The following is a 185,635-nucleotide window of genomic DNA, read 5'->3' as shown; positions in this document are numbered from 1 at the left end:
GGCGCCACCAGCCCGTCATCGTGATGAAAGCCCGGAAACTCTAATCCCCGGCGATCCAAGGTTTGGGCTCAGAGCAAAAGCCCGGAAACTCTAATCCCCGGCGATCCAAGGTTTGGGCTCAGAGCAAAAGCCCGGAAACTCTAATCCCCGGCGATCCAAGGTTTGGGCTCAGAGCAAAAACCCCAAGACTCTCCTGAAAACTGGAGGGAAGATGGGTCTCAGGTCACACACCGTGCTTGATCATGTCGGCGGCTTTCTCACCGATCATCATGCTGGGTGCGTTCGTGTTGCCGCTAAGGAGCACGGGCATAATGGATGAGTCCGCCACGCGCAGCCCTCTCACTCCTCTCACGCGGAGTTGCGGGTCAACGACTGCATCTTCGTCAATGCCCATCTTGCACGTGCCGACGGGGTGATAGTCACAGCAGGCGTACTGTCGAACGTAGGCCATGATGTCCTGTTTGGACTTTGCGTCGGGTCCCGGCAACCGCTCAATCTGAATGTACTTGGCGATCGCGGGTTGAGACAGGATCTCGCGCGTCGTTTCGATCGACGTCAGCGACATGCTGCGGTCGTGCTCCTCGGCATGATAATTGGGGTCGATAAGCGGTTCATCCGCTGCATTGCTTGAACGAAGAGCAATGGTGCCAAGACTCCTCGGCCGTAGGAACGTCGTGTTGACGGTGAACCCGTGTCCGTCGAGCCTCGTCTGGCCGCCGCGGACCACCATCGCAGGCGCTATATGAATCTGCATATCGGGACGACCGTTGTTTTCGCTGGAGGCAAATCCACCACCTTCAACGATTACCGATGCAGCGGGGCCATTGCGGTAGAGCAGCCATTGCAATCCATGTCGAATCGCGTGCGGAAAACGATCCTGACCATCGTAGCTGATCGGTTCTTTCAGGGTCAGATGAATGTTCGAGCAGAGATGGTCCTGAAGGTTCTTACCAACACCCTTGAGATCGACCTTCGGGTCGATGCCGACCTTCCGAAGCTCATCAGCGTCACCTATGCCAGAAAGCATCAGCAGGCGCGGAGAATTGATCGCGCCACTTGTGACGATGACTTCACGAGTGCAACGGATCTTCCCTAAGGAGCGTCCCTGCGCAACCTCCACGCCGACAACCGCGTCCCCTTCGAGAAGAAGACGAATGGCTCTTGAGCCAGTCATGACCGTCAGGTTCTTCCGCGACCGCACGGGACGCAGATAGGAAACCGCCGAACTCCGGCGGCGCCCATCGCGGCAGGTCACCTGATAAAGGCCGGCGCCGTACTGCGTCTCGCCATTGAAATCTGGGTTGTATGGCAAACCCCAAGACTGGCACGCGCGGACAAATGCCCTGGAAAGCTCGTGGGGGCTGACCTGGTCCGAGACCCAGAGCGGCCCCCCTTCGCCATGATACTTGTTTACGAGACGGTCGTTGTCCTCCGACTTGCGGAAATACGGCAAGACGTCCTCGTAGCTCCAACCTTCATTTCCGAGGGCAGCCCAGTTGTCGTAGTCCTCGCGCTGACCTCGTATGTAGATCATTGCGTTGATCGAACTCGAACCGCCGAGCGTCTTTCCTTGCGGGTACCAAATCTCACGATTGTCGAGGTTCTGCTGAGGAATTGTCTTGAAGCGCCAGTTCACTCCAGGACCGAACAGTTTGCCGATTCCTCCCGGAATGTGAATCATTGGGTTCCAGTCGCGGCTACCCGCCTCGAGCAGAAGAACCTTGACGGATGGGTCCTCGCTCAGGCGATTTGCAATCACACAGCCTGCCGATCCGGCACCTGTCACGATGTAATCAAAGTCTGGCATGCTTCCTCCCGGCCCCTCAGAGACCTCATTATCGGCCTTGGAACTTCGGCTTGCGTTTCTCAGCAAAGGCACGAAGGCCTTCTATTCTGTCTTCTGTATTGAAAGCCTCGACGGTCAGTTCGTGCTCGACGCGCAGCCCTTCAGCGAGGGAATGTTCATCGGCTGCCCTGACCGCGCGCTTAGCATAGGGTGTGATCGCGGTGGACTGCGCTGCAATCGCCGATGCAATTTCGATGGTTCGGCTCTGCAAGTCATCGGCAGACACGACTTCGCTAACGAGGCCCTTCCGTTCCGCAAGTGAAGCATCGACCAACTGCCCGGTGAGGACCATCTGCATGGCGAAGCTACGTCCGACCAGTCGCGGCAGTCTTTGCGTGCCGCCATCACCGGGAAACGAGCCGATGTTGATTTCAGGCGTGGCAAACTTTGCCGTTTCGGCAGCGATGATTATGTCGCAAAGCAGCGCGAGCTCCAGGCCGCCTCCCAATGCAAAGCCGTTCACCGCGGCGATGATTGGCTTCGGAAAATCCTGAACCTCTTGCCAGAGGGCCAGCCTGTCGGGGTCTGAGTAGGAGGCGACCCCTCGTTCCAACATGTCGGAAATGTCCGCACCGGCCGAAAAAGCACGTCCGCTGCCTGTGAGAACAACACAGCCGACGCCGTCATCCGCTTTCGCGTCGCGCAAGAGACCGACAAGTTCTCCCAGGAGTTCCTTCGACAAGGCGTTCAGCTTTTCCGGACGGTTTAGCGTTAGGTGCAACACGCCGGGCGACGGGCGGTTTTTCAGCACGAGTGCGGTCATCGATTAGGACACCTTCCCGTAGAGGGTCTCCGCTGTCAGGCCCGCCTGCGCCAGGCAACGCCTGATCTTCTCGATCTCGGTGATTGTCGGCTTGACGAGCGGCGGACGTACATTGGCCTCGTCCCAGCGGCCGAGAATAACAAGAGCCTCTTTCATGCGATTGTGCATGTCGAGAAGCGGGTGATCATAGAATGCCCTGACCGTCGGATATATTTTGTCATTTATTGCCTTCGCCGCATTGAGGTCGCCGGCCTGCACTGCGCGGAAGAGTGCGACCTGAAGGTTGGCGATCACGGAGCCTGCGCCTGATAGCAGGCCATCGCAACCTAGAGCCAGGGAACCGAGAAGCCAGGAGCTGTGCGTCGTCAGCGTTTTGACCGGACGGTCTAGAGCCTTGAGTTCGCGGATCTGGCGTTCATGAAGATTGCCGTCACCACAGTTGTCTTTGATCGCCTTGATAGACGGGAAGCGGGAGCAAAGCTCCAGCAGGGTTGGCAGCGGTATGGCGAGGTTCGAGTTGAGGGGGAACTGGTAGTGAATGATCGGCAGATCCGACGCGTCGGTAATCCGCTTATAGTGCTCGTAGGCCATTTCCGGACGCATGTGTCCACCAAGGACCATGACCTCCGGCGGGAAGACCAGCAGCGCATTGGAACCCTCATCCTGCGCCCTGCGGGCAATGCGCGCCGCCTCCAGGCTAGAATTCGTGTACACGGCGACGATGGTCGGAACGCGCTCGTCCAGAACCTCCTTGGTCACGGCAATCGCGCGGTACTGTTCGTCCAGTGTTAGCGACGCGACTTCGGCCGCATGACCGTTTATGGTTATCGCGCTGATGCCTTCGACGCTACCGACATCAGCGAGATGATTGCGATATGCCTTCTCGTTGACCTCGAGGTCGGCGTTGAACGGCATGAGGACAGCGGGGATGACCCCTTGAGGGTTGTCGTAGTGGCGAACGGATGCCATCGCTTCTTCCTTCTGTTCGAGATGGGGCCGCATCCTCTCGCGACGCGGCCCTTCGCTGGCGTGCTTTAGATGCCCTTGCCGAGGAACTGGTCGACGTTGTCGCTAGAAACCTGGACGGTGGGCAGAGTGATTTCCTTGTCGACGGCCTCGCCCTTGGCCATTTTGTACGCCGTCTGAATGCCTTCCGGAGCGCAGAAGGGATAGATGAAGCAAGCCGACATCTTGCCGTCCTTGATGGCTTGGAACGCCGTGTTCTGGCCGTCCATGCCGATTACCTTCACGCCTTCGAGGCGGCCTGCTGCTTCCATCACCTGGATCGCGCCCAGGGCCATCTCGTCGTTGTGAGCGTACACAGCCTGAATTTCGCCCGGCTTAAAGCGCTGCAGCATGTCTTCCATGAACTTCACGGCCTTGTCGCGCGTGTAGTCGCAGTTCTGGTTGGCCACGACTTTGAACGCAGAAATGCCCGAGATCGCATTCTCAAACCCCTTGTGCCGGTCATTGGTGGCCGAAGCGCCTGCCGTACCCTGGAGCTCGATGATGTTGCCGCCGTTTGGAAGAGCGTTGATCAGGAACTTCCCGGCTCCCTCGCCAAGCGGCAAATTGAGACCGCCAAGGTGGCAATTGACCTCAGTGTTGACCTTGCGGTCGAGCGTCAGGACGGGGATGCCCTGCGCCATTGCATCCTTCACAACCGGCGTCAAAGCCTGTTCGGTGAGCGGGGAAATGACGAGCACCTTGATGCCCTGGGTCAGGAGACTTTCCACATCGGCGACCTGCTTGGCGGCGTCGTTGTTGCCGTCGGTCACGATGATATCGAGATCAGGGTAATGCTCGGTGGCGTACTTCTCGTTTACCTCGACCATGGCGATGCGCCAAGGATGGTTCATCGTGCCTTGACTGAAACCAATCTTGATCTTTTCGGCTGCAAGGGCGCCGCGCAGCGGCAAACCTATCGTGCCTGCGGCAGCCAGTGCTGCGGAAATCGTCAGAAACTGTCTACGGTTCGTATTCATGATCACTCCTCCCAATGATGAACAGTTGCAAGCATCCGCGCGCCACTATGGCGCGACGGCATTCAGACCCGCTGGCGGTGGCGATAGACCTCAAACATGACGGCAGCGATGATGATGGCGCCCTTTACGATCTGCTGCGTAAAGGGCGAGATACCCAGCAGGTTAAGGATGTTTGCGATAACTGCGATGATTGCAGCGCCGATGACCGTACCGATGACCGTGCCTTCGCCGCCAAACAGACTCGTGCCGCCGATCACCACGATAGCGATCGCCTCGAGCTCGAGATTGGTGCCCGCGGTCGGCTCTCCAACAGTCAGGCGCGATATCGTGATGAGCGCCGTGAGGGAGGCGAGAACACCCGAGACCACGTAGACGGACATGAGGACGGCGCCAACCTTGATGCCTGCAAGGCGCGCGGCTTCGGCGTTGGAACCGACAGCATAGACTTGCCTCCCGAAAGAAGTCGATCGAAGAACGACGAACGCGATCAGGGCGACGCCTGCGAAAATCCAAATCGGGACTGGTACGCCCAGAAGGAAGCCGCCGCCCAGGAAATAGAAGGCGTCGGTGGCCTCGCCGAGGGTTTGCGGCTCGCCGTTCGCGATGGTCATCGCGATCCCGCGACCCATTACCAGGGTGCCCAGCGTCATAATAAACGGCGGCATCTGGCAGAACACGACGCCGAGGCCATTCAAAGCACCAAGTGCGGCCCCCATGAGGAGTGCCAGAAAAATGACGACCGGAATTGCGGTCCCTGATGACAGAAGCATCGCGCTTGAAACCGCGACGACCCCCACGATCGACCCGACCGAGAGGTCGATGCCGCGTGTAAGGATGACGAACGTCATTCCGATGCTGACGATACCGAACAGGGCGATCTGTCGCCCGACGTTCATCAGGTTTCCGATCTGCAGGAAGCTCGGCGAAAGATAGATCGCCACCGCGCAGAGCGCGACGAGAACCCAGAAGAGGCCAAGGCTTTGCGCGACCGACCAGGTCCGAGCAGTGAGCGAGCTCTCAAGTGTCGCTTCTCTAGTTGCCATGTTAGCCATTCCTCTCTCCTCCCTTGTTTTCATTTGATGGCTCATGGAGCCGGTAGGCGAGCCAGTCGACGGCGACGGCCATCCCGCCCTCGTCACAGGATGGGCCTATGAAGGCCGCAAAGCTCTTGATCTCATCGATTGCATTGCCGACGGTCAGCGCGATCTTTGCCCAGCGCAACATCTCGACGTCGTTGTCGGCGTCTCCCGCGGCTGCACAGCGTTCCTGGCAGACGCCAAGGTGCGTGGACAGGAGTTCGATCGCTGCGCGTTTCGAAACGCTTGGCGGATTGATCTCGAGAAGCCGCCAATGTGATCTGACCAGCGAGAGAGTTTTGGAGAACCTCATCTGCAGCGTGTCGAAAGCGACGGCATCGTTCTGGTCGCCGCGAACGCACATGATCTTTCCCGGACGACCAGGAAGATCCTCGAACCGATCCACCACGCTCAGGCTTTCGCTGGTGATCTTGACCTCGTGGTCTACGATCGAGTTGCGTTCCAGGGCATAGACGCGGTCGGAGCCATACCAAAGAGCGTTCAGTCCGAGCTCGGTCGCCATTCGCATTGCTGACAAGGCGTGATTTCGATCGATTGTCGTCGAAGAGATTGCGACGCCGGACCGCAGGCTGCCGATCCAGCCGCCATTGAAACAGGCCACAAGGTCGGCAAGCCCGAGACGCTCGGCGTAGGGACGTAGCGCCTCGGGAGAACGTGCTGATGCCAGCACGACTTGAATTCCCCGCTCCTTGGCTCGCGCAATCGCGTTCACGACCTGCTCTGGCAGGACGTAATCGTGCGTCAGCAGCGTGCGATCGACGTCTGAGACAAGGAGAGCGATGGAAGAGGTCGAGCTCATTTTGCAAACACCGGCTGACGGGAACCCGTGTGGATGAACAGGGTCTTGATTTGCGTGAATTCCTCGAAGCCTGCCTGGCCCATTTCGTAGCCAAAGCCCGATCCCTTGACACCAGCCAAGGGAAGTTGCGGAGCCCCATCGATAACCGTGTTGGCCTGCACCCAGCCACTTTTCAGGCGGCTCGCGACGGTCATCACCGTGTCGATATTTTTGGACCAGACATAATTGGAGAGGCCGTAGATGCTGTCGTTTGCCAGTGCGACGACCTCGTCGAGCGTTTCGAAGCGCGTAACACTAAGAACCGGACCAAATATCTCCTCCTTGAAGATCGTCATCTGTGGTGTGACGTGATCAAACACCGTGGGCTGTACGAAGTTGCCCGCACTGTTCTCCACCGCGCTACCACCAGTGAGCAGCTTCGCGCCTTCGCTCACGCCTGACTCGACAAAGCCCATGACGGTCGACATGTGTTTGCTGTCGATCATCGCGCCGATATCCGTGTCTTCGTCGAACGGATTCCCAACTTTCAGGAGCGCCGCGCTCTCGCTGACCCGCCGCACGAATTCCTCCGCGATCGAAGATTGGACGAAGAGGCGGGAGCCCGAGACGCAGCACTCGCCGTTGTTGAAAAAGACGCCCATGAGAGCGCCATCGACAGCCGCATCGAGATCGGCATCCGCGAACACGATGTTGGCGGACTTGCCGCCCAGTTCGAGCGACGTCTTCACGATGTTCTTGGCCGAAGCCTCGATTACGTTCTGACCGATCCGAGTGGAGCCAGTGAAGGAGATGAAGTCGACGCCTGGATGTTCCGCAAGCGACTGCCCGATCACGGAGCCCTTTCCGCTGACGACATTGAAGACGCCGTTGGGCACGCCTGCCTCGGCCGCAAGGGCCGCGAGCTCGAAAGCGCTCCCCGACGTGAACTCCGATGGCTTTACGACGACTGCGCAACCGGCAGCGAGCGCAAACGGGACCTTTTGCATCAGGATAAGAGCCGGGAAGTTCCAAGGCGTAATGAGGGCGACGACGCCGACCGGTTCGCGCATCAACAACGCCGTCTTGTTCGCGCCCAGATTCGTGTAGGTGGATCCAGACATTTGCATCGCCAGCGATGCGGCATAGCGGATCAAACCAACGCTGCCTTCGATGTCGCCCCGAGCGAACCGTATGGGTTTGCCGACCTCCTCGACCTCGATGCGGACAAGCCTGTCGAAGTTTTTCCGGATAAGATCGGCGAACTTGTTGAGGACTTCCGCCCGTTCCATGCCGCTCATTCGGGGCCAAGGGCCATGATCGAAAGCGGCACGTGCCGCTGCGACTGCGCGATCCATATCGGCGACGTCGCCGGTGGCGAAACGCGCTACCAGCTCGCCGCTGGCTGGCGACTTGCGGTCAACGTACGAAGCGGCATCGCCATCGAAACGACCATTGATAAAATGTGTGTATTGGCGTGTGGACATTTCCAATCTCCCTAATTCCATACGGCGTGCGACATGAGCGTCTCTTCGGTGGCAACCTGTCCGTCGACGATCGCGGAAACCGTTCCTTGCCTCATGACCATGATGCGGTCGCACATCCCGAGCACCTCGGGCAGCTCTGATGAAACCATCACGACGCTCGCACCGAGCGTCGAGGTTAGCTGCACCAGCAGATCGTAGATTTCGCGCTTAGCGGCCACGTCGACGCCACGCGTCGGCTCATCGATGAGCAAGATGCTTGTGCCGGCGTTAAGCTGCCGAGCGATTCCGCATTTCTGCTGGTTTCCCCCGGACAGAGTGCGAACGCGCGTCGAGCTAGACGGTGTCTTGATCCGCATCTGCTTGATGTAGCTTGCTACCTTGTCCCGCTCTTTCGACGCGCTTAGCAAGCCGCCCGACTTCAGCCCGCCTAGAGCGGATATTGTCACGTTGAACGCGACCGACTGATCGAGGAACAGCCCCTCCGTCTTGCGATCCTCCGGGAGAAGCCCGATCCCGTTCGAAAGCGCCAAACGGGGATTTTTTACGTCGAGCTTCCTGCCGTCGATCCTGATTTCGCCGCTGTCGACTCGATCCGCGCCAGCGATCGCTCTAAGCACTTCGGTACGGCCGGAGCCCGCAAGCCCGCAGATTCCAAAAATCTCGCCACGACGGACGTCAAACGAGATATCCTTCAGGACACCAACGCGGTTCAAATTGGATACCGAAAGCCGGATATCCTCTTTGGGCTCCAACCGTTCTGGAAAGATGTCGCTCATCTCGCGGCCCACCATCTGTCTGATGAGATCTGCGGTGGTCGTTCCCAGTATCGGCGCAGTGGAGATTATCTGACCGTCCCGGAGCACGGTCACCTCCTGGCAGATCTCATAGAGTTCCTTCAGACGGTGCGAGATGTAGACGAAGGATACGCCCTGATCTCTGCTGAGAGTACGTATCATCTCGAAGAGGTTATGCAGTTCGCTGTCGCCGAGGACGGCCGAGGGTTCATCGAGAACGATCACCCTCACATCCCTCGATATCGCCTTCGCGATCTCGACCATCTGCCTCTGCGCGACGCTCAGGCGACCGATGCGGGCAGCTGGATCCACATTGAAATTGAGTTTCTGCAAGATCACGCCAGCGTCGGCGCGTGCCTTGCGCCAGTCGACCGTTCCGAGCCGAGTTTTCGGAAGACGCCCGAGATAGATGTTCTCCGCGACGGTGAGATGGGGTGCCTGAGCGAGTTCCTGATAGATGACTGCGATCCCGAGTGCGAGCATCTTTTCGGGGTTCGGATTCTCGACATCAATTCCGTCGACAGCGACCTTCCCTTCCGTTGCCTCATGTGCGCCGGAAAGAATCCGCATCAGCGTCGACTTGCCCGCGCCGTTTTCCCCGACCAGGCCGTGCACGCTTCCCTTCGCAACTGAGAAACTGACATTCTTCAGCGCGTAGACGCCAGGAAACCTCTTATGGATCCCCTTCATCTCCAGGATCGGAGCCGTCATTGCATGCCTCCCATAAATACTGTGAAATCGTTTTCTCAAGGCTCCAGAAACTAAAGCCTCGGAACCTGCATTCCTCCACCGATGTTGTAGACGTCGCCTGTGCTGAAGGGGATGCCGCCGGTTACCAGCGTCGCGATGCCGCGCGCTATATCTTCCGGCTGGCCCCAGCGTCGGATCGCCGAGAGGGTCCCGTCCTCGATGCCAGCGGTGTAGCGTTCCACCACGTCCACGGTCATGTCGGTCCTGATCAGGCCGGGGCGGATCTCGTAGACGTTGATCTGATGTTCGGCCAAGCGCAGTGCGAACTGCTGCGACGCCATGGATAGCCCCGCCTTCGATATGCAGTAGGGCCCCTTTTCCGGGGAGACGAGATGCGCGTTGGCCGAAGTGATGAAGACGATCGACCGGTCGTGCGGAGTAGCCGTTCGTTCGACCATCCGGCGGGCTACCGCCTGAGTCATAAAGAACGTACCTCTAAGGTTGATGTCCAGCAGTCTGTCGAAGCTCTCCTCGGAGACGTCGAGCAGATCGCCTCGTTCGGACACCTGAACACCAGCGTTGTTGACCAGGCAGTTCACCGTACCGAGCTGCCCCTCGACGCGGGAAAGAAAGTCCGCATAGTGGGCGGTCTTCGAGATGTCTAACTGATAGAAGCTCGCTTTTCGTCCGCGTTCGCCGACCAGTCTTACAGTCTCCGCGCCGCCCTCGTCCGACATAACGTCTGCAACTGCGATGTCGAATCCGGCCGCCGCCAACTCGAGGCAGATTGCGCGGCCAATGCCACGCCTTGCCCCCGTGACGATTGCAACGCCGCGATCCGTACCGGACGTAACTCCCCCCGACGCAAAACCGCTCTCGCCTGCGCTATGCCCCTTCATCACGCCGCTCCCTTCGTCTTTAGTTCGACGTCTCGAGAGGCCACTACCGCTTTCGAAGCGATAAGCGCATCAATCTCGGGCTGCGAGTAGCCGTGCTCGACGAGAATTTCATTTGTGTGTTCGCCAATCTCGAGGGCCAGCACTCGCAGATCCGGCACCTTGCCGTCATATCTGTTCGGGTGGTTGACCAGCCGAATCTTCCTGCCGCGCACATTTACTTCTCGGAAGACCTGCGAATGGACGATCTGCGGGTCGTCCAGCAGCTCGTCGTAGTACTTGATCGGCGCCCACCAGACGTTCTTGGCGTCGAAGCGCTCCTCGAGTTCGGCCATCGTGAAGTTGGCGGTCGCCTCGGCCAGTGCACGGGCGAAGGCGTCGCGATCCTCGTAGCGATCGTTGGATACCAGAGCCCGAAGCGCGTCACTGTTGACCGCGTCCGCCAAGTTTGCAGTTTCGCATAGCGACACGACAACATGACCATCGGAGGTCGGATAGACCCCGTAGGGTGCTTGATGGAACCAGGTTGCAAGGTTCTTTTCGCGATGCAGGGCAGTGCGGTCGATATTACCGGCGAACCAGTTTACAAGCGGCTCGCCTTGAAGGTCGATACCTGCGTTAAGTAGACTACCCTCAACGCGAGTACCCTTGCCCTCCCTGATCTTCCTGACGAGAGCCCCCAGAATTCCCATCGCAAGAAGCGCGCCGCCATGCTGGTCGACGACTGCAGCACCTACAGGCGTGGGACCCGATTCCCTGCTGCCCGTCACGCTTATAAGACCCGAACGCGCCTGGACCAGAAGATCCTGACCAGGCTTGTTCGCCATCGGCCCGCTCGATCCGAATCCGCTCGCAGAGGCGAAGATAAGCGTCGGATTGATGCGCGCTAGCGCGGCGTCATCGAAGCCGAGGCGAGCAAACACGCCGGGGCGAAAATTCTCCAGCACGACGTCCGCCTCAGCTATGAGCCTCCTGGCAACGTCCGTGCCCTCGGGACTTTTAAGGTCGATGGCGATGGAACGCTTGTTTCTATTTGCACAGAGGTAGAAGCCGCTGACGCCCTCCACGTACACGTTGGCACCGGACCACTGACGCTCGTAAGCACCGGTCAGGGGCTCGACCTTGATTACGTCGGCTCCCATGTCGGCAAGATACTGGTCGGCTGCCGGGCCTTGCAGGAAGTGGCAGAAACTTACAACCTTAATTCCATTTAACAGCATGCGAACCTCCCATGCACTTTCTAAGAAAACGATTTCTCATGATTTCACAATCCAGTCAAGCTTAGGTCTATGGATTGGCAAAGAAAGACCGATTTCACCGCCGTTGAACTACGTAAAACGTTTTCGCAGAATGTCTACGCGGCACCCAGAAACTGACGAAACTCGTTCGTCTGCGGGCTCGCAAAGATTTCCCTGGAGGGACCTGACTCGTGAATGAGACCCTGGTGCATGAAGACGGTGGTCGTGGCGACCTTCCGCGCGAACTCCATTTCATGGGTGACAAGGATCATCGTCATACCGTCGGCCGCAAGCTTTTCCATGACGACGAGGACTTCGTTCGTCAGCTCGGGATCGAGCGCCGAGGTGACCTCGTCGAAGAGCATCACCTTCGGGTTCATGGCAAGAGAACGCGCGATCGCGACCCGCTGCTGTTGCCCACCGGATAGCTGATCCGGATAAGAGGCAGCCCTTTCATGCAGCCCCACCTTCGAAAGCATTTCCAAGGCTGTTTGCTTTGCTTGAGCCTTGCTGATCTTCTTGCTCAAGCGCGGCGCCAACATGACATTGTCGAGAACTGATAGATGCGGGAAGAGATTGAAACTTTGAAACACGATGCCCACGTCCTTGCGCAGTTCACGCAATGCATTCGCGCCGTAACTCATGCCATGGCCGGCAATTTCGATCGTCCCGCCGTTCACCTTTTCCAGCCCATTGAGGCAGCGAAGCAACGTACTCTTTCCAGAACCGCTTCGCCCAAGCAAAGCGACCACCTGCCCCCTATGGACCTTGAGTGATACACCCTTCAGTACCTCAAGAGCACCGAAGCTTTTCCTCAGGTTCTCAACTCGCACGATAGGCATTGAATTTCACCTCGAAGCGTTTGCTCGCGATCGAAAGCGGGTAGCAGATCACGAAGTAGATCACGCCGACCGCGATGAACACGCGAAAGGGTTGGAACGTGGCGTTGTTGATGAGTTGAGCGGCACGCGCGAGCTCGACGACGCCGACGATGGATACGATGGACGTATTCTTGACGAGCTGGACCAGAAAGCCGACGGTCGGAGGCAGCGCGATGCGCATGGACTGCGGCAGGATGATGTAGCGGTATTGCTGGGCCCTCGTCAAAGCGAGCGAGGTCGATGCCTCCCATTGCTGTTTAGGCACCGATTGAATTGCGCCGCGCCAGATGTCAGCGAGATAGCCGCTGGCGTATACAGCCAGCGAAATCGAGGCGGCCACCATCGGTCGGAGGTCGTATCCGGCTTTCGACAGTCCGTAATAGGACAGAAACAGCAGGATGAGAGCCGGGATACCCTGGACGATCGCGATGCATCCCGTCGCCAAGGCGCGCAACCATTTGAAACCCGAGACCCGCGCAAGAGCAATCGCCAGTCCGACGACGCCGCCGATCAAACTCGCCGAAACAGTGAGAAGGATCGTCCAGCGCGCGGCCACGAGAAGGATGTAGATCTCCTGTATGCCGAAATCACGGATCATGGCTTGACCTCCTTGGCGATCGCCAGCGTTGTCGGGCCGAAAGAGCGCGCTCTAGCCGCCTTCCTGCCAAAGAAGAACGAGCCCAGAGCGAAGAGGCCGAACTTCAGGACGATGGCCAATGCTAGATAGAGCACGCCAGCAACCATGTAGGTTTCGAAGCTTCGGAAGGTCGCCGATTGAATGGTACTTGCAGCACCGCTGAGTTCCTCGACCGAAATGAAGGAACACACGCTCGATGTAAGCATCATGAGGACGAACTGACTGACGAGTGACGGCCAGACCTTCTGTATGGCGGGCTTCAGGATGATGTGCCGAAAGATTTGCAGCCGCGTCAGCGCCAGGGCATGACCGGCCTCGATCTGCGATCGATGAATTGAGTCGATCCCGGCGCGAAAGATTTCCGAGGTATAGGCGCCGAGATTGATAGTCATCGCGATCAGACCTGCCTCTATGGCAGTGACCTTGACGCCATAAGCCGGCAGACCGAAGAAGATGATATAGAGCTGGATCAAAAACGGGGTGTTTCGGATCAGTTCCACATAAACCGTCATCGGCCAGCGCAGTGAGGGCGGCGCCAGGTGGCGAAGGAGCGCCACGAGCAGTCCGAGCGCGCTTCCGCAGATAATTGCGGATATCGAAAGCTCGATGGTCAGCAGCATACCCTCGATTAGCGCGGGCATACTCACCAGGACGGGAGCGAATTGAAGATCGAAGAACAAAGCAAGCCTCCACCGAAACGGGCGGCAGAGCGACGCGTTTATCAATCGCCGCTCGCCTCGATTGTCAGAAGACGGGCATGGTCGGCGGTAGCTTCTTTCCGGTCCATTTGACCGAGATGTCGTCGAGCTCACCGCTCTGTTTGATGAAGGAGAGCGTCGTATTTAGCCATTGGCGAAGTTCGAAAGCGTCCTTACGTACGGCAATCGACATGTACTGATTAAACAGGGTGAATTTCGGATCAAACGCAATGTCTGGGCGCGCCTTCTTCAGTTCGCCATACACGGTTTCCGGAATGGCGATGGCGTCAACCTGCTGAGAGATGAGAGCTTGCATCGTCGTTGAGTCGTCTTCAAAGCGCGTAACGACAGCCCCCTCAGGCGCCATTTTGTCGAGGGCAGCCTCCTGCGGCGTGCCGCGGGAGACGCCGATCTTCTTGTCGGCGAGATCTTCGAGCTTTGCGAAAGTGGCGTCCTTCGCGCCCAAAATGACGAGTTGGAAGGTGCTATAGGGCATCGTGAACATCACGGTCTGGGCACGAGCCGGGGTTGGTGACAGTGTGGCGACAACAATGTCGACCTTGTTTGCTTCCAGCGCCGGAATGCGCGCAGCCGTGGTGAACGGAACGATCTCCGCCTTCACTCCAAGATGCTTCGCAATGAGATTGGCCGCATCGACGTCGTAGCCAACGGTCGCACCGCTGCCGTCAATCATGCTGAACGGCGGAGCACCCGCATTGACGCCGATGCGGACCTTGCCGCTTGATATGATCTCGTTGACCGACTGTGCATGCGCACACGCCGCGGCTGCGCAGGCAAACACGGTTGCTGCGATAAATTTGGAAATACCCTTCATAAGCCTCTCCCGAGCTTCGAAAAAACGACACGATCGGCCCGCCATGATCGGCGGACGACAAAGCGTGATCTGGATTATGAACGCGCTCCTCAACGACGTTCGTGAAATCGTTTTCTCAATCCATATCGACACTGTCAAGACCAATTTTGAAATGACTTGCTGGAAGCGGCCGTCTTCTGAAGACCGGAGCCGTCAACGATTTTCCTAACATTGCGCAAAGAAAACCCGCAAATGCACGGCCCTTCCCTCCAAAATTGGTCATTTTCGGTCAAACGATTCATTGGGTTCCTCACGAAAAGATACAAATTTTGGCATCCCTCGAAATTTTGACGGTTGAACCTCTGAGCCAAAGCTGCGATAAATCGATTTCTCAAATGCGCAATGAGGAGACACACTTGGAGCTGGACGCAAAACTGGTTGACGTGGCCAAACGGGCAGGTTGCTCGCCCGCAACGGTGTCGCGTGTGTTGAACAACAATCCTACCGTTAACCTCGGTGTGCGCGAGCGGGTTCTGAAAGCAGCAGCTGACCTTGGCTATGTTCCCAATGGCTCCGCCCGAGCATTGCGGTCGATGAAGTCGCGCCTTGTCGGGGCGGTGATCCCCACGCTCGATCACGCGATCTATGCGACCATGGTCAACAGCCTGCAGGCTCGGCTGGCCGAGAAGGACGTGTCTATAATAATCAGCACTTCTTTCTACGACATCGACATGGAGTGGGAGCAAGTGCGCTTGCTGGTTGAGCGTGGTGTTGAATCGATGATCCTGGTCGGTTCCATCCATCGCAAAGAGACGATAGCACTGCTGGAGCAGAGAAAAATTGCTTACGTCTTTACCTACACATCTGCCTCCACCGACGTAGGCGCCGCCGTAGGATTTGACAATGAAAAGGCGGGCCGGATGGCGGCCAGATACCTCCTCGATCTCGGTCACACGAAACTTGCGATGATCGCCGGCATTACGGAGAACAACGACAGGGCGGCGGCGCGGCGTGACGGCTTCATCGCGGAACTGGAAAAGCAGGGGATCGCGAAATCGGACGCCCCGGTTCTAGAGTCCGCCTACAAGATCGAGGGTGGCCGCAACGCCATGAAACGCCTCATGGAAAGGCCCGAACGGCCGACCGCAGTCTTCTGCGGAAGCGACATCATCGCCGCCGGCGTCATCAAGTACTGCCATGAAAACAACATCGCCGTTCCAGCCGATATCTCGGTGCTTGGCTTCGACAATCTTGAGATCGCTGAACTGACTACGCCAGATCTGACTACAGTAGAAGTGCCCGCCCGCGAAATGGGTATGATGGCTGGAGACTATCTGCTCGCCACGGATGCCCAACGCCAACATATGCGCCAGCGCGAGCTTCCGCTTCGACTAGTAGTTCGTGCCAGCACAGCCCCTATAGCCAGATAGGACGGTTCGATCGTGCAGTTCCTCGTCATCTCTCGACGCCTGACGGAGAAGTGTTTCGAGGCCGACTTCGAGCCAATGGTCCCTCTGGGCGCGCCCGAGCGTGCCCTCTCTATAGCATCGGCTTCACAAGGCAGATTTGGCACCGGGGCGATGAGCCTGGCGCCTTTCAGATCGTCGAGGCAGCTCCCTCGCGGGCGTGCCGGAGCTCGCGACGCTTCCACTCGCAGCAGCCGGCGTGGTCGAGTCCGACATCGTTGAAACGTACGCAGGCTACAACCCCTAACCCACTTCGTGAAAGTCAAGCAATGCAGGACCACAGAGCACTTCTCGTGACCCTCTTCGAAGCAGCGGTAGAAGCTGCCAATCCGAACCACTGCCTCCGTCCTTTCCTGCCCGAAGTTCCACGGGGCCGAACAATCGTCGTCGGCGCAGGAAAGGGTTCCGCGCAGCTAGCCCGAACCCTGGAACAAATCTGGCCGGGTAGGCTCGAGGGCGCAGTGGTGACACGGTATGGCTACGGTGTTGCTTGCGATCATATCGAGGTGTTAGAGGCTTCGCACCCGGTACCCGACGCCGCGGGATTGCGGGCGTCCGAACGGCTGCTCGAACTGGTTCGGGGCCTGACCGCAGACGACCTTGTCATCGCCCTCGTGTGCGGCGGAGGATCGGCTCTGTTGCCGGCTCCGCCCGATGGATTCGAGCTCTCTGATGAAATTGCGTTGAACGAGGCTCTTCTGAAATCGGGGGCGCCCATCTCGGCCATGAACGCGATCCGAAAGCAGTTCTCGCGGATCAAAGGTGGTCGGCTGGCCGCCGCCGCGCATCCCGCGAAGGTGGTCACGCTCATCGTTTCCGACATACCTGGAGACGATCCTTCTCTGGTGTCTTCCGGACCAACAATCCCGAGTGCTGGGAACTCGAGCGACGCGATGGCCATGATTGATCGGTACAGGATCGATCTTCCAGAGAACGTTATCCGCCATCTGCAATCGGCAAGGCAGGCTCCGGAGCCGACCGATCCGGTTTTCGAGCGAAATTCAGTGCACGTCGTCGCATCGGCGAAGGTATCGTTGGAGGCGGCGGCCGCTGCCGCCGCAAGCAAGGGCTTACGAGCAGTAATACTGTCGGACTCTCTTGAGGGAGAGGCTCGCGAGGCAGGCGCCTTCCACGCCGCGATTGCGCGGGAGATCGAACACAACGGCAGGCCGTTCGAACGCCCAGTCGTCCTGCTGTCGGGAGGCGAGACTACAGTGACCGTAAAGGGAAACGGCAAGGGCGGGCGCAACACCGAATTTCTCCTCTCCTTCGCCCTGAACATACTGGGGACTAAACGCATCCACGCGCTTGCCGCAGACACGGATGGCATCGACGGAAGCGAGGATAATGCCGGCGCCTTTGCAGACAGCAGGTGCGTTGATCGCATGCTGTCCCATGGGGTCCGCGCCGACGACCACCTTATGAAGAACGACGCCTGGTCCGCCTTCGCGGCGGTCGGTGATCTCTTCGTGTGCGGACCGACTGGCACGAATGTCAACGACTTCCGCGCGATTCTCATATCATAGCGGTTCGCCACGGAGAGAGCGATGTTCCGAAGACAAGAATGATCCGCTTCCAGCACTGCGATCCGGCCGGGATCGTTTTCTACCCGCGCTATGTTGAAATGATCAATGCCACCGTCGAAGATTGGTTCGCCGGCGTCGTTGGCGTTGACTTCGCCAAAATCCACGTCGAGATGCAAAGCGCCATCCCGGTGGCCTCGCTTCAGGTCGATTTCCGTGCGCCGTGTCGCCTGGGGGAGATACTGCAATTCGATTTGCTGGTTGAACGGATCGGAACGTCGAGTATCCATCTTTCGATCGCCGGCGCCATCGACGACGCACCGAAGTTCGCAGCGCGCGTCAGCCTCGTCCATGTCAGCAAAGAAGATCATCGACCTCGTGCATGGCCTGACTGGATGAGGAACTCACTCGCTTCGCAGGTTGCGGCCTAGCGGTCGTTGCCCAAGCCTATCCGGTGCGAAGAAACGGTCGTCACGAGGATCGCGCACATCGCGCCATTGCAGTATGAGCTGTGATCCGGCGATGTCCTGTAGGTTCAGGTATCTGCCGAAATGACACCAACCCCCGACCCGGTCTGAATGAAAGTTGAACTCGTGGAAAAAGACAGACTGTTTCTGCTTCGACCAGGTTTCGAAGATCCCGCCTATCCGGGCCAGCAATTTTACTGTTGGCATTGTGCCCTCATGGAGGGAGTCCTGGCCTCGTTTCCTGATTTAGCGCGAAAGATCGATGTTGAACGGGTTGCGTGGCCTCGTCCGCGATTGCCCGTCGTTGCTCTGGTAGGAGACATGAATCAGTCCCTACCGCTGCTTGTGCTGGCGGACGGCGAAACATCGAAGCATCAAACCGATGTCTTTCAAGGAAGAGCGTTCATTTCCGAAAAGGACAAGATCCTTGCCGCCCTATCCGAACGGCATGGCTTCCCCAATCCACATCCATAGGCTGTGGGGCTCAGGTTTGATGCCCAATTCTATCGTCGACGTGGTGAACTCGGGCTTTCGGCGAATGAGGTCGAACCCGGTGTTGATCAAGGTCTTCGGCTTCCGGCGGTTCTGCCTTGCCGCCGGCAAATCCGCAGACATGAAAGTTGGTTAGCTACTAAACGGCTATTCCGTTTACTAGGGTCTGTGGGGATTCACAAAAGTCAGTAAATATGGATGGTCATTCCGAGCTCCCTTCTGAGTGGTCAATGCTGAAGGCTCAGCTCTTGTCCGCGACCTGGTCGCGTCGCGTCTGTAGCCCGGCAGCGAATTTGCCGTTCGTGTCCCATTCAGCAAAGTCCTCAATCTCGAAGAGCGGTCGGATGTCGACCTCGCCCGGCATCGGGGACTTCTTCACCCATTCGACGGCCTCTTCCATGCTGCGGACCTGCCACAGCATGAAGCCGGCGATCAACTCCTTAGTCTCGGCGAAAGGCCCGTCGGTGACGGTGCGGTTGATGCCGTCGTAGTGCACGCGCACCGCGGCCGAGGACGGTTTTAGGCCCTCGGCGGCCAGCAGGATGCCGGCTTTGATCAATTCCTCGTTGTACTTGCCCATTGCTTCCATCAACTCGGCGGACGGTATGACGCCGGCTTCGGACTCAATGGTCGCCTTGCCAATCACCATGACCTTCATCGGTCTCCCCATTCGGGCGGTCCGTGCGTGACACCATGTCATCGCGGGTGGCCCTGTCAACATGACGAACGGGGATGCCGAGAACAGACACGGCACCGAAATTATTTTCGCGGCCGCGAGGTTGAGCCCATTCAACCACGCGGAAGTCCACCTTCATGATCTAAACCCGCGAGCGCTCTAAGGAGGGCCGGCATCCTGCCAGCTGTCGATGCAACGAGTGCTGCGACCCGCCGGCAGCGACACTTAGTTTGGGTTCTACTGCGCCCATGTCAGAGACCCAGACGGCAACAAGATAGCACTTGTCTGCTATCGAGCGGAGCCATCTCGCCACGGCGAGTGACCCATTCTCATCCAGCCGGCGTGGTCATGCTCGCGGCGATCATAAATAGCCCGAGCAACCCCACGATCACAAGCGCGATACGGGTTGAGGCGAGACGAGCTTCAAGCGAAGGCTTTTCGGAGATCTCGTTGAAAGCAAGCACGTATACCCCCTTCAACAGCGCAAGCCAACCAAACAGACTTACAATTACGGTCCACGACAACGACCATCGATTGTATAGCACGACCGACATAATTCCGAGTATCAGGGACATAAAGCCGTAAGCAAGCGAGAAGCCACGGTTCTGGATCATGAGCAACTTCACCTGGCGAAGCTGGTCCGGACGGAGGAAGAACACCGCGGCGACGATCAAGGTCAGCCAGCCCCAGAACTGCGCGAGAAAAACGACATTGGTCATGACAGGACCTCCTGGTTGCAAGAATGGATGATGCAGGTGACGGACACCGGCCGGCGTCGCACAGCGCAAGGATTCGCGAGAGCATGGGATCATGTGGCCGACTGTTCCGGAGTGGTATCCGAGCCGCTATTCTGATTAGGCGCTATTGTTCTGGAGCGCTCAGAGAGAGAAGTAACCAACGCCGCACTGCCAAAAGCTGCGCCCACCGTGCAGATACCAGGCCACCCAAAGTGCACCCACGTGATGCCCGCCGAGCCCGACCCGGCCGCCGCCCCGAGGAAGAACAAGCCCGTGAACAGGCCATTTACGCGTCCCCGCGCTTCCGGCCGCAAAAAGTTTATGGCACGCCGGCCCAATGTTTGGTCACCTATCACTCCGAAATCCAACAAGACTGCCGCCGCCACGAGAATCGCCAAGGCAACGTTCGACGAAATTGCCGTCGTTCCGCGGACCAGCGCGTCGCCTCCAACCTCGGCCAACACCATGGCGGCGACCACAGCCAAGTCCGCAAGGATCGTAGCGCCCCACGTCCAGCCACGGTCGCCCGCGCGTCCCGCGATTGGAGCCACGACGGCGCCGGCTGCGCCGGCCAGAGCAAAGAGTGCGATCCCTGTCTGACCCAAGGAAAAGGGAGGTACGGCAAGTCGTAGCGCGACGGCGGTCCAAAAGACTCCGAACGCGCCCATGCAAAGTGCCTGGCAGACCGCGCGTCGCTGCAAGAGCGGTTCCTCCCGTAGGATAGTCCACATGGAGCCAATCAGTTGGAGATATGTCGTGGGGGCGGGAGGACGATGGCGGGGAATCACGAACATCAGAACGGTCGTCAAAGTTGCGACCATGGCCGCGACCACGCCATAGAACCATCGCCAGCCCGCAAGCTCAGCCACCATGCTGGCCGCTGGACGGGACAGCAGTATCCCGATCATGAGTCCACTCATCACATTCCCAACAACCTGGCCGCGTTGCGCTTCCGAACTAAGCTGTGCGGCAACGGGCACGAGCATCTGTATCGCACTCGTTGTCACGCCAGCGACGTAACAGGCTGCAAGGAATAACGAGGGCGTAGGGGCGCAGGCCACCGCGACGAGGGCGGCGACATCGACCGCCAAGGTAGCGACGATCACGGTTCTGTTCTCGGCGAGGTCAGTGAGAGGAACAAGCAAGAACAGGCCGCTCGCATAACCCAACAGAGTGAGCGTGGTGACCAAGCCTGCCTCGCTTGCATCCAGACCGAAGGACGCGCCGATAGGCCCGAGCAAGGATTGCGAGGAGTAGAGACTGAGAACAACAACTCCGACTGCAGCGGCGAACAGCAGCGTGAGCGTGCCGGAAATCTCGGATGCCGGTTCATCACCATCTTGTTCTGGCTTTGTGGGGGATTGAGATAGCATAGCGCTCTTTCACAAATGATTCCGTGCGCCATTTTGCAGTCTTGCCTCAGCTGTGATAATCGCCGCTGTATTTGAATAACTCTTCCGCTTAAAGTGATAATATGGCCAGCCTCGAGCAGTACGAAGCATTCGTGGAAACCATCGAGCAGGGCAGCCTCACGGCTGCCGCGAAGCGCCTGAACCGGTCGCTTCAGTCGGTCAGCCGCGCGCTGGCAACGCTGGAGGGTGAACTCGGGATCGAACTCGTACGACGAACGACACGACGCCTGCATCCCACACCGGCCGGGCTCGCCTTCTACCGACGGCTCGGGTCGGCACTCAAGGACATCGAGGACGCACGGGCCGAAGCGAGCCTGGAGACATCTCGGGTTAGCGGCGTGTTCAGGATCGGCGCATCCATCCTGTTTGCGCCGACCTTCGTCATCCCAACCGCCGTTGCGTTTCTTCACAAGTTTCCCGAGGTGGAGATCGACCTGGTCCTGAATGACACCGCAGCAGATCTAATCGGTGACCGCCTCGACGTTGCCGTTCGGATCGGCGACCTGGGAGCAGCAAGTCTTCGATCGAGAAAGGTCGGGCAGTTGCGTCGCGTCGTCGTTGCGGCTCCTGCCTATCTGGCGCGCCACGGCTACCCGCATGCACCCTCAGATCTGTCTACGCATCTGTGCGTCGTTCGCACGTTCGGCCCCGAAGGCGCTGCCTGGCCACTCACAGTCAATGGCGCTGTGGTGCGAACGCCCGTGCAGGGAACCCTGCGATGCAACGATGCCGCGGCAGCCAATGCCGCCGTGCTGCACGGCGCCGGCATCGGCCTCGCGCCATTATGGCAGGTCCGCAAGGACATCGATGAAGGTCGCCTTGAAGTGCTTCTTTGCAAACACGAGCCGCCGCCAATACAGATCAGTGCAGTCTGGCCGAATAGTATCGAAACTCCCGCTCGAACCCGGCTCTTCGTCGAAATGCTGGTGAACCGGTTGGCTGGCGAGCGAATCTAGTGAACGAATCGCCAACGACGCGCAGCTGCGGGTGCCATTGCTCTCGTTACCGGCGGTACAGTGGCATCGGCCTTCGAACGCTGAAGCAGCGCGGCGAGTGGGACTTGATGAACGCCGTTATGCACACTACGCGTCGGGTCGCCGAGAGCCCGACTTGGCTACGCTGGTTAGAATCGCGGATTCCCTTGGCACATCACCCAACTGGCTACTGGGCGTAGCTCTGACCAGCTCCCAAGACCCACAGCTGTCGGCCTATATCGAGCGGTTCGCAAACGCGGCCAACGGCATGTCCAAGCACGAAATCGAGATGTGCGTGATTCAGGCAGAAGCTGTCGTTGCTGCAAAGTCGCGTAGCTAATTCTGCGCGAACAAGTGCGTTCCCCTTGATACATTATGCGATTTTGTTGCGGCAACATCGTCGCCATATCGTTCACACTGGCGAAAGCATCCGTCGACGCATGAATTTGTTTGGCTGAATCTGTAGTCGCTTGACAAAGCAATCGAGACGCGTTCTATTCCGCTTGCAGACTAAAGATGTAAGACTATCTGCAAGATGGTCTTACTGTGTCTGGTTCCTGGCAAAGTGTCCTCTTGCAGATGTCATAGCGACGTTGGGAGGACGCCGTAATGCACGGAAGCAAGATAGCCCTTAGGGGCGTACCAGATATTATTTCCCACATTGATGCGAATGACGGTATTCGAGGCCGCGCCGGTGTTATCTGGTGGCTCGCCCTCGGTGGCCTGTTCCTTGATGCCTTTGCCAATTCTGCCCTGAGTGCCGGTCTTGGACCAATGACACGCGATCTAGGATTGGATGCGGCGCAGGTCGCTCTGATGACGTCCTTCGCCTCGTGGGTGTCGATTGCGTTCAATCCGATCGGTGGCTGGATGGCCGACCGCTGGGGCCGCATGCGCCCGCTGATCCTCGCAAAATTGATCGCGCTCATTGGGGCGGTACTGGTGATGACGGCCCACTCCTATGAAGTCATCCTTCTGGGACGGTTCTTTGTTGGCGCCGCCTACGGTATCGATTTTGCTATCGCCATGGCTGTGCTTGCCGAATTCACGCCGGCGCGCCTGCGCAGTCGCCTCAATACCTGGCAGGGCATCTGGTACACCGCCGTGTGCACAAATGTGCTTCTCGCCATGCTGTTTTACAGCTGGGACGTGGGCGACTCGATCTGGCGCTATTCCGTCGCTGCAACCGGCGTCTTTGCTTTTGCGATCATGATGCTGCAACTGGTGTTCATGGTTGAAAGCCCGATCTGGCTTGCCCGCAAGGAGCGGCTGGAAGAGGCTGCCCGCGCGATGACCCGCATCTATCATCGTGATTTCATTGCTGCCGTGCCCGAAGACCGTTTGCCGGTTCTGAATCAGGCCCGTCGCGGCATTGCCAATGTCGCCCTGATTTTCCGTGGCATCTATCTGCCGCGCACCATTCTTGCCGCGACCGTCCAGATCGGACAGTCGATTCAGTATTTTGCCGTGGGCTGGTACTTGCCGCTCATCAGTGCAGCGCTCTTCGGCAAGGATTTCCTCTATGCCATGACGGGTACGCTGGTGTTCAACGTATTCGGCATCATCGGCGGCTTCTCTTCGCCGGTCATCGGCCGCGTACTCGGCCTTCGCAAGGCTTCGGCCATCGGCTTTGGTGCGGTTTTCGTCATGCTGGTCATCATGGGCATGTTCCACGACACTATGCCGATCTGGCTCGCGATCATCGTGCCTTCGCTGTTCATCCTTTTCCACTCCGGTGGTCCAGGCGCAAATGGCAAGAGCCTGTCGTCGCTGTCGTTCCGCAGCGAGCTGCGCGCAGGTGCCAACGGCGTTATCGGTGCGCTTGGCGCCATGGGGGCGGCCCTCGGCTTGCTGGTCTTCCCGATCTTCCGTGAGACCTATGGTCTCGGCACGACCTTCCTGATCCTTTCGGTGGTTCCGCTGATTGCCTGCATCATCTGCTCGGTCATTCAATGGGATCCGACCCGCACCACGGTCAGCCCGGACGCCGAACCGGATGCACCACAGTTCGAAGGCGACAAGTAACAAGGGAGGGGAATGTGAACGGACGCAGACAGGTCATTCTGGCCATTGACGAAGGAACGTCCGGAACCCGGGCCGCGCTTGTCGCGGCCGACGGTTCGGTCTCCGCCGTCAACTACACTACGCTTGCCGTATCTTCGCCGCGTCACAACGTAGTGGAGCAGGACGCTGATGTTCTTCTGCAAAAGACCATCGACGTATGCGGCAAAACGATTGCCGCGGCTCGAGATACGGGCCTAGAAATTGCAGCAATAGCAATCGCCACGCAACGCGCAACCGGTGTTTTGTGGGATACCGAGTCCGGCCGGGCGCTGGTTCCAGCCATGGTCTGGCAGGATTCCCGCTATGCCGACGAGCTGAAGCCGCTTGGAGCTGTCTGGGATGCGAAACTCGTGGCGCTCGCAGGGCGCCCGGTTGGTGGACGAGCGATCTATCTATGGGCTGCGCGCCATATGCAAAAGACGCCCGCCGTGCGTGAGGCATGGAAGGCAAGAAGGCTTGCCTTCGGCACTGTCGACAGCTGGCTGCTTTGGAACCTGTCTGAAGAACGGAAAGCCGTCACAACACCGACCAACGCCACATCCGCCGGCGCCTATGTCCTCGGTGAGCATCGCTATTTCACCGACTGGATAGAGGCGCAGGGCTTTCCGGTGGAACTGTTGCCTGAACTGAAGCAGGACGCCGATGATTTCGGCTACACGAGAAAGGAAGTCCTGGGTATTCGCGTGCCGATCAAGGCGTCGTGCGGCGACCAGTTGGGCGGACTTGTCGGTCTTGGCTGCCACGATGCCGGTCTGGCCATGTGCGTGCACGGTACGGGCAGTTTCGTCGATCTTGTGATCGGAAAGCAGACGCCCAAAAATCCCGGTCTCTATGAGGCGACGTTCACCATGACGGCCTGGCGGAGCGACAATCTCTCGCATTTCGCGGTCGAGACCTATGCCGCCACGACCGGATCGGCGCTCAACTGGCTTTGCAATGAAATGCGCTGGTTCGAGAATGCCAAAGAGGTTAGCGAACTGGCTTCGACGGTTTCGTCTTCCGATGGTCTCTTCTTTATGCCGACGCTGACGGGATTGCGCCAGCCGAACATCGTGCCGGATGGCAGAGCATCGCTGACCGGGCTTTCTTTGGCCCACAGCCGGGCGCATCTCGCGCATGCCATTCTGGAGGGCATTGCACATTCGGTTGTTTCCTGTGCTGAGGCGAGCTCGGAGGTAGCAGGCGTTCCGGTTCGGGAAGTAGTGGCTGGCGGAGGGCTTTCCTCGAGTGATGCGCTGCTGCAGCTACAGGCTGATCTGAGCGGGGTTCCGGTGCGGCGCATGGCGGATCAGGATCGTGCCAGCCTACGTGGCACCGCGTTTCTGGCTGGCAGCGAGGGATTGCTCTGGAGCGACCTTGCGGAGGCTCGCGCCACGCTACCCGAAGGCAATCTTTTCATCCCCAAGGCCAGCGAAGCGGAAAGACAGGACCGTCGAGCCCGATGGCATTCCCTTACGGATGAGGAAGTCGCACGCGTTCAATCCGGTCACTACCGCTAGTTTTTTTAACGCGCATTTTTCCGAGGAACGATCACACTTTTCGGAATGCGCTCCAACAGGAGTTGAAATGCTGAATCTGCGCTCCCGGCGCGCGGACAAGGAACGCGCCCGGATGATCCGCACCGAACCACTAAGGTTGAACCGGTCGGAACAGGAAGACCGTCTTGCCGCTGAAACCTACGATATTCTGATCGTAGGCGGCGGCGTGACCGGTGCCTACTGTGCCTTCGATGCAAGTCTGCGCGGCTTTCGTGTCGCGCTGATCGAGAAAGATGATTTTGCATCAGGTACATCGTCAAAATCATCCAAGATGGTGCATGGCGGCTTGCGCTATATCGAACAGGGTAATCTTGGGCTCGTGCGCCATTCTCTGCTTGAACGCCAGCGCCTCAGGCGTAATGCAGGCCATCTGGTTCAGCGCTTGCCTTTTCTGTTCCCTATTCTTGAACGGGATGGCGTGTTCGATGCGCGCTTCGCCAAGGCGTTTGAAGGGTTACTCTGGACATATGACCTGGCTGGAGGCTGGCGCGAAGGCATTCTGCACCAGAAGCTGACCGCCGCCGAAGTGCTGGCGCATTGCCCGACTTTCAAGGACGAATATCTGCGCGGTGGGCTCATGTACTTCGATGCCCGCGTTGATGATGCACGCTTGACGCTGGCGCTTGCCCGCTCTGCCGGCTTCCATGGAGCTACGGTTCTCAACCACTCGAAGGTCGCCGAGATTACCCGCAGTTCGGGGCGGGTCGACGGTGCAATCGTTCACACCGTTGAGGGCAAGGAAATTAGGGTGCACGCCAAGACCGTCATCATGGCGACGGGGGTGTGGCTACGAGACTGGATGGGGCTTGGCAAGGACGGCGAAAAGCCGTTGCATGTGCGCCCAGCCAAAGGCGTTCACGTGGCGATCCCTTGGTTGAAGATTCGCAATGACTGCACTGTAACGGTGCCGGTGCCGGGTCGCAGCCGCCGTGCGACAATCACGCGCTGGGGCAATGTCTCCTATCTCGGAACGACCGACGAGGATTACCAGGGAGATCTTGACGACGTGCATTGCACGCGTCGCGAACTCGATTTCCTGATCGAAGGCGCCTGCAGCGCGCTCAATATTGACCTGACGCCGGACGATGTCGTCGGCAGCATTGCCGGGTGCCGCCCGCTGGTGGCCGCTTCATCAGGTGGCAGCACCATGGACGTCAAACGCGACCATTCCGTGCATGTTGCGCCTGACGGCCTCGTCACGATCGTGGGCGGCAAGCTGACGACCTCTCGCCATATGGCCGAACAGACGGTGGACGCCGCCGCGAGAGTTCTCGGCGACCGCCGCCGCTGTACCACGAAGAAGGCATTTCTGTTGGGCGCTGCCGGCTATGACGCGCAAGCAATCGTGGCGTCTGGCGGTATGGAGGCGCATCTGGGCGAGCGTTACGGCACGGAAGCGCGCTTTGTGAGCGATCTGATCGCGGCGCGCCCGGAACTGGCCAAGCCGGTTGTGAATGGCTTGCCCTATACCGGCGGCGAAGTCGTCTACGCCGCGCGGCACGAGCTTGCCCGGACAATCGACGACGTGCTTTCGCGCCGTATGCGTGCCCGTCTGATGGCGCGCGATGCCTCGGCCCGCGCGGCCGCGAAGGTGGGCGCCTTGCTGGGGGAGGAACTTGGTCTTCCCCAGGCCGAAATCGACCAACAGGTCGCAGCCTATATTGCCGCGACCGAAAAAGAAAAGTCCATTCTCACAGGAGCGAACTGAACATGATCAGCAAGGAAGCCATCAAGCGCGGTTACAATCGCGGAAATTATGTCGTCGGTGCCCCGACCCAACCGCACTATGCCGGTAACATCACCGAAATTGGCACCAAGGCCGATCTGGCTCAGAATGCCGTTTCAGTCGAAGCTGCTCTCGTGAAGAAACTGCGCGAGATTGCAGACGAGGTTATGACCGAGCGGGATGATCTCGTCGTGAACACTCGGGACTGGTGGGCCCGTACGATGATCGCGGAAACGAGTGGAAAGCCTGCGACGGTTGATGGCGTGTTCGTCCGTGTTTCGACGGTTGAGCAGGTGCAGGCTGTCATGCACCTTGCGCATGAAGCCAAGGTGCCGGTCACGGTTTCTGCCGGGCGCTCCAACGTCACGGGCGCGGCCCTGCCTCTGCGCGGCGGCATCGTGCTCGATGTCTGCGCACTCAATCGCCTTGTAAGCTTCGATCCCGATAGCCAGATCGTTGAAGTTGAAGCTGGCATGTTCGGCGATATTTTTGAGGAAACCATCCAGCGCGACTACGGCATGACCATGGGACATTGGCCATCCTCGTTCGGTATCAGCACTGTCGGAGGCTGGATCGCCTGCCGCGGCGCGGGCCAGCTTTCCACTCGCTACGGCAAGATTGAAGACATGGTCTACGGCATGGAAGTCGTGCTGGCCGACGGTTCGCTGGTGACCGTCGGAAACTATGCCCGCGCGGCCGTCGGGCCGGATCTGCAGCAGCTCTTCATCGGTTCGGAAGGCACGCTCGGCATCATCGTAAGGGCGCGCCTGAAACTGCATCGCCTGCCGGACTATGCCCGCGCCATCGCATTTGGCTTCAAGAGCTTTGCCATCGGTCTGGAAGCCTGCCGCCGTATCATGCAGGGCGGCGCCAATCCGGCAGCGTTGCGTCTTTATGACGAGCTGGAAAGCGGTGTGCAGTTCGGTTTGCCGGAAAGCAACGTGCTGCTGATTGCCGATGAAGGCGCGAAGGAAATGGTCGATGCCGTGATGGCGATCAGCGAAAAAGTGTGCGCCGAACTCGGTGACAAGCTCGATGGCGATACTATCTTCGAGAAGTGGCTCGATACGCGTTATCTCACCGGCAAGAGCGCCGAGGGCTTCAAGCGCAGCCGAGGCTTTGTTGCAGATACGCTGGAAATGACCGGCTGCTGGCGTGATCTTCCCGCAATCTACGACGAGGTTGTTGCCGCCATTAACGCAGTCCCGGGCACACTTGCTGGTTCGGCGCACCAGTCGCATGCCTATGTCGATGGTGCCTGCCTCTACTTTTCGCTGCGCGGCGACGTGGGCGTGGAAAAACGCGCCGAGTGGTATCGAGCTGCATGGGATGCTGCCAACGCTGTACTCATCAAATATGGTGCGGCATTGAGCCATCATCACGGCGTTGGGATGCTGCGAGCGCCCTATATGAAGGACGCATTGGGATCAGCATTTCCGCTACTGGAGACCGTGAAGCAGGCACTCGATCCGGACAATCTGCTCAACCCCGGCAAGCTCGGACTTTCGCTCGACATGCCAAGAGACGGGAATTAACGGAATGACATTGGACAGGACGATCGGCGAGCGGCTTTTGCGGGCGCCAGTCATGGCAACGCTATATGGTGTCGATAATGTTCAGGCTTTTCTGGACAGCAAGGCGGAGGTAGGCATCGTCGCCAACATCGCTTTGCGACATGTTGCGGAGGTGCTGAGTGCACTTAAGAAAAGCAACAAGCTGATCGTTCTGAACATCGACAGTTGCGAGGGCCTGTCACAGGACAAAGGAGCCATCGAATTCCTTGCCGACATAGGCATTTCGATTTTGCTTTCGACCCGCGTCCCAACAATCCAGAAGGCTGCGCAATGCGGCCTTCTCACCATGCAAAAGGTCTTTGTGACAGACCGCTCCACCTGGCCTCGTAGTGTTAAAGCGATTGCGCAAAGCGCCCCCAACCTGGTGCAGCTGATGCCCTCGCCGATGCTCGACTACTTAGGGATGGATGAGAAGCGGAAGCTGCCGCCGATCGTAGCATCCGGCTTCGTCTGTAACGAGGCCGACGTCGAGACCGCTCTATCGCGCGGTGCGGTCGCCGTCTCTTCAAGTAACAAGGCGATCTGGAATTTCAAGCGTTCGAAGATGCCACCTCATGGTCGCCAAAGGTAGGACATGCCCAAAACTTTTTATCAGGTAATCGCGTACTATCACTCCAAACCCGGTTGTGGCGATGCTGTGGAGGCCAGACTTCACGAATTGGCGATGGCCAGCCGAGCCGAGAGTGGGAACATCGCCTACGCGTTTTATCGGTCGCCGGAGAACACCGATCATTTCGCGATTCTCGAAGAATACGTCGATGAAGCTGCCTTCGGCGCTCACCGCTGCAGCGCGCATTTCCAAACGATTGCATTGGAGAAGATCGTGCCAATGCTCGAGACACGAAACGTCAAGGGATTTGTGTGTTCGCGCTGACGGTCAGTGACCAAGTCTACACGAATGGAATGACCATCATGAAAAACTTTGTCTTCAATACCGCCAAATCAATTGTTTTTGAGGCGGGCGCCAATGCGCGCATCGCCGAGATTGTTGGACTGACGCTTGGTCCACGTGTCGTGCTCGTGACTGACAGGGGGCTGCGCCGCCTTGGCCTCATCGATCCCGCGCTGGCATCGTTCGCGAAAGCCGGAATTGAGGTCGCTATTTTCGATGACATCGCTGTCGACCCACCAGAATGCAACGTCCAGGATCTCGCGGCCTTCATCACGGCGTGGGGGGCAACCGGCGTGATTGCTATCGGAGGGGGCTCGCCGATGGACGTGGCCAAGGTGGCGTCACTGGTCGCCAAGACCGGCCAGTCGCTCAACGAGGTATTCGGGGTAAACGTTGCGAAGGGACCGCGCATGCCGCTGGTTCTTGTGCCGACCACAGCCGGCACCGGTTCCGAAGTTACGCCGATCGCGATCATAACGACCAACGGAGCTGAAAAGAAGGGAGTTGTCTCCCCACTCTTGCTTCCGGACATTGCGATTCTCGACGCCGAACTGACACTTGGCCTGCCGCCAACGGTGACCGCGGCGTCTGGCATCGACGCTATGGTGCATGCCATCGAATCCTATGCGTCTGCTTCCCCCACGAACAATCCGATCTCCAGCGGCCTGTCCAAACAGGCACTGCAATTGCTTGGTGCCCACATTCGCGAAGCTGTATTCAATGGTCATAATACTGTGGCACGCGGCGCGATGCTTCTCGGTTCGCTGCTTGCAGGACAAGCCTTTGCTAACTCGCCGGTCGCTGCCGTGCATGCGCTAGCCTATCCAATCGGCGGGCATTTTCACGTACCTCACGGGCTCTCCAACGCATTGGTACTAACGCATGTGCTTCGTTTCAATCTTCCGCGGGCGGCAAATGCGTACGCTGAAATTGCGGCTTACGCTTTCCCTGATTTGGCGCAACTGCCCTTCGAAACGCGGGCGACTGCCTTCATCGATGCGCTCGATCAGCTTGGCAGAGAGCTGAACATTCCACGGACACTGCGGGAGGTGGGCATTCCAAGACATGCCTTACCTATGCTTGCGCGCGAGGCGATGAAGCAGACCCGTTTGCTCGTGAACAACCCTCGAGATGTTACCGAAGCTAACGCGCTGGCGATCTATGAGGCTGCTTTTTAGCAGTTACTTCGAAGCCTAGAAATTCGATTTTCTCGAGAAGCGAAGTGATCGAAAAAATGCGCAGTCGCAAAGCTCCTGACGCGAGCTTCCGAAGTTCTCCTTGATCGCCGCCCTGAGATTTTGGACCAGATGAATACGGTCAGCCACCTGGCGTGCTACAGGTTTTCGGCGTCAACGATATCGAGACGGCCGAGCTGATCGCGCGCAGGGTCGGCAAGACGGATGTCAATTACATCACCCGGCCATGGAGCGAAGGCAAGAACTCGTCGTCCGAACACATCTCGCCTAGTGACCTCATCAACGCGGATGAGATCATGCGCGTACCGGAAGGCAGGATGATCCTGCTGAGACAGGGGCAGCGGCCGGCCTGGGCCAAGAAGCTTCGATATTACGACGACCCGGAAATCACAGGCCCGTATGATCCGTCATGAATGACGGGACAGACCGGCGTCGCCAACTTTTGTTCCTTGTAGGTCCGAGATATCATCGGCCGTGACATCGCCGGAATGCTGTCCTCGAGAGGCCAGCAAAAAAGAACGCACCAGGCGCCGGCAGCCTCGCGGCCAGAGCCAGTTCGCGCGTGGCTTGACCGGTTAAGAGCCTCGTTTCGGAGGATCAGCATCGCGGCGGCCAACGGCCGGGATCCGGCAAGCCTAGGCCCGGCAAGTCATTCCGCTTGATCGTTGGGGCGTGGCCAACGATTTGAACAAGGGCTTGTCCGGCCCTCATTGCAATGGAGCGCGCGCAACGTTCGCGTGCTCTGAGGACTTGTCCGAAGATCGGTCCGCAGCCCAGCTGCGGGCCGCTTTTGATATGCGTGATTTCGTCGCCATCCCTCACTCGGGGGAGGAGCGCTCCGCATCCACAATGGCCTGCAACTGCGACTGCGTGAATGTCTTCATGTCAGTCCTTTCTCGCTTCCAGCTTGAGAAGCTCACCTACCATTTTCGAAAAACTCATGAGCGCGCGAACTCCAGCAAGGGTCCGATATCGTGGTTATCGGCCGCCCGAAGTGCAGCAACATAATGGGCTCGGGTCTTGCCCGCATCGACCAGATTTGCCCGGCCCCAGCTAAATGGCGGTCGTCCAAGCTGGCGCCCGAGCAGATCGCCCGCCAGGCGAGAAAATCGGCCGTTTCCGTTTGGGAAGGGATGGATTACCACTAGCCTGTGGCTGAACCGGACAGCGATCTCGTCGGGTGGAAAGGTCTCGTGTTCGACCCAATAGCGCACGTCGTCAGCCACCTGCCTGACATCCATTGCAATGCGATAGGGATCGACGCCGATGTTTCTAGGTGTTGTCCGGTAATGGCCAGCCCAATGCCAAACGTCCCCAAACATGCGGCGGTGCAACTCACTGAGGAATTCCTGGTCGAGCGGGTCCCTTTTTCGCGACGTCGCCCATCGCAAGCCTTCGCCGATGTTAACTTGCTCGGCCTCGTTCAATTCGTGCCGCAAGGTGATGTAGGAGGGAATGAGCTGTTCCCGTTCCTCAGCGGTTAGCGGCGTATTTGCTTCATCGTCGTCGTGGAAAAGAGGGCCCTCCTCCATAGAGTCAATCCTCTTCCCACAGGCGTCGCCCAGCGTCTGCAAGCAAAGCGTCGATAAGCCGGCGACGTTCGTCCTCCAGGTCCGACTTGATCAACGCCTGGTTTTCCAGACGCATCGTATGATCGAGTCGCGTCATCTCCTCACCGACCTTTTCGGCCGCGCGCTCGCGAAGGATATCGTCAAGCGGCTTGATCGGCACGAAAGCGTAGACAAAGGTGCAATTCATTGCCGCGGCCGCTTCCCGTAGCGTCCTGATCGTTGTCGCTCCCGAAACTTCAGCCTTCTCGATTGCCGGTATGCGGGACGGAGCGGCACCCATGCGCATGGCGAGCTGGCGCGTAGTCATGCCGAGGGCCTCGCGGATGGCCTTCATCCAACCACGTGGCGGCGAAATGAGCTCTAGGTCTCGCACCGGCGCCAGACGTCGTTCCAACTGTTTTCGAGCGAGGGCCGCTTGTTTTTTGTTCATATATTTATGTCCATTTTCGAAGAAAATAGCATATAAAAATGAGCAATGATATCCGAATTGAGCATTTAAAAGTATTCAGCGCGAGTTACAGCGATCACAAATATATGCGCAATAGCTCAGCAGCTAGGTCCAGACAGCCGCGAGTTTCGAGCACAAGCTGTCGTTGGAGAAGCACCGCCGCTAGAGAGGTGATCGATGAGACCTTGCGCCGAGCCCTGAAACCGGCATGCCACTTTTAAGTGTTCGCGACCTAGTCGCGAATTGAGGAGAGGCAGCATGGTACAATTCTAGGACTGGTGCGATTACAACGACACGCCTGTCGGAAATCACTACATCCGGGTCATGAGAGGTCGCGGAGCCGATGAGCAGGTCACCAGTTCAGGTGCGTTCAAAGCCAAGCACGAAATCGACAACCTTCGACGATGACATTTCGCAGGGCCTCAGGATGGTGCGCGCGTCAGAGAGCACATAGAGGTTGAAACTGACGACATCCGCTCCGCCCAGCTCTTCGCCATACAGCCACACTCGCCTCCATCGGCGGCCCTGGAAAATTCCGTGCACGTAGCCCTCGGGAAGCTCCGCAAGCGCCTTCTCGAACTTAACCAGAAACGCAGACGACAGCTCGGACGCCGACTGCGTCATGGCGCCAGGCACTCGTCACAAATGCCACAACCGTCGGCGTCCATCCACGATGCCGAGGGCCACAGGTCAATTCACCAAGCCGATATCTCCACCCTCAGGGGCGCAGTCCAATAAGGGGTGAATTTTGGATGCTGATTGACAGCCGGCCAGCGGCCAACCAATCTGGCGCGTGCCATTCGCGCCCGTATCGAACCCCTCGGGGGCGTAGAGCTCAAGTTACCTGCACGCGACCCGATTCGTGACGCTCCGGATTTTGGCGCGTGATTATTCTTGACACCAATGTTTTGCCGGAGCTCCTGGCCCCGTGCCCTCGCCTGCTGTTGAAGCTTGGTTAGGCGACCAACCGCCGGCTTCTGTCTTCACGACTGCCGTTACCGAAGCTGAAATCCGATATGGTATTGGGTTGATGCCGGACGGGCGCAGGCGGCAGAGCCTGGAAGCGGCGATCATGCCGATATTCAGCGAAGACCTGGCCGGCCGAATTCTACCCTTCGACAGCGACGCAGCTGCCGCCTATGCGACGCTCGCCATCGCGCGACGCAAGGCTGGCCGCCCCATCAGCCAATTCGATGCACAGATTGCCGCCATAACCCTCTCACGCGGCGCCGCACTGGCGACCCGCAATGTCGCCGACTTCGAAGCTACCGGTGTCGTAATCATCAATCCGTGGGGCTATAGAAGCTAAGGGAGACCACGGTGGCGGAAGCGGCAGGCAAGTTGATCAGCGGGGATCCGGTTCTCAAACGTGCCGAGGAGCTGGACGCGCTCGACGCCATCCTGCCGTTCGACCGCCGCGACCAGCTTGCTGCCCTTCTCACGGACGACGATGTCGCGACGTTGAAACACCTCGCCGGCGAAGGCATGGGTGCCAATACGCTGAGGGCGCTTGCTTCGGATCTCGGCTATCTCGAAGCCTGGTGCCAGCTCGCCACCGGCGCTCCTCTCCCCTGGCCGGCGCCCGAAAGCCTGCTTCTCAAATTCGTCGCCCATCACCTCTGGGACCCGGCTAAGCGTGCCGAAGATAAAAGCCATGGCATGCCGGCAGAGGTGGAAACGACGCTGAGCGAAAACAAGGTCGCGCGGCCCGGCTGATCACCTGAAAGCGCCGGTCATGCCGGCGGAGGCGTGTGGTCCTGGACGTCCGGCCAGAGGCACCGCTGGAGCAGAACAAACACTGCATGCAGTAAGCTGCAGAATCGCAATGGGCTCAGGTCTGGAGGTTGTCCGCCGACATCTTGCCGGACTTGCGGTCTTTCACCAGCTCATAGGTAATCTACTGGCCGTCGTTGAGTCCGCGTAGACCAGCTCGCTCCACCGCGGAAATGTGGACGAACACATCAGCAGTTCCGTCATCCGGCTGGATGAAACCGAAGCCTTTTGTTGTGTTGAACCATTTTACTGTACCGGTTGCCAAAGTATCCTCTTTTGATCATCGTCCTGTCGGACAGATAGGCTCGAATGACACTGGTGCGCTCACATTAGTAGACGGTTCCGGCGTCAACGGAAAGTCATGCGAGCTGCCGTGTCTTGGCCGAACGCAGCCAACAGCCGGCGGTCCTGCTATATCGCGTCTATCCCACCGGACCTAAATTCCGGGTCTTGGTTGATTACCTTTGCTGTAAGCACGGTAGAGCCGACGTATTATGGCTGCAAGAACAGACGCGCTTATTGCGCCGATGCGCCTAATCCCAGGACAGCTGATCCTTCGGAAGCCGACCACTTGGGTCATGTGCCTGCACTTTATGCGGCAGGCTGGGGCCCCAGTTCCAAAGCACCAGGTTTCGATCTCCCTCTTCGGAGCCAGGCGCAAAACTGGGTACTATGATGCCTGCCGTACCCCTCGCCTTCAGTCGATCGTATATCGACCAGGATGGGGGCCTCCTTCCTTCGGAAAGCGCGGTGGCCCAACTGCAGGTCATTTCCTCCACCGAAACACTATTCGCGGCCCGACCAACGTCAGAAGTAAGGTCCGCGATGTCATCACAGTCGACATCGTAGGAACAAAGTACGCAGGGGTCGATACGATGAGCAAATCCTTGATTGGCTTCCTTAATCGCCGTCATGACACTGAGGCCGAGATAGAGAGCCGACACGCCTTTTGGGTTGAACCGCGCGCCCCTTATAGCCGCGCCATCTCCTGAAACCGGTTTGAAAGCCCAGCGTGGATCGTGCGCACGGTAACAATTGCCCACAAACCTCAAGCGAAGCCCCCTAGGGCCATATGATCGAGGTAATCTCGCACCGCCGCGGCCTTGCCGTCTTTTACGAGAGCCTCGGGCGTACGCCCGCCAAAAGCTGGTAGAGGTTGAGCCCGGTACCAAGCCATTGCTTGCTCCTTACCACCGGCCCAATCTGAGACACGACTGATAATCTCCAGCATTTCCCGAAGGCGGCTCTGCGTTTTCGCACCCAGGCTACGCTCGCTTCTATACAGCGTTTCGCGGGCTAGGCCCGCCGTCTCGGCCAACTGGCTCTTAGACATGCCGAAGCCGGTTGCGACCCGTTCCACAGCGATCTTTCCCGAGCGATCCATATAGGACAGGACCAGGGGACCGCTTTGCTCTAAAGATTTCAGAACCTGAGGCATGATCATTCCGCCATATCCAGCAACTCATTTATTGTGCAAAATATATGACTCTATTGGCGACAACGCAAGCGACTACGACAGATTCGCCGGGGTAGCGAGAAGCTTCAGGTTGCTGCCCTCCAAAGAGCCGTTCGCTAGGCGCTTCGAGCAATCACCGGGTTCGCCCGCAATAGAGCCATCAGCACCGGTCCGAGCGAAAACTCCCCTCGCCGCGCCTTATCCGTCAGATTGCGAAGATTACCGCCGGCCGAGTTGATGTGCCCTGCCCTCTCGAGAATGCAGGCCACGCGCCGCGCCCTGGAAGAGCGGCTGCGGCGCCTCGCGAATGCCGGAAATCGCGAAGTGCTTCTCGAGGAACTGGCGGCGAGCCGTAAACGCTGGGCGAAGCTCCCGGTGCTGGATAAGCGCTCTGCCGATGAGATTTTGGGGTATGACGAAAACGGCCTTCCCAACTGATGGTCATCGACACATCAGCAATTGTTGCGATCGCGTTCAACGAACCGGACGCAGAAACCTACGAGCAAAAAGTAGTCGACGCTCCGCGGCGTTTCATTTCAGCTGCGACAATTCTTGAACTGTCCATCGTGATCGAGGCTCGCCTCGGCGAGGCGGGCGCTGCCGAGCTCGATCTATGGCCCTACAAAGCGGGTGTCGAAGTCGTCGCTGTCGACGCGGAACAGATTGCTATTGCAAGACGTGCCTGGCGCAACTTTGGCAAGGGCCGGCACCCGGCGAGCCTGAATTTTGGGGACTGTTTTTCCTATGCGCTGGCCAAGTCGCGCAACGAGCCATTGCTCTTCAATGGTGACGATTTCTCGCGCACAGACATAGAGGCAGCATGACAAACGACGAGCGGGGTCGTCGCACACAAACGGTGAGCGGAGCCCCTAGCCCGGGGTCGATCGCGCCGACCGTTCAAAAATCGAGGGCGGCGTTGTCGACCACTTCCTTCATCACGAAGAACGTCCTTGTCTGGCGGACGCCCGGCAGCGCGATCAGCTGCGTCCCGTGGATCCGATTGAAATCGGCCATGTCACCCACGCGAATTTTCAAGAAGTAGTCGAAGTCGCCGGCAACGAGATGACAGTCGAGGATGAACTTCAGCTTCTCGACCGCCTTTTCAAATTCGCGAAAACTCTCCGGCGTCGAGCGATCGAGCACCACGCCGACCATGACCAGCGCGCCGCGATCGACCTTCTGCGGCGCCACAAGCGCACGCACATTGCTGATGTAACCTTCCTCGAACAGCCTCTGGGTCCGTCGCTGGCATGTCGCAGCACCGACATCGACCATTTGCGCCAGCTCCGCATTGGTCAGCCGGCCGTTCTTCTGCAGCAGGCGCAGCATCTTGAGATCGATACGATCGAGTTCACCTTGCATGGAAGAATCTTCCTTGTTTGTCGTGATATGCGGATGCAATCTGTGATCTTATGCAATCTGCCGGGGCAAATGCAAAATCTTTGCATGATATTAGAGAGCACCTTCCACGTGATGGGTGGTAGCGTTTCCTGACTTTCAAAACAGAAGGAAGGGAACAACATGCTGGAAAAATTCGAACGTTACCCGCTCACCTTCGGGCCGACGCATATCGAGAAACTCGACCGGCTCTCGGGCCATCTGGGCGGTCAGGTCGAGATCTACGCCAAGAGAGACGACTGCAATTCCGGCCTCGCCTTCGGCGGCAACAAGCTGCGCAAGCTGGAATATATCATTCCGGATGCGCTCAGCTCCGGAGCCGATACGCTGGTGTCGATCGGAGGCGTTCAATCGAACCACACGCGCATGATCGCCGCCGTTGCCGCCAAGATCGGGTTCAAATGCCGGTTGGTGCAGGAGAGCTGGGTGCCGCACGAGGACGCCGTCTACGACCGCGTCGGCAACATCATGCTCAGCCGTATCATGGGCGCCGAGGTCCAGATGGTCGATGAAGGTTTCGACATCGGCATCCGCCAAAGCTGAGAGGCTGCGATCGAGGACGTGAAAGCGCGTGGCGGCAAACCCTACGCCATCCCCGCTGGCGCCTCCGTGCACAAGTTCGGTGGGCTGGGCTATGTCGGCTTTGCCGAGGAGGTGCGTGCGCAGGAGGAAGAGCTTGGCTTCAAGTTCGACTACATCGTCGTCTGCACCGTCACCGGCTCGACCCATGCCGGCATGCTGGTGGGCTTTGCCAAGGACGGCCGCCAGCGGCAGGTCATCGGCATCGACGCCTCGTTCACCCCGGCGCAGACAAAAGCACAGGTTCTCGACATTGCCCGCAGGACCGCCGAGTTGGTCGAGCTCGGCACCGATCTCACCGAAGAGGACGTGGTGCTGCTCGAGGATTATGCCTATCCGGTCTACGGCGTGCCCTCCGACGAGACCAAGGCGGCGATCCGGCTTTGCGCCCGCCTCGAGGGCATGATCACCGACCCCGTCTATGAAGGCAAATCGATGCAGGGCATGATCGATCTCGTTCGCAAGGGCTATTTTCCCGAGGGATCAAAGGTTCTTTATGCCCACCTCGGCGGCGCCCCAGCGCTCAACGGCTACGGCTACACCTTCCGCAACGGCTGATATCTCCGCCGGCCGCCGGGTATCTCGACCCACCGCTTCGAGCGCTACGGCCGGGCAGGACTGTCCGGCCGTGGACAAGAGGACATCAATTCAGGCGAGAGCGCGATCGACCGCCGCAAGCGCATGGAGTTCGGTGGTGTCGAAAACCGGAACGGGGCTGTCGGCTTGGGAGATCAACAGCATGATCTCGGTGCAGCCCATGATGATCGCCTGGGCGCCGCGTTCCACCAGTCGCTGAATGACCTGACGGTAGGCGTCGCGCGACGCGTCCTCGACACGGCCGACCACGAGCTCCTTGTAGATAATGTCGTGGACGGTTTTCCGGTCCTCTTCGCCGGGCACCAGAACGTCCAGCCCATGCCGTTCGATCAGCCGCCCCTTGTAGAAATCCTGCTCCATGGTGAAGGCCGTGCCGAGCAATCCGACGCGGCTGAGGCCGAGCGCCTTGATCTTCTCCGCCGTCGGGTCGGCAATATGCAAGAGCGGAATGGAGACGGCTGCGGATATGGCATCGGCCATCCGGTGCATGGTGTTGGTGCAGATCACCAGGAAATCCGCGCCGCCGGCTTCAAGGCGGCGGGCCGCATCGGTCATTTCGCCCGTCAGGGCCGACCAGTCGCCAATATGCTGCAACCGCTCGATCTCACCGAAATCCATCGACCACATCAGGCTCTTGGCCGAGTGCACGCCGCCCAGGCGCGCCCGGACTTCCTGATTGACGATACGATAGTATTGGGCAGAGCTTTCCCAACTCATGCCGCCGATAAGTCCCATGACCTTCAATGCACTTGTCCTTCCCGATTGCGAGCAAACCTCTCGGCGATCCTAATTTCTGCCACATCCGCCGCCGCACAAGCAACACACGCTAATGGATCTCGTGCCAGAGCTCCGCCCCGCAGCGTGGACAAGGCGGCACCATTTCGCCCGGAGAAAGCTTGAGGATTTCGGCGCACTGCACGCAGGCAAGACGGCGTTTCTCACGAACGGCGGATCCGGACCGGAACTGCGTCGGCTTGCTGATGTCCCAGGGCGGCTCGATCAACAGCCCCTGCCTGGTCGACGGCTCATCGAAGGTGAAAACCGACAGCAGCCCGTTGGTTTCGAAATAGGCGGCCCGCACCTGTCCGAGATGCCGCACCTGCTTCAGGCGGAGCTGCTCGAACAGCTCGTCGTGGCCAACGTTCAGCCGCTTCAGCGCCTTCCAGAGGATTGCGCCATCGCGCACCACCTCGACGCTGACGCCCTCGATCACGTCCTCGAGCTTTCGGTTGCGAGCAACGATGTAGCTCAACGACTTGTCCAGCAGCACGACCACGGTGATGACGACGATGCAATGGACGAGCGGGACGTCGGGATAGAACATCGCATCGCCAACCGCAGAGCCAAGCGCGATCACCAGCAGGAACTCCACCAGCGAGAGCTGGCCGATCGACCGGCTGCCGATCCATCGGATCAGGAACAGGGTGTAGGCGTAGATGATCAGCGTCCTCAGCGCGATCTCGAGCAGGAAAAGCGGCGGCTCGTCGCCGATCATCATCCTGCCGAGATCGAAAGCCACGAACGGCTCATTCATGGGAACACTCCTCCACAAGGCGCCGGGAGGCGCTGACGGTTCCTCGTTTTCTATCTGTAGCGCTGGATGAGAAAGGCGAGAGCGAAGTGCGACCCGGGCGCGTGCGGCGTCATCGCCGTCCCGAACTTTTTGCCGCCATGAATGAACCAAAGCCGACACGAGGCGTTTGCCTATCAGTGCAACCACAACGTCAGGAGATTCGCAGATGGATTGGAATCGTGTTGAAGGCAACTGGAAGCAGTTCAAGGGCAAGGTCAAGGAACAGTGGGGCAAGCTCACCGACGACGACCTCGATCAGATCGCCGGCAAGCGGGATCAGCTCGAAGGCAAGATCCAGGAACGCTACGGCATCGAAAAGGACCGCGCTCGCCGCGATATCGACGAATGGTATGGACGTCAGCTCTGACCGTTCAACGATTTCAGAAACCCCGCTCCGGCGGGGTTTTTTTCTGAGAGCACGACGGAAATGGAACTTTGTCAGGCCAGCCGGGTTGTTGGCGTGGCCGCAACAGTGGCCGCATCATGACCCCAGGGAGAAATCCGACAACGATGGGAAGACCCGTGCAAGAGAACCGGCCCGTGGCTCAAAGAGACGTGGTATACGGCTGGAGCAAGATCTATGATCTGACCGAATTCATCCGCGCCTATGATCTGCCGCCGCTCGAAGCCCGGCCCTTGTTTGAGAAATATGGCCCGTCGCGGCAGGCCCTGGATGCCGCCATGAAAGCACGCAAAAGTTGTACGTGAGAGCATCTTTCGAAGACCGGAGAACCCCTGCAAGGAGAAAGAATGCGGCTCTTCCAGTGTAGCGCCTGCGGTCAGACGATCCATTTTGAAAACCGCAGCTGCATGCGCTGTGGATCGACCCTCGGGTTCGATCCAGGCGATGTGGCGATGCACGCGCTGGTGCCACTCGACGACGGACTGTGGCAGGTCCACGGCGGCGGATCGCGGACCTTTCGCTTCTGCGACAATGCCGTCATCGATGTCTGCCATTGGCTGGTGCCGGCCGATCAGCCCGATCGCTACTGCGTCGCCTGTCGTCACAACACCATCGTGCCGACAATCGACGGCGTCGGCCTTGAGCGCTGGCGCAGAATAGGCCTGGCACAGCGTCATCTGTTCTATTCGTTGTTGCGCTGGCGGCTGCCGCATCCCACCCGCGAGCAGGATCCGCAGAACGGGCTGGCGTTCGAATTCCTCGCCGACACCGTCGATACCTACGGCAACACCGTACCTGCCCGAACGGGCCACAAGAATGGAATGATCAGTCTGCGCGCCTCCGAGGCGGAGGACGTCGTTCGCGAAAGCGTGCGAGTATCGATGAACGAGCCTTACCGCTCGCTGCTCGGGCACTTTCGCCACGAGATCGGTCACTTCTACTGGCAGAAACTCGTCGCTGACGAGGCGACAAGGATCGAGGCGCGCGCACTGTTCGGCGATGAGACACAGGACTATGCGGCAGCACTGCAACGCCACTACTATCAAGGCCCTCCCGACGACTGGCAGGAACGGTTCATCAGCCCCTATGCGAGTGCCCATCCGTCAGAGGATTTCGCCGAGTGCTGGGCCCATCTCTTCCACATCGTCGACGCCTTGGAGACCGGGCGCGCCTTCGGCATGGTCCTCGATCCGATCGGGCATGATACGCTCGAGGCCGAAATCCCCTTCGATCCCTATCGGGAGCCGAGCGCAGGCGTGCTTGTCGAGGCGTGGGTGCCGCTCAGCGTTGCGCTCAACGCCATCCAGCGGTCGATGGGCCAGCCCGACAGCTATCCCTTCGTCCTGTCGCAGCCGGTTATCCAGAAGCTGGATTTCATCAATCGGCTGATCCTCGGCGCCGCCACTTCGAGCCGGTAAAGGCCTCCGGATTTGAGGCTGGGGCGTGATCACCGAGCCGGGTTGGACAGAATGCAAGCGGAACAAAATCCCATCGCGCCGCGTTGCCCTGCGTTAGCAAGCGCTTGCGGAGGGAATTATGAGCGGCGCAGAAGCATTGGCGGCAGCGCTGGCGGGAGCAGCGGGATCGCAGACGATCGAATCGAGAGCTGTCCTCGACAGCCTTCCGATCGCGATCTACACCACGGATGCGGCCGGGGTCGTCACCTATTTCAATCGCGCTGCGGCGGAGTTGGCGGGACGCGAACCACGCCTCAATGCGGACCGCTGGTGCGTCTGCTGGCGCCTGCATCGACCTGACGGCACGGTGCTGCCGACCGATCAATGCCCGATGGCCGAGGCGCTCCTCAGCAAACGCGCCGTTCGTGGCGAGGAATTGATCGTCGCGCGTCCCGATGGGACAATGGTGGCGGTGGTTCCTTACCCGACACCGATCTTCGATGCCGAAGGCGAGATGATCGGCGCCGTCAATGTCCTCATCGACATCGGCAAGCGCAAGGCGGCGGAAGAGGAACTGCGCGCCAAGACCGACCGCATTCAGGCGCTCGATCGCATCTCCAGGCTTTTAGCCAGCGACCTCGATATCGAGCATATCGTCCAGACCGTGACCGACAGCGCCACGGAACTCAGCGGCGCGAAATTCGGTGCGTTCTTCTACAATGTCGTCGACGAGACCGGTGAGCATTTTCAACTCTTCACCCTGTCCGGCGCACCGCGGGAAGCGTTCGAAAAATTCGGCCCGCCGCGCAAGACGGCAGTGTTCGCGCCGACCTTCAACGGCGAAAGGGTCGTGCGCAGCGACGATATCCGCAAAGACCCGCGCTACGGGTTGAGCGAGCCGCATCTCGGCATGCCGCCGGGGCATCTGCCCGTTGTCAGCTACCTCGCCGTTCCGGTGATCGCCCGCTCCGGGGCCGTGCTCGGGGGATTGTTCTTCGGCCATGACGCACCGGGTGTCTTCACCCACGATTCCGAGGACATCGTCGTTGCCATCGCCGCCCAAGCGGCCATCGCCATCGACAACGCTCGACTGCTTGCCGACAGCCAAAAACAAAGCGAAAGCCGCCGGATTGCCGAGCTTTCCGCCCGCCATCTCGCATCGATCGTCGAATCCTCTGATGATGCCATTGTCAGCAAGGACCTGAACGGCGTCGTCACCAGCTGGAACAGGGGCGCCGAGGCACTGTTCGGATACAGCGTGCAGGAGATGGTGGGAACCCCGATCATGCGCCTCATTCCGAAGGGCCATGAAGACGAGGAAATGCAAATCCTAGACCGGATCCGCAAAGGCGAACGCGTCGATCACTATGAAACGAGACGGCAACGCAAGGATGGCACCCTCATCGACATATCGCTGACGATATCGCCGATCCTCGATAACGAGGGGCGTGTCGTCGGCGCTTCGAAGATTGCCCGCGATATCAGCGAACGCAAGGCAGCCGAGCTGGTGCTTTCCGAGCGCCTGCGCGAGCAGGCTTCGCTCTATCAGTTTACCGAGCGAGTGCACCGTGCGCGGTCGATCGCCGCCGTCTATGAGGCTGCGCTCGACGCCATTCAATCGGCGCTGCGCTGCAGCCGGGCATCGATCCTGCTCATCGACGAGACCGGCACCATGCGTTTTGTCGCCTCCCGCGGACTTTCGGAACGCTATCGCCTCGCCGTCGACGGCCACACGCCATGGAGCGCGGAGGCGCAGGATCCCAACCCGATCTTCATCGAAGATATTGGCCTGGCCGACATCTCGGATGAGTTGCGCGCAGCCGTTCGAACCGAAGGCATCGGCGCTCTCGGCTTCATTCCGCTGGTCTCGGCAGGCCGACTGATCGGCAAGTTCATGACCTACTACGACACGACGCATCACTTCGCCGCTTCCGAGGTCGACCTCGCTCAGACCATCGCCCGCCAGCTGAGCTTCAGCGTGCAGCGCATCCGGACCGAAGAGGCGAGACGGCGGGCCGAAGATCTGCTGCGGCACAACGAGGCAAAGGAGCGCGCCAGGGCGACGGAGGTGCTCGCGCTCATGGAAGCGGTCCCGGCGCCGATCTGGATTGCCAGGACCCCAGATTGTCGGGTCATCAGCGGCAACAGAAGCTCGTTCGAGCTGCTGCGGCTGCCGCCTGAGAGCAATCCCTCCCTCTCGGCACCGCCCGGCGAACGGCCCGCGCACTTCAAGGTCTATTCGCAAGACAGGTTGCTTTCGCCGGACGAATTGCCGGTCCAGCGGGCGGCACGCGGCGAAGAGGTGCGCAGCTTCGAACAGGAGATCCGCTTTGACGACGGCACGTCCCGGCATCTGCTAGGCAATGCCACGCCGCTGATCGACGCCTGGGGCATACCGCAAGGCGCAGTTGCCGCTTTCGTCGATATCACCGAGCGCAAGGAGACCGAACAGGCGATGCGCGATGGCGAGCGGCGGCTGCAGATGGCGCTCGAAGCCGGCCGGATGGGGGCTTGGGAATGGAACTTCGACACCGGCAAGGTGATCTGGTCGCCGGGCCTCGAAGCACTTCACGGGCTAGAGCCGGGCAGTTTCGGCGGCACGCTCGACGACTTCAAGGCGGACATCCACCCTGATGATCTCGCCATGGTCGAGCTTGAGATCCAATCCGCCATCGAAAGGCGCGAGGACTACCACACATCCTATCGCATCCGCCGCCCCGATGGATCCATTCGCTGGCTGGAGGCGTTCGGCCGTTTTCTGCAAGGCGCAGGACCCTCCTCGCTGCGCCTCGCCGGCGTCTGCATGGACATTACCGAACGCAAGGACGCCGAGGCGCAGCGCAATCTGCTGGTTGCCGAACTCAGCCACCGTGTCAAGAACACGCTCGCGACCGTCACCTCGATCGCCCGCCAGTCCTTCGCCATGACCCCCGACCGCAAGGAGGCCGAGCAATCGTTTCATGCGCGCATCCGGGCTCTCGCCCAGACGCATACCCGGCTCGCGGAAGCAACCTGGGCCGGCGTTTCGCTGGAAACGATCCTTTGCGATGAGCTTGCGCCCTACAAGAACGAAAACGCCGGCAACGTCTCCTTCGGCGGACCGGCGATCATGCTCTCGCCACGGCACGCTCTGGCCCTTGGCATGGCGGCCCATGAGCTCGCAACCAACGCCGCCAAGCATGGCGCGCTTTCGGTGGAAAGCGGGCATGTCGACGTCAGCTGGAGCCTGGATCGGGCCAACAAGGCGCTTCACATCGACTGGTGTGAAACCGGTGGTCCCGTAGTCGCCCCGCCTTCCAGAAACGGTTTTGGCCGGCTGCTGCTGGAACGCGTCGTCGGCTCCGACCTCGGCGCCGACGTCGAACTGGATTTTGCAAAGAGCGGTTTGAGGTACACGATCCACATGCCCTACGCCGCAGGTGCTGAACGATGAATGGCGGACAACGGAGCGTCTTTGTTGTCGAGGACGAGTATCTGCTGGCGATACAGATCCAGGACGACCTGCAGGCCGCGGGTTTCGATGTTATCGGCCCCTTCACCAGCCTGCGCAGTTCGATCGCCGCGGCAAAGCGGGAGACACCGCAGGCAGCGACGCTCGATGTCAATCTCAACGGTGAGTTCGTCTATCCCGTGGCAGACGAGCTGCTGGCCCGCGGCGTTCCGGTGCTGTTGCTGACCGGCTACGCCGCCTCCGACCTTCCCGAGCAGTATCGCAACCTTCCCCGCCTTTCCAAGCCGTTCAACAGCCGGGACCTCATCCGCACAGTTGAGGGCCTGCTGGCCGGCAAATGATCACGACCCAACTCAGGTCGCACGCCTCTTCGCGCGCGCGGCGTATTGGAGGAACCGCAGCAGGCGATCCTCCTCGGCACGCAACAGGTTGCTTTGCCTTGGCCGTGCCTCAAGCCGCCGCAGGTTGATTTTGCCCTCCCTATCGGCAAGGGCGATGATATCAGGGTGAACATAGCTCTTGCGGCAGACAGCTGGGGTGTTGTGCAACACGTCGGCCGCCGCCTCGCACATCCGCTTGACCGAGGGGCGCCGCTCCTCCGCCAGCGCCAGGCGCGCCTCGGTAAAAGCGGCGACGCTTCCCGCCCAGGTGCGAAATGTCTTGGCCGAGATCGGTGCACCGGAGATGTCGGCGAGATAGCGATTGAGCCGACCGGAATCGATCGGATGCAGATCACCGTTCGCGTCCCTGCTGACGAAAAGCTGGCGTCCGGGCAGGTCGGCAATATCTTCGAGCAACCGTTGCAGCCGCGGACTACGCAGCCGGCGAACGACACGCTTGCCGCCCTTGCCCATGAAGCGAAGCTCGATGCCCTCATCGCGCAGCTTGAGATGCCGTTTCAAAAGCGTCGTTGCGCCATAGGTGCCGTTTTCCTCGACATAGGTGGCGTTGCCGACGCGCAGGCTCGCCTGATCGAGCAGTGTCGAAAGGGCGGCGAGCACGGTGCGAGCATCGTCAAGCGGCCCATCCATATGGCGGCGAAGGGTCCGGCGAATTTTCGGCAGGGCAGTGGCGAAGTCGATCAACTGATCGAACTTGGCGTGATTGCGCATTTCCTGCCAGGCATCATGGTAGCGGTACTGCTTTCGCCCGCGCGCATCGAAGCCGGTCGCCTGCAGGTGGCCGTTCTGCTTGGAACAGATCCAGACACGCTCATAGGCGGGTGGCAGGCCGAGCGCTGCAATACGCGCTCGGGTGTCCGGATCCTTGAGGGTCGAGCCGTCCGGAAGGCGATAGCTGAAGCGCTTTCCCTTCCGGTAGCGCCTTATGCCCGGATCGGCGTCGGTCACGTAGATGAGGTCGGGTTCCATCGACGCGGGTGACAAGATTTACGCCACCGTCAGATCCGTCCCAGGAGCAGGAGGATCAAGAGAACGACGACCAGAACGCCGAGTATGCCCGATGGGCCATAGCCCCAGTTGGTCGAATGCGGCCAGCTCGGAAACGCACCGATCAGCAGCAGAATCAATACGATAAGCAGAATGGTTCCAAGCATGGCTCCACCTTCCCTAATGCGTTGTAACGTGTTGGGAAAATGCGGCGGAGGCGCATTGGTTCCGTCGCCCGTGCAGCAGCCAAGACGCAACGAGCCGCGACCGTCCCAGTGTGACCGCCATCGGCATGCTCCCTGCACCTCTCGTCCCGATGCGAATTGCGCAGCGTTTGGAACCGAACCGTTCTCTCGCGAATTGTAGCCAGACCACAGGTCCATCGACGAGGGAGGAACGGGACCCGAATATGCTTGATCGAACAGGTGATAAACGACAGGACTTCGATGAAGACAGCTGGTGGACCGTGCATCGCGGCGACAGTCCCGTCGTCGCTACGGCGATACACGACGGGCACGGCCTGCGCGCCGATCTGCGGTCGCTGATAGCCCTTGCCGATGAAGAGCGCCTGCGGGAAGAGGATCCCTACACCGCCTTTATCATTCAGGACTTGGTGAACCGGGTGATCGTGCATCGCTCGCGCTTCGAGGTCGATCTCAACCGTGCCCGCGACGGCGCGGTATATGTCGACCCCTTACAGGCCTGGGGGCTTACAGTCTGGCGAGACGCGCTTCCTCATGAACTTCACGAGGGCTCACTCGTCTTGCATGACGAATATTATCGCATGCTGCGATCGATGCTGCTGTCGATCGAGCGGCGGCATGGCAGCTTCGTCGTTCTGGATGTGCACAGCTACAATCATCGGCGCGGTGGGTCGACCGCCACACCCTCTGATCCCGAAGGTGCGCCCGAGATCAACATCGGCACCCATTCGATGAACCGCGACCGTTGGGCCGATGTGCTCGCGACACTGCTCGACACCTTTCACCGCTTCGAATTTCAGGGCAGGCGTTTCGACGTTCGCGAGAATGTCGCGTTTCAGGGGCGCGGCGAACAAACGCGTTTCATCCATGAGTACTTTCCGCAGACGGGCTGCGCGATCGCCATCGAGTTCAAGAAATTCTTCATGGACGAATGGACCGGCGAGCCGGATTTCGAGGTGCTGGAGGCATTGCGCGCGCTAGTGGCATCGACTGTGCCTGATCTCGTCAAGGCGCTGGATGCGCGCCGATGAAGAGCGCAGCGACGCCAAGGGATCACAGCGCCCGGGATCATCAGGAAGCCGGGCACCGGGCACCAGATGATGTGTGGCTCGGCGAGGTGATCGCCTGCCTTGAGGCCGGCAAAGCGGTGCGGCGCGAATTTGCCGAGGGCGGGCGCCTGCACATCGACCGACCGCTGCCCTTTCTCTGCGTGTTTATCGCCGAGGCGAAGCAAGCCGTCGTGGCACGCGAGATCACCCAGTCCAACGCCTCCTACCTGATGGCACCCGACGCCGCGGCGGCTGCCGCTGTCATCGAGGCAGTCGGAAGCGCGCTTCGACAGCGTCTCGGCGCTTTCTTCGTGCTCGAATATGGCGAACTCGAACGGGACGAGGCGCCCGCCAAGGACGCGCCCTATCTGCCGCCTTTCACGATCGAAGTCACCGCTGGCGAGGACCCGGCTGCTGAGGCCGCCGCGAAAGCCTTCCTCGGCTCCGTCAGCACGATCGAAGGCAAATTTCGCACCGCCCACATGGACCTGCTGTCGCCACCGCCGCAAGACGCCAACGGCAAAGCGCTGACGGCGTTCCCCCACATCAGTGTGCGATTTGCGCCGATCTATCGCGAGCCGGGCACGCGACGGATCTACCCGGAACTAAGAGAACGCCTGATTGCCAACATCTTCGATGCCGGTCTCAAGGCGCTGGCGGCAGCGACCCAATGCGCGACGGACACGCGCGTTTCGACGCACCGGGCCTTCGGCCGTAAAACCTTCGTCGAGACGGTGGCCCGCACCGACCGCGCCATAGACGAGATTGCCTCAAGTTTCGATTTCCTCCTGGCGGTAACGCCGATCAACGCCGATGCGGCCTGGGCGGAGTTTGTTTCGAGCCGATACGAAGTCGGCCCGCGGCTGCTCTATCGGCCGCTGACACTTGAAGTCGAGGCCGCAAAGAAGAAGCTTTTTTCGATCAGCTTCGAGCATCTCGAGGACCCGTTGCTCTACGCGCTCTATCGCCAGAAACAACAGGAGCTCGACCTGCAGCTTTCGATGATCTCGGCCCGCGAGAGCCGCACATTCGTCGAATTCGGCCGGGCGCTCTATGGTCCGGTGGAGGCTAAACTCCTCGACGTCGCCACCGATATCCTGGTGCAGACACAAAAGCGGACCGGCAAGCCCGGACAAAAACCGGCGGCTGACAATGTGGATTGCGACTACGTTCGCAACCGGGCGCAAACGATGGTTTCGGCCTATAAGCGGCAATATGCCGATTTCACCGCCTCGGTGGAGCTGCGCGACGACATTCCCGCCGGATTGCTGGTGTCGAGGAGCCAGCTGTTGATTTCGCGCAGCACGGCCATGAGCCGGCACCGCGTCGAGGCCCTGCTCAATCACGAAATCGGCGTGCACCTGCTGACCTATTTCAACGGCTCGGCGCAGGGGCTGCGGCTCTTCCGCTCGGGCCTCGCAGGCTACGAGGGCATGCAGGAAGGGCTTGCCGTGTTTGCCGAATATTTGAGCGGCGGCATGACGCTGGGGCGCCTGCGGCTGATTGCGGCGCGCGTGATTGCCTGCGCGGCGATGTTGAACGGTGCGCTTTTCCCGGAGACCTATCGGCTGCTCGTCGATCAGCATTGGTTTCAGCCTGATGACGCCTTCAACATCGTCCTGCGGATCTATCGCGGAGGCGGGTTGGCGAAGGACGCGATCTATCTGCGCGGGCTTCTTCAGCTGCTTGCCCATCTGGCCGCAGGCGGCAGTCTTGAACCCTTCTGGATGGGCAAGATCGCCGCCTCACATTTCGCAGCCATGCAAGAGTTGAGCTTGCGCGGCTTGCTGGGTGCGCCGGCGGTGCGCCCTATATTTCTGGATGACGCCCATGCACGTGCCCGGCTGGACCGGGCGCGTGGGGGAATAACCCCGCTCGACATGGTCGCAGAGTAGGAGATCCGATGCGCATAGCCTTCTTCGTCAACTCGATAGACTCCGAGACAGCGTCCTACACGACGACGGCGCTGGCGCTTGCCGCCCTCTCCCGCGGGCATGAAATCTGCTACGTCACCCCGGCGGATTTCATCCTGCGGCCCGACGACAAGCTGATGATCCGGGCGCGCAGCCTCAACGGTACGAAGCCGAAAAAGCCGGAAACGTTCATTTCGGCTTTGAAAGCCGACGATGCGAAGATGAGCGTCGTCGACATCAGCGAGATCGATGTGCTGTTTCTGCGCAACGACCCGTCCGAAGATGCGGAAGGCCGGCCGTGGGCCGCCAATGTCGGCGCCAACTTCGGGCGCCTCGCCTCGGAGCGCGGCGCGATCGTCGTCAACGATCCCTCCGGTCTGTCGCTTGCGCAGAACAAGCTTTACTTTCAGGATTTCCCCCGGGCCGTGCGCCCGACGACGCTGATTTCGAAGAACATCGAAGAGATCCGCGCGTTCATCGACGATCATCGCGACGGCGTCATCCTCAAGCCCTTGCAGGGCTCAGGCGGCAGGAATGTCTTCAAGATAAAGTCGAGCGAGGAAGCCAACCTCAACCAGATCTTCGAGGCCGTCAGCGAGATCGGCTATCTCATTGCCCAGAGCTACCTGCCAGAAGCCACGGCAGGCGATATCCGGCTTTTCCTGATGAACGGCCGCCCGCTCGTTCGCGACGACGTCTATGCCGCTTTTCGACGGGTTCCGGCCAAGGGCGAGGTGCGGTCCAACATCCACGCGAGCGGCACCGCCCAGGCGGCAACCATTACCCCGGCCATACTGGCGATTGCTGAAAAGCTGAGGCCCAAACTGATCGACGACGGCATGTTCCTGGTGGGCCTGGATATCGTCGGCGACAAGATCCTGGAGATCAATGTCTTCACACCCGGTGGTCTGCAATCCATTCGGGCCCTGCATGCGATCGATTTCGCCGAAGAGATCGTGATTGCCCTGGAAAACAAGGTAGCCATTCGCGAGGCCTATGGCGGCGCCCTGTCCAACCGCGCGTTGGCGACGCTCTGACATGGCCTTCACATCGCCTGGCCGACCAGGAGACGAGTTCCGCAGCAGCGGGACCTACAGCGCCGCGCGTCTTATTAGACGCGCAAAGGTCGCTGTAGCACTTTGAATTGCTGCATGTTTTTATCCCTAAATCGAAGGATTTAGGGAAACATGCAGTGGTATCACTCCTGGCGCGACGCCAAGAGCTTGTCGATGCGCATGCCGTCCATGTCGATGATTTCGAAGCGCCAGTCCTGGAAGTCGAAGGTTTCGCCGACATGCGGAAGATGGCCGAGGATCTGCAGTGCAAAGCCGGCAATGGTGTGAAAATCGCCCTCCGGCCGGTCATGAATGCCGAGCCGCTCAAAAGCGTCGTGCGCCGACATCAGCCCTTCAATCAGCAGCGAACCATCCGCGCGGGTGACGATGTCAGGATCGCTCGCCTCCGTATCCGGCAGGTCGCCTGCAATCGCCTCCAACAGGTCGGTCTGGGTGATGATGCCTTCGAGGCTGCCATATTCGTCGACGATGATCGCCAGACGGACGGGCGCGGTCTTGAAGGTTTCGAGGACACGGAAGACGCGCGCCGATTCGTGCAGCACCAGCGGCTCTCGCATCGCCTTCATCGGATCGAGCGTCTGGCCGTCGAGCAATTGATCGAGCAGATCCTTCTTCAGCACCATGCCCAAGGGATAGTCGATGCCGCCTCGGCCGATGAGCAACTGCTCATGGTGACAATCCCTGACGGTGCGCAGGATTTCCTCCCGCGTGTCGTCTGCATCGATCCAGTCGATTTCCATGCGCGGGGTCATGAAATCGGAAATCCGGCGGTCGCCGATGTTGAAGATCCGTTCGACCAGTTCCTGCTGGGCAACATCGAGGAGACCGGCCTCCTGGCTTTGGGCGACAAGCAGCTTCAGTTCGGTGGGCGAATGCATCGACGCCTCGCCGGTGCCGGGCCGCAGACCGACCAGTCGAAGCACGAGATTGCCGAGGCCGTTGAGAGCCAGAATCGCCGGACGCAACAGAAACAGGAAAAATCCGAGCGGACGCACGACCGCAAGGGCCGTTCCCTCGCTGCGCTGCAGCGCCAGGCTCTTCGGCGCCAGTTCTCCGAGCACGATATGAAGCGCGGTGATGATGATGAACGAAATCGCGACCGCGATCGCATGCGAACCGAACGAGGCCCATGCCATCGGCAGGCCGCTCAACAGCGGCTGGATCAGATGCGCCAGAGCGGGCTCGCCCACCCAGCCGAGCGCCAGCGACGATATGGTAATGCCGAGCTGAGTGGCGGCCAGGTTGGCGTCGAGATTGTCGACGGCATGCTGGAGCGCACTGGCGTTCATTCGCCCCTGTGCCACCAATTCGGTCACGCGGCTGCGGCGGACGGAAACCAGCGAGAATTCGGCCGCAACAAAAAAGCCGTTGGCGGCAACGAGCAGAAATACGGCCAGTATCCCGAGATAGTCGAACATACTGCCATCCGAGCCGGACATGGTCTCCCTTCGGGCGCGTCGCGCCTCGCATTGTTGAAAATGCGATCAGCCTAACATGCTCTTGCCGTACACGTCAGACGGGACGCAGGCGATCTTTGTGACTTCGCCCGCATCCCGGAATGCGCCCGGACGGCCCTGTCGGCCGGGCGTATCGCTTCGTCCTAGTTGCCGCCTTCAAGATTCTTGAGCGCCTCCAGATCCGCATGCGAAACGAACTCGCAGGCGAGCAAGGTCTTGCCGGGAATGGCTTCGCTTTCGCGGGCAACGATCGACACGATGCCCATCTCCGCTGTCGGCTGTTCGGCATCGGGCAGAACCCGTGCATAGCCCTTGGTGGACGTGCCGAGAATGCTGCTTTTTTCGCGCTCCAGCTGGTAGCGGGCCGCCAATTCGTCCGCACGCGCGCCTTCGATCAGCACGCCGACGGAGCTGCCGGCGAAGATAACCTCATTCGTCTTAAAGCCATCGCGCCCGATGTCGGACGGCAGCTTGTAGACATAGGCCGTCAGCAGCGACGTATCGGGTTTCACCAGCTTCTCGGCGGCGTCATAGAACTCGGTTGCCGATTGCATCGTGTAGGGCGGGTTGCAGAGGGCGCCGTCATAAAAGGCCGCGACATCTTCGGATGCAAAGGCTGCGGGCACGCCTGAAACGGCGAGGACGGCAAGGGCAGGCAGAAAAACTCTTGAAAACAAAATCATGACTCCAATTGCCCGCGAGGTTACTTCCCCGCTCGGCTGACGGCTGATCGACAGTTGTACACATGGCGCAACACCGAAAGGGATACAACAACTTGTCATGGCAGATCACGACAATCCCGCACGCAGCAGGCGTCGATTCGGCGGGTCAAACCGTCGCAGCGACCGGGGACGCGGTCACCCTGCCGCTCCGGACGGCCATATCTCGCAGAAGCATCGAAGCGGCCTTGCTCCCGCACGACATCGTCCTAACTTGCCAACTATCGGTTGCCGGCGAGACCACGCGGTCGAACGGGCAAAATCTTTTACGCGGGAGCACACATGACATCTCTTGAACCCCGTCTGACTGAGCTTGCCCATGGCGGAGGATGCGGCTGCAAGCTTGCGCCCTCGGTTCTGCAGCGGCTTCTCGCCAATCAGCCGGCCATGCAGCCCTTCTCCCAGCTTCTCGTCGGCAACGAGATGGCGGACGACGCGGCGGTCTGGCAGGTCGACGACCACACCTGCATCATCGCCACCACCGATTTTTTCATGCCTGTGGTCGATGACCCGCATGATTTCGGGCGCATCGCCGCAACGAACGCGATCTCCGACATCTACGCCATGGGCGGCAAGCCGATCCTGGCGCTTGCGATCCTTGGGATGCCGATCAACAAGCTTTCCCCCGAGACGATCGGCAAGATCCTCGAAGGCGGCGCCTCGATCTGCGCGCAGGCCGGCATCCCTGTGGCAGGCGGGCATTCGATCGATTCGGTCGAACCCATCTACGGCCTTGCCGTCATCGGCATCTGTCGCCCGGAACAGGTGCGGCGCAATAGCGGCGCGAAGCCGGGGGATGCCTTGATCCTCACCAAGGGCCTTGGCGTCGGCATCTATTCCTCCGCCTTCAAGAAGAAGGCGCTGCCGCGGGCTTGTTATGAGGAGATGATCGCCTCGACGACCCTTCTCAACCGGATCGGGTCCGAGCTTGCCGCCGATCCGCATGTGCATGCGCTGACGGATGTCACCGGCTTCGGTATTCTCGGTCATGGGCTCGAAATGGCCCGCGCGTCCGGCTTGACCGTGTCGCTCTCCCTCGCGAACATTCCGTTCCTGTCGCAGGCCGAAACGCTTTCCCGAGAAGGCTTCATCACCGGCGCGTCGGAGCGCAACTGGGCGAGTTATAGCAGCGAGATCAAATTGCCCGATGGTATGGCGGACTGGCAGCGTCTTTTGCTCGCCGACCCGCAAACATCAGGCGGACTTCTGGTGGCCTGCGATGCCGCCAGCGCTGACAGTCTGGTCAAGACGATCCGGGACGCTGGCTACCCGCTCGCCAGCATCGTCGGCTACACGCAACCTGGCCCCGTGCAGGTGGAGGTTCGCGCCTGAGTGAAAAGGGGAGATGGAACAACCGGCCGCAGCATCCCGTTGGTAGAGCAACGCTGAAGGAGAATGCCATGCGCGATCCCCGATTTGCCCTTGCCACCGCTCTCTTCCTCGCCTGTCTGGGCATGACTGTCCCTGCACATTCGCAGGAGAACGATGCCAACACCGGATGCGATGCGACCGCCGGGAAGGCGGACCCGGCGACGGAGCCCGACCGTTTGAGCGCGGATGGTACAGCACCCGGCAACGCCGGCTCGACCGGCTGGACCGGCGGAACAGGCGGCGCCCTTATCGGTACAAATCCGCAAGGCGCGTCCGAGGACTCCCCGACATGGCAACCACCGACCGCGCGTGGCCTCGATCTCGCAATGACGCCCGAGGATATCAAGAAAAACGGTTGCTAGCCTGCGCATGATTGCACTCAGCCTTCAGCACAAAGGCCGTGAACCGCTATTGCCGAACGGGACAAGACCGAGACTGGAGATCAATGGGGCTTGATCTCCTCAATCGACAGCCGCAATCCGTCGACATTGAAGAACTCGCCCTCGCGGATCAGTGAGCGGTCCTCGTTGAGATTGCGAACCAGAGAGGCAAGCCGTCCCCTGGCGACATGGTCTTCGACAAGACCCTCCGGGCCGGCGCGGTAAAACACGACGCCGGACCACTTGACGCCGGCGCCGGCGAAAAGAGCGTCCATATCCTGCCATCGGGTGTCGTCGCCGACGACGTGAAGATAGGCCGAGCGCAGGAGGTCTAAACGGGTCTCGCCGATCGCCAGCAGGACGAAGAGCATGGTGAAAGCGCCAGCCTCGCCATAGGTGGAAACGATCCAGTCATCGAAGTCGGTGCTGCAGGGCGCATAAGCCATCAGCGATCTCCCGATGGCGGAAGAGAATGGGAGTCGAACCCACCCAAGACAGCCTCGCTGCCCCACCCGGATTTGAAGTCCGGACGCCCCACCGGGGACGAATCTCTTCCTTGCTTCGCCTCGGGCGTGGCTCCGTCATAAAGGTCGAGCCTGTGGGGATTGACGCGCCGGATGTCGCCGCGCCGAAGCGTCACTCCCTGGCGATCGAAGAACTCCAGGATCTCGATCGCCACCTTTCTACCGCTGTTCACGCGATCCCGAAAGAGACCGGCGGCAAATTCGCCCCGTTCGGCCTTGCCCGCGATATCCCTTATGATTTCAACCATTTCTGCGGTGGTGGAACGGATGAAGAAATGATCGTGCCGGATCTCATCGACACGTCCGAGCCTCGCCCATAGTTTGAGCACGCGCCGGATCTCCCGCTCGTCGACGCCGAGCACGTCTGCAAGGTCGCGCACGCGCGGCGGGCGAAAGCGCTCCTCTCCTTCGAGATGCGGCAAGATTTTGCCAAGTAACGCCTCCTCGCTCTCGCTTAAACGAACCTCATGGCCCGGCAGGCGAACGAAGGCGCCCTCGAGTACGAGGCGTCCGGCGGCCTGTTCCTGCCTGAGCAGGAAGAGAACGGCAGGCATCGGCAATCGCGGCGTCACCTGCAGGCGCAGGCGCTCTCGGCCGATGCCTTGCAGATCCGGATTTTCGACATGGAAATCGGCGAGAATTCGTCCGACGTCCTTCGACAGGTCGTCCAACAGCGACACAGACAAGGCATGGCGCACATGCCCGGCCTCGATCACGATGGCGTGGGATAACTCGACGGCCTCGCGTAGCTCCTCCTCCGATACGGCCCTATTGCGCGCGAAGGCATCGAGATCGACGATATAGGGCGGCGCTTCCAGATGCGCGGCAAGGGCCGGGCCCGTTTCCGCAACGCCTGCCGCATCGAGATAGGCTATCCGCTCGGGTGTCCGGCGCTTGCGCAATGGCGCACGCAGATCGAGAAGCCGCCCGCCTCCGATGGTGCGCCGGGCGGAAACGTCGCGCAGGATGTAGCGATCACCGACCGCGGCGGCGATCGGCCGATCGAGAACAAGCTGGACCTTCGCCCGCTCGCCGGGACCTACAGGGTTTTCAAGCGGCACAATACGGACCCCGACTTCAGCACTGCCATGATGCAGGCGCGCGGAAAACCACTCGCTGATCGGCTTCGGCTCACCCTTGAGCACAAACAGGCCCGCATCGATGCGTGTGGTCGGCGCATGCAGATAGGGATCGAGCACCATGTCGCCGCGGCCGACCTTGTCCTTGGAGATGCCGTCTCCCACCAGATTGAGCGCGCAGCGTTGACCCGCGACCCCGCGTTCCGACCGCTGGTCCTGGGCATGGATCGAGCGCACGCGCGCCCCTTGTCCGGATGGCGAAATCATTACGTTGTCGCCGACCGCAACCGAACCGGAAAGGACCGTTCCCGTCACCACCGTTCCGGCGCCCGAGAGAATGAAGCTGCGATCGACCGAAAACCGAAACCGGCCCGCCGCATTTGCTTTCACGGTTGCCCTTTCGGCCTCGGCCAGGCGGTCTCTGAGATCGGCGATACCGAGGCCCGTGGCGGCGGACACGGGAAGGATTTCGGCGGTGCGAAGACCCGTTGCCGAAAGCATATTGCCGATCTCGACACTGAGCCCCAGCAACCGCTCCGCATCGGCAAGATCGGCCTTGGTGATCGCGACCAATCCCCTTTCGATGCCGAGCAGATCGAGAATGGCCAGGTGTTCGAGCGTCTGCGGCTTGATGCCGTCATCCGCCGCAACGACGAGGAGGGCGAAGTCGATGCCGCCGGCACCGGCGAGCATCGTATGGATGAAACGCTCATGGCCCGGCACATCGACAAAGCCGGTGACCGCTTCGGCAAATTTCGCATAGGCAAAGCCGAGATCGATGGTGATGCCGCGTGCCTTCTCCTCCTTGAGGCGATCGGTATCGACGCCGGTCAAGGCTTTCACCAGACTGGTCTTGCCGTGGTCGATATGACCGGCGGTTCCGACGATCATGGTCGCGCCTCCGCCGGGGGCTCAAGCGCGCGCCTCTCGGCGATGCCGATCTCGCCGGGCGACAAGCTCTGGCGCACCGGGCCGATGAAAGGTTGCGCCAGGGCACTGCCCCCATTGGTCGCGCGGATCAGCCAGACGAGTGCCGCGACGCCGTCGCGGGCCGTGCCGGCGCCCATGTGACAGGCGGCGCCAAGCATCGCCTGCGCGTCGGCATCGCCGGCCATGGCGCCGCGGCGCCACCAATCGACGGCCCTCTCCGGATCGCGATCGACACCCGAAGCGTTGTGATAGAGCATGCCGAGCCGGGTCATCGACGAAGCAATGCCCGCTTCAGCGGCACGTTCCGCCCAGTGGCGCGCCTCGACCGGATCGGACGGCATGATTTCGCCTTCTAAAAGCATCCAGCTCAGCATGTCCTGTGCCGGCGCATCGCCCTTCTCGGCGGCGCGGCGATAGTAGTCGGCGGCAATACTATAATCGCCATCCGCGTCCTGCATGTGGAAGGCTGCATAGTTGCGCTCGCCGACGGGATCGCCCGCTTCGGCCGCCAGCCGCAGCCATTTGCCCGCCAGGGCCCGATCCTGCGGCACGCCGAGCCCCTCGGCAAAACAGGCGCCGATATTGTTCTGTGCCCGCGCGACGCCGGATTGCGCCAGGGGCTCCCATAGGCGCAGGGCGGTCTCATAGTCGCCGTTCCGGGCGGCAGTCAGGGCTTGTGTCATCTCATCGGCGTCCGACGCCGCCTCGGGCATACGCCCTGTCAAACGGTCAAGCCAGTGCATGTCCGACGCCCTCGGAGAGGCTTTTCAGGAACTCGCTCTCGTCGGAAAGACAGCGAAGATCGAGGATGAGCGCCCCGTCCTGCAGACGCCCCAATATCGGGCGCGAAAGCGAACGGAAAAGCGCCGCGAGCGCTTCGAGCGCGCTGCCGCTTGCAGCCTCGATCCGGAGGCCGGCGCTTTGGATCGTGTCGACCGGCAGCGCGCCCGAACCGATCTGGCTCGAACAGTGGCAGATTTCCACCCGATGTCCGCTCGGGGCAAGAAGTCTCGCCACCTCGGGCGCGAGCCGTTCCGCCTGCGCGCGGATCTCGTGTTGCGGACGCGCCAGCATGCGAAGGGTGGGCAGCCGCGCTGCGAGCCGATCCGGGTCGCGGTATAGCTTCAACGTCGCGGCCGTCGCCGCGATGCGGATCTTGTCGACCCGCAAGGCCCGCTTCAACGGATTGCGGTTGATCGCGGCGATCAGATCGCGGCGGCCGACGATAAAGCCGGCCTGCGGGCCGCCCAGCAGTTTGTCGCCCGAAAATGTAACGAGATCTGCACCTTCGGCCACGGCTTCGCGAACGGTCGGCTCCTTGCCAAGGCCATAGCGCCGGAGATCGACGAGCGTCCCGGAGCCGAGATCGTTCAGAAGAACCAGACCGGCTTCGTGCGCGATCGCAGCAAGTTCGGCGCCGGAGACCTCGGCCGTGAACCCCTCGATCCGGTAATTCGACGTGTGCACCTTGAGGATGAGCGCCGTTTCGGGGCCAATCGCCCGACGATAATCCCCGGCATGAGTGCGGTTCGTGGTGCCGACCTCGATGAGCGCCACACCTGCACGTTCCATGATATCGGGCATGCGGAACGCACCGCCGATCTCGATCAGTTCGCCACGGGAGACGATCGCCTGCCGTCCGCCACCAACCGTGCCCAGCGCGATCAGCACGGCGGCGGCATTGTTGTTGACGACCGTCGCGTCCTCGGCGCCCGTCAGCTCGCAAAGCAAATCGCGCAGGTGGCTGTCGCGCTCGCCGCGCCGGCCGGTGTCGAGATCGAACTCCAGTGCCGCCGCCTCTCGCATCGCATCGACGGCGGCGACAATCGCCTCCTCGGCCAGGAGGGCACGACCGAGATTGGTGTGCAGCACGGTGCCGGTGAGATTGAAGAGCGGGCGCAGATTGGAGCGATCCCGATAGTCGAGCCGGCTCACAAGCGAGGCAATGACGCCGTCCGCATCGGGGATCAAGCCGCCACTGCGAACCGTCTCGCGGATTTCGCCGAGCACGAGGCGCAGCTCTTCGGTCACGACGACACGACCATGCCGCTCGACAAGCGGCGCGACGGCCGGCGCCTTCAACATCTGGTCGACGGACGGCAGGGTGCGGAGTTCGGCAAGCCCGCCCATTCCGTCAATACCCCACCAGGAATGGATTGAAGCCGGCGCGTTTGTATCCGGTATCCTTCATCAGCGCGTCGAGGCCGAGACTGCCGACATCGTCGGCCACGGCATCGAGCGCCGGGTTCCTGTTCTGGTACATGATCTTCGTCCAGCTATGGCAGCTGTCGCAAACCTCTGCCTTGACCGTGGCCTCCTCGTCCCCGGTTTCGACGGCACGGTATCCGATACCCTTCGTCGAGCCGCAGGAGAGACATTTTACCCGGACCTCGTTCCATTTGGTCGAGCAGCAGGCACACATGGCATAGCGGGTTCCCTCAGCGCCGTGGAAACCGACCACGAGCGAAGCGACGGGCTTGCCGCCGCAGGCCGGACAGACGCCGGTGCTGACCGGCACGAGGCGACCAGGATCGAGCCCCGCGACCAGGCGTGCCGCATGGATCTGCACGGCCGCCGCAACGAAAAGATGGTGCGCAAGGCTATCGAGCGGCAGATTGTCCGCAGCGATATTGTCAATCATCCACGCCAGCGTCTCGTCGTCGGCGGCAATGATCTGGGCAAGCGCTTCGGCCGCGGCCTTTGGCATTTCCAGTTGCTCCACCCGCGCAAGGAACTGTCGGACCGTGTCCCGGCACTCGGCGGAAGCGCCCATGGCCGAGCGATCGATTGGCGGCATCGCATTGTCGCGCGCCCGCTCGCGCTGTTCTGCGGAAATCGGCTCCAGCGGCGGCAGGCTGGAAAGGAGGTCACTCTGGATTACTGCTGTGCCTGCAAGGAAGTGTAAGTAGGGAGCAAGGCGGCTGCTTTCCGCCAGCACCTCGAAACGCTGGGCGCGATCCCTGAAAAGGCGCGTCAGATTGGACATCAAGACGAAGGGAGCCTTGGGAATTCCACCGATCATCGCGGGATCGGGCTGCACGGACGATATCGACATTGCACCTCGCGGGCCGACCGGCCACCGCTGTTATGTCGTTATTCTGCAGGATCAATCCGGCCCCGTCCAGCAAGTTCCTTCAGCCACTTGCGATGGTGCCGCCAGGCCCAGCCGCCGGTGACCGAACCCCGCGTCATCGCCCGCAGCGTACCGCGGGTCCAGATCGCGGCATAGACATGCAGGATGAAGATGAGAATGATCAGCACCGCGGAAACGGAATGGGTCAGCATGGCAATGCGCCTCACGTCGATGGGGGTGGCCTCGCCGAAATACTGGTCCCAGATGATGATACCGCTGACGATCAGCACGATAATGAAGAACGCCATGCCCCAGAAGATGAACTTCTGTCCGGCATTGTACTTACCGATTTCGGGCAGCCGCTCCTCATGGCCTTTGACCACGTCGCCGATCTGCGACACCCACTGCGCGTCGGTGCGGTTCGGCAGGTTGGCTCGCCAAAGCTGCGCGAAGAAAATGAAGAAGCTCAGGAACAGAACCACCCCGATCCAGGGATGCAGCATGCGCGTGTTCTGGCCACCGCCGAACAGATCCGTCAGGAAGAACAGCGACGGATGGAACATCGAGAGGCCGGAAAGCAGAAGCAGGATCAGGCAGGAAGCGGTGATCCAATGGTTGAGGCGCTTGCCGGGTCCATAACGACCGACGGTCACCGGCGGGCCTCGATGGATCGCGTCTTCGGACTGGACATCGTTCGGCCTGGCCATCAGGCACCCTCCCTGAGATCCTCGGCTTCCTCGACGAGCTTCTCGGCGCTGACCTCATCTTCAGGCGCAACCTGGTTCGCCTTGCCGAAAAGGCCGTGCAGGATCGCGCCCGCAGCCGCCAGCCCCATCGCCGCAAGGCCGGTATATTTGGTCACGCCCTTCCAGGCCTCGATGACGGCGGAAATCTTCGGGTCATCAGGCAGGTCGGCGTAGATATGCGGCTTGTCGTTGTGATGCAGGACATACATGACATGGGTCCCACCGACGCCGGGCGGATCGTAGAGGCCGGCATTGGCGTATCCGCGCGATTTGAGATCGGCGATACGTTCGTCGGCATGCTTCTTCATGTCGTCCTTGGTGCCGAACACGATCGCCTGTGTCGGGCAAGCCTTGGCACAGGCGGGGCCCTGCCCCATTGCGACGCGATCGGAACAGAGCGTGCATTTGTAGGCGCGATGATCGGCCTTTGAAATGCGCGGAATGTTGAACGGGCAGCCCTTCACGCAGTAGCCGCAGCCGATGCAGTTTTCATGGATGAAGTCGACGATGCCGTTGGAATATTGCACGATCGCGCCGGGTGAAGGACATGCCTTGAGACAGCCCGGATCGGCGCAATGCATGCAGCCGTCCTTGCGGATCAGCCACTCCAGATTGTCCGTTTCGGGGTTCACCCATTCGGTAAACCGCATCAGCGTGAACATGTTCTCGGTGAGATCGTGCGGGTTCGTATAGACCCCGACATTCTCCTCGATATCCGGATACGTGTCGTTCCACTCGATGCAGGCCGATTGGCAGGCCTTGCAGCCGATGCATTTGGAAACGTCGATCAGCTTGGCGACCGGTGTTAGCTGCCGCTCCGGCGGCGGCAGCTCGCTCGTGGCGGAGCGGCGAACGAGATCGCGCTGCGTGAGGTTGCTCTCCATCGGCTGGACCGGCGGATTGCTGACGGCTGTGCGCGGGCTATCCATCACACTGTGGCCTCCTTGTCCTTTGGCGGCGTCGAAGGCTCGATATTGACGAGGAAAGCCTTGGACTCAGGCGTCTCGATGTTGGCGTCGCCGACGAAGGGAACCAGAGAATTGGGGCCGAAACCCTTTTTCGCAGAGCCGGTGAAGCCCCAATGCAAGGGGATGCCGACCACATGGACCGGCTTGCCGTCGCAGATGAGCGGCCGGATGCGCTTGGTCACCACCGCCTTGGCCTTGACCTCGCCGCGCTTCGACCAGACCCTGACCCAGCCACCATTGGTTATGCCCTTTTCCTGCGCCAGCTCCTCGGAAATTTCCACGAAGAACTCCGGCTGCAGCGCCGAGTTGACGCGGTTGTGCTTGGTCCAGAAGTGGAAATGCTCGGTGAGCCGGTAGGAGGTGGCGGCGTAGGGGAACTCGTCTGAAAGCCCCAGCTGCTCGGCATCGTCCTTGAAGATGCGGCTGACCGGATTGCCGCGCATCTTCGGATTGAAGACGTTGGCAACGGGCGATTCGAACGGCTCCATATGCGCGGGGAACGGGCCGTCGCGCATCAGTCCGCGGGTGAACAGACGCGCGGTGCCTTCCTGGTTCATGATGAAGGGACCGACATCTCCAGGCTTGGCCGTGGGCGCAATGTCGGGAATGTCATAGCCGGTCCACTTGGCGCCGTCCCATTCCAACAGCTTGCGGCTCGGATCCCAGGGCTTGCCCTCTAGGTCCGCCGAGGCGCGGTTGTAGAGGGTGCGGCGGTTGAGCGGCCAGGCGAAGGTCCAGCCGAGATAGGTGCCGGTGTCGTCGGGATCCTGATTGTCCCGCCGAGCCATGTTGTTGCCCTGCTCGTTGAAGCAGCCGGAATAGATCCAGCAGCCGGACATGGTCGAGCCGTCGTCGCGCAACTGCGAGAAGTTCACCACCTGCTTTCCGGCCGGCACGAGAACCTTGGTCGGGTCGGAAGTGTCCATGACATCGCTCAATGCTCGACCGTTGATTTCCCGGGCGAGTTCTTCTGCCGTCGGTTCGTTCTCGTCGGCATACTCCCACGATAGGTTGAGGATCGGGTCGGGGAAGGCGCCACCTTCCGCCCGGTAGAGTTCGCGCATTCTGAGGAAGATCTGGGCGATGATGTAGGTATCGTGCTTGGCTTCGCCCGGCGGCGTACCGCCGGCCCAGTGCCACTGCAGCCAGCGGCCGGAGTTCGTCAGCGAACCCTCCTCCTCCGCAAAGCAGGTTGTCGGCAGCTGGATGACTTCGGTCTGGATGGAGGCGGTGTCGACCGGATTGAAATCGCCGTGGTTTTCCCAGAACCGCGCCGTCTCGGTTTCCAGCGGATCCATGGTGACAAGCCACTTCAGGTTCGAAAGAGCCTTGGTGTTCTTGGCACGATTGGGGAAGGCCAGCAGCGGGTTGAAGCCCTGACAGAGATAGCCGTTGACCTTGCCGGCATGCATCAGCTCGAACACGCGCAGCACATCGTAGGATGGCACGTCGAGCTTGGCGAGGTAGTTGAAGGCCCAGTCGTTGTCGGCCCGCGCGGCATCGCCCCACATGGCTTTCTGGAACGAGACCATGAACTTGCGGTAGTTCTGCCAGTAGCTTGTCTGCCCCGGCCGAAGTGGCTTGAACTGCCGGGTCGACATGTAGGTCTCGAAATCCTCGTCCTTCTCGGTCGGCGCCGTCAGGTAGCCGGTGAGCAGGTGCGACATCAGGCCGAGATCGGTCAGGCCCTGGATGTTGGAGTGGCCGCGAAGGGCGTTCATGCCACCGCCGCGTACGCCGATATTGCCGAGGATCAGCTGCAGCATTGCCATGGCGCGGATGTTCTGCGAGCCGTGCGAATGCTGGGTCCAGCCCAGGGCATACATTGACGTCATCGTCTTTGTCGGCGTCGAACATTCCGAGATCATCTCGGCGACCTTGAGGAATTTCTCCTTCGGCGTTCCGCAGATGCGCTCGACCATTTCGGGCGTATAGGGCGCCAGATGCTCCTTAAGCAGGTTCCAGACACAGCGGGGGTTCTGCAGCGTCGGATCGGTGACGACGAAGCCATCGTCGCCGAGCACATAGTCCCAGGTCGAACGGTCGTAGTCGCGCTTCTCGGCATCATAGCCGGTGAAGAGACCGTCCTTATAGGCGAAGCCGTCCTTGACCAGATAGGCTGCGTTGGTGAAGGCCTTGGTGTATTCCCACTGCACCTTGTCGTTGTCGATGCAATACTTCATGACGCCGTTTAGGAACGCGATGTCGGTTCCCTGGCGGATCGGCGCGTAATAGTCCGAGACCGAGGCGGTGCGGGTATAGCGCGGATCGACGACGATCAGCTTTGCACCGCGATGGGCCTTGGCTTCCGTCACCCATTTGAAGCCGCAGGGGTGGGCTTCCGCCGCATTGCCGCCCATGACGACGACGAGGTCGGTGTTCTTGATGTCGGTCCAGGAGTTGGTCATTGCTCCACGGCCAAATGTTGGGGCGAGACTCGCCACCGTAGGGCCGTGTCAGACGCGTGCCTGATTATCGAAACCGACTATTCCCAGGCTCTTGGCGAATTTGAAGGTCGCCCAGGCCGTTTCATTGGTTGTTGCAGACGCCGCCAGCATGCCGACGGTCGTCCAGCGATTGACCGGAAGGCCCTTGGCGTTGGCCGCAATCAGGTTCGCATCGCGATCGTCCTTCATCAGGCGGGCAATGCGATCGAGAGCATCGTCCCAGGAGATCCGTTCGAAAGTATCGGAACTGGGCTTGCGCAGCATCGGATATTGAAGGCGGGTCGGCGACTTGACGAAGTCCTTGAGTGCCGCCCCCTTGGGACAGAGCGTCCCGCGGTTGGTGGGGTGATCGGCATCGCCCTCGATATGCACAATGTCCGCCGTCTCGCCTTTTCGAGGGTCACCCTTCGAATAGATGATGACGCCGCAGGCAACGGAACAATACGGACAGGTGTTGCGGGTTTCGGTCGTGGTCTTCAGCTTGAAAGCACGCACATGCGCGATTTCCGCCGCCTCGGATTCGCCGAAGCCAAGTGCTCCGACGGAAGTTGCCACGACACCCGCTCCGGCCAGCTTCAGGAAGCTGCGCCGCGAGAGGTCTATGTTCATAGATGGCCTCCCTTTCCCGATACTTCGTACCTTGAAGTCTATTGCTAAGTGCTTGCAAGTCAAGGTGCGTTGGTTGCCCGCCACCCACTCTCCTGACGATCGGCAATGCCATCGCCTCTTGTCTGGCCGGGTATTTGCATGCGCAGAAAGATGCGCATATATTGATCGCTCAAAAGGAGAACAATCATGGCCGAGCATGCTCGATCTGCCTCTGCAAAGCGCGCAGCCAATTTGACGATTGACGCCGATCTTCTTGCAGAAGCACGGCATTTCGACATCAATATTTCTCGCGCTGCCGAGGCAGGGATCGCCAGGGCGGTGTCCGATGCCAAGGCTGCCCGTTGGAAGAAAGAAAATAGCGAGGCTTTGCAGAGCTCGAACGCCTTCGTCGATGCAAATGGCCTGCCGCTGGCGCAGTTCCGTCAATTCTAATGGCGCGTTATGACGTCTATGCCAATCCGGGCGGCGGTCTGGTGCTTGATGTGCAGGCCGATGTGCTGGACGAGTTGAAGACCCGTGTCGTCGTCCCGCTATTGCCAATGGAAGCGGCTCCTAAACCGGCCAAGCGCCTCAATCCCGTGTTTGAAATATCCGGCGTTCGCTACACCTTGGTCACTCAGTTCCTGGCCGCAATACCCGTATCGGCACTTGCAGAACCTGTTTCCAATCTATCGGAGCGGCACGACGAGATCGTCGCCGCTCTCGATATGGTTTTTCACGGCTTTTAGCGAACGGGTGACAGCAAGCGTCGTCACGCTCCAAGCCGCTCTCAACCAGCCTCCCTGTGCGATCGCGATCTGAACCGCAGCCGGCTCAGGAAACCAGTTGTCCCCTGGCCACGCTCTTGTTTCGGTAATGGCTCGGTGGTGCCCCGATGATCTTGCGGAAGGCGCGGCTGAACGAGGCCTCCGAATCGTAGCCGAGACGGCCTGCGACAAGGGCCACCCGCTGTCCTTCCTGTAGCCATTGATGCGCCTGGTGCATCCGCATGCGCGCAACATAACGGGCCGGCGTCTCGCCCATGGTGTCGACAAACCGCTGGGCAAAGCCCGACCGTGACGCACCCATGAGCTTTGCCAGTTCGGGCACGCTCCAATCCCGCGCAGGTTCAAGGTGGATCGCGGCAAGGACGCGCCCGAGCTCCGGATTGCGGACGGCCGCCAGCCAGCCGGTCGCCGTGCCGCAGCCATGCTCCACCCAGGTTCGAATGAGCGTTGCAGTCAGCACATCGGCAAGCCGCGAGAGAATGCCGCCCGAGCCGACGCGCTGCATTTCTGCTTCGCGCATCATGGCCTCAAGGAGTGCCGGTATCGAAGGTTCGCTCGCAGCAAGGTCGCTCGTGCGCATGACGGCGGGCATCAACTGCAGGAGAGGATGCAGACGATCGACATTGAACTGCATCACCGCAAAGAAGATGAGGTTCTTGCTGTCCGTCGACGGGCATTGCACATCGATGATGCCGTCACAAAGCTGTCGCCTCGGCAGGTCGGCTATCGAAACGGCAGGAATGCCCGGCTTGCTGGCAAGCACATGCGCGTCACCCCTCGGCAACAGCACCGCGTCGCCCTGGGCAAGATCCATCCATTCACCATCCGGTGTCTGAAGATGGGCCGAGCCCGCAGCCAGAAAATGGAATCGCGCGGGCTCCTGTGCCGGATAGGCCGTCGCCCAGGGCGCACAGGGTTGGCAACGCCCGTATTCGACGCCGTCGAGCCTCAGCCCGCGCAAAATCTCGGTCAATGCATCGCTCATAAGGCGCTCCGCAAGTTTGGACAAACGGCATAGTCTTTTGGATTTTCTAGCATAGAAACTCCTGACGGTCATGCCTACTTTCGCCACTAACAATCGCGGAGATGAAAATCATGGATGGCGTCGTGACGAAATCAGGTGCCCCGACGGACGAGCGGAACAAAGCCCGATGGGGCGCTGTCGTTTCCCTTTCGCTTGGGGTCTTCGGCCTGGTAACGGCAGAGTTTCTACCGGCAAGCCTGCTGACGCCGATGTCGGCGGATCTCGGGGTCAGCGTTGGAGCTGCCGGGCAGTCGGTGACCACCACTGCTGTCGTTGCGGCGGTCGCCGGCCCGGCGATCGTCGTCTACACAGGCCGGTTCGACCGGCGCACGGTGCTTCTGGCTTTGACGGGCCTGCTGGTCGTCTCGAGCCTTATGGCGGGCTTTGCGCCGAACCTTCCGTTCCTGCTTGCGGCCCGCGTGTTGCTTGGTATCGCGCTCGGCGGCTTCTGGGCGATGTCGCTGGCGCTCGCCATGCGGCTCGTGCCCGCCAGGCTGATGCCCCGCGCCATGGCGATCGTGATGTCAGGCGTCTCGATCGCGACTGTCTGCGCCGCCCCCGTCGGCGCCTGGATCGGCGCCACGCTCGGATGGCGCTATGCTTTCCTGCTGGCAGCCGTAGTCGGGGTGGTTACCTTTATCGTCCAGGCACTGACCGTCCCGTCGCTGCCGCCGATCGGAACCACCGGCCTTGGCACGATCGTGAGGGTTCTCAGGCGCCCGGCGATCCGGCTGGGTCTTGCCACGATCCTGCTGGTCGTCACCGGCCATTTTGCCGGCTTCACCTATATTCGCCCCTATCTTGAGCAGGTGCCGCGTTTCGACGTCGAAATGATCACCGCGATCCTGCTCGCATTCGGTATCGGCGGTTTCTTCGGCAATATCGCCGGCGGCTTCCTGGCGGAGCGCAACACGCGCCTGTCGATGACGCTGGCTGCCGCGGGCATCGCTGCCACCGCGCTCCTGCTTGCGGTCGCCGGCGTGCTGCCGGGCATTGCAGCCGCAGCGACGGCCGCCTGGGGCTTCGCCTTCGGTGCGCTCCCTGTCAGCGTCCAGTCCTTCATCAGTCGGGCCGCCGGCGACGAGGCGGAAGGCGCTGGTGCGGCGACGCTGACGTCATTCCAGATCGCCATCTCCACCGGAGCAATCCTCGGCGGCCTGATCGTCGAACTCCAGGGGCCTGCCGGCGTCTTCATGTTTGCGGCATTGGCCGCACTGCTGGGCGCCTCGCTCGTCGCCGTCTCCCGCAAGGTGGCGCTCCAGCCGGGCTGAGAGATGAAGGACTCATGGCCCTCCCGATCCTGGATTCCTGCGGGATCGGGAGAGCCATCATTAGGCCCCGTACTCAGCCGCGCTCAAGTCTCACTTGCGCGTCAGGGGCAGGGCCAGGAGCTGATCGGTCGTGACGATATCGCCGAAGGTGTCGTCGATCGAAGCCAGAGCTGCGCGGTGCAGCGCAACATGCGACACGGTCTCCCCATCTGCCGTATCGACGTCCCGCGTGGCGCAGGCGTCGTCGGCCACGATCACATTGTAGCCGAGGGGGACGGCATCGCGGGCAGCGCCGGCCACGCAGGCATGGGTCATCAGGCCGGCAATGATGAGCGTATCGACGCCAGCCTGTTTCAGCCTCTGGTCGATGTCGGTGGTTGGAAACACGCTCACCGACGATTTGCGCACCACCGAATGGTTGGCTGATGGCTGGATCTGGTCGTGGAACCGGGAGGTCGCACTGTCCTCGGCAAAGACCGGGCTTCCCGCCGGTGTCACGTGCTGGACATGATAGACTCTCATGCCGTCCTGATCAGCACGCTCGATGAGGCGCTTGGCGTTGGAGAGCGCCTTTGCGCCATCCGGGATCGGCATCCTGCCGCTGAAATATTCGTTCTGAAAGTCGATCACCAGCAGGGCGGTCTTGGCAGGATCGAGACTTTGCGGCGCTGTGGCTCCAGCCATGGTCCGGATGGTGGGGTGCTGCATCATGAAAGCGTCCTTTCGCATCGTTGTTGATGGCGGAAAAATCCTGCATGCGCCGGCTTCGCGAAAGTGGCCAGAATGACAATATGTGCTAGGTTCTGGCCAATTCATTAGATTGGGATCGCCACGCCGATGCACACCGTTGCCGTCATCGCCTTCGAACGCATCAGCGCCTTCCACCTGTCGGTGCCCTGCATCGTGTTCGGCGATGAGCTTTTGAAACTCGGAGCGCCCCGCTATCGCCTGTTGATCTGCGGCGAGAATACCGGGTCGGTTGCCACTGGCTCCGGCTTTCGCATTGAAGTGACGCATGATCTGAGCCACCTGGGGGAGGCCGACACCGTCATCGTGCCGGCCTGGCGGGATCCGGACGAGCGTCCTCCCGAAGCCTTGCTGCGGAGCGTCAGGGCCGCCCATGCACGCGGCGCGCGGCTGGTCGGGCTTTGCCTTGGTACATTCGTACTGGCGGAAGCGGGCGTGCTGGACGGGCGACCGGCATCCACCCATTGGGCCTGGGCGGAGGAGTTCCAACGAAGCTATCCGCGGGTCGCCCTGGATCAGGATGCGCTCTATATCGATGATGGTGACATCCTGACATCGGCCGGCACGGCCGCGGCCATCGACTGCTGTCTGCATATCGTACGTCGCGATCATGGGGCAGATATCGCCAACCGCGTCGCCCGGCGGCTGGTGGTGGCGCCGCACCGGCATGGCGGCCAGACCCAATATATCGAGAAGCCAATGCCTGCCGCCGCCGGCGAGGCGCAGCTCGGCGCGACGATCAATTGGGCAATCGAGCATCTGGACGAGCCATTGTCGCTCGAAAAGCTGGCGGCACGGGCCGGGATGAGCCTGCGCAGTTTTACCCGGCATTTCAGAAAGACGACCGGAACCACCTTTACGCAATGGCTCTTGAACCAGCGGCTGGCGACCGCGCAACGGTTGCTCGAAACCGGATCCTGCTCGATCGACCGGGTCGCAGAGATGGCCGGCTTCGGCTCAACGGTATCGCTGCGCCAGCACTTTACCCGCGCCTTCTCGATCTCGCCGGCAAGCTACCGCCGGCAGTTCAGGAAGAGACCGGATTTAGGGAAGCATTACGGTCACGGCTTTCCACTCCGCCATGGCCTTGAGGCGGTGAATATGGATGACCAGCGCTGAGTGATTGGAGCGTGGTGGATCCGTGCGCCTGCCATCAGGACGTCTCGGACACTGGCTATGCGGATGCGCGAATTTCAGTCATGCTTTAGGAGAGCCGCCCAGCCCTTGCGTATCGGCAATATGCGCGAGTGCTGCGTCTTCGGGGAGCAGGTAGACCTTGTCGATCGTCTGGTCGAGCAGGTTGCGCTCAATGGCCAACGCATCCTTCCGGCTTTCCGGCAGCACCGCTTCGAGATCGTCGATCATCGCGTGCAGCCGCCTTGCGATCTGCAGATTTTCCGCTCCATAGATCCGGATCTCTCGAAACGTAAGTTGCACGAAATCTTCCCAGTTCGGCGTCGGGAACACCACACGAAGGCGTCCCTGGGCATCGCGGACGTACTCGTTGCTCAGTTCGCGCCCACCAACGCTGCGTAGCAGTCGCTGCAACTGATCAATGGCAAGCACCGCTGTCGTCGGGTCGTTTATAGCCTTCGAAAGCGCCTTGCTGGCGATGTCGACAATAACCCTGAAGGCGAAGGTCGGATCCTGCTCGATGGTCCGCTCACGCCCGAAGACGACACTGTTGCGAAGGTCTTTGGCTGGTATTGCCTTGGCGCCGCCATAGAGGCGGAACAGTGGCTGCCCGGATGAGACAAAATCGCCGACGCGCGCAGCAAGTTCAATCACGCCGTCCGCTCGATGTGCTTGAATGGTCAAGGCCTTCACGTCGACTGCAAGAATGATGTCCGACGACCCGACATGCAAAACGATGTTTCCCGGCTTCTCGCACGGCTCGTCCGGTTGTGGTCGCTCGTCGGCATCCGACAGCGGGCCAGGATATACCGCCTCGATAACGGCAAAGCCCTGCTCGGCGACGCGATGAATGATGCTGACGGGACGTAATAGCCGGGCGGAATAATCGATGAAATAGAGGAAGGCGGCCAGCGACAGAACGCCAAGAATCCCCGAGATCCACATGATGGGAGACAGGGCCTGCGTACTGACGCGACTGATCGCCCCGATGGCAAAGAGAAGAGTAAAGATGAACAAGCCCACGGTGAAACGGATCACGTTATCGCGCAGCAGCGTGGTCGCGATAATCCGGGGCGTCAGCTGCCCGCTCGCAATCTGAATGGCGACGAGCAGGGAGCCGAACGTGAAGACGATGAACGAAAGCGCCAGGCTGATGATCGCCTGCATCGCTGCAATCGTACCCTCTGTCTCCAAGGGCCATATCGGCACCCATTCTGTCCACAGTTCGAATACAAGCACTGCGCGGAAGAAGGCTTGCTGCAGAACGAGCGCGAAGAAAGGCACGACCCACAGCGAGGACCGCATGTAGCTCTTGAGCGCATACAACTTGTTCCAGCGCATTTAGCCCCATCCCTCTCGTGTGGCCCTTCGAGCCGGAAACGGTCAAATCTGCCACAAGGGCACCGTACGCGACCAACTCCCGATACGAGACGATCGGCGCAAGCGACCTGGGGCCTAATATATACTATGCTGTCTCGTCGGGCCGCGAAAATCACAACTTCAGGTCACGGCTTCTCCCCCGAGCCGCCTCCGCAGCTTGAGCCTTTTTCATAGCCTGCCGAGGTTCTGTCACGTTGTTCGAAAAGGGACGGAATGGAGCATCGGGTCGTGATTTAGGTGGGCATTACGGTCACGGCTTTCCACTCTGCCATGGCCTTGCGGCGTTGGATATGGATGACGAGCGTTGAGTGTTTGGAGCTTGGTGCAACATGGTGGTTCATGAGCAGATCGGAAACACAGCGTTCGACCCTCCACTGCTGTCCCTCGAGCCTGTCCTATGCCATCTAGGAGAGTATCAACGACATATTCGCAGGCGGCACTATCGTGAAGAAAATCGGATTCCTTTCCTTCGGCCATTGGACCCCCTCCTCCCAGTCGCAAACCCGCTCGGCAGGCGATGCGCTTCTGCAGTCCATCGACCTTGCAGTTGCCGCCGAGGAGCTCGGCGCTGACGGCGCCTATTTCCGTGTTCATCACTTTGCCCGGCAGCTTGCCTCCCCCTTCCCGCTTCTGGCTGCCGTCGGCGCAAGGACGAAGCGCATCGAGATCGGCACGGCCGTCATCGATATGCGCTACGAGAACCCGCTTTACATGGCCGAAGACGCCGGTGCCGCCGACCTGATCTCCGGCTCACGCCTGCAGCTCGGTCTCAGCCGAGGATCGCCGGAACAGGTGATCGATGGCTGGCGATATTTCGGTTACCAGCCGCAGGACGGCGCGTCGGATGCGGATATGGGCCGCAGCCACGCCGAAGTGTTTCTCGAAGCACTGAAAGGCAACGGTTTCGCCCAACCCAACCCACGGCCGATGTTCCCGAACCCGCCAGGACTTTTGCGCCTCGAACCCCATTCCGAAGGGTTGCGCGACCGCATCTGGTGGGGTTCCAGTTCGAACGCCACCGCCGTCTGGGCGGCAAAGCTCGGCATGAACCTGCAGAGTTCGACCCTGAAGGACGATGAGACCGGCGAGCCGTTCCACGTCCAGCAGGCAGCACAGATCCGCGCCTACCGTGAGGCGTGGAAGGAAGCGGGCCACACCCGCACGCCGAGGGTTTCCGTCAGCCGCAGCATCTTCGCCATCGTCGATGATCGCGACCGCGCATATTTCGGCCGAAGCGGCAAGGAACAGGATACGATCGGCTTCATCGACGAGAACACAAGGGCAATCTTCGGCCGGTCTTATGCGGCCGAGCCTGATGTGCTCATCAAGCAGCTCGCCGGGGATGAGGCCGTCGCCGAAGCCGATACGCTGCTGCTGACGGTGCCGAACCAGCTCGGCGTCGACTACAATGCGCACGTCATCGAGGCGATCCTGAAGCACGTGACGCCCGCACTCGGCTGGCGTTGAGCGACAAGACGCGTTCGTTCGCACCGGCGATCGAATTCGACTGGCATGAAGATATCCGCGTGCGCCGACCTACCGCATGTTTCCTTAAATCCAATTCGATTTCAGGATAAAGTTGCGGCCATTCAAAGTGCTGCAGTGACCTTTGCGCGTCCAATAAGACGCGCGGCGCTGTCGTCGGCGCACACGGGCTTCTCATGCCAAACTGACGTCGAGTGTTATCGGAACCGCACCAAGTGCCTTTGACACCGGGCATCCCGCTTTCGCCTTGTTTGCCAGCTCAGTGAATTTTGCCAGATCCGCGCCCGGCACACGGCCCTTCAACGCCAGGTGGATAGCCGTGATGGCAAAGCCATCGGCGACGGACTCAAGCGTGACCTTGGCGGTCGTCTCCATGCTGTCGGCCGTCAGGCCAGCCTCCCCAAGGATCAGTGACAACGCCATGGTAAAGCAACCGGCGTGAGCCGCACCGATGAGTTCCTCCGGGTTGGTACCCGCGACGCCTTCGAAGCGCGCTGCAAAACCATACGGATACTCCTTGAGCGCGCCGCTCTGCGTCGAAATCTGACCCTTACCGTCCTTGAGACCGCCGGCCCATTTCGCCGATCCTGTGCGATTGATCTGCATGCTCTTCTCCTCGAGGTGAAATCCACAGGCACCAGATAGAGCAGTGGCGTCGGATTGGTATGTGTGGATAGCTTACGCTGCTACCCGCCAGCGCCCGAATACACGGCTTGCGGCCCAGCAAACGGGCGCAACGTAACGGATTGCCGGTTTCGCCCCTCCGCCATGCACCGTGGCCAAGCGTTCAACCGGGAAAATTATTCCACCTATGATTGGTCCCGAGCCAAACGGTTGCTTATCCTCTGTCACAACCTTGACTAATTTGTCGCCGTTGCGGAAGTTTCCTCCCGAACGCTCTGCTCCATCAATCAATCGAGTGTGAATCGTGTCCCAAGCCACTATCAAATCCCCGCCGAAGCCGTTTTTCATGTCCTTCGGTTTCCAAGTTCTGGCAGCCATGGTCATTGGACTGCTGCTCGGCCTCATCGCCCGAAACATGGGCGTCGATGCGGCCGGCAACCCCAACTGGTTGACCGTGACGCTCCAGACGATCGGCTCCATCTTCGTGCAGCTTCTGCGCGCGTTGGTCCCGCCGCTCGTGTTCACGGCGATCGTTGCCTCCATTGCCAATCTGGCGACGCTTCAGAATGCAGCGAAGCTCGTCTGGCAAACCCTCCTCTGGTTCGCGATCACCTCGTTCATCGCTGTCATCATCGGCATCGCGCTCGGCCTCATCATCCAGCCAGGCGTCGGCTCGGCGGTGTCGCAGGAGGCTGCCAAGGCGCCGTCCTATGCCGGCTCATGGCTTGATTTCCTCAAGGGCCTGGTTCCCGGCAACATGCTGGGCCTGGAGGCAAGCACCAAGCTGACGGAAGGAAGTGCCAGTACGTCGTTGAATTTCAACGTGCTGCAGATCCTCGTTGTTTCCATCGCCTTTGGTGCCGCCGCGCTGAAAGCAGGCGAAGCGGCCAAGCCCTTCCTTGCCTTCAACCAGTCGCTTCTCGCGATCGTCCGCAAGATCCTCTGGTGGGTCATTCGCCTGACGCCGATCGGCACCATCGGCCTGCTCGGCCGCGCCGTGGCGCAATATGGCTGGGGAACGCTGGCGCAACTCGGCTGGTATGCAGCTGCTGTCTATATCGGCCTCGCCATCGTGCTCTTCGTCGTCTATCCCGCGCTGCTGATCGCGCATGGCCTGAAGCCATCGCGCTTCTTTGCCGGTGCATGGCCGGCAATCCAGCTCGCGTTCGTCTCGCGCTCCTCTGTCGGCACCCTGCCTGTCACCGAAACCGTGACGGAGAAGAGCCTCGGCGTGCCGCGCGAGTTTGCCGCCTTTGCCGTCCCGCTTGGCGCTACGACCAAGATGGATGGTTGCGCGGCGATCTACCCGGCAATCTCGGCGATTTTCATCGCGCAATTCTTTGGCGTACCGCTCGGGCTGCAGGAATATGTGCTGATCATCTTCGTTTCCGTGCTCGGCTCGGCCGCGACTGCCGGCCTGACGGGGGCGACCGTCATGCTGACGCTCACCCTGTCGACGCTTGGCCTTCCGCTCGAAGGTGTCGGCCTGTTGCTTGCCATCGACCCGATCCTCGACATGGGTCGCACTGCCGTCAACGTCGCCGGACAGGCGTTGGTGCCAACGATCGTCTCCAAGCGCGAAGGCATTCTCGACGAGACCGTCTACAATGCCGGCAAGTCCATAGAGGATCCGGAACCGGCTGTAGGCCTCCAGACGGCCTGATTGGATTCACACCCAGAGGAAGCCGGCATCTCGCCGGCTTCTTGATTCTATTGCCTGGCTAAACCGCTCGGTGCCTCGGATCATTTGCGGCAGTCTCGTTCTCACATGAGTGCTGGTTCAAGCTTCCACCGGCACGGTTTGGCGCGCGCCAGCCAAACCGCCTGCATTATCCTGAGGTTGAGCAGCGCTTGTCGCACGACCGCGATGTTGCAGTTCGAGGAACCTGCGCACGCACCGGCTTCTAAGATGGCTGCAACGCCTCGCATCGATAGCGTCAGTGAAGCAGGACCGAAGGTCGGCTACCCCAAATCGTGGCAGATCATTCCGAACTCAAGACTGGCGGATTGCCGGTAATACTCGCGCTTCAATCAGCGCGTTTGAATTACTATCAGCAATACCGTAGAGTTGTTATCTGCCAGCGATTGGAATACTGAATGGCCGTGATTTCTGCCTTAACAGCACGTGACAAGCGGAGCTTGAATGCCGGTCATCTTCCAACGGATAAATGAAGACCACGCGTTGCGGGCGGCGGCCATCATCGTGAAGGCATATATCGGGCCGCCTTGGAACGAGGCGTGGACCTTGGAGAGAGCGACGGCACGGATGGGCGAGTTGTCGACCACTCCCGGTTGGCTCGGCGTCGGGGCATTGGAAAATGGCGCGTTGCTTGGCTTTGCGATCGGCCTCCCCCATACGTCGGCGGCCGGCAGGGGCCTGTACATTCCTGAAATCGCGGTTCTGCCTTCTCACCAGGGACGTGGCATCGGCAAGCAGTTGCTAAGATTTCTTGAGGCTGAAGCCTTGAGTTCCGGCTTTTCGAGCGCGTGGCTTTTGTCGCAAAGTGAGGGCGCCACTGCCGAATACTATAAGGCGAGCGGCTACAATCAGGCTACGAAGCTCAGGATTTATTCAAAGCCGCTAAAGTGGAGTCCTGGGTCAGCGCGCTGATGATTTGTGATGCAACTGGCCCGTGCCTGAGTTCGCTTGGATGATTGCTAGGCATCCCCCGCGCTGCATACGCTCTGGCGCCAGCAGTCCAAACTCGGGGCGTACCAAGTCACGCCGAGGCTTCACACCAGCATTGCGCTGCACCTTGACTCCATGGCCGAGACAATCCACGCCTTCAGCCAGGCTTGTGCTGCCGTTTTTTAAGCCGGCGCCCTACCCTTCGTAGTGCCCCGACGACGCGGCGGCAGCCGACTTGACGACCAACGCCACGTCGGCCCCCTTGATCACGCTCACCCCGGCGGCACGTAGATCGGCAACCGTCTTCAGTCCCCCGGCCTTCGGTGAATCCAGCGGCTCGACGCTGCGAGCCTTCAGATCGACAATCCAAAGGCCGTCCTCACCTTCGATACCTATCACAACAACTTTGGCCATCCGTATTCCCCTCTCACTATGGATCTGCTCGGTCTAAAATCCTGCCCTCTTCAAGCCTTCTCTGTAGAGGTCCTTGTGCCATTGTTCCTTGCTGGGAACGGCGGCAAGCCACGTGTCCAGGTCGAAATTGGGGTTGGCTTCGCGCACCCGGCGAACAAAGACACGCGCTCTGTCCCTATGGCCCAACATCGCCCAGTTCGCGGCCGAAAGCCTGTCGGCCAGGCTCGGATCGGCCATACGTCCGATGTAATCCAGCGATGTCTCGAATTCACTCAACGCGTAGTTCGCACCTGCGGCGGTCCAGAGATAGGAGTCCGGGCTCAACGGATTGAGCTCAATCGCATGTTCGATCTTTTCCAACGCCTTGCCGGGAAGCGAGCAATGGACGAGTGTATCGGCATGGTCGGCAATGATATCGGCATAATGGGGACCAAGCGTCTCCGCCAGTTCCATCGCTTCCGCGCTTTCATCGAAAGCCCCCTGCAACAGCTTGGCCACGCCGAACTCGCGATAGCCGTCAGCCAGATTCCGGCGGGCCCCGATGGCACGCGTAGCAAACACCTCGGCCGCCTTCAGCAGTTCGAGGTCGCCACGTGCCGTCAGCAGCCATTCCTTTGAGTAGGTCCTGGCGATCGAACTCAGCGCCGGCGCAAAATCGGCGCTCGCATGGAGTGCGGTCTTCATCTCCTTTCGAGCGCGCCGTAGGTCCGGCAGCGTCAGCCGGTTCAGGTGCCGCCGTCCCACGAGATAGCTGTGATACGCCGCCGGATTCAGCTCGCGATAAAGACGCGCCGCCTCATGCCGCTCGATCTCGCTTGAAACCGAAAGCGCGATGTTTCGTGCGATCACACGCCGGGTGGCGACGAGTTCCGGATGGCTCAGGCTGAACCTTTCCGCCCACACGACTTCATTGTCGGGAAAGAAGATGAGCTGGACGAACAACGTTCCTTCGCTTGTCTGACTGCTGATCCGGCTGTCGAGGATGTAGTTCAGGGAAAATCGCTCGAAGAAATCAGCCTGGTCCTCAAGCTGGCGCCCGATCCGGACGGCAGAATGGTGGGCGATCACCTGAAGGCTGTTGAAGGCGCAAAACCCGATGGTGATATCCTCGATCAGGGCGCTCGCGATAAAGCCAAAGTCCGGGCGCCCGACGTAGTCGCTCGGAGGCAACAGCACCAGACGAGGGATTGCGTGGCGGTGCGTTTGTCCAGATCCAGTCTGAAAATCAGGTTCGGACATGCTGGCGGCACGAGCGTACGGCCGTGCGACCGGTCCAGGTCCGGCATCCCGGCTCGCCAAGGTGTTCACGAGATCGGCACCTCGTGCAAGCGCATCGCGTCGCCTCTCGAGAATTTTCCTGAGGTGGTCGACTTGCTCTTCGGCTTGAAAGATTTCGACAAGCAACTGCAACGTATCGGGATTCGGATCCGCGTATTCCGCCTCGATGAGCAATATCCCCGCATCCTTGAGAACGTCAGCCTCTTCCTCCGAACGCGGCGCGCGCGCCGCTTTTCGCAACAAAGCTTTGAGAAGGGTATTTTGGCGGTCTTTCTGTTCCGCGAGCCAGCCATAAAAAGCGCGGCTCTGACAGCCGACCGCCCCCAGGAATGACCGATGCATCAGCGTTGCAAGGCTGCGGAGCTGGGGCAAGGGATCGGCTATTTCGCTATCGGTCGCCGGATCCATGTCCGATGACAACGACGCGCGATCCATATGGATCATGCTACTGGTAAAGGAGAGGAATTGCGCTCCAATTTCGTCCTGGCGGACCTTTATCCTGGAAATCAACTTGCGCATGTTCACGAGCGGAACGGCACTGTCTTCGTTGCCCCACAAGAATGCGGCCATCACCGTTCGGTGTTCGGCTCCATCTTTGGTCGTGAGCAAATAAGCGAGAAGTAACAAACCTTTCTCGGGATAGGCAATTTGCCTTCCCTCTGAATCGACGAGCCTCAAGCCCCCAAAGGTTTGCAGCAAGAAAGCCATTTGTACCTTTAAGCCGTTCCGCCAATATTGATTGGCATCCGCGTGCCGAAAAAAATTCAACAGCAGTCGGCCACTAATCTAGGAAGCGATTGGACAAACGATTGCGCGACAGAGTTTGTCTTAATACCTCACACAATTCAACCGGGAATTTACTGTGGGAGAAGGGAGTTTCCATAGCTTACGAGCACCAATGGGTAATCGACAGGCGGTCTATTCTACGTTCCACTCCAGGTTTTATTCCACTTTTTGACGCAACGACAGGGAATCGCGGCCGATGTCCCGCGGCGAAGGCCCTGATCGCTCTCTGCGTTCATCGAAAGCACCAATGCTGCAGCGGGGCTTGGCTGCTTGGCGCCACGGCTTGACCGAAGACCGCCAATGCACGCTCAGGGTGACTTGGCGCTCCGAGCCTATCGCGCTTGCGCAGTTACGGTTGTCATGCCGGCGGCATGTCCCTGTATCCGGGCACGCGTCAAGGCTCTCGGCACGACCTCAGGGTTGGACGGCGCTTATTCGATACCGGATGCAGCCGGCTCATCCGTTGGATCCGGTTCGGATTGCAACTCCTCCGCCGGCAAATCTCGTCTCAATGTCGCAATCTCTTGTCTGCCCCAGGCTTCGGCTCGATCCATCAGCGAGCGCATCTCGCTGTTGAGAGCATGCGAACGCATGACGTCGTCTGCATGGCTGGTATTGGTGCGCGGATCGTAAAAGCTACCGATGTCCGCACCGGCGGCGCGTCTGGCCTGCTCCAGCTGCGCTCGTAGCTCGGATAGCTCGGCTTTTGCCGCGAAATATCGTCTCATCACGTCGATGAGTTCGCGGTCGCGTGCCTTTGTCTTCATGGAAGCCTCCCTCAAAACGCAGCCTGAGTGATCCCACAAGATGTCAAAATCTGGGTACTTCGCCCATGCGGGCGTGTTGCCTGTGGACGGATTGTCGCGGCGCCGGATTGGCAGTGGGTTACGAAGCATCATCGTGATTGGACTTCGCGCCCAACAAGAGTCACGCTTTCGGTGGGGTAAAATGGGCTGGCGCAGAGCATCTATCGTCTAAATGGAGGCGACAATGAAGCACCACACACGCGAGCAATTGCAGGTCTTTGCACAAATCGAACCGGAATACCGGCCGCTGAGCATGTCTCGCAGGGAACGCCTCGAACGTTGGGCGGAGGTTCTCGAGCAGAGCCCGTCCCGACACCTGGCGACATTGTATGAAACCGAACACCAGTCCGCTGCCGTGCGCGATACATTGCGCAGCGACGGCTCGCCGATCTCCGTCGCGTTCGAAGATACCGTACTGCGTGCCGCAGGCATGGAAAACGACACCTACGGCGAGGCCCTCAGGTTCTTCGAGTTGCGCGACTGGCAGCTGCACGGCGTGATCTGCTACTGCCACTTCGGTGCAACGGTGAACGCGCAGACGGCCGCAGAACTCGTCAGGTCGATCTCGACTGGCGAACGCAGCGGCCTATTCGCCCGGCTGCGCGCGCTGTTCGTCGGCTGACGCGAGCCGCATTTCACCATGTTGTGAGATGCTGCGCGGCAGGATGGTAGTTCGCCGATGTAGAGATGTTGGCGAGATTAAAAGCGCCGGGCCATGCCCCCGCTTGCTTCAAGTCTTCGTCACTCGATCTCGGCGTCGCCAGGCACCGAGGCCAGCAGGGATCGGATCACGTGAAGCCCGCGCTCCAGGTCCTTGAGCGGCGGAGCGGAGATCGCGACGCGCACCGCGTTTGGTGCACGCCCTGGGATGGCACTAAACACGCCCGCAGGCGTGATGGCGACGCCTTGTACAGCGGCCGCCGAAACGAACGCCCCGGCACTCCAGATCTCCGGCAGTTCGAGCCAGATATGAAAGGCGTTGCTTTCCGCCGACGGCGACACATGGCCGAGAATGCGCGCCGTCAGCAACTGCCGATCGCGCCCATCCTTCCGCTTCAGCTCAGAAACATGGGCGGCTGTGCCGTCAGAGATCCAGGATAGCACCAGGTGCATTGATAGAGACGACGCCATCCAGCCCCCGGCACGCATCACCGCGGCAATGCGAACCTTGACCTGCGGCGGCGCGACGACAATGCCAACGCCAACGCCCGGACCAAGCCGCTTCTGCATGCTGTTGACGTAGACGACACGCTCCGGCGCATAGGCCGCAAGCGGTGCCGCGTCGGAAAGGAATGCAAAGGCAGCGTCCTCGATGCAGAGCAGCCCGCTCTCCTCGAGCGCCTCGGCGAGGGCAGTTCGTCGTGCGTGCGACATCGAAAAACCGAGCGGGTTATGGATGGTCGGCTGGATGTAGATCGCATCGAGCGGCTTCGCGCGATGCACCCTGATAAGCGCCGCAACGTCGACGCCGTCACCGTCGATCTCAAGCGGCACGAGCTGCAAGCCGAGCCGAGCCGCCATGCGGATGACCGAGGGATAGGTCAACGGCTCGACGCCGATGCGATCGCCAGGCTTGCAGACAGCTGCCATGGCGCATGCAATCGCTTGGCGTCCTCCACCGGCAAGAAGGATGCCGTCAGGCCTCGGGGACCAATGATCGTGCGCGAGATAGCGCGCAACGATCTCGCCAGCGCCCTTTGGCCCGAAGGGACCGAGAGCGTCCATGGCGTCAAAGAGTGTTGCCGGGTTGGCCATGTCCTTGAACGCCGGCGCCATCAGGGCCGCCTGCTGCAGGGAGCCCGATGTCGCCAGTTGCAGATCGATCGGCGCGTCGGCGATCTCGCTGATCCGCGCGGATTGCAGCCGGTCCGGCGTCCCGACGAAGGTCCCACGCCCGACTTCGCCGACAACCAGACCGCGGCGAACGAGTTCGGCATAAACACGGCTGGCGGTCGAGACCGCTATTCCTCTCTCATAGGCAAAGGTTCTTTGCGGCTGCAGCCGCGTACCGGGGGGCAGCTTTCCAGAGGCGATCTCGCTGGCGACAACGTCGGCGACGGCGCGGTAATCCAACATCTCAAATGCTCCGAGGGCAATACACCAATTGAACTCTTATGACATCGGTGCATTTGTAAAACAAATTGCAGCGCCGGATCAATGTCATGCCCTTCGCCACCGTCCCCACAACTTCCCTGCCAACTCTACACGATGTCGAAGCGGCCGCCCGCCGTATCGGCAAATACTGCATCGAGACGCCCCTGCTGGAATCGCCATATCTCAATCAGAAATATGGTGGCCGGTTGCTGCTCAAGGCTGAAAGCCTGCAGGTCACGGGTTCGTTCAAGCTGCGTGGCGCGGTCAACAGGGTAGGGTCGCTGACCGACGACGAACGGCGGCGTGGCGTCGTCGCCCGGTCTTCCGGCAATCACGGCCTTGCGATTGCCTATTGCGCCGGCCTGATGGGCACATCAGCCGTGGTCGTCGTACCGGAGACCGCACCGGCGGCAAAGGCCGAACGGATTGCCGCCTATGGGGCACGCGTCGTAAAGGTTGCGATGAAGGACCTCGCCGACGTGGCCGCCGAAATCACGCAACGCGAGGATCGGGTCCTTATACCGCCGGCCGACGATTTCTGGGTGGTTGCCGGTGCCGGCACCGTCGCGCTTGAAATGGCAGAACAGGCCGCGAGGCTGAATGCCCAGATCGATGTATTGCTGACCTGCTGCTCCGGCGGAGGACTGACCGCCGGCTGCCTGCTGGGGTTGAGCAAGGCGTCTCCGTCCACCAAGGTTTATGGCGTCGAGGCCGTTGGGTTCGAGAAGATGGCGAAATCGCTCGCAGCCGGCAAACGCATCAACCTGGCACCAGGCGGCCATTCGATCTGCGATGCCATCAGCGGGCTCTACATGGCAGAGATTCCCTTCGAGATCATCAGACCTGATCTGGCCGGTACGCTTGCTGTCACGGATGACGAAGCAAAGGAGGCCATGCGCGTGGCCTTCAGCGAATTCGGCTTGGCTCTCGAGCCTGGAAGCGCTGTCGCGTTGGCGGCCGTGCTCGCCCGCAAGATACCGCTCGAGGGACGTACGTTTGCCGTCACGCTATCCGGCCGGAACGTCGATTTGGACCTTGCCGGCGCCATCCTGGCGAGTGGAGAGCCAACGGTCGGCAGGGCATGAACATGTTCAGCCACGTCACCGTTGGTTGCAGCGACCTTGATCGTGCCTCCGTCTTCTACGACGCCGTTCTCGCGCCTCTTGGTCTTGTCAGGCGAACAATCACTCCGGATGGCGGACCGGCTGGAGCGTGCTGGATCGCACCAGGTCAGGCATTGCCGCGCTTTTATGTCTATGAGCCGTTCGACAGGAAGCCTGCCAGTGTGGGAAACGGTAGCATGGTCGCATTTCTCGCGCCGACACCTGCGGCGGTCGACCAGGCCCATACTGCGGGCCTAGCGGCCGGCGGTACGGACGAGGGCGTTCCCGGTCCGAGGCAGCACTATGGAGATGGCTACTACGGTGCATATCTGCGCGACCCCGACGGCAACAAGGTGCATGTCGTCTGTAGAGACGACATGCACCTTTTAACGTAACGGTCCGAATGCGCCGGCGCGTAAAGCGGGACGCAGCCTTATCGGCCTGCTCCGGCAACGATCGCCGCCGCTATCGTCGCATTAAACCCCACTTCTGCCAGCACCTCGGCCGTATGTTCACCAAGCGCCGGTGCCGGACGCCGGAAGCGTCCCGGTGTTTCGGACATGCGCGGCACGATGTTGTGCATGGGCAGCGCACCGTGCTCCGCATCATCCAGCGACACGATCACCTCGCGCTCGGCAAAATGGGCGTCATCGGTGGCATCGGCAATGTTGTAGATCGGCCCGACCGTTGCGCCACTGTCGCGCATGGTGGCAAGGGCTTCGTCATGCGAGCGCACGGCAAACCAGGCCCCGATGGCGTCATCGACCAGATCGCGATGCTTGAGGCGTTCGCTGTTGGAGCGGAAGCGCGGATCATCGTTCATGTCGGCCCGGCCGATGATCTCGAATATCCGCCGGGCGACCGCCGGCGTCGAACCGGAGAGCGCGACGTATTTGCCATCGGCGCAGCGGTAGACGTTGCGCGGGCATGCGGTGTTCGAGGCGCTGCCGATGCGTTCCTTGACCGTGCCGTTGAGTGCGTAGATGGCAGCTTCTGGACCAAGCACCGAGAAGATCGGCTCCAGCAGCGACAGGTCGATGACCTGTCCGCGCGCTCTGCCCTTTTCGCGGGCAAACAGCGCCGTCATCGTCGCCGACATGCCGTAGACACCGGCGATCATGTCGGCGAGCGCGAGCGGCGGCAGCACAGGTTCGCGGTCGGGAAAGCCGGTGCGGTAGGCATAGCCGCTCATGCCTTCGACGATGGTGCCGAAGCCGGGAAATTCCGCATAGGGGCCTGTCTGCCCGAAACCGGAAACGCGCACGACGACGAGATCGGGATTGCGCGCGAGCAGCGCTTCCGGGCCAAAGCCCATCTGTTCCAGGGTTCCCGGGCGAAAATTCTCGATGAAGACGTCGGCGCTCGCAACAAGCGCCCAGAGTGCCTCGCGGTCAGCCGTTTCGCGCAAATTCAGGACGACAGAGCGCTTGTTGCGCCCATAGGTCTTCCAGAACAGCGACAGGCCTTCGTCCTTCCATTCGCGCAGCGGATCGCCGGCCGGCGGTTCGATCTTGATCACGTCGGCGCCAAAATCGGCAAGCTGCAGCGACAGCATGTTGCCGGCGACCAGACGCGAAAGGTCGAGAACCTTGATCCCTTCGAGAGGACCCTCGGCGGTCGGATCCCAGTGTTTCCTCGCAAATTCGCTCACTGGATGCGCCCGCCGGTCTTGTCGTCGAACAACAGGATATTGGCGGTGTCGAAGCCGATCGTCACGTTCGCGCCCGATTGCAGCAATGCGCTTTCCCCGAGAACCACGGTGATATCGGTGGTCTCGAGCCGCAGCATCACTTCCTGCGCCTCACCGGTCGGCTCGACCAGCACAACCTCGGCGGCGATGCCGCTGTCGGCAAGCTGGATGTGTTGCGGGCGAATGCCGTAGACGAGCTTGCGGCCCTGCACGAGGCCATGGCCCGAAGGCAATGGCAGGCGGGCGCCATCGGCAAGCCGCAGCATCTCACCGTCCACTTCGCCGCGCAAAAGGTTGATCTCGGGCGAGCCGATGAAGCTGGCCACGAACAGGTTCTGCGGGTTTTTGTAAAGCTCCAGCGGCGGTCCCATCTGCTCGATCTTGCCGCCGTTCAGAACGACGATCTTGTCGGCCATGGTCATGGCTTCCGTCTGGTCGTGGGTGACGTAGATCGTCGTCTTGCCCAGGCGCTGGTGCAGCTTCTTGATCTCGCCGCGCATCTTAACCCGGAGCTTGGCGTCGAGGTTGGAAAGCGGCTCGTCGAAGAGAAATGCACGCGGATCGCGCACGATGGCGCGCCCCATGGCCACCCGCTGACGCTGACCGCCCGACAGTTCGCGCGGAAGCCGTTCGAGCAGATGCCCAAGGCCAAGGATGTCGGCTGCTTCATCGACGCGACGCTTGATCTCGCTCTTCGACACGCCGGCAAGCTTCAGCGCGAAGCTCATGTTGTCTGCTACCTTCATGTGCGGATAGAGCGCATAGCTCTGGAACACCATGGCAAGGTCGCGCTCCTTGGCCGGCATGTCGTTGACGATGCGGCCGCCGATGGTGATTTCGCCGGCGCTGATGTCTTCCAGCCCCGCGATCATCCGCAGCAGCGTCGACTTTCCGCAACCGGACGGGCCGACCAGGACCACGAATTCGCCGCTGCCCATGTCCAGCGAAATATTATCGAGCACCGGCAGGCTGCCGTAGCTCTTTCCCACATTCCGCAGTTCGATCTCGGACATGGTTTCTCCTCCCAATTGATAGGCCGATGCGGTTCTGGCCCGCCGGCCCGTTGGACCGGCAGGCAGGATCAAACCCGCTCAGGCGGACTCGATAATCTCGAACGTTCCGACGCTCATGCGACCGAGCGCGCCGAGGCGAAGGCCGGCCATACCATAGGCAAACTGGTCATCGCTCGCCTCGATCAACGGCTTGCCGTCGATGGCAAAGGACAGCGCATCGCCCTTTACCGAAAACGCGAAACCGTAGCTCTTGCCGAGCTCACGCTTGAACGGGGCGCGCGCGAGAACGGTGGTGCCGAAATCCTCCTTGAGGATGACGACGTCGTCGCCGTCGAAGCCCGCGGCATAGAACCGGCTCGTGCCCTGCACGCGGGCCGTTACCAGTTGCGACGGCCCGGCGAGCGGCTTGACATCCGCTAGGACCTTGACGTCGCGGGCGTAATAATGGCCCGTCCACATGTCGGCGTCACTGGCCGTATGGGCGTGAATGCGGCCGTCCTGCAGCGTCCAGTGACCGCGGTTCCAGGTGAAGCGCGAGATCGCGCCCCATTCCTGCACTTCACCCTTGGGATCGATCGCCGTATGGCCAGCGCCCTCAACCTTGAAATCGGCGAGGAACAGGCGGCCGAGGAATTTCAGACGGCCGAAATACTCGACCTGGATGCCGATCTCGTCGATCGCTTCGGCACCCTCCGGCACGGTGAATGCGTAGTCCTGCCAACCTTCGTGGTTGGGGACGTGCCACGCACCGGTCTCCTCGATCGCGCCTGAAATCGCCCGGCGGATATAGGGCGCGACGCGCAGGTTGCCGTCACCGTTCCACGGATCGAGCCACAGCTTGAACGACACTTTCTGGCCGGCATCGACCAGCGGCGAGAACATCGGACGATAGCGCTCGTCGTCGAAATCGGACCGGCTATAGAAGGGTTTCCAGAAGATGCGTCCGCCCTGGCCGCGCTCGAGCCGATCGAGCTGGATTTCGAGCGAGCCGCGCGAACCTTCGGCCTGCCTTTCGGTCGAGCCCTTGAGGCTGATCTGGTTGAAGCCCTCGGTGCGGAAACCATGGGTCGAACCCGGCAGATCGAAATCGAAGCGAACGCCGCGGCGGGTAAAGTCCTCGAGCCACAGGGCCGGCACATCGTCTTCGCGCAGTTGCAGCGCCAGCACGGTCAATTCCCGGGCGAAGGAGGGAATATCGACGATGTTGATCGAGCCGACGACGCCCGAGGCGACGATGAAGTCGTTGATTGGCTTCCGGTACTTGTCCCAGTTCGGCTGAAGCCCCTGGAACGTGCCGACGATGGCGCCGGCATTGCCGGCATTGCAGTCGGTATCCCAGCCGGCCATGGTCGCGATCTCGGCGGTGCGCGGCAGATCGCCTTCACCGTAGAGGATCGCCATGACGGTGACACCGGCGTTCGGGATGATGTGGCAGACGCCGGGATAGCGATCATAACCCCATTCGGCTGTCAGCATGTCACGGCAGGCGCGCCAGTTGCCGGGGTTGGCTTTGTGAAAGTCGATCACGGCCTGCACTACCTGGGCATAGGTCGAATTCGCGTCGATGGTTGCCATGGCAGCGTCGATCACCTCGGCGATCGACGTCGCCTCGAATGCCTTGGCGATTGCGGCGGCGCAGAAGCGGGCGCCATTCAGGCCGTCGCCGTCATGGGCGACGCTTGCCGCACGGGCAGAAGCGTCAGCCGCCTTCTGCGGCTCGCCCGGATGCACCCAGCCCCAGCTGTCGATGAAGATCTGGCCGCCGATCTGTTCGGCAACGGTTGCGCCGTTCTGGGCGATCGATCCGGACTGCGGCGCGGGGATGCCGGCGCGCAGGTTGCGGTAGGCGGTGTGTTCGGTCGAGACGCCGAAACCGCCCCACCAGTACATGCCATGCTCTTCGGCGGCATAGTTCACCCAGGTCTTGCCGACATCGGCCGCGCTGGCCTTGAGACCATAATCCCGCAACGCGCGGATGAAATAGACCGGGCCGTTGGTGTCATCGTCGGCGGCAAAATTCTTGAAATCGCGCAGGTACTGGGTAACTTCGCCATAGGTCTTCTGGACGCGCTCATAGCTCCAGATCGTCGGTTCGACCGGCGCACCAAGGCGAACGCCAATGGCCTTGCCGATGAAACCGGCATAGATCTTCTCGTAAATCGTCTCTTTGCTGAGCTTGGGCATCATGCGTCTTTCGTTATCAATCAGAATGTAAGGGCGGCGCGGAAGCTGGTCCGCCGGTCGGCTACCGCCTGGTCGGCGGCCTGGATGATGGTCGCCGTTTCGGTGAACCGATCGGCGGCGGCGGTGAGGTTCAACTTATTGACCTGATCGAGCAGGGCGTGGTCGGCAACGTCGATGACGCCTTCGCCGTGCATCGCGCCAAGAATCGCGCCGGCCATGACGCCGATGGAGTCGGTATCGCGGCCGGAATTGATGCCATCCTCGATCGACCGGCGGAAATCGCCGTCGTTGAACAGGCAGAATCCAAGTGCCAAAGGCAGTTCCTCGATCGAGCCGAGGCGGCTTGGCTGATAGGCGGCAGTCAGCCGCCCTGCCTTGGCGGGCGTGTGGTTGACGTCGTCGCCCATGGGAGAATAGGGCGCGATGGCCGCATGAAACGCGGCAACGACGGTCTGATAGTCAGCACCCTGCGCCTTGAGCTTGCGGGCAACTTCGGCGATGTCAGCAATGGCGTTGCGCGTGCCGTCCTTGGCCAGTGCCAGAACCGCTTCGATCACGCCTTCGATATCCGTTCCCGAGATGAAGGCCGCGGCGACTGCGGCGGCAAACGCGCCGGCAGCTTCAAGCCCGAAGCTTTCCTGGTGGCCGGAGGCGAATGCGATCGCCTCGTCATAGGCGGCATTCGGATCGCAGGCATTGACGACGCCGATCGGCGCCACATACATCGCCGCGCCGCAATTGACCATGTTGCCGATGCCACCTTGGCGCGGATCGCACGAGGTGAGCTGGTGGCGCTGGAATATCCACTTCTCGGGATAGAACAGCCGCTCGATCAGCATCGCTTCGCGCTGCAGTTCCGGTACGTAGCGCGGCACCCAGGCGATCTGCTTGACCATGCCGTCGGCCATGTCCCAGGCATCGAGATGCCTGCGGACCTCGCCATAGATATCCATCAGGCAGAGCGTCATCAGCGTGTCGTCGGTGACGATGCCGTTGCCGCGCACCCGGCCGTTGCGGGCCGTGGCATCCAGCGACATCTTGTGCCACTCGGTGTTAAGCGACGTCACCCGCCCATACTTGACCGCGATCTCCGCGGCCGGCAGCTTTTCGACCGGCGCCCCCATGGCGTCGCCGAGCGCGACGCCATGGATGAGCGCGCGGACCCTCCCCTTCAGGGAGAGCCCTTGAACGCTACTTTTCTGCATCTAGAACCGTCCTTGCATACTCGTTGAGACGTTTTCCCCCTGCCGCTTCCCACTCCGCGACATACTGGTCCCACTGATCCATCTTGGCGGCGCCGGAGATGAACTTGTAGACCCAGGACCGATAGACGTTTTCGGTCGCGTCGAGATCGGCCGCGTAGTCTGCCGGCCAGACGAAGGTGTTGTCCGGCTTGAAGTCCTTCTGGATCGTCGCCAGCGACTGCTGCGCCGCTTCGGACTGCCAAACAACGGGCGGGGTCCAGTTGGCCGCAACCATGAAACGGGCGTACCAGGTCGCGATCTTGTCGGTGACTTTGTAGCTGTCGCCGTCCTTGGTGTATTCCTGACCCTCGAAGCCGAAGCGATCGAACATCTGGCCTTCGGGGCTCGCCATGAAGTCGAGCAGCTTCATCACTTCGGCCTTGTGCTCGGAGATGGCGGAAATCGCCAGCCCGCGCGATTCCTTGGAGACGTCGACCGCTGCAAGGCCCTGCCCGCCCGGTCCCTTCGGTGGCGCCAGAAGCACCAGTTCGGTACCCGGATGGACCTGGCGCATCTTGCCGCCATAGATGTCGATGACTTCGCCGGAGGAGCCGAAGATCACGCCCGCCCGGCCGGTGTAGAACTTGTCTTCCTTCACGTCGAACTTGGTGGTGATGTATTCGGGATCGTAGAGGCCCTGCTCGCGCAGCGAGGCGTAGAAGGCGATCTTATCCTTCTCTTGGGAGGTGATGCGCGACTGCACCCACTCACCGCCTGCGTTCTTCATCCAGGTTCCGGTGATGCCGAAGGCCTGGTTGAAGATCGAATCGAGCTCGTTGGTGTTGTCGGCCGTGGTCACGCCGTAGCTGTCGGCGACGCCATTGCCGTCGAGGTCACCGTCCTTGATGGCCTTGAACAAGGTCACATAGTCTTCGACGGTTTCCGGCGCCTTGAGGCCGGTCTTTTCCAGCCAGTCCTTGCGGATCACCGGCTGGGGTCCGCGCACCGGATAGACGTAGAGCAGGTAGGGGTAGTTCTTCAGCCGCTCGACATTGTGCGGCCACAGCGCATCCTTGAGATATTTCGTATCGGCCAGCATCGGGCCGAGGTCTTCAAGCACGCCCTGCTCGACCATCTTGGCGTCGCCGCCCTGGAAGTAGATCAGGTCCGGGATATCGCCGGAAAGCAGCATGACCGATAGCTTGTCGGCATAGCCGGAAGACGGCAGGTCGACGAGTTCGATGTCGAGATCGGTGCCCTGCGCCCGGAGCGCTTCCTCAATGCGCTGCAGGTGCTTGACGTCGTCGGGGTTGGACGGGGTGAAGTCCTTGGACACGACCCGGATCTTGACCGGTTCGGCCATTGTCGGGGCGGCAGCACCAAGGCTGAGCGCCAGGGCTGTCGATGCCAGCAGGACCATTTTTCTAAGCATTTCGTCTCCTCCGTTTGGATAGGCTTCTTTGTTGGATCTCGTGTCGTGTTCAGCCCTTGAGCGCGCCGCTCATGGTTCCCTTGGTGAAGAATTTCAGGATCAGCGGGTAGATCGCCAGGATCGGCACGATGGTCAGAAGGATCATGCCGGCCTTGAGCGACCTCAGATCGATCTGGCTGGCGCCGGTGTTGTTGCTGGCGTTGTTGGCGCCGACGATCGCAACCTTGTCGCCGTCGATCACGAACTGGCGCAGCACCACCTGCAGCGGCCATTTGCCCTGATCGTTCAGATAGATCATCGCGCGGAAGAACTCGTTCCAGTGAAAGACGAGATAAAACAGCGAGATCGTCGCGAGCGCCGGCTTGGCGAGCGGAAGCACCAGATGCCAGAACACCTGGAAAGGGTTGGCGCCATCGAGTTCGGCGGCTTCCAGCAGCTCCTTCGGGATTTCCTCGAAGAAGCGGATGAGGATGATCAGGTACCAGGCATTGACCGCCTTGAAGAGGATGACAGACCAGTAGCTGTCGAGAAGGCCGAGGCGCTTGTTGACGAAGTAATCGGGAATGATGCCCGGCTCGAATACGATGGTGACGAGAACGAGGATGAACAGCGCCTTGCGGCCAGGCAGGCCGGGCCGCGAAAGGCCCCAGGCCATCAACGCGGTGCCGACGACGCCGATCACGGTGCTGACGGCGGTGATGAAGATCGAGTTGAAGATGCCGCGTTGCACATTGGGGTGCTGCAGGAGAACGCTCCAGACCTCGAAGGAGAAGCCCCTGGGTATGATGGTCAGCCCGCTCATGCCCGGCACCTTTGCCGGCTCGGACAGCGAGACAGCGAGCAGGTTGAGGATCGGCTGGACCGTGACGACGGCGAGCAACAGCAGCGTCGAAACGATGATCGCATATTCGATGCGTTCGATCGGGGTCTTGCGTGACAGGGCCATTACCAGACTCCCTTCCCGGTCAGGCGTTTGGAAACGAAGTGGGCAATCACGATCATCATCGTGCCGAGCACGGCCTTGAACAGGCCGGCGGCCGTTGCCAGCGAGTATTCGCCGGTCTGCAAACCGATGCGGTAGACATAGGTGTCGACGATATCGATCTTGCTGCGCACCACATCGTTGGAGAGGTTGATCACCTGGTTGAGGTCGGCGTTGAGGAACATGCCGGCGTTGAGGATGAACAGCGTCGCGATCGTCGGCACGATGCCCGGCAGGGTGACATGCCTGATCTTCTGCCAGCGGTTGGCGCCGTCGATCTCGGCTGCGTCATAGAGCTGCTGGTCGATAGCGATGATGGCGGCGAGATAGAGCAGGCTGTCCCAACCTGCCGAACGCCAGATTTCCGTGAAGACGAGTACCCAGCGGATAGCGCCGGTATCGGTCATGAACGATCGGGGCGCCATGCCGGCCATGCCCATGAGATTGTTGACGGCACCGTCGGTCGGCGACAGCGCCGCGATGAAGATGCCGGCGATCACCACCCAGGACAGGAAATGCGGCAGGTAGATCGCCGACTGGATGAACTTGCGCAGCGACCCGCCGCGAACCTCGTTCAGGAGCAGCGCGACGATGATCGGCACCGGCAGGAAGAATACCATCTTCATCGCGGAGATGATCAGCGTGTTGGCGAGCACCTGCCAGAACACCGGCGAGGAGAACAGCACCTGGAAATGCTTGATGCCCACCCAGATGTTGGGCGGCACGATCCGGACCTGTTCGAAGGCGATGCGCGCCTCCCAGATCGGCAGGTAATGGAAGACGAGGAAGAACAGGATGCCCGGCGCCATCATGACGTAATAGGGCCACCAGCGCCGCCAGCCGTCGGCGGCGAGCGCAACGCGTCCCGTCCTGCGGCGTGCGCTTGATTTGGGAACGTTCCCAAACTTAGGCGAGATCACCGCCTCGTCACGATTGGTCATTCCTACCCCCTCCCGGAGCTTGCTGCGCGTCTGGGCTGGTCAAGCGACAGATCGGCCAACGAGCCGCGCTCGATCAGCCGGCATGGCATGAACACCCGGCCATGCTCGGGACGGCCGGCGATTTCATCGAACAGGCAGTCGACGGCGCGCACGCCGATCTCACGCCCGGGCTTGGCAACCGTCGTCAGTCCCGGCCAGGAAAATGCGCCTGCGGGAATGCCGTCGAAACCGAGGATCGAGACATCCTCCGGGCAGCGAAGCCCGGCTTCGCGGACGGCGACCATGGCGCCGAGCGCCATCAGATCGTTGGCGGCGAAAACCGCGAGATGCCCGACCCGGTCGCGTTGCAGCAGCCGCATCATCGCCGTGCGCCCGCCTTCGACGGTGTACTCGCCATCTTCCATCGGCAAAGCCGCCGGGTCGATGTCGCGATCGACGCAATGCTCGTGGAAGGTCCGCAGAAACCGTGCACGCGCGATACGCGACTTCGGCCCCAGGATCAGTGCCGGCGCATGATGCCCCTTGGAAACCAGATGGTCCATGCCGAGCCGTACCGCCTGGGCGATATCGGAACCGACACTGGAGGTGGACGGAAAACGCTCGGCACTCGAGCCGATCAAGACGAAGGGCAGCCCGAACCTGTCGAGATCGTCGAAATTGTCGGCGACCGGATTGATAATCGCGCCATCGACCCGCGCCTGCCGCAGGGCCCGGAGATGGCTGGCTTCGCGGCTGTGATCCCAATCGGAAGAAAACACCAGCAGCGAGGCCCCGTTTTCGACCGCGCGATCCTGCGCGCCGCGCGCCACCTCGGCCCAGAACGGGTTGGTAATGTCAGGGATGACGAGACCAAGCAAACCGGTGCGGCCGGACCGCATGCCGACGGCGAGATCGTTGCGCTCATAGCCGACGGCACGGGCCGCATCGAGAACCCGCTCGCGCGCCTCGTCCGTGACATTGGACGCGCCGGAGAGTGCCCGGCCGGCGGTGCTCTTGGACACCCCCGCCTTGCGCGCGACGTCAATGATCGTCGGCCGCCTCCGCTGCATCAAACACGCCCTCCCATGGCATGAACTCATGGGAACGTTACCACGGAGATTTCGAGTCCGCAAGTCCACCCCTTCAGATGCGGCTTTGCCAGCGGTCGAACACAGAAAAAGAAAAAGGCCACCGTTCAGACGGCGGCCTCAAATTGAGAGGTGTATAACCTCCAGAGGGAACATCGCTATCGCAGCCGGGAGGATGGCTGCACGTCAAGCGACCCTGATAATGTGACAGCTCGGGCGCCGGTTCTCAATCAATGCAAAACCAGAACGGAAGCCAGAGCGGGATCGCTCTTCCAATATTCGCACGGCGGCCGCGATTTTGTTCCATCTCGTGAGGCTCCCGTCTCACCTTCAGATCCGAGCACGGCCAAACCAGCGTCCACCGTATTTCCGTTCAATTCGGCCGCTGCGCCGCAGTCAGCAACCGTGCTGGGCTGAGACCGGACGGGGGCGGCTGGCACCATTGGGCGGAAGGGCATGGGGAAAGTGCGGCGGTTCCGCACATCCGGCACATCGCCTTGACATACGCGCCGTCGCAATTACGATAGTGGCATGCTGATCGTGACTTCATATGCCCTTCGAGAACCCGCGCGCCTGAAAACGGGATCGTAACCCGGCCGCGGCTTTTGTCGTACGCGACCGGGGTATGTCACTCCATCCCAGCTATCTCTCTTTTGGCTGAGACGATGAAATCGATCGCCGGCTCGTGCCGCCTTGAGCGGACTTCCTGATAGCGAGCAGGCCCTTAGTTCTCGACAGCGTATATGAAAAACATCCCGCAAATTGACAGCTGGCACTCGGGCCTGTTCACCGAGCTCGAAATCGTCACCGCATTCGGCGAAAGTCGAGCAGCGCTCGGCGAACTTTTCGATTGCGACATGCTGAGGGGCGCGCGACGCCCGGCCGACGCAGGCGATCCGGAGTGCTTCGACCTGTCGGCAACGGCGCGTGTCAGCCTTGCCATCCTCCACGCCCTCTGGCGCGCCGCTGGTCTGCCGCTTTGCGTAGCCGAGCAAGCGCTTTCGAACTGGCCGCAAATCGCGGTCTCGGTCGCACGTATTGTCGACTTCGAGCGCGAAGCTTGGGAGGACAGATGCGCAAGCCGCGAACCGGCATCCGCCGCAGATCCCTTCCAGTTCTTCGGGCCGTTTGCCGAAGAGCCTCTGCCCGTCGGCAGGATCGACGAATATATCGACCTGATCGACGGACGATATCTGCTGTGGCGCAAACCGAAGGACGATCCGCACAGGATCGGGACGGCGATCCACGCCAGCCAGGAACGCCTTCTTCTCGACCCGCAGGATGCGGCCGCTCAAGCCGACTTTCTTGAGGCCGCGGCCTTTCTCCGGCGCCCCGCCGAGCACGAGCTGATCTGGTTGGGTTCGACGGGAGACGAAGTGTTCCAACCGACGTCGGCGCCAAGCGGTTCTCACGCTCCCGAGCGCTTGCCCACCTCCATCCTGTTGGGCGACGCAGGCAGGGCGGCGACATTGGCCACGAATTATCTCTCGAAGCGCTCGGTCAATATCTCGCTTGCCGCCCGCGCCATGAAACGACGGGCACTCGGGCTGCACATCAGATAGCCCTACTCCTTTCACCGACACCGCGAGCTTTTGAAGACACAAGGCACATCATGATCCAGACCCCCTATTACTTGATCGACAAGGCGAAGCTGCTTCGAAACATGGAGAAGATCGCTTACGTGCGCGACAAATCGGGGGCCAAGGCGCTACTCGCGCTCAAGTGTTTCGCCACCTGGTCGGTCTTCGATCTGATGCGCGAATACTTGGATGGCACGACCTCTTCGTCGCTCTATGAGGTACGGCTCGGGCGCGAGAAATTCGGCGGCGAAACCCATGCCTACAGCGTCGCCTATGGCGACAACGAAATCGAAGAGGTGATCGGCCATGCCGACAAGATCATCTTCAACTCGATCGGCCAGCTGGACCGTTTCGCGGACAAGGCATCCGGCATCGCCCGCGGCCTGCGCCTCAATCCGGGAATGAGCTCATCCAGTTTCGACCTTGCCGATCCCGCCCGCCCCTTCAGCCGGCTCGGCGAATGGGATGCGGCCAAGGTCGAGGCCGTCATGGATCGCATCAGCGGCTTCATGATCCACAACAACTGCGAGAACAAGGATTTCGGCCTGTTCGACCGGATGCTGTCGGAGATCGAGGAAAAGTTCGGCGCGCTACTTTCCCGCGCCGAGTGGATCAGCCTTGGCGGCGGTATTCACTTCACCGGCGACGATTATCCGGTCGATGCCTTCTGCGAGCGCCTGAAGGCCTTTTCCGGCCGCCATGGCGTCCAGATCTATCTCGAGCCCGGAGAAGCGTCGATCACCCGGAGCACGACGCTCGAGACCACCGTTCTCGACACACTCAACAACGGCAAGGATCTCGCCGTCGTCGACAGCTCGATCGAGGCGCATATGCTGGACCTCTTGATCTACCGCGAAAGCGCAAAGGTCGAGCCCAATGCTGGCCCACACAGCGTCATGATCTGCGGCAAATCCTGCCTTGCCGGCGATATCTTCGGCGAGTTCCGCTTTCCCGAGCCATTGAAGGTCGGCGACCGCGTCTCGTTCCAGGATGCGGCCGGCTACACCATGGTCAAGAAGAACTGGTTCAACGGCGTCGGCATGCCGTCAATCGCCATCAGAGATCTTGACGGCAGCGTCAGGCTTGTCCGCGAATTCACCTTCGCCGACTACGAACAGAGCCTTTCCTAAAGCATCCCGCCTTTAAGTGGAATCACTTAAGGCGGATAAGATGCTTTAGAATCAAAGGGCTATAGCGCCCTTAGCGCGTTCTTCTGAACGCACGGCGCTCTAGGCTCGTCATATCCCCAAGGGAAAAGGAGACATCCCCCGAAATGAAAAAGAACGTTCTCATCATCGGCGCCGGTGGCGTGGCTCAGGTCGTGGCGCACAAATGCGCACAGAACTGCGATGTACTGGGAGACATCCATATCGCATCCAGAACGGTCGAAAAGTGCCGCGCGATCGTCGATTCCGTGCGCGAGAAAAAGAGCCTGAAAACCGAAGTGACGCTCGAGGCGCACGCGCTCGACGCCATGGATGTCGAGGCGACAAAGGCGCTGATCGAAAAGACCAGGGCCGGCATCGTCATCAATGTCGGCTCCGCCTTCGTCAACATGTCGGTCCTGCGCGCCTGCATGGATACCGGGGCTGCCTACATGGACACCGCGATCCACGAAGATCCGAAGAAGATCTGCGAGACGCCGCCGTGGTACGGAAACTACGAATGGAAGCGTGCGGAAGAATGCAAGGAAAAGGGCATCACCGCCATCCTCGGCGTCGGCTTCGACCCGGGCGTGGTCAACGCCTATGCGCGCCTCGCCAAGGATGAGTATTTCGACAAGGTCACCGCCGTCGATATCGTCGACATCAATGCCGGCAGCCACGGCAAATATTTCGCCACCAACTTCGATCCGGAGATCAACTTCCGCGAATTCACCGGCGTCGTCTATTCCTGGCAGAACGGCCAGTGGCAGACCAATTCGATGTTCGAGGTCGGCAAGGAATACGACCTGCCGGTGGTCGGCAAATGCAAGGCCTACATGACCGGCCATGACGAGGTTCATTCGCTGGCAAAGCATATGGACGGCGCCGACGTCCGCTTCTGGATGGGCTTTGGCGATCACTACATCAACGTCTTCACCGTCTTGAAGAATCTCGGCCTCCTGTCGGAACAGCCGGTGAAGACGGCCGAGGGCCTCGAGGTCGTCCCGTTGAAGGTGGTCAAGGCGGTGCTGCCGGATCCGTCGTCGCTGGCACCGAACTATCAGGGCAAGACCTGCATTGGCGATTTCGTCAAGGGCCTCAAGGACGGGCAGGAACGCGAAGTCTTCATCTACAACGTCGCCGACCACAAGGACGCTTTCGAAGAAGTCGGATCGCAGGGCATCTCCTACACCGCCGGCGTGCCGCCGGTTGCCGCCGCCATGCTGATTGCCTCGGGCGAGTGGGATGTGAAGCAGATGGTCAACGTTGAAGAACTGCCGCCGCGCCCGTTCCTAGACATCCTCAACCGGATCGGACTTCCCACCCGCATCAAGGATGCGGACGGCGACCGCGCGTTGACGTTCTCCAGAGACCATAAACCGAACCACCTCCGGTAGGTCGTCATTTAGCGCGGCCGGCTGGCATATGGACGAAGCCCAGTCATCGCCAGGTGATTGGGCTTCCAACGTTTCTACAGATTTCTCGACGCGCACGTCGATGAATCCACCCGGCGAGCGAAACGCTTCGTTAACGCGATTCACTTAGCTGCCCGTACCCCGGCGTCTCGCCGGCCAACCACGTATGAGTTCCAACTGACATGCCCCCATTGACTGCCCCGGTTCACAGTTTTCATCAAAAGATTGCATCGTTTTGCGAGCTCCGGCTTGCCCGCGCCCTTCCCAAGCACGACTACGACAACCTCCGTCACTACATGCTTGATTTCGTTAACCGGCGGGCAATGCCGCCGCAGACCGGCAACAAGCTCGACTGGAAGGAAATCGGCCTTGCCTGCGATCTCGACGACGACAGCCTGCGAATCACCAAGCGCCTGGCCAAGCACGGCTTCGAGGCCATCATTCGCTGGCTGAAGGGCCCGAGCGCCAGCAAGCCCGACAGAAAGACGCCGGCCGCCCAGGGCTGGGTCAAGGCGCCTGCGGCACCGGCGCGCAGGATCGGCTTGGAGCAACGGCGTTTCGCCACCACGCGGTAATTTTCCGCCCATGGCGTCCCCGAAATCGCTTTTGATTCAGGCCGGGACGCTGCAGACTTCAGCGCTGCAGCTTTTAGAATCGTTACATAACGGCAGCGGGCAGGGCCTCCACGATCAGTCTCGCCCGCGGCACTCAGGATGCCGACAGCTCGATCTTCGGCCAGGTCTTTTGGACCGATGGGTCGGTCTCGATCGCTACCGAATGCCGCTCGCGGAAGGCGGCAGCAAGGGTTTGCAGGGCCTTGCGGGATCGCGCGTCGGTCAGGGTCGAATGCAGAACGATCTCCGAGGACGGAAGCGGCGGCAGGCCAAACTGTTTGCTGACTTCGATCGTGTCGGAGGGCGCAAGGCGACAGGAGAATGGGCCGACGGCGAGCCCCGCCGAGACTGCAGCGTTGACAGCGGTCGACACGCCGACGAACACCTCCACCCAGGGAACGCCGGCCGCGTCGAGCGCGCGCGTGGCGATGTCGCGCACGCCGCAGAGCGGCGCCAGCGCTGCCAGTCGCAGCGGCTCACCCGGTCCGCGCTTGAAGCCGGGTGAGGCGAACCAGCCGAAATGTTCCGGCCCAAGCGTCTCGCCATCGCGCCGGTCTTCGTCGCGCCGGATGATGACGGCATCGAGCTCTCCGCGGTCGAACGCGCCAAGCAGGTTTCGCGATGTCTCGAGCCTGACCTCGATGCACAGGCCGGGGTCATGGGCATAGAGCCGCGCCAGCAATGTCGGCACTTCCGGGCCGGCGACGTGGGCAGCAATGCCGAGGCCGAAGCGGCGACGTGTCGACGACAGCCCTGCCAGCGCGCGCTCATGGGCGGCGAGGAATTCGCGCGCGCCCTCGATGAAGACAGCGCCCTGCGCCGAGAGCCGAACCTGCCTTGGTGTACGCTCCAGCAGCCTGACGCCGAGCCGATCTTCGAGCCGCTTCAGCTTGACGCTGATTGCCCCTTGCGTGCTGCCGAGGAACTCCGCAGCGCGGGTAAAGCTTTGAAAATCGGCGATCGCGACGAAGGCCTGCACCGCATCCACATCCAGCGTCGTCATTGCAACCATCCGATTTTGTTATCTCTGAAATACCTAACCATCCAATTCAGTTGTGATCAAGGCCAGACTATGGTGCCCCGGTCCCCAAGCGATTTCAATTCGGGCGGAGCGTGTGGAAAGGCCGGAACCGGTTTTCCGCGATGCCCGCCAAAGCATCGAAAGACCGTGAGCATGAACCAACCCATAACCCGCCGCAGTGCGCTGGCACTGGCAGCCGTCTGCCTCTCCTCGCTGATGTTCGGCCTGGAGATTTCCAGTATTCCAGCAATCCTGCCGACGCTGGAGCAGGTGCTCGGCGCAGATTTCAAGCAGCTGCAATGGATCATGAACGCCTACACCATCGCCGTCACGGCGGTTCTGATGGGAGCAGGCACATTGGCCGATCGCTACGGCCGCAAGCGCATCTTCGTCGCCGGCATTATCGCCTTCGGCATCGCCTCGCTGATCTGCGGGCTGACCGACAACATATCAGTATTGATCGTCGCCCGCTTCCTCCAGGGTATGGCCGGCGGCGTGATGCTCATCTGCCAGATCGCCGTCCTATCGCAGCAGTTCCAGTCCGGCCGCCAGCGCGGGATCGCGTTTAGCTGGTGGGGCATCATCTTCGGGATCGGCCTCGGTTTTGGTCCGATCGTCGGCGGCGCGACGGTCGCGCTCTTGAGCTGGGAATGGGTGTTTCTCGTCCACGTCCTGCTTTCAGGCGTGACGGTGGCGCTTGCGCTCGCAGGCGTCAAGGAATCGCGCGATCCTGGCGCCGAGAGCCTCGACGTCGCCGGCATCGTGACGTTGTCGGCCGCGGTCTTCTGCATCGCCTATTTCATTACCCAAGGCCCCGAACTCGGTTTTGCCAGCCCGACCGCACTGTCAATCCTCGGCATTGCCATCGTCAGCCTGATCGGCTTCGTGATTGCCGAAAAAGTCAGCGCCCGGCCGATGTTCGACTTTTCGGTGTTCCGCATCCGCAGCTTCTCAGGTGCGCTGTTCGGTTCGGTGGGCATGAACATCAGCTTCTGGCCGTTCATGATCTATCTGCCGATCTGGTTCCAGGCGGGCCTCGGCTATGACGGTGTGACCGCCAGCATCGCCTTGCTCGCCTACACGCTGCCCCCGCTTATCGTCCCGCCGTTTGCCGAACGGCTGATGCTTCGCTTTCGTCCAGGGATCGTCATCCCGGCCGGCCTGTTCACGATCGGTCTCGGCTTCCTCATGATGAAGATCGGCAGCAGCGTTGAGAATGCCAGCTGGCTAACGATGCTGCCGGGGTGCGTGCTGGCCGGCATTGGCCTCGGCTTCACCAATACCACGGTGACCAACGCCGCGACCGGCGCGGTCGCCGCGGAGCGCGCCGGCATGGCCTCGGGCATCGACACCAGCGCGCGGATGATCTCGCTGGCGATCAACATCGCGCTGATGGGGCTGATCCTGGTCGAAGGCGTGCTGTCTTCGCTGCAAAGCTCGCTTTTCGGGCGAGTGACCGACACCGAGCTGCGTACGCTCGCCGAGAAGATCTCGGCCGGCGGCATGCTGACTTCGGACTATGGCCTGTCGGAGACGGTCATCCATACGGCGCTCGGCGAGGGTTTCGGCTGGGTCATGCTCTATGGCGCCATCGGTGTCTGGCTGTCGGCCGCCGCAAGCCTGCTCGTCTTCGGTCTCCGCGCCAAGACGGAAGCGGTGCTTGCGTGTTCGACGGCGAAATCGTCGTAACACACGTAGCCGACTAGTCACCGAGGGCAAGGCAGCGCATCGGGCCAGATAGACTGGCCTGATGGACCATGGATGGCGGTCCGCGCCGTAATCCGACCTCTGCCTCGCCGACAAAACGCGTCGGCGCGGCGAAAAGTCCATTCACGGGCACGCCGGCGACGGTTATATCGTGACCATCGTTGACGCAGATATATTGGACACGTTGCTTATGACCGACACTGTTATCGATCGCTTCCTTCGTTACGTCGTTATCGACACTCAATCGGATGCCAAGTCGAAGACCACGCCCACCACCGAGAAACAGAAGACGCTCGGCCGACTGCTGGTCGAAGAGCTGCTGGCAATGGGCGTATCGGACGCGCATCTCGACGAACACGGCTATGTCTACGCAACAATTCCCTCAAACGTCGACAAGCCGGTTCCGGTCATCTGCTTCTGTTCTCATATGGACACGGCACCGGATTTCACCGGTACCAACGTCAAGCCGCAGATCGTTAGGAATTACCAGGGCGGCGACATCCGGCTAACGGGCGACCCGCAGCAGGTCATTCGCGTCAGCGAGCATCCTGTGCTGCTCGACCAGATCGGCAATGACATCATCACCACCGATGGCACGACGCTCCTGGGTGCCGACGACAAGGCCGGCGTTGCCGAAATCATGTCGGCAGCACAGTTCCTGATGGACAATCCCGACGTCAGGCACGGCACCATCCGCATCCTGTTCACCCCCGACGAAGAAGTCGGCCGCGGTGCCGACAAGGTCGACCTGAAGAAGCTCGGCGCCCAGTTCGGCTATACCATCGACGGCGAAACCGCCGGCCATATCGAAGACGAGACCTTCTCCGCCGACGGTGTCGAGATCGCCATTTCAGGCGTTGCCATCCATCCGGGCTTTGCCAAGGGCAAGATGGAGAATGCCATCAAGATCGCCGGCGCCATCATCGATCGCCTGCCAAAGGACATCGCCCCTGAAAGCACGGAAGGCCGCGAAGGCTTCATTCACCCGACCGGCGTCACCGGCACGATGGAAAAGGCCAGCCTCAGCCTGATCGTCCGCGATTTCGAGGACGAGGGCCTGGCGACCAAGGAAGCCATGCTCGAAGGCATCGTCAAGGACGTGATCGCCGCCTATCCGGGGTCATCCTACACCTTCGAGGTCAAGCAGCAGTACCGCAACATGAAGGCCATTCTCGCCCGCAACCCCGAGATCGCCGACAATGCGCTCGAAGCGGTGCGACGTGCGGGCATGACGCCGGTGCGCGGCAGCATTCGCGGCGGTACCGACGGCTCGCGCCTGTCGTTCATGGGCCTGCCCTGCCCCAACATCTTCGCCGGCGGCCATGCCTTCCACTCGCCGCTGGAATGGGTGAGCCGCCAGGACATGGAACGGGCGGTCAAGACATTGGTCGAGCTGGCAAAGGTCTGGGAAGAGCGCGCCTGAGGCTGGTCATCCGAACGAGCGCAGCTTTTTTCGAGATAGGATCGTCGGAAGCAAAAAGAGCCGAAGCACGCGCAACGTGCTTCGGCTCTTGTCGTTTCGGAGAGTCGTCACGGCGACGCCGCGACACAGCGAAGTCAGCTGCGCAGACCCGGCGCTTCCTGGCCGGTGCGGGCGACATATTCGGTGTAACCGCCGCCATATTGATGCACGCCGTCCGGCGTCAGCTCCAAAACGCGGTTTGACAGCGCCGCCAGGAAATGGCGGTCGTGCGAGACGAACAGCATCGTGCCCTCGTACTGCGCCAACGCCTTGATCAGCATTTCCTTGGTGTCGAGATCGAGGTGGTTGGTGGGCTCGTCGAGCACCAGCAGGTTCGGCGGATCGAACAGCATCATCGCCATCACCAGCCGCGCCTTCTCGCCGCCCGAAAGCACCCGGCATCTCTTCTCGACGTCGTCGCCTGAAAAGCCGAAGCAACCGGCCAGCGCCCTGAGCGGACCTTGCCCTGCCTGCGGGAATGCATCTTCCAGCGACTGGAAGACCGTGCGCTCGCCATCGAGCAGATCCATCGCGTGCTGGGCGAAATAGCCCAACTTGACGCTGGCGCCGAGCGCCACACTGCCCTCGTCCGGATCGGTCGAGCCTGTCACCAGCTTCAAAAGCGTGGACTTGCCGGCCCCGTTGATGCCCATGATGCACCAGCGCTCGCGACGACGCACCATGAAGTCCAGACCCTCATAGATGCAGCGCTCGCCATATTTCTTGTGCACGTTCTTGAGGTTGACCACGTCTTCGCCTGAGCGCGGCGCCGGCCGGAACTCGAACGTCACGGTCTGACGGCGCTTGGGCGGTTCGACCCGGTCGATCTTTTCGAGCTTCTTGACCCGGCTCTGCACCTGGGCTGCATGCGAGGCGCGCGCCTTGAAGCGCTCGATAAACTTGATCTCCTTGGCGAGCATCGCCTGCTGACGCTCGAACTGCGCCAGCTGGTGCTTTTCGTTCTGCGCCCGCTGCTGCTCGTAGAAGGCATAGTCGCCGGAATAGCTGTTGAGCGAGCCGCCATCGATCTCGATCACCTTGGTGATGATCCGGTTCATGAACTCGCGATCGTGCGAGGTCATCAGCAGCGCCCCTTCGTAGCCCTTGAGGAAGGCCTCAAGCCAGATCAGGCTTTCCAGATCCAGGTGGTTGCTCGGTTCGTCGAGCAGCATCACGTCAGGGCGCATGAGCAGAATGCGGGCGAGCGCGACGCGCATCTTCCAACCGCCAGAAAGCGCGCCGACGTCGCCGTCCATCATCTCCTGGGAGAAGCTGAGGCCCGCCAGCACTTCGCGTGCACGGCCTTCCAGCGCGTAGCCGTCGAGTTCTTCATAGCGTGCCTGCACCTCGCCGTAGCGCTCGATGATCGCATCCATCTCGTCGAGACGGTCGGGGTCGACCATGGCGGCTTCAAGCGCGTGCAGCTCGGCGGCAACCGTGCTCACCGGCCCGGCACCGTTCATCACCTCGGCAACAGCGCTGCCCCCCGACATCTCACCGACATCCTGGTTGAAGTAGCCGATCGTCACGCCCTTATCGACGGCGACCTGGCCTTCGTCCGGCATCTCTTCTCCGGTGATCATCCGGAAGAGCGACGTCTTGCCCGCACCATTGGGGCCGACGAGGCCGACCTTCTCGCCCTTGTTGAGGGCTGCGGATGCCTCGATGAAGAGGATCCGGTGGCTGAGCTGCTTGCTGATATTCTCGATACGAATCATATTTTAGGGGCCCGAAACGTTGCGGCGCCCTTATGTCACGGGTGACAGTCGCGCCGCAAACGTTGATTCGCGACGTCTGCCCACCCAAAAACGCACGGGAAACGGGGCATCAAACGGCTTTGACACCCCGTTCAGCCACAGGATTACTGGTCGGAGTAAAAGCCGTAGAGAACCGGCATCAGCCCGACCAGCACCTCGAAGCGTTTGAAATTCTTGCGCTCCGGGCGGGTCCAGCCGGTTTCGGCCAGCGCCGACAGCCGCGGGAACACCAGGCGGTCGAACACACCGCGGTCGGTCATCGGCTCTGACCAGATGCAGCATTGCAGCCCGCGCAGATGTTTCTTCTGGGCGTCGGTCCAGCCTTCGATCGGGTCGAACAGGTAGAGTTTTTCCGGGTCCGACCAGCCGGCCCAGCTGCCGCCGGGCTCTGACCAGGCCGGGCTGTTGGCCATGTCGAGATAGTAGACCTGTCCCGGGCAAACGACGATGTCGTAGCCTTCGCCGGCAAGCTCGGCATTGGCTTCGACCGTTCGCCAGCCGAAGAGCAGCGACTTCTGCTTGTCGATGACGTTGCCATGGGCCGCCTCCTGCCAGCCGCCGGTAACGCAGCCACGGCTTGCGAGGAACCCCTGGACGCGCGCCAGGAACTCCGCCTGCAGCACGGCGGCACCCGATCCGTCGATCTCGTCGGCCCCGTGGGTGTTGGTGACGACATTGAGCCGCTTGGCGTGGGTCGTCGCCACCTCTTCGCCAGCCACCGCCCGCAACCGCTCAAGTGCCTCTGGCGAGCCCGACCAGGCGCCGAGCGGCACCTCATCGGCACCGACATGGATGATCTTCGACGGGAAGAGTTCGATCAGTTCGTCGAAGACGACTTCGAGCACACGATAGGTTTCTTCGCGCGCCGGGTTGAGGCAATTGTCCGGGAAGCCCTGCACGGAATAATAGCTGCCGGCTTCGTTGGGATCGCGCAGCTCCGGAATGGCCTGCAGCATCGCGAAGGAGTGTCCGGGCACGTCGATCTCCGGCATCACCTCGATCCCCAAGGTTTCCGCCAATGCAACGATCTCGCGAACGGCTGCCTTGGTGTAGTAACCGCCCGTCACCTGCGGGCCGGAGCCGAGCAACGGCGGGATCTTGCGGCCATGGCCGCGCCAGGCACCGACCTCGGTCAGCGCCGGATAGGCGTCGATCTCGATCCGCCAGGCCTCGTCGTCCGAGAGGTGCCAGTGGAAGCGGTTGAGCTTGTTCCAGGCCATCAGCCGCAGGAACCGCGAGACCTCGGCGGTGCTGTAGAACTGGCGGGCAACGTCGAGATGCGTGCCGCGCCAGCCGAGCGCCGGCTCGTCCCGAATCTCGCCGCCTGCCGGAAACAGGAATGTGCCGGGATGAAGCTTAGCACCCCGCAGGATCTGCCCGAGCGTGATCAGGCCATAGAGGAGACCGGTGCGCGTGCCGCCGGTCACAGCGACGCCAGCTAGCGAGAAGCGGATGACATAGGCTTCCTCCGCAAGGTCGCCCGAAAGCGATAGCGCGGCCGGAAGGCCGCCTTCCGCTACCGGCCGAACAAGTCCTTCGACCGGAAACAGGCTCCCCGTCAGCTCGGCAAATGCGCGTGCTGCGGCTTCGGCTTCTGCCCCTTCCGGCGCAAGGTCGAGCCCTGATGGCGGCGTCAGGCGGCCGGAGACGGATACGTCCTGCGGCCAGGGCACGACCGAAACGGCAACCGGTGCTACCTTTGGCACGGGATAGATGACCGCGCCACGTTTCAGCTCGGCGTTGTCGCCGTGGGCGCGCGACGGCACGACCGAGATCGGCGCGGTGCTGCCGTCGGCAAGGACGAGATAGGCGGAGTTGGCTCCGTCGGTCCAGTGCTGCGGCTCGAAGCTCATACCGTGCGCCTTCACGATCCACACGCTTCCCGGCTGAAGCACCAGGTCAGCCGGCGGCGCGAACTCGGAATAGTTGGAAAGCCGGCTCAACAACTCTCCGCCTTCGACGGCGGCGGCAGGGTCGATGCGTGCAGGTCCCGAAACGCAAAGTCGAAAATCCCGAAGCGGGCGATCGGAGGCGTTCGTCAGTGTCAGCGAATAAACCGCTGGGGTGTCCGTCTTTGCCGGCGTCCAGAGCGTTTCCAGACGGAATACCGGTTTCGTAGCGATCGTCATCATCATCTCCAGAAGGGTTAGTCGTCGATCTTGAGCATGCCGGCATAAATGCCGGGCGCGGAATTCGGGATTGGCATGGCGCCGACGGTCCGCTCGTAAAACGCCGACGGACCAACATCGCCGATGATGGCATAGGCGTAGCCCATCGTCTTCAAATCGAGCAAAGAAGCAAGCAGCAACGCGTGGCCTATTCCTTCGCCGCGTGCTGCTTCATCGACGCCGGTCGGGCCGAAGAACCCGCGCGCGATCGCCTCGTGACAGGCAAAGCCGATGAGCTTTCCATCACGCGTGGCGAGAAGGCAGGTTGGCGGCTGGCGGGTGAGCGCGACGGCGGTCTCGCCGGCCCAGCCCGATCCGAATTTTTCCCGGACCCACGCGATCACCAGCTCGAACTCGGGTGCCAGGGCACGCCTGATCGTCACCCCTGCCGCATCCATCCGCTGGTCGAGGTCGGGCTTTGGGCGAAGCAGAGACAGATTGACGAGATAATCCATGAGCAAACCTGTGATGTTGGAATTAGGCGACGCCGAGTGCGCGCACGAAGTGGTTGGGACCGACCTGTTCGACCACGCTCGAGACCGGCCGGCTGATGCGGCGAACCTCTTCGGCGTGACCGAGAAAGCGGGCGCTGGCGCCGGGCACGAACGGGCGATCCGGGTCGGGCACGGCGGAGAGCAGCAGCTGCGTATAGGGGTGGCGCGCATCACCGATCACGGCTTCCGTCGCGCCCCACTCGACCATCTGGCCCGCAAACATGACGACGACGTCTTCGGCAATATGCGCGGCGGTGGCGATATCGTGGGTGATGTAGAGCATGGCGAGATCGCGATCGCGCTTGATGCCGGCCAAGAGTTCGAGGATGTCGAGGCGGATCGAGACGTCGAGCATCGATGTCGGCTCGTCGGCAACCAGAACGTCGGGCCGAACCGCAAGCGCCCGGGCGATGTTGACGCGCTGGCGCTGTCCGCCGGAAAGCGCGTGCGGAAACTTGTGTGCGGTCAAGCCGGGATCGAGGCCGACATCGCTCAAGAGCGTGTCGACCGCTTCGCGCAATTGCGCCCTGCCCCTGGCATGCCCGTGAAGGGCGAGCGGTCTTGCCAGATGATGATAGACCGTGAACACCGGGTTGAGTGAGGCGAATGGGTCCTGAAACACCATCTGCACCGCGCGGCGATAGGCCTTCTCTGCAGCCGCACTACCGGTGGCGGTGATATCGCGGCCACGAAATTGCATCGACCCCGCCGTCGGGGCGTCCATGCGCGCAATGATGCGGGCGCATGTCGTCTTGCCGCAGCCGGATTCGCCAACCAGCGCCAGCGCCCGCCCCGGTCTCAACGCCAGCGAGATACCGCGCAGCGCCTCGACGTGACCAAAGCTGCGGGTGATCGCATCGAGCTGGACGATGGCGTCCGTCGGCACGGGCGCAAGAGGGGAAGCAACGGGCATGACGTTCATTCTACGGCCCCCACTCTCTTGACGGAAGCAGGCAGCTGCGGAATGGCGCCCCAGAGCTTGCGGGTATAGTCGTGAGCCGGCGCACGGCTGATCTGACGGACGTCGCCGACCTCGACCAGTTCGCCTTTCAGCATCACACCGATGCGATGGCAGAGCTGCGCCATCAGATGCAGGTCGTGGGTGATGAACAGGACAGAGAAGCCATGGGTGCTCTGAAGATCAACGACCTGCTCCAGGATTTCGCGCTGCACCACCACATCGAGCGCCGTCGTCGGCTCGTCCATGATGATCAACTGGGGCCGGAGCGCAAGGCAGATGGCAATGACGATGCGCTGTCGCATGCCGCCGCTGAACTGGTGCGGATAGTCATCGAGCCGGCTGGCCGGGATGCCGACCAGGCGAAACATCTCCTCGGCCCGCGCCCGTGATTGTGCCCGGGTCGCGCCGGTGTGCCGGTGCAGCACGTCATGGAACTGCGCCTCGACCCGCATCAGCGGGTTGAGCGAGTTCATCGCGCTTTGGAACACCATGCCGATGCGCCGCCAGCGTACGTCCTGCAAGGCCGTCTCCGGCATCTGCAGCAGGTTGCGGCCCTCGAGCAGGATTTCGCCGCCGGCCACCCAGGCCGGCGGTTTCGACAGGCGGGTGATCGCGTAGGCAATCGTGCTCTTGCCGCAACCGGACTCGCCGGCAAGTCCGAACAGCTCACCGCGGTTGATGTCGAAGGAAACGTTCCTGACCGCACGAAAGGCGCCGTCGTCGAGCAGGTAATCGACATCGAGATTGCGGACCTGCAGCAGCGGCTCGCTCATCGTCCCACCTCCAGCGCGCGGTTACGCCGCCTGTTGAGCCGCAGCCAACGGCTGAGCGCAGGGCCGGAACGAAGCTGCGGATTGGCAATCTCGTCGAAAGTGAAATTGAGAAGCGCGAGGCCGAGCCCGACCAGCGCGATGCCGGCCGCCGGCGCACCGATATCCCACCAGGCGCCGATGATGATCGCCGACGAGTTCTGGGCGTTGTAGAGCATCGTGCCCCAGGTGACGCGCAGCGGATCGCCGAAGCCGAGATATTCGAGCGTCGTCTGGGCGACGATGGCGTAGATGATGCTGCCGACGACGTTGATGCCGATCAACGGCACGAGGTTGGGCAGGATCTCGACAAAGATCACCCGCCAGTGCGGCTCGCCGACCATGCGGGCGGCAACGACGAATTCGCGGTTGCGCAGCGCCAAAGTCTGCGAGCGGGTCATGCGGGCGCCCCAAGGCCAGGAGGTGAGCGCGATGATCGCCATGATCGCCAGCGGCCCGACCGTGCCGGCGAAGGACGCGAGCAGGATCAGCAGCGGTATGTTGGGAATGACCAGCACGGCGTTGGTCGCGAGATCGAGCGTGGCATCGGTGCGCCCGCCGAAATAGCCGGCCACCAGCCCGACGATCGTGCCGAGTGCTGTGATCGCAAGGCCGGTCGCAAAACCGACGGCGAGCGACGGACGTGCACCCCAGACGAATTGGGAATAGACGTCGCGCCCCATCTTGGTGGTGCCGAAGACATGCTCGACCGTTGGCGGCTGATGCGAGCGCCCGACCCGTTCGCCGGGATCGCCGGGGGCGATCAGCGGCGCCAGAAGCGCCATCAGGCAAAGCGCGACGATGATGGCGAGACCGGCAACGGCCTTCTTCTGCCGCCATAACAATGTAAGACCCGAGGTCATGCGCGCCCCTCCCGGATACGCGGGTCGACGACGCCGTAGAGAATGTCGACAAGCAGGTTTGCCCCGAGCGTGGCCATCGTCATTAACAGCAGCTGCCCCTGGATGACGGGATAGTCGCGCGCGACGCTGGCGGTATAGAGCGTGAGGCCGAGGCCGGGATAATTGAAGACGATTTCGGTCACGATCGATCCGCCGAACACGGCGCCGAGCATCAGCGCGAGGTTGGTCAGCACCGGCAGCATGGCATTGCGGGCGGCATAGCCGAACATGACAGCGGATTCGGACAGCCCCTTGGCGCGACCCATGGTGACATAATCCTCGCCGAGCACGGAGATCATGCTGGAGCGCATGGTCGTCTGGAACTCGCCGATCAGGTAGGGAGAGAGCGTCAGCACCGGCATGATCGCATGCAGAAAGACACTGCCGAAGTAAGTGAAATTGAACCCCGGATCGAGGCTCGGATCGTAGGCATAGCCGACCGGCAGCAGGCGAAGGGTGACGCCGAAGATGAACAGCGTCGCCAGCGCGATGATCACGGGCGGCACAGCGATCATCACCACCGAGAACGGCGAGACGAAGCTGTCGAACCGGCCGCCGCGACGCCAGGCTGCCAAGGCTCCAAGCGAGACCCCGATCGACAGCGAAAAGACGATTGCGGTTACCACCAGGAACGCCGTCCAGCCGGCCGACCGCCCGAGAACCTCGAGCACCGTTTGCGGGTAGTACTTCACCGATACGCCGAGATCGAAATGCGCCAGCCCGACTATGTAGTCGACGAACTGTTGCCACATCGGCTGTTCGATGGCGCCGAACCGCGCCTTGATCGCCTCGATCGCCGCGGGCGTTGCCCGCGGTCCGAGCTGGGCGATCATGCTGTCGACGGGGCTACCCGGCATCAACCGGGGAACCGCAAAGTTCATCACGATCGCAAACAGGAACGCGACGCAGTAGACGGCAAGCCGTCGGCGAGGAAGTCGCATCAGTCAGCCCTTCCCTGAGCCTATTCGGCCGGCTTCAGCCGCAACAGATGCATCAACCGCATGCGGTTGTTGTCGTGATCCTCGGGGTTCATCGCGGGCTCTTCCTTCGAGACCCATCCGGTGAAGCGCTTGGTCGAGAACTGGTACCAGGTCGGACCGTTGAAGACGGGAACGACGGGCAGATTGTCGGCAACGATCAGCTGCACCTGGTCGAACAGCTTCTTGCGGTCCTCGTCCGTCGTCGCCCGGCGATATGCGTCAAACACCTCGTCGAGTTCCGGATTGGAGTAGCGCGAAGGCGCGCTGGTGATCCGTCCGCCGAAGGCGGTCGACAGCGATTGGAAATAGCCGCGGAAGGGGGTCGGCCCGTCGGCGCGCGAATTCATCACGGCCTCGAATGAGCCGTCGAGGATCTGCTTCTGCCATTGCTCGTATTCGGGCGTGGCCACCGAAGCATTGATCCCGATCTTGCGCAGGCCTTCGGTGGCGATCTGGACCGCATCGATCCAGTCGGTCCAGCCGTTGGGGACGATGATCGGGAAGGTGATGGGTTTGCCGCTCGGCGTCGTGCGGAACCCTTCGCCGTCCTTCTTGTAGCCGGCATCGTCGAGCAGCTTGTTGGCCCTGTCGATGTCGTAGGCGAGCCATTCGTCCTGGGCGCCCTCGGCCGCCTTGTTGCGCCAGCTATCAAAGCGAGGCGGCAGGCCGCTCGCATGCGCATTGACGACGGGATAGCCGAAGCCGGCAATGTCGACCATGGAAACGCGATCCATCGCCAGGCTGAAGGCGCGGCGGAAGGTCATGTCGTTGAAGGCTTCGGCGTTGCCGGCATTGGCCGACTTGAGGTTCATCTGGAAGGAAACCGTTTCGGCCGGTGGCTGCCAATAGGCATTGTGCTCCGGGTCGAGGCCGACATAGGTCTTGTCGATCTGCGGCAGGAACGAGCCGAACCAGTCAAGGCCCCCCTCGGGCAGAAGCGCCAGCATCTGGTCATTGCCGGCAATCTGCGGCAGTTTCAGGCAATCGACCTTCAGGGTCGCTGCGTCCCAGTAGTTGGGATTGCGGCATTGCTCGTAGACCTGCGGCGTGAAGCGGCGGATCTCGGTCATCGGGCCGGAACCAACAGGCTTCTCGTTCTTGAAGGCGAGCGGATCGGCAACATCCTTCCAGATATGCTCGGGCACGACAGGAAAGTCGGCGAGCGATTCCGGGAAATGTGTATCGACGCCCTTGAGGTTGATCTTGACCTCCGTGGGCGACACCGCCTCGACCGAAGCGACACTCTCGCCGACGCCGACGATGTCGACCGCCGGGTTCTTGAGCATCAGTTCGAGGGTGAATTTCATGTCGGCCGATGTCAGCGGCTTGCCATCCGACCACTTGACGCCATCGCGCAGCGTATAGGTGATCGACTTCAGATCGTCGGCAAACTTGTAGCCGGTTGCCAGCCGCCAGACCGGCTTGCCGCTGTCATAGTCGTTGAAGATCACGAGCGGCTCATAGACGAAGTCCATGGTGCTTTGGCGCCGCCCGCCCAGGTCGAACGGGTTGAAGTTCTGCACCCAGCTCGTCTGCTCTTCGATATGCATGGTCAGAACGGACTCGGCCTGCGCCTGGCCCGCTGCAAGCATGGCGAATGACGCGGCCATGACCCCGCCGAACACCCTTGCCGAAACTCTGCTGATGATGTTTCCGGTCCCCGTTACAATTGGTCTGGACCGCATTTCCTCGACTGCCGGCATGACGAACTCCCCTCCAGGTTTCGATGACGCATTTAATAAGTCAAGTAATTTGACTTAATGATATGTCCAGGATTGAACGCGTGTCAATCTGCGTCTTTTCGCTACGACTAAGGATGAAGAAGCGGTCGAGGACAGGCATCATTGCTGAGGCTTCGATCGCCGGCGGCGCGGATGCCAATGGCTGGAAGCCGGCTCAATGAAGGCATCGCAGCCATCAAGATCTCTGCGATTGCAGCGACTTGGGGGTACGGCAAACGGGACTGTCGAGCGCGAGCTGCAGCCGACCGGGTCGCTGTTCGTCGGATATCGGTTCTGATCGAAGGGCGATGGCTCACAGGTATGGTCGCCACGTCATGGCGGCCTCTGGCGTTCCTGATTTCGTCGTCGTGAAGACGCCCGCAGCCCGGCGTACCGTGAGCCCGCACTATGATGCGGGCCCGATGCCGGGATGCTTATGCCGCCGCCTGCCTACCGAGTTGCTCAAGGCTCGCCTCGACGATATCGAACATCTCGTCGATCTCGGCGGCGGTGATGATCATCGGCGGGCAGAAGGCGATGGAATCGCCGATGTTGCGGCAGATCAGGCCGTTCCTCTGCAGGATCGCACCAACCCGCGCGCCCGTTGCGCCTGCGGCCGCCCCATCCGCCGCCTCGAGTTCGAGCGCACCGATGAGGCCGACGCCGCGCGCTTCGACAGCCAGCGGATGCCGTTCGAGCGCATTGAGCCGACCGAGGAAATGCGGCGCAAGACGGCGGACATTGCCGACCAGGTCCTTCTCCTCGATGATCGCCAGGTTTTCGAGCGAGACTGCAGCGGCGACCGGATGGCCGCTGGCGGTAAATCCATGCCCGAGCGCACCGATCCGATCTGCCTCATTGGCGATCGGCTCGTAGACGTTGTCGTTGATCATGAGAGCCGCGATCGGCTGATAGGACGATGACAGCTGCTTGGAGAGCGTCATGATATCCGGCCGCATGCCGAAGGTCTCGGATCCGAACATGTTGCCGGTGCGCCCGAAACCGCAGATCACCTCGTCGGCAATCAGCAGGATATCGTATTTCCGCAGCACGTCCTGGATGGCCGCCCAATAGCCCTCCGGCGGAACGATGACGCCGCCGGCCCCCATAACCGGCTCGCCGATGAAGGCGGCGATCGTCTCCGGCCCCTCCTCGAGGATGAGCGCCTCCAGCTCTTCTGCACAGCAGCGCGAAAAGGCAAGCTCATCCTGCCCCGGCTCCGCACCGGTGCGATAATGCGGGCAGGTCGTGTGCAGGATGTTGGGAAACGGCAGATCGAACGATCGATGGTTGTTGGGGAGGCCCGTCAGGCTGGCGCTCAGCGCCGTCACGCCGTGGTAACCCTTGATGCGCGAGATGATCTTTTTCTTTTCCGGTTTGCCTAGCGCGTTGGAGCGATACCAGACCAGCTTGATCGCTGTATCGTTCGCCTCGGATCCGGAGTTGGCGAAGTAAACCTTGGACATCGGCATCGGCACCGGCGCCATGCCGACCAGCTTCTCCGCCAGATCCGCCACCGGCCCGTGCGATTTCTGCGAGAAGGTATGATAGTAGGGTAGCCTCGCCATCTGGCTGCGCGCGGCTTCGACCAGCCGTTTCTCGCCGAAGCCGACGGCCACGCTCCAAAGCCCGGCCATGCCCTCGATATAGCGCTTGCCGCTGCTGTCGAAGACGTGGATGCCCTCGCCGCGGTCGATGATCAGCGGCCCTTCCCGCTCCAGCTTGCGCGGATTGGTGTAGGAATGGAGATGGTAGGCCATGTCCCGCGCTTCGGTGGAATTAGGCTGTGCGGTCATCGGCGTCTCCCGTTTTGATGCATGATCACTCTGGTGCGTGGTTACAAGGCGATATCATAGGTCAGCCAATCCGTTCTGGTGGCCAGCTGATCATAAAGGCCGCGAGCCCGGTAGTTGTTGTCGCGCGTGATCCAGCGGATGACGGACCAGCCGCGCTCTCGCCCGATATCGGCAACGGCGCGGATCAGCGCCGGTGCTGCGCCGCTGCCGCGCGCCTCGGGCGCAACGAAGAGATCGTCGAGAAAACCCCCGCGCGCCGCCATCAGCGGCCGGATATATTCGCGAAAATGGGTCAACCCGATCGGGCGACCCGAGCCATCGAGCGCCAGCCGGCATTCGAGCTGGCCGTCGCGGATCCAGCTCCACACCCGATCCCGCATCTCGTCGGTCTGATCAACCCCGTAGAAGGCGGCAAATCCCGCATGAAGCTCGTTCCATGCGGACCTATCGGCCTCAGCGGCCGCAACGATCGTAACACCCGCCATGACATCCCCCCGTATTCGGGTAGGCGAACCGCCCACCCACCAAGCATTTGCGTTGCTACTGCCAGGCAGCCACTGAGCGTTTGCGATACATGTTGCGAAACTGTTCGGTGGAGACGGGTAGCAGATCGCCCGTATCCCAGTCGAGGATCACGGCATAGCGGCGCACCGCGTCGAGCGCATTGATTTCCCCCGCCTTGAACTTTGCCGAGACCTCGGCCGGATCTGCGCCCAGCCAACCCAACCGGTCTGCCCGGATCTGTCGCCGCAGTTCGGCCGTCGCGGTGGCATCGATCTCGTAGGCGCAGATTTCCGGATCGACGGGATCGATGACGACGCCATAATCCTTCGCCGCCCGCTCGACCGAGACGTAGTCGTCGATGACATCGGCCAGCACCCGTTGCGGATCGCGCTCGAGCGGATCGCCGAAGCCGCCGCCGCCCGCGGTCGGGCGCGAGAAGACGTCCCCCGCCTCGATTGCCACATCGGAGAAAGTAGCGCCGAGCCATTCCGTCTTGCCGGTCTTTTCACGGGTCAGCGTTAGCCCGTGCGGCATCGACGGCAGCCCGCCCTCGATGCCCCAAACGATGGCGCGCTCGCGGTCGCAGATATAGGAAATGACGGTATTTTCGGCTTCGAGCATGCGGGAAGTCTTGAGCACACCGGCACCGCCGCGCCACTTTCCGGGGCCGGCAGAATCCGTCAGCACCTCGAACTCGGTGGTCAGGATCGGATTTGCCCGTTCCTGTCCCTCGACCGGCTGGGCCATCAGGCCGGTTCCGAAGCAGGCCGTCGTCACATTGCAGCCGTCCATGCCGTTGCGCCCGCCCCAACCGCCGGGAAGCCAGTCGTAGAACATGAAGATCGGCTTTTCCGCGGCGCGTGCATCACGCCCGCCGGTCAGCAGGTATTCGAGGTTGAAGGCACAGGCGATGGCGCGCTCCGGGATGATCTTCGACCAGATCTCGTAGATCGCGTTCATGATCTTCTCGAAGGGCATGAGGAAGCCGGTGACGGCCACCGGCCACTTCGCATCGACGATCGAGCCTTCGGGCGCGATGATTTCGAACACCCGGTAGAAGCCGCTGTTGAGCGGCAGGTCGGGGAAGAAGGTCTTCATCCCCGCGGCGACCGCCGAGAAGGTCGCGCCGAAGGCGGAATTGTAGATCGAGCCGATGGTCGGGTGGCTGCCGGTGAAGTCGTAGATCGCCCGGTCACCCCTAATCGTCAGCTTGACCTTGATCGGGATCATGCCCTCGTTGCCCGCCGGATCACGGTCGATGAAGTCCTGCGTTTCCCATTCGCCGTCCGGCAGTGCGGCGATCCGCTGGCGCATGGCGCGCTCGACATAGTCCTGCACGGCGCCGAGCCCCTGTTTCACCGTGCCCTCGCCGTATTTGCCGACCAGCCGCAGGATCTCGCGCTCGCAGACCTGGGTCGCCTGCGCCTGGGCATGGATGTCGCCGATGATCGAGGCGGGGTCGCGGGTGTTGGAAGCGATGAGGTGGGCGACATCCTTGCAGAACCGCCCCTTGTCGAACAGGCGGATCGGGGTGATGCGCATCCCCTCCCTGAACATCTCCTTGGCGGCGACATCAAAGGAGCCTGGGACGCTGCCGCCGAGATCCGACCAGTGTCCGTTCGACTGGCTGAAGGCGATGATCCTGCCGTCGACGAAGATCGGCCGGATCAGCCGGACGTCGTTGAAATGCGTGCCGCCGGCATAGGGATCGTTGATGGCGTAGACGTCGCCGGGATGCATGTCGCCATCGAAGGCGCGGATGACGTCCTTGCAGGTGAAATGCAGGGTGCCGACATGCACCGCGATGTCTTGGTTGCCCTGAGCGGCCGAATTGCCTTCGGCATCGTGAAGGGCACTGGAGAAGTCGCGGTTGTAGATGACAAAGGAATAGCAGGTTCTCAGGATCTGCTCGGCCATCTGATCGACGCTGGTGATGAAGGAGTTCTTCAGGACCTCGAAGGTCACCGGGTCAAGGTTTTGCTGTTCAGACATTCGCTTCACCTTCGATGCGGATGATGATGTTGAGATAGGTGTCCACTTCCGCGGTCGTTCCCGGCGGGACGACGACGGTCGAATCGAGTTGCTCGACGATGGCAGGGCCCTTGAAGACGAACCCTGCGGGCAAGGTTTCGCGATCGTAGACGGGCGTATTGAGCGCGGCCTCGGCTTCAAACCATACGCTCCGCCGCGTCTTCGGCTCGGGGATCACTCCCGTCGGCTCGTGGCGTGCCAGCGACGCCTTCGGCACCATGCCGACGGCCTTCAAGTTGATGCGGAACAGGCTGACCGGCGTTTCGTCGCGACGGAAATTGTATTCGCGCTGATGCTCACGGTGGAAGGCTTCGACCAGCGGCGCGATGTCGGTGACCGGCGCTGGTGCGGTGACGGAGAGCGAACGCCACTGCCCGAGATACATCATGTCGATGCTGCGCTGGAGCACCACGTCCTTAGCCGCGACACCTTCATGGGCAAGCCGCTCCGATGCTTCCTGTTCGAGGCGGAGGAAGGCCTCTTCGATCGCCGTTGCGTCGGCGTCGGCGGCCGCCTTCAGGTAGCTTTCGGAAAAATCGTGCTGCATGTCGACGAGCAGGCAGCCGAGCGCCGAAGTGACGCCGGGGTTCGGCGGAACGATGACCGCGGGGATCGACAGTTCGCGAGCGATCGCCGCGCCATGCAGGGCTCCGGCACCGCCGAAGGCGACGAGCGCAAAATCGCGTGGATCGTACCCACGGCTGATCGAGATCAGCCGCACCGCGTCCGACATATTGGCATTGGCAACACGGATGATCGCATCGGCGGCCGCATGCGGCTCTAGCCCGAACGGCTCGGCGACCCCTTCGCGGACGGCCTCGAGGGCAAGGTTCGCGTCAAGCGTGATCTTGCCGCCGGCAAGGCTGGTACCGAGGCGACCGAGCACGACATTGGCGTCGGTGTTGGTCGGCTGGCGGTTGCCCTTGGCGTAGCAGGCAGGGCCCGGACTGGCGCCGGCCGATTGCGGACCGTTGCGCAGCGATCCCGCCTCGTCGGTCCAGGCGAGCGACCCGCCGCCGGCACCGATCGTCAGAACCTCGATCGAGGAGAAGCGGATCGGATAGCCGAATTCGATGAACCAGTCCTTGGTGATGCGCGACTGGCCGTCATAGGCGAGCGACACGTCGGTCGATGTGCCGCCCATGTCGAGCCCGATCGAATTGCGGAAGCCGCAGAGCTCGGCGATGTATTTGCTGGCGATAGCACCGGCAGCAATGCCGGAACCGGCAAGCCGTGCGGCAAAGTCCTCGACGCTCTTCGGGGTCATTACCCCACCGCCTGTGTGCAAAAGCAGAAGATCGCGTTCATAGCCTTCCTGCTGCAGCCGCTTGCCGAGCCGCGATGTATAGTCGACGACAACGGGGCTTAAGGCCGCATTGGCGACGGTCGTGGAGAACCGCTCATGCTCGAAGATCTCGGGCAGGACTTCCGACGAGGTCGACACCGGCACGCCGGGCATCACCTCCATCAAGATTTCCTTCATGCGGCGCTCGTTGGCGCCGTTCATGAAGGCGTTCATGAAGCAGACGGCGACGGCCGCGACATTGCGGCGCTTGAGAATGCGTGCGACCTCCCGGGCCTCGTCTTCGTCGAGCGTGGCGACGATCCCGCCCTGCGCGTCGACACGCTCCGTCACCACCAACCGGTCGCGCCGCGGCACATAGGGCGGCACTACGTCCTTGTAGGTATCCCAGAGGTCTTCCTTGTTGGCGCGGCGGATCTCGATGACGTCGCGGAAACCTCTCGTGCAAACCATCGCCGTGCGCGGCAGGCGCCGCGTGATCAGGGCGTTGGTGGCAACGGTGGTGCCATGCGAAAACAGCGCCACCTTCGACAGGTCGATGCCGGCTTTTTCGACGCCAGACATGATCCCGTCGATCGGATCGGCGGAGGACGACGTCTTTTCGACCCGGATCCGGCCCGTGGTCTCGTCCATGATGCAGATGTCGGTAAAGGTGCCACCGACATCGACCGCAACTCGAAGGTTCTGCAAAATCCGTCTCCTGTCTTTCATCCGTTTAAAAGCGGGCATCCGTTGAAAATCGGGCAAGGCTTCGCCCTTCGCCCGGTCGGGCGTGCGACCGCCTCACGTCTGTCTGGGGTTTGTCGCCGTCCGGCTCAGCCGGGGCTGCTCGGGCTCGTCAGATGGGAGCGCTCGCGCGCTTCGCTCGGGCTGTAGCCGAAATGCGCCTTGAAGTGGCGGCTCAACTGCGCGTGGTCGCTGAAGCCGAGTGCATAGGCGATTTCCGAAACCAGCTTGCGGCAGGTGGGATCGCGCAGCATCTCGTCGCAGCGCAGAAGCCGCTGGACCCGGATCCAATGGCACACGGACGTGCCCTGCCTCTTCATCAGTTGGTGCAGGTAGCGCACCGAGATGCCGCAGGCATCGGCGATCACCTGCGGACCGAGATCGGCCCGGGCGAGATTGGCGCGAATGTAGCTCTCGACGCGATGCAGGTGGCCGACCTGAACCGAGCCTGCGTCCGACGTCAGCATGCGTTCGTCGGAGATCAGCGACATCGCGAGGATATCGACCAGGTGCTTGCCGGTCATGTCGCGGGCGGGCGCATCCATCTCGACAAGCCGCGGCGCAACAAGCCGGATCATGTCGACGAACAATGCGCCGGTGCCACGGGTGGAATCGAAGCTGAGCGACGCGATACGTTCGGGAAGGCCGACACGCGGACGCAGCGTGGCAATCGGCACCTTCAGCACCCAGAGCGTGTTCTTGGCCGTATAGCTGAATTCGTACGGCAGATGGCTGCGCTCGACGAGGAAGGCCCCCGGCTTGCAGCGCACTGCCTTACCGGCCTGCTCGAAGCTGATCTCCGCCGTCTCCGGCACGGTGATCAGATAGCTTTCTTCGCGCTCATGCAGCAGGTGCCGTTTCTGTCGGCGATAGAGCAGCCCGTCGGATTCAAGCCGCGACAGCGATACCGCGCCGAGATCCCAGACGTTCAACTCGCCGGAAAACTCCGCCGAGTTCTGGAAGCGCAGATCGAGCGGGAAGTAGGTGCTCGATACCGCCTCGTCCCAATAGCGCTTGCGCTCGAACGCAACCGTGCCTGCCGTGGAATAACTCACGTCCATGCGAAGCTCCCATCCAGTCCGCCGTCCGTCTGCTTCAGCTGTTCCCGTGTTGCCAAGGCGACGGCCGATCGCGGCCTATTCTTCCTGACCGGCTGCCTTGAATGTCGCGGCCTCTTCAGGGCCTTTGCGACCGGCGTTTCCGGAAGGTCGTCAAGCAGTAGACTATCTCTTTCCCGCCCCGGCTAGTCGCAAAGTGCGCTCGCTCTTGTCGGTAGGCGTAGTTTCCGAGCGACCTGCCCCTCAATCGGCACGAACGATTGCCTCGGCCGCAAGCGCCATCGACAACAGATGCGCATCGTGATGCGGCTGGGCGGAAAGCAGCAGGCCGACCGGCATACCGGCGGCGCCAATGCCGCACGGTAGTGAGACGCCGCACCAGTCAAGGAAATTGCCGATCGAGGTGTTGCGCAGGGTCCGGGCGTTGGTTTCGACGAACAGGGCGTCGTCATTGAGAAGCGGCGCCGTGGGTGGCGCCACATGGGCAACGGTGGGATAAGCGACAAGCTCGTTCGACCCAATATGGGCGGCGATCTCGGCGATCAGCGCCTCCCGCGTGTTTAGCGTCTCGACATAATCGGAGAGGCTTATGTTTTGCCCGAGCCGGGCCCGTGCCACGACGCGCTGGTCCATCGATGCCGCCTGCGACCCTTCGAGCCGGTCGCGATGGAGCGCGAAGGCCTCGGCCGTGACCAGCGGTCCGTGCCGCGCCATGGTCTCGAAAATGCGCTCGAATGCCGGAAACGGCTGGCGGCGCACACGGGCGCCGGCGCGCTCCAGCCGCCCGAGTCCGGCTTCGAAAGCGGAAACGACACCGTCTTCGGCACCGTCGAAAACCACCGTTGTCGGCACCACGAGCGACAGGCCATCGAGACTGCCCCGCCGGATTTCCGGCGCGGGCAGACCTCGCATCGCCGCATCGACCCAGACGGCGTCCTGCACCGTCCGGCAGAGGGGACCGAGCGAATCGAGGCTCTTGGCGAGCGGAAAGACGCCACGCATGGAATAGCGGCCGCGCGTCGCCTTGTAGCCGACGATACCGTTGAAGGCGGCCGGAATGCGGATGGATCCGCCCGTATCCGTGCCGATCGAAACCGGCACGAGGTCGGCGGCTACGGCGGCACCGGAGCCGGAGGACGAACCGCCCGGCAGGCGGTCGACATCGCGCGCCCGCGGATTGCGCGGCGTGCCGTAATGCGGGTTGATGCCGAGCCCGGAGAAGGCAAATTCGCTCATGTTGACGCGACCAACGCTGACCATGCCGGCATGGCCGAGCGCGGTCACCATCGCCGCGTCCTCTTGTGCCGCCGGCGCGTCCTTCAGCACCACCGATCCCGCCGTCGTCGCCACGCCTTTGATGGCAAACAGGTCTTTCCACGCAACGGGAATTCCGTCGAGCAACCCAAATGAACGGCCGGCGGCGATGCGCCGGGCGGAGGCCTCCGCCTCCCGCATCGCCCGCTCCGGCAGAATCGTGGTGAAGATCGCTTGGTCGTCGTGACTGCGGATCCGCTCAAGCGTCCAGCGTGTCAGCTCACGCGGATCGAGCGCACCGGACTGCAGCAGCACTGACAGCTGCGCGATCGACCGTCCACTGAAGTCCTGCGTCATCCCGTTTCCCTCTATCGTTCGACCAGCTGCATCCAGCGGCGAACCAGATAATTGTGCTCGTCCATGGTGGTATTCCAGACCGCGATGCAGTTGGCGCGCTGCCAGTAGGAGCCGCCGCTCCTGACCGATCCTGCCCGAATGCGTATGGTGCCGTCCGGGCCCGGCAGGTCGCATGCCGCCGGCAGGCCGCCGTACCAGTAGTCCCATTCGGCCACCGACATGAATTGCCTCGAACGCTCCGGCGTCGAGATGTAGTAGCCTTGCCGCGCCACGACCGAGCCCGGCCAGCCGGATATCCACCAGTTGAGATACTCATAGGCGACGTCGCGCATGCGGCCCGACAGATGGCGTGCGAGACACAGGCCGCCATGCCAGGCACGATATCCCTCAGCCGGCACCGCCTGTTCCACCGGAACGCCCTGGCCGTTGAGGATGCTGATGCCCGTCGACCACATGCTCTGGATATCGGTCTCGCCGCGCACCATCAGCCGCGCTGCATCCTCGGCCGTCCGCCAGAAGGCGCGGAAGTAACCATTCTTCTTGCGCTCTTCCAGGAGCCCGATCAGCCGGTCGATCTCGTCAACAGTCATGGCGCCGATATTGTCGAACGACATCAGGCCGGATGCCTGCGCGGCAAGGGCTGCATCGAAGATACCGATCGCCGGCTCGTCGACGAGGGCTGCGCGTCCGGCCCAGCGCTCGTCGAGCAGCGCCGCCCAGCTGTTCATCGAAACCGTATTGGGGGCAACGTCGGTCCTGTAGGCGAAGCTGTCGAAATTATGCGTCGTCGGCAGCATCGAGATCGTGCTCGACGGCGTGTCGCCCAGTTCGAGATTGGGCTGCACGAACAGCTTCTTGACCGGCGCATCCCCCTGCCCCAGCCTGGCATTCGGGCCGATATGGCCGGTCTTCGTCAGATCGTTGATCTGGTCCCAGAGCGCGATGCGGCCAATCTCGATCGGCTGGATCGCCCGCCAGTACCAGACGATATCCAGATTATGGAAACACTGGTCGTAGATGTCGTAACTATCCGGCTCCTGCGCCGCCTTGTGCTGAGTGGTCAGGAAGTCGTTGTTGTCGAATACGACCTCGATGCCGAGATCGGCCTCGGCGCGAACCCGCAACTCCTCGAGCAGAGAAATCGCCGTGCCAAGCACGCGCAGGCGTGGGCGACCGGAGAGATGGAGGGATGGCGTCGCCATCGTCGCTTGGTCAGGCAGGTGCTTGTTCATGAAGACGACTGACGTTCCTGAAGACTGCGTTTCGGGACGGCCGCATCCTCGACGGAGGACCGGTCGAGGGCAAAAGCCTCGAACGACCGTTTCAGCAGTTCGACATCCAGACCGTCAACAATAAACACGATGCGCGAGCGGCGATCTTCGTCCGGCCAGCGCTCCATATGAACAGGCGTGTGGACCAAATGCTGAACGCCATGAATGGCGACAGGGCGCTCCTCGCCTGCGATGTTGAGAATGCCCTTCACCCGCAGCACCTTCTCGCCGTGACGGTTGAGCAGCATTGTCAGCCAGAGGCCGAAAGCCGTCCAGTCGATGGCGCGCTCCACGGTCATGACGAAGGAGGTCACCGCGGACTGGTGCACGGAGCCTTCCGCCGTTGCCAATTGAACCGGCGCCTCGCAATAGAAACCGCTGGTCGATTGCAGCGCGGCGGCGCGCAGGCCGAGGTTCTCGTCGACAAGCTCGGCAACGGCGAAGGACAGATCGGTCGCCATCAGCAGCGGCGCGTCCGGATTGATGTTGCGCAATTTCTCGACAAGACGGGCGACATCGGCCGGCAGCGCCAGATCGGCCTTGGTGACGACCAGCCGGTCTGCAACAGCAGCCTGCCGGTTGGATTCGACATAGGTGCCGAGTTGGCCGAGCCCGTTGACGGCATCGACGGTGGTGATGACGTTGCCCGGGCGGAAATGGTGGCGCAGCACCGGGTCGGATTTGATCGTCGACAGCACCGGGAACGGATCGGCAAGCCCGGTGCTTTCGACGACGATGCGGCGGAAAGGCGGAACCAGCCCGCGCTCCCGCTTCGAATGCAGATCCTTGATGGCATCGGCAAGCTCGCCGCGCACCGTGCAGCAGAGACAGCCCGATTGTAAGAGCACCATGGTATCGTCGATGCGCTCGACAAGATGATGGTCGAGCCCGACCTCTCCGAATTCGTTGATGAGGACCGCTGCATCCGAAAGAGCCGGATCGGCGAGCAGTCGCGCAAGCAGAGTCGTCTTGCCGGAGCCGAGGAAGCCCGTGAGCAGGTTGATCGGGGTCAGCAGCGGGATCTGCGGCTCAGTCATCGATCGCGGCCTCAGCAGCAGTAACCAGGGCCACATCGAGCGGATCGCAGGGACGGCCGCAAAGCCGTTCGGCGGCCGGCCAGAGATGACCGAGATCCTCGATGATCTCAGTCTTGCCCGTCCGTGTGGACAACACGAAGGACGCGCCCTGCCAATCCGAGATTGTCAGACCGAAGCGCGCCAGCATTGTGTTGGCGATGCGCACCCGGTTGGCGCGCTCGCGCCTTCGATCGATGCGCTCGACATTGCGGGTATAGACGCCTGGCCGCGCCACCGCATCGGCCCAGTGTTCGTTGCCTCCAAGGACGCCGCAGAGAGAGCACATCGTTTGATCCAATCGGTGTAAAAAGCGGGGACGGCGCTCGGACCGCCCCCGTCAGTCGCTCACTTCTTGCGCGGGAAGCGCTTGGCGAAATCGTCGGCGATCTCGTTCATGGTCACGAACTTCACGCCCGGATGCTTGATCATGTGGGCATAGAGCCGCTCCAGCATCATCAGCACCTGCGGCCGCCCGGCAACATCAGGATGGATCGTAATCGGAAAAACCGCATAGTCCATCTCGCGATAGACCCAGTCGAACTGATCACGCCACATCTGCTCGATGTCGCGCGGATTGACGAAGCCGTGGCTGTTCGGGGCCTTCTTCATGAACATCATCGGCGGCAGGTCATCGAGATACCAGGAGGCCGGAATTTCGATGAGATCGGTCTCCTTGCCGCGCTGCAGCGGCACCATCCATTCGGACGGCTTCTTGGAGTAGTCGATCTTCGTCCACTTGTCGCCGACGCGGACATAATAGGGCGTGAAGTCGTCATGCATCAGCGAGTGATCGTACTTGATCCCGCGTTCCAGCAGCAGCTCGTTGGTGACGTTGGAGAACTCCCACCATGGCGCGACATAGCCGGTCGGGCACTTGCCCGAGAGCTTGGTGACGAGATCGATGCTCTTGTCGAGGACTTCGGTCTCCTGCTCGCGCGTCATGGCGATCGGGTTTTCATGGGTGTAGCCGTGAATGCCGATTTCGTGGCCGGCGTCCGCCACAGCCTGCATCTGTTCCGGGAATGTCTCGATCGAGTGGCCGGGAATGAACCAGGTGGTCTTGATGCCGAAGCGTTCGAACAGTTTCAACAGTCGCGGGCTGCCGACCTCGCCGGCAAAAAGGCCGCGCGAGATATCGTCGGGCGAATCCTCGCCCCCGTAGGACCCGAGCCAGCCGGCGACCGCGTCGACGTCGACGCCGAAGCTGCAGAGGATTTCCTTGGCCATGGTATGTCTCCTTCGTGTTTTCTCTTCTCGTAAGTCAGAGCGGGATGCGGGCGGAAAACCGCACACATTGTTCCTCATCCCGCTCGCGTGATCAGGCTGGGATGACCGTGGCTTCGCCCGGCTGCCAGCTCAAAAGAATGTCCGCGCCTACGGGGAAGGCGTCGGGCTGGTACTTGTCGACATGGGCTTCGAGCGAAACGGTGCGTCCGTCCGCAAGTCCCGCCGTCAGGTGGGATACATGGCCGACCACGTCGAAGCGGCGCACACTGGCGCTGACGACGTTGCCGCCGACCGCATGGGCAATCTGGTCACGCGAAACCAGGGCCGCCGGATGCACCTCGATCGCTTCGGCCGGGATGACGACATTGACCCGTGACCGCTTGGAAAGGGCCCCGTTCGGCCGGCCGGAAAGCTGCCCGAGCGGCGTCGAAACCAGCGTCCGGTCGTCCGATGCGCCTTCGACTTCGCCCTGGAAGATCGTGTTGTTGCCGATGAACTGGGCAACGAAGGCGGTGTTTGGCCGGGTGTAGAGCTGGTGTGGCGGGCTGATCTGCTCGACCCTGCCCTGGTTCATCACCACGATACGGTCGGAAAGCGCGAGCGCCTCGGACTGCGCATGGGTGACGAAGACGAAGGTGACGCCGAGCGTTTTCTGCAGCAGCTTCAGTTCGTTCTGGATCGCCTTGCGCAGATTGGCGTCGAGCGCGCCCAGCGGCTCGTCGAGAAGCAGAATATCCGGTTCAACGACAAGACCGCGGGCAAGCGCGATGCGCTGGCGCTGGCCGCCGGAGAGCCGGTCCGGCTTCTTCTCGGCGATGTCCTCGAGCCCAAGCGTTGCCAGGATACGATCGACCTTGGCGTCGCGTTCGGCTTTGGCCATGCCCTTGACGTCGAGCCCGTAGCCGACATTGCGGCGCACGGTCATGTGCGGAAAGAGCGCGTAGCTCTGAAAGATCATCGACGTCGGCCGGTGTTCCGGCCGGATGTCGTTCATACGCTTGCCCTTGATCAGCATCTCGCCGGAAGAGATCTGCTCGAAGCCGGCGATCATGCGCAGCGTCGTCGTCTTTCCGCAGCCGGACGGGCCGAGGAACGCGATGAACTCGCCCTTGGAAACCGACAGGTTGAAATCGATCACGGCGGGGGTGCCGTTGTCGTAGACCTTGCCGACATTGTTGAGTTCGAGGTCGAAGATCACGGTCGTTCTCCGGTTCTAATAGCGGATGCGTTGGGGGAAAGGCCGGGGCGGGTTTGCGCCCCGGCCGTCCTTCATCAGGCGTTGAGGAATTCGTCCCACTTCTGGATCAGGTGGTCGTATTCGTCCGGCCACTGGTGCCAGTAGGCGACGTTCTTGGCGCGTTCTTCGAGCGAGCCGCCGTCGCGCAGGTCGCCTTCCTTGATGCCGCGCTCCTCGGCGCCGACCCAGGGTTTGCCCTCGTACCAGAAGGCATATTTCTCCGGCGCCATGACGTTCTTGATGTTGGTCGACGGCGAGTAGTAGCCCTGCTCGGAGACGGTGATGCCCGGCTCGCCCGAAAGCCAATAGTCGGCATAGGCAATGACCGCCTCCTTGTTGGCAGTGCCAGCAATCATCGCCGGACCAATCGCCCAACCGCGATAGCCTTCCTTCGGCACGGCGTAGCGGCAGGGCTTGCCCTGCGCCTTGACCGCCATGACCGCCGGCTGCCAGGCGTCGCAGACGACCATTTCGCCCGACGCCATGAGGTTGACGAGTTCACCGAAATCGCCCCAGAGCGCGCGGAACTGGCCTTCCTTCTTCTTGGAAATCAGGAAGGCGGCAGCCTCGTCGATTTCGGCTGCGGTCGCATTGCCCGGGTTCTTGACGTCGGAAAGGCCGAGCGAGTTCATCGCCATCATCGCCTGGCCGATCGCGATCAGCGGGTCGGTGTTGATGCCGGACTTGCCCTTCCACTTCGGATCGAAGATCGCGGTCCAGCTGTTGGCCTCCTCGGCCGACAGCACATCGGGATTGTAGCCGATCGAATCGTAATTATAGACGGCGGGCACCATGTTCAGCGCCGTCTGGCTTTCATCGGTCCAGATCTGGCCGATGATCTGGGCGGAGCGATCCCACTTGTCGCTGGCCGTCGTGAACGTATCGCGGATGTTGGCCCAGTTCTTCAGCGCCGAAGCCGGGATGGGCTCGACATTGTTGGTCATGACGATCGACGGCAGACGCTCGGCGATGATCTCCCAGCAATCATAGTCCTTGGAGCCGGAGAGGATCTTCGTCTGGGCGTCCGGAAAGGTCGCCGCCGTACCGGAGGTGCCGCCGACGCCGGCAGCAGCCTTGAACTGCTCGAGGATGCGCTCCTGAACGGTGACCGAAAGACCGATGGTGCGCAGCTGCTGGCCCGCCAGATCGGCGGCCTGCGCGAAGGCGGCGCGCGACGACAGGAACGGCGTGCCGCCGCCCATCGCCAGCGCCATCATCCCGGCGGACCGTTTGAGGAGGGAGCGGCGATTGAGTTCCATATTTGGCATTGTCTCTTCTCCAGTTGTTGTTGTTCCCCGGAGCCCGTTTGCCACGCGCCCCTTGTTCATTCGCCGCGGTGCGCGGCGTTTCAGTAACGCCCCACCAGGAGGCCCCCATCCACGACCAGCACCTGGCCGGTCATGTATCTCGCGCCGTCGGATGCCAGGAACGCGATCACGTCGGCGATATCCTCAGGCGTTCCGAGCCTTTTCATCGGGATGAAGGCGGCAGCGGCTTCCGCGCCGTCAGGCCCGAGCGAGTTTTCCTCCGAAAGCAGCTGGGCTGTGCGGATGTAGCCAGGCGCAACGCCGTTGACGCGAACCCCGTCGCCGGCAAGCTCAACGGCAAGCCCACGCACTAGACCGACGACGCCGGACTTGGCGGCGGAGTAATGCACGTGCTCGTCCCAGCCATAGGCAACGCCCATGATCGAGGAGAGCGCGACGATGCTGCCCTCGCCGCGCTGGCGCATGCCGGGTGCGACGGCACGCGCCAGTCGGAAGATGCCCTTGAGGTCGATGTCGAAGGTCAGATCCCACTTGTCGTCGGTCAGCCTGGCAAGCGGGGTGCGATGGGCAATGCCGGCATTGGCGACGACGACATCGATGCGACCGTGGCGTTTTTCCAGATCAGTGACCAGCGCGTCGGTCGCCGACGTCGAGCGGACGTCGTAGTAGGCGAACTCGGCGGAGCCGCCGGCATGCCGGATGGCGTCGACCGTGGCCGATGCCTCACGCTCGAGAATATCGGTCACGACGACATGGTCGCCTTTGGCGGCAAAAGCTCTGGCGGTCGCCTGGCCAATGCCGATGCCGGCACCGGTGACGATGACAATGCGGGACGTCTTGGGAGGATTTTGCATTTTCATCTTTCCTGTCAGAGCATCACGTCGCCGGAGTTCGGTCCGAGCGTCTGGCCGACGAACAGGCTCGCCGACGGCGAGGCCAGAAACGCGACCGTCGCGGCGATTTCGTCCGGCTCGCCGAAACGCCCGAGCGGCAGCTGCGCCTTCTTGGCGGCCCGCCAATCCTCGGACAGCCCCATGACGAGCGGCGTGTTGATAGGACCGGGCGCGACCGCATTGACGCGCACGCCGCGGCTCGAAACTTCGCGCGCGAGCGCCTTGGTCATGCCGATGATCGCAGCCTTGGCCGACGAGTAATGCACGAGCTCGACGCCGCCGATCTGGCCGAGCTGCGAGGCCATGTTGACGATAACGCCCTCGCCGCGGGCAAGCATGGCCGGCAGCACCGCCTTGGTCATCAGGAAGGTGCCGCGCACATGCACCGCAAACATCCGGTCGAAATCGGCGACCTCGAGATTCTCGAACAGCGCCTGATGGGCGATGCCGGCATTGTTGACGAGCAGCGCCACGGGGCCGTGGAATTGCGCTGCCTTCTCGGCCGTCGCGGCGACGTCGGCTTCATTTGAGACGTCGCCTGATATCGCGAGCGCCACTCCGCCGGCAGCAGCGATCTCGTCTGCAACCGCTTCGCAGCGCTCCGGCGACAGATCATTGACGACGACGGCATAACCGTCGGCCGCCAACCGAAGCGCGATGGCGCGACCGATGCCGGAACCGGCACCCGTGACGATTGCCGAACCAAGAGCCGAGCTGGCCATCACGCCTCCTCCTGGATCGCCATACGCTTGGCGCGGCGCACCGAAAGCATCATCAGCGCCGCATAGGTGCCGAGCAGCGCGAAGGAGAACAGCGTCGTCAACACGCCGAAGGCAAAGACGTTCGGATGCACTTCGACGGAGAAGGTGCCGTAAATTGCCAGCGGCAGCGTCAAGTCGCGGCCGGAAGCGAAGAGCGTGCGCGAGAACTCGTCATAGGAGAGCGTGAACGCAAAGAGCATGGCGGAGAGCACACCGGGGAAGATCAGCGGGAACGTCACCTTGCGGAAGGTGCGCGCCGGCGTGACCCCGAGCGACCAGGACGCCTCCTCCATGCTCGGATCGAAGCGGTTGAAGATCGCCAGCATCACCAGGAAGGCGAAGGGAAAGGTGTAGACCACGTGCAGAACGAAAGCGGTGCTCCACCAGTGGCGGTCGACGCCGAGCGTATTGGCGACGAGCGCCATGCCGAGACCGACCAGCACGCCGGGCACCATCATGCCGAGAACGATGAGGTAGAAGACCACGCCCGAGCCGCGGAACTTGCGGCGGAAGGCCTGGGCCGCCGAGACCCCCAACACCGTCGAGACGATCATGGTCATCACCGCCAGCCCCAGCGAGCGGACCAGCGCCTGCTCGATCGGCAACGGTGCGATGCGCGACGGCGGCGTCAGGCCGAAGAGGTGCTTGTACCAATAGGTCGACCATTCGATGATCGGAAACTGCGGCCCGCCTTCCGGCCCCGTCTGGAAGGACAGGATGGCAAGCACGACGAGTGGGCCATAGAGGAAGACGAGGAAGAGCGCTGTGTAGGCGCCAAGGCTGAGTTTCATGCCGCTGGCATTCATGATCAGAGCTCCTTCCTGAGATCGACGACCCTGAGCAGCGCGGCCACGACCGCGCCCATCAGGATGGTAAGCACGACCCCGGCGACCGCCGCGAAGGCCCATTTCAGCGAACCGACCTGGGTGACGATGATGTTTCCGAGCAGGTTGACCTTGCGGCCGGAGAGGGCGGCCGAGGTTGCGAATTCACCGAGAACCATGACGGAGACGAAGATCGCCCCGACGACCACGCCCGGCATCGACAGCGGCAGGATGATCGTGCGGAAGATCCGCCAGAAGCCGGCACCGAGATCCTGCGCGGCCTCGATGATCGAGGTGTCGATACGGCCGAGCATGAAGGCGATCGGACCGACCATGAAGACGCAGTAGATCTGGGTCATGCCGATGATCACCGACAGTTCGGAAAACAGCAGCACCTCGATCGGCGCGTCGGTGATGCCGAGGTTCATCAGGATCATGTTGATCGCGCCCTCCTTGCCGAGCATCGGCCGCCAGGCGAGAACGCGGATCAGGAACGAGGTCCAGAAGGGGATGACGCACAGCACCAGAAGCACCGTCTGCAGCGCCTTGTTCTTGACGAACAGCCCGACGAAAAGGGCTGCGGGATAACCGACCAGCACGGTGGCAACGAGCACGATCAGCCAGATGCGCACCGTCGTCCACAGCGCCCCAAGATAGGTGTCGCTGGTGAAGAAGGTAATCCAGCTTTTCAGCGTCAGCGTCGGTTCGATCGTGAAGGTCGTCTGCGTCCAGAAGGAGACATAGACCATCATCAGCATGGGCAGGACGAGGAACAGGGTCATCCAGATGACACCGGGTGCCAGCAGCCAAAGCGCTTTTCCCGGTGGTTTCTTCTCGGCGACGGTCTCTGTTTCCGTCTGCTCCGCAACGGCCATCATGCTCATCTCTCATTCTCCGGGCAGGAACGGTGCGGCGCGCAGGCGCCGGGTTTTTCCAAAAGGATTTCAGACGTAGACAAGGGCGTCCTCCCGCTTCCACACGAGCGCGTAGCGGCCCTTTTCGGCATAGGTCTCGGGCGCTGCATGGCTGAGATGGCTTTCGACCTCGAAAACCCGGCCGTCATCGAGCGCGAAGAAGGAATTGACCGCCGCGCCGGAATATTCGCTGGCGACGAAATTGGCCTCAATGCGGATCTCGTCCTCAGTGATGGCTGCCTCGGGCGGCCGGACCGAAACACGATCGTAGCGGATCGCATAGGCCGGCGACGTCGCCCGCGTCGGCGCCGCTGCCCCAAGCGCAAACCGGCCGACGCCGCCGACGAAGGCGCCGCCTTCGATCCGCCCGGGAAAGAGATTGTAGCAGTTGAGAAAGCGGGCAACCGCCGGAGAGGCGGGCCTGTTGTAGACGGTGTCTGAATCCGCCGACTGGGCGATGCGGCCGCTTTCCAGCACCAGCACCGTGTCGCCCATGGCCAAGGCCTCGGCCTCGCTGCCGGTCACATGCAGGAAGGTGACGCCGCAGCGCTCGCGGATAGCCCTCAACTCCGCCCGCATCCTGGCGCGCAGATTGGCGTCGAGCGCGCCGAGCGGCTCGTCGAGAAGCACCATGCGCGGCTCGGTGACCAGCGTGCGCGCCAAGGCGACGCGCTGGCGCTGGCCGCCGGAGATCTGGGTGACGGCCCTGCCTTCCAGACCGGAAAGTCCGACGAGGCTGATAATGTCGCGCACCCTGGCTTCGACGACGCGCCGGTCGGTGACCGGCTCGTCCTCCCTGTTTTCCAGGCCGAAGGCGATGTTCTGCGCGACGGAGAGATGCGGGAAGAGCGCGAAGTTCTGGAAGACGAAGCCGATGCCGCGCTTGTGCGGCGCCACGGTGTCGATGCGCTTGCCGTCAAACAGGATGGCGCCGCCATCCGGATGTTCAAAACCAGCAATGACCCTCAGGAGCGTCGTCTTGCCGGAGCCGCTCGGCCCCAGAAGCGAGATATAGGCGTCGCCGGGCAAGGCAAGATCGATGCCGTTGAGCGCGCGCATGTCGCCGTAGGTTTTGGTGATGTTCTTGAGCTGAAGGACCGTCGACATTGGTTTCCTGCCAGTTTGCCGTCCGGACGTTCTCCACCCAAAGCTTCGCCGTCGCCGGAGCCGACGAGGCATCCGAACGGACATGCGATCGCGTTCGCGCATGGTCACATGCGCTTCGGGGATGAAGGTCCTTTGCGGTTCAAAAAATAAGTTCCACCTGCACGCTTCTTCTGAGCGCTTGCATGTCACGAACAATGACATGAATGATTTTTGTATGCAATAGACTTTTATTCGTCATTTAGACCGGAATGAAATACGGCTTCGCTCCGCTGGCAGCCATCCAGGCTAGAATACGCATCAAGCCGCCCTAAACACCCTGCAATCCCGAAGGAAGAACGATTCCACCCTTCCGTGTGGGCGCTACCGGATTGCGCCTGACTCACCGAAAATCCATTCACCGGCAGCCGGCATCCACCCCATCAACACCAAATGCCGCAAACAAATGCACATTTAATTTGCCAACGTGTATGCAAAATGCATTTATTTTCAGCTGTCACATTCCCCGGCAAGTGGCGTAAAGAAAGAGGACGAAATTGCCAGCCAAACGGAAGACGCCCGACCGCATGAGCGAGCCACGCCTCGGCCAGAATACCCAGCGCCGCTACGAAATTGCCGAGGACGTTCTGCGCAGCAACATCGCCGAAGGCATCCTGCCGCCCGGCCTCGTTCTTCTCGAAGGGCCGATTGCCGAGATCCTGCAGATATCGCGTGCGCCGGTTCAGCGTGCGCTCTTGCAACTGGAAAGCGACGGGCTCGTCCACCGCTTCAAGGGGCGCGGCTATCTCGTCGGCCCACCCGGCCGCGCGATCGAACCCAACCGCACCGACATCAAATCGCTCGGGCTCACCATCCCGCAACACGCCGACGAGGCGCTGCAAAGCCGCTCGTCCTGGGAGCGCATCTACACCGAGATCGAGAACGACGTCGCCGGCTGCGTCATCTTCGGCCAGTATCGCATCATCGAAAACGAACTCGCCAACCACTTCAGCGTCAGCCGTACCGTGGTGCGCGATGTGCTCACGCGGCTGCGCGAGCGCGGGCTGGTGCGCAAGAACCAGAGTTCGCACTGGATTGCCGGCCCGCTGACGGCACAGACCGTCAAGGACCATTTCATGCTGCGCCGTCTGCTCGAACCGCAGGCGCTTGCGCTCGGCGCCGGCCATATCGATCGCAACCGACTTGCAGCCCTCTTCGTCCGGTTGACGGAACTCGACGGCGCGCAGGCGGCAGACGCCTGGCAGAGCCTCGAGGACATCCGCACGCAGTTTACCGAATGCTGCGTGCTCGCGATGCCGAACGAACGGCTGCGCGAACTGATCCGCAACAACCTGCTGCCCGTCACCGCGACCGAACGGCTGCTGCGGCAACTGGGCCTTCCCGGCGATCCCGCGGTGATCGCCGAAATCCGGCTGATCGTGGAGTTGATGACGCGCGGCGCGACCGCGGCCGCAGCCGCGATGCTGGAAAACCATATCGACGCCTCGATGAACCGCACGATCGCGCAGATGAAGATCGTCGCAATCATTCCGGGCCCGAGCGTCACCGCCGCCTATCTGACACGCGTGGTCGAATAGCCGCTCGCAATTGCGACCCGAGGCATTGAGCGCGGCTGCCGATCTCTTGCTTCGATGCCCGCGCTCCATCTTTCCCTCCGTTTCCCCTGAACCGTCAGCTCAGCGACGCGCGCAGCGCTTCCAGCCGCGCGGTTTCCTCAGCCCGAGCCGCCAATGCCTCATCCATCGTCACCTCCACGAACCTGGTCGGTGTATGCGGCTGCATCTGGCCGATCAGGTCCATATCGGCCGAGATCACGGTTCCGAGCATGAAATAGCCGCCGCCGGAAACCGCATCGCGATGCAGGATGATCGGCTCGGTTCCGCCGGGGACCTGGATCGAGCCATAGGGATAACAACTGTCGACGATATTGGACGGGTCGGAGCCGGCACCGAACGGCTGTTCGCGCTCGACGAAGGAGAGCTTGCGGCCGCCACGGAAGCGGTAGCCCATGCGGTCGGCTTCGGGCGCCACCTTCCATTCGTCGGCAAAGAAGCTCTGTTTCGCCTCGTCGGAAAGCCGGTCCCAGTAGAGACCGGGCAGGACACGCAGGGCGACGGGTGCGGCCGGCAGCCGCCGCAATTGCTGGTCGACCGAGCGAGCCTCACCGGAGCCATTGCCGGCACCAACCGGCAGTTCGTCACCTGGTGCCAGCGGCCGGCCGTTGTAACCGCCGAGCGCGCCGATCGGGTAGGTCGAGCGACTGCCAAGCGCCAGCGGCACATCGATGCCGCCGGCAACGGCGATATAGATGCGGGCACCGGACTTGAGGAAATCGAAGGTCAGCGTCTGTCCGGCGCGAACAGGGAAAGCCGTCCATCCCGGCTGCTCCACCCCGTCGACCTTTGCCGGCATGTCGGCTCCGGTCACCGCAACCAGCGTGTCTTCGGTAAATTCGAGCTTGGGCCCGAGGAATACCGCCTCCAGGCCGGCAGCACCCTCTTCGTTTCCGACCAGCAGATTGGCAGCGCGCATCGCGTAGCGATCCATCGCTCCGCCGAGCGGTATGCCGAGATGAAAATAACCGGGACGGCCAAGGTCCTGAACGGTGGTTGCCAGACCGTGATGCAGAACCTTAATGGCCATTGAGCATGCCCTCCAGCCGGGTGTTGTAGCCAGTGATATCCTTCTGGAACTCGCGCAGGTCGAAGCTAACCTCGCGGACCGGCGGGCTGAAGCGCCCCTTGTCGACATCCTCGACCGCCTGTTCATAGGCATCGCGGTCGATCGGTTTGAACTTGACGATGTCGCCCGGACGGAAGAACACCATGAAATCGCGGAGATAGCTGGTTGTCTGCGTCGGGTCGAAGATCGGCATCGGCGTGATGCCGAACATCTGGTAGCCGCCCGCACCGCGCACCGAATAAATACAGCCGAAGCAGCCACCATGGCCGACGGTCAGCCGCGGCGTGTCGGTGCGCGGGCGCAGATATTTCGGCACCTGGATCTGCCGTTGCCGTTCGACCATCTGGTACATGAACGGCAGGCCGGCAACGAAGCCGACCATCGACACGAACCAGGGCGAACCGGAATGGGCGGCGACGAAATCGTCGACGTCGCCGTAGCCGTTGATCCGCGTGGCATAGTCGAGGTCAGTTCCTGACGGTTCCTGGTGGCGCTCGCGAAAGCGCATCAGCGTCTCGTGCGTCCAGGGGTCGTTGTAGAAGACTGGGATTTCGACGATGCGGGTGCGGATGACAGGCTCAGCCCGCTCGGCCGCACCCTCGATCGCCCGCACTTCCCTCAGCACATCATCGGGCTTGATCTGATCCGGGTTATATTTAATCTGGAAGGACGCATTGGCCGGGCAGATCTCGGTGATCCCCTTGATGCCGCTCTCCTTGACACCGTTGGCCATGGAGAGGCTCTTGAAGAAGGCTTCCAACGACATCTCGTCGCTGCATTCGACGAACAGGTGCTCGTCGCCTCCGAAGGTGTATCGTGTCGGCATCATGCGACCTCCGCGGCACGGCCGCCATCGGCGGCAAATTCAGTTTCAAGCCATGTCTCGAGAAAGCGGGTATGGAAGGCGCCCTTGGCGATCTGCGCGTCGGCAGCCAATGCCCGATGCAACGGGATCGTGGTCGGCACGCCCTCGATCGTGAGCTGCGCCAGCGCCTGCGAAAGGCGGACGAGGCACGCCGTTCGGTTCTCGCCCCAGACGATCAGCTTGCCGAGCAATGAATCGTAGAACGGCGGGATGACGTAGCCTTCGTAGAGCATAGTGTCGAAACGGATGCCTTCCCCCTCGGGTACGTCGAGCCTTTCGATCCTGCCTGGCGCCGGCATGAAACCGCGCCTCGGGTCCTCGGCATTGATCCGGCACTCGATGGCATGGCCCTTGACGGCGATGTCGGCCTGGCGGACAGAGAGCGGCGCGCCGGCGGCGATGCGGAACATCTCCTCGACCAGATCGATGCCGGTGATCATCTCGGTCACCGGGTGCTCCACCTGGATGCGGGTGTTGACTTCGATGAAATAGAACTGGCGGGTCTCGTCGTCGTAGAGATATTCCACCGTTCCGGCCCCGCGGTAGCCGACGGAGCGCGCCAACGCGACGGCGCTGTCGCAGAGTTTCTGCCTGACCTCGGGCGGAAGCAGGAAGGACGGAGCCTCCTCCCAGACCTTCTGTCGGCGGCGCTGCAGCGAGCATTCGCGCTCGAAGCAATGCACGACGTTGTTGCCGTCGCCGAGGATCTGGACCTCGACATGGCGGGCGTGGGTGATGACCTTTTCCAGATAGAGCCCGCCGTCGCCGAAGGAGGCCAGCGCCTCGGCCGATGCCTGGGGAAACTGTGTCTCCAGCTCGACCGCATTGTTGACGATACGGATGCCACGGCCACCGCCGCCGGCTGCCGCCTTGATCATCACGGGAAAGCCGGTGCGCTCGGTCACTTGATGTGCATCGGCAAGGCTGGAGATACGACCGTCGCTGCCGGGAACGGTGGGCACGCCGGCCTTCTCGGCAACGGCACGGGCGGCGACCTTGTCACCCAGAAGGCGGATCGCATCACCTGATGGCCCGATGAAGATCAGGCCGGCGGCAACCACGGCGTCGGCAAAATCGCCGTTCTCCGACAGAAAGCCATAACCGGGATGAACCGCATCGACATTGGCGCGTTTGGCCGCCGCAATCACGGCCGCGATGTCGAGATAGGATTTCTTCGGCGCCGGCGGTCCGATCTCGATCGCCTCGTCGGCAAGCTTGACGGCCAGCATGTCGGCATCGGCGGCGCTATAGATCTGAACCGTGCGGATACCGAGCGCCTTGGCGGCGCGGATGATGCGGACGGCGATTTCGCCGCGATTGGCGATAAGGACCGAGCGGAGTTTCATTGTTCGACCTCGGCGATTACCTGGCCGGCCATCACAGGTTCTTCGTTGTCGACGAGAAAGCGGATGCTGCCGCCCGCGACACCGGCCTGGATCTCCTGAAAGGTCTTCATGACTTCGATCAGGCCGATGGCGTCGCTGGAAGAAACATCATCGCCATCCGATTTGAAGGGCGGGACATCCGGAGCAGACGAGCGATAGAAGGTTCCTGGAAGGGGCGATCGGATTTCGTGCTTGCTCATGGTTGCCTCCGCTATGTTATCTGGTTTTGACCTGAGAGACGGGAGCGATGCGAATGCCCTCGGCACTCAGCCCCTCCCGCATGAGGCGCACGATATCGAGCGCGCCGAGCGTATCGGAATGAAAACAGATGGATTCGAACGGAACCGCGATATCGGCGCCCGTGATGGTACGCACCCGGCCATCGCGGCAGGCGCGAACGACCTTGCGGGCGATCGCCGCGGCATCCGGCCGGCCGGCATCCCGGGTAAAGACGATCGAGCCGCTGTCGTCATAGTCGCGGTCGGCGTAGAACTCGCGAATGACAGGCTGGCCGATTTCCTGTGCGGCAAGCTCCGTCGCCGATCCGGCCATACAGAAGACGAAGGCGTTCGGCGCGACCGTACGCATATATTGCATGAAGATCTGGGAGAGTTCGCGGTTGACGGCCATTTCCATGTAAAGCGCCCCGTGCGGCTTCACATGTTGCAGGGGCGCACCGTGCCGGCGGGCGAATTCGCGGATCGCGCCGACCTGGTAGACCATGTCGTTGACGAGCTCGCGGGCCGTGCCTGCTATCTTGCGGCGGCCGAAACCCTGCAGGTCGCGATAGCCGGGATGGGCGCCGATGCCGACGCCATGTTCGGCGGCGAGCCGAACCGTCTCATCCATCAGGTTGGGATCGCCGCCATGGAAGCCGGCGGCGATATTGGCGGAGCTGATCAGCGGCATCAGTGCCGCATCGTCCGTATCGCCGATGCGCCAGCGGCCGAATGCTTCTCCCATGTCGCAATTGATATCGACGACGTCGAGCAATGCCTCATCCCTCTGTTGCAGGTCGCTCTCCTGGAGATTGCTCTCCCGGCAACCCTAACCTCCGGGGAACGCTAGGGTGAAACAGAGCATTTGAAAAATTCTATTTTCACATGTCAAATATCTGAATTTCAGAATTCTCAGTTGCAAAAAACGCCTGCGAAAATTAGCGTGTTTAGAGCGGCCTACGGTGAAATGCCTGAGGGATGACCAGACGACTGCTCAAAGACGTGGCAGACTTTCTGATTTTCCGAGCCGCTGTATAAAATAATCAGATGGGAGATGGGCTTTGTCGATCAGTCTTCGCCAGCTTCGCTATTTCGTCGCGACGGCAGAACTTGGTCAGATATCCCAGGCGGCGGTCGATCTCTCGATCTCCCAGTCCGCGGTGACCACGGCGATCAAGGAGCTGGAGCGCATCGTCGGCGCCAACCTGTTCCTGCGCACGCCGAGCGGTATGGACCTGACGATGGCAGGACGGGAGTTCCTGTCCCACGCCTATGAGATCCTGAAGAAAGTGGACGAGGCGACGCATCTCAACGTCGTCAGCAGCGCCGTCGAGGGCACGCTTGCGATCGCCGCCACCTATACCGTCATCGGCTACTTCCTGCCGCAACATATCGAGCGGCTGCGACGGCTGTTTCCGAAACTCGAGCTGCAACTGTTCGAGCTCAAGCGGGAATCGATCGAAGAGGGTCTGCTCACCAACCGCTACGACATGGCGGTTCTTCTGACCTCCAACATCCTCAATCCGGCGCTGACGACCGAAAAGCTGATGAGCTCGACGCGACGGCTCTGGGTGCCGGCCCAGCATCCGCTGCTGCAACGTGACAGCGTCGGTTTTCGCGAGATCGCCGAGGAGCCCTATATCATGCTGACGGTCGACGAGGCGGCGCATTCGTCGCTGAAATACTGGAGCACGTCGACCTACCAGCCGCGCGTCATCCTCAGGACCTCGTCGGTGGAGGCGGTGCGCTCGCTGGTCGCCAATGGCCAGGGCGTTGCCATACTCTCCGACATGGTCCATCGCCCCTGGTCGCTCGAGGGCCGGCGCATCGAGACGATCAACGTGCGCGATCCTGTGCCGGCCATGGACGTCGGCCTTGCCTGGCGGCGGGGAGCGGAATTCACGCCGCCGATGCAGGCGCTGCGGTCCTATTTCCAGCAGACGTTTCACATTCCGGGCGTGCGCGACTCGTCGTTTACCACGCCCTGATGCGGAAACATCCTCGGCTGGCGATCAGTTGCCGAGGGCCAGTTCCAACGCCCGGCGATGCGCAGCCGCGGCCGCCCGCTTCACCAGATCGGCCAGACTTGGCTCAGACGTCAGGACATCGAGCGCGGCGGCGGTCGTGCCGTTCGGGCTGGTCACCTGCCGGCGCAGCTCTGCCGGCGAAAATGCGCTGGTGCTGGCAAGAGCAGCGGCGCCAATGACCGTCTGCTTTGCCAAGGCAAGAGCGGTTTCCGGCGGCAGGCCGCCGGCAATTCCCGCGCCGGTCAGACACTCGATGAAATGGAAGAGATAGGCCGGCCCGGAACCGGATATCGCCGTTGCCGCATCGACAAGCCGTTCCTCCGCCAGCCAGTGAACACTGCCGACGGCCGCCAGAAGATCGGTGACAAAACCCGTCTGATTGTCGTCGATGTGAGTGCTGCCAAAGGCTGCAATCACCCCCATGCCGATCGAGGCCGGCATATTGGGCATGGCGCGCACGATCGCGGCGTTGCCCAGGGTATTCTCGAAGGTCGAGATCGGCACGCCGGCGGCGATGCTTACAAACACCGACGTGTCCCTGAACCGGCGGTAGGCGCCAAGCATCGAGCCGACGACCTGCGGCTTGACGGCGATTATGACGGCGCGCGGCCGCAAGGCAGCCGGCAAGCCGGCCGCATCATCATAAACCGTTGCGCCACGCGCGGCGGCGCGGTGGCGAAGAGATTCCGCAGGCTCGACCACATGAATTTGGGCTGCAGGAATACCGGCCCGATCAAGCCAGCCTTCGAGCAAGGCAAAACCCATGTTGCCGCAGCCGACCAACACGATTTCCTCTGACTGTTCCATCTCGTCGCCTCTCTTCATTCGCCGTGTTCGCCCTAGACACCTCGGTCCTACTGTCGTGCCAGCCGATCCCAGCAATTGTCGAGACCGGCGGGCAGCCGGTGTTTCATGATGCGCTGGCTCGGCGTGCGCTCGAATTCGTCGACGACGGCAATGTAGCGCGGGTTCTGGTAGGGCGCGAGCCGATGGGCCAGCCATCCTGACAGATCGATCGGATCGATGGCGCTGCCGGGTTTCGGCTTGACGAAGAGCTTGATGTCCTGCTCGCCGACATCGGCGGCAACGCCGATCATGGCGCAATCCTCGACCGCTGGGTAGGCGGCGGCAACATGCTCGACCTCCCAGGCGGAGACGTTTTCGCCCTTGCATCGCACACTGTCGGTGAGCCGACCGTGGAACCAGAGATTGCCGTCGACATCGAAGGAGCCGGAATCGCCAGTATGAAGCGCACCGTTGCGAAGGGTCTTTTCCGTCGCTTCCGGATTGCGCAGATATCCCTTGAACAGTGCGCCCTCAAGCGAGGTGCGCACGACGATCTCGCCCTTGTCGCCTGCCGGCACCGGCTCGCCCTTTTCGTTGAGAATATCGACCGAGAACCAGGGCATCGGCTGCCCGACGGCGCCGACGACGCCGGTGGCGTTGCAGGTGGTGATGCTGGAGGCCTCCGTCATGCCGTAGCATTCGCGCATTTCGACACCGAAGCGTTCCTTGAACTGCGGCCAGACCTCCTTCGGGCAGCCGCCGCCCCAGGCGATGCGCACCGGATGCTTGCGGTCATCTTCGCTTTCCGGCTGCTTCAGCAGGATCTGCAGAATGCCGCCGAGATAGTGGATATGGGTGGCACCATAGGTGCGCACCTGATCCCAGAAGCGGCTGGCGCTGAACTTGTCGACCATGGCGAGCGACAGGTCCTCGATGATCGGCAGCACGATCAATTGGGCGCCACCGATATGATAGAGCGGCTCCCAGACGAAGAAGACGTCGCCCGGCCCTCCCACCGAAAGCGTGCGCACCGCCTCGCCCGCAAGCCGGATCATGCCGTGGGTCACCAGCACGCCCTTCGGTCGGCCGGTGGTGCCGGAAGTATACATGATCGCAAACAGATCGTCGGCCGCAGGCGGCTCCTCATTGAAAGCGACACCACCCGACGACAGAATTGCTTCCAGCGACGCCGGGCCAGCCTGTTCGCCTGCAAGGATTATCCCGGCAGCGGGCACAGCAGCACCGCTTTCATTGATGGTTTCGGCAAGCTCAGCGTCGCAGATGACGACGCCCGGCTCGCAATGCTCCAGGATATAGCGCAGGCCTTCGCCGCGAAGCTGGGCGTTGACCGGGACCCAGACGACACCGGCCCTGGCAAGTCCGAAGAGCACGGCCAGCGACAGGCGCGAATTGCGCATCATCACGGCGGCGCGGTCACCGGATTTCAGGCCGCGTTGGCGGAGGTCGGCGGCAAGTGCTGCCGACATCGTATCGAGGGCGGCAAAGGTGATCGGCTCGCCATTGAAACGGGCGAACACCTGTTCCGGTTTGCGGGCAGCCTTGGTCGTGAAGCTTCCGAGGAAGCCTTCGAGAGATACGGTCATAGGAGGATCTCGGATATGGTGTCAGGTGGAGCGGCGGAGTTTTTCCGCCGCCAGGAGAAGTGTTGTCACGACGATGAAGACGACGACCGAAACCGCCGCGAGCGTCGGGTTGAGCTGCAGGATCATGTCATCCCACATCTGCTTCGGCAGGGTCGTCTTGACGCCGCCGCTGACGAAGATCGCCACGGTCAGCTCGTCGAACGAGGTGATGAAGGCAAAGAGGAACGCTGCCGTCAGGCCGCTCTTGATCAGCGGCACGGTCACGAACCGCAGGGCCTGAACCCGATTTGCCCCAAGGGTTGCCGCAGCCTGGTCGAGCCGCCAGTCGTAGCTCTTCAGCACAGCGGCAATGGCGACGAAGGCAAAGGGCAGCGCCAGCACCGTGTGACCGATCACCAGGCCAAGGTCGGTGGCAACAAGTCCCATCTGGGCAAAGAGGTAGAACAGGCCGACGGCAATGACGATACGCGGCACGATCATCGGCGCCAGGAAGAAGGCGAAGATGATGCCGCGCCAGCGCGAACGCGAACGGGCAAGCGCCAGCGCCGCAAAGCCACCGATCACCGTTGCAACGATGGCGGTCGCGAAGGCGACGCCGAACGAGCGGATGGTGGCCGCGACCCAGAGGTCGGAGGTGAAATAGGTCCGGAACCATTCCAGGCCATATCCCGGCGGCGGGAACTCGAGGAACTGCGAACTGGTAAAGGCGATCGGCAGGACGACGAGCGTCGGCAGCATCAGGAAGGCGAACAGCAAGACGCTGTAGATGCCGAGCATGCGGCTTGAAACCGCCGCTCCCAACAGCCGGTGGCTGCCGGACGCAATGGCGCTGCTGATGCTCGCCACCCGATCGAGGATCGCCAGGCCAAGGGCGCGCAGGAAACCGGTTTTGCCGGCCTTGCCGTCGGACGGCTCGCCCGAAAGGCTGGAGAGCCCGAACACCCGATCGTAAACCCAGCACGTCACCAGTGCCGCCAGCAGCATCATCGCGGCAAGAGCCCCGGCGAAGGCCCAGTTCAGGATTTCCTGAACCTGGACGATGATCAATTGAGCGAGCATCGTCTGCTGACGCCCACCAAGCAGGGCCGGAACAATGAAGAAGCCGAGCGAGGAGATGAAGGTCAGCAGGCCGGCAGCCGCCGCACCCGGAAGCGAAAGCGGGAAATAGACGAGCCAGAAGCCCTTCGCAGGCGTCGCGCCCAACGTTGCCGATGCTTGCGTCAGCCGGCGGTCGATGCCGGTCATGACAGGCAGCATGGTGAGGATGGCGAGCGGCACCATGGCATGAACCATGCCGATCATAACGCCGAGTTCATTGTGCAACAGCTCCAGCGGCTGGCTGAGCACACCTGATCCCAGGCCGATCTGGTTGATGATCCCGGTGCGTCCCAGCACGATGACCCAGGCAAAGCTCTTGACGAGGTAGCTCGTCCAGAAGGGCACCATCACGAGCAGGATCATCGTGCCGCGCGTCCGATCCGGCAAGCGCGACAACCAGTAGGCCAGGGGATAGCCGAGAAGCAGAGAGAAGAGCGTCGTCAGTCCGGCGATGCGGAAGGTGATCAACAGAACGCGGAAATAGACGTCGGTCTCGAAGATCCTCGCATAGTGGCTGGCGGTCATCGCGCCGGTGTCGGCGTCCTCGAGGCTGAGGCCCATCAGCCTTGCGACGGGAACGAGGAAGAAAATCAGAAGGAAGGCAAGGCCGGGCGCTGCCAGCCAAAGCGGCCCAAAGCGGAAGCGGTTGGAGCGCACAGAGCGCGGAGTGGAGACAGCCGCCGCGGTCATGGCGTCACCAACACGGCGGCTTCCGGCGCCCAGTTCAGCGTGATGTTGTCGCCTATACCAGGCAACGGCTTACCGGGAAGGACACGAACCGTGACCAGCTCACCGACAGAGATGTCGACGAGCAGTCGGGTTTCAGAGCCGGCATAGACGACCTCTGCGACGCGACCGCTGATCTCGTTTGCGCCGGTCGAGCCGAGTTCGAGATGCTCCGGCCGCACCACCAGCGCCATCTCGGCATTGTTGGAAAGGCCGGTGCCATCGATCCGGAAGCGTCCACTCGGGGTCGAAAGGTGCGCGACACCGCCCGAGCCAAGCTCGACGCGGCCGCGGAAGATGTTGGAGATGCCAATGAAATCGGCGGCAAAGGCGGTGCGTGGCCGGGCGTAGATTTCCTGCGGCGGACCGATCTGCTCGACCATGGCATGATTCATCAGGCAGATGCGGTCGGAGAGCGCCAGTGCCTCCTCCTGGTCATGTGTCACATAGATGATCGTGGCGCCGGTCTGCCGGTGCAGCCGCTTGATCTCGAACTGCATATGCTCGCGAAGCTTCTTGTCGAGCGCGCCCAGCGGCTCGTCCATCAGGATGATCGACGGCTGGTAGACGAAGCAGCGGGCAAGCGCCACGCGCTGCTGCTGCCCGCCGGAAAGTTCGCGCGGGAACCGCCCGGCCAGATGGCCGAGCTGAACCATGTCGAGTGCGCCTTTGACCTGCCTGTCGATCTCGGCAGTGCTCTTGCCGCGCATCTTCAAGGGAAAGCCTATATTCTCGGCGACCGTCAGATGCGGAAACAGGGCGTAGTGCTGGAAAACGAGGCCGATGTCGCGCTTGTGTACCGGCGTTTCCGTCTCATTGCTGCCGTCGATGAACAGGCGGCCCTCCGTTGGCAGGACCAGCCCGCTGATCATCTGCAGCAAGGTGGTCTTGCCGGAGCCCGAAGGCCCGAGAAGCGTCAGGAACTCGCCGGTCTGGACCGCGACGTGCGTGGGCTTGAGAGCAACGGTGGCGCCGTAGCTCTTGGCCAATCCGTCGACGAGAAGTTTTGGGCGAGTGGCTTGTTCGGGCTTCGCGAGCATCAGATTTCCCCTTAACCCAGGATCCAGGCGTTGAAGCGCTCGGTCATTTCGGAACGGTTGGCGCTCCACCAGTCTTCCCGCGCAATGGTCATGACCTTCAGATTGGCCTCGGAGGTGGGCAGGGCGGCAGCGCGTTCTGCCGGAATATGCTCATAGGCCTTCAGGTTCGTCGGGCCGTAGGCGAGGAACTCGGTAAAGAGCGCCTGCTGCTTCGGATCGGCGCAGAACTTGACGAACTGCCGGGCGATATCGGCACGCGGCGAGCCTTTCGGAATGCCCCAGCCCTCGATCGAGTAGAGCCCCTGGTTCCAGCCGATCTTGACCGGCGCACCACCGTCGATCACCGCCTGGGCCCGGGCGTTCCACAGGGCGATCAGGTCAACTTCGCCGCTCTGGATCAACTGGCTCGACTGGGCGCCGCCTGTCCACCAGACATCGACATGCGGCTTGATCTTTTCGAGGCTGGCATAGGCGCGCTCGATGTCGAGCGGGTAGAGTTCGGCGATCGGCACGCCATCGGCCAGCAACGCCTGCTCCAGCGTATCGATCGGGTTCTTGCGCAGGGCACGCCGCCCCGGGAATTTCTCGACATTCCAGAAATCGGCCCAGGAACTCGGACCGTTGGCCGCGTCGAAGTGGTCGGTGCGATAGGCCATGATGGTGGAATAGACGTCGACGCCAAGCCATAGCTCGGTCAGGGCGTCGGGCATCAGCCCGGGAACGTCGGCTGCCGGCAGGTTGATCGGCTCGAGCAGGTCGCGCTTTTCGAGAATGTCGCGGGCGGAAAGCGTCAGCGTGCAGACGTCCCAGCTATAGGACTGCGTCTCGACCATCGCCCGGAACTGGGCGGTCGGTTCGGCGTCGCGGGCAACATTGATAACTTTGATACCGGTCGCCTGTTCGAAGGGATCGTAGAATGCCTTGCGGTAACCGGGGCTGTAGGGGCCGCCGGGATCGGCGACGGTCAGGGTTTCGGCGGCAAATGCGGACCGCGTGAAGACGGCAGGCGCGGCCAGGGCGACGCCCAGGCCTCCGCCGATTTTCAACAGGCTGCGGCGGTCAATCAGTATGCGTTTGTTGCTGGTCATTGTTCTACCCTCTTGTTTTGGATTGCGCGCCGCCTCCCATAAGCGGCCTGGCCCTTGTCAGGCCTTGCTTGCCGCACGCCGTACGAGAAACTGTTCCATCATCCGCGCCGGTTCGCCGGAGGCGTAGGCTTCGCGCTGGATGCGAGCGCCGGCTTCGAGGCAGTCGCGGAAACCAGCCTCTGTCATCTCCCTGAAGCGCTGTTTGTCAAGCCGCATGGCGACCGGTGGCTTGGCGGCGAGTTCACGGGCCAGCGAGAGGGCTTCATCCATGACGTGTTCCTGCGGGACGATGCGGTTGATGATGCCGATGGCCTGGCATTCATCCGACTGCATCAGGCGACCGCTAAGCGTCAGGTCGATGGTGCGGGAAAGACCGATCATCTCGCGCATCATCCACGGGCCTGTGGTGCTGGCGATGCCGGAATTGATTTCCGGCTGCCCCATACGCACGCCCGGATGAGCGACGCGGAAGTCGCAGAGAAGTGCCACCTGAAACGCAGAACCGGCGGCAACACCGTTGAGTGCCGCGATCAGCGGCTTCGACAGCGAGCGCATCGCATCATAGAGCCGTTCCCATTCGCCCACCCACTCCTGCCCGCGGGCACCGTCGAACGTGCGGGTCTCGTTCAGATCCTGGCCTGCGCTGAACGCACGATCACCGGCACCGGTCAGGATAATGGCGCGGACCGTCTCGTCTTCTTCGAACGACGTGAAGGCAGCAACCAGCTGCTGGCGCATCGGGCTGTGCCAGGCATTGAGGATTTCGGGGCGGTTCAGCGTGATGACGCCGACCTCGCCACGCCGTTCTGTCAGGATGAAGCGGTCCATGATTTTCTCCGTTGCAATTAAACAACTATTGCAATGCGATAATTGTTATGTCATAGTGTGATTAGGTTTATTTTAGCTGTCAAGCACCTTTTCCGATGCTTGGCGATTCTGTTATCGATATGTGGGAAACCGCAGGGACCGGGGATACATGGCGCGCAAGGCGAACAAGGCTGCGACAGACGAAAACGAAACGCCGGGAGAAGACCGCGATCCCTTGCTGGTGCAGTCGGTCGAGAAAGCCTTCAGGGTTCTCAGAGCCTTTGACGGTCGCCGCCCGAACCTCAGCCTGTCACAGATCGCCGAGGAAACCGGGCTCGACATGAGCGCCGCCCAGCGCTTCACGCACACGCTCGCCAAGCTCGGCTATCTCGGCAAGAACGCCGATACCAAGCGCTTTGAGCTGACGGTGAAGGCGCTTGATTTCGGCTATCACTACACGCGCGCCAGCGGCTTCGTCGAACGGGGCATGCCCTATCTTCTGCACTTGAGCAAAGCCACCGAAGAAACCGTCAACCTGACCGTGCTCGACGATACCGACATTGTTTTCGTGTCGCGCTTCATGAGCCGTCACGTGCTGAACAACGACGTCATCACCGGCACGCGGCTGCCGGCCTATTGCACGGCTCCGGGGATCGCCATCCTCTCGGGCCTGCCGGAGGAGACCGCCCATGCAATCCTCGAAAAATCGGATCTCTACCCGTTTACGCCGCACACGACATGGGACATCGATGCGCTGAAGACAAAGCTGAAACAATCGGCGACCAAGGGCTACGCCACCGCCTTCGAGGAATATTTCCACGGCGACCTATCGATCGCCGCACCGGTGCTGGATGCCAATGGCACGCCTTACGGCGCGATCAACATCGCGGTATCGCGCAGCCGCTACACGCCGGAGGAAACGGAAGAACGCTTTGCTCCGCTGGTGACCGCCGCGGCGCGCTCGATCTCGCTCGTTGGTGGCGCCCGAAGATAGCTGTTCGACCCAGGTCAATCGCTCATGCGACGCCCTGTGCCGCGTGGATGATGATATCGCCCAACCGGCGGGCACCCGGTCCGGCACCATCAGGATCGGGATAAACCAGATACATCGCGCCCCAGCGCTCCGCCCCTTCCCTGAGCGGCAAGGGCTTGAGCTGGCCTGCGGCCAGTTCTTCGCGGATCCAGTCTTCCGGATACCAGGCAAAGCCCATGCCCATGCAGGCCGCCCGTATGGATGTTGATTTGTGGCTGACCGTGAGCCGCTGTTCAGTCACATTCCAGACGCTATGGCGCACCCGTTGCAGCCCGCTGTCACGGATGACAAGGTGGCGGTGCCCTTTCAGATCCTCCATTGCCAGTTCGCGGCCGATCTGTTGCAGCGGATGGAACGGGGCGGCAGCCGCGATCGCCCGATAGCGCATCAGCACCTCGCCCCTGTGGCCGGCCGGCAGGGTATCGGCGCAGACCGCAAGATCGACGGCGCCCGAGAGCAGCATTTCGTCCGTGCCGCCCATGACGGTTTCGAAAAGCTCGATCCGCGTCTCCGGGTATTCGGCTGCGAACTGGTCCAAACAGCGCAGCAAGAGCCATGTGGGAAACAGCCCCTCGACCGCAAGGCGAAGTTCCTGCTCCTGACCCTTGGTGAGGTTCATCGCCGCGCGCTCCAGTCTTGAGGCTTCGTCGACGAGCGATTTGCCGCGCCGGTAGAGCACATGGCCCTGGCGCGTCAGCAGCGCCTTGCGGCCCTCGATCTCAAAAACCGAGACGCCCAGGCGCTCCTCGATCTGCCGGATCGCGTAGCTGACGGTCGATTGCGACTTGTTCAGCGCTTCCGCCGCCTGCGCGAAGCCTCCCGCCTCGACCACAGCGACCAGAGCCTTCCATTGATCCAGGGAGATACGAGGTGACATACATCTATCCATTCGATCATTTAGCGCTAAAAATCGAACTTTTTTATCGATCCACTGCCTGATTGTATAGCGCCATACAGCAGACAGGAGATCAGCCGTGAATGTTCTCATCGTAACAGCCGATCCACGCAGCCCATCCTTCGCGGCATCGTTGGCAGGGCGCTACCTCGCAGGCGTGCAGAGCCAGGAAGCGCCAACCGTCGAATGGGCAGATCTGTTTCGGGAGGCATTCGACCCGCGGATGACGGAAGCGGATCTGGCGCTTTATCGCGGAGAGGGGCCGGTTCCGCAGGATGTGCGTCGCGAACAGCTACGGGTCGAGCGCGCCGATGTCCTTTGGTGCTCGCCTTCCCTGTCTACTGGTGGTCGATGCCGGCCGTCCTGAAAGGCTGGATCGACCGGGTATTCACCAACGGCTGGGCCTTTGGGGCGGAGGACCGATTTTCAGGGCCACTCGCGACCAAATCCGTGCGCCTGATCGCCACGGGCGGATCAAAGCCTGGCGTCTACGAGAAACACGGCTATCGCACCGCCATCGCCGCGCAGATCGAACACGGGATCTTCCATTTCAGCGGCATTCGCGACCTGCAGACGCATCTGTTTCTCGACGTCGAAAACGGCGACAGGGCGGCCCGCCTGCGCAACCTCGCAACCGCCTTCGAACTCGGGCAAGCGCTTGGCGCCGGACACAGCGCCCGCGCGACCATACCGGCCTCATAGGCGCCGCCCCCTCCCATCAAGACCCTCAACGAAAGGAACGACAATGAGCACCAACACGCGTGAAATCCGCCTGAACAGCCGACCGCACGGTCTACCGACCCCCGCCAATTTCGACCTTGTCGAGACGACATTGCCAACGCCCTTGGCCGGCCAGCTGCTCGTTCGCAACACCTGGATGTCCGTCGATCCCTATATGCGTGGTCGCATGGTCGATCGCGAAACCTACATCCCTCCCTTCAAGCTCGGCGAAGCATTGGAAGGAGCGGCCGTCGGCGTGGTCGAACGCTCGAACGATCCGGCATTTTTAATTGGTGACCGGGTGGTGCATTTCTCCGGTTGGCGCGATCACGCTATCGTTGCGGCGAACGGCGCAACCAAGATCGCCGACGCCGACATCGCGCCGCAGACCTATCTGAGCGCGCTCGGCTTTCCCGGCCTCACCGCCTATGCCGGGCTCACGCGGATCGCCAAGATCAAGGCCGGCGAGACCATCTTCGTTTCGGCGGCAAGCGGCGCGGTCGGCAGCATCGTCGCCCAGATTGCCAAGAGCAAGGGCTTGCGTGTCGTTGCCTCGGTCGGTTCGGCCGACAAGGCGAAATGGCTCATCGACGAGGTGGGTGTGGACGCCGTCATCAACTACCGTGAAACGCCTGACCTGATCGCAGCGCTTGCAGAGGCGGCGCCTGATGGCATCGACATCTACTTCGACAATGTCGGTGGCGAGCATCTGGAGGCCGCGCTGGCAGTCGCCAATGTCAACGCCCGCTTCGTGCTCTGCGGCATGATCTCCGGCTACAACGCCGAACAGCCGCAGCCTGGACCGTCAAACATCTTCGCCGCCATCGAAAAGCGCATCCGCATGCAGGGCCTGATCGGCTCGGATCATCTCGACCTCTCGGCCGACTTCAATCGCGACATGGTCGGTTGGCTGAAGGCGGGTCAGGTCAAAATCCGCGAAACCGTGGTCGACGGTCTCGAAAATGCGCCCTCCGCCTTCATCGACCTCTTCAGGGGTGCCAACCATGGCAAGATGCTGGTGCGTCTGGTGGCGGACGCCGCCTCGGGAGAATAAGGACCTTAGCGGCCCTCCTCGATCTCTCCACCGCCTGCTTTCCGGGCGGTGGAGAAAGTCGATTGGGTTACAGCGGCGTCGGCCGATCTGATCTCCCGACAGACGAAGACCGGCTGCCCATCTTAGCGCAACGGCCTCGGCATTTTGATCATTCCCGACTAGACAGAGCTGGAGCGCCGCTTCACATTCCCTGCCGATATCGGGGCTCGATCGACACGCCCCACCGAGGCGGACACTGGTTGGGATATTGCGCATGTTTTTGAATGGTGGCGAACTGGACGAGATCACCGCGTTTCGGCGTGAACTCCATCGCAAGCCGGAGCTATCAGGCGAAGAGGTCGAGACGGCCAGAATGGTCGCACAGGCTCTGGGGTCGAGCCAACCGGACGCGATTGTCACTGATCTTGGCGGGCATGGGGTGGCGGCCGTTTATCAGGGAGCGACCCATGGTCCGACCGTGATGATCCGCTCCGAACTCGATGCCTTGCCGATCGAAGAACTCTCCACCCTGCCCCACCGATCCGAGATCACCGGCAAGGGACATCTCTGCGGACACGACGGCCACATGGCAATCCTGATGGCGCTCGCCAAAGGGCTCTCTCGGAAAAGACCGGCGCGCGGGCGGGCGATCCTGCTTTTCCAACCGGCCGAAGAGAATGGTGCCGGTGCCGCCGCCGTGTTGGCGGATCCTAAATTCGAGCCACTGAAACCGGACTTTGTGTTTTCGCTGCATAACTTTCCCGGCCTACCGCTGGGGCACGTTGCGCTGGCCGAAGGGCCGGTCAATTGCGCCTCGCGCGGCATGAGGATCGTGCTTTCGGGCAAGACCGCGCACGCGTCCTGCCCGGAAGATGGCGTCGCCCCGACCTTCGCCATGGCTCATCTCCTGAGTGAGTTGACTGCACTTGGCGCCGGCGGTTCGCTCGATGCCGATTTCACGCTGGTAACCGTGACCCACGCGCGCCTCGGCGAACCCGCCTTCGGCATCAGCCCCGGCCATGCAGAGATCTGGGCAACATTGCGCACGCTGACGGACGAGCGGATGGGTGAGCTGGTGAGGCGTGCCGAAGCTCTCGTCCATAAACATTCGACGGCCGGCGGGCTCACATCGTCGATCGCCTACGAGGATATCTTCCATCAGTGCAGCAACGCGCCGGCGGCCGTCGACCATTTGCGCCGCGCTCTTGGCGAGGAGCGGATTGGCCACGACGCAGGCCCGACCGCCCTGCCGATGAAGGCATCGGAAGATTTCGGCCTTTTCGGCCGCGTCGCCCCGTCAGCAATGTTCTTCCTCGGTGCAGGTGAGGACCACCCTCGCCTGCACAATCCGGACTACGACTTTCCCGATGCACTGATCGAGGTGGGCGCCCGCGCCTTCATGCGGACGATCCGCAACCTGCTCGGCTGATTGCCGGCAGGGAGCAGCAAGCGGCATCACGGCCGCGGCCAGCGTCATTGGGCATTCGATGCCCCCCGGATCAAGAACTTTGGTCCGGATCGCCTGTAGGACTATGCCGAATAATCGGGCTGCGCTGCGATCTTTGCTGCCCGCCGTCGACCGTGGCACCGTCGTTCAAGGATCAAGAGCTGACGCCTGAGTTGACCTACAAAGCCGAGGCGAGCCGAACATCCGGTCAAGACCGTTTGCCGCCCGTGCAACTGCGCAACCGGCTACAATATCCCCCAACCGCGGTAACGCCCCCTGCCGGTCATTTCCTTGGCCCCAAGTTCGCGGACAAGATTGAGCGCGCCCCGCTGGGTGACGCCGACATGACGCGCCACCAGCCCGGCGGAAACGATCGGCCGAGACAGCAGAAGCTCGATCAGGCCCGGCAGGCTGCTATTTGAGCGACGGTCGCGCACGCGCATTTCCATCTGGGTCTTGGCGAGAAACAGTCGATCCAACTCCTTGAGGCCAAGTTCGCCGGTGAGAACCAGAGCCTCCAGAAACGCCCTCAGCCGAACCTCCTGATCTCTTGCACGACGCCGTTCGTGGCGAATTGTCTTCAGGCCCGTATGGAAGCTGATGAGATGCGACGTCACTTTACCACGCGCGCGCAGGTAGGCGCCAACGAGCAACCCTCCCAGCCAATGCTGCCTGCGAAGCGGCTCGATCTGCTCCCAGGCATCGAAGAGCATCGCCGCGCCAAGGCAGGCCGGCATTCGGTCCGCAGCCGCAATCAGGGATCGCCACGCCTCGAGCCGCGCGCCCTCGTCCCATTCGTCATCGAAAAGCAGCCCCAACTGTCCCTTGGGCTCTGAGGCGGACGGGCGCTCTGTCCCCCCAAATCCGCTGTCACCGACTTCATCCGCCTGTTCATCGAGCAGACGTTGCGATCGCGCGATCGCCGCATCGATCTCCGCGAACTCGAGGGAAAGCGGATTGTCGTCGTCATCGCCGTCAGCGATGACATTATCGTCATCCGCCGTCCCCGGCGGAACGCCTCGGTCCATCTCGATCGACGGTGTCTCGCCGCCGACTTGTTCGCCGCGAAGGACCGCCAGACCGGCGGACGATAGCGCCCAATCAGGGTCGGACAACCAGATCCTCCGGCGCGCGCGCAAGACAGCATGCGCGATCGTCAACTCGTGTGTCGGCGCACGGGCATCCATATGCGCATCATGCAGCACCAGATCCTCGACATGGACCAACTCGCCGGCAACCCAGAGGGCACCGGCCGCGTCGAAGAACTGACCACGCTCGCGAAAGCCTTCGGCGACGGGATGGCGTCCGGCACGCTCATCCAGCCGCGCGAGGCGATCTTCAGCCTCGATCGTTGCGGAAAACAGCGTCTGCAGCACTAATTCCGGGATTTGGTATCGCATTACAATCACACGCTATTTCTGGCAAACGGAAGGAAAACGGAGAGTTTTCTTCCGACACACATGACATGCCGTTTTAGCGGATACCGGGATGTTTGTCGTCGGGTTTCTGCGTTGACCAGTACGGAAGGCTAGAATGGCCTTCTTAGCGCTTAAAATGAGCGCAAACCGGATTCGAATCGACGAATTCGACCATCACATTGTACGCTCTTGAGGGCCATTCGCAACGCAGGAAGGCCAGCATTGCCAACATAGCAGCATTTCCTTTCCATTCGGCTAACGTCTCGAAAGACGGTCGTGAAGGGATTTTGGTCATCGAAGTCGACAGGTCAGGCCGGACAGGATTGCGGACGGATAGCGGTTCGAGAAGAAGCCATAATCCCAACCAGCATTGCAGGTGGGGATGCCAGACGAACGTCTGCGTGTTGACAGCTGTCAACACTCGTCTATGCGACAGATGGCCCCTGCCCTTCTCTGGGCCGAAAAGGCATTGCGCAACCTATCACGCAGGCGCTTTCTCGCTCTGGCGAAACTAACTCGCCTTAGCATCGCGAAGGGCATGGCGCCCACGCAGCGGCTTGCGTTCGTTCATGCTGCCGAATGTGTAGGAGCGACACTTTCCGACAAAACGGCCCGTCATGCGTTGACAGCTGTCAACATCGGCCCCGCCAGGGGGTAACAACAAATTCAGGCCAAAGACCAATCACATCTATCGACGGTTCATAAGGCAACCCTCCGGCATGTCCGGAGCCTCAATGCATTAGAACTTTGCCAGATCGCGTTTCGCCCCGTCACACCCCGAGCGCGCGGGGAAACTCACCCGATGCAATGCCTGACAGAATAATGCTCGTCTGAAGGTGCGGTTGGGCAGCTTCATGCCTGCACGGCCTCAGGACGCGGTTGAGGTTGTGGACCGCTTGCGGGTGTAGACACCTTGCAGCCTCAGCGTTTGTGCCATCTTTCTGCCGGGGACGACAGGAGCCGGTGGGGCAGTCCTTGATCAGAAGTCCGCGAACTGGACGACCCTCTCGTCGATAGAGGTTAAGTGTACGGATCTGCAGCGGGCTGGTGGTTGTGGTATTTTCCATTCGGATGGCCTGAGGTGAAACCGTTGACAGCTGTCAACTCACCAAGGGACCGATCTAACGTTGCCCGTCGCAAGCCGGTACTCAGCGCCGCGCACGCTGCAATTTGGCAGGGATCGGGATCGGCTGCTGCGAGGTGTTGGACCCGGCAAACTCGATCTCAACATCCTGCACAGGTCGGCCACCAGTCCGCCTCATTGGACATTGATTGCCGAATGAGGCGCACAACTAGCCGCAGTTGACAGCTGTCAACGTCCGTCGAAACAGCCGCGTTGGTCTAGCTCAGCTGGCTAGCGCCATACTGCCGGGATTGGCACGCAACAACGCCATGACCATCGGCCCAACCACGAACTCCTGTCGCATAGATCGCCGCGTCAGGTCCCGCAGGTAACCACCGGCAGACGCGATGTGCGGCGAGCGCTGGAGGATACATGCCAGCACCGTCGCGGCCGCTTCTGGGCCGAGCACCCGGCACGCTTCATCATGCGCTCCCTGACTGACATTGAGCATGGAACGGACCACAGCGGCAGCCACCATCAGATCACGCCAGGACTGCACCTTACCGCCAGGACCATAGTCGACGATATCAGGGCAGGCTTTCAGCACGGTTGATAGCGGGAAGGTTTGCGGAGGTTGATGCGTTTTACCCCGTGTCACCTCCGGTGTTTCGGTCTGGGAGGCCGCGTCTGTTGCAATTGCCGTCCGATTGCTCGCCTGCACAACGGCCATGCTGTCGGACGTTTGGCGTGAGTTCGAGAACGTCACAGCGTCACTTCCAAAGCCCGGTTCAGATTCAGTAGAAGAGTCTGGATGTGAACTCTGTATGTGGCAGCCATTTTGGCTATCATTGGTGTCCGAAATTTTTAGATTTACCAGTTTTTCCAATTGGTTGAGCACTTCCGCGCGCAACGCGTCCAGTTGCTTGAGCACAGGCTCGATTTCAGCGAGGCCAGGTTTCCGCGGAAGGGTGTCGACGGCGAGAAGATAACGGCTTTGAAGGTTGTCCCAGTTGGAAGTTTGGTCGGTTTCGCGCAACACGTCTATGAGCTTGGTCAGATCGCGACGGCAAAGGCTGAGACGCTCACGGGCAAGCTGCGCCTCCTGTCGGGCCAGAGCGACTGCGGCTGCGGCCGTTTGCAATTCATGGGCGCGTGCAAGCAGCGGTGACAGATCGAACCCGAAGGCGTCGCCGATGGCGCCCTTTGTATCTCTACGGGCGTAACGCTTGCCATTTGGGCTATCCTTGCGAAGGATAAGGCCGGCCTCCACCAATGTTGCCAGGTGGCGACGCAGTGTGGTGCCTGCCATGCCATGGGTGCGCAGGGCCAATTGGTTGTTTGATGGAAACACCACCAACCCCTTGCCTGACGTCAGCTCGACCTTCGGGTAGAAGCTGAGCAGCGCATTGAGTACGGCCAAGGCACGGTCGGACACGCCGACGACAGCCTTGGCTTCACAGACGGTCCGAAACAGTTTCCATTTATCGATCGGCTGCTGCGAATCGATTTCGCTCGCGATGACTTGGCTTGCGAACATGCCAAGCGTCATCGCGCGCCGCCCGAAGGGCGTCGTCACATTTCCACGCTCCATCTCTCTTCACCTTTTCAAAGGCAAAAGAAGTCCGTTCGCCGAAACGACGTTAAAAACGCTTGACAGTGATTCGCGGAAATGGGATTCTCTAGTTGCTACACGAGAGAAGGGTTTCCGCTGCGCTAGTCGTTCGGAAGCCTTTTTCTTTTGCTCTGTTAGTCTCCTGTTTCCTCTTGATATTCGAGGTACAGAGATTTGAGCCTCTGCCTCACGAAATCTGCAAAACCGGGCGCCACCTTCTTGTTGAAGGAAAGCGTCGTTTCGCTGTTTGTTTCTCGGATGCGCACCGGGCGCGTATCATCTGGCGCCACCCAAGGAACTGCCTGGCTCCGGGCCTTCACAGTGCTCAGGAAGGAAAACAGCGTCTCAAACCGTTGATCGCTCTCCCTTGCCAGGAATTCAGTGCGCCCTAAGAACGCGTTGGTCTTGATGAGCTCATCGTCGTTCTCAACAAGCTCTGCAAGCTCCGCCCAGCGCCGCCGTCCGATGGCCGGCGCGGCACCGATTGCCTCGATCACATCGATGGGTAGCCGGCGCACGATCGCAATCATCTTCGACAGGGCCGCCTTGTCGACGCCAAGCGATGACATGATGACGTCACGCGAGAATTCGCGGTCTTCGAGACGGGTGGCGAACAGCGACCGCTCGATGAAGGACAAGTCCGTGCGAGCGTTGTTTTCCTGCCCTTGCGAGATCACCAGCTGTTCGTCGCTGAGGTCACGGACGACAGCTCTGACCTTGCTGCCAAGCTCACGCGTGGCGGCAAGACGACGATGGCCGTAAGCGACCTGATAACGCCCGTCCTCGTTGGGATGCGGGCGCACGAGGATCGGCACCTGTTGTCCGTGATCCCGGATCTGTTCGAGCAGCGAGCGTTCGACATCGGCCGCGACGCCGAGGCGATCGACGACGAAGGAAACGTCAACCAGATCCGGGTCGAGCTCTATCACCGCCAGGCCTTCTGCAAGCTGGCGTTCAAGTTCTTGAGCTCGCTCCACCTTCTGCGTGATGTTCGACAGAGACCGGGTGATGCCGCCGATCGGGCTGTGTGGTCGCTGGCCGGGATCGAGGCCGATGATCGGCCGTCCGGCCAGCGGACGATTATCCTCGCCATCTGCAGCATGACTGTCTGAAACACCGATCAGGTTCTTGCGGGCCATGGGTTACTTCCTTCCCCACACCTTGCGCAGGAGGTCCTCGATCTCGCCATTGACGAGCGTCAGGGAATCCATCGCGCGGTCATAGGTGCCGCGGACAAACTGCGAGCGTTCCACCTCATATAGCGTTTGCTTGGTCACGCCGGCGTCGGAAACGGCCGTCGATTTGACCATGGCGTTGTGCAGCATGCGATTGCCGAAGATGGAGCGCATGAAACCGGTCATCTGGCTTTGCGGACCGTCATTGGGTTCAAACCGGGTGACGAGGTAGCGCATCCAGTCATAGCTGGTCCGGCCGCCGGCGTTCTCGACGACGCGCATCAATTCGCTGGTCATCGAGAGAAACTGGGACATGGACATGACATCGAGCATCTGCGGGTGCACGGTGATCAGCACCGATGTCGCCGCGCACAGCGCCGACATGGTGAGAAAGCCAAGCTGCGGCGGGCAATCGATGATGACGATGTCGTAAAAGCTCTCGATATCGGCCAGCACGTCGCCGATACGCGCAAAGAACATGGTTTCCGCCGAACCGCTGGTCATGGCCTTCGGCGTTTCGTGCTCGAATTCCATCAGTTCGAGGTTGCCGGGGATCAAATGCAGATTGGGCAAATGGGTGGAACGGACAATCTCTGCGATCGGGCGAGGGTTCTCATAGCGAATGGCGCCATAGATCGTTTCCGCCTCGCCAACGTCCAGTTCCGGCTGGTGACCGAACAGGGCCGAAAGTGAAGCCTGCGGATCAAGATCGATCGCCAGCGTGCGGTAACCGCGAAGTGCGAGGTATTGCGCAAGATGCGCCGAGGTGGTCGTCTTTGCCGATCCGCCCTTGAAGTTCATGACCGAGATGACCTGCAGCCGCTCGTCGCCGCGGCGATGCGGAATGTATTTTCCCGACTTGCCACCTTCGTCGAGAACACGTCGAATGCGCTCGATATCCGAGATCGCATACATGCGGCGTCCATTCGGCAACGGCTCGGGCCCATGGCCCTCCGAGGCGATCTGGCGCAGGTAGCCTTCGGCGATCCCGATAAAGGCGGCCGCCTCGGCCGGACTGAAAAGTCGCAACGTCTTTTGCGCTTGCGGCGGGAAGATTTTCTTCTGATGCTGCTGGAGTTGGTGCGCAAGTTCCATGGCATCGGCAGCCAGGAGCGTTGGCAAATGCTCCTGTACATCGAGGCCGTGGATTTTCTGCTGCAACATCGAGTTCTCCAAAAACTGCGCAAATATTGTCATATCGAGGCAATATGCGCAGATGCACTATGATCCGATTCGGCCTGAATGTACAAATGGATAGCCGAATGGCCGTGTTGCCGGCTCAAGCAACGGAGGGCGCGCAATGGCGCCAGTTGTCCGCGGACAACTCGTGCGACGGCCGACCAGGTTGTTAACATGTCGGCCCGATTCCAACCAGCAACTACAGCTCCCCGCGAACGGCGCGCGCACCTGTTTTGCAGCCGAGGGGGAGAAGAACGCTGCCTTGATGCTCCATCGCAAACTGTGGCTATTAAAATATGGATTTAGTCGACTATTGACAGCGAGTTGAATTGTGGCAAGATCGTGGTGCGATGAGGATGATGTCAGGTGGACTGGAAGGGATGCAGCATGTTCTATCTCGGCGGGATGACACTTGGTTACCTCGAGCCGCCAGCGCCGAAGGCCGTCGTGCAGTCGGTAAAGCCGCGCATTGAATTGACGCCACACGAACCGGCTGACGATCGTGAGCGCGATCGCGATCAGGAATGGGCCCGCGCCTTCCTGACGCCCTGGCATCTGTTTTATTGATACGACCCTGGTTGCCCAAAATGTGCGGTGGCCAATGCAGCCGTCGCATAGGGTCCGGCCCGAACGCCGCTTTGCCGCTGGACCTTCTTTTGATTGCGTCTCCTCGTTGCGAAACAGGGAGCTTATGACGCGCCCAAAATGATTGGCCGTCAACGTTGACAGCTGTCAACCGCCCGCGCTCTTCTTGTCCAAGAAGCGATATCGAGCCAACTCGGCGGCAACGGCTGAACGCTCGGCTTCGAATAATGCCGAACACGAAAATAAAGCCATAAATTACAATAAGGTAGTATGGTGGAGGCCGGCGCCGGAATGGGCGAGCCGCGGGGCAGTTATCGCCCAGCTTGGGGTGGACGCCGCCGAAGTGAGGCTGATCTCGGCAAGCGTCATTGGTGCTGCCGTTAGCTGTGTCGCGAGGATTTGCGTCCGCGGTTGGAAGTGCGTGCGCCGCTTACATAAGCTGCAGCCACCCGTCGCGTAACCCGAGGGCCGAGGAAGCTTTGGCGAAAAAGCGGGAAAGGGCGAGGGGAGGGCTGTCGCGGCGCCGGGAAATGTTTAAGCTTGCCGGCAACAGCAAACCATTGAGGGTGCCGACATTCCGAGCGATCAGCCAGCCGACGAAGTGGGCAACCAGCCCCAGTCGCTTTCGTTGCACCAGAGAATCCTCGGTGATGTGGAAGGTTACATTCTTTCCGGCGCGTGGCCACCTGGACATCGCATCCCGTTCGAGCATGAATTGACCGAGCAATATGGCTGTTCGCGCATGACCGTGAACAAGGCGCTGACCGAACTGGTCAAACGCGGACTGATCGAGCGGCGGCGCAAGTCGGGGAGCTACGTCACTTTCCCGCATGTGCAGTCGGCGGTGATGGAAATCCACGATGTCAAGCTGGAGGTTCAGTCCCTTGGACTGGATTACAGTTTTCACCTGGATGAACGCAGCATCCGCAAGGCCGAGGGCAGCGATGCCGGTCGGCTCGACCTGCCGCCGTCTGCAAGACTGCTCGAAGTGAGTTGCCGGCATTTCGCCGGCGGTCGCCCCTTCTGTTTCGAGGAGCGGCTTATCAGCCTGGCGGCTGTTCCCGAAGCCGAGACAGAGCTTTTCGAGACGTCAGCGCCCGGTTCCTGGCTGCTCGGAAAGGTGCCGTGGAGTACGGCCGAACATCGCATCCGGGCCGTGGCGGCAGGACGCAACGCGGCGCAGGCGCTCGACATTTCGACAGGCGCCGCTTGTCTCGTCATCGAGCGGCGCACCTGGAGCGGTCGCGCCCCGGTCACCCATGTGCGATTGACTTATCCGGGTGATCGACATGAATTGGTGGCGCAATTTGCGCCGAGCCCGCTCGGTTAGATCGAGCGCCGCACGGTTGCCGCGACACGACGCGCTGTCTCACGCCGCTGGGTCGGCTCGCCGTTTGCGTTTCTTGCCGACGGCATTTGAAATTTTCTGGTGAAGCGCGTGATCGTGCGCATCTCGCGCATGCTGCTTCAGGAGTTCCGTCAGTCGTTCCAGCTCATGTTCCTCAAGTTTCTCGATCCCGATATATTCGTTTTCGGCCGAGCTGGTCAGGATCAGTTCGTCGAGTTTGGCCTGAAGGGCGGCGCTGTCGCGGTTCTGAGAGTTCTGAAGAACGAAGACCATCAGGAATGTAATGATCGTCGTCGCCGTGTTCACCACCAATTGCCAGGTCTCGGAAAAATCGAAGATCGGACCTGTGGCCGCCCACAGGAGAACGGCACCGACTGCGAATGCGAATGTGCCTGGCTTGCCGGACTGTTTCGAAACGGCATTGGCAAATCGGGAAAAGGCATCGATCTTGCCGGACATCTGAGCACCTGAACGGCTTTCAACTGTTCTTTAACAGGCAAGTCACGAAGAAAGTTCCGTTCAGTGTCACAGCGGCCAGAATAGCAAGACGGGAATGATCTGCGGATGAAGGAACATGAAAAACCGTGGGAGCCGCTGTTGCCCGAAGACATCGCGGTACTCTTCGCGCCCGCACCCTTTCCCTGGTGGATCGCTGGTGGGTATGCGATCGAGCATTTCGTCGGTCGCCCTTTTCGCAGTCACGGCGACATCGATATCCTCGTGCTGCAGAGAGACAGCGCGCACGTTCGTTCCTTTCTTCGGCAATGGGATTGCTGGGCTGCGGATCCGCCGGGGCATTTGCGCCGGTGGAGCGAAACGGAAAGCCTGCCGAAAACGGTAAACGATGTCTGGTGCCGTGGCGAGCGGCAAGGGCCATGGCGCTTTCAACTGATGTTCGACCACAGTAATGGGGAAAGCTGGCGTTCGCGCCGAAATCCTCTGGTGACCCGGCCGATCAGCGCGATGGCGGCTGGCGGGGATCCACCGTTCCTCGCTGTTGAGGTCCAGTTGTTCTACAAGGCAAAAACGCCCCGACAAAAAGACGAGTTCGATTTCGGGGCCTGCCTACCGCTATTGAGTGCGTTGCAGCGCGACTGGTTGCGGCAATCGATCGTGACTGCTTATGGTACGCTGCACCCCTGGCTCACGGCGCTCGACATGCTACAGCGCCGCGCGTCTTATTTAGACGCGCAAAGGTTGCTGTAGCACTTTGAATTACTGCATGTTTCCTTAAATCGGATACGATTTAAGGAAACATGCAGTAGAAAACACGTTGACCCACGAGCCACGTCGACCAAAAGACGCTGGCGCAGCATAAAAGTCAGCATTTCATTGGCGGATACGCCGGATGGTGTCGAGATGGAAAAGACGATGTTGTTTGATGGGCCAGAGAATGCGCCGGTGACCATCTTGCTGGCGCATGGTGCCGGCGCGCCGATGGATTCGGCTTCGATGACCGCATCGGCCAAAGCGCTGGCTGCCGAAGGCTTTCGTGTGGCCCGGTTCGAATTCGACTACATGGCGGGGCGTCGATCAGGCGGCCGCAAACCGCCACCGCGCGCCGAAACGCTCAATCCGGAGTTCAGGGCCGCCGTGGCGTCTCTTGGTGCGGTCGGCCCGTTGCTAATCGGCGGCAAATCGATGGGTGGGCGTGTCGCCAGCATGATTGCTGACGAGCTCTATGCCGAAGGCAAAATCATCGGCCTGCTTTGCCTCGGCTATCCGTTCCATCCTCCAGCAAAGCCCGATCAGCTGCGCACCAAACACCTCGGGGAGTTGAAGACGCCGACGCTGATCTGCCAGGGCACGCGCGACGAATTCGGCACGCGCGAGGAGGTCCCCGGATACCCCCTGTCCGGTGCAATAGAAATCCTTTGGCTCGAAGATGGCGACCACGATCTCAAACCACGCAAGACGATCTCCGGCTATTCCGCTGCAGATCATCTGAAAACGATGGCGCAGACCGTCGCGCGTTGGGTCGGCGAGCGGTTGCCTTAAACGGTCGCGCCCGCCCGATTGGCAAAAACCAAGACTCTGCACCGATCATTCCGCCGCCTGAGCGGTGCCGGACGAAAATGCGAAGACGTCAATCGGATCGTCGAGGCCCTTCACGGGAAAGGCGCCCAAATGCTCCATGTCGCGCGTGCGTCCCGCCAATTCGACGAAGGCGCGTGACAGCAGCACCGGGCGCTTCGCCTGCTTTGTCAGGTTCTCTAGGCGCGAAGCGATATTGACGGCCGGTCCGATCACTGTGAAGTCGAGCCGCCGGCGAGAGCCGATGTTGCCGTACATCACATCGCCGACGTTGACCCCGATGCCGTAGCCGAGGGCCTCGCGCCCCCGTGCCAGATTTTCCTGGTTCAGGGTGGCGATCGCGACCTCCGCCTCACCGATTGCCTGCAGCAGGTTTTCGCAGGCCCGCGGATTGCTGAGCGGGAAGATCGCCAGCAGGCCATCGCCCATGAATTTGAGGATCTCGCCACCATGCCGCTCGATCGGCTCGGACATGGCATCGAAGTAACCGTTGAGCAACTCGATCACATCATCGCGCGGCCAGAGGTCGGATAGTTTGGTGAAGTCGCGAAGGTCGCAGATCAGGATCGCGGCGCTGACGGTCACGCCGCTCCCCCGTGTCGTCGCACCGGCAAGGATCTGCTCGCTTGCATGCGGCCCGACATAGGTTTCGAGCAGCGTTCGCGCCATCCGGTTCTTCAGCCGGATTTCGCTGACAAGGGCCAGAACCGGCAACAGACTGGTGAGAACCTCGAGATGAACAGTCTCGAAGCCGCCCTTGCGATCACTGGCGAAGGTCACCACGTGGCGCTTGCCGAGCGTGTGTTCCAGCGGCAAGGCGACGTAGTCGGTGAAGCCGTCGGCACGGAGTTCTTCATAGAGCGAGTTCGGCACCTCATCGTCGGTTGCCGCCTCGAGGTTCTTGCGAACCTGGCTGGCGCCGTTGTTGACGGCATAGAGCGGGCTGTTGAGATACTGCGTCGTGTCTTCGACACCATAATCGAACATGCGGATATCCGCCTCCGTCAGGCCCTTGCGCCAAAGGATGCGGGCGCCGAGCCACTGCGGGTGATGGATCCGGAAATGCAGGGTGGCCCGCGCGAGCGGAACGCCGGCCTGGACCAGTCGTTCGCACAGATCCACGAAAATATTGTCGATGAAGCGCTGGTCACGGGTCTCCATGATCAGCCAGTCGAGAATTCCCTTGCTGTCGATGGGACGGGCGCCGCTGTCGTGCAGCGGTCCGGCCATTGCCTCGGATGAAGTCTGCATCGCAATTCTCCACTCTGTTCTGACGGCCTTGCTGCTCTCGAAGCGGAAGCTCCGGAGAACGCTGACCTCGAAACGCCGAGACATATGTGGACCATCGGCCGACCGTTGATAAGGGCTAAGGCGAAAAGTGATCTGAAAAGTTGCAAAGCCGTTGACGCCTTGTTCGACCGACCGACTGCCGCCCGGTGCTGTTCAGGCGGAGGTGGTCGAAAGCGCCGCGAGGTGATGCCCGTCGACCACCGGCAATTGCAGCCTGATCCGCGCGCCGGACCACGAACCGTAGAGGATATCGATACGACCGCCATGCAGCCGGGCGATTTCGCGGGCCAGATTGAGCCCGAGGCCAGCGCCGCTCGAACGCGGGCGCAGGCGGTAGAAGGGTTCGAAGACACGGTCTCGCTCGTCCTCAGGAATACCGGGACCCTCGTCATGGATCTCGATCCCGCCGCGGGCGTCGACCAGTACGGTGATCGTTCCGCGATTGGCGCCATGCTCGACGGCGTTGCGCAGGAGATTGGCGACCGCCTGCTCGATTTGCTGAACATGAATGCTGACCGGCACTGGCCGCGTCGCATTCGTCTCGAAGGCCAGTTCGTAGCCGGCCTCGAAGGCGAGCGGCGCGAAGTCGGCGGCCAACGTTTTGGCGAGCGCCACAAGGTCGACGACCTCGCGGGTGCCGCTGCCGTGCTCAAGCACCTGGCGTTCCAGAAGCTGTTGGGCCAGATGCGACAGCCGCTCGATATCTTTCCTTAGCCGCGCACTCTGCGGATCTTCCTGCAGCAATTCGGCGCGGGTGCGAAGGATGGCGATCGGCGTGCGCAATTCATGGGCCGCGTCTGTCAGGAACCGATTGCGTTGGTCGTAACCCTCGTCCAGACGAGAAAGCGCGTTGTTGAAGGCATGCACCATCGGCGCGATTTCCGTCGGCACCTGGGCGGTTTCGAGCTGCACCGCGCGATTGTCGATATCGATCCGCCCGGCCTGATCGGCTGTCGCAACGAGACCGGCAAGCGAGCGGCGCACAACGGCCGGCGTGGTGACCAACGTGGCGACGCCCATCACCAGGATGATCGGCAGCAGCAGGCAAAGGATAAGCAGCGCCAGGACCGGCAGCACGCGAAGCCAGTCCGGATTGCCATTGGCATCCTTTGCCATCTCGGCGTTCACGTTGATCTCGACTTCGAGCCCATCGTTCTCGTCGCGCGACGAGATCGAGGAGGCAAGGATCTGCACTCGGCCGACATCGGTGTCGACATTGGCAAGGGCGGCTTCCGGTCGAAGGTCGCCCTGATCGAACCGCAGCGTCGCGCGGCCGATATTCTTCAACAGCTCTCCACCAGCCGCTTCATAGGCGGCCGGAACGCTGCCTTGCTCGACCACATGCCCGTCGGCATCGCGGATGATGAACCAGAGATTGGGGAAGTCTTCCCGGAACGCACGAAGCTCCTCGGTGTCGCGCACAATGAGGCCGCCGCTCTTGTCGCGCGCCACCGCCTCGGACAGGTGCTTGATGGCCGCCTCGTTGTCGATGATCAGCCGAGGCTGGGCGATCGTCAGGATCGCAGCCAGCAGGGCGATAAAGGCGACGAACGTCGCCGCCTGCAGCAGGATCAGGCGGCGCACCAGGACCCATTGAAGCGAGCGAGGTTTTCTCATGCCGTTGCGCGCAGGAGATAGCCGAGGTTGCGGATTGCCCTGATCTCGACGCCGGCTGCGACCTCTTCGAGCTTTCGTCGCAGCCGCGAAAGGTGGGAATCGAGCGCGTTGGAATCGATCTCGTCTTCCATGGCATAGACGGAATCTTCCAGCGTTGCGCGCAGGACCGTGCGGCCCGGGCGGCGCATCAGCGCCTCCAACGCCAGCCTTTCCCGCCGCAGAAGGTCGAGCGGCTTGTCGTCGACGACCGCTTCGCGATGGCGGAAATCATAGGTCAGGCGGCCAACCATGATCTGGTCGGACTTGAGCGTGACGGGACGGCGACCAAGTGCACGAAGGCGCGCCATCAGTTCCTCGACCGCAAACGGTTTGGCGAGATAGTCGTCGGCACCGCCATCGAGACCGGCGACGCGGTCGTTGATGGCGCCGAGCGCCGTCAACATCATGATCGGCGCTTCGACGCGCAGCGCGCGCAGCTTCGGAATGAGGCTGAGGCCCTCGCCGTCAGGAAGGCGGCGATCGAGTACGATTACGTCGTAGGACCAGAGCTCGACCACGGCCTCGGCGTCGGCGAGCGTCGAAACATGATCGACGATCACCTGCCGACGCTCGAGCGCGGCCTTCAGGGCCGACGCCATTTCGGGCTCGTCCTCTAGCAGCAGGATGCGCATGCCGATCTCTCCTGAATGCGGTTCCGAAAGCGCCGGAGCCGCGGTGTCGAATGCATCATTTCTCAAATCGGGGGCGAGTTGAAGCGCTCACTCGCATTCGAGCTTCGGTTGACGGAAGTTCGTCACATACCAGCGGCCGCCCTGCTGTCGGGCGTAGAATGTATAGAAGCACTCCTGCTCCTCGACATAGCCCGGCGTTACGGTCTCTTCATAGCGCTGGCCGCGCCGCGTGTCGCGAATCTCGCCGCTCGTCGAGCCGGAAACGACATTGGTGGAGATCTTGCGCCATTGGTAGGCGCGCTGATCCCATCCGAGGTCAAGAACGGCGGTCGGCGGGCCGTAGTCGATGACGACCGATTCCACCGTCTGGCCGATATAGTTCTTCATCACGGTGGAGGCGCAGCCGGTCAGAATCAGGGCTGCGGTGATAGCGATGGCGGCGAAGGTGCCGCGCGCTTTGCAAAAGGGCATGTTCGATCCCGGGTTCGAATTGTCTACCCCGGAGCTAATCTGCCAAGATTACATAGACATTGCGGTCCTATTCGATAGCTTCCCCGACACTTCGACCGGTGTCAGGCGGCGCGGTCTGCAGAAGCGACGACGTCGTCGCCGATACTGGCATAGACCAGCCCCGGTTGAACGATCCATTCGCCCTTGCGCAGCGACTGTACGTCCGGACCTCCGGCAGCGTTGCGCGCGGCGACGCCGACGAACTGGTATCGAAGCCCGCCGCCGTCGGTCGCTATTTCGCGGATTGGCCGTCCGGCGAGGTATCCGACGACCTGCCCTTCGAAACGCACATTCGCCAGAATGAAATACTCGGTGGGCAATCTCCGGCTCTGTTTTGGCGCAAGCCTGAATGCGTTTCTCATCTTCATCGTCTGATACTCGTCATAGGATCTGTCGTTTGCTCCTTGAGGCATCGCTGCTGGCCGTGACGCCGCAAAGGAAAGGGGGCCGGCGTCTCAAGCCACCCGAAAGCGGCGCAAGCATGGCAGTGGCGTTCGAGCGCTGCCTCGGCCGATATTTCATTGGCGCACCGACTGATCACGCGTCGGGGCGCGGCAACACTTAGCCCAAGCGTGCATAGAAAATCGCTTGGGAAGAGGGAGTTTGGGAATAAGGAAACCGTAAAGCGCGGTGCTGCATACCATCCGTGTCAACGGGCCAAGTGGCCTCGTGGCCTTGGCGCGCGACGTTGACGGGACGCCATCAGGGCTGTTTGCGGCGCTGGTGTCGCCGCACATGTCTTTGCGCGACATGATACGGCCGGCATCGCTCAACAGATTCGATCGGACGTGCATTAGGATTGCTGGACGCAGAAGATCGCGAAGTTGAGAATGAACAGCACAAGAAGGCTCGCGAGAAAGCTTCCGAGGGAGACGAGCGCCCTTTCGCCGGCGGCTTTGCCACGGTGCTTTTGGGAGAAGATCGTGATGATCGCAACGCCCAGGGATATGCCGGCGACAACCGGCATGGACATCAGCTGCATCGTGAATCCTGTTTGGCGGTGCGGAACCTATCGGGCGCGCGCGGTGATCTTGAACGGACCGCCGTGGATGGGACCTACGGAATTCATCCGTTCACCGGCCGGCCGGTGGTCCGACCGCGGATACGCAGAGCGCCTTCGAGTGCATCCTTGACCTGCATCGCGCGGCGAAGCCCCGGAGACTGGGTCTCGCCCGCGGCCTCGATCGCGTTCTGTGCGTGGGAGATGGCGATACTGATTTCGGCATCGCTGACCGAACGGTCGAGCGCCAGCGCCTGGGCGGCTGCCTCATTTTCCATTGACATCATGTCACTCCATTCAATCACCCAGCATCGGGTGAGGAGCGTGTACTTAGGTGAAGCTGTGCGCGTCCCCAAGTGCATCGGGCGGCCCGATTCAAGCTATGCTTAATGAACCTTTAACGCGCGCGGTGAACTGCCGAAGATCGACGGAGTCGGGCCACGCAGCCTCATGGCCGTCACATGCGTTCGCCGGGCAGTTGGCTGGCTTGCCCTACCCAGTCGGTGAACTGCTCTTCATCGAGTTGGTCGTCTTCGCGAATGTCGAGGTAGCGAACCTCCTTGTGCTTCGACTGGCCGGGCGGCATCGGATTGAGAGACGAGCCGCGGAAGAACGCCACCTTGACGTACTTCGTGAAGACATGGATGCCGAGGAACCAGCCCTCACCCTCAATGCCATAGAGCGGAGAGTTCCATTTGACGGCCTTGTAGACGCCGGGGACTGTGCGTTCGATCAGCGCGTCGAGGCGCCGGCCGACATCGCTCTTCCAGCCCGGCATCGCGGTGATATAGGCCTGGACGGGGGCGTCGCCATAGCCCTTGGCGATCTGCGGGTTGCCACCGGACAGCAGGGGCACGTCGCCGGCCTGAGCCGGTGCCGCGGCGCGTGGTTTGTCTGCCTTTGCCGCCGCCGGCTTCTTGGATGTCTTGCTGGCCATCGCGCTTTCTCCTATCCGGCGGTGCGTCGCCCGCTAAGGTAAGGCAGCACGAACATGTAGAGACCGGTGGGCACGAGAATGGCGAGTGGGAACAGGGGTAGGAAATAGACCCATTCGGCGGGCTGCTTGCCTACGCCCAAGGCGATGAAGATGGCGGCGACCACCACTGCGAAGACAAGCGACGTCCAGCGGTGAATTTGACGAATCCAGTTGTTCCAGTTCATTGGCACCTCCTCACAATACCAGCCGCAACGGATCGGGCGATCCGCGTGGCGCGAACTCAAAGAATAGGGTTGGTCTTCAGTCCATCCGGCCCAGGACCGCCTCGAGCGCCGAAAGGAATCTCGGCCATCCGGCCGTTGCACCCTGATAGTACGGCTGCTGATCTGGCCGGAAACCGGACTGCTCCATGCGCAGCCGGGTACCGGCGCCCGTCGGGGTGAGCGTCCAGGTCACGAGGCTCTTCAGATCCTTGGTGTCCCAGCTATAGGATAGCGATTTGTTGGGTTCGACCGCCTGCACCTGACAGTCGACGGCGCCCCAGTCGGCAGTCAGATTGAAGCGGTGCCCACGGTCTGGCTTGAAATTGTTCTTCATCAGCCACTCCTCGATCAGGTGAGGCTGGGTGAGCGCGCGCCAGATCTTCTCCGCCGGATAGGGTACCTCCCGTTCGACGATGACGGTGAGCGTTTCGGTTGATGTTTCGGTCATTGGTCCATCCTTTTGAGCAAGTCTTCGAGGTCGTCGAAGCGGTTGTGCCAGAACCCGGCCATCTGGTTTGCCCAGCCGATCAACGGGTCAAGCGCGCCGTGCTGCGCGCTATAGTGGGTCAGGCGGCCTTCGTGCCGATCTTGCACCAGGCCGGCGCGCTTCAGGATCCCGAGATGTTTGGAAACGGCCGGCTGCGATATCCCGGCGTGCGCCGTAAGTGCCCCGACCGTCTGGTCGCCGTCGCGGCACAGCCGCTCAAAGAGCGCCCGTCGCGTCGGATCGGCAAGGGTTTTGAACAGGATCTCGTGCGGCTGTGGCGTCACAATTCAATAACTCGTTGGCTATGGATTGGATCAATAACCGCCGAGCTATGGGTAGTCAAGCCCGGTTCCGACGTCGTCGACGTTAGGTACAGCGGCAAACCTTGCGGAAGTCCGTGGCGTTGGAACCCTTCGTGCTCGAGGGCCTCAGGGCCTGCCATCCGTAAACTGCACAAGATCCCAAAGGTTGCCGTAGAGATCCTTGAAGACCGCGACGGTCCCGTAGGGTGCATCCTTGGGTTCCCTGACGAATTCGACGCCGCGTGCCACCAGATCGGCGTAGTCGCGCACAAAGTCAGCGGTCCGCAGGAAGAGAAAGACGCGGCCACCCGCCTGGTCGCCGATATAGTTTTCCTGGTGGGGACTGGAAGCGCGGGCGAGTAGCAGAGAGGTATTGCCGTCGCCGACCGGCTTGACGACCACCCAGCGCTTGTCCTGTTCCGGTTGATAGCTGTCCTCGACCAAGGCGAACTTCAGCTTGTTCACATAGAAATCGATCGCTTCGTCATAGTCTCGAACAACAATAGCGATGAGTGCGAGCGTCTGGTTCATTTTACCCTCTGTCCTGTGCTGGAAGTGCGCGGCGTTGCCGGCGTCAGTTTGATCGAGCATCGGCCAGCGTTCTGTGGAAAGCCACCATCGGTGATCGGCGCGGCCGGGCATGAGGCAGCAGACGGCGTCTAATCTGTCGGATCTACGATGTTGCAATCTTTGCTGGCGGTACCCAGCTAACACAAGCACTTTTGAGGTCGCGGGAGTCTTCGCATTGAGTTTGTCACATGAATTTTTCGGGCGTTCGCCCTTCGAATGGGTGCCGGTCGTCACGGGAGAGTCCGGAGATTTCGTCTATCAGCGCAGCGACGGACGAGCCTATGCCAAGGTCGCGACGGCGGACCGGTCGGCCGAGCTTTCCGGAGAGCGCGATCGGCTCCTGTGGCTGCAGGGCAAAGGCATCCTGACGCCTGAAGTGACTGATTGGCACATTGCCGACGAAGGTGCCTGCCTGATCATTTCTGCAATCGAAGGCATCCCGGCAGTGGATCTTTCGGCTGCCGACCTACTCGAGGCCTGGCCGTCCATGGCCTGGCAACTCGGCTCTCTCCACGCGCTCGATGCCGGCCAATGCCCATTCGACCGCGGTCTGGCGCCCATGTTCGCGCGCGCCGCGGACGTGGTGGCCCGGGATGCCGTGAACGCCGATTTTCTTGCGGTCGATGATCAGGAGACACCCGCCCACGAACTTTTGGCGCGCGTGGAGCGCGAACTTGCGGTTCGCCTCGAGCAGGAAACGGGTGACAGGGTCGTCTGTCACGGTGATCCGTGCATGCCGAACTTCATGATCGACCCTCGAACCCTTCGCTGCAGCGGCATGATCGATCTCGGTCGTCTCGGAACGGCGGACCGCTACGCCGATCTGGCGCTGATGACAGCCAACGCCCGTGAAAGCTGGACGAGTCCGGATCAGGAGCAGCGGGCTTTTGCCATCCTGTTTGATACATTGGGAATTGTAGCACCCGATCGTGCGCGTCTCGATTTCTACCTGCGTCTCGATCCACTGACGTGGGGCTGATGGCGCCACCCGTCGATGGGCCGGTTCCAGCGTGAGCCTGATGGCTCGGCTATGATGTCTACGTCGCCGTCCGCGCGGCAGGTCACGGGCACGACTTGCATCATGCCCGTGTTGCGCTATGGCGACAACCGCCTTGCCCGTTGGGTTGGGCGGTTGCCTTCCACCTCAGTTGATCAGAAGCGACGGGGCCCACCGAGGCGATGCCCACGCAGTGATCCAGGGGTCGTCGGGCGGTTCGCGGACTTCGGGAAGCCCGATATCGCGGCGCATCTGGTTGGAGAGGCCGGTTGTCTGGTTGATCAGTCGGTGATGCCGCCAGGCTGCCCTGACGAGGCCGGCTGTTGTTCTCCAGATGCCAAATGTACGGCACAGTTCGTCGAGGGCTGCCGGCAGAGTGCCGGCGGCCGGAAATGATGTTTCACGCATGTGTTCATCCCGATGCTGCGACGCGATCGGGTCCTCTAAAAGTTGATTTGGGCTTGGACGCGAATGGTCTCGCGGTGGGCCGGTAGCGGTAGGTCAGTTGGGAAATGCCGAGCCGTCGAAAGTCAGCGTTTAGGCGCTTCGTGAACCCGATGGGTCGACGCAGGATGCGAGATGCATCCCGAGCACAGCAACGAATCCACCAGAAGTGCGCATATTAAAGAGAGTATATGTCATCTCACGCCTCCTAAAGTGTGGGTTGCTGACAATGCAACGTCGCATGAGAGTATTCTCTTCGCAAGTCGCAATTTCGAATTGCAAATATTGATGTGAGATATGTTGCTGAGTTGCAACACCGTTCTGTTGCCCGGGCATCGATACACCAGCGCACGCTGGCTCTGCCGTTCTATGAGACAAGGCTGCTGCCGCAAAGACTGTCGCTGTGCTACGGCCACTGGCGCCCGTCGCCTGGAGCGGTGATCGCGGAAGCGTTCCGCCGTTCTTCTCGCTGCCTTTGCCTGCCGAAGTTCTTAGTGAAACCGGAAGGACGAGGCTCGTCTGTTCGGGGGTGTTTTTCTGTTGGCCGATTGATGGCAGCCGCATTTATCGGCCGGGACGCCAAGGGGGATGATCCCTGCATTGGATGGCGACCGTTACCCGCGCCTAGACAGTGGCAGGCCAGGCCGGCTTCGCTGTTCGAGCGATGCCAGCCTGGCCGAGACCATGCATAGGAGTGTGAGCAAAGGCCGCCGATCGCACCGGAAGGGCGGGTCCTACCGGCGGTCGCCCAAGCGCGTCGCGATGTCAAAAATTCGGTCGCTGCGCTCTGCGCCTTGTCTTTCCATGTCGCGCAAAACTGCTGGGCTTTTTTGGGCGACATGCTTCTGAATTACTTCAGCTGGCCGGCAGCCTTTTCGATCGCGGCCGCTGCGCAGGCCTCATCGAGATTGCCACCAGGAGCGCCACCCACGCCGATTGCGCCGATCGTGACGTCACCGGCCTTGATCGGTACACCACCGGCGAGCACGAGAAAGCCTTCGATGTTGACCAGCTCGGCTGCGGCCGGGTTCTTGGCGACGTTCTCTGCCATTTTCGAGGTCGGTGTGCGCGAGGATGCCGACGTGAATGCCTTGGCGCGAGCCGCCTCAACCGTATGCGGTCCGGCGTTGTCGGCGCGCACGAGCGCGCGCAGCACGCCAGCGCGGTCGACCACTGCTGCCGTCACGTTGTACTTGTCGGCGGCGCAGGCCTGGACCGCATTCGTGGCGAACTCGACGGCCAGGTTCGACGGGATATTCTTTTCGGTCAGCAGTTCGGCCTGGGCGGTGCCGCTGACGATGACGAGCGCGGAAGCCGTTGCGAGAAGGGTCTTGATCATGGCGTGGTTCCTGTCCTTTTTCCGGAGGAAGCGTTTCGCTTTTCCGAAACCAGAACTATCCAATCGGCCCCGCCTGCTGAATCCGCGATGGCACCACCCTGCATAGGTAGGACAACCTATGCCGGTCCCTTATCCGCGAGCGTTAGCCGCACGAACTCGGCCACCGAACTGGTGCCAAGCTTCTCGGCTATCTTCGCCCGGTGCGCATCGATGGTTCGTGCCGATATGTTGAGCGCTGCCGCGATCTCCTTGCTCGCCCAACCCAAGGCGACCATATCGAGAACCTCCCGCTCGCGTTCGGTCAGCCGTGCGAGCTGCAGTCGTGCCTCGCGCTTTTCGAGCCGTGCATCGAAGCTGGCGAATGCCTGCTGCAGCGCCTCCACCAACACCTCGCCGTCCACCGGTTTGGTCAGGAAATCCTGGATACCCGCCTTGAACGCCCGTCGACAGGCTGCGACGTCGCCATGGCCAGTGATCATGATCGTCGGCCAATCAATGCCGCGCGAGGCCAGTTTCGCGTGCAGTTGCAGCCCCGAAACCAAGGGCATGCGCAGATCGACGATAAGGCATCCCGGCTTCTCCTCATCGATATGCGTCAGGAAAGTCTGGGGATCGCCAAATGTTTCGACATTGATGCCATAAGTGCTGAGCAGAAAGGCGATCGCTGTCCGTACCGCCTCATCGTCGTCGATCAGATAGACCCGGTATTTGCTCACTGCGGCTCCTGTTCCTGCGCACGTGGCAGCGTAATCGTAAACCACGCCCCGCCACCTGCAGCATTTTCCGCTTCTATTCGGCCGTCGACGCGCTCGATCAGGGTCGAACACAGCGAGAGCCCCAGGCCCATGCCATCGGGCTTGGTCGTAAAAAACGGTTGAAACAGCTTGGGAAAAGCATTTGGGGCGATCCCCGGTCCATTATCACGCACAATGATCTTTACCTCGTCACCAATGGCTCGTGTCTCGATTTCGACCTGCGCGTCTTTGGTCCCTGCGCCCTCCAGCGCGTCGGCCGCGTTGCGGATCAGATTGTGTAATACCTGCTCCAGCTCAATCGGATCGACGTCGGCTGCAAGCGGCTCCTTCGTCAGGTCGAGGCTAAACTGGATGCCGCGTCGCTGAAGATCGGAGCCGGTAAGCGCCGCGATTTCGGCAACGATACCATTGATCGCGCTGGTGACGGGCTCGGGCGTGCGGTTGGAGGCGTAGTCGCGCATCCGCCGCAGCATCTCTCCCGCACGCTTCGCCTCGCGGACATTGACTTCAAGCGCGTCTGAGATCAGCCCGATATCGGGCTTGTCCGTGCCGGCCAATCTGAGCGCCGCCTGGCTGCGGCTGAGCATTGCCGTCAAGGGCTGCGTCAGTTCATGCGCTATGCCTGACGCCAGTTCGCCCATGGCGTTGACACGCGAAGCATGAGCAAGCAGCGCCTGTCGCTCCTGCAAGAGCGCTCGGGCTTCGGCCTCTCGCGTCGACTTCTGGGATTTCTGGACGGCGGCGCGCTGGCGCAATGCGAACACTAGCGCGAACGACGCCAGTCCGGCCATTGCCGCAAAGCCGATCAACGGTCTCAAAGGCAGGAGCGCCTCAGTCGGCATCGGCCGGTCGAGTGACAGCGAGATCCTTTGGCTCTCACTGTCGATCGTCGATTCGAAATGGGCGGGCGCGACGAAAGATGTGTTGCCACTGACGGCATCCTCGGCCGGCAGGTCGAGCAACAGCTGCTCGTTGAGCGTAAGCCTGACGTGCGCCCATCGCGGTTGTTCCTCCTGCTCCAGCAGATGGCGCGCGTCGATGGAAATCACCAGCGCGGTGTCCGAAGGCGCCTGTGCCCGCTTGGCCAGCAGATACCGGCCATTACTGCCGACATAGGCCCCTCCCTTGCCGCGCTGTTGTCGCGTGATTGCGTCGCGCAACGGGGAAAGATCTTCGCCCCCGCCGGAGGGGACTTCGAGCAACAGTTTAGGTGCACCGCCACTTTGCGCCGTTGCGGCGCCTTGCAGTCCGACCTTGCCATCGAGCGAAACAAGCGCGAGCCAGGCGATGCGCGGATAGAAACGCGCAACACTTTCCATCACCTGCCGGGTGGCGTCCAATCGTGTGGGGTCCGTGTCGCTGGTCAATGCGATCAGGCTGGTCATGTGGGCGTCGTGCTGCGCGGCACGCTGGGATATCAAGCGGTGCAGGGTCCGGCCCGTCACCGCCAGTTCATCGGTCAGCCGCTGCCGCGACGCTTCGACGGAATAGAGCGCAAATGCCGAGACCGCAGCGAGCCACAACGCCACGCCGAACAACCAGGACTTCAAGAGGGTGTTGCTCACTCAAACTCAACCAGGGTCAAAGATGACGTGGCTGGTCTGCTGCCGATGTCTTCGGCCTGATCCAACACGCGTAGCGTAAAATGAGCACTCAATTCAAACATGTCTCTGCTTCGCCGGCTACCGCATCCCAATCTGATGATTGACCCCAAAACGTTGGGGCCGTGAGACGTCATACCACACGCACGTGATGATGAAACCTGGCGGAACCTGACGCGCGGTGGCACACACCGCTGCAGCCCCACAGCGCCGCGCGTCTTATTAGACGCGCAAAGGTCGCTGTAGCACTTTGAATTGCTGCGCGTGCCATGCAGCAGCCGCATGGCCGGCATGATTTGCTTATAGCCGCTGCGATTTCCATATGAGGTGCAACACCAGAATTCGAACGTGATACCAGCGCCGCGGCTCATCCTGCCGGGCGCGAAGGAGATAACATGGTCGGGATCCCAAAAACGCTTGAAGACATGAGCATGCGCGAACGGTGCTGCATGCTCGAAACGGTCGCCGGTGCGCTCGATGCTGTCGCCGAAGAGGCCGAAGACCTGGGCGACGCCCGTTTTGCCGCCAACTCGAAGTGTGTTGCATGCACGATCCGCGGATATGCCGACAACCTCGGAACGCAGGATCTCAAATCTGCCGAGCTTCTTCTCGAGCTGGGGATTACGCTCGTGCATCTGTCCTCGACGAGATCAACTGCTGCCGTGGCTGCTGTGATGACCCACACACCGGAAGCCTGCCATTAGAGGATTTCCAGGAAAAGCGCGAAGCGGTTTTCCGTCCGGAAATGGGTAAAACATGGCGTTAGAGCGTTTCGCGGAAACGCTCTGGCCGTCCTGGCAATGCCGTCATTGGCATCGCCGAATTGGCGAAAGACACTGACGGTTTCAACGGTCGCTGCACCGGGCAGATTGGCGCGCAAGTCCCGCAAGGGTATCCGCACGCTCGTTGCCAACGAGCCCGGAATGGCCCTTGCACCACGCGATAGCCAGTTGGGGATTGCGAGACAGCTGAAGATCGATCGCCATCCAAAGCTCGGCATTGGCTATTGTCCGGCTTCTGGCCTTCGCATTCGGGACAATCTTTTTCCAGCCGTTGTTCTTCCAGATCTGGCGCCAGCTGTTGCAGCCATTTACCGCGTAAACGGAATCGGACCAGACGATTGCGCGTTCGCCTGAGGCATTGCCGTTGACCCACAGCGCTGCCTTGAAGAGCGCGGTCAACTCCATTGTGTTGTCGGCGGAAGGTCGGGCGCCGCCAAACTCGGATGCTATTTCCGCGCCATTGCGATAGACGACGAATGCCCATCCGCCTTTGGCAGAGGTCGGTTCATACGAGCCGTCCGTAAAGACGTGAAGGCCCTCGGAAATGGGCAGTATCTCGGCGGTGTGATCGGGAGCACAGAGCTTGGTGAAAATGCCGTTCATCTTGCCATTTAATCCTGTCGCGTACATCTGCCTAACGTTTTACATTCTGAAGTGGGCTCAAGGCAGAAGCCGCCGTACGATCCATACGGGGTTTGTGGAAGCGGATGCCGCTCGAAATAGGCTGGCGACGCCACGATCGCGATTGGGACGCGCTGAAAACGCAAGTTGGGCAGGAGCTGGAACGCCTGTCGTTCCAGCTCCTCACGGCGGTTACTCGGCGAAATGAGTCAGCCAGTGGCGCGGCTTGTTGTCCGCCAGCTGAGCGACCCGGTCGATCTCATTGCTCATCGCCCAGGCCATTGGCTGCTGGTGCAACGGCAACATGATCATTTCGTCCTTGACCATCTGGAGTGCCTTGGTCTGCAATTCGAGCCGCTTCGTTCGATCCATTTCGGTCGATGCCTGGATGATCAGCCTATCAATATCTGGATAGCTCCAGCCACCCCAGTTGAAAACGCCCGCCTTGTCGCTCCTCGTCTCGATCATCTGGAGCAGGATCGAGTAGCTGTCGAGCATCGGCTCGTTCGCCCAGCCGATGAGGTAGACATCAGATAGACCCCCCGTGCGCTTGGGCGCCTGTGCAGCCGTCGGGCCTATGTCGAGCTGCGGCTTGAAACCGGCGCGGCTCAGCATGTTGACGATACTCTGGCAAAGCTCCTCCTCGTTGATATAGGCCTCGTTCGTGCAGACGAGGGTGAAGGGGAGATCGCTGGCGCCGGCTTCGGCGAGCAGCTTTTTTGACAATTCGGGATCGAACGGCACCACCATGTCCAGTGCTTCGGCATACCCGGGAATCTCAGGCGCAATGATCGTCCCCGCGATCCTCGACTTGCCGCGCATGACCCGCTTCTGAATGAGGTCCTTGTCCAGCGCATGGGCGACAGCCTGGCGGACACGCAGGTCGTTGAACTTGTTGTCGACGCCGTTGGCCAGGTTCGGTTTGCGGTTGAAACCGACCATGATGGTGCGCAGGTCGGTGCGCTCCATGACCTTCAGGTCCGGCTGCGCGACAAGGCGCGGGATATCCTGTGCAGGCGCATTCTCGGTGAAGTTGATCTCGCCCGACAACAGCGCGGCTACTCGCGTCGCTGCCGAGATGATCGGTGTGAACTCGATGCGATCGATGTTGGACTGCGACGCGTCCCACCACTCGGCGTTCTTGACGAGAACGGTTTTGCTGTCGGGCGCGCGGCTCTCGAGCTCAAACGGACCAGTGCCGTTGGCGTGGTAAGTGGCGTAGCCTTCGATCCTTTTGCCGACATCCGTTGGCTTCAGCGAGTTGTTGTCGGTGAGCCAGGTAGCGTCGAAAATGTGGATATTCGTCAGGTCGTTCAGCAGCAGCGGGGAGGGTCCGACCAGTTCGATATCGACAGTGTGGTCGTCGACCTTCTTCGCCGACTTGTAGGCCGGAAGGTTGCCGCGGAGCGGGGACACCGGATCGCTGACCCGAGTAAGAGAGGCAATCACGTCGTCCGCGGTGAAGTCGGCGCCATCATGGAACTTCACGCCCTCGCGCAGATGGAACCGCCAGACCGTATCCGATACGGTCTCCCAGGATATCGCCAGCGCCGGCTCGATCTTCAGTTCGGCGTCAAAGCGGACAAGCCCCTCATAGACGTGATTGAGAAAAGACAGCGTGTAGCTGTCGCCATAAGAATAAGGGTCGAGCGAATAGATGTCGCGCGAGGCGCCCCATTTGAGCGTTTCCGCGTGACCAGCCGCGGAAAGCGCAGCCGACATGACGGCCGCGAGGGTCAGTTTCTTGAGCATTCTGCAGTTCTCCCTGGTTGAGGTCACCTATCCCCTTGACGGGAATCTTTTTCGTAAAAGGCACGGACGGCTCGCAGCCGATACGTCGGATCGCCGGGTCAGCCAGTGGCGCGGCTTGTTGTCGGCGCGGACACGATCTGCTCAATCCTGACGGTCATCGCCCGAGGCCACCGGCTGCCGCTACAGCGGGAACATGAGCAACGCGTGCTTGAACTGAGCGCCCCCGTTTCGATCGCCAAACGCTTTGGCGGTCGAGCTCCTTAGCCAGCAAGGTAATCAAGTTGTCAGCGTTGAAATCCGTATCGTTGCCAAACTCGCCACCTTGCGTCGCTTGAAACGCCAAATCTTGTTGTCGATAAACACCATCGACGTGGTTGAGGAACGTTCGATGCGGAATGGGGATAGAGTGAGAAGATGCACGCCGATCGGCTCAGCGGAGCGTGTTGGGTGTGCGCCACTCGCAAAAAGCCCAGCGGATACGCTGTCGCGACGGTCTTCCAAGGACCTTGCATCAACACTGCTCCTCCCTAGCTCGTGCCTGCTAACCGGGACCATCGCACACAGACAGCATTTGTCAACGTAATTGTCGACAATGTTGAGTACTATTTATAACTGATTTGTTGACAATCAGGACGGCCAGTCTTGGCATCGGCTTTGCGCCGGAATGGACGCTGGATCTGCCCAACCGCAATTTCGAGCTCAGGAAGGTGAGGGGTATCACGCTGACCGTGGCCCTTCAGCCGAGCGGTGCCCTCCTCGTCGCGGAGGCTTATTCCCCGCAGGACGCTCTGAACTGGTTCGGCGTCAAGGCCGCAAACGCCGCCAACCGGGTCCCCGAGTGCCTCGAACAATTCTCGCCCCATTCCTACGCCGCGGCCGGCAAGGAACTCCACTTCCTTCGTCACCCGGAAGCCCCCGGTCGTCTCTATGCGCACGACGGCATGCGAGCGACCCCTAAGACCACCCGCTTTTGGCTATGAGGGCAGCGCCGGCATTGTTACCTTGAGGTGGCTTAAGGGGCGGTGGGACAGTCTGTATTACGGTGATCGTTTGTTGCGGAGCGCTCGGAGCTCGGCAAGAAAGGAGGCATAACTGCCGTCTGGCGCAGGGACGAGACTGAGCCTTGGAGGTCCTGGTCCCAGGTTTGCGAATCGTTGTTTGGGCGGCGGCCTTCTTGCCTGGTCGAACCGCGGAGGGATAGCCGAAGATTGCAAGATGTAGCCTTCGAAGAAGCTGCCGAAGCCCGGCCTGTAGCAGCCGATGGCCAGCGTTCCTTGTTAGCTTTGGCGGAGGGGCGTGGTCGATTCACGAAGAATAAGCTCGACCGGCCAGAGTTCGTGGATCTCGGATGCGGGTCTGCCGGCGAGCAGTTGCAGCACGAGATCGGCGGTGCGCGCGCCGGCGGCGCGCATGGACGAACGAGTGGCGGAGAGCGAGGGGACCATGGTCTCGGGTGTCAGATAGGGAAAGACGTCGTCATGGGCGATCACGGAGATATCGCGTCCGATTTCGAGCCCGATGGAGCGCGCTGCCCGGTATACTCCAAGTGCCGTCATCATTGAGCCGGCGACGAACGCCGTCGGGCGGGGGGTCTGCTCGAGGAAGGAACGTGCGAAGCGGAAGCCAAGCTCGTCGGTAAAGTTGCCGTGGGCGACGAGACGCGGGTCAAACGGGATGCCTCGCTGTTGCAATGCATCTCTGTATCCCTTGTCGCGATGAAGCGAGAACGTTCGGCCCTCGCGCCCATTGATCATCGCGATGCGTCGGTGCCCGAGATCGAGCAGATGTGATGTTGCACGGTGAATGGCGCCCTCATTGTCGATATCGAGCCAGGCATGGGGCACGTCGGTTTCGGAACGGCCATGGACCAGGAAGGGCATGCCGAGCCTGTGCAGCAAGGTGATGCGTTCATCATTCGGTTCCGGCGAATGCACAATCACGGCGTCCACCCGGCCGCTTACGGCCAGCCGGCTGTAGAGTTGGATCTCGCCCTTGGTGGCTTTCTCGTCCATTGGGCTGACCAGGATGTCGATGTCCTGGGTTCCCAATCTCTCCGCCATGCCACTCATGAACTCGGAGAAGTGGAATTCACCGGACCGCCCCATGACGACGCCGATGGCGCCGGCGCGCCCGGTGACGAGCCGCACAGCATTGATGTTCGGACGATAGCCGAGGCGGGCGGCTTCCTCGGCCACCCTTGTTCGCGTTTTCTCGCTGACCTCGGGATAGCCGCTCAGAGCACGGCTGACTGTCGTCGGCGAAAGGCCCAGTTGTTGCGCGAACTCCCTTAGCTTCATGCGATACTCGTATCCTCAGCCCTCATTATCCTGCAGGAATATACGCCTTCACCGCCGGTAACAATCCAATTGTCGGCGCGTTCCCACATGCATCTCCTCGCGAGCAAATAACCAAAGCGTTTTAAATTTTGACCGAACATGCGTAAATCCATATTTGCCGCTTGTCTCCATCATAAACGATCATGCACTCGGCAATATATTGAATCATAATAATAAAATTCTGAGTACCCATGTATTTGCAGGGGGTTTCTCGAAAGGGTTGACAGATTTTTCTGCTTCTGGCAGCTTTTTCCAACCAAACCGCTTTCGAATTACTGAGGAGTTTTCGAGCGGCATAGGGGAACCAGGAGGAGTCAACCGACATGAGAGCCATTCTCAGCGCCTTGAGTTTTTGCACGGCCATCGCCGCAGCCGATGTCGTCGTAGCCGCCGAGCTTTCGCTGGCGGCCAACACGACCGGGAAGAACGTCAATTTCATCCGCGAGCAACTCGACGTCTTCGAGAAGCAAACCGGGCACAAGGTGAGCCTGGTCACCATGCCGCCGTCGAGCAGCGAGCAGTTCAGCCAGTACCGTCTGTGGCTTGCCGCCGGAAACAAGGACGTCGACGTCTACCAGACCGACGTCGTCTGGGCGCCGCAGCTCGCCGACCAGTTCGTCGACTTGACCGAAGCGACCAAGGATGTCGTCGGTCAGCACTTCCCGTCGATCATTGCCTCGCAGACCGTCAACGGCCGCCTGGTGGCCCTGCCGGCCTTTACCGATGCGCCGGCGCTCTACTATCGCAAGGACCTCTTGGAAAAATACGGCAAGGCGCCGCCGAAGACCTGGGACGAACTGGCGGCGACCGCCAAGGAAATCCAGGAGAAGGAACGCGCCGCCGGCCAGGCAGACCTCTGGGGCTACGTCTTCCAGGGCAACGCCTATGAAGGATTGACCTGCAATGCGCTCGAATGGGTCAAATCTTCAGGTGGCGGCCAGATCGTCGAGCCGGACGGCACAATCTCGATCAACAACGAGAAGGCGGCGGCAGCCATCGACCGCATCAAGGGATGGATCGGCACGATTTCGCCGCAAGGCGCGCTTGCCTATCAGGAAGAAGAATCGCGCGGTGTCTGGCAGACCGGCAACGCCGTCTTCATGCGCAACTGGCCCTATGCCTATGCGCTTGGCAATGGTGACGACAGCGCGGTGAAGGCCAAGTTCGCCGTCACGCCGCTGCCGACGGCGACTGATGGCGATCAACCGTCCTCGACGCTCGGTGGCTGGAACCTTGCCGTCTCCAAATATTCCGACGATCAGGAAGCGGCGATTTCTCTCGTCAAGTTCCTCGCATCGCCTGAGGTGCAGAAGCAGCGGGCCATCCAGCTCTCTAACCTTCCGACGGTTGCTGCTCTTTACGACGATGCGGAGATTGCCAAGGCACAGCCGTTCATGCCGGCCTGGAAGCCGATCTTCGAAAGTGCCGTGCCGCGGCCGTCGGCGGTCACCAAGGTCAAATACAACGAGGTTTCCGCCAAGTTCTGGAATGCCGTTCACAACACGCTGTCCGGCAACGGCACGGCGGCAGAAAACCTGGAACTGCTCGAAGTCGAACTCACGGAGATGAAGGGCGACAGCTGGTAATCCTCCCGGGGGCGAGGGAAGTGCTTCAGGGCCTTCCCTCGCTCCACCGAGCCACTCCGGCGCGCTGGAATACAGGAAATTCCGGACAGAGAACAGTTTCACACTTTCCCCGGAATTGCCTTGGCGGCGCCGTTCCTCTCAGGCCAACCGCTCGGCCGTGCGCCGAATGGCAAGGGTGAGTATAGACATGACCGACCTTTCCCTCGCAGAGCCTCCTGGAACACTCGAGAGTGGTGCCAGAATCGGCTCCGACCTCAATGCTCAGCGCATTCGTTCCGCCTGGGTCTTTCTCGCGCCGACCTTGCTGGTGTTGGCGTTGGTGGCGGGCTGGCCGCTGCTGCGCACCATCTATTTCAGCTTCACCAATGCGTCGCTGACCAACCTTGAGGGCGCCGAGTTCGTAGGCTTCAAGAACTATCTGAGCTGGATCACGCTGAAGAGCGGGCGCACGGTCTATAACGGCCTGCTTGCCGATCCCGCCTGGTGGAACGCCGTCTGGAACACGCTGAAATTCTCGGCGCTATCCGTCACCATTGAGACGGTGTTGGGACTGGTTGTGGCGCTGGTGCTGAACGCCCATTTCCCGGGGCGCGGGCTGGTGCGGGCGGCGATCCTGATCCCGTGGGCCATTCCGACGATCGTTTCCGCCAAGATGTGGGCGTGGATGCTCAACGACCAGTTCGGTATTCTCAACGACCTGCTGCTCGGCCTTGGTCTGATCAGCCAGAAGATCGCCTGGACGGCCAATCCGGAGACCGCGATGGTCGCGGTTTTGATCGTCGACGTCTGGAAGACGACACCGTTCATGGCGCTGCTGATCCTCGCCGGGTTGCAGATGGTGCCGTCGGATATCTACGAGGCGGCCAAAATCGACGGGGTCCATCCCGTCAAGGTCTTCTGGCGGCTGACGCTGCCCCTGATCCGGCCCGCTCTGATGGTCGCCGTGATCTTCCGCATGCTCGATGCGCTGCGCATCTTCGATCTCATCTATGTGCTGACGCCCAACAATGCGCAGACCAAGACCATGTCGGTACTGGCGCGCGAAAACCTGTTCGACTTCGACAAGTTCGCTTATGGCGCCACCGCCTCGACGATGCTGTTCCTGATCATTGCGGCGATCACCGTCGCCTACATGTGGTTCGGCCGGGTCAATCTCGAAGGAGAGCGCTGATGATCGCCACTCTTACCAGACGCACGGCGTTCTATGCCCTCGTCGCCGCCATTATCATCATGGCCGTCTTCCCGTTCTATTACGCGGTCCTGACGAGCTTTAAATCCGGAACCGCGCTCTTTCGGGTCGATTACTGGCCGACTGAGATCTCCTTCGAGAACTACGCAGGGATCGTCTCGAGCAGTGGCTTCCTGCGCAACCTCGCCAACTCCCTGCTGGTCGCAACCGTCGTCGTCGCGGTGTCGCTGCTGCTCGCGGTCACCGCTGCCTATGCGCTGGCACGGGTGCGGTTTCGCGGACGCGGGCTTTTGCTTCTGACGATCCTGTCGGTGTCGATGTTTCCGCAGATCGCCGTGCTTGCCGGTCTGTTCGAACTCATCCGCTCGGTCGGGCTTTTCAACACGCCGCTGGCGCTGATCTTTTCCTACATGATCTTCACGCTGCCCTTCACGGTCTGGGTGCTCACCACCTTCATGCGGGATCTGCCGATCGAGATCGAGGAAGCGGCGATCGTCGATGGCGCCACACCCTGGGTGATCATCACCCGGGTGTTCCTGCCGCTGATGTGGCCGGCGCTGGTGACGACGGGCCTGCTCGCCTTCATCGCCGCCTGGAACGAGTTCCTGTTTGCGCTGACCTTCACGTCCTCAGACAGCCAGCGCACCGTGCCGGTCGCGATCGCGCTTCTTTCGGGCAACAGCCAGTACGAAATTCCGTGGGGCAACATCATGGCCGCATCGATCATCGTCACCGTGCCGCTGGTGATCCTCGTTTTGATCTTTCAGCGGCGGATCATTTCCGGGCTCACGGCCGGCGGCGTCAAAGGATAGGGGAGAAAAACATGGCAGAGCTTCAATTGCGCAACGTGCGCAAGTCCTTCGGCGCCTTCGAGGTGATCAAGGGCGTCAGCATGGATATCCGGGCCGGCGAGTTCATGGTCTTCGTCGGACCGTCCGGCTGCGGCAAGTCCACGCTGCTGCGCTTGATTGCCGGGCTCGAGGAAATCACGTCCGGCACGCTTTCCTTCGACGGGCAGGTGGTCAACCAGTTGACGCCGTCGAAGCGCGGCATTGCGATGGTGTTCCAGTCCTACGCGCTTTACCCGCATATGACGGTCTTCGAGAACATGTCTTTCGGCATGCAGCTTGCGGGCAAGGACAAGGAGAGTTGCAAAAAGAGGGTGGAAGCGGCGGCGGAGATGCTGCAGCTCACCCCCTATCTCAAGCGACTGCCCCGGCAGCTCTCCGGTGGCCAGCGGCAGCGCGTCGCGATCGGCCGCGCGATCGTACGCGACCCCAAGGTCTTCCTGTTCGACGAGCCGCTCTCCAATCTCGATGCGGCACTTCGGGTCGCGACCCGGATCGAGATCGCCAAGCTGCATCGCAGTATGCACAAGACGACGATGGTCTATGTCACGCATGATCAGGTCGAGGCGATGACATTGGCAGATCGCATTTGCGTGCTACGGGATGGCGTGGTCGAACAGATCGGCACGCCGCTCGAACTCTACGAGAGCCCGAATTCTGTGTTCGTCGCCGGCTTTATCGGCTCGCCGAAGATGAACTTCCTCTCGGGCGCTCTTGCTGCTCCCTACGACGCCCACACGATCGGCATCCGGGCCGAGCATCTGGAAATCAGGGCGGGTGACGGCAAATGGTCCGGGACGGTGGTGCATTCCGAGATGCTGGGGTCCGACAGCTACATCTATCTCGATATCGGCTCCGCCGAACCGGTCATCGTCCGGGAAGGTGGCACCTCGCTTCACCAACCGGGAGAGATCGTACAGATCTCGCCGGTCGGCGACAACATTCACCGCTTTGATGCGTCGGGGCTGGCCCTGGGCCGTGCGCCCATGAGAGGGGCCGCCTGACAAGCCCTGGTGAACACTGAGACGGCCTTAAGCTTCGGGGTCGCCAATTCATGGCGACCCGATCAATCGTAAGACGACATGCCCGTGACGGGCGAACACGCAGGGAGAATGACCGTGCCTATCAAAACAGTCGTATGGGGCGAGAATATCCATGAGCAGACCAATGAGGTGGTCAGGAGCATCTATCCGAACGGGATGCACAACACCATCGCGGCGGCGCTGAACACGGACGTTTCGATCGAGGCAACGACGGCGACGCTGCAGGAACCGGAGCATGGCCTGAGCGAGGAGCGACTGGCGAAGACCGATGTGCTTCTGTGGTGGGGGCACAAGGACCACGGCGCCGTCAGCGACGAGGTCGTCGAGCGCGTTGCCAAGCGCGTCTGGGAAGGCATGGGCCTGATCGTCCTGCATTCCGGCCATTTCTCCAAGATCTTCAAGCGGCTGATGGGCACGCCCTGCGCATTGAAGTGGCGCGAGGCCGGCGAGCGTGAACGGCTCTGGGCGATCAACCCGCGTCATCCGATCGCCGAGGGCATCGGCGAGAACTTCGTGCTCGAGAACGAGGAGATGTA

The 185,635-nt window shown here is 61.3% G+C and carries 176 protein-coding genes, 1 tRNA gene and 7 pseudogenes; 64 read left to right on the top strand and 120 right to left on the bottom strand.

Translation table 11 applies throughout. The annotated features are described in order from the left end of the window. Window positions 1–223: 223 nt before the first annotated feature. The 14 genes from IB264_RS22150 to IB264_RS22085 form a co-directional block, all read right to left on the bottom strand. On the bottom strand, window positions 224–1,807 hold the full coding sequence (locus IB264_RS22150; RefSeq protein ID WP_057223458.1) for a GMC family oxidoreductase: 1,584 nt from the start codon (window positions 1,805–1,807) through the stop codon (window positions 224–226). A gap of 28 nt (window positions 1,808–1,835) precedes the next feature. Continuing rightward, window positions 1,836–2,609 (bottom strand): enoyl-CoA hydratase-related protein, encoded by a 774-nt coding sequence (locus IB264_RS22145; RefSeq protein ID WP_057223462.1) that lies wholly within the window; start codon window positions 2,607–2,609, stop codon window positions 1,836–1,838. Between the two features lie 3 nt (window positions 2,610–2,612). Next, complete coding sequence (locus tag IB264_RS22140) at window positions 2,613–3,578, bottom strand: dihydrodipicolinate synthase family protein (RefSeq protein ID WP_057223679.1); 966 nt, start codon at window positions 3,576–3,578, stop codon at window positions 2,613–2,615. A gap of 65 nt (window positions 3,579–3,643) precedes the next feature. Then, a complete protein-coding gene (locus tag IB264_RS22135; RefSeq protein WP_038578009.1) occupies window positions 3,644–4,594 on the bottom strand; it encodes a substrate-binding domain-containing protein in 951 nt (316 codons plus the stop codon). A 62-nt stretch (window positions 4,595–4,656) separates the two neighbouring features. Further along, window positions 4,657–5,637, bottom strand: coding sequence for an ABC transporter permease (locus IB264_RS22130; RefSeq protein WP_244497423.1), 981 nt, complete (start codon window positions 5,635–5,637; stop codon window positions 4,657–4,659). 1 nt (window position 5,638) lies between these two features. Further along, complete coding sequence (locus IB264_RS22125) at window positions 5,639–6,490, bottom strand: Cof-type HAD-IIB family hydrolase (protein WP_057223465.1); 852 nt, start codon at window positions 6,488–6,490, stop codon at window positions 5,639–5,641. Next, on the bottom strand, window positions 6,487–7,953 hold the full coding sequence (locus IB264_RS22120; protein ID WP_057223466.1) for an aldehyde dehydrogenase family protein: 1,467 nt from the start codon (window positions 7,951–7,953) through the stop codon (window positions 6,487–6,489). The genes IB264_RS22125 and IB264_RS22120 overlap by 4 nt, the downstream gene beginning before the upstream one ends. An 11-nt stretch (window positions 7,954–7,964) precedes the next feature. Next, complete coding sequence (locus IB264_RS22115; RefSeq protein WP_057223468.1) at window positions 7,965–9,458, bottom strand: sugar ABC transporter ATP-binding protein; 1,494 nt, start codon at window positions 9,456–9,458, stop codon at window positions 7,965–7,967. A 50-nt stretch (window positions 9,459–9,508) separates the two neighbouring features. Continuing rightward, complete coding sequence (locus IB264_RS22110; RefSeq protein WP_025429779.1) at window positions 9,509–10,336, bottom strand: 3-ketoacyl-ACP reductase; 828 nt, start codon at window positions 10,334–10,336, stop codon at window positions 9,509–9,511. Then, the gene (locus tag IB264_RS22105; protein ID WP_244445443.1) at window positions 10,336–11,553 is read right to left on the bottom strand and encodes a CaiB/BaiF CoA-transferase family protein; all 1,218 of its coding nucleotides are present in this window, start codon (window positions 11,551–11,553) and stop codon (window positions 10,336–10,338) included. Before IB264_RS22105 ends, IB264_RS22110 begins: the two co-directional genes overlap by 1 nt. A gap of 134 nt (window positions 11,554–11,687) precedes the next feature. Next, the gene (locus tag IB264_RS22100; RefSeq protein ID WP_025429777.1) at window positions 11,688–12,413 is read right to left on the bottom strand and encodes an amino acid ABC transporter ATP-binding protein; all 726 of its coding nucleotides are present in this window, start codon (window positions 12,411–12,413) and stop codon (window positions 11,688–11,690) included. Beyond that, window positions 12,394–13,050, bottom strand: coding sequence for an amino acid ABC transporter permease (locus tag IB264_RS22095; protein ID WP_025429776.1), 657 nt, complete (start codon window positions 13,048–13,050; stop codon window positions 12,394–12,396). The genes IB264_RS22100 and IB264_RS22095 overlap by 20 nt, the downstream gene beginning before the upstream one ends. After that, entirely contained in the window at window positions 13,047–13,769 is a 723-nt protein-coding gene (locus tag IB264_RS22090) for an ABC transporter permease subunit (RefSeq protein WP_025429775.1), read from the bottom strand. The genes IB264_RS22095 and IB264_RS22090 overlap by 4 nt, the downstream gene beginning before the upstream one ends. Before the next feature lie 64 nt (window positions 13,770–13,833). Then, window positions 13,834–14,622: a transporter substrate-binding domain-containing protein gene (locus tag IB264_RS22085; protein ID WP_025429774.1), complete on the bottom strand. Its 789-nt coding sequence runs from the start codon at window positions 14,620–14,622 to the stop codon at window positions 13,834–13,836. Window positions 14,623–14,930: 308 nt separating this feature from the next. On the opposite strand from IB264_RS22085, the gene IB264_RS22080 reads away from it, so the two are divergent. From IB264_RS22080 to IB264_RS22065, 4 genes are all read left to right on the top strand, one after another. Next, on the top strand, window positions 14,931–16,031 hold the full coding sequence (locus IB264_RS22080) for a LacI family DNA-binding transcriptional regulator (RefSeq protein WP_244445441.1): 1,101 nt from the start codon (window positions 14,931–14,933) through the stop codon (window positions 16,029–16,031). 305 nt (window positions 16,032–16,336) lie between these two features. Further along, window positions 16,337–17,593: a glycerate kinase gene (locus IB264_RS22075; RefSeq protein ID WP_025429772.1), complete on the top strand. Its 1,257-nt coding sequence runs from the start codon at window positions 16,337–16,339 to the stop codon at window positions 17,591–17,593. A 38-nt stretch (window positions 17,594–17,631) separates the two neighbouring features. Further along, window positions 17,632–18,021: a thioesterase family protein gene (locus IB264_RS22070; protein WP_192434042.1), complete on the top strand. Its 390-nt coding sequence runs from the start codon at window positions 17,632–17,634 to the stop codon at window positions 18,019–18,021. Window positions 18,022–18,183: 162 nt separating this feature from the next. Beyond that, window positions 18,184–18,531, top strand: a complete 348-nt coding sequence (locus tag IB264_RS22065) for a DUF3088 domain-containing protein (protein WP_025429770.1) — start codon at window positions 18,184–18,186, stop codon at window positions 18,529–18,531. Between the two features lie 259 nt (window positions 18,532–18,790). Here the strand turns inward: IB264_RS22065 and IB264_RS22060 are convergent, their stop codons facing one another. From IB264_RS22060 to IB264_RS22050, 3 genes are all read right to left on the bottom strand, one after another. Continuing rightward, entirely contained in the window at window positions 18,791–19,207 is a 417-nt protein-coding gene (locus tag IB264_RS22060) for a YciI family protein (RefSeq protein ID WP_057223472.1), read from the bottom strand. A 347-nt stretch (window positions 19,208–19,554) separates the two neighbouring features. Beyond that, window positions 19,555–19,944 carry a hypothetical protein gene (locus IB264_RS22055; RefSeq protein WP_057223474.1) on the bottom strand — a complete coding sequence of 130 codons (390 nt, stop codon included), beginning with the start codon at window positions 19,942–19,944 and terminating at the stop codon, window positions 19,555–19,557. An 89-nt stretch (window positions 19,945–20,033) separates the two neighbouring features. Then, complete coding sequence (locus IB264_RS22050) at window positions 20,034–21,335, bottom strand: MFS transporter (protein ID WP_082571730.1); 1,302 nt, start codon at window positions 21,333–21,335, stop codon at window positions 20,034–20,036. 101 nt (window positions 21,336–21,436) lie between these two features. Here IB264_RS22050 and IB264_RS22045 point away from each other — a divergent pair, with 101 nt between their 5' ends. From IB264_RS22045 to IB264_RS22000, 10 genes are all read left to right on the top strand, one after another. Then, window positions 21,437–22,330 (top strand): LysR family transcriptional regulator, encoded by an 894-nt coding sequence (locus IB264_RS22045; RefSeq protein WP_025429766.1) that lies wholly within the window; start codon window positions 21,437–21,439, stop codon window positions 22,328–22,330. A gap of 31 nt (window positions 22,331–22,361) precedes the next feature. Further along, window positions 22,362–22,688 carry a helix-turn-helix domain-containing protein gene (locus tag IB264_RS22040; protein ID WP_375154981.1) on the top strand — a complete coding sequence of 109 codons (327 nt, stop codon included), beginning with the start codon at window positions 22,362–22,364 and terminating at the stop codon, window positions 22,686–22,688. A 269-nt stretch (window positions 22,689–22,957) separates the two neighbouring features. Then, window positions 22,958–24,373, top strand: coding sequence for an MFS transporter (locus IB264_RS22035; protein WP_057223476.1), 1,416 nt, complete (start codon window positions 22,958–22,960; stop codon window positions 24,371–24,373). 14 nt (window positions 24,374–24,387) lie between these two features. Continuing rightward, window positions 24,388–25,911, top strand: a complete 1,524-nt coding sequence (locus IB264_RS22030; protein ID WP_025429763.1) for an FGGY family carbohydrate kinase — start codon at window positions 24,388–24,390, stop codon at window positions 25,909–25,911. Window positions 25,912–25,978: 67 nt separating this feature from the next. Continuing rightward, the gene (locus IB264_RS22025) at window positions 25,979–27,658 is read left to right on the top strand and encodes a glycerol-3-phosphate dehydrogenase/oxidase (protein ID WP_025429762.1); all 1,680 of its coding nucleotides are present in this window, start codon (window positions 25,979–25,981) and stop codon (window positions 27,656–27,658) included. A 2-nt stretch (window positions 27,659–27,660) separates the two neighbouring features. After that, window positions 27,661–29,211 (top strand): FAD-binding oxidoreductase, encoded by a 1,551-nt coding sequence (locus IB264_RS22020; protein ID WP_057223478.1) that lies wholly within the window; start codon window positions 27,661–27,663, stop codon window positions 29,209–29,211. A 4-nt stretch (window positions 29,212–29,215) separates the two neighbouring features. Further along, entirely contained in the window at window positions 29,216–29,821 is a 606-nt protein-coding gene (locus tag IB264_RS22015) for a glycerol-3-phosphate responsive antiterminator (protein ID WP_198956874.1), read from the top strand. A 3-nt stretch (window positions 29,822–29,824) separates the two neighbouring features. Further along, a complete protein-coding gene (locus IB264_RS22010) occupies window positions 29,825–30,124 on the top strand; it encodes a putative quinol monooxygenase (protein WP_057213325.1) in 300 nt (99 codons plus the stop codon). A 38-nt stretch (window positions 30,125–30,162) separates the two neighbouring features. Beyond that, window positions 30,163–31,320, top strand: a complete 1,158-nt coding sequence (locus tag IB264_RS22005; protein ID WP_057223680.1) for an iron-containing alcohol dehydrogenase — start codon at window positions 30,163–30,165, stop codon at window positions 31,318–31,320. Window positions 31,321–31,472: 152 nt separating this feature from the next. Then, window positions 31,473–31,751 carry a type IV secretory system conjugative DNA transfer family protein gene (locus tag IB264_RS22000; RefSeq protein WP_025429757.1) on the top strand — a complete coding sequence of 93 codons (279 nt, stop codon included), beginning with the start codon at window positions 31,473–31,475 and terminating at the stop codon, window positions 31,749–31,751. 525 nt (window positions 31,752–32,276) lie between these two features. Here the strand turns inward: IB264_RS22000 and IB264_RS21995 are convergent. The 3 genes from IB264_RS21995 to IB264_RS21985 all read right to left on the bottom strand — a co-directional run bounded on the left by IB264_RS21995 (window position 32,277) and on the right by IB264_RS21985 (window position 33,981). Further along, a complete protein-coding gene (locus tag IB264_RS21995) occupies window positions 32,277–32,870 on the bottom strand; it encodes a mobile mystery protein B (protein ID WP_057223480.1) in 594 nt (197 codons plus the stop codon). 4 nt (window positions 32,871–32,874) lie between these two features. After that, window positions 32,875–33,339, bottom strand: coding sequence for a mobile mystery protein A (locus tag IB264_RS21990; protein ID WP_025429754.1), 465 nt, complete (start codon window positions 33,337–33,339; stop codon window positions 32,875–32,877). 378 nt (window positions 33,340–33,717) lie between these two features. Next, entirely contained in the window at window positions 33,718–33,981 is a 264-nt protein-coding gene (locus tag IB264_RS21985) for a hypothetical protein (RefSeq protein WP_171520275.1), read from the bottom strand. Between the two features lie 260 nt (window positions 33,982–34,241). Here IB264_RS21985 and IB264_RS21980 point away from each other — a divergent pair. Beyond that, window positions 34,242–34,666 (top strand): annotated as a pseudogene (locus IB264_RS21980) (type II toxin-antitoxin system VapC family toxin). Between the two features lie 11 nt (window positions 34,667–34,677). Beyond that, window positions 34,678–35,064: pseudogene (locus IB264_RS21975) on the top strand (integrase); the annotation flags it as partial. 124 nt (window positions 35,065–35,188) lie between these two features. Here IB264_RS21975 and IB264_RS21970 read toward each other — a convergent pair. The 4 genes and pseudogenes from IB264_RS21970 to repC (IB264_RS21955) form a co-directional block, all read right to left on the bottom strand. After that, window positions 35,189–35,395: pseudogene (locus IB264_RS21970) on the bottom strand (cold-shock protein). Window positions 35,396–35,663: 268 nt separating this feature from the next. Continuing rightward, window positions 35,664–36,182, bottom strand: a complete 519-nt coding sequence (locus tag IB264_RS21965) for an RES family NAD+ phosphorylase (protein ID WP_082571758.1) — start codon at window positions 36,180–36,182, stop codon at window positions 35,664–35,666. Next, complete coding sequence (locus IB264_RS21960; protein ID WP_025429740.1) at window positions 36,179–36,568, bottom strand: antitoxin Xre/MbcA/ParS toxin-binding domain-containing protein; 390 nt, start codon at window positions 36,566–36,568, stop codon at window positions 36,179–36,181. The genes IB264_RS21965 and IB264_RS21960 overlap by 4 nt, the downstream gene beginning before the upstream one ends. 134 nt (window positions 36,569–36,702) lie before the next feature. Next, window positions 36,703–36,855 (bottom strand): annotated as a pseudogene (gene repC / locus IB264_RS21955) (replication initiation protein RepC); the annotation flags it as partial. On the opposite strand from repC (IB264_RS21955), the pseudogene IB264_RS21950 reads away from it, so the two are divergent. Together IB264_RS21950 and IB264_RS21945 are read left to right on the top strand one after the other, a co-directional pair. Next, window positions 36,851–37,024: pseudogene (locus IB264_RS21950) on the top strand (type II toxin-antitoxin system VapB family antitoxin); the annotation flags it as partial. The pseudogenes repC (IB264_RS21955) and IB264_RS21950 overlap by 5 nt on opposite strands. Continuing rightward, window positions 37,024–37,410, top strand: coding sequence for a type II toxin-antitoxin system VapC family toxin (locus tag IB264_RS21945; RefSeq protein WP_025429739.1), 387 nt, complete (start codon window positions 37,024–37,026; stop codon window positions 37,408–37,410). The pseudogene IB264_RS21950 and the gene IB264_RS21945, both read left to right, overlap by 1 nt. 73 nt (window positions 37,411–37,483) lie before the next feature. On the opposite strand, the gene IB264_RS21940 is transcribed toward IB264_RS21945, so the two are convergent. Next, entirely contained in the window at window positions 37,484–37,948 is a 465-nt protein-coding gene (locus IB264_RS21940) for an Lrp/AsnC family transcriptional regulator (protein WP_057223836.1), read from the bottom strand. A 159-nt stretch (window positions 37,949–38,107) separates the two neighbouring features. On the opposite strand from IB264_RS21940, the pseudogene IB264_RS21935 reads away from it, so the two are divergent. After that, a pseudogene (locus IB264_RS21935) lies at window positions 38,108–39,121 on the top strand (1-aminocyclopropane-1-carboxylate deaminase). Window positions 39,122–39,211: 90 nt separating this feature from the next. Here the strand turns inward: IB264_RS21935 and IB264_RS21930 are convergent. Both IB264_RS21930 and IB264_RS21925 read right to left on the bottom strand, forming a co-directional pair. Continuing rightward, window positions 39,212–39,904, bottom strand: coding sequence for an aspartate/glutamate racemase family protein (locus IB264_RS21930; protein WP_200951446.1), 693 nt, complete (start codon window positions 39,902–39,904; stop codon window positions 39,212–39,214). Between the two features lie 82 nt (window positions 39,905–39,986). Next, window positions 39,987–40,694, bottom strand: coding sequence for a DUF421 domain-containing protein (locus tag IB264_RS21925; RefSeq protein WP_057223832.1), 708 nt, complete (start codon window positions 40,692–40,694; stop codon window positions 39,987–39,989). Window positions 40,695–40,899: 205 nt separating this feature from the next. Between IB264_RS21925 and IB264_RS21920 the strand changes: the two genes are divergently transcribed. From IB264_RS21920 to IB264_RS21895, 5 genes are all read left to right on the top strand, one after another. Next, a complete protein-coding gene (locus IB264_RS21920; protein ID WP_025429734.1) occupies window positions 40,900–41,100 on the top strand; it encodes a CsbD family protein in 201 nt (66 codons plus the stop codon). Window positions 41,101–41,255: 155 nt separating this feature from the next. After that, window positions 41,256–41,441, top strand: coding sequence for a hypothetical protein (locus tag IB264_RS21915; protein ID WP_128090568.1), 186 nt, complete (start codon window positions 41,256–41,258; stop codon window positions 41,439–41,441). Window positions 41,442–41,483: 42 nt separating this feature from the next. Further along, window positions 41,484–42,554: a putative zinc-binding metallopeptidase gene (locus IB264_RS21910; RefSeq protein WP_025429732.1), complete on the top strand. Its 1,071-nt coding sequence runs from the start codon at window positions 41,484–41,486 to the stop codon at window positions 42,552–42,554. A 118-nt stretch (window positions 42,555–42,672) separates the two neighbouring features. Then, on the top strand, window positions 42,673–45,966 hold the full coding sequence (locus IB264_RS21900) for a PAS domain S-box protein (RefSeq protein WP_057223831.1): 3,294 nt from the start codon (window positions 42,673–42,675) through the stop codon (window positions 45,964–45,966). Next, window positions 45,963–46,325 (top strand): response regulator, encoded by a 363-nt coding sequence (locus tag IB264_RS21895; protein ID WP_057205942.1) that lies wholly within the window; start codon window positions 45,963–45,965, stop codon window positions 46,323–46,325. The genes IB264_RS21900 and IB264_RS21895 overlap by 4 nt, the downstream gene beginning before the upstream one ends. Before the next feature lie 12 nt (window positions 46,326–46,337). Here the strand turns inward: IB264_RS21895 and IB264_RS21890 are convergent, their stop codons facing one another. Together IB264_RS21890 and IB264_RS21885 are read right to left on the bottom strand one after the other, a co-directional pair. After that, window positions 46,338–47,354 carry a DNA topoisomerase IB gene (locus IB264_RS21890; protein WP_082571756.1) on the bottom strand — a complete coding sequence of 339 codons (1,017 nt, stop codon included), beginning with the start codon at window positions 47,352–47,354 and terminating at the stop codon, window positions 46,338–46,340. Between the two features lie 29 nt (window positions 47,355–47,383). Next, a complete protein-coding gene (locus IB264_RS21885; protein ID WP_082523479.1) occupies window positions 47,384–47,539 on the bottom strand; it encodes a DUF3309 family protein in 156 nt (51 codons plus the stop codon). A 242-nt stretch (window positions 47,540–47,781) separates the two neighbouring features. Here IB264_RS21885 and IB264_RS21880 point away from each other — a divergent pair, with 242 nt between their 5' ends. Genes IB264_RS21880 through IB264_RS21870 form a run of 3 tightly spaced genes read left to right on the top strand, consistent with a single transcriptional unit; the run spans window position 47,782 to window position 51,574 of the window. Continuing rightward, window positions 47,782–48,606, top strand: coding sequence for an N-formylglutamate amidohydrolase (locus IB264_RS21880; protein ID WP_057205936.1), 825 nt, complete (start codon window positions 47,782–47,784; stop codon window positions 48,604–48,606). Further along, window positions 48,603–50,519 (top strand): flavohemoglobin expression-modulating QEGLA motif protein, encoded by a 1,917-nt coding sequence (locus tag IB264_RS21875; RefSeq protein ID WP_082571755.1) that lies wholly within the window; start codon window positions 48,603–48,605, stop codon window positions 50,517–50,519. Before IB264_RS21880 ends, IB264_RS21875 begins: the two co-directional genes overlap by 4 nt. 8 nt (window positions 50,520–50,527) lie before the next feature. Beyond that, window positions 50,528–51,574 (top strand): glutathione synthase, encoded by a 1,047-nt coding sequence (locus IB264_RS21870; protein ID WP_025429726.1) that lies wholly within the window; start codon window positions 50,528–50,530, stop codon window positions 51,572–51,574. Window positions 51,575–51,735: 161 nt separating this feature from the next. Here the strand turns inward: IB264_RS21870 and IB264_RS21865 are convergent, their stop codons facing one another. Together IB264_RS21865 and IB264_RS21860 are read right to left on the bottom strand one after the other, a co-directional pair. Then, window positions 51,736–53,052 carry a hemolysin family protein gene (locus IB264_RS21865; protein WP_057223827.1) on the bottom strand — a complete coding sequence of 439 codons (1,317 nt, stop codon included), beginning with the start codon at window positions 53,050–53,052 and terminating at the stop codon, window positions 51,736–51,738. Between the two features lie 161 nt (window positions 53,053–53,213). Beyond that, window positions 53,214–53,747 carry a hypothetical protein gene (locus tag IB264_RS21860; RefSeq protein ID WP_225906383.1) on the bottom strand — a complete coding sequence of 178 codons (534 nt, stop codon included), beginning with the start codon at window positions 53,745–53,747 and terminating at the stop codon, window positions 53,214–53,216. A 324-nt stretch (window positions 53,748–54,071) separates the two neighbouring features. On the opposite strand from IB264_RS21860, the gene selD reads away from it, so the two are divergent. Continuing rightward, on the top strand, window positions 54,072–55,121 hold the full coding sequence (gene selD, locus IB264_RS21855; RefSeq protein ID WP_057205926.1) for a selenide, water dikinase SelD: 1,050 nt from the start codon (window positions 54,072–54,074) through the stop codon (window positions 55,119–55,121). 68 nt (window positions 55,122–55,189) lie between these two features. Beyond that, window positions 55,190–55,522, top strand: a complete 333-nt coding sequence (locus IB264_RS21850) for a hypothetical protein (RefSeq protein ID WP_025429722.1) — start codon at window positions 55,190–55,192, stop codon at window positions 55,520–55,522. Between the two features lie 80 nt (window positions 55,523–55,602). On the opposite strand, the gene IB264_RS21845 is transcribed toward IB264_RS21850, so the two are convergent. From IB264_RS21845 to fdnG, 9 genes and pseudogenes are all read right to left on the bottom strand, one after another. Continuing rightward, window positions 55,603–55,986: a hypothetical protein gene (locus IB264_RS21845; RefSeq protein WP_057223826.1), complete on the bottom strand. Its 384-nt coding sequence runs from the start codon at window positions 55,984–55,986 to the stop codon at window positions 55,603–55,605. 14 nt (window positions 55,987–56,000) lie between these two features. Beyond that, window positions 56,001–56,096, bottom strand: a tRNA-Sec gene (locus tag IB264_RS21840). Window positions 56,097–56,210: 114 nt separating this feature from the next. Further along, window positions 56,211–58,034 (bottom strand): annotated as a pseudogene (gene selB / locus IB264_RS21835) (selenocysteine-specific translation elongation factor); the annotation flags it as partial. Then, a complete protein-coding gene (locus IB264_RS21830; protein ID WP_057205920.1) occupies window positions 58,031–58,816 on the bottom strand; it encodes a tetratricopeptide repeat protein in 786 nt (261 codons plus the stop codon). The pseudogene selB and the gene IB264_RS21830, both read right to left, overlap by 4 nt. Next, the gene (selA, locus tag IB264_RS21825) at window positions 58,803–60,203 is read right to left on the bottom strand and encodes an L-seryl-tRNA(Sec) selenium transferase (RefSeq protein WP_057223821.1); all 1,401 of its coding nucleotides are present in this window, start codon (window positions 60,201–60,203) and stop codon (window positions 58,803–58,805) included. Before selA ends, IB264_RS21830 begins: the two co-directional genes overlap by 14 nt. A 4-nt stretch (window positions 60,204–60,207) precedes the next feature. Beyond that, window positions 60,208–61,128: a formate dehydrogenase accessory protein FdhE gene (gene fdhE, locus IB264_RS21820; protein WP_057223820.1), complete on the bottom strand. Its 921-nt coding sequence runs from the start codon at window positions 61,126–61,128 to the stop codon at window positions 60,208–60,210. Window positions 61,129–61,166: 38 nt separating this feature from the next. Beyond that, a complete protein-coding gene (locus tag IB264_RS21815; RefSeq protein WP_192434040.1) occupies window positions 61,167–61,853 on the bottom strand; it encodes a formate dehydrogenase subunit gamma in 687 nt (228 codons plus the stop codon). Beyond that, on the bottom strand, window positions 61,853–62,821 hold the full coding sequence (gene fdxH, locus IB264_RS21810) for a formate dehydrogenase subunit beta (protein ID WP_057223816.1): 969 nt from the start codon (window positions 62,819–62,821) through the stop codon (window positions 61,853–61,855). The genes IB264_RS21815 and fdxH overlap by 1 nt, the downstream gene beginning before the upstream one ends. Continuing rightward, window positions 62,821–65,916, bottom strand: coding sequence for a formate dehydrogenase-N subunit alpha (fdnG, locus tag IB264_RS21805; protein WP_144239205.1), 3,096 nt, complete (start codon window positions 65,914–65,916; stop codon window positions 62,821–62,823). Before fdnG ends, fdxH begins: the two co-directional genes overlap by 1 nt. 186 nt (window positions 65,917–66,102) lie before the next feature. Between fdnG and IB264_RS21800 the strand changes: the two genes are divergently transcribed. Together IB264_RS21800 and IB264_RS21795 are read left to right on the top strand one after the other, a co-directional pair. Beyond that, window positions 66,103–66,348: a type II toxin-antitoxin system CcdA family antitoxin gene (locus tag IB264_RS21800; protein ID WP_025429712.1), complete on the top strand. Its 246-nt coding sequence runs from the start codon at window positions 66,103–66,105 to the stop codon at window positions 66,346–66,348. Beyond that, a complete protein-coding gene (locus IB264_RS21795) occupies window positions 66,348–66,644 on the top strand; it encodes a CcdB family protein (protein ID WP_025429711.1) in 297 nt (98 codons plus the stop codon). Before IB264_RS21800 ends, IB264_RS21795 begins: the two co-directional genes overlap by 1 nt. 85 nt (window positions 66,645–66,729) lie before the next feature. Here IB264_RS21795 and IB264_RS21790 read toward each other — a convergent pair whose 3' ends face one another. Next, window positions 66,730–67,668: an AraC family transcriptional regulator gene (locus tag IB264_RS21790; RefSeq protein ID WP_025429710.1), complete on the bottom strand. Its 939-nt coding sequence runs from the start codon at window positions 67,666–67,668 to the stop codon at window positions 66,730–66,732. Between the two features lie 110 nt (window positions 67,669–67,778). Between IB264_RS21790 and IB264_RS21785 the strand changes: the two genes are divergently transcribed. Beyond that, the gene (locus tag IB264_RS21785) at window positions 67,779–68,978 is read left to right on the top strand and encodes an MFS transporter (protein WP_057223814.1); all 1,200 of its coding nucleotides are present in this window, start codon (window positions 67,779–67,781) and stop codon (window positions 68,976–68,978) included. Window positions 68,979–69,068: 90 nt separating this feature from the next. Here IB264_RS21785 and IB264_RS21780 read toward each other — a convergent pair whose 3' ends face one another. Next, window positions 69,069–69,689 carry a cysteine hydrolase family protein gene (locus IB264_RS21780; protein WP_199197053.1) on the bottom strand — a complete coding sequence of 207 codons (621 nt, stop codon included), beginning with the start codon at window positions 69,687–69,689 and terminating at the stop codon, window positions 69,069–69,071. Between the two features lie 126 nt (window positions 69,690–69,815). Between IB264_RS21780 and IB264_RS21775 the strand changes: the two genes are divergently transcribed. Beyond that, a complete protein-coding gene (locus tag IB264_RS21775) occupies window positions 69,816–70,844 on the top strand; it encodes a GlxA family transcriptional regulator (RefSeq protein WP_082571753.1) in 1,029 nt (342 codons plus the stop codon). Between the two features lie 78 nt (window positions 70,845–70,922). Here the strand turns inward: IB264_RS21775 and IB264_RS21770 are convergent, their stop codons facing one another. Then, a complete protein-coding gene (locus tag IB264_RS21770) occupies window positions 70,923–72,200 on the bottom strand; it encodes a DUF2254 domain-containing protein (RefSeq protein ID WP_025429707.1) in 1,278 nt (425 codons plus the stop codon). Window positions 72,201–72,683: 483 nt separating this feature from the next. Here IB264_RS21770 and IB264_RS21765 point away from each other — a divergent pair, with 483 nt between their 5' ends. Further along, the gene (locus IB264_RS21765) at window positions 72,684–73,706 is read left to right on the top strand and encodes an LLM class flavin-dependent oxidoreductase (RefSeq protein ID WP_057223811.1); all 1,023 of its coding nucleotides are present in this window, start codon (window positions 72,684–72,686) and stop codon (window positions 73,704–73,706) included. A 192-nt stretch (window positions 73,707–73,898) separates the two neighbouring features. Here the strand turns inward: IB264_RS21765 and IB264_RS21760 are convergent, their stop codons facing one another. After that, on the bottom strand, window positions 73,899–74,330 hold the full coding sequence (locus tag IB264_RS21760; RefSeq protein WP_025429705.1) for an OsmC family protein: 432 nt from the start codon (window positions 74,328–74,330) through the stop codon (window positions 73,899–73,901). A gap of 72 nt (window positions 74,331–74,402) precedes the next feature. Further along, on the bottom strand, window positions 74,403–74,696 hold the full coding sequence (locus IB264_RS21755; protein WP_107027870.1) for a hypothetical protein: 294 nt from the start codon (window positions 74,694–74,696) through the stop codon (window positions 74,403–74,405). Between IB264_RS21755 and IB264_RS21750 the strand changes: the two genes are divergently transcribed. Both IB264_RS21750 and IB264_RS21745 read left to right on the top strand, forming a co-directional pair. Continuing rightward, window positions 74,695–76,011 carry a dicarboxylate/amino acid:cation symporter gene (locus tag IB264_RS21750; RefSeq protein WP_107027871.1) on the top strand — a complete coding sequence of 439 codons (1,317 nt, stop codon included), beginning with the start codon at window positions 74,695–74,697 and terminating at the stop codon, window positions 76,009–76,011. The two genes, IB264_RS21755 and IB264_RS21750, sit on opposite strands and share 2 nt — an antisense overlap. A gap of 480 nt (window positions 76,012–76,491) precedes the next feature. Next, on the top strand, window positions 76,492–76,959 hold the full coding sequence (locus IB264_RS21745; protein ID WP_057223809.1) for a GNAT family N-acetyltransferase: 468 nt from the start codon (window positions 76,492–76,494) through the stop codon (window positions 76,957–76,959). Between the two features lie 213 nt (window positions 76,960–77,172). Here the strand turns inward: IB264_RS21745 and IB264_RS21740 are convergent, their stop codons facing one another. From IB264_RS21740 to IB264_RS21730, 3 genes are all read right to left on the bottom strand, one after another. Next, window positions 77,173–77,391: a hypothetical protein gene (locus IB264_RS21740; RefSeq protein ID WP_057205904.1), complete on the bottom strand. Its 219-nt coding sequence runs from the start codon at window positions 77,389–77,391 to the stop codon at window positions 77,173–77,175. Window positions 77,392–77,424: 33 nt separating this feature from the next. Further along, window positions 77,425–79,377, bottom strand: a complete 1,953-nt coding sequence (locus IB264_RS21735; protein ID WP_057205902.1) for a hypothetical protein — start codon at window positions 79,375–79,377, stop codon at window positions 77,425–77,427. A 509-nt stretch (window positions 79,378–79,886) separates the two neighbouring features. Next, a complete protein-coding gene (locus IB264_RS21730) occupies window positions 79,887–80,354 on the bottom strand; it encodes a hypothetical protein (RefSeq protein WP_375154980.1) in 468 nt (155 codons plus the stop codon). A 91-nt stretch (window positions 80,355–80,445) separates the two neighbouring features. Here IB264_RS21730 and IB264_RS21725 point away from each other — a divergent pair, with 91 nt between their 5' ends. Continuing rightward, window positions 80,446–80,883 carry a hypothetical protein gene (locus IB264_RS21725; protein WP_057212715.1) on the top strand — a complete coding sequence of 146 codons (438 nt, stop codon included), beginning with the start codon at window positions 80,446–80,448 and terminating at the stop codon, window positions 80,881–80,883. A 119-nt stretch (window positions 80,884–81,002) separates the two neighbouring features. Here the strand turns inward: IB264_RS21725 and IB264_RS21720 are convergent, their stop codons facing one another. Beyond that, window positions 81,003–82,337 (bottom strand): PLP-dependent aminotransferase family protein, encoded by a 1,335-nt coding sequence (locus IB264_RS21720; protein WP_057223805.1) that lies wholly within the window; start codon window positions 82,335–82,337, stop codon window positions 81,003–81,005. An 86-nt stretch (window positions 82,338–82,423) separates the two neighbouring features. On the opposite strand from IB264_RS21720, the gene IB264_RS21715 reads away from it, so the two are divergent. Next, window positions 82,424–83,440, top strand: a complete 1,017-nt coding sequence (locus tag IB264_RS21715) for a threonine/serine dehydratase (protein ID WP_057223803.1) — start codon at window positions 82,424–82,426, stop codon at window positions 83,438–83,440. A 2-nt stretch (window positions 83,441–83,442) separates the two neighbouring features. Continuing rightward, window positions 83,443–83,853, top strand: a complete 411-nt coding sequence (locus IB264_RS21710) for a VOC family protein (protein ID WP_057223847.1) — start codon at window positions 83,443–83,445, stop codon at window positions 83,851–83,853. A 38-nt stretch (window positions 83,854–83,891) separates the two neighbouring features. Here the strand turns inward: IB264_RS21710 and IB264_RS21705 are convergent, their stop codons facing one another. From IB264_RS21705 to IB264_RS21670, 8 genes are all read right to left on the bottom strand, one after another. Next, entirely contained in the window at window positions 83,892–85,109 is a 1,218-nt protein-coding gene (locus IB264_RS21705) for a CaiB/BaiF CoA-transferase family protein (protein WP_057223800.1), read from the bottom strand. Further along, on the bottom strand, window positions 85,106–86,161 hold the full coding sequence (locus tag IB264_RS21700; protein ID WP_057223799.1) for an ABC transporter ATP-binding protein: 1,056 nt from the start codon (window positions 86,159–86,161) through the stop codon (window positions 85,106–85,108). The genes IB264_RS21705 and IB264_RS21700 overlap by 4 nt, the downstream gene beginning before the upstream one ends. 78 nt (window positions 86,162–86,239) lie before the next feature. After that, window positions 86,240–88,348, bottom strand: coding sequence for an ADP-ribosylglycohydrolase family protein (locus IB264_RS21695; RefSeq protein ID WP_244497438.1), 2,109 nt, complete (start codon window positions 88,346–88,348; stop codon window positions 86,240–86,242). A gap of 17 nt (window positions 88,349–88,365) precedes the next feature. Continuing rightward, entirely contained in the window at window positions 88,366–89,550 is a 1,185-nt protein-coding gene (locus IB264_RS21690; RefSeq protein WP_057223797.1) for an ADP-ribosylglycohydrolase family protein, read from the bottom strand. Then, window positions 89,537–90,961: an extracellular solute-binding protein gene (locus IB264_RS21685; protein WP_244497437.1), complete on the bottom strand. Its 1,425-nt coding sequence runs from the start codon at window positions 90,959–90,961 to the stop codon at window positions 89,537–89,539. Before IB264_RS21685 ends, IB264_RS21690 begins: the two co-directional genes overlap by 14 nt. A 49-nt stretch (window positions 90,962–91,010) precedes the next feature. Next, entirely contained in the window at window positions 91,011–91,907 is an 897-nt protein-coding gene (locus IB264_RS21680) for a carbohydrate ABC transporter permease (protein ID WP_057223792.1), read from the bottom strand. Next, the gene (locus IB264_RS21675; protein ID WP_057212705.1) at window positions 91,907–92,884 is read right to left on the bottom strand and encodes a sugar ABC transporter permease; all 978 of its coding nucleotides are present in this window, start codon (window positions 92,882–92,884) and stop codon (window positions 91,907–91,909) included. The genes IB264_RS21680 and IB264_RS21675 overlap by 1 nt, the downstream gene beginning before the upstream one ends. A 2-nt stretch (window positions 92,885–92,886) precedes the next feature. Further along, window positions 92,887–93,933 carry a LacI family DNA-binding transcriptional regulator gene (locus IB264_RS21670; RefSeq protein ID WP_057223790.1) on the bottom strand — a complete coding sequence of 349 codons (1,047 nt, stop codon included), beginning with the start codon at window positions 93,931–93,933 and terminating at the stop codon, window positions 92,887–92,889. A gap of 761 nt (window positions 93,934–94,694) precedes the next feature. Here IB264_RS21670 and IB264_RS21665 point away from each other — a divergent pair. The 4 genes from IB264_RS21665 to IB264_RS21650 all read left to right on the top strand — a co-directional run bounded on the left by IB264_RS21665 (window position 94,695) and on the right by IB264_RS21650 (window position 98,666). Then, window positions 94,695–95,513 (top strand): hypothetical protein, encoded by an 819-nt coding sequence (locus tag IB264_RS21665; protein ID WP_057223788.1) that lies wholly within the window; start codon window positions 94,695–94,697, stop codon window positions 95,511–95,513. 50 nt (window positions 95,514–95,563) lie between these two features. Then, the gene (gene nspC / locus IB264_RS21660) at window positions 95,564–96,661 is read left to right on the top strand and encodes a carboxynorspermidine decarboxylase (protein ID WP_057223786.1); all 1,098 of its coding nucleotides are present in this window, start codon (window positions 95,564–95,566) and stop codon (window positions 96,659–96,661) included. Between the two features lie 143 nt (window positions 96,662–96,804). Further along, entirely contained in the window at window positions 96,805–98,073 is a 1,269-nt protein-coding gene (locus tag IB264_RS21655) for a saccharopine dehydrogenase family protein (RefSeq protein WP_057223785.1), read from the top strand. Between the two features lie 200 nt (window positions 98,074–98,273). Continuing rightward, window positions 98,274–98,666 carry a hypothetical protein gene (locus tag IB264_RS21650; protein WP_156612943.1) on the top strand — a complete coding sequence of 131 codons (393 nt, stop codon included), beginning with the start codon at window positions 98,274–98,276 and terminating at the stop codon, window positions 98,664–98,666. Between the two features lie 133 nt (window positions 98,667–98,799). On the opposite strand, the gene IB264_RS21645 is transcribed toward IB264_RS21650, so the two are convergent. Continuing rightward, entirely contained in the window at window positions 98,800–99,708 is a 909-nt protein-coding gene (locus IB264_RS21645; RefSeq protein WP_025429683.1) for a LysR family transcriptional regulator, read from the bottom strand. A 171-nt stretch (window positions 99,709–99,879) separates the two neighbouring features. On the opposite strand from IB264_RS21645, the gene IB264_RS21640 reads away from it, so the two are divergent. After that, window positions 99,880–101,415 carry an MFS transporter gene (locus tag IB264_RS21640; protein WP_051509261.1) on the top strand — a complete coding sequence of 512 codons (1,536 nt, stop codon included), beginning with the start codon at window positions 99,880–99,882 and terminating at the stop codon, window positions 101,413–101,415. Between the two features lie 208 nt (window positions 101,416–101,623). Next, window positions 101,624–102,856 carry a peptidase T gene (gene pepT / locus IB264_RS21635; protein WP_057223782.1) on the top strand — a complete coding sequence of 411 codons (1,233 nt, stop codon included), beginning with the start codon at window positions 101,624–101,626 and terminating at the stop codon, window positions 102,854–102,856. Window positions 102,857–102,990: 134 nt separating this feature from the next. On the opposite strand, the gene IB264_RS21630 is transcribed toward pepT, so the two are convergent. The 25 genes from IB264_RS21630 to IB264_RS21510 all read right to left on the bottom strand — a co-directional run bounded on the left by IB264_RS21630 (window position 102,991) and on the right by IB264_RS21510 (window position 132,294). Continuing rightward, window positions 102,991–104,613, bottom strand: coding sequence for an ABC-F family ATP-binding cassette domain-containing protein (locus tag IB264_RS21630; RefSeq protein ID WP_025429680.1), 1,623 nt, complete (start codon window positions 104,611–104,613; stop codon window positions 102,991–102,993). A gap of 143 nt (window positions 104,614–104,756) precedes the next feature. Continuing rightward, window positions 104,757–106,787 (bottom strand): beta-N-acetylhexosaminidase, encoded by a 2,031-nt coding sequence (locus IB264_RS21625; protein WP_375154979.1) that lies wholly within the window; start codon window positions 106,785–106,787, stop codon window positions 104,757–104,759. 11 nt (window positions 106,788–106,798) lie between these two features. Continuing rightward, window positions 106,799–107,275 (bottom strand): GNAT family N-acetyltransferase, encoded by a 477-nt coding sequence (locus IB264_RS21620; RefSeq protein ID WP_025429678.1) that lies wholly within the window; start codon window positions 107,273–107,275, stop codon window positions 106,799–106,801. Window positions 107,276–107,297: 22 nt separating this feature from the next. Then, the gene (locus tag IB264_RS21615; RefSeq protein ID WP_025429677.1) at window positions 107,298–108,227 is read right to left on the bottom strand and encodes an ABC transporter ATP-binding protein; all 930 of its coding nucleotides are present in this window, start codon (window positions 108,225–108,227) and stop codon (window positions 107,298–107,300) included. A 5-nt stretch (window positions 108,228–108,232) separates the two neighbouring features. Further along, on the bottom strand, window positions 108,233–109,048 hold the full coding sequence (locus IB264_RS21610) for an ABC transporter ATP-binding protein (protein ID WP_025429676.1): 816 nt from the start codon (window positions 109,046–109,048) through the stop codon (window positions 108,233–108,235). Next, window positions 109,045–109,947, bottom strand: a complete 903-nt coding sequence (locus tag IB264_RS21605) for an ABC transporter permease (RefSeq protein ID WP_025429675.1) — start codon at window positions 109,945–109,947, stop codon at window positions 109,045–109,047. Before IB264_RS21605 ends, IB264_RS21610 begins: the two co-directional genes overlap by 4 nt. Continuing rightward, entirely contained in the window at window positions 109,944–110,927 is a 984-nt protein-coding gene (locus IB264_RS21600) for an ABC transporter permease (protein ID WP_025429674.1), read from the bottom strand. The genes IB264_RS21605 and IB264_RS21600 overlap by 4 nt, the downstream gene beginning before the upstream one ends. Before the next feature lie 20 nt (window positions 110,928–110,947). Then, window positions 110,948–112,576 carry an ABC transporter substrate-binding protein gene (locus IB264_RS21595; RefSeq protein WP_244497439.1) on the bottom strand — a complete coding sequence of 543 codons (1,629 nt, stop codon included), beginning with the start codon at window positions 112,574–112,576 and terminating at the stop codon, window positions 110,948–110,950. 545 nt (window positions 112,577–113,121) lie between these two features. Continuing rightward, a complete protein-coding gene (locus IB264_RS21590) occupies window positions 113,122–114,483 on the bottom strand; it encodes an aspartate aminotransferase family protein (protein ID WP_057223777.1) in 1,362 nt (453 codons plus the stop codon). 41 nt (window positions 114,484–114,524) lie between these two features. After that, window positions 114,525–114,968, bottom strand: a complete 444-nt coding sequence (locus tag IB264_RS21585) for a GNAT family N-acetyltransferase (protein ID WP_057223775.1) — start codon at window positions 114,966–114,968, stop codon at window positions 114,525–114,527. Window positions 114,969–115,023: 55 nt separating this feature from the next. After that, complete coding sequence (locus tag IB264_RS21580; RefSeq protein WP_057205873.1) at window positions 115,024–116,979, bottom strand: hydantoinase B/oxoprolinase family protein; 1,956 nt, start codon at window positions 116,977–116,979, stop codon at window positions 115,024–115,026. After that, complete coding sequence (locus IB264_RS21575) at window positions 116,972–119,011, bottom strand: hydantoinase/oxoprolinase family protein (RefSeq protein WP_057205871.1); 2,040 nt, start codon at window positions 119,009–119,011, stop codon at window positions 116,972–116,974. Before IB264_RS21575 ends, IB264_RS21580 begins: the two co-directional genes overlap by 8 nt. A 125-nt stretch (window positions 119,012–119,136) precedes the next feature. Then, window positions 119,137–120,108: a helix-turn-helix domain-containing protein gene (locus tag IB264_RS21570; RefSeq protein ID WP_057205869.1), complete on the bottom strand. Its 972-nt coding sequence runs from the start codon at window positions 120,106–120,108 to the stop codon at window positions 119,137–119,139. Between the two features lie 240 nt (window positions 120,109–120,348). Then, complete coding sequence (locus tag IB264_RS21565) at window positions 120,349–121,716, bottom strand: amidase (RefSeq protein ID WP_057212684.1); 1,368 nt, start codon at window positions 121,714–121,716, stop codon at window positions 120,349–120,351. 11 nt (window positions 121,717–121,727) lie between these two features. After that, window positions 121,728–122,948 carry a PotD/PotF family extracellular solute-binding protein gene (locus IB264_RS21560; RefSeq protein ID WP_057212682.1) on the bottom strand — a complete coding sequence of 407 codons (1,221 nt, stop codon included), beginning with the start codon at window positions 122,946–122,948 and terminating at the stop codon, window positions 121,728–121,730. Further along, window positions 122,945–124,024: a GTP-binding protein gene (locus IB264_RS21555; RefSeq protein WP_057205863.1), complete on the bottom strand. Its 1,080-nt coding sequence runs from the start codon at window positions 124,022–124,024 to the stop codon at window positions 122,945–122,947. The genes IB264_RS21560 and IB264_RS21555 overlap by 4 nt, the downstream gene beginning before the upstream one ends. Further along, on the bottom strand, window positions 124,017–124,349 hold the full coding sequence (locus IB264_RS21550) for a hypothetical protein (protein ID WP_057223772.1): 333 nt from the start codon (window positions 124,347–124,349) through the stop codon (window positions 124,017–124,019). The genes IB264_RS21555 and IB264_RS21550 overlap by 8 nt, the downstream gene beginning before the upstream one ends. Before the next feature lie 59 nt (window positions 124,350–124,408). Next, a complete protein-coding gene (locus tag IB264_RS21545; RefSeq protein ID WP_057223770.1) occupies window positions 124,409–125,290 on the bottom strand; it encodes a polysaccharide deacetylase in 882 nt (293 codons plus the stop codon). 91 nt (window positions 125,291–125,381) lie between these two features. Beyond that, complete coding sequence (locus IB264_RS21540; RefSeq protein ID WP_057205859.1) at window positions 125,382–126,488, bottom strand: ABC transporter ATP-binding protein; 1,107 nt, start codon at window positions 126,486–126,488, stop codon at window positions 125,382–125,384. 74 nt (window positions 126,489–126,562) lie between these two features. Continuing rightward, a complete protein-coding gene (locus IB264_RS21535; RefSeq protein ID WP_025429661.1) occupies window positions 126,563–127,795 on the bottom strand; it encodes a PotD/PotF family extracellular solute-binding protein in 1,233 nt (410 codons plus the stop codon). 80 nt (window positions 127,796–127,875) lie between these two features. Further along, window positions 127,876–128,649, bottom strand: coding sequence for an SDR family NAD(P)-dependent oxidoreductase (locus IB264_RS21530; RefSeq protein WP_057223768.1), 774 nt, complete (start codon window positions 128,647–128,649; stop codon window positions 127,876–127,878). Window positions 128,650–128,663: 14 nt separating this feature from the next. Further along, complete coding sequence (locus IB264_RS21525; protein WP_057223767.1) at window positions 128,664–129,410, bottom strand: SDR family NAD(P)-dependent oxidoreductase; 747 nt, start codon at window positions 129,408–129,410, stop codon at window positions 128,664–128,666. Further along, window positions 129,410–130,255 carry an ABC transporter permease gene (locus tag IB264_RS21520; protein ID WP_025429658.1) on the bottom strand — a complete coding sequence of 282 codons (846 nt, stop codon included), beginning with the start codon at window positions 130,253–130,255 and terminating at the stop codon, window positions 129,410–129,412. Before IB264_RS21520 ends, IB264_RS21525 begins: the two co-directional genes overlap by 1 nt. A gap of 2 nt (window positions 130,256–130,257) precedes the next feature. After that, window positions 130,258–131,148 (bottom strand): ABC transporter permease, encoded by an 891-nt coding sequence (locus IB264_RS21515; protein ID WP_371412298.1) that lies wholly within the window; start codon window positions 131,146–131,148, stop codon window positions 130,258–130,260. A 69-nt stretch (window positions 131,149–131,217) separates the two neighbouring features. Continuing rightward, window positions 131,218–132,294 (bottom strand): ABC transporter ATP-binding protein, encoded by a 1,077-nt coding sequence (locus IB264_RS21510; protein WP_025429656.1) that lies wholly within the window; start codon window positions 132,292–132,294, stop codon window positions 131,218–131,220. Between the two features lie 563 nt (window positions 132,295–132,857). Between IB264_RS21510 and IB264_RS21505 the strand changes: the two genes are divergently transcribed. Beyond that, window positions 132,858–133,868 carry a GntR family transcriptional regulator gene (locus tag IB264_RS21505; RefSeq protein ID WP_057223765.1) on the top strand — a complete coding sequence of 337 codons (1,011 nt, stop codon included), beginning with the start codon at window positions 132,858–132,860 and terminating at the stop codon, window positions 133,866–133,868. A 94-nt stretch (window positions 133,869–133,962) separates the two neighbouring features. Here the strand turns inward: IB264_RS21505 and IB264_RS21500 are convergent, their stop codons facing one another. The 5 genes from IB264_RS21500 to IB264_RS21480 are packed head-to-tail and all read right to left on the bottom strand — an operon-like array spanning window position 133,963 to window position 138,216. Continuing rightward, the gene (locus IB264_RS21500; protein ID WP_057223763.1) at window positions 133,963–134,934 is read right to left on the bottom strand and encodes a biotin-dependent carboxyltransferase family protein; all 972 of its coding nucleotides are present in this window, start codon (window positions 134,932–134,934) and stop codon (window positions 133,963–133,965) included. Continuing rightward, window positions 134,924–135,799 carry an allophanate hydrolase subunit 1 gene (locus tag IB264_RS21495; protein WP_057223842.1) on the bottom strand — a complete coding sequence of 292 codons (876 nt, stop codon included), beginning with the start codon at window positions 135,797–135,799 and terminating at the stop codon, window positions 134,924–134,926. Before IB264_RS21495 ends, IB264_RS21500 begins: the two co-directional genes overlap by 11 nt. After that, window positions 135,799–137,184 carry an acetyl-CoA carboxylase biotin carboxylase subunit gene (locus tag IB264_RS21490; protein ID WP_057223761.1) on the bottom strand — a complete coding sequence of 462 codons (1,386 nt, stop codon included), beginning with the start codon at window positions 137,182–137,184 and terminating at the stop codon, window positions 135,799–135,801. The genes IB264_RS21495 and IB264_RS21490 overlap by 1 nt, the downstream gene beginning before the upstream one ends. Beyond that, on the bottom strand, window positions 137,181–137,423 hold the full coding sequence (locus tag IB264_RS21485) for an acetyl-CoA carboxylase (RefSeq protein WP_057205843.1): 243 nt from the start codon (window positions 137,421–137,423) through the stop codon (window positions 137,181–137,183). The genes IB264_RS21490 and IB264_RS21485 overlap by 4 nt, the downstream gene beginning before the upstream one ends. Before the next feature lie 16 nt (window positions 137,424–137,439). Then, window positions 137,440–138,216, bottom strand: coding sequence for a 5-oxoprolinase subunit PxpA (locus IB264_RS21480; RefSeq protein ID WP_025429650.1), 777 nt, complete (start codon window positions 138,214–138,216; stop codon window positions 137,440–137,442). A gap of 286 nt (window positions 138,217–138,502) precedes the next feature. On the opposite strand from IB264_RS21480, the gene IB264_RS21475 reads away from it, so the two are divergent. Further along, complete coding sequence (locus IB264_RS21475) at window positions 138,503–139,429, top strand: LysR family transcriptional regulator (protein WP_057223760.1); 927 nt, start codon at window positions 138,503–138,505, stop codon at window positions 139,427–139,429. 24 nt (window positions 139,430–139,453) lie between these two features. Here the strand turns inward: IB264_RS21475 and proC are convergent, their stop codons facing one another. From proC to IB264_RS21445, 6 genes are read right to left on the bottom strand one after another with little or no spacing between them, the layout of a single operon-like run. After that, on the bottom strand, window positions 139,454–140,275 hold the full coding sequence (gene proC, locus IB264_RS21470; protein WP_025429648.1) for a pyrroline-5-carboxylate reductase: 822 nt from the start codon (window positions 140,273–140,275) through the stop codon (window positions 139,454–139,456). Window positions 140,276–140,322: 47 nt separating this feature from the next. Further along, window positions 140,323–141,858 (bottom strand): AMP-binding protein, encoded by a 1,536-nt coding sequence (locus tag IB264_RS21465; protein WP_025429647.1) that lies wholly within the window; start codon window positions 141,856–141,858, stop codon window positions 140,323–140,325. Window positions 141,859–141,879: 21 nt separating this feature from the next. Beyond that, window positions 141,880–143,646 carry an ABC transporter permease subunit gene (locus tag IB264_RS21460; RefSeq protein WP_057205839.1) on the bottom strand — a complete coding sequence of 589 codons (1,767 nt, stop codon included), beginning with the start codon at window positions 143,644–143,646 and terminating at the stop codon, window positions 141,880–141,882. Continuing rightward, window positions 143,643–144,722, bottom strand: a complete 1,080-nt coding sequence (locus tag IB264_RS21455; RefSeq protein WP_025429645.1) for an ABC transporter ATP-binding protein — start codon at window positions 144,720–144,722, stop codon at window positions 143,643–143,645. Before IB264_RS21455 ends, IB264_RS21460 begins: the two co-directional genes overlap by 4 nt. A gap of 11 nt (window positions 144,723–144,733) precedes the next feature. Continuing rightward, the gene (locus IB264_RS21450) at window positions 144,734–145,810 is read right to left on the bottom strand and encodes a polyamine ABC transporter substrate-binding protein (RefSeq protein ID WP_025429644.1); all 1,077 of its coding nucleotides are present in this window, start codon (window positions 145,808–145,810) and stop codon (window positions 144,734–144,736) included. Window positions 145,811–145,867: 57 nt separating this feature from the next. Beyond that, window positions 145,868–146,638 carry an enoyl-CoA hydratase/isomerase family protein gene (locus tag IB264_RS21445; RefSeq protein WP_057223756.1) on the bottom strand — a complete coding sequence of 257 codons (771 nt, stop codon included), beginning with the start codon at window positions 146,636–146,638 and terminating at the stop codon, window positions 145,868–145,870. Between the two features lie 148 nt (window positions 146,639–146,786). On the opposite strand from IB264_RS21445, the gene IB264_RS21440 reads away from it, so the two are divergent. After that, window positions 146,787–147,611 (top strand): IclR family transcriptional regulator, encoded by an 825-nt coding sequence (locus IB264_RS21440; RefSeq protein WP_025429642.1) that lies wholly within the window; start codon window positions 146,787–146,789, stop codon window positions 147,609–147,611. Window positions 147,612–147,633: 22 nt separating this feature from the next. Here the strand turns inward: IB264_RS21440 and IB264_RS21435 are convergent, their stop codons facing one another. After that, on the bottom strand, window positions 147,634–148,527 hold the full coding sequence (locus IB264_RS21435) for a LysR family transcriptional regulator (RefSeq protein ID WP_057223754.1): 894 nt from the start codon (window positions 148,525–148,527) through the stop codon (window positions 147,634–147,636). A 97-nt stretch (window positions 148,528–148,624) separates the two neighbouring features. Between IB264_RS21435 and IB264_RS34460 the strand changes: the two genes are divergently transcribed. The 4 genes from IB264_RS34460 to IB264_RS21420 all read left to right on the top strand — a co-directional run bounded on the left by IB264_RS34460 (window position 148,625) and on the right by IB264_RS21420 (window position 151,727). Then, window positions 148,625–148,912 carry an NAD(P)H-dependent oxidoreductase gene (locus IB264_RS34460; RefSeq protein WP_200954014.1) on the top strand — a complete coding sequence of 96 codons (288 nt, stop codon included), beginning with the start codon at window positions 148,625–148,627 and terminating at the stop codon, window positions 148,910–148,912. Further along, on the top strand, window positions 148,867–149,247 hold the full coding sequence (locus tag IB264_RS34455) for an NAD(P)H-dependent oxidoreductase (protein ID WP_200954012.1): 381 nt from the start codon (window positions 148,867–148,869) through the stop codon (window positions 149,245–149,247). Before IB264_RS34460 ends, IB264_RS34455 begins: the two co-directional genes overlap by 46 nt. 43 nt (window positions 149,248–149,290) lie before the next feature. Continuing rightward, window positions 149,291–150,319 carry an NADP-dependent oxidoreductase gene (locus IB264_RS21425; RefSeq protein WP_057223750.1) on the top strand — a complete coding sequence of 343 codons (1,029 nt, stop codon included), beginning with the start codon at window positions 149,291–149,293 and terminating at the stop codon, window positions 150,317–150,319. Window positions 150,320–150,572: 253 nt separating this feature from the next. Next, window positions 150,573–151,727: an amidohydrolase gene (locus IB264_RS21420; RefSeq protein WP_057223748.1), complete on the top strand. Its 1,155-nt coding sequence runs from the start codon at window positions 150,573–150,575 to the stop codon at window positions 151,725–151,727. Window positions 151,728–151,990: 263 nt separating this feature from the next. Here IB264_RS21420 and IB264_RS21415 read toward each other — a convergent pair whose 3' ends face one another. From IB264_RS21415 to repA, 4 genes are all read right to left on the bottom strand, one after another. Next, a complete protein-coding gene (locus IB264_RS21415; protein WP_025429638.1) occupies window positions 151,991–153,145 on the bottom strand; it encodes an RHE_PE00001 family protein in 1,155 nt (384 codons plus the stop codon). Window positions 153,146–154,509: 1,364 nt separating this feature from the next. Beyond that, entirely contained in the window at window positions 154,510–155,817 is a 1,308-nt protein-coding gene (gene repC / locus IB264_RS21410; protein WP_057223747.1) for a plasmid replication protein RepC, read from the bottom strand. Between the two features lie 155 nt (window positions 155,818–155,972). Further along, window positions 155,973–156,977, bottom strand: coding sequence for a plasmid partitioning protein RepB (repB, locus tag IB264_RS21405; protein ID WP_057223744.1), 1,005 nt, complete (start codon window positions 156,975–156,977; stop codon window positions 155,973–155,975). Window positions 156,978–156,980: 3 nt separating this feature from the next. Next, window positions 156,981–158,177, bottom strand: a complete 1,197-nt coding sequence (gene repA / locus IB264_RS21400) for a plasmid partitioning protein RepA (RefSeq protein WP_025429634.1) — start codon at window positions 158,175–158,177, stop codon at window positions 156,981–156,983. Between the two features lie 381 nt (window positions 158,178–158,558). Here repA and IB264_RS21395 point away from each other — a divergent pair, with 381 nt between their 5' ends. Next, on the top strand, window positions 158,559–158,759 hold the full coding sequence (locus IB264_RS21395; protein WP_244497436.1) for a hypothetical protein: 201 nt from the start codon (window positions 158,559–158,561) through the stop codon (window positions 158,757–158,759). Between the two features lie 448 nt (window positions 158,760–159,207). Here the strand turns inward: IB264_RS21395 and IB264_RS21390 are convergent, their stop codons facing one another. Continuing rightward, on the bottom strand, window positions 159,208–159,489 hold the full coding sequence (locus tag IB264_RS21390) for a hypothetical protein (RefSeq protein WP_162254151.1): 282 nt from the start codon (window positions 159,487–159,489) through the stop codon (window positions 159,208–159,210). Between IB264_RS21390 and hutC the strand changes: the two genes are divergently transcribed. Beyond that, window positions 159,379–160,107 carry a histidine utilization repressor gene (hutC, locus tag IB264_RS21385; protein WP_057206141.1) on the top strand — a complete coding sequence of 243 codons (729 nt, stop codon included), beginning with the start codon at window positions 159,379–159,381 and terminating at the stop codon, window positions 160,105–160,107. The two genes, IB264_RS21390 and hutC, sit on opposite strands and share 111 nt — an antisense overlap. Window positions 160,108–160,146: 39 nt before the next feature. On the opposite strand, the gene IB264_RS21380 is transcribed toward hutC, so the two are convergent. Further along, window positions 160,147–160,584, bottom strand: coding sequence for a low affinity iron permease family protein (locus IB264_RS21380; protein ID WP_192434038.1), 438 nt, complete (start codon window positions 160,582–160,584; stop codon window positions 160,147–160,149). A 105-nt stretch (window positions 160,585–160,689) separates the two neighbouring features. Here IB264_RS21380 and IB264_RS21375 point away from each other — a divergent pair, with 105 nt between their 5' ends. Then, window positions 160,690–161,331 carry a nucleotidyltransferase domain-containing protein gene (locus tag IB264_RS21375; RefSeq protein ID WP_025429629.1) on the top strand — a complete coding sequence of 214 codons (642 nt, stop codon included), beginning with the start codon at window positions 160,690–160,692 and terminating at the stop codon, window positions 161,329–161,331. Between the two features lie 153 nt (window positions 161,332–161,484). Then, window positions 161,485–162,123, top strand: coding sequence for an alpha/beta family hydrolase (locus tag IB264_RS21370; protein ID WP_025429628.1), 639 nt, complete (start codon window positions 161,485–161,487; stop codon window positions 162,121–162,123). Between the two features lie 45 nt (window positions 162,124–162,168). Here IB264_RS21370 and IB264_RS21365 read toward each other — a convergent pair whose 3' ends face one another. The 12 genes from IB264_RS21365 to IB264_RS21310 all read right to left on the bottom strand — a co-directional run bounded on the left by IB264_RS21365 (window position 162,169) and on the right by IB264_RS21310 (window position 169,767). Then, window positions 162,169–163,410, bottom strand: a complete 1,242-nt coding sequence (locus IB264_RS21365; protein ID WP_057212648.1) for an adenylate/guanylate cyclase domain-containing protein — start codon at window positions 163,408–163,410, stop codon at window positions 162,169–162,171. A gap of 192 nt (window positions 163,411–163,602) precedes the next feature. Then, window positions 163,603–165,066: a HAMP domain-containing sensor histidine kinase gene (locus tag IB264_RS21360; RefSeq protein WP_057223738.1), complete on the bottom strand. Its 1,464-nt coding sequence runs from the start codon at window positions 165,064–165,066 to the stop codon at window positions 163,603–163,605. Next, a complete protein-coding gene (locus IB264_RS21355) occupies window positions 165,063–165,737 on the bottom strand; it encodes a response regulator transcription factor (protein WP_057212644.1) in 675 nt (224 codons plus the stop codon). The genes IB264_RS21360 and IB264_RS21355 overlap by 4 nt, the downstream gene beginning before the upstream one ends. A gap of 87 nt (window positions 165,738–165,824) precedes the next feature. Further along, entirely contained in the window at window positions 165,825–166,208 is a 384-nt protein-coding gene (locus tag IB264_RS21350) for a hypothetical protein (protein WP_057223736.1), read from the bottom strand. 101 nt (window positions 166,209–166,309) lie between these two features. Beyond that, window positions 166,310–166,615, bottom strand: a complete 306-nt coding sequence (locus tag IB264_RS21345) for a hypothetical protein (RefSeq protein ID WP_025429623.1) — start codon at window positions 166,613–166,615, stop codon at window positions 166,310–166,312. A 425-nt stretch (window positions 166,616–167,040) separates the two neighbouring features. Next, window positions 167,041–167,229: a hypothetical protein gene (locus IB264_RS21340; RefSeq protein WP_057212641.1), complete on the bottom strand. Its 189-nt coding sequence runs from the start codon at window positions 167,227–167,229 to the stop codon at window positions 167,041–167,043. 83 nt (window positions 167,230–167,312) lie between these two features. Then, the gene (locus tag IB264_RS21335) at window positions 167,313–167,531 is read right to left on the bottom strand and encodes a hypothetical protein (RefSeq protein ID WP_128090555.1); all 219 of its coding nucleotides are present in this window, start codon (window positions 167,529–167,531) and stop codon (window positions 167,313–167,315) included. A gap of 173 nt (window positions 167,532–167,704) precedes the next feature. Beyond that, the gene (locus tag IB264_RS21330; protein WP_025429620.1) at window positions 167,705–168,184 is read right to left on the bottom strand and encodes a DUF1801 domain-containing protein; all 480 of its coding nucleotides are present in this window, start codon (window positions 168,182–168,184) and stop codon (window positions 167,705–167,707) included. An 11-nt stretch (window positions 168,185–168,195) separates the two neighbouring features. Further along, window positions 168,196–168,408, bottom strand: coding sequence for a hypothetical protein (locus tag IB264_RS21325; RefSeq protein ID WP_025429619.1), 213 nt, complete (start codon window positions 168,406–168,408; stop codon window positions 168,196–168,198). A 76-nt stretch (window positions 168,409–168,484) separates the two neighbouring features. Continuing rightward, window positions 168,485–168,895 carry an SRPBCC domain-containing protein gene (locus IB264_RS21320; protein ID WP_025429618.1) on the bottom strand — a complete coding sequence of 137 codons (411 nt, stop codon included), beginning with the start codon at window positions 168,893–168,895 and terminating at the stop codon, window positions 168,485–168,487. After that, complete coding sequence (locus IB264_RS21315) at window positions 168,892–169,218, bottom strand: helix-turn-helix transcriptional regulator (protein ID WP_025429617.1); 327 nt, start codon at window positions 169,216–169,218, stop codon at window positions 168,892–168,894. The genes IB264_RS21320 and IB264_RS21315 overlap by 4 nt, the downstream gene beginning before the upstream one ends. Window positions 169,219–169,362: 144 nt before the next feature. Continuing rightward, complete coding sequence (locus IB264_RS21310; protein WP_057223734.1) at window positions 169,363–169,767, bottom strand: VOC family protein; 405 nt, start codon at window positions 169,765–169,767, stop codon at window positions 169,363–169,365. Window positions 169,768–169,981: 214 nt separating this feature from the next. Here IB264_RS21310 and IB264_RS21305 point away from each other — a divergent pair, with 214 nt between their 5' ends. Then, window positions 169,982–170,785 (top strand): APH(3'') family aminoglycoside O-phosphotransferase, encoded by an 804-nt coding sequence (locus tag IB264_RS21305; protein ID WP_057223732.1) that lies wholly within the window; start codon window positions 169,982–169,984, stop codon window positions 170,783–170,785. Between the two features lie 165 nt (window positions 170,786–170,950). Here the strand turns inward: IB264_RS21305 and IB264_RS21300 are convergent, their stop codons facing one another. The 4 genes from IB264_RS21300 to IB264_RS35410 form a co-directional block, all read right to left on the bottom strand. Next, a complete protein-coding gene (locus IB264_RS21300) occupies window positions 170,951–171,211 on the bottom strand; it encodes a hypothetical protein (RefSeq protein WP_063991816.1) in 261 nt (86 codons plus the stop codon). An 886-nt stretch (window positions 171,212–172,097) separates the two neighbouring features. Continuing rightward, window positions 172,098–172,586: a heme-binding protein gene (locus IB264_RS21295; RefSeq protein ID WP_057223730.1), complete on the bottom strand. Its 489-nt coding sequence runs from the start codon at window positions 172,584–172,586 to the stop codon at window positions 172,098–172,100. A 116-nt stretch (window positions 172,587–172,702) separates the two neighbouring features. Further along, window positions 172,703–173,302, bottom strand: coding sequence for a response regulator transcription factor (locus IB264_RS21290; protein ID WP_057223728.1), 600 nt, complete (start codon window positions 173,300–173,302; stop codon window positions 172,703–172,705). After that, window positions 173,299–174,906 (bottom strand): sensor histidine kinase, encoded by a 1,608-nt coding sequence (locus IB264_RS35410; RefSeq protein ID WP_156612942.1) that lies wholly within the window; start codon window positions 174,904–174,906, stop codon window positions 173,299–173,301. The genes IB264_RS21290 and IB264_RS35410 overlap by 4 nt, the downstream gene beginning before the upstream one ends. Before the next feature lie 431 nt (window positions 174,907–175,337). Between IB264_RS35410 and IB264_RS21280 the strand changes: the two genes are divergently transcribed. Further along, window positions 175,338–175,646 (top strand): hypothetical protein, encoded by a 309-nt coding sequence (locus IB264_RS21280; RefSeq protein WP_057205820.1) that lies wholly within the window; start codon window positions 175,338–175,340, stop codon window positions 175,644–175,646. Window positions 175,647–175,787: 141 nt separating this feature from the next. Here IB264_RS21280 and IB264_RS21275 read toward each other — a convergent pair whose 3' ends face one another. Next, on the bottom strand, window positions 175,788–176,327 hold the full coding sequence (locus tag IB264_RS21275; protein WP_057205818.1) for a ribonuclease H: 540 nt from the start codon (window positions 176,325–176,327) through the stop codon (window positions 175,788–175,790). A gap of 210 nt (window positions 176,328–176,537) precedes the next feature. Then, window positions 176,538–178,097: an ABC transporter substrate-binding protein gene (locus tag IB264_RS21270; protein WP_057212630.1), complete on the bottom strand. Its 1,560-nt coding sequence runs from the start codon at window positions 178,095–178,097 to the stop codon at window positions 176,538–176,540. A gap of 620 nt (window positions 178,098–178,717) precedes the next feature. Between IB264_RS21270 and IB264_RS35625 the strand changes: the two genes are divergently transcribed. Next, window positions 178,718–179,077: a hypothetical protein gene (locus IB264_RS35625; RefSeq protein ID WP_082571752.1), complete on the top strand. Its 360-nt coding sequence runs from the start codon at window positions 178,718–178,720 to the stop codon at window positions 179,075–179,077. A 297-nt stretch (window positions 179,078–179,374) separates the two neighbouring features. On the opposite strand, the gene IB264_RS21260 is transcribed toward IB264_RS35625, so the two are convergent. Further along, window positions 179,375–180,394: a substrate-binding domain-containing protein gene (locus IB264_RS21260; protein WP_025429608.1), complete on the bottom strand. Its 1,020-nt coding sequence runs from the start codon at window positions 180,392–180,394 to the stop codon at window positions 179,375–179,377. 362 nt (window positions 180,395–180,756) lie between these two features. Between IB264_RS21260 and IB264_RS21255 the strand changes: the two genes are divergently transcribed. The 5 genes from IB264_RS21255 to IB264_RS21235 form a co-directional block, all read left to right on the top strand. Continuing rightward, the gene (locus IB264_RS21255) at window positions 180,757–182,019 is read left to right on the top strand and encodes an ABC transporter substrate-binding protein (RefSeq protein ID WP_057205811.1); all 1,263 of its coding nucleotides are present in this window, start codon (window positions 180,757–180,759) and stop codon (window positions 182,017–182,019) included. 187 nt (window positions 182,020–182,206) lie between these two features. Beyond that, window positions 182,207–183,190 (top strand): carbohydrate ABC transporter permease, encoded by a 984-nt coding sequence (locus IB264_RS21250; RefSeq protein ID WP_057205809.1) that lies wholly within the window; start codon window positions 182,207–182,209, stop codon window positions 183,188–183,190. Further along, the gene (locus tag IB264_RS21245) at window positions 183,190–184,020 is read left to right on the top strand and encodes a carbohydrate ABC transporter permease (RefSeq protein ID WP_057205807.1); all 831 of its coding nucleotides are present in this window, start codon (window positions 183,190–183,192) and stop codon (window positions 184,018–184,020) included. Before IB264_RS21250 ends, IB264_RS21245 begins: the two co-directional genes overlap by 1 nt. Window positions 184,021–184,031: 11 nt before the next feature. Next, window positions 184,032–185,060 carry an ABC transporter ATP-binding protein gene (locus tag IB264_RS21240; RefSeq protein ID WP_057212620.1) on the top strand — a complete coding sequence of 343 codons (1,029 nt, stop codon included), beginning with the start codon at window positions 184,032–184,034 and terminating at the stop codon, window positions 185,058–185,060. A 108-nt stretch (window positions 185,061–185,168) separates the two neighbouring features. Beyond that, window positions 185,169–185,635: ThuA domain-containing protein (locus IB264_RS21235; protein WP_210335649.1), on the top strand; the 467-nt coding region annotated here is incomplete at its 3' end.

Source organism: Ensifer sp. ENS11 (assembly GCF_014851895.1).
Lineage (GTDB): Bacteria > Pseudomonadota > Alphaproteobacteria > Rhizobiales > Rhizobiaceae > Ensifer > Ensifer canadensis.
The sequence above is the reverse complement of the archived record's forward strand: the minus strand, read 5'-3'. Positions and strand labels throughout refer to the sequence as shown.

Coding starts and splice junctions, on each gene's coding strand:
- IB264_RS21640 (WP_051509261.1), top strand. CDS start 99,880: ATGAACCAACCCATAACCCGCCGCAGTGCGCTGGCACTGGCAGCCGTC.
- IB264_RS21895 (WP_057205942.1), top strand. CDS start 45,963: ATGAATGGCGGACAACGGAGCGTCTTTGTTGTCGAGGACGAGTATCTG.
- IB264_RS22135 (WP_038578009.1), bottom strand. CDS start 4,594: ATGAATACGAACCGTAGACAGTTTCTGACGATTTCCGCAGCACTGGCT.
- IB264_RS22010 (WP_057213325.1), top strand. CDS start 29,825: ATGCCCAAAACTTTTTATCAGGTAATCGCGTACTATCACTCCAAACCC.
- IB264_RS21320 (WP_025429618.1), bottom strand. CDS start 168,895: ATGACCGAAACATCAACCGAAACGCTCACCGTCATCGTCGAACGGGAG.
- IB264_RS22060 (WP_057223472.1), bottom strand. CDS start 19,207: ATGAAGGTCATGGTGATTGGCAAGGCGACCATTGAGTCCGAAGCCGGC.
- IB264_RS22105 (WP_244445443.1), bottom strand. CDS start 11,553: ATGCTGTTAAATGGAATTAAGGTTGTAAGTTTCTGCCACTTCCTGCAA.
- IB264_RS21850 (WP_025429722.1), top strand. CDS start 55,190: ATGCGCGATCCCCGATTTGCCCTTGCCACCGCTCTCTTCCTCGCCTGT.
- IB264_RS21620 (WP_025429678.1), bottom strand. CDS start 107,275: ATGGATTATCTCGTCAATCTGTCTCTGCTTCGCCCAAAGCCCGACCTC.
- IB264_RS21580 (WP_057205873.1), bottom strand. CDS start 116,979: ATGTCTGAACAGCAAAACCTTGACCCGGTGACCTTCGAGGTCCTGAAG.
- IB264_RS22095 (WP_025429776.1), bottom strand. CDS start 13,050: ATGATCCGTGATTTCGGCATACAGGAGATCTACATCCTTCTCGTGGCC.
- IB264_RS22125 (WP_057223465.1), bottom strand. CDS start 6,490: ATGAGCTCGACCTCTTCCATCGCTCTCCTTGTCTCAGACGTCGATCGC.
- IB264_RS21295 (WP_057223730.1), bottom strand. CDS start 172,586: ATGATCAAGACCCTTCTCGCAACGGCTTCCGCGCTCGTCATCGTCAGC.
- IB264_RS21530 (WP_057223768.1), bottom strand. CDS start 128,649: ATGCAAAATCCTCCCAAGACGTCCCGCATTGTCATCGTCACCGGTGCC.
- IB264_RS22035 (WP_057223476.1), top strand. CDS start 22,958: ATGCACGGAAGCAAGATAGCCCTTAGGGGCGTACCAGATATTATTTCC.
- IB264_RS21885 (WP_082523479.1), bottom strand. CDS start 47,539: ATGCTTGGAACCATTCTGCTTATCGTATTGATTCTGCTGCTGATCGGT.
- IB264_RS21605 (WP_025429675.1), bottom strand. CDS start 109,947: ATGACCTCGGGTCTTACATTGTTATGGCGGCAGAAGAAGGCCGTTGCC.
- IB264_RS22120 (WP_057223466.1), bottom strand. CDS start 7,953: ATGTCCACACGCCAATACACACATTTTATCAATGGTCGTTTCGATGGC.
- IB264_RS21690 (WP_057223797.1), bottom strand. CDS start 89,550: ATGCAGAAAAGTAGCGTTCAAGGGCTCTCCCTGAAGGGGAGGGTCCGC.
- IB264_RS21685 (WP_244497437.1), bottom strand. CDS start 90,961: ATGCTTAGAAAAATGGTCCTGCTGGCATCGACAGCCCTGGCGCTCAGC.
- nspC (WP_057223786.1), top strand. CDS start 95,564: ATGATCCAGACCCCCTATTACTTGATCGACAAGGCGAAGCTGCTTCGA.
- IB264_RS21790 (WP_025429710.1), bottom strand. CDS start 67,668: ATGAGCGATGCATTGACCGAGATTTTGCGCGGGCTGAGGCTCGACGGC.
- IB264_RS21355 (WP_057212644.1), bottom strand. CDS start 165,737: ATGCGCATCCTGCTGCTAGAGGACGAGCCCGAAATGGCGTCGGCCCTG.
- IB264_RS21675 (WP_057212705.1), bottom strand. CDS start 92,884: ATGACCAATCGTGACGAGGCGGTGATCTCGCCTAAGTTTGGGAACGTT.
- IB264_RS21300 (WP_063991816.1), bottom strand. CDS start 171,211: ATGCGTGAAACATCATTTCCGGCCGCCGGCACTCTGCCGGCAGCCCTC.
- IB264_RS21750 (WP_107027871.1), top strand. CDS start 74,695: ATGTCCTTCGGTTTCCAAGTTCTGGCAGCCATGGTCATTGGACTGCTG.
- IB264_RS21455 (WP_025429645.1), bottom strand. CDS start 144,722: ATGCTCGCGAAGCCCGAACAAGCCACTCGCCCAAAACTTCTCGTCGAC.
- IB264_RS21250 (WP_057205809.1), top strand. CDS start 182,207: ATGACCGACCTTTCCCTCGCAGAGCCTCCTGGAACACTCGAGAGTGGT.
- IB264_RS22130 (WP_244497423.1), bottom strand. CDS start 5,637: ATGGCAACTAGAGAAGCGACACTTGAGAGCTCGCTCACTGCTCGGACC.
- IB264_RS21720 (WP_057223805.1), bottom strand. CDS start 82,337: ATGTTGGATTACCGCGCCGTCGCCGACGTTGTCGCCAGCGAGATCGCC.
- IB264_RS21370 (WP_025429628.1), top strand. CDS start 161,485: ATGGAAAAGACGATGTTGTTTGATGGGCCAGAGAATGCGCCGGTGACC.
- IB264_RS22115 (WP_057223468.1), bottom strand. CDS start 9,458: ATGACGGCTCCGATCCTGGAGATGAAGGGGATCCATAAGAGGTTTCCT.
- selD (WP_057205926.1), top strand. CDS start 54,072: ATGACATCTCTTGAACCCCGTCTGACTGAGCTTGCCCATGGCGGAGGA.
- IB264_RS21845 (WP_057223826.1), bottom strand. CDS start 55,986: ATGGCTTATGCGCCCTGCAGCACCGACTTCGATGACTGGATCGTTTCC.
- IB264_RS21745 (WP_057223809.1), top strand. CDS start 76,492: ATGCCGGTCATCTTCCAACGGATAAATGAAGACCACGCGTTGCGGGCG.
- IB264_RS21545 (WP_057223770.1), bottom strand. CDS start 125,290: ATGGCCAAGGAAATCCTCTGCAGCTTCGGCGTCGACGTCGACGCGGTC.
- IB264_RS21380 (WP_192434038.1), bottom strand. CDS start 160,584: ATGTCCGGCAAGATCGATGCCTTTTCCCGATTTGCCAATGCCGTTTCG.
- IB264_RS21610 (WP_025429676.1), bottom strand. CDS start 109,048: ATGAGCGAGCCGCTGCTGCAGGTCCGCAATCTCGATGTCGATTACCTG.
- IB264_RS21910 (WP_025429732.1), top strand. CDS start 41,484: ATGCGGCTCTTCCAGTGTAGCGCCTGCGGTCAGACGATCCATTTTGAA.
- IB264_RS21260 (WP_025429608.1), bottom strand. CDS start 180,394: ATGAAGCTAAGGGAGTTCGCGCAACAACTGGGCCTTTCGCCGACGACA.
- IB264_RS21780 (WP_199197053.1), bottom strand. CDS start 69,689: ATGATGCAGCACCCCACCATCCGGACCATGGCTGGAGCCACAGCGCCG.
- IB264_RS21870 (WP_025429726.1), top strand. CDS start 50,528: ATGCGCATAGCCTTCTTCGTCAACTCGATAGACTCCGAGACAGCGTCC.
- IB264_RS21760 (WP_025429705.1), bottom strand. CDS start 74,330: ATGCAGATCAATCGCACAGGATCGGCGAAATGGGCCGGCGGTCTCAAG.
- IB264_RS21485 (WP_057205843.1), bottom strand. CDS start 137,423: ATGAGCAAGCACGAAATCCGATCGCCCCTTCCAGGAACCTTCTATCGC.
- IB264_RS21920 (WP_025429734.1), top strand. CDS start 40,900: ATGGATTGGAATCGTGTTGAAGGCAACTGGAAGCAGTTCAAGGGCAAG.
- IB264_RS22025 (WP_025429762.1), top strand. CDS start 25,979: ATGCTGAATCTGCGCTCCCGGCGCGCGGACAAGGAACGCGCCCGGATG.
- IB264_RS21775 (WP_082571753.1), top strand. CDS start 69,816: ATGCACACCGTTGCCGTCATCGCCTTCGAACGCATCAGCGCCTTCCAC.
- IB264_RS21425 (WP_057223750.1), top strand. CDS start 149,291: ATGAGCACCAACACGCGTGAAATCCGCCTGAACAGCCGACCGCACGGT.
- IB264_RS21945 (WP_025429739.1), top strand. CDS start 37,024: ATGGTCATCGACACATCAGCAATTGTTGCGATCGCGTTCAACGAACCG.
- IB264_RS21340 (WP_057212641.1), bottom strand. CDS start 167,229: ATGCAGCTGATGTCCATGCCGGTTGTCGCCGGCATATCCCTGGGCGTT.
- IB264_RS22100 (WP_025429777.1), bottom strand. CDS start 12,413: ATGCCTATCGTGCGAGTTGAGAACCTGAGGAAAAGCTTCGGTGCTCTT.
- IB264_RS21270 (WP_057212630.1), bottom strand. CDS start 178,097: ATGCTCAAGAAACTGACCCTCGCGGCCGTCATGTCGGCTGCGCTTTCC.
- IB264_RS21730 (WP_375154980.1), bottom strand. CDS start 80,354: ATGATGCTTCGTAACCCACTGCCAATCCGGCGCCGCGACAATCCGTCC.
- IB264_RS21985 (WP_171520275.1), bottom strand. CDS start 33,981: ATGACGCAGTCGGCGTCCGAGCTGTCGTCTGCGTTTCTGGTTAAGTTC.
- IB264_RS21695 (WP_244497438.1), bottom strand. CDS start 88,348: ATGATGCCCAAGCTCAGCAAAGAGACGATTTACGAGAAGATCTATGCC.
- IB264_RS22110 (WP_025429779.1), bottom strand. CDS start 10,336: ATGAAGGGGCATAGCGCAGGCGAGAGCGGTTTTGCGTCGGGGGGAGTT.
- IB264_RS21535 (WP_025429661.1), bottom strand. CDS start 127,795: ATGCCAAATATGGAACTCAATCGCCGCTCCCTCCTCAAACGGTCCGCC.
- IB264_RS21360 (WP_057223738.1), bottom strand. CDS start 165,066: ATGAGAAAACCTCGCTCGCTTCAATGGGTCCTGGTGCGCCGCCTGATC.
- IB264_RS21615 (WP_025429677.1), bottom strand. CDS start 108,227: ATGCCCGTTGCTTCCCCTCTTGCGCCCGTGCCGACGGACGCCATCGTC.
- IB264_RS22055 (WP_057223474.1), bottom strand. CDS start 19,944: ATGACCAATGTCGTTTTTCTCGCGCAGTTCTGGGGCTGGCTGACCTTG.
- IB264_RS21440 (WP_025429642.1), top strand. CDS start 146,787: ATGGCGCGCAAGGCGAACAAGGCTGCGACAGACGAAAACGAAACGCCG.
- IB264_RS21255 (WP_057205811.1), top strand. CDS start 180,757: ATGAGAGCCATTCTCAGCGCCTTGAGTTTTTGCACGGCCATCGCCGCA.
- IB264_RS21600 (WP_025429674.1), bottom strand. CDS start 110,927: ATGCGACTTCCTCGCCGACGGCTTGCCGTCTACTGCGTCGCGTTCCTG.
- IB264_RS21655 (WP_057223785.1), top strand. CDS start 96,805: ATGAAAAAGAACGTTCTCATCATCGGCGCCGGTGGCGTGGCTCAGGTC.
- IB264_RS22070 (WP_192434042.1), top strand. CDS start 17,632: ATGATCCGCTTCCAGCACTGCGATCCGGCCGGGATCGTTTTCTACCCG.
- IB264_RS21990 (WP_025429754.1), bottom strand. CDS start 33,339: ATGAACAAAAAACAAGCGGCCCTCGCTCGAAAACAGTTGGAACGACGT.
- IB264_RS21555 (WP_057205863.1), bottom strand. CDS start 124,024: ATGACTGAGCCGCAGATCCCGCTGCTGACCCCGATCAACCTGCTCACG.
- IB264_RS21625 (WP_375154979.1), bottom strand. CDS start 106,787: ATGATGATGACGATCGCTACGAAACCGGTATTCCGTCTGGAAACGCTC.
- pepT (WP_057223782.1), top strand. CDS start 101,624: ATGACCGACACTGTTATCGATCGCTTCCTTCGTTACGTCGTTATCGAC.
- IB264_RS21450 (WP_025429644.1), bottom strand. CDS start 145,810: ATGACCAGCAACAAACGCATACTGATTGACCGCCGCAGCCTGTTGAAA.
- IB264_RS21735 (WP_057205902.1), bottom strand. CDS start 79,377: ATGGCTTTCTTGCTGCAAACCTTTGGGGGCTTGAGGCTCGTCGATTCA.
- IB264_RS21445 (WP_057223756.1), bottom strand. CDS start 146,638: ATGGACCGCTTCATCCTGACAGAACGGCGTGGCGAGGTCGGCGTCATC.
- IB264_RS21650 (WP_156612943.1), top strand. CDS start 98,274: ATGCCCCCATTGACTGCCCCGGTTCACAGTTTTCATCAAAAGATTGCA.
- IB264_RS21505 (WP_057223765.1), top strand. CDS start 132,858: ATGAGCGAGCCACGCCTCGGCCAGAATACCCAGCGCCGCTACGAAATT.
- IB264_RS21335 (WP_128090555.1), bottom strand. CDS start 167,531: ATGTCAATGGAAAATGAGGCAGCCGCCCAGGCGCTGGCGCTCGACCGT.
- IB264_RS21665 (WP_057223788.1), top strand. CDS start 94,695: ATGAAAAACATCCCGCAAATTGACAGCTGGCACTCGGGCCTGTTCACC.
- IB264_RS21420 (WP_057223748.1), top strand. CDS start 150,573: ATGTTTTTGAATGGTGGCGAACTGGACGAGATCACCGCGTTTCGGCGT.
- IB264_RS21365 (WP_057212648.1), bottom strand. CDS start 163,410: ATGCAGACTTCATCCGAGGCAATGGCCGGACCGCTGCACGACAGCGGC.
- IB264_RS21880 (WP_057205936.1), top strand. CDS start 47,782: ATGCTTGATCGAACAGGTGATAAACGACAGGACTTCGATGAAGACAGC.
- IB264_RS21865 (WP_057223827.1), bottom strand. CDS start 53,052: ATGTCCGGCTCGGATGGCAGTATGTTCGACTATCTCGGGATACTGGCC.
- IB264_RS21510 (WP_025429656.1), bottom strand. CDS start 132,294: ATGTCGACGGTCCTTCAGCTCAAGAACATCACCAAAACCTACGGCGAC.
- IB264_RS21740 (WP_057205904.1), bottom strand. CDS start 77,391: ATGGCCAAAGTTGTTGTGATAGGTATCGAAGGTGAGGACGGCCTTTGG.
- IB264_RS21715 (WP_057223803.1), top strand. CDS start 82,424: ATGCCCTTCGCCACCGTCCCCACAACTTCCCTGCCAACTCTACACGAT.
- IB264_RS21325 (WP_025429619.1), bottom strand. CDS start 168,408: ATGAACTGGAACAACTGGATTCGTCAAATTCACCGCTGGACGTCGCTT.
- IB264_RS21785 (WP_057223814.1), top strand. CDS start 67,779: ATGGATGGCGTCGTGACGAAATCAGGTGCCCCGACGGACGAGCGGAAC.
- IB264_RS21940 (WP_057223836.1), bottom strand. CDS start 37,948: ATGCAAGGTGAACTCGATCGTATCGATCTCAAGATGCTGCGCCTGCTG.
- IB264_RS21725 (WP_057212715.1), top strand. CDS start 80,446: ATGAAGCACCACACACGCGAGCAATTGCAGGTCTTTGCACAAATCGAA.
- IB264_RS21570 (WP_057205869.1), bottom strand. CDS start 120,108: ATGGACGTGAGTTATTCCACGGCAGGCACGGTTGCGTTCGAGCGCAAG.
- IB264_RS22140 (WP_057223679.1), bottom strand. CDS start 3,578: ATGGCATCCGTTCGCCACTACGACAACCCTCAAGGGGTCATCCCCGCT.
- IB264_RS21815 (WP_192434040.1), bottom strand. CDS start 61,853: ATGGCCAGGCCGAACGATGTCCAGTCCGAAGACGCGATCCATCGAGGC.
- IB264_RS22150 (WP_057223458.1), bottom strand. CDS start 1,807: ATGCCAGACTTTGATTACATCGTGACAGGTGCCGGATCGGCAGGCTGT.
- IB264_RS21645 (WP_025429683.1), bottom strand. CDS start 99,708: ATGACGACGCTGGATGTGGATGCGGTGCAGGCCTTCGTCGCGATCGCC.
- IB264_RS21595 (WP_244497439.1), bottom strand. CDS start 112,576: ATGGCCGCGTCATTCGCCATGCTTGCAGCGGGCCAGGCGCAGGCCGAG.
- IB264_RS22050 (WP_082571730.1), bottom strand. CDS start 21,335: ATGCTATCTCAATCCCCCACAAAGCCAGAACAAGATGGTGATGAACCG.
- IB264_RS22015 (WP_198956874.1), top strand. CDS start 29,216: ATGACATTGGACAGGACGATCGGCGAGCGGCTTTTGCGGGCGCCAGTC.
- fdhE (WP_057223820.1), bottom strand. CDS start 61,128: ATGTCGATATCGTCCGTGCAGCCCGATCCCGCGATGATCGGTGGAATT.
- IB264_RS21280 (WP_057205820.1), top strand. CDS start 175,338: ATGGTCGGGATCCCAAAAACGCTTGAAGACATGAGCATGCGCGAACGG.
- IB264_RS21435 (WP_057223754.1), bottom strand. CDS start 148,527: ATGTCACCTCGTATCTCCCTGGATCAATGGAAGGCTCTGGTCGCTGTG.
- IB264_RS21585 (WP_057223775.1), bottom strand. CDS start 114,968: ATGGCGGGTGTTACGATCGTTGCGGCCGCTGAGGCCGATAGGTCCGCA.
- IB264_RS22045 (WP_025429766.1), top strand. CDS start 21,437: ATGGCCAGCCTCGAGCAGTACGAAGCATTCGTGGAAACCATCGAGCAG.
- IB264_RS21330 (WP_025429620.1), bottom strand. CDS start 168,184: ATGGCCAGCAAGACATCCAAGAAGCCGGCGGCGGCAAAGGCAGACAAA.
- IB264_RS21565 (WP_057212684.1), bottom strand. CDS start 121,716: ATGACGCAGGACTTCAGTGGACGGTCGATCGCGCAGCTGTCAGTGCTG.
- IB264_RS22020 (WP_057223478.1), top strand. CDS start 27,661: ATGATCAGCAAGGAAGCCATCAAGCGCGGTTACAATCGCGGAAATTAT.
- IB264_RS21240 (WP_057212620.1), top strand. CDS start 184,032: ATGGCAGAGCTTCAATTGCGCAACGTGCGCAAGTCCTTCGGCGCCTTC.
- IB264_RS21995 (WP_057223480.1), bottom strand. CDS start 32,870: ATGGAGGAGGGCCCTCTTTTCCACGACGACGATGAAGCAAATACGCCG.
- IB264_RS22145 (WP_057223462.1), bottom strand. CDS start 2,609: ATGACCGCACTCGTGCTGAAAAACCGCCCGTCGCCCGGCGTGTTGCAC.
- proC (WP_025429648.1), bottom strand. CDS start 140,275: ATGGAACAGTCAGAGGAAATCGTGTTGGTCGGCTGCGGCAACATGGGT.
- IB264_RS22075 (WP_025429772.1), top strand. CDS start 16,337: ATGCAGGACCACAGAGCACTTCTCGTGACCCTCTTCGAAGCAGCGGTA.
- IB264_RS21465 (WP_025429647.1), bottom strand. CDS start 141,858: ATGACCGTATCTCTCGAAGGCTTCCTCGGAAGCTTCACGACCAAGGCT.
- IB264_RS21875 (WP_082571755.1), top strand. CDS start 48,603: ATGAAGAGCGCAGCGACGCCAAGGGATCACAGCGCCCGGGATCATCAG.
- IB264_RS21490 (WP_057223761.1), bottom strand. CDS start 137,184: ATGAAACTCCGCTCGGTCCTTATCGCCAATCGCGGCGAAATCGCCGTC.
- IB264_RS21415 (WP_025429638.1), bottom strand. CDS start 153,145: ATGCGATACCAAATCCCGGAATTAGTGCTGCAGACGCTGTTTTCCGCA.
- IB264_RS21275 (WP_057205818.1), bottom strand. CDS start 176,327: ATGAACGGCATTTTCACCAAGCTCTGTGCTCCCGATCACACCGCCGAG.
- IB264_RS21390 (WP_162254151.1), bottom strand. CDS start 159,489: ATGCTCGAACGGGATGCGATGTCCAGGTGGCCACGCGCCGGAAAGAAT.
- IB264_RS21560 (WP_057212682.1), bottom strand. CDS start 122,948: ATGAACAAGCACCTGCCTGACCAAGCGACGATGGCGACGCCATCCCTC.
- IB264_RS21550 (WP_057223772.1), bottom strand. CDS start 124,349: ATGTGCTCTCTCTGCGGCGTCCTTGGAGGCAACGAACACTGGGCCGAT.
- IB264_RS21495 (WP_057223842.1), bottom strand. CDS start 135,799: ATGCCGACACGATACACCTTCGGAGGCGACGAGCACCTGTTCGTCGAA.
- IB264_RS21700 (WP_057223799.1), bottom strand. CDS start 86,161: ATGTCCGAGATCGAACTGCGGAATGTGGGAAAGAGCTACGGCAGCCTG.
- IB264_RS21710 (WP_057223847.1), top strand. CDS start 83,443: ATGTTCAGCCACGTCACCGTTGGTTGCAGCGACCTTGATCGTGCCTCC.
- IB264_RS21630 (WP_025429680.1), bottom strand. CDS start 104,613: ATGATTCGTATCGAGAATATCAGCAAGCAGCTCAGCCACCGGATCCTC.
- IB264_RS21525 (WP_057223767.1), bottom strand. CDS start 129,410: ATGGCCAGCTCGGCTCTTGGTTCGGCAATCGTCACGGGTGCCGGTTCC.
- IB264_RS22005 (WP_057223680.1), top strand. CDS start 30,163: ATGAAAAACTTTGTCTTCAATACCGCCAAATCAATTGTTTTTGAGGCG.
- IB264_RS21900 (WP_057223831.1), top strand. CDS start 42,673: ATGAGCGGCGCAGAAGCATTGGCGGCAGCGCTGGCGGGAGCAGCGGGA.
- IB264_RS21515 (WP_371412298.1), bottom strand. CDS start 131,148: ATGGCCGTTGCGGAGCAGACGGAAACAGAGACCGTCGCCGAGAAGAAA.
- IB264_RS21520 (WP_025429658.1), bottom strand. CDS start 130,255: ATGAATGCCAGCGGCATGAAACTCAGCCTTGGCGCCTACACAGCGCTC.
- IB264_RS22085 (WP_025429774.1), bottom strand. CDS start 14,622: ATGAAGGGTATTTCCAAATTTATCGCAGCAACCGTGTTTGCCTGCGCA.
- IB264_RS21755 (WP_107027870.1), bottom strand. CDS start 74,696: ATGAAAAACGGCTTCGGCGGGGATTTGATAGTGGCTTGGGACACGATT.
- IB264_RS21375 (WP_025429629.1), top strand. CDS start 160,690: ATGAAGGAACATGAAAAACCGTGGGAGCCGCTGTTGCCCGAAGACATC.
- IB264_RS21350 (WP_057223736.1), bottom strand. CDS start 166,208: ATGCCCTTTTGCAAAGCGCGCGGCACCTTCGCCGCCATCGCTATCACC.
- IB264_RS21590 (WP_057223777.1), bottom strand. CDS start 114,483: ATGACCGCACAGCCTAATTCCACCGAAGCGCGGGACATGGCCTACCAT.
- IB264_RS21310 (WP_057223734.1), bottom strand. CDS start 169,767: ATGAACCAGACGCTCGCACTCATCGCTATTGTTGTTCGAGACTATGAC.
- IB264_RS21500 (WP_057223763.1), bottom strand. CDS start 134,934: ATGGCCATTAAGGTTCTGCATCACGGTCTGGCAACCACCGTTCAGGAC.
- IB264_RS21830 (WP_057205920.1), bottom strand. CDS start 58,816: ATGCACTGGCTTGACCGTTTGACAGGGCGTATGCCCGAGGCGGCGTCG.
- fdxH (WP_057223816.1), bottom strand. CDS start 62,821: ATGGATAGCCCGCGCACAGCCGTCAGCAATCCGCCGGTCCAGCCGATG.
- selA (WP_057223821.1), bottom strand. CDS start 60,203: ATGGGCGGGCTTGCCGAACTCCGCACCCTGCCGTCCGTCGACCAGATG.
- IB264_RS21460 (WP_057205839.1), bottom strand. CDS start 143,646: ATGACCGCGGCGGCTGTCTCCACTCCGCGCTCTGTGCGCTCCAACCGC.
- repB (WP_057223744.1), bottom strand. CDS start 156,977: ATGGCCCGCAAGAACCTGATCGGTGTTTCAGACAGTCATGCTGCAGAT.
- IB264_RS21890 (WP_082571756.1), bottom strand. CDS start 47,354: ATGGAACCCGACCTCATCTACGTGACCGACGCCGATCCGGGCATAAGG.
- IB264_RS21800 (WP_025429712.1), top strand. CDS start 66,103: ATGGCCGAGCATGCTCGATCTGCCTCTGCAAAGCGCGCAGCCAATTTG.
- IB264_RS21345 (WP_025429623.1), bottom strand. CDS start 166,615: ATGAAGATGAGAAACGCATTCAGGCTTGCGCCAAAACAGAGCCGGAGA.
- repC (WP_057223747.1), bottom strand. CDS start 155,817: ATGGAGCGTGGAAATGTGACGACGCCCTTCGGGCGGCGCGCGATGACG.
- IB264_RS21770 (WP_025429707.1), bottom strand. CDS start 72,200: ATGCGCTGGAACAAGTTGTATGCGCTCAAGAGCTACATGCGGTCCTCG.
- repA (WP_025429634.1), bottom strand. CDS start 158,177: ATGTTGCAGCAGAAAATCCACGGCCTCGATGTACAGGAGCATTTGCCA.
- IB264_RS21670 (WP_057223790.1), bottom strand. CDS start 93,933: ATGCAGCGGAGGCGGCCGACGATCATTGACGTCGCGCGCAAGGCGGGG.
- IB264_RS21925 (WP_057223832.1), bottom strand. CDS start 40,694: ATGAATGAGCCGTTCGTGGCTTTCGATCTCGGCAGGATGATGATCGGC.
- IB264_RS21960 (WP_025429740.1), bottom strand. CDS start 36,568: ATGCCTCAGGTTCTGAAATCTTTAGAGCAAAGCGGTCCCCTGGTCCTG.
- IB264_RS21795 (WP_025429711.1), top strand. CDS start 66,348: ATGGCGCGTTATGACGTCTATGCCAATCCGGGCGGCGGTCTGGTGCTT.
- IB264_RS21680 (WP_057223792.1), bottom strand. CDS start 91,907: ATGGCCCTGTCACGCAAGACCCCGATCGAACGCATCGAATATGCGATC.
- IB264_RS21245 (WP_057205807.1), top strand. CDS start 183,190: ATGATCGCCACTCTTACCAGACGCACGGCGTTCTATGCCCTCGTCGCC.